Origin of the sequence: Leptolyngbya sp. NK1-12, assembly GCF_032598965.1 — a bacterium.
Classification (GTDB): Bacteria; Cyanobacteriota; Cyanobacteriia; order Elainellales; family Elainellaceae; genus Elainella.
In genome coordinates, this window is the sequence record NZ_CP053586.1 from 3,384,333 (window position 1) to 3,615,018 (window position 230,686).

Consider the following 230,686-nt stretch of genomic DNA (forward strand, 5'->3'; position numbering starts at 1 on the left):
TAAACGAGTAGTGAGTAGGCTACGGGTCCAGTCCTCTAGATCATCTACCCCATCGATCACCGTGAGAATCCCGACTGGGAAGCGTCCTTCTTGATATAGCCGGTCGCTTAACCAGGCTTGGGGAGTGGTGAGCAAGAGGCCCTGAAATTCTGGATCCGGCCAGCAATCACCCGTTTGAATTGACTTTTTAGCAACGATCCACTGCCGCAAACGCGGAATTTCCACCATCAGCAGACGTTGCTGTACAGCTTCGGAAGCCACTAAAATAGCCGGCTCGTGCCACAGCAGTAGCGGCATCAGGTAGCTTAACCGATAGCGTCCGTGATAGCCCGAAGGAGCACCCGCTTGAATCAATGCACTCCGCCCCAGTCGCAAAGCGCGAGCCACCAGCCGAGCCATCGTGAGATGATGGGGCCAGTAGGGTTCTCCTTGCTCTCGCAGAAAAGCGCGGAGTTGTTGATGAACTTCTACCTCAATCACAAGCGTTACTGCATCCTAGATGAACTTCATTTTGACACAAACTTTGGAGAGAGTTGGGAAGGGAAAGTTTTGAGTTTTGTTGGCAAAGCCTGCGTGGAGCGCGTAATTTTGAGTTTTAAGTTTTGAGTTTGAGATTTTAAGGTTTAGTTTCTAAGCCTGGTTTATCCACTCAAGCCTGAACATTTTCCCCACGAAGGTGCTAGGAGGGGGGATGAAAGCCTGAAAGCTGCACCATTGCGAACTGTCCTGGAGCTGCATCAATCGAATTTGCGTTCAAACCTCAAACCTTACATTTCCTCAAGAAAGCATTACTATCAGAATTCCAAAGTCTAAAGTCTAGCAGACCAGCATAGGGGAGTTATGTACATCGGGATTGTAGGATTGGGGCTGATTGGTGGTTCGCTAGCCATCGATTTGCGGCAACAGGGGCATCGGGTGTTGGGGGTGAGTCGGCGAGCAGAAACCTGTCAGCAGGCCATTGATCAGGGGATTGTGGATGAAGCCAGTACTGACTTGGGGCTAATGGCAACAGCGCAGGTGGTTTTTCTTTGTACGCCGTTGGCAGCGATGGCGACAACCGTGGATCAACTGCTGCCCCATCTATCTCCTGCTACGATCCTCACCGACGTGGGTTCGGTAAAAGCCTTGGTGGTTGACTGGATTGCACCCCGCTGGTCGAACTTTGTGGGTGGGCACCCGATGGCGGGTAAGGCTGAAAGTGGCCTTGATGTAGCAGAAGCTGGTTTATTTGTGGATCGAGCCTATGTTCTAACACCGATTGAAACTACACCCGCCGCTGCAGTGGAAACGGTAGCTGCTTTGGCTCAGTCGTTGCAATGTCGCGTCTATTATTGTCAGCCAGAAACCCATGACCGTGCCGTGGCCTGGATCTCGCATTTACCTGTTATGGTCAGCGCTAGCTTGATTGCAGCTTGTGCTCAAGAGCCGGATCTAACCGTCCTTACCCTAGCCCAAAAGCTAGCCAGTTCCGGCTTCCGTGATACCAGTCGCGTTGGTGGCGGCACCCCCGAATTGGGTATTATGATGGCCCGCTACAACCAGGCTGCTTTGCTCAAGACCTTGTCTAGCTATCGGCAGCAGCTCGACCAAATTATTCAAGAGATTGAACAAAACAACTGGGTGGCGTTGGAGCAGCGCCTCAGCTTTACACAAGCAGAAAGGACGAAATATGAATTCTAACCACTCTTCCCTAATCAGCTTCCATCAACTTCAACCCCAATGACTGCCGCAATTCGGCCACTTCATCTCGGTGAGCTGTGACTGTTAAAAGACTCTGGGGAGACGGTTGTTCGCTGAGAAATTCAACCTGCAGCGCCACCTTTTCCGGACGGCCCGCTCTGCGCCAATAAAACACGCCCGCCGCTGGAGCTAGCAGGAGCAGCAGGGGTAGGAACCGGCTCGCCGAGGGAAACAACAGCGACAGCACGAGGGCCAGACAAAGGATACCAACCGCTGCCAACAGGCTTAAGAATATGGCTAGGAATAGACTGGGACGCACCGTTCCCTCATACACGACCTGATTAGTTGTAGCATCCACCGAAATTAGCCGGTACGCCCGCCCGGAAAAGTATTGCTGCAGCCGCTCTAGTAACGGTTCTCCTTGCTGCTCAGCCAGCAGTTTGGCCACCTCAGTCCGGTCCTTGGCCGAGGCACGAATAAAGAAAAACAAACCTACTGACAGAAGCGCTGTCAACAGAGCAGTAGAAATCAAAACAGACGTTTGCATCGGGCAAGGCAGGGCTAGAGGTCTTCCACTTCCATCCTAGCGACAACTGACCTCATCGCTCGAAACTTGCTCCCAGAGATTGCTCTCAGAGATTGCTCTCAGGGATGGGTTGCTGGCACTGGGCGACCCACATATCCCTGCCACAACTGCGCCAATTCTTCAGCTTGCTGATGCCAATCTGGGCAGATTTGATACATTCGACGTGGCCGCCCCCGGCCCTCGACTTTCTTCCAGTAGCCCGTGATCGCGTTTGCGTCTTCCAAAAATTTGAGAGCACTATAGAGAACCGTATCCGATAAGCGGTAGTTGGGGTACTCTTGCTCTAATAAGTTAATCAACTCTGTACCGTAGGAATCTTTACGCAACAGCACGGCAAGGACATAGCAAACTGCCAATTCCTTATTTAGGTAAAACGGGGGCGGATTGCGAAAAAACTGATAAATATCGTCAAAAGTAGTCATAATCGCTCATCTAACCCAGTATATAGATCAACACTGGCAGTTTTCCTGATATCACTTCTCTTCTATAGACCCGACAACTAGGGTCACTCACCTCTAATACCGTAATCTACGTTACTCCGAGCCTTGAAAGGGCATGAGATTGCTAGGATCCCATCCGCTATTTAGGCGAGTACTCAAACGAGTCGGGCTGCAAAGGGCTTTTGCCCCTGATGCGCGTCTAGGAAACTAGAGCGATGCACCAGCATGGATCGAGGCAAGGCAACTTGCAAAAGGACTGGATCTGGTCAGTAGGCCACCTCGATCAATAACCTTAGCCTAGTGGAATTGTCTGCTCTAGCCTAAGCAGGGAAACAGCTCAGCAGCGATGAAGCCGATAACGCGAATTCATTGAAACAAGCTAAGCGACACCTGAATCTAGAGCAGATTGCTTGCTGCCAGATAATAATAAATTGTAGTCAGTTGGCAGGGGGTTTGTCTGTTTAGTTGAGCAACTAAATCTGCCGAAATATTGTCAAAACTAGCATTATTGACCTCTACAGACCAGTCACTTTCTCTCTAAGAAGAAAAGACAACCTCTACCGATAGCGTTGACACTAGCAAAAGCTGCAAGAAATTGCTATTTGCAGAGATAAGCACCGTTTCATAAAACTTAATGGTTAACAGGTCGGAGAATTAGCTAAAGCGCATTACACCAAACCGGCTCGCAGTGCCACTACCGCTGCCTGCACCCGATCATCCACGGCCAGTTTGTTCATGATGCCGCGCACATGGGTTTTGACTGTATTGGGACTGAGGTAGAGTGCCGCCGCAATCTCAGGATTGCTTAACCCTTCCACCATCAGTTTCAAGACCTCTAATTCTCGCTGCGAAAGTTGACCAACCACGTTTGCCTCAGCCGTGGCTGTAGGTTTAAGGTGGTCCATCACCTTTCGAGCTACCTGTGGATCCAGGTAGCTGGCTCCTTCGTAGGCCGCATGAATAGCCGTCAGTAGGCGATCCACGCTGGTTCCTTTGACACAGTAAGCATCGGCACCGCTGGAGAGGGCACCAATCACTTCATTCTCGGTCGTATGGGACGTCAGCACTACGACGCGCACATCCGGTTGGTTGGCCTTAATTTTCTGAGTGGCCTCAATTCCATCCTGACGGGGTAGGCCAATGTCCATGACAATTACGTCGGGCCGCAGCGTTTGGGCTGCCTCTACGGCAGTGTAGCCATCATCTGCTTGTCCAATCACGGTAATATCTGGTGCGCTCGACAGGGACTGCTCTAGGCCGAGCTGCATCATCGGGTCATCTTCAACAATCAACACCCGGATCGGGGCAGCAGAAGACATAGACATTGAGCTGGCTCCTTCTAGCGCTGATTTGCTTCGCTATGAAATTGTACCTGTTCCTATGGGATTAAATCGTCTGTGGTCTGGCTCAAATCTTGGGTTAACGCGGTTTGCAGAAAGTCTTAAGAATTTATCCGATGCGGCTCGTCAGCCAGACAAGGAGTGGAGCGAGGAGCAGGGCGGGTAGAAAGGAGGCGACTCGCACTCGCGCTACTTCCAGCAGGTTCAGGCCCAATCCTAGAATCATCAACCCACCCACGCCAGTGATCAATAGAACAGCCGGTGAAGATGCCGGATCCGCCAGATTTTGGGCTAGCAGTCCTGCCGCCAAGGAAACTCCGCCCTGATACAACAGCACTACTAAAACCGAGAAACCGACCCCAATCCCAAAACTACTCGTGAGTGCAATCGCAGCCAATCCATCCATCACGGCTTTCAGCAACAGCAGCGTGTTATCGCCAGTTAAGCCATTATTGAGGCTGCCAATCAAAGTCATCGGCCCGACACAAAACAGTAGGCTGGCGGCCATAAAGCCTTCGGTAAAACTGCCCTTGCCCTTAAATCGACGTTTCAGCCAATTACCTAGCGCTTCTAAGCGTTCTTCCAAGCGCCACCATTCGCCCAACAGCCCACCCATAACAATTGCCAGCAGCGCCAGAATGACTCCATCAATGCGGCTTTCAACCTTGTTGACGCTACCGGCCATACTCAGGCCCACAAATAGCGTGATCAGCCCCAAGCCTTGGGTAATAATCTGCTGCATCTTCAGGGGCAGTCGCCCCCGCAGTACTAATCCCAGTCCGGTTCCCAGCAAAACGGTAGCAACGTTGATCCAGGTTCCACTGGTTTTTGTCCAAAAATCAAGACTCATGAGGGTTTGAAGCTTAACACTACTGCTGTAGCAGCACTGTAGTACAACTCATGTAGCCTACCTCGATAGGACCGTTTGCAACAGAACCAATTGCCACCAGTTTTGATAGAACCACAATATAGAACCGAATAGAACCGCAATTGGCCATGAAAAAAGGGGGTCTTTCCCCCAAAGAGACTAGACTTAGATGTATCTAGAAACGCAGGCAGAAGCAAATGCAAGCATTTAGTAAGCCAGACCCATGCTGCGGGTTGTTTCTGCGCCTAAATACACCCGGATGCTGAGAAAATCTGTAGGACAAGCCGTTTCACACCGCTTGCAGCCCACACAGTCTTCCGTGCGGGGAGAAGAGGCGATCTGACCGGCTTTACAGCCATCCCAGGGAACCATCTCTAAAACGTCTGTAGGACAAGCCCGGACACACTGGGTGCATCCGATGCAGGTGTCGTAGATTTTAACTGCGTGAGACATTGATATAGTGGCTCCAAACGACAAGATATTAACGGTGTTCGCTAAAGCGCCAATCGGCGAACTCTTACAAACGACCGGGTTGTGACGTTTCTCTAATCGAAATCCAGTGTACAGCAGCGCTTTTACCCAGTTCAGTAAAAGCCCGAAAAACTTTAAACAACGTAATATCTAGCTGGTCAGTTTCTATAGCTTCAATTCAGCCAAGCCGAGATAGCCAATTCCGCTGGGCGATGGGTCAAATCGACAGGGCAATACTTCCAATCCTAAGGCAATGGCCTCGCGCAAAAGTTGGCCATAGAGCGGATCGGCACTGTCGCCTGGAGCGAAATAGGGACAATCCCCACGATTAATGAAATACAGCATAACAGCACGAGCCTGAGGCAGAAGCTGAGTTAGTTCTAACAGGTGTTTTTGGCCCCGCGTTGTCACCGTATCAGGGAAGAGAGCAACTGGCCCCTGACACCAAGTGGTGTTTTTCACTTCCACATAAACTGGACGCGAGCCGTCGTCGGAGCTGAGCAGAAAATCGATCCGGCTCTTTTTGTCCTTTCCGTAGGGCACCTCAGTTCTAATTTCTGTGTAGGCACCCAGTTCAGGAAACAGGTGGACCGCCAGGGCTGCTTTAATCACCTGATTCGGCATGGCTGTATTTGCTCCCACCCAAGTTGGCAGCGGTGGCACCTGAATCATTTCCCAGGTGTAGGGCAATTTGCGGGTTGGGCTGGCGCTGCGAGAGACCATCACCGGAGAGCCAGGGTGGTAAACACCGGTCATTGGTCCTGTATTGGGGCAATGGGCCACGATTGCTTCACCAGAATCGAGCAAAATATCGGCAAAAAACCGTTTGTAGCGTTTGATTAGAGTGCCAGAAAGCAAAGGGGGATAAGGGAAGAGCCAGTCGGTCATGGTGGGGGATGGTAGGGGAGCCAGAAGCTAGGAGTCAGAAGACAGGAGCTGACAGATGAGAATTAAAAGCGCAAAATAAACCGTGAAATTATGGAATTGTGGGTGACCGATGACAACGCTAGTGAAACTACTAGGCTGCCTTGGTGCCTACTTACATTGGTGCCTACTTACATCCGTGACAGCAGGTTAAAAACATTTGTTGAGGCTTGGCTGGTAGGAATTGAATAATCTGAACATCGAGCAGTGCGGCTGAATAGCTTCAGCGGCTGCCATTGGGTTATTGCCCCTAGAAGCTTAGATCGGTTGTGGGCTGGCGAGTTAGGGACAGGCGCAGGATGGAGAGGGTGAGAATGATGAGAAACGTAACTAGGCCGATGGTACAGGCATAGCTGATTTCCAAATCCTGAAAGGCGCGTTCGTACACGTAGTAGACCAGCGTTTTAGAACTACTGCGCGGTCCACCCTGGGTCATGATGTAGACTTCTTCAAACACTTTGGTAGCTGAAATGGCTGAAATGACGGCTACCAGAAACAGGTACGGGCGCATCAGGGGTACGGTGATATCCCAATGCTTGCGCCAACCAACTGAACCATCGATGGCAGCAGCCTCATAGAGATCGGCAGGAATCGACTGCAACCCGGCCAAGTAGATCACCATGTAGTAGCCCAAGCCTTTCCAAATGGTCACCAGCATGACGCTAAACAAAGCGAACTGGGGACTGGTCAACCAGGGAATACCTTCGTTGGACAGGTGGAGCGCTCGCAGAATTTGATTGAACAGGCCGTTCTCAGCGTAGAGCCAGCGCCAAGCAATCCCAGCTACTACCATTGAGATGACAACCGGCACATAGTAGGCAGCCCGAAACCAACTGATGCCCCGCAACGTCTGGTTCACGAGAATCGCTAATCCTAGCGGTAAAATGACCAAAATTGGCACTACCCCTACTAGGTAAATTACCGTGTTTCGCAAAGTCTTCCAGAACACGGTATCGCCTAAAAGCCGCTGGAAATTTTCTAAGCCAACCCAGATTGGCGGCTGGGTGATGTCGTATTCGTATCGGGTGAAGCTCAAGAAGAAAGCTTGCAGCGCCGGATAGAACACAGTTAATCCCAGCATTAACAAAGCTGGCAGCAAAAACAAGTAGGGAATAAGTTGCCGTTGATTGAGCTGCCATTTTTTTAGTATAAAATCTAACATTAGCTTTGATTTGCGGATTCGGCAGGATTTTCAGCGAAGCTTCAGTTGAGCAGGAAGCCAGTGAATAGCTTATCGTATTCAGTGGGTTTGAGGCTGAATTATCTTGCTCTATGCCTGCCTTAACCTGGCAAACCCGGCTTGGACGTTGCTTCCAATCGAGAATTGTTACAGGTTATATTAATAATTAGTTGATTCTACGGAGATGATTGTCACTCGAATCGAATTACTTTTTCTTTTTGCTCATCCTTTTTGCTCGCGATTGACTTGCGCAAATTATCAGTCAGACTGAAAATAAGGTTGAATTCCTAACGCAAGCTTTTCTAAGCAATCCTACTGAAACGGAGAGATTTATGGAATTGAATGAGCTGTTAACGCTAATTTTGATGCTCACCCCTGGCTTGCTGCTGTCAATTCTGGTTATGGGTGTGTTTGCAGCAGGCGGCTAAGGGACTGTAGTTCAACGGTTTAATTGGAGCTGATTTAACGGTTTAATTTATAGCGTTTCAACCGTCAAAGCTTTGACTGTCCCTTTCGGGCATTCATACTCTTGGCGGCTAACAGAGGTGGCTGAGGGAGTGATTCGAGACATGCAGTACTGCAACAACGGTATCCATCAGGTCGGCTTTTGACCGTTTTCAGTGCAGTTTAGCTAGGCAGAATACATTTCATGATTGCAGTTAGAACCGAACAGGGCCTTCGTCCAGCCATCAATCGACCCTCTGGAGAGCCAGGCAGAAGTGAGTATCCCCCTGCGCCAGCCAATCTCTCGATGCGCTGTGTGGCACCTCCCCATCTCAAGTACAACATCACTTGTATTGAGGGAGGTGTGCTTTTGAGCATCTGGGAACCAGCTCCTAAGAGCGATGTGCGGGTCAAGCCCTTTCTGTTTATGACCCGTCATCGGCTGCCGTCAGAATTAGAGGCTAAAAAGCTGCTGGCCCACTACCTGTCGGTCTACAAAAAGGCCACTCAGACCACGCCACAGATGTAAACTTGCGCACATGCTACCCAAACACATGCTATGCAAACAACGTAGCAGGAGCTAAACAGCCACACGAGCGTAGTCCAAGCACTTAACCCACAACACAAAGAGGCTAGGGAATAGTCCTTAGCCTCTCAATTTATGGGCTATAGAATAGCCTGTAAAGCAGATTTCTTAGCGCTTCGCCAATTTCTTCACCAGCTTGCGCAGGCGAATAGAGGCCGGAGTAACTTCCAGCAATTCATCCGAACCAATGTACTCCAGCGCTCGCTCCAAGCTCATATCGACTGGAGCCTGCAACTGTACCAATTCTTCGCCGCTAGAGGCCCGATGATTGGTCAACTGCTTGGTTTTGCAGACGTTCAGCTCCAGATCCTGAGGACGGTTGTGCTCACCCACAATCATGCCTTTATAGACCTTAGTGCCCGGTGTGATAAAGAAAACGCCTCGGTCTTCCGCGTTCTTCATAGCGTAGAAAGTTGCTGTCCCTTCTTCAAAAGCAATCAGCACTCCATTGCGGCGGGTTTCTACATCGCCAATAATGGCCCGATAGTCGAGGAAGCTGTGGTTCATAATGCCATCCCCCCGAGTCAGGCGCATGAACTCGCCTCGGAACCCAATCAAGCCACGAGCCGGAATCACGAATTCCAACTGGGTACGGCCATTACCGCCCACCTGCATATCCTGCATTTCACCTCGACGCTGACCCAAGCGCTCAATACAGCCGCCCACCGCTTCTTCAGGCACATCTAACACCAATTGTTCAAATGGTTCACAGGGTTGGCCATTCACCTCGCGGTAGATCACCTGTGGCTGGGAAACCTGAAACTCGTAGCCTTCGCGCCGCATTGTTTCGATCAAAATGCCAAGGTGGAGTTCACCCCGACCCGACACCAGAAACTTATCGGGCGAATCGGTTTCATCAACCCGCAGAGCCACGTTGGTTTCCAGTTCGCGCATCAGTCGGTCGCGCAATTGCCTGGAGGTAACAAATTGCCCTTCCTGGCCAGCAAAGGGAGAGTCATTGACCGAGAAGGTCATTTGCAAGGTCGGTTCATCGACTTTGATCAGCGGCAAAGCCTGCGGTTCGTTGGGGTCGGTGATGGTTTCACCGATGTTAGCATCAGCAAAGCCAGCCACAGCGACGATATTTCCAGCGGTCGCTTCGGGCAAATCAATTCGCTTCAGCCCCTCAAATCCAAGCAGCTTGGTAATTTTGGCTTTAACGACTGAGCCATCTTCCTTTACTAAAGCAGCTTGCTGCCCCATCTGGATCTTGCCGTTGTGGATGCGGCCAATCACAATCCGGCCCAAGTACTCCGAATAATCCAGCGTGGTGACTTGAAGTTGCAGTGGCTTCGTGAGGTCACCAACCGGCGGCGGCACATGGCGGAGAATTGCCTCAAACAGAGGCTGCATGTCTAGCCCTTCGTCATCCAGCTCATTCTTGGCATAGCCTGCCAATCCAGAGGCAAACAAATAGGGAAACTCGCACTGGTCGTCATCCGCACCTAGCTCCAGGAACAGATCTAGCACCTTATCAATCGCGCCAAACGGATCGGCCTGGGGCCGGTCAATTTTGTTCACCACCACAATCGGACGCAGCCCTTTTTCTAGGGCTTTCTTCAGCACAAAGCGAGTTTGGGGCATTGGCCCTTCGTTGGCATCCACGATCAGGATGCAGCCATCCACCATGCCCAGCACCCGCTCCACCTCGCCGCCAAAATCAGCGTGGCCAGGGGTGTCCACAATATTGATCAGCGTATTCTTGTAGCGAACCGCCGTATTCTTCGCCAGAATGGTGATGCCGCGCTCCCGCTCCAGATCGTTCGAATCCATGACGCAATCCGGAACGTCCTCTCCTTCGCGAAATGTGCCAGACTGCTTCAACAGCGCATCGACTAAAGTGGTTTTGCCATGATCAACGTGAGCAATGATGGCAACATTGCGAATTGGCAGCGTCATACGAAAATTCCAGTTAGTAACTTTGAATACAAAACATTGAGCAACGTAAAGCCTGCACTAGCGGCGCTCAGAGCGTTTAACAACCTGAATCAAAGCCTTAAAACCCGTAACCCAAGCTATTTCAGGCAAAGGCGAAACCAAAACCCCAGTCGCCAAATGCAGCGTTCCATCTTTACAGATCAAGCATTCCTTGGAAAAATAGAAAACTTGTGTAAAGAAGCCGTAATGATCTTAGCTTAATCCTGCGGCAAATGGTTGGCTGCTCAGGGGGATTTTGGCAAGGGCGCTTGCATTCGTGGCCATTGAACGATAACTTTGTAACCCGATATCGCTATTGCGTCTGCAACAGATTGCAGCTACTGGAGTATGAGGAGTGCCAAATTTGGTTTGTGTTTGTGGGATCGGCAGCAGCAAAGGTGCAGCCTTCGAGGCTTAGGGAATGAAATCTGGAGAGTTTTTTGCGGCTTTCAGCGCAGCTTACGGCTGACATTTCTGCTGAGTTTGGGATTAGCCTTAGCCCTGATGCTGCGAATTCCCTTTGCCGCCAGTGCCCAGACGAGTGCTATCGTAGCTGACTCGGCTTCCCAACCGAGCGAGATTCGAGGCGTGTGGCTGACTAACGTAGATAGCGATGTGTTGTTCTCGAAGGACAACCTGCGAGAAGCGATCCGCCGCCTTGATCGGCTCAACTTCAACACGGTGTATCCCACAGTCTGGAACGGTGGCTATACACTCTATCCCAGTAAGGTAGCCGAAGAAGCATTTGGGCAGGAGATCGATCCAGAGCCAGGGCTAGAAGACCGAGACATGCTAAAAGAGGCGATCAGCCTATCCCACAGTCGCGGATTGGCGGTGATTCCCTGGTTCGAATTCGGTCTGATGGCTCCGGCAGATTCTGAGCTAGTGCGCCGTCATCCAGAGTGGGTCACCAATCGGCGCGATGGCAGCAAGGTGTTTAATGTGCACGGCGAAGATCGGTCGGTTTGGTTGAGTCCAGCCCATCCTGGCGTGCAGCAATTCTTGGTAGATTTAGTCACCGAAGTGGTGGAAGAGTACGACATTGAAGGCATCCAGTTTGATGACCACTTAGGGATGCCGGTCGAAGTCGGCTACGACGACTACACAGTGCAGCTCTATCAACGGGAGCATGGTGGCCGTCGCCCGCCTGACAATCCACGTGATTCGGGCTGGATGCGCTGGCGAGCCAATAAACTCAGCGAACTCATGCTGCGCCTCCACACGGCTGTCAAAACCCGCAAACCTGACTGTCTCATTTCCCTATCGCCCAATCCAAAAGACTTTGCCTATCAGAACTATTTGCAAGACTGGTACAACTGGCAACAGCAAAACCTGATTGACGAGCTGATTGTCCAGGTTTATCGCACCAATCGCAGCCATTTCTTAGGCGAAATTGACCGGCCAGAGTTGCGCAGCGCGAGCAGCCGCATTCCGGTTGGCATTGGCATTCTCACCGGACTCAGCACCCGCAGTGTCAGCACTCGCGATATCGAGGACCAAGTGCGGCTAACTCGGGCGCGACGGTTTGCGGGCGTCTCATTTTTCTTTTACGAATCCCTGGGCCGACGCGATGCTGTCTTTCAAGCGCTGTTCCCTCGACCAGCAGATCGGCCCAATATTGGCACTCATCAGCGAGCGTCAGGTTAAGGCTGTGAGGTAAGGGATGGCTCTATTGACCTGTGAGAGCAGCGTTGCCATTGCCGCCAAATAGCTGGGCGCAGGCTTATACGCGGCTTCACGTCACGCAGGCGGGGCGTCTCGATGGCAGAACGTTTCGAGCGATTGAACCGATACTTGCGCGGGTGGATGAATTACTTTGGTATTTCCCAGCATTACACCTCAATAGAAGAGCTAGACGGTTGGTTGAGGCGGCAGATTCGGATGTGCTATTGGAAGCAGATTTCGGCGAGCGCTCAGTTGAGCCGTGACGCAAACCGAGAACCCGCATTGCGAACCTGCTCAAGCTTGAGACAAGAAAGCGTCACGCGATTTTAAGCGGCATCAGTCGCAAAGGCTATTGGCGGCTATCGAAAACGTTGGCGACGCAAACGGGAATGACGAGTGAATAGTTAGAACAACAAAGAATGTTATCAATTCGGATTATTTTGATGAAAGTTAAAGGATATGCCTGAAGCTATTAGTGTTGGTTGCGCGTCTCCATGAACCGCCCATTGCGGACCCGCACGATGGGTGGTATGGGAGGGGAGAGTTAAATGCTCTCCTTGCCCCGATTAGGTGGCGCGTCAGTCTATCTCTACGATTGTCCAGTCAGCTCGCTTCAAAAGGGCTTCGGCAGGGACGCCCGGCTTCACCCAGACCACTTCGTGGCAACCTCCGTCTGGGTCAGCAAATCCGAAACTTAGTAACGATCCCATATCAGTCACCACACCATTGCCCGCACCCTCTGTGACGACACGCCGACGTAGTTCACGGAACGCCTCCTCGCTTGCCGCATTGAGCGCGAAATGGTCTAGTCGCCCGCGTTGAAACATCGGCTGAGGGTCTGGTGGCTCGACGCCGGTAACCTGGAATGGGTGCAAGACTGTATGAGGGCCGACCTCGATGAAGGTGTGGCGCAGACCATCTTCCTCCAAGTCAACAGTTACCCTTGCCTCAAAGACACGCTCGTAAAATGCGATCAGCCGATCCATATCAGCGGTGATAAATGTCAAGTGTTGGATGTCGTTGAGCAGTTTCATGTTCACCTCCAGTTAGATGACTTGTTTCAGCTTTTCCTGCTATTTGCCTTCCCTTGATTGACCGTATTGATTAACGCACAATGAGCTGTCTTATAATTTTCGCCGCAAAAAATCATCTAACGGCAAACCAAGCAGAGGCTGCAATGTTTTTTGGATTAGAGTAATCTGGTTCATGGGGTTCTATGCTTTGAATGTGGTAATTCTCATGAAACCCCTCCCACCACACATTTGCAAGCTTTTGTCTTGTACTTAGCGACTTTGAATGCAATGATAGTAGCCGACCTCATAATGCTATGGTTGAGGACTGGAAATTAGGGGTACTTTGGTTGAATGAAGTAGCTCGTTTAGGTGATGAAGAGCAAGCAGCTTTGAGTGTTCGCCGCAAATTCCTTAATGAACTATGTAAAAAACCGAATTGCTTCAAATTTGCAACTCTACATCGATATTTTTTGGGTGCTGTTTTAACCGGAATCTTAAGCAGCCTAACGACCCATCTGCCCCTACGTCTACGTCTACGTCTACAGCCGATGCGCTAAGGCCACCCACTCATTCCAACGGCGGCAGTCCAACGGTTGAAAACCGGCATCGCTGAGGGCGCTGTTCATGTCTGATTCGTAGTCGGTGGTGAACCCAGCCGTGATCAAAATGGCAGTTGAGGTGGGAGCAAGTGCCCGCTGATAGTCATTAGCCAAGGCGACATGCACCCGTCCTAGAATATTCGCCACAATCAGATTAAACGCAGCAGTCGGTTGAATCGTTGCAACATCTGTCAGGGACTCTCCCCCCATCCAGTGGCCCAACTCGCTGCCCTGACCAAGACTGCCCTGCATGACGGTTACTTGGGATGCGACATGATTGCACCGCACAGTTTCTCCAGTGAAATTTACGGCGGTGGCATCATTGTCAAGGGCTAACACATCTGCTCCCAGTTTTGCCATGGCCACACTCAAAATTCCCGACCCCGATCCCAAATCCAGCGCCTGCATCTGCGGCTCCACATAGCGCTCCAACAATTGCAGCGATAGAAACGTGGCTGGGTGAAAACCACTGCCGAAAGCAAGATTGTTGCCTAATCGCAGCGGAATTTCATCGGCCTGTTGCCGGTAGGAAGCGTCAGAATTCAACACGACAAAGCGTTCTCCAACTCGGTGGATAGCAGAGTCAGTCTGAGCTGGTTTCTGATCAACAAATGCGATTTCCGGTGGACTGATCAATCCGGTGCGTTGTAGCGGCGACAGTAAATTGCGCAGCTCTTCGGTCCGCTTGTGGGTATAGGGCAAATACAGGCGCATCTGATAAGCCCAGTCCGAGGAGCTAGGCAGCTCAGTTGCTAGGGGTAATGCCGTAATTTGAACCTCGGCCTCGTCGTTAGCCCGCAGCAGGGTGCAAACCCAATCCACAGCGTCGGGCGTTGCCTCAATGTTCAATTCCAACCATGTCATGGGTTAATTCGCCTCAATAATTCGCCTCAATATCAACGTTAAATCAATTATTAGATTAATTAGTAGTCCTCAGCATGTGCGTAATCACTTGTTTAATTCTACCGTGGGGAATCTGCTTCGCCGTGGAGGATAAGACAACCGTCTGAAATCGTGCCTGAGTTTAAGTTGACGGTGGAATGGGTCTTGGGGATTGAGGAATAATACAGGATTTATGTTCCTGATTGGTAGGATACTGTACGGCTAACCGCCTGTCTTGAAGCAGGTATTCGTACTATTTTAGATAACAGCAGGTATAAGTGGCAGAACCCCCCTGGGAAAATGCGAGGAGAAAAGTGAGGAGAAATCAATGAGCAGTCCGATTTTGGATCAGGCGCTTCAGGACTACCGCTGGAATTTGAACGAACTCTTGCACAGCATCCAGCGTCTGGCGACTGCGATCAACAATGCCAAACTGCAAGAAACCGTGGCAGGACTGAGGCGAAATATTGCTGAGCCATTCCTGTTTGTGGTGGTCGGAGAGGTTAAGGCCGGTAAAAGTAGCTTTGTGAATGCCCTGCTAGAGGCAGAGGTATGCGCTACCGACATTGAACCCTGCACCGACTCGATTCAGCAAATCGTCTACTCTGACAATCGCTACGTTACGCAGATCGAGCCGAACCTACGCAAAATTGGCTTGCCGATTGAGATCCTCAAGGATATTTCCATCGTGGATACGCCCGGAACCAATACGATTGTGGCTGAGCACCAGATTATCACCGAGAAATATATTCCCAACAGCGACCTCACCTTTTTTGTCCTGTTTGCCAAAAACCCCTATCAAAAAAGCGCTTGGGATTTTCTCGATTTCGTCAGTGCCGAGTGGCGCAAGAAGGTGGTGTTCATCTTGCAACAGGCCGATCTGCTCAAACCTGCCGATCTGCAAACTAATATTGAGCGGGTCAAGGAATACGCTAACCAAAAGCAAATCAAATCGCCAATTGTGTTTGCCACCTCCGTGGAACAAGAACTGCAAGGCGACCAAGAAAATAGCGGCTTTGAGCCGGTGCGAAACTACATCAAGCAAATGGTAGCCAGCGGCGAAAGCTACAGGATCAAATTGCGCTCGGTCAGCAGCACCACGCAGAAAATCATCGATGCCTTAGCAGGCGACATTCAACTGCTGCACCAACAGTTAGAGACGGATCGCAAAGTCGTAGCCAGCATTCAGCAAAAAATTCAAACCGGACGGACCCGCTCCCGCTATGAGGTGGAAAACCTAGCCGATCGGCTGGTGGGACGCTACGACAGCATTGCCAGCCGCATCAAACGCGAGTTTCGTGAAAGTTTGTCGGTCTTTACTGTGATTCGCCGCTCGTTTGCCGGTATCTTCAACAAAGAAGCTTCGATGCAGTCCTGGATCAACGACTTCCAGGAACGCTGCCAGCGCGACCTAAAGGATTCCCTAGAAGAAGTCGCCAATGAAGGCGCACAGCACTTTGTAGACGGCATCCGTCAGCTTCTAGAGGGACTGACCCAAGACCTCAACCAGATCCAAACTAGCCAAATTCCCAACAGCAGCATTTCGATTAAAGTCCTGGAACGTCGCCAAGAAGTGATCGAAAGCGTGCGCTGCAAAGTCGAGCGACTGTTTAGCGACGCCGGATTAGTAGACTCGCTTTCCACCAACGCCGATAACATGGCTGCCGAAATTGTAGGTGGAGCCTTCGCGGCGATTGCAGGAATGATTTTGCATATTGTTCAGTTTACGGTGGCGGAAGCGATTCTTGACGCGATTGGGATTGCCTTTGCTGGAGTTGGTTTGGTGCTATTTGCCGTTGGGATTGCTTGGCAGCGCAATCAGATCATTCAACGGTTTGAGCAGGCTTTAGATAACGAAAAAGACAAATTCAAAGTCGAAGTCACAGAACGCTTGAGTCAAAAGCTGAGTTTAATCTACGAGGAAGTCGAGCGAATTTTTGTTCAGTTCTATGACTATGTAGAGCGGGAGAATCAAGAGATCGCGCCGATTCTGGAGCAATATCAAACCATTCAAACCGAGTCTCAGAAACTCTTTAGCAGCATAGCCACCGACTTGAATTGATTGGAATTGATGGTTGAGCAAATTGATGGTTGAGCAATCAGAACAAACTTACTTTTAACTAATGGGGGGTTCGGGGGGCTATGAGTCCTGCGCTGTACCTGCAAGGTCAGCGTCGGGCTTCCGTGAGCGTCAGCCGAACGGATACATGGACACCCCGCGTCGTAGAGCTTCGCTCCGCCGAAGGCGTATAAGGGGTATGCGCTTTGCGCAGGCTGCGCCAACGATGCCCCGAAAATCGACACACTATTGTTAGGTTCTAACAGAAGATGTAACTCCGTTAGAATACAGGTATGTTGAGCCTGACCTACAGCTACCGAATTTATCCAAGTCTTGACCAAGAAGCCAAACTGCTTGACTGGTTGGAGCAATGCCGTCGCGTGTATAACTACGCGCTTGCAGAGCGCAAAGACTGGATCAAGTCGCGTAAGTCTCCGGTCAATGCTTGCGGCATCAGGCAGGAATACATCATCCCTGCTGACACGCCCTATCCCGACTACTACAAACAGCAAAACGCGCTGACCCAGGCAAAAGAGGCGATTCCAGAACTGAAAGCGGTTCATTCTCAGGTCTTACAAGATGCTTTGAAGCGGCTGGATAAGTCGTTCAAGTTTAGGCAAGAGAGGGGCTTTGGATTTCCTCGATTCAAGAAGTTTGGTCAGTATCGTTCGTTTGTATTTCCGCAGTTCAAATCGAATCCAGTAAGTGAGTTTGAGATTAAACTGCCGAAAATTGGAGCCATGCGCATCAACCTGCATCGCCCTACCCCCGAAGGGTTTGAGGTCAAGCAAGTGCGGGTTGTTTTCAAGTCGTCGGGATGGTACGCCCAACTGATTCTGCAAGCAACTGTTTCTGTCCCTGATGTCATGCCGCAGGGTGAACCCATCGGCATTGATTTGGGACTGGAAAAGTTCTTGGCTGTATCGACTGGTGAATTGGTAGAACGCCCTCGCTTTTTCGTGGATTTGCAAAGCCAGCTTCGATGGCTGCAACGTAAATTGAGAAACAAGAAAAAGGGTTCTGCTAACTACCGGAAGATTCAAGCCAAGATTCGCAAACTGCATGAACACATTCACAATGTTCGCCGTGAGTTCCACTTTCTGACAGCGCACAGGCTTTGCGCCATCGCTGGAATGATTTTTGCTGAGGACTTGAACCTCAAGATGACTAGTCGCGGGATGTTGGCAAAGCATTGTCTGGACGCTGCTTGGGGGAGCTTCTTGGAAATTCTCAAGTGGGTTGCCTGGAAGTGTGGAGTCTATTTTGCCAAGGTTGACCCCAATGGAACCAGCCAAACTTGTCCTCAGTGTGAGGCGCATACCGGAAGGAAAGAACTCAGCGAACGGGTGCATCATTGCGATCAATGTGGATATACAACTGACCGAGATGTTGCAGCAGCGCAAGTAGTAATGCAACGAGGTCTTGTAGCCGTTGGACAGACGGTGATACTGCCTGTGGAGGAAGGTTGCTTGGGAACCCCGATGAAGCAGGAAAAACCAACCGCGAGGAAGGGAAGCCCGCGCTCTACCCACTAGGGTGGGCGTTGGGAGGATGTCACGTAACTACTTTCCAAAATTAGCGCCTATCCTTAGCATGAGGAAAGATGCAACAGCGAAGGCTGTTGCTGACATCACCCAAACCCTATCTGAATGGAGCTTAGCTATGGCGCATATTTTGCATGTGGATTCCAGCCCACGGGGCGAGCGTTCGATTTCTCGCACCCTGACCCATGAGTTTATCAATGGTTGGAAAGCCGCCTACCCAGACGACACAGTTACCTACCGCGATCTGGGCCATGATCCGGTACCGCTGGTAACGGAAACCTGGATTGCCGCCGCTTTTAGCGATCCAGCTAGCTACACCCCCGAACTGGCAGAGGCAATTCGCCCATCCGATGAGTTAATCGATGAATTACTAGCCGCCGATCGTTATGTGTTTGGTGTCCCCATGTATAACTTCACCATTCCTGCCAACTTCAAAGCTTACATTGACCAAATTGTTCGCGCTGGTCGCACCTTTGCCGTTACCGAATCGGGTTACCAGGGGCTAGTAGAGGGTAAAAAAGCGCTGGTAATCACAGCAGAAGGCGGCGTCTACCGTCCGGGCACTCCTGCCGCAGAAGTCAATTTTCATGAACCCTACCTCAAAACAATTCTCGGCTTTATGGGTATCACTGATGTTACCTTTATCCACGGAGATGGATTAGCGATGGGAGACGAAACCCGCGAGAAATCACTAACAGAAGCCCGGGAAGTGATTCAGGCCACCATTAGCAGTTGGTAGGGCTACCAATTCAGACCGAAGTAGCCCATTTACTTGATTTGCAGCAAATCCCAGAAAGCAAAGGTAGCTGGACTGTGCAGGTCTGCAACCCGCAGCACCGCTCCCAACCGCCGCCGCAACGGGGTCGGCAGTGGATAAACCGGAATCTCGCTTGGAATCGGCATGGCGGCCAAATGTGGTAGAATCGCGGCTCCCAGTCCCTGCTGAACCATTGCCACCTGAATCGAATCTTCGTTGATTTCGTAACCGATGTGGAGAAAGGGCGCATGGGTTTGCAGGTGCTGCTGGAGCGCGATTGATCCCTCGTAGTTGGGCGCAGGCATGATCAGCGGATAGGAGCTGAGTTGCTGCCAAGTCAGCAGCGGCTGTTTAGATGGCATGCTAGACGGCATTTTGAATGGCAGTTCAGCAGGCGGTAATAGCACCACATATTCATCAGCTACCAGGTCATAGGTGGCAAATTCTTCCGACACGGGCAGTTCCATAAACCCGATATCGGCGCTACCCTGACGCAGCGCAGCCTGAATTTCTGCGTTGTAGAAATATTGCGTCAAGGTCACCTTGATCTCAGGAAACTGCTGCCGAAAGCTGGCGATCACGTGAGGGAGTAGATAGGTGGCAATGCTGCGCAACGAGGCAAGTCGCACCTGTCCGGTGGATAAGCCTCGCGCCAGTTGAGCCTTGTGCAGCAGGGTGTCTAAAAGTTGCAAAATCTGGCGAGCCTCTGGCAGCAATTGTTCCCCGGTTGGGGTCAGCATGGCACCCCGTCGCCCGCGATGGAGTAACTGCACGCCTAATTCTGCTTCTAGTGAAGCAATCGCATGGCTCACTGAGGATTGGGTCAACCCTAGTTGCAGGGCAGCTTCGCCAAATTGTTTGCAGTCTGCTACCGCTACAAATGCCCGCAGCTGAAATAGCTTGACTTTCGAGCTATCGCTGCCATGTATCGTTGCCATAAACTGAAACCATTCATCCCATGATTTGATCCGATCACTTGCTTCATGTAGGGTGTGATGTTATGTCGTTCGCACTGGGTCTAAAGAAGGCCACCATGACAAAAGTGATCAAAGATATTCCTGCTCCCAAATTATCTCCCAATATTCTAGTGCTGCTGTCGATTGTTTCCACCCAGTTGGGGTCGGCCATTGCCAAAAGCTTATTCGAGCAGCTTAATCCCTTTGCTGTGGTGTTTCTGCGGGTCGGGTTTGCGGCCTTGGTGCTGTTAATCCTCTGGCGACCCAACTGGCGCGCCGTGAATCGATCCGCCTATCCAGTGCTGCTGCTGTTTGGGCTGGCCCTAGCGCTGATGAATCTCTCTTTCTATTTGGCAATTGAGCGGGTACCGATTGGGATTGCCGTGGCGCTGGAATTTATTGGTCCGTTGGGTGTAGCCGTCTGCAACTCGCGGCGCTGGATGGATGCGCTCTGGGTTGGTTTAGCTGCGCTTGGGATTATTTTGCTGGCCCCCATCACCAGTGACCTCTCTCTCGATCCAACTGGTATTGCCTTGGCTCTGACGGCAGGTGGCTTCTGGGCGGCCTATATTCTACTGTCAGCCAGAGTGGGACAAGCTTTACCGGGCGGAACGGGGCTAGCCTGGGCGATGACGTTGGGTGCAATTGTGCTGCTGCCAGTCGGTCTGATTGCAGGTGGTCCAGCCCTTTTGACGCCCCATTTGCTGCTGATTGGCTTTGGCGTCGCACTGTTGTCTTCCGCCTTACCCTATTCCCTAGAACTGGAAGCTTTACGCCGGATGCCGGTGCGCGTGTTTGGTGTTTTGCTCAGCCTAGAGCCAGTTGCTGCGGCCCTAATGGGATTTTTAGTGTTGCGAGAAACGCTAGCCCTGCGAGCCATGATTGCCATCCTGCTGGTGACAATTGCCGCCGCCGGAGCCGCTCGGTTTAGCGGACAGAGATGAGTGGTAGCTCGCTTCTGCGTGTGGCGTAGCGTTGCCGTAGGCCAAATGGCACGGGAAGCCAAGCTATGCCGACAAACCGCTGATATCAAGCCGTTCTCGGTCTAGCCATCACCTTGAGGAATACCAGCACTGCCAAGGCGAAGGATAGGGCAATGGCTGTAATCACAATGAACGGTATCGTGGTCTGCCGGACTGCGATTGCCACCAATGCCCAAATGATTACTAGCGGAAAAGCAATTTCTCGATGCCGTATTGTTAAACCAGCCGCGACCAGAGTTGCCACCGCCATCATCAGTACCGTCCAAACTGTGGGCGAAATACCCGAACCGTTCCAGCCCTGACTGTAGAGTGCAATCGCCACATTCACAATCGTCGCCACACTGATCCAACCCAAGTAGATGCCAAACGGCACCTGAACTAGCCACTTTTCGCCCCGCGAGACCGGCTGCCTACCTACCCCCAACCGCCGATAGATCAAGATCAAGGGCAGCAAAATCACCAACATCGCTACCAGCGATAGCCAGAACTGGCGCTCTAAGAAGAAAAACACCCAAACAGCTTGAGCGATGCAAGCTAGAATCAGCAACGGTCGTACCGACTGCAACCGTGGATTGGATCGCTGAGCTGGCAGGAGTTGGTAAATGCCGAATCCAAACAGACCAAGGTAAATTAAGCCCCAGATAGCAAAAGCATAATTGGCCGGAATAATTTGAACATCAGCAAACAGGGTGTTGGAAATTTCGCCGATGGTTTGACCGTTAATTGGCGAGAAGTTTGACCAAACATTGACAGCAAATGTACTGATGATGGCCAAAAGAGTCAGCCAAGGTAGGATGGAATTGGTCGATTGGCTTGTCTGCTGCATAGAGTTCATTGGAGTTCGGCCACCTTTATCCTACTGTTCTTACTACCTATCCGATCATTCGTCAGAGTTTTTGAACTTTCACATCCCTTTTAAGACCCCCTTTGGGGTTTTCGGGGCGGCTCTTACTGCCCCAACAATTGTCCTAGACCGCAAGATTTACTTTCTGTTTTTCTTTTTCTTCTTAGATTTAGATTTCTTCGCTTTTTTCCCAGATTTACTATCTTTTTTCTCGGATTTATTGCCTGTTGTAGGATCTAGCGTATTACTGATGTGTTCCGTAGCGTTGCCAATCGAGTATTTGACAGCTTCAACTCCGTTTTGTACGGCTTGCGTCACCGGTTGAACAGCATTATTCACCGTTTGGCTTGCCTGTTCTGAAACTTCCTGAGCTTGATTTGGAATGGTTCCTACTGCTTCAGTTGCGACAGTTGGGGCAGCTTTTACCCCTGACACTGCCTCTGCTACTTGAGGTTTCATTTCAGCAAAAACATTCTTAACGGCCTCTGTAATAGCTTGTACAGCGGCAGAATCAGTCAGCGATTCCTTGATTGCGCTAGCTGTCTGGCTCAGAGGCGTTCCCTGCTCCTGATCCACTGAATCATCTGCATCGTTGCTATTGGCATCTGCGTTCTGGTTGTCTGCATTCGGGTCGTTGGCTTTGGCAAGGCGAGTCAAGGCGGCCTGAGTTAGTTCAGCCACTACAGCCGTAGCAATTGCTGCACCAATATCCCGCACATCGACACCTAATAATTTTTTGGAATGGGGATCAAATAAGCTTGGAGTGCCCAATGCACTTCTGTTTTTAGTTTTTTTCTTAGCCATATCCACCTGCCTTGCGAAACCTAGCTCAGAACATCCGCAGTAATAGCGCTATTTCCAGTGAGCTTTGATCGTATCCAGTTTGAAGCTATGCAACTTCTGCTGTCAGAGTGAATTCTTTCACAGCTATTACCCTGTCTTTGGAAAGAGATCGACAGCTGAGGAGAACCGTAGGTGTAGCCTGTGTGTCGCACATATTCAACTCTACGCCCATCCACCTTCTCCCCTAAACCCGCTATACTCGGCAATAACGCACTGTTGCTGGAGTACGCTGGATCAATGAATTTACCGCTAGATGAAACCCTGTCACGGCAAGTCGCAGAACAAATCAAAAGTAAAGCGCGGCAACCGTTTGAGAATGCCCACAAAGCCGCTTTAGTGACGGCAGGGGCCATATATGTACAGGGCTTTTTGATCTATGCCAGCAAGCCTTATCGTTTGGTCGAGCATAGCTGGCTTGAGGTGAATGGTGCCATCGTTGATCCGAATTTGCCGCATCTGAAAAAAAAGGCAGACGAGTTAATTTACTTTCCAGCCCAACGGTTGACCGTGAAACAATTAAAGGATGCGATAGAAGAAGCCAAAGAAGATTATCCCGAAGATAATCCGCTGCCGATCTATGGTTCCGCTCCTTATGAATATTACGGAGACGTGATGTTGGGTGGCAAAGAATACCTAGAGGCATACCAAGCCGCTGAAGCCAAATGTCGTGAGCTGAATCAGCGCATGGTCGAGAAAAACTAGTCGCCGATTTTTACTAAACTGCGCTAATTCCGTCGGAAGGTGGAGGTAAGAACCGCAGTCATCCGCTAATCTGCGAAGGATTTCTGACGCTGAACTGGTCTATTTGTGCTTCTCGTTACCTCAACTCGTTACCTAAAACAATTACCCCTAAAGCAAATGGTGATCCATGTTCATTAATTACATTACCTTGATGCTGATCAACATGGTTGCCGGACTAGTTTTACTGGCTACTTTTGTTTATCAGGGACTCGATCATACTAGCCCTAGACAATGGATTCCCGGTTTTGGCATGACTGGAGCAATTGCGCTGGCTACAGGGCTACATATGATTTGGACCTGGCCAGTACGCGGCAGCTTCAACATCGCTTTCGGTGAAACAACGGTTTTGTTCGGCATTCTGTTCCTGGCTACCTCTCTAGCGCTTGCCTTTGGCTGGGATTTGTTCGCGATCACAATCTATGCCTTTTTTGCAGGCTTAGCTTCGATTTTGATCGGGCTGCGCATCATTAATCTGGACCTGACGCTGCGGCCTGTGATTTCCGGCATTGGTTTTATTCTGACTGGACTGGGAGGCGTACTGGCGGCTCCCACATTGCTCTATCTCAAAACGAGTCGGACTTGGCGCTTGTTGGGAGCCTGTGTATTGCTCGTTGCTGCTCTGATTTGGGCCTTTACTGGATACATGGCCTACTGGGGCCACATGGCGGGCTATAGCGATTGGCAGCCGAGGTGATGAGTAGGAGTCAGGAGTCAGGCTTCCCAGAGCGTCAGCCGACGGGAGTCAGGAGTCAGAACTGGATCAATGGCACTTCTTACTTGCCTGCCTGTTTGCAAAATGGAATTCGATTACAGTCTCGACTTCAGCCAAATTGACTTTCGTGCCCACCCTGAACTTTACCGGATTGGGCGCGGAGAGCAGGGTGTTCTGTTAGTTGAGCCATACAAGAGCGAGATTTTGCCCCACTGGCGGTTTAAGACACCGGACATTGCTCGCACCTCTGCCGCAGAGATTTACCAGCTCTTTTTGCGTTACAAAGCGGCGGAGGATTTTGTTGGCATGGATATGGCCCGCAAGTTTCTGCAAATGGGCTACACGCGGTCGCGGCGTTATGCCAACCACAAATCTGGGCGGAAGTACGCTAAAGGTACGAAGGAGGTGCTGCCTGATGCTGTTGATCCAGTCAAAGCTGAATCTGCCCAAATCTTCTACGAAACTTGGCAGCAGGTGCAGCAAGATCCAGAATATCTCAAGCTGAAGCAACAGCACCGAGAACGGTATGAACGGAAGTCAACCCATTCGTAGATGTATATATTTCTGCCATTTGTATCCAAGCGGACTTTACAGTCCCGGCGATCTAGCCGTTAATCACAGTTAGCCCTGAAAGAATGGTTAGTTGAATAGCCTTTGGGCAGGGGTAAGCCGTTTTGGCTGATAAGCGACCATATCCCGGAGGGAAAACCGATGCAAACCGCAGATAATGTGCAAAATAATGTCCAGAATCTAGAGAATTGCCCGATTTTGATTGAAGATGACCGCACTGGCCTCGGCATTGAAACCCTGCGGCGAGCAATGGCCGATAATTTGCAGTACATCCAAGGTCGTTTTCCCTCGGCGGCATCTAAAAATGACCTCTATATGGCGCTGGCCTACACGGTGCGGGACCGCCTACTGCGGCAGTGGTTGGCAACCCAGCAAACCTATCTAAAACCGGAAGTTCGGATTGTTTGCTATTTTTCAGCCGAGTTTTTAGTTGGGCCTCATCTCGGCAATGCTTTAATCAACCTGGATATCTACGATCAGGTGCGGCAGGCCGTGGCCGAGTCGGGCCTTAATCTCGAAGAACTGATGGCGCAAGAAGAAGAACCGGGACTGGGCAATGGCGGCTTGGGGCGGTTGGCGGCCTGCTTTATGGATTCGCTTTCGAGTTTGGAAATTCCAGCGGTCGGCTATGGCATTCGCTACGAATACGGCATTTTTGATCAGGAAATCCGGGATGGCTGGCAGGTGGAAGTCACCGACAAGTGGCTCAAGTTTGGCAATCCCTGGGAGATTGCCCGCCCGGAAAACCGCATGGAAGTTAAGTTTGGCGGCCATACCGAAGCCTATGTCGATCACCATGAGAATTACCGCGTCCGCTGGGTACCCCATACCGAGGTGATTGGAGTTCCCTACGATACACCGATTCCTGGCTACCGGGTCAACACCGTCAACACCCTGCGGCTCTGGAAAGCAGAAGCACCTGAATCGTTTGATTTTGAAGCGTTTAACAAGGGGGATTATTACGGAGCAGTGGCGGCCAAAGTGGTGTCGGAGAACATCACCAAGGTGCTCTACCCCAACGATGAACAGCTCAGCGGCAAGGAGTTACGCCTGCAACAGCAGTATTTCTTTGTCTCCTGCTCGCTGCAAGATACTATTCGGATTCATTTGCGCTCTGGTCGTTCCCTCGATACGCTGCACGAGAAATTCGCAATTCAGCTCAACGACACCCATCCGGCGATTGCCGTGGCCGAACTGATGCGGCTGTTGCTCGATGACCATGAGATGGGCTGGGACACGGCTTGGACTATTACCCAAAACACCTTCAGCTATACTAACCACACGCTCTTACCAGAAGCGCTAGAAAAGTGGCCGTTGGGAATGTTTAGCAGTCTACTGCCGCGTCATCTAGAAATTATCCTCGAAATCAACAATCGCTTTCTCAGCCAGGTGCGAATTCAGTTTCCCGGTGATGTGGAACGAATGCGGCGAATGTCGATTATTGATGAAACGGGTGAACGCTATGTACGCATGGCTCATCTCGCCTGTGTGGGCAGCCACGCCATCAATGGAGTCGCGGAACTGCATAGCGAACTGTTGCGGGAAACGACGCTGCACGACTTCTACGAAATGTACCCCGACAAGTTCAAAAATGTCACCAATGGCGTGACGCCGCGCCGCTGGGTAGTGCAAAATAACCCACGCTTGACCCGGTTAATTACCAGCAAGATTGGCGAAGGATGGATCACCCATCTCGATCAGCTGCGGCAGATTGAAGCCTATGTAGAAGACGCCGAATTTCGGCAGGAATGGCGCAACATCAAGCGAGCCATCAAGCAGGATTTGGCAGCTCAGATATTGAGAAGAACGGATATTAGTGTCAACCCAGATACACTATTTGATATTCAAGTGAAACGAATTCATGAATATAAGCGGCAACACTTGAATCTGCTGCATATCGTCACGCTCTATCACCGTCTCAAGCACAATCCCAACCTCGACCTCCAGCCGCGCACGTTCATTTTTGGCGGTAAGGCGGCTCCGGGCTATCACATGGCGAAGCTGATCATCAAGCTGATCAATTCGGTAGGCCATGTGGTCAACCGCGATCCAGACATGCATGACCGACTCAAGGTGGTGTTCATCCCCGATTACAATGTCACCAACAGTCAGTTTGTCTATCCCGCTGCCGATTTGTCGGAGCAGATTTCTACTGCCGGATTTGAGGCATCGGGCACCGGCAACATGAAATTCTCGATGAACGGTGCACTCACCATTGGCACTCTCGACGGAGCCAATATCGAAATCCGCCAAGAAGCCGGAGCTGAAAACTTCTTTTTGTTTGGCCTCACCGCCGACCAAGTGCAGGAGCTGAAAGCCAAGGGCTACCGTCCTCTCGACTATTACGAATCCAACCCGGAACTGAAAGCCGTGATCGATTGGATCAACAGCGGCCATTTTTCGGACGGCGACTGCGACTTATTCAAACCCCTGACCGACAAGCTGCTTCAGCAGGACCCGTTTATGCTGCTGGCCGATTACCAAGCCTACATCGACTGTCAGTCCCGCGTCAGTGACGCCTACCGCGATTATGAGCAGTGGACCCGCATGTCGATTCTCAACTCGGCTCGCATGGGCAAGTTCTCGTCCGATCGCTCGATTCGAGATTACAGTCAGGAAATTTGGCATACATCCAGTGTGAAAGTAGAACTATCAGAATACGATCAGACGGATGCCATGTTGAAGATTGAGTAGATCCCCCTAAATCCCCCTTATGAAGGGGGACTTCAAGCTGCTTCTGGTTGCTATACACTGGTTGCGCCTCTTCCCCCTTTCCTAAGGGGGCTAGGGAGGATCAAGCGCCACAGATTGAATACCGAATATCCCAACCCCAAAGCAAATCCATGAGCCTCAGAATCTACTTCATTCGTCATGGCGAAACCATCTACAGTCAAACCGGCGGCTACTGCGGCAGTATCGACCCAGAACTGACCGATGCGGGACACGAAATGGCCCATGCCTTTGCCGAAGCTTACAAATCCCTGCCTTGGAAAGCGATCTATTGTAGCCCGATGAAACGCACGATTACCACAGCTAAACCATTGTGTGAAGCAACGGGCATAGAGATGAAACTGCGGGATGGATTGAAGGAGATTGCCTATGGTGAATGGGAAGGTCAAACGCCAGAATATGTCAACGAACATTTCAGCGAAGATTACGTCCGCTGGCTGACCGAACCGGCCTGGAACCCACCTACCGGCGGTGAAACTGCCGTCCAGATTGCTAGTCGCGCCTCGCTGGTGATTGCCGAAATCGAGCAAAATTATCCCGACGGCAATGTGCTGGTGGTGTCCCATAAAGCCACGATTCGCGTGTTGCTGTGCAGCCTGCTGGGGATTGACCTGGGCCGCTACCGAGACCGCATCGATATGCCTGCCGCTTCGGTGAGCGTGGTCAAATTTGATGTTCACGGTCCGATGCTGCAAGCGTTGGGCGATCGATCGTATATGAGTTCGGAATTGCGCAATCGACCGGGGACGTGATTGTGGCTTACCTTTTCTTGCTATTGCTTCCGTGGGGGCGAAGCATTCGGTTAAAATCTTTGCAACTCTCCTCTAGTATACTTGCCGAATGCTTCGCCCTTACCAAACGGTCTCGAATTTCGCGATCGAGGCTCAGGTCTTTCCTAGGATTAGCTTTGTCACTCAGCGTCTTGCGGTTTCCACCGACTCTAACTGCAAAGCAAATCCTGGCAAAACCGATTCACCCAACAACGTTGTCGGCAGTGACACCACTTCGACGGGGCTAGAAGGCCGATAGATCTCTACCTGTCGATTTTGCGGATCGATCAGCCAGCCCAGACGCAATCCATTCTCCAGATACTCCTTCATCTTGTCCTGTAAGGGTCCCAATCGGTCGGTCTCAGACCTTAACTCAATCACAAAATCGGGCGTCAGGGGTGGGGAAACTTGCGTCGTTGCTCTGGTGTCAGCGCCTCCCAGCGTTCGAGCTGGACCCAGGCTACATCCGGCGAGCGGTCCGCTCCATTCGGCAGGTGAAAAACAGTCGAGGAACTAAACACTTTGCCCAAGCCCGTTTGCCGATTCCAAATTTCCACATCCGTGATTAAGCCTGCTTCTTGATTGCCGCCTTCTCCGCCCACGGGTGCCACAATGATCAATGCTCCTGTCTTGTCTCGTTCCAGCTTCAAATCTCGGTTGGCCATACAGAGCTGATAGAACTGATCATCAGTCAAATGAATTACCGACTCTAGATTCAGCACAATGGTACTCATGAGCAGATTCTCAACGGCAGGTTTAGACAGCTAACTGGATCAGTCACACCCGATCACAGCCGCCGCCCTAATCACTAGATTAATCGTTCTTTGGTGCAATCCCCTATTTCTTCCGTCTACGTCTGAACCACTTCTGTGCCTCCACGATCCAAAAGCCCAGCGTGCCCACATCCAGGCAAATCAGCAGTTCGGTCAGCGTCAGCGGTTGGGTTTGGAAAATCGGCTGTATCCAGGAGGTGTAGATCACTGCCAGTTGCAGCCCAAAGGTGAGCAAAATCGCGCCCAGCATGGGCTTATTGGTCAGCACGCCCTTACTGACAATCGACTCCCGTTCCGACCGCATTGCCAGGGCCAGGAAAATCCGCGTGAAAGCCAGAGCCGCAAATACCATTGTCTGCCAGTGCTGCCAGTTGGCGGTGTAGGTGAAGTAGGCTAAGGCCAGCAGCGCCAAACCAATCAGCGAGCCAATGACGATAATATCCCGACCCACACCCCGGCTGAATACGCTTTCATTCGGTGGGTAGGGCCGACGCTGCATCACGTTTTTCTCGCCCGGTTCCACACTCAGCGCCAGCGCCAGCAACCCATCAGCCAGGAGGTTAATCCAGAGAATTTGGGTCGGACGCAGCGGTTGCGGTAGAAGGAACAAGGGCGCTAACAGCATTACGACTACCGTACTGGTGTTTCCAGTTAGGGTATAGCGAATAAATTTGCGAATATTGTCGTAGATGATGCGTCCTTCTTCGACTGCCGCCACAATCGTCGAAAAGTTGTCGTTCAGCAGCACCATATCTGCCGCTTCTTTGGCCACGTCGGTTCCGGCAATTCCCATCGCCACGCCAATATTGGCTTTACTGAGGGCAGGGGCATCATTCACCCCGTCTCCGGTCATCGAGACAATCTCGCCCTGCCGCTGCAACGCATCGACAATTTTCAGCTTTTGCTCCGGCGAGACACGAGCATAGACCGAGACCGACTCGATCTGTTTTTCCAATTCCTCTGTCTGCATCTGGTTGAGCTGCTGCCCGGTTAACACCTTGCCGTTGCGGGAAATGTCTAGCTCTTCGGCAATATGTTTCGCCATCAACGGATGATCGCCCGTGATCATCACGGTGCGAATTCCAGCCTGGTTACAGACCTGCACCGCCTGTTTCGCTTCTGGACGAGCCGGATCCAGCATTCCCACCAGCCCTACCAGAATCAAATCCTGCTCGACTTCGACTTCTTTACCTGCGGGCGGTAGCTGATCGAGCAAGCGAAAGCCCACACCCAGAACCCGCGTTCCCATCGAAGCAAGCTTATCGTTGTCTTGGCGGATCTTTTCGATCTCCTGCTCATTCATCGGCTGTATCCGATTATCTTCAAAGAAATGCGTCGCAACATTCAGCAAGCTATCAATTGCACCCTTTGTAAAGGCGATATAGGGTTTGTTTGGCATCGCTTTCAGGCTGGCAATTTGCTGCGCCACCGGAGAGGACCAATCCACTTCGTTGAACTTATGAATCGTCGTCATCCGCTTGCGATCCGAATCGAACGGTGCTTCGGCCACGCGCGGAAATAGAACTTCCAGTTCCTCTTTGTCGAGTCCCAGTCGATCGGCAGCGACTACCAGCGCAATCTCGGTCGGGTCTCCCATGGCCTTGGGAGTGTCTTCCTCATCAGGCTGCTCATCAACTACCGTAGCATTGTTGCACAGCGCGCTTCCAGCCACCGTCAACGCCATCGACGGCTCCATTTCGCTGCCAGCACCCGCTTCAAAAATCGTCTTTTTACCATCCAACCGCGAGGTAATTTGTGCTCTCGATTCCTTCAGTTCCACTCGTTTACCGGCCAAGGACAGAATTGTCACTGTCATTTGGTTTTCGGTTAGGGTGCCGGTCTTATCGGAACAAATGGTCGTCACCGAACCCAAGGTTTCCACGGCTGGCAATTTGCGAATCAGGGCATGGCGTTTCAGCATCCGCCGCGCTCCAATCGCCAGCGCAATCGTGACCACCGCTGGCAACCCTTCCGGGATGATTGCAACCGCCAAGCTCACGGCAGTGAGAAACATCTGCGTCAGGTTTTCGCCCCGCAGCAGCCCAAAGGCAAAAATTGCCGCCACCAGCACCAGCGCCGCCAGCGCCAAGCGTTTTCCCAACTGGTCTAACCGACGTTGCAGCGGCGTTTGCTCCTGTTCGACCGACTGCATCGAGTTGGCAATTTTGCCCAGTTCGGTATTCATGCCGGTTTCGGTCACGACTGCCTTTGCCCGCCCGTAGACTACCGTGGTGCCCATGTAGACCATATTGCGGCGGTCCCCCAGGGGCAAATCGTGGCCCGCAATCGGCGCTACGCTCTTCTCAATCGACTCGGATTCGCCGGTAAAGGCGGCTTCTTGGGTGCGCAGATTGGTGTTTTCCAGCAACCGACCATCCGCCGGTACCTGATCGCCATCTTCGAGCTGAAAAATATCGCCGGGTACCAGTTCGCGGGCGTCAATTTGTTCCAACTGCCCATCCCGCCAGACCCGCGCCTTGGGAATTGCCATTTTCCGCAGTGCCGCGAACTCCTTACCAGCTCGATATTCCTGCGTGAATCCTAGAACCGCATTAAAAATAACGACGGCAAAAATCGCAATCGCGTCTTTGTAATCCCGCAGAAATAGCGTTACCACACCCGCAGCAATCAGCACCAGCACCGTGGTAGAAGTAAACTGCTCCCACAGCATCAGCCAGGGACTTTTGGGCGGCTGTTCGGCTAGTTCATTGGCCCCATGTTGCGACCGGCGTTGACTGGCTTCGGCATCACTCAGGCCCGCTCTCTCATTGGTTTGTAAGGCTTTTAAAACTTGGGTGGCTTCTTGCTGGTACCAGTCGCTCATGGGTTTTCTACGATACAGGGTTAGGGTTAATTTATCACCTGCATCAAACCATAGATATAGCAACGGATACCTCTACCTGACGTTGTATTTGTATTTTGGGGGCTATGGTAGCCTCAATGGGATAGAGGCAAACGTCAGAGCGAATCAGAAACGGATCTTACTGGCTAGAATTGCCTGGGTAATAAAGCTGATCAAGCACTTGTTTTGCTTTCAGGAGAATTCTCAACTGCGCCAATTGGCTGCTCCAGGCTGAACGGGGCAAGATTGGCGAGTCCTCAACCGCTGTTTCTGGGCGGTCCAGATCGTTTGTGAAATCGTTCGGGCTGTTGGAGTCTGCTTCTACTGCTTCTAATTGGGTTGGCTTTTCTAACATTTCTGTCATCTTCTACTGTCCCCGCCATTATGATGTGCCAGGATGCGACACTATGTACCTAAGTAGCTGCCATGGAGAAATCAGGTTCCAGCTTATTTTGCCAGCTAGCAGGCCATTGGATGCGATCGGCTGTAAAACGCAGTGGGTCGTGCTCTTCCGAAGCATCAATTGGCTCTTCTATCAACTCAAACTCCCCGTTATCGAATGGCAGCCCATGCGCAGGGACTTTAGGTAAAAGCCGCTCTCGCTTTCCTTGTTGAGCTTGAGCTAAGGCGCGGTGATGACAGTAGGGATTATTGCCTCTGCGGTCAAAGAACACATGAGCTGTCCAGCTGCATCCACCCCGACACAGTTCAGCAAACTCGCAAGTTTGACAAAATCCCCACAAGTGAGCAGTGCCTTGCGGGGTTCCTGCTCCTAGGTTAAATTGCAGTTCTGCTGTTGTTGTAACGATGTCTCTGAGCGAACGATCGCGGATGTTACCTCCCGTGTAGGCAGCGGTTGGCAACGATGGGCATCCCTTGATCGCACCGTCCGCTTCAATTCCCAACGTTGATAGCCCAGCCGAACAACCTTGCCAGAAAGTCCATTCATCCTGGCGTCCCCGCCCTCGCAGCAGTCGCTCGTAAGGCCCATAGTAGCCAATATTATTGCCGGGCTGGAGTTGGACTCCTTCTTGGTGTGCCCGCAGGGCGACCTGTGCCAGCATCGGATATAGGTCGAGGAGTTCGTAGGGTTGGAGTAGGATATCGGCGTTGTCAGCCGCATTGCCCATTGGCACTGTCAGTTGAATTTGCCAAGCCCGAGCGCCGGCATCGCGAATATGCTCGTAAATGCGCGGGAACTCCGGGGCAGACAAACGGTTGATTTGGGTATTACAACCAAAAGGAATACCCACCTGACGAAAATGACTCATCGTTTGGAACGCCTGCTGCCAGGAGCCTTTACGGCCCCGTAGACGGTCGTGAGTGGCTTCCAACCCATCGATTGACACTGAAACCGTAGCAATTCCAGCCTGCTGCATCTTATAGGCCGTATTCAAGGAGATGCCGTAGCCACCCGTTGTCATTGTGCACCGCATACCTGCCTGATTGATGGCGGTGGCAATTTGCAACCAATCTGGGCGCAGAAACGCTTCGCCGCCGATCAGGGTGACTTCTTTGATGCCAACCTCGGCCATCTGCTGAACCAGGTCCAGTGCTTCGTCAGTCGAAAGTTCTTGGGCGCGGGCATGCCCAGCTCGGGAACCGCAGTGACTACAGGCCAAATTGCACTTTAAAGTGATTTCCCAGACGGCATAGCTAGTTCGGTGATATGCCATAGCTAATTCTCATTTTTAGGTTTGAGAGGGTTTATTTTTAAGAATGATTTAGTTCTTGAGGAGGCGCTGCTGATTTTACAGAGTTGATTTCACAGAGTTGATTTCACAGAGTTACACATCCTCTGGTGCAATCACCACTCCATACATCGGTTGGACTTCACCAGGAGGCGAAATCACCACCCCATACATCGGCTGAGGATAGGGATAGGGAAGCGGCTTTGGCTTTGGTCTGGGATATCCGTCGCTCGGTGGTTCCACAATCACGCCATACATCGGCTGAATAGGGTAAGGATTTGAGCATGGAGTGTGGCAAGGTCTGGGATAGGGATACCGACGCATCCACCCGCCGATAGCTCCCACTAATTCGTCTTCGGTGAGTTCGTGAAACTCATCACGTTCTTTTAGATCTAGAAGCTGGATAGTTGCTGTTTCAAATTCTGCGTTCGTAAACGTGTATCCAGACTGGTGTAAAAGTGATTGAATCTGATCAATCGAGCTAGTTTGTAACTGATTGACAAAGGCTGAGTCTTTGACCAGTCTGATCAAAAAGCTTTTCACTTTTTCTAAAATTGTGTTAGTAGGATGCATCACTTTCTCCTTGGATTTCAAAGTTCAAAGAATTGAAGATGTTTGAAGAGATAAAGTCATCGATCAATTCGTGATTGATAATATTTACTGCTCTTAACCATATAACTCGAATTGAGCGCTAAAAATTGCCAAACTGGCAGGTTTCTTGCTGACACCGTTTACTCAAGCACCAATCAAGGCAGCACAGCCAGTAACGTGCCCTGCAGAAGCTAATAAATTTTCTAAATTCTGCCAAACTGGCAACATTGCTAGCTTAGTTATCTGGTTCAATCAACTAATCGACTAAACTCAGTAGGTCAACCAGATTAAACGGTAGATGCAGTGCGGGCATCTTGCCTGCGCCAGCGAGACGCTTGCACTACGGATCTTCAAATTGATGATGTTGATCGACTTAATCAACTAATCAACTTCTTACAGCCTTTTTCAGGCTAGTGAAGTACGAAAAACGGGGTGCAGGGGCAATGCCCCTGCGTGGGGGCGAAGCCCGCACATCCCCTACACCTCACATGCGTGAAAAACGCGGTAATCAACCTCAATCAACCAATAATCAACCAAACCGATCAACCAGTCCTGCCCAAAGGAAGCGCGGTAGGTTTTCACTAACCTGCTATTTTCTCAAACTATGGGCAATCACTATGGACAATCACTTGAGCAATCACTATGGGCAGCAGGGTCAGGCTTTGAGGAGGTTCTAATCATGTCTCAACCGGATGTACGTCTCTCGCTTAATATCGCAACTTCTGGAACCAGCAGTGCGTCCAGCAGTTCGCACTCGTCTGTCAACCAGGCAGGTGCAGGAGCTAATAGTAGTGCGATTGCTATATCTGCTAGTGGCAAAGTCAGCACTAGCAGTCAGGAAGCCTACACCCCTGCCGCCACCTCTAGCAAGAGTAGTGCATCGGCCAATGCATCGCCACAAACAAGCAGTACTGCAGCCTCAGCTTCAGCCCCCGCTGAAGCAACTCCTCAATCCAACGGCTCAAAAAAAAAGACGCAGCGTCCCTGAATCAAACCGCTGACAATTCAGGAACCGATCAGAATCTTGCAGCGACTAGCAGTAACTCTAGCAGTTCTAATTCGTTTGTAGACCCTACGGGAGCAGGCAGCAGCAGTAGCGCCACTATTATTGCTCCTGATGGTACGATCACGAGCAGCAGCGACACAATCTATACTCCCGGTGCAACTGCCAGCAGCGGTAGCGCATCTGCCAATAGTTCTGGAATTCTACCGCCCACAGTCGATACTACCGTGACCACGGATCCTGTAGATGCTACCGGATCTAGCCCAACGGCTCCGCCTCCACCTGCAAACGCCCTACAGTTGGTACAGGGAACCAGAGGCCGTGACCGATTGCAAGGAAGTCAGCAGCATGATCTAATTCAGTGTCAGGCTGGCGATGATCGAGTTCGAGCCGGTGCTGGCGATGATCAAGTTTTTGGATTGAGTGGCAACGACTGGTTGTTGGGTGAGACGGGCAATGACTGGCTAGAAGGCAGTAGTGGCAAGGATCGTCTATATGGGGGAGCAGGAGACGATGCCTTAAACGGAGGCGCAAAGGACGATATCCTGGTCGGTGGGTTTGGTCAAGATCGGTTGACGGGTGGTTTGGGTGCTGATACCTTTGGTTTGACTGCGGAAACCTCAACGCCTTGGTTGGCGGATATTGTGATTGATTTTAAGGCGGATCAGGGAGATAAGCTACAGCTCAAGGGAAATTTATCGTTTCGATCGCTAGTCTTAATCACATTCGATTCGAACCAGGATGGCATCGCGGATGCAACATTGATTCGCACTCGCAGTAATGGCACTGTCTGTGCCCTCGTTTTAGACACAGTTAATGCGGCAGGAAAAACCACGCTTGCAGCGACAGACTTTATTTGATCACTGCATTTGCTCACTGCCGTTGTTTCTTGTTGCTTAATTCGGTTATTAGATCGTGTTTCATCCAATCTTTAATAGATTGCACCTAGACGTTTAAAATATTATTCTGGCAGTTTTAACCATGCAAGGAGAATGTTGTGTTGAGGCAATGGTCAACTTTTCTGGTATCCCGATACAGCCTGAAGCAATTGTTGACTTTCTGAAGCAGGAAGTTCAGCTAAGAAGCATCTGTGAAAAGATCCTGTGCTCTCAAATTATTGAACAAGCTGCACAGGAACGCCAAATCACGGTGACACCAGAAGAAATTCAAGCAGAAGCCAACCGGCAACGCTATCAAAATCGACTTGAAAGTGCCTCAGCCACATTTGCTTGGCTGGCAGACCAGTTGATTACGCCAACCGATTGGGAGGCTGGAATTCGTAAGCGCCTCTTATCTACCAAATTGGCCGAACGTTTGTTTGCTCAGGATGTTGACCCCTATTTTGCCGAACACCGCTTAGATTTTGAGCAAGTGACTCTCTACAAGATTGTGGTTCCCTACCAGCAGCTTGCCCAAGAATTATTCTACCAAATTGAAGAACGCGAAATCAGCTTCTACGAAGCTGCCCATCTCTACGACATCGATGAATCTCGCCGGCTAAAGTGTGGCTTTGAAGGCAGACTCTACCGCTGGGGATTGAGACCTGAGTTGGCCGCAACGATTTTTGGCGCTCAGTTGGGGCAGGTTTTGGGTCCCTTGCGGGGTGAACAGGGGTTTGACCTAGTCTTGGTCGAAGAGTTTATTGTCCCAGATTTTAACCCAGAGATCCGGCAGCAAATTATTGAGCGAATGTTTCGGGAATGGCTAGACAGCGAACTCAATTATTTGATTCATAATCGTTGATTGAGGAGTTGGGAGTTGGGAGTTGGGAGGCAGAATATTTCTCTTTGAGTTTCTGTATGGGTAGATTGGGCCAACTGATAATTCACTGATAATTCACTGACAATTCATTTCTCTGCCAAACCTGCCCGATGCCTGACTCCTCTAATTATTAACTCACTGCCCAACAATCTTACCGTTAAAGAGAATGCTTTGCGTTGTTCTGTAAAGAAAGCTTTCATTTGTTGAAGTAATTAACGCAAATTCATGAATTGGTTTATTCCTTGTTACATTCTTTGAGGCGTCATTGAGCGACGCCTTTTTTTGTCTGCACCCATTTCTAAAGTTTGTCTGAGATTTTGCCTCTCTTTCGGCCAAAGAGGTTATTTCATAGAAAAGGAGAGTGGGCGAGTATAACCTTTTTTCGATGGTTATGCGTCTGAACCCAGGGGCTACTCATCATGCGAATTGTACGAAACCTTTAGGAGAATTCATGAAGATAGGTGTTGCGAAGGAAATTGAAGTTGGAGAACGGCGCGTTGCTTTGATTCCAGATGCGGTGAGTCGCCTCGTCAAGCAAGGCTGTGAAGTGTGGGTCGAGGCAGGCGCAGGCGAAGCGGCTTTTTTCTCAGATGCTGCTTACGAAGCGGCTGGGGCAACGGTCGTGGCCGACACAGCCAAACTGTGGAATGAAGTAGACCTGCTGCTGAAAGTGAAACCACCGCAACAGCGGGAAGACGGTCAGCATGAGGTGAATTTATTGCGGGAAGGCAGTGTTTTGGTTGGCTTTCTTGATCCCCTTGGTAATCCAGCCCTGATCCAGCAGTTAGCAGACCGGAATGTGACAGCCTTTAGCATGGAGCTGATCCCCCGCATCAGCCGTGCCCAAAGTATGGATGCCCTCTCGTCTCAAGCTAGCGTTTCCGGCTATAAGGCGGTCTTGCTGGCGGCAGCGGCTTCACCCAAGTTCTTTCCCATGCTGACCACGGCAGCCGGTACGATTCCCCCTGCCAAGGTCTTTGTGATTGGTGCAGGTGTCGCTGGGCTACAGGCAATTGCGACGGCTCGGCGGTTGGGGGCTGTGGTAGAAGCGTTTGATATCCGTCCGGCGGTGAAAGAAGAGGTGCAGAGCTTGGGAGCCAAATTTGTGGAAGTCCAGCTTGATGAAGACACAGTTGCCGCGGGTGGGTATGCGCGTGAGGTGTCGGAAACGGCAAAGCAACGAACTCAAGCTGCCATTGCTGAGCATGTGAAGCTATCGGATGTGGTGATCACGACGGCCCAGGTTCCCGGTAAACGAGCACCGCTGCTTGTGACCGAAGCGATGATTGCCCAAATGAAACCCGGCTCTGTAATCGTGGATTTGGCCGCTGAGCAAGGCGGAAACTGCGCAGGCACCGAACCGGGCAAAGACATCAACCATCACGGCATCACCCAGATTGGCCCGATCAACCTGCCCTCCGCTATGCCGATTCATGCCAGCCAAATGTATGCCAAAAACCTGCTGACCCTGGTGCAGCATCTCAGCAAAGACGGAATGCTTCAGCTCGATTTTGCCGACGAAATTACGCGAGAAGCTTGCGTCAGCCATGACCGGACGGTTTGCAATGCCCGCGTGCAGGAACTGCTGGGAACCCCCATGCAAGTTAGGTAATTCATCAGGCACAGGAGCCAACCACTATGACAGAAGGATTAATTGCTGGAATCGTCGTTTTTGTGTTAGCGACGTTCATTGGTTTTGAAGTAATTAACAAAATTCCACCGACGCTGCACACGCCGCTGATGTCGGGTTCTAACGCTATCTCTGGCATTTCGCTCGTGGGGGCACTGCTGGTAGCTGGCAACGGCCACTGGAGCCTGAGTGTAGCGCTGGGTCTGATCGCGGTCATTCTCGCCACCATTAATGTCGTGGGTGGTTTTCTAGTCACCGACCGCATGCTGCAAATGTTTAAGAAGAAGGATGCAAACGCATGACCGAATTTCTCTCATCCACCATCCAACTAAGCTATTTGATTGCCGCTTGCTTATTTATTATTGGCCTGAAGAAATTAGGTTCACCCGCCACCGCTCGTCAAGGAAATACGCTGGGTGCAGTCGGCATGCTGATTGCCATCGTCGCTACGTTACTGGATCGCAACATTATTAGCTATGAGCTGCTTTTCGTGGGGATGTTGATCGGCTCGGTGTTGGGCGTGATCATGGCCCAGCGGGTTGAAATGACGGCCATGCCCCAAATGGTCGGTTTGCTCAATGGCTTCGGTGGCGCAGCCTCTGCCCTGGTTGCGGTCGGCGAATTTTGGCATATCCTGGGTTCTGGTGGCACCCCTCCCCTGGATGAAACCATCACAATTGTGCTTAGCGTCTTGATTGGCGGAGTGACGTTCACGGGCAGTTTGTTGGCCTTTGCCAAACTACAAGAGCTGGTGCCCGGTGCTCCGATTACATTTCCGTTGCAGCAGCCAGTCAATCTACTTTTGCTGTTAGCCTTCCTGGGCTGTAGTGCTTACCTGATCGTTGATCCCCACAGCTCAGTTATTTTTCTAGCCCTGGTGGGACTGTCGCTGGTGCTGGGGGTGCTGTTCGTTCTGCCAATTGGGGGAGCCGATACGCCGGTTGTGATCTCCCTACTCAACTCCTTCTCTGGTCTGGCTGCGAGTGCGGCTGGGTTTGTGTTAGGCAATAGTATGCTGATCATTGCGGGTGCGCTCGTAGGGGCATCGGGAATTATCCTGACTGAGATTATGTGCCGCGCTATGAACCGGACGCTGACTAACGTGCTGTTTAGTGCCTTTGGCTCCAAGCAAACCGTCGGTGCCGATGGCGGAGCTACTTCAATTGAAGATAAGGTAGTACGCTCGATCGATGCTGAAGAAGGAGGCATGATGCTGGGGTATGCCAAATCGGTGGTGATTGTTCCTGGCTACGGCATGGCGGTAGCTCAAGCGCAGCACGCGGTGCGAGAACTGGCCGATCAGCTAGAGCGGTTGGGCGTCGAGGTGAAATATGCCATTCATCCGGTGGCCGGTCGGATGCCGGGGCATATGAATGTGCTGCTGGCGGAGGCCAATGTGCCCTATACCCAGCTCTATGACATGGATGACATCAACTCCGAGTTTGAGCACACTGATGTGGCGCTCGTGATCGGCGCAAATGATGTGGTTAACCCAGCCGCTCGTCATAATCAAACCAGCCCCATCTACGGCATGCCGATTTTGGAGGTAGACAAAGCTCATCACACCATTGTGGTGAAACGCGGTATGAACGCTGGGTTTTCGGGCGTCGAGAACGAGCTATTCTACGAAGACAATACCGTGATGCTGTTCGGTAGCGCTAGGGATGTGGTGACTCAACTTGTCGCAACCGTAAAGGAGCTTTAGCCCACCTTGGTTGGTTGCATTGGCTCGTTTGCAGTTATAGTTTGCCAGAAGCGATAGGACATTGTTGTGGACGCGTTTCGCGCTCACAATGATATCTCTGTCCTAACTGTCGTGGTCCTAACTGTCGTGGCGACGGTTATAGATAAAACATCAGATAAGACAAAGGTGCAGAGAGAATCTCATCCCTGCACCTCTTTTTGTCAAAACCGTCAGAAATTGTCAGAAATTGCTTAGAACGAAGGAGAAGATGAGCAAACTTTAATCCAAAGTACCTCGAAGATCTAACATCCTTCCATTCGCTCTATTCACGTCGCGCTTCCATGATCCTATCCTAGATTCACTTTGACAACCTTACGGCGTTCATCTTCCATCTTAGGCAGCGTCAGCTTCAAAATACCATCCTTGTACTCGGCCTGCACGTTTTGGTTGTCAATTTGAACGGGCAAAGGAATGACACGCTGGAATTTGCCATAGCGAAACTCGCTGCGGAATACACCTTTTTCTTCCGTTTTGGTTTCACTTTGGCGTTCGCCGCTAATCGATACAGAATCAGCCGTAACCTCGACATTTAGATCTTTAGCTTCTAAACCAGGTACTTCTAGCCTCAGATGAATCGCGTCTTCCGTTTCCTTCAGTTCTGCCGCAGGCATAAAGGCCATTCCATTCTCGCGGCGACCGCTAGGAGCAAGCACATCGTCAAACAAACGGTTCATTTCGCGTTGTAGGGCATCGATTTCTTGGAATGGTTGCCAACGAATAAGCGCCATAGGTGTAACCTCCTAAATCCAATTTTGTGTTGGGGATAGTTTGAAGTTATTTCCCCATCCACATCCATTAGGATAATTGGAAACTTGGCCTGGAAGAGTTCGGTTTTGAGTACCTTTGGGTTGGCAGTTCCCGTACCTTTAACAGCAAAATTAAATCCGAATCAAGATCCCTTCAAAGTCATCTTCGGATGTTTGCGATTCGGCTTGATTTTTGTCTCCAGTGTCGTTCAAGCTGATTTCAGAGCGATTGGAACGATTGGTGGAATCGGAACGAGTAGTTTGGGGTAGGGAATTCCGATCTTCTGAGTGAGTTGAACGTGCGTCAGAGCGGGAAATGATTTCAATCGAAACATCAGCTGCTGCGGGTTTAACAGCAACCAACAGTGAGACAATACTTAAAGCTAAAGCGATGGTTAGAGAGGGCTTTTTCATAGTCGCAGTCGGGGGATAGGTGAGGACTGATTTTATGTAGGTCGGAAGGTTCCTCTCCTATGCACCTGCCCCTGATGCGCCCTGCTATTCTGTGAAACTTTCGTGAAGCAAATTTATAGAATTAAATCTATGTAATTGGGGCAGGTTTGAGAGAGTCTTCTACATAACTCAACACCGTGGCGATGCGATTTTCCCAAGAAAACCTCTGCACAAATTGGATCGAATTGGCGTATCCCTCTGATTTACGTGGGTGCGTCTGCAAAACGCGGCGAATGCAATCGGCGAGTTGGAGCGGTTGATCCGGCTCACACCAACCCGCGACCACGCCCGCATTCTTGAACTCCATCAAGGGCGGGATTTCCGTAGCAACAATTGGCGTACCGGAAGCCATATAGTCAAAAAACTTTAGAGGCGAGGTAAAGGTGGCTTCTTCTCCGGACAGATGGGGATGCACCAGCAGATCGGCAGCTTGGAGCAGGCTCGCAAGCTGGTCATGCAGCAAATAACCAAGGAACTTAACATTGCTGGCCTGATGCTCAGCAGCCAACTGGCGATAGGCGGCTACCTGAGTCTGATTGCCGCCTGCAAACACAAACAGCACATGGGGCAGCGATTTGGCGACCTCAATCAGTAGATTGACCCCTTTGAAGGGATTCAAGCCACCGGAATAGACAGCCATATAGCTGTAGTTATTAACTAATAACTGTTGCCGCCATTGCTCGGCAGCTGCGGAATGCCGCACCAAAAAGGAGCGGTTAAACCCATTGTGTAATTTAACGATCTTCTCAGGTGGCATCCCATGCTGGATCATGCTCTCTCGCACTGGGTCAGCAACTGTTACGGCAATTTGAAACAAAGGGTGGTGCACGATTTCTGGTTCAAACTGCTTGTCCTCGTGATGATGGTGTTCATAAATGGCAGGAATCCTACACGAAATTGCAGCCTTGACAAAATTCCAATCGCGAGTGTGAACGATTTGGGTTACGGGCCGCAGATGCAGCGGAACATAGTATTTTGAAACGATTGTACTGGGGTGAGTGAGCTTCGTTCTGAGGTGCGAACATAATTTAGGAATAGGCAATGCAGCAACCTTGAGCTGGTCGTGCAGGTTGTAAAACTGCTTGAGGGCAGGATCGGGAAGTTGGGGGCTAAATGGCTGCAGCCAATCTATAGGACGCAAGCGAGCGTCTTGCCCCAAATAAGTGAGCACCGTAGAGTAGCCCAAATTAGCAGCAGCATTGGCACAGTTAGCAACTTGAACCAGATCAGCTCTGGGTTGGGGCAGGGTATTACGAGTGAAAAAAATGTAGTGTTTGATCATGGCTTGCTTGGATAGTTGTGAAATTGTTAGGGAGACAAGAGACAGGAGGAGACAGGAGGTAGGAGACAGGAAAAATTAAGCCTGTAAGTTGTTTCGGATGTCGCGTGGTCTGCTTGTAGCTTAAGCACGGACTAATCGGGAAAGAGCACCAACATGTACTAGCTGCTTGTATAGTCTGCTGCAGCAGACTTTATCTACTAGTCTGCAGTTTACTTGCAGGTGGGGGTGGCTCGAAAAACTGAATTGACCCAAATTACAACTAGATCCAGAAATTCTAGCTCTCGACTCTCGTCGGCTGACGCTCTGGGAAGCCTGTCTCCTACCCCTCATGCTTTCAGCGCTAGCGTTTCTTCTGGCACTTGGCTGGAATCCTGTTCTAAGCTTTCGATGCTCTTGAGTAGATTCAGCGCCGAAACATAGGCTTCTTGGGTAAATTCCTGCTGTTCCTTTGGATCGTCTAATACGCCGTTCATGATTAGGCTGAGCGAACCAACCAGGCTGTTAAGCAGCGAACGAATTTCGTGGGACGTTTTAGCCAATTGCTGCCGCTGTACATTAGCTTTGACCTGTGGTTCACTAAACTGCATGGCGCAGAGGCAAGCGTAGTATCCCTTCTTGGTGAGTAACTCGTCGTGGGTGCCCAGTTCCACAACCCGGCCCTGATCAAGCACCGCAATTTGGTCCGCCTGCTTGACGGTAGACAAACGGTGGGCAATTACGAGCGTAGTGCGATTCCGGCTCAGGTTCTCGATTGCTTCCTGCACCAGTTTTTCCGATACGGTATCCAGAGCGCTGGTGGCCTCATCCAGGATCAGAATTTCCGGGTTTTGCACCAAGGCCCTGGCAATGGCTAAGCGCTGCCGCTGGCCACCCGAAAGCATCACCCCCCGATCCCCGATCTGGGTTTCAAACCCTCTAGGAAGCTGCATGATGAAGTCATAGGCGTTGGCCTGCTTGGCGGCTTGAATGATTTGGTCGTCAGTGGCGTCTGGACAGCCATAGGCAATATTTTCCCGCACGGAGGCATTAAACAAGAATGTGTCCTGGCTAACAATGCCCATAGCGCGACGTAGAGTGCGGAAGTCGAGGTTGCGTAAATCTTCGCCGTCAATGGTGATGCAACCTGCGGTGGGGTCGTAGAAGCGGGGCAGAAGGTCAGCCAGTGTCGATTTACCAGCTCCCGATGCACCAACCAACGCCAGGGTAGTATTACGCGGCAAGTACAGATCCACACCTTTCAACACTTGCTTTTGTTGACCGGGATAGGCAAAGCAAAGCTGCTTGAAATGAATCCCTGCACGGAGTGATTCAAACGGAATAGAGCCATTTACCATAAACGATTTGTTGTCCCGGCGCAAAAAGTCCTGAGCAATTTCCAGACTGGGTGAAATGTTGGCAAGCTGGCTCCGGGCTGCATTCAGCATGGCAATTAGCGGTAAGGTACGAAACAGCACGAACAGATAGGTCAGGAGAATGGCCGAAAACGACTCGACCTGCTCTATTAAAAAGGCCCGACCGATAAAGACGATGCACAACAGCGCGATGATGCCGGTTACTTCGCTGACGGGTTCAATCAGCGCGGATGTGGCTTGAGATCTGAACTCAGCCTGTTCCCGATTTAAGATTTGCTGCCTAATTTTTTGGTACTCGCGTCGCTCATTGGCCGTAGAACGCACCAGGCGCATTCCAGATAATAGATCGAGCACACTGGTGGAATAGTTTTTAGAAATTTCAGAAAGCTGTTTGCCAAATAGCTTAGAGCGAATGATGCTGTACTGATTGACCAATGCAACAACTGCTAATAAACCAGTTGAGATAATTGTGAGTTGCCAGGTAAGCGATAGAAGAATGCCAATAAATACTAAGGCTGTGATCGTGATTGTAACCGTGCGAGTAATAATGCTGACAGCACTGGCCGCTCTAGAAATCTCATTGTTAAGCCGATTGATGATGTCGCCAATTCCGGTTGTGACGTAATAGCTCATATCGACTTCTAGCAGTAGCCGTAAGCCTTGATCTCGCAAGTCATTAGCAGTGGTTCGTTTCAACACTCCAGCCACTAATGTATTGCAGTACAGCGCTAGGTTTTTGAGCACAATCATCAACACAATTGCTGCTGTCATCAGCAACAGATTGTAGTCGCCTGCCACGCCTTGAAATGGAGTCAATAGGGATTGAATGATCGGCGGTGCGCCCTTGGTGGCAACGGGCTGCCCCAGAAAGTTCAGCAGTACTGGAATAATTAGCGCTGTGCTGATGCCATTAAATAAAGCACCCGAAAAACCAAATAGAATATTGAGGCAAATTAAACCAGGATAGCGTCGGGCTAGATTAAGCAACAGATGATGAGAAGACATGGAGGCGTTCACTCTAAAGAACTCCAACTGTAGGGTTCCCGTGAAACTGAATGGATGCACAGGAAGCAGGAGGCAGAAGGCAGAAGGCAGGAGGCAGAAGTCAAAAGTCAAAAGTCAAAAGTTCGAGGCTATAACGAATCCAATGGCTCCACTCTCATATCTGGAGAGGCAACTCGCATGGACGCAACCGTTCCGCAGAAAATATTGCTCATGCAAAATCAGGATTTTAATTATCGTGTTTGCCACAACAATATGCTGTCCTATCTGTCGTGGCGACGGCTATACGATCATTCAGCAGGATTTGATCTCAGAAGAAGGAATTCTGGCTTCTGCCTCCTGCCTCCTCACTTCTGGCTCCTATCTCCTCACTTCTGATTCACTCTAGTTCCGCATCTGATTACTATAGACCTGTGCTAAAACCTCTGCCATTTGTACAGCCATGGCATCAATGCTGTAGTGCTGAATGCATCTAGCTCTGGCCTGACGACCTTTGGCAGCAGCAGCTTCTGGATTGGTAAAGATGGCTTGAATTCCGGCAGCCAATTGGTCGGGCGATTCGGGCTCAACTAAGTAGCCAGTGTCGGCCAAAATGGTTGGGATATCTCCAACTCGGGTGGCTAGCACGGGTTTTGCCATCGCCATACCGTCCGTCAGCTTGAGTGGAAATTGGGCTTGGGCAGCAGGGGTATCACGCTGCGGTACTACAAGTACATCGGAGGCGGCAATCGCTTCCGGCATTTGGGTATGGGGCATGGGTGGCAATTTGATTATCCAGCGTCCCCAGCGCTGCATCAACTGCTGATCATAGTCATCGTAGGGGCTGCCTCCCACAATTACCAAACGCAAATCTGGTTCGTTCAAGCTATCCAATGCCAGCAAGATATCCTCGACGCCTTTGTAAGGACGAGGGGCACCGGGAAACATCAAGACTCGATAGGCGGCTAATCCGTAGCGCTGCTTCAGAGCTGTTGGATTATAATTTTCTGGGTTGAACAGGGTCGTATCTTTGCCGTTGGGAATCGAGATGCCACCAAACCGCTGTTGCAGAAACTGAGTGTGAACGGTGACCGCATCGGCGCGAGAGACAAGCTTTTCCATCCAACGTAAATAGAGGGGATGATCGGGCTGGCGTAATGCCCCATCGGATTTAGCAATATCGCGGACCAGCTGCTTCAGGGAGGGTTGATACCGATAGGCATCTCCACCGTGCCAACTCAGTTCCCAGTCATCGATGTCTAGCAGCAGGGGACGCTTGCCCTTGAGGAGATGGTGCCACAGCGCTACACCAAAGCTAGTGGGTTTGGGTTTGTAGGCGTAGATCAAATCCCCGTCTAAGTGGGGCCAGAGTTGCCGTATCGATTGCCAAAACTGAGGATAAGGCTGGCCTGGTGCTGTAATAACTTCTAGATCAGCTGTTGAGGAAATCGCAGCTTGATCGCCAAAGGTAAACCCGACCAATTTGACCCGACAGCCCAATTTCTGAAGCGCCTGAGCTAACAAAAACGGACGCACCGCCCCACCCCAGCGGCCAGCTCCGCTTTTAGACAAGTCGCCAACAACAAGAGCAACCGACGACGGGATTAAATTGGGCAATGGATCGGCCTGTAGAGTTTTAGTGGGAATCGACAGCATAGGTTTAGAGATTGCGGTGTTGTTGCTAGAGTGCCCACGGGGGGTGGTATGGCATCTATGAGTGAATGGGTGGTAGCCCGCGTCTGCGGAGCAGTTGGGTAGACAACTTTGCTTGTCTGGTAGGCAGTCGGCTTGACGAGGTAATCACGGATTGTCGGTTGAGCGTGGTTGATTGGGTAGCGCATCCCGATCCCCGTCCAAATGCAATAAACCTTCCAGGCATGAACCGGGAAGGCGTACTCTACAGGAAAATTAGCAGACAAAGAACGGCGATAATGGATGAGAAATGCGCTTGAGAGCTTAATCGATCAGCCTGAGGCGACCAATTTGCACGTAATCCAAAACGCGACTGATGTGGCAACGGTCTTCGTCTGAAAGCTGATAATCGGCCAGGATAGTTGAGGTGAGGCGTAGATGCTCCTGTCGGCTGAGCTGCCCTGCTGCAATAATTTGCTCAACCAGTGACCGAATTGCCGCACTGGGACGGCTCTCTGTAATCCATACCATAAGACACCCCCTCCTATTCAGTGTTCCCAATTGCGCCGCATATTTGCATTGCAGTTTGTACTGCTTCTATTGTCCGATTCGCTACAACGGTCTTGGGCAAAGAACGGTTAATACCTGTGTGAAGGATTGATGAAAAGAAACTGCCAGGACATATTCGATACTAGGGAAAGATATCTATGGGAAATCTACGGAGACTATTTCCGTAAATTCCGTCTTTTGACAGCGGCTTAGCTTGATCAGGGTCAGTATGTTTAGGTATATCTTGGATCAACTGCTTCAGTTAGGAGGCTGCTCGATGCGGATTCATCGCCTTCCCGCTTTGTCTGATAACTATATTTTTCTGCTTGATGATGGTGACGGTCATGCTGCCGTTGTTGATCCGGCAGACGCTGAGCCGGTCCTGCGTCAGCTAGAGGAACTACAGACTGAGCTGGTGGCAATTTTTAATACGCATCATCACGCCGATCATGTCGGTGGTAACCCAAAACTATTGCGTCATTTTCCCAATGCAGTCGTCTACGGAGGCGCAGAAGATCGAGGTCGCATTCCTGGTCAGCAGGTCTTTTTGCAGGAAGGCGATTCAGTCCAGTTCGGGGAGCGAGTGGCTGAGGTACTGTTTGTGCCGGGGCATACCCGCGCTCATATCGCCTATTATTTCCCGCCTCTGGGTGCAGCGCAGGTAGGGGACTTGTTCTGTGGCGATACCTTATTCGCCGGTGGCTGCGGCAGATTATTCGAAGGCACTCCCACCCAGATGGTTAGCTCCCTCAGTAAACTACGCGCTTTACCAGATCAAACCCGCGTCTGGTGCGCCCACGAGTACACCTTCAAGAACCTGCAGTTTGCTCTCACAGTTGACGCAGACAATTTGGCTCTCCAGCATCGCTATGCGCAGGTAAAAGCAGCTCGACAGCGTTCAGAAGCCACCGTTCCGTCCTGGCTCGGGGAAGAAAAACAAACCAATCCGTTTTTGCGCTGGGAGCAACCCGAGCTACAGGCCAAGGTTAACAGTCAAGATCCGATTCAAACCTTTTCCCGCCTGCGGGGCATGAAAGATCGGTTCTAACGATGCTTCTCCACACCGACCTGCTGGCACAGGTCCAGCAACAGGCAAGAGGAGCATTTGGGTAGATTGCCGGTGCAGATGTGCTTGCCAAACGGAACCAGAAGCTGATTAATCTCAACCCAATAGGCTTGAGGTAGTTTCGCTTCTAAAGCGGCTAGGGTCTTTTCCGGCGTGCGGGTGCTGACATAGCCCCAGCGATTCGTAACTCGATGTACATGCACATCCACACTGATATAGGGTTGGCCACAGCCAATGCCAAGTGCCAGATGGGCACACTTCGGTCCGACCCCTTTAAACGCCAGCAACACATTTAGATCGCAGGGTAGCTCGCCTCCGTACTCCTGGATGATGGCATTAGCAATGTCCCAAATTTGTTGGGCTTTGGCTTCGTGGTAGGTGCAGTCGCGGATTAGGGCATCAATTTCGGCTGGAGTCAGGCGCACCATATCTGCCGGGGTGCGCGCACCGGCAAACAGGCGTTTTGCTACCGGTAAGCTGACTTCATCGTAGGTGCGAATCGAAATGATGCAGGCAATGAGCTGCTCAAACAACGACTCATAACCCTGAGCAGCCAACTCAAACATGGCAGCTTTAGGGTAGGGCTGTACAGCTTGACGCAGCCGCTGAATTGCTTGCTCAATGTCAAACTCAATGTCAAATGGCATTAGATCAGTTCATACACTTTAGCTTCCCAAGGATAGATCGGTTCTCGCCCAATCCACCCCTCTGGCACCTCTCTATTTTGGGTGATTTCGCGCCATTTTCTGCCCGCAGGAGTAGCCGGAAAGTTGGGAATCACATACTCTGCACTGGTATCTCCAGGATTTGGCGTACCATAATCCGAGAAGTTGGCAACCACCACCACAATGGTTTCGCCGTAGCCCCGCTTCCAGGCCAAAACTCGTTTACCTTCATTAAAATCGGCGTGAATGAATATCGTATCATTGACAGCTAAGGCATCGGAACGAATCCGGAATTTAACTAGGCGAGCCACATAGTCAAAAATGCGTCTGCGCCAAGGGTCATTCATGCGCTCATAATCAACTGGATCGATTTGCTTCAGGTGGCTATGGGTGTCTCGAGTATCTAAATCATGCTGATCGGCAAACTCATCGCCAGCCAAGATCATTGGAATCCCTACGGCAGTCATCAGACAAACAAAGGCTAGCTTGATGCGCGGCTCGGTATCGTGAACGCCATTGTCAACCAGGTAATTGTACAACCGCACATTCGGCAGTTCACCAACATCGTGGGAAGTGATGTAGTTCACCGCCTGGGTGCCATCATGGAAGCCGAGCAAGCGGCAGTCAATCAGGTTGCGCACGCTTTGTTCAAAGCTCGGTTCACCGCTAGTATTTCTACCTAAATTACCTGCCGCGTTTCTGCCTAGAATAACCTGCCGTAGAATTTGCTTGAACTTCTCATTCCACAAGCCATCAACCCGATTTTGGTGAATCAATGCCAGCGGTACATCTAGCTCTTCGCCCACAACCAAAAACCGATCGTCTCTTCCCTGCCGTTCCTGCCAGAGCTGCCGCGCCAGATCCTTGTACTCCTGAATGAAATCGTAATTGCCAATATTGTTCAAACTATCGAGTCGTAAACCATCTATCCGATAATACTGCATCCAATGAGCTAGATAGGCTTTCATATATTCACGGGCAGGTACTAGATCCTGCCGTTGTCCGGTAATCGGATGGTAGCCCTGCGTCCAGTAATTGTATTTAAATAGATTGCCGCCAAATTTGTCTCGATTGCCCTGCTCTGGATCGCGGTTTGGATGGCCGACTGGCTTGTCATCGATGTAGAAATCGAGAAAATTAACATCAGCGTAGGCGTTGTAGCGAGAAAAGGCCATCACCACATCAAGGAAAAACCGGATGCCCTTTTGGTGACAGAGCTTGATCAGATTGGCTAGATCCGTGGACGCGGTGGGCGCTGTTTGGGTTGAGGGCAACCCCAGATCATAATCGGCAGCAAAGAAGTTATCGGTGCCATACCCCCACTTGAGCGGATCCTGATCGGTTTGATCGGGATCGATGCGATCAACCATCGTGCGGTCACCGCTATCGGCGGGTGGCAACAACTCCAGCGCATTGACGCCCAACTCTAGCAAATGAGCATGATTCGACTGTAGCTCTTCGGTTTCCGAGAAATTGGGTGCAGCAGCTTTTACCTGCAATAGTGCCATCACATCTTGAAAAGTACCCGTGCCAACTGTGATGCCAGCGCTAGCAGTTGCTTTGGTCCAACGAGTCGGCAGTTCATAGATCACCAACCGATGATTCGGCGGTAAATGGTCTAGGGCCGCATCATTTGACCAATCCACGACTTGGCCACCCGGATCGCAGGGAATTAGCTGCCCCTGGCGGTACAGAATCACACTGGCAGGATCGTGCGTAGCGGCTGCTCCGGGTTCTGCTGCTGGTGCTAAGAACCGTCGATCGACCGTGTAGGCTGTGGGGTCTGTGCAGTAGATGAAAGCGGCGTTCGCGTCGGGTCGGGTGCGCTGTAGCTTAAACCAATAGTGATATACCTGTCCATCGATTAACCCACAGTCTGCTGCTGCCACCAGCCAGAGGTCAGAAAAGACTGGATCGGCCTGAAGCGGAATTTCAACCAGCGGCTCGACTTTTCCTGATACCTCTGAGCCAATCCCAATACACAAGCTTGGGGCTGGATTCGTTTGCCCCGGTCGCCATAACAAAAAATGGGTCTGTTTCCGGCTCAGCAAATCAATGGCCATGATGGTTTGCTCCTCTAGCAGGGGACAGGCGAAATCTTCTCTACCTTACTTGAAATAAGCTGATTTGCCATACCCCATGCGGGTACCAGGGAAAGATGTTTGAAATATGTTTGACAGTTTTGTGATGTAATTGAGGGAATTTTTAATCAAGCCTGTCTTCTCGCTCAAGCTTGCAGCTAGACAACCGCGTTTCAGGTCTCAAGAATCAAATCCAAGGATCATCGTCATCATCAGTTGAATTATCTGCTGGATTATTCGCTGGATTATCGACAGGAGTACTATTCAAATTTTGTTCTGAAGTAGTAGGTGGAGTGAATACAGGCCGCGATGGGGTGACAGAATTGGAGTCGTACTTGGGCAATGGTGCTATATCTTGCTCATCTACTTTATTTGCATCTTTATCTACATTATTTTTGTTAAATTGATTCGTTTGAATTGGTTCATCCACTTCATCCGATTCATCGAACCATTCGTCATCCCACTCGTCTAAATCAGTATCCTGATCTGAGGCTGATGGGTCGGGCATTGTCAATGTTTCAATCTGTTCTTCCACTTGTCTAGTCAGCGTATGACTACTTTCCTTGACCTGTTCGGCTAAACTCTGACTGTGTTCTTTTGCTTGTTCCAGCAGAGTTTCGGCAGTTTCCTTCACCTGCTCATTCCATACCTGCGCCTTTTGCTTAAACCGCTGCGATAGTTGCCACATTCGCTCTTTCGCCTGCCCGGTCAACTGCTGCAACTGTTCTTTGGCTTGCTCGGTTGTCTCTTCAGCTTTTTTGGCAAAGGAGGATAGTTCTTCAACCACCTCTTCTTTAAAGGATTCACTCACCTCGGTCAGCTTCTGCGAAATTCCAGGCTGATAGATCTCGAAACCTGCCAGCGATGATTCGGCTACTAGCACCCGCTGTCTACCAAAACTGAGAATTTTCACCGGAGGCAACTGATACACGCCGCCCACCATCCCAGGCCAGCCGCCCGACACAAACAGATAGTAGGGAATCTCGCCGGTGCGCAAATCAAACAAACAGTCAATAATTTTGCCAATGCGGCTACCCTCATCGCTCCAGACCTCATGGTCAAGTAAAGATTCGAGCCGGCTCACCTTCTCCGCATCGGTCTTTTGGGGCGGGGAGTGGGTCAACAGGCCATTCTCACCGAGCGCCTCAATTTGAGCCAACTGAAATGCCAATTTTTGCCTTCCCAAAAAGCCCGTCTTACAGATAAATCCCAGCACGCGATGCACTTGGGGATACATCCACAGCACCTCCACTCGTCCCAATTCCTCCATCGTGTCGCGATTGAGCACAAGCTGGTTCAACAAATCACTTTGCCGGATTACCTGCGATTGAGCTGCCATATTGCTAAATTCTGCGAATCGTTATTTCCAGGATAGCGGCTAGGCAACCCTAATCCTTTGCGACTGGCAGCGTAAACCAAAAAGTGGCTCCTCCTCCGGGAGTGCTACTGACGCCGATTTCACCCCCGTGGGCTGTGATGATTTGCCGACAGAGATAGAGGCCGAGTCCCAATCCAGGCATGTAGCGGGCGCGGCTACCGCGAACATAGAGTTCAAACAAACGCTCTTGCTGGACAGGCGGAATGCCAATCCCGTTGTCTTGTACGGCACAGCGGATCCAGCAGGTCAAAGAATTGCCATTGGTGTCGTTTTGAGGCAAGCCCTCCGAGGTGACTGAACCTTTGCGCTTAAACAGGCGACTCATCCTTCGGTTTTGCAAGCGTTTGACGATGGCTGGATCGAGCACTTCGGCGGTCAGTGTTACCTTGATGCCGTGGGGATTGTGGCGAATTGCGTTGGTAATCAGGTTACTGTAAACCCGCCAGAGCTGGGTGGCATCGGCATCGACCGAGGGCAAGTCAGGACTAATCTGCTGGTACAGGGTGATCTGGTTTTTGGTCAGCGTTGGTTCGAGGTCGGCCAGAACACTCTCAACCAAGTGGCTAAGCTGGATCGGCTGGCGATGCAGGGCCAAATCTTGCACTTCAGCAGCGTGGGCTTCCAGCAGGGAGTTAATTAAAGCAAGCTGACGGTTACTGCCCTGAAGCAGCCGTTCCAAAACCTGCCGATGCACCACCACCTGATCATCGGTTGCCTTGCGTAGCAGATTTTGCAGCACAATCGAGGTGCCCATGACCGGCGTTTTCAAATCGTGGGACACGGCGTGCAGAAATACGCGCAGCTCTCGTCGCGACTCAAACTCAGCTCGCTGCAACCGTTCGTAGAGGTAAACCGCTAGGTCGCAAATGAAGCAAAACCAAAACAATAAAATGAACAGACCCGCGTTATAGATCGATTTGCCTTCAATTGTGGTTAAACCCAGCAGCGGATTGATCCCAACGTAATAGGCAATCGCTCCTAACTGAGAAATTAGATGTAGCCCCCAGTGGACCGGCATCAGCGTGGCCTGCACCAAAAACACCAGAAACCAGACGCCACCGCCACCCGAATCAGGGATGCGGAAATGGGTGCCAATCACCTGCGGTGCTAGGGTAATCGACCAGGAAAAACCCAGAAACAGCAGAGCCGGATAACGCTGCCCCCAGCGAGTGCGCTGCAAAACTAAACAGGCGGTCAACAGCACACCAATCACAAAATTGGTAATCATCGACAGCCGTCGTACCCGATCTGGCAAATCAGGATTGCCAAAATATTGAATGATATTCTGCTCAAACTCTTGCGGGTAAAGATACAGCTCGTAGATGTTGTGGAGCACAATCGTGATGAAACAGGGCACCGCAATCCAGAGGCAAAGCCGCAGCCGATCCGACAAAAACCGATGCCGCCATGCTTGATAATCCGCCGATTCAGCCGGTTGCTGTTGCCATGCGGTCAATTTCTGCCACGTCCTTTGCCACGCCAGCTTGCCATACTGCCGCAGTTTACCAATTGCTCCCCAAGCTGTAGTTTGGGCCGCCATAATCACCAGAAGTCAGGAAGGGCGAAAGGGGTGAAAAGTCGTAGCGCTTCCCACCCCCAAGAGAAACCGTAAAACGATGACCGTTTAATGGCCACTTTATCAACTGGGTGGCAATGGCGCTTCACCCAACTGGTTATAAGCGTTCCTGCTGGGCGCTAGTTAGAGACTAGCCAAAGGTCCAGTTGCCAAACTAGCCACTTGGGTGAAGTGAAACGGGCGTACTGCCTGTAGGGTTTGAATACACTACCCGCTGTGGCCTGGAATGATGTGTTAACCACCCTAAAGGCAGGAGAGCCATTATGTTAAGCGAGCCTGTAACCGAACCCGCCGCTGAATTATCCTCCTCCTCAAGCTTCAACTCAGCAGCCTTGAGGATTCTGCTCGTCGAGGATGATCCAGTAATGCAGCTTGGGTTAGAGCAGTTTTTCGAGGATTATCCGCAATTTACGATTGTGGGACAGGCAGCGGATGGATATACCGGCATTGCTGCCGCCCATCAACTCCAGCCCGATTTGATTCTGATGGATATTGGCTTGCCCCAGCTTGATGGAATTGTTGCCACCCAACGGATTCGAGCCGAACTGCCCCAGATTCGCATCGTCATGCTTACCTCCCACACGGCAGATCACGAAATGATGGCAGCCTTATCGAGTGGAGCTGATGCCTATTGCGTCAAAGGTACGAGTCTGGATCAGCTCGAAGTCGCGATTGCCTCAGCCCAAGAAGGGGCCATCTACCTCGATCCGCAAATCGCCCGCCGCGTGCTCAGCCACCTCAAACCTGCTCCCAGCGAACCCAAAAGCCGACTCTCAGCCCGTGAACTCGATGTGCTGCGATTAATCGTCGAAGGCAAAAGCAATCCAGAAATCGCCGCTGCTCTTTACCTCAGCCTCAGTACCGTCAAGTGTCACGTCCGCTCGATTATGGATAAGCTAGTCGTGGATGACCGAGTGCAGGCAGCGGTGGTGGCACTGCGGTCGGGGTTGGTTTGAGGGCCATCTCCCCCACCTTCCCTCGTTCGGCGAGGCTCACGAGCCGCATCTCCCTCACCTCCTAATGATGCGAATGATGGTGCCCATGCGAATGGTCATGATGGTGATGATGGTGGTGCTCGTGGTGATGTGCGGCTAGAGCAGGATTGACTGACAGGGCTTGTTCGGATAGCAGAGCGCCAATATGCTCATTGGCCCAAGCGGCCGCCATTTGCAGAAATTCGGGATGGTCGTTGACGCAGGGCATCTGCACATAGTTGACCTCAGGGTGCTTCCGCTGCAGGGCATGGATAATGTGGTCTACATCCAGTAGGGTTTCGTGATTTTCGGTGGCGAACCCAATCGGCATAAACACGAGGGCAGTTGCGCCCAGATCGATCAGATTTCTGGCGGCCAGCTCGACGTTGGGTTGAGTCCATTCGATCAAGGGGGTTTGATGGTTGAGCCAGCCCACCGAAATCAGCGGATAGCGGTTGATCAGCCGTTCGCGCACCTGGTCGTACAGTTTCTGGCTTTCGTCGATGCCGGAGGTAAAGCCTTTGGCCTTGTGGGGACAGCCGTGGTTCATCAGCACAATCCCAATCTGGGACGGCAAGTGGGCTACGGCCAGCTCCTCGGCTACTTTTTCCTCCACCAGACGGGCCAGCAAATCAAGGTAATCAGGGCGGTCGTAGAAGGACGGAATATAGCGCAGACCTTTCACCCAATGCTCGCTGTCGTTTGCCCTATCTGCCAGGGCTTTGTTCACCTGCTCGACGGCAATTCCGCTAGTAAAGATCGAATCCACCACCAGCAGGGGATAAATCAGGATTTTGTCAAACCCAGCGGCCTGAATCTCGGCTAGAACCTGCTTCGGCAAAAACGGAGCGCAGAAGTTGAAGGCTTTGAAGACGCGCACCCGCTCGCCCCATTTTTCCTGTAAATGCTGCTCGATCCCAGCCCGCTGCTTTTCAAAAATGGCGTTGTGGGGAGAAATAAAGTTGCCATGCTGGTGCTGCCATTCGTGCAGGTCAAACATTGCCAGCAGTTTCGCTAAACTCGGATAGATCCAGGTCGGTACGGGCGCAAATTTGGCGGTGAGTAGGTTGAGCGCTTGCTCGTTGTAGTTGGCGAAATCTTCGTAGCTTTCCACCTCGCCATAGCCCATCAGCAGTACTGCTACCCGATCGGATGGGGGATTAGACAAAGACGGAGACTGTTCGAGTTTTTCCGGGGTTGCAACCACGCTTGGCACCTCTGCTTCTTCGTAATTAGGTCAACAGCAGCGAATCCCCACCAGCGGTAGTTGTTGGGATGACTGGCATTGGATTTCGTCACGCTAGTCTGAACGTCCTCTAGCCTATCATCCCCCTAGGGGGGATAGCCACCCTATTAAGAATATCTATCTCCAGAGAGATAGGCGCGGGTGCTGGAAATTACTTCTAAAAATGATTTCAAAGCCGTACTTAGGGGTTAAAGTGCAGGTAGTTCGTCCTAGAGTTGGGCTATGACAAGAGGTTTACCGTGGTTGCCGCTGCTGGCAGTGTTTTGCTGGCTGGCTTGGGCCGGTTGGAATGAATTTCAAAAGCTGGAAGCCTATCGCTCTTGGGCCAGCCAATTTGACCATGCCAAATACGACATCTATGCAGTTTTAGGGCAAAAAGGCAGCGAGCTGACCTGGGGTAAACCGTCACGTCGGGGGCCTCTGAACCTGCAAACTTTTTCTTTACATCAGGTAAAGGCCATTCAGTTACGGATTGACAATCAAGTTGTGGACCCAACGGTGGATCTAAACGCAGTACCAACAGGTAAAACTATCGCTCTGGAATTTCAGCTCGCAGATGCAGAGACCATGGTTGTCCCGTTTACAGATGGCTCTCTCGCAGCTCAGTGGGCCAACCATCTCCAGGCCGACTGGCAAACTTTACGCCAACCCCAGGCTTAGATGAATTTGCTCATTAAACTTGCTTTACTTGAATTTGGGCGATTAGCTCGGAAACAATTGCCGAGCCGGAGAACAACCAGAGAACAACCAGAGAATAACCGGAGAACAGCAGAACGGACAGCCGGTTAAGGTTTTATGTCATCAATTGAAGGTCTGATTCAACAAAAACCGATTGAATTAGTCACTAAAGTTGGCAAACCTTAACATGTAGGATGGAGTGCTGGTTTCTGAGCTGCCATCTGACTACACGGACGACCGTAATTCCCCGAGTTTTCCACTAAATTTTTGCTATCGTCACACTCAGTAATTTTTCTTTACTAGTGCTTAAAATGTATAGGGTTTTACCTTGCTTTCAGATGCTCTGCGTTAGGTGAGGAGCTGGCGGCCAAATTGCCTAGTGCTTCTTTGAGGGTTACAGTTTAGGATGATTCTACAGCCTTTTTCAGGCTAGTGAAGTACGAAAACGGGGTGCAGGGGCAGTGCCCCTGCGTGGGGGCGAAGCTTCCACACCCCCCATACCTCACATGAGTGAAAAACGCTGTAGATGTTTTATACCAGGTGTTGAAAATACCGGCACCGATCATGGTAAAAGCTGATAATTGATTAATGATTGCATGATCATTTGGATAGCTAACCTAACCAACCATTGGGATTGGTTGAGATTGGAAGCGTGGGTTCCCCCTGACAGGAGTTAGATCTGAGGCATTGCTTGTAAGTTTAATTTGCTGGTGTTTCCCTATTAAATTGAAATGTCTGAGGTTCCCTGATTTAGTTGTTTTGCTTAGTTGTTTGGCCTGATTGCCTCTTATCTGCTGGTTTCGCTTAGTTTCAGTTGAATCGAGTTGCAGGTAAGCAACCTCGATCATGGCCTGGATTGGTCGCGTGATTCCCCAGATTTTTGGAGTTGCAATTCTTTGAGAGGTTAGAGCGAAGAATTGTGCACTGTGATGGCATGGTTCTGTACTAACGCCCTTTTCATGACAAATACTCGTGGATTTTACATCCGCAACGTCTGGCCACCTTGCCTCTGGGTATTCCCGTTTGGGCTGCAAACTGTGGTGATCTGCACGGCTCAATCGCCCTTTCCCTTCATTGCGATCAGCCAACTGTCCCACGGCTTGTTGTTCTGTAGCCAGAGCGATCAGTGGTTGCTGCCAGGAAGTAATCCCGTTGGCCTTGTAGAAGCCATTGTTGAGTTCCTGCATCGGCTGAACATGGAGGCATTACGAATAGGAGTGTGCAGTAGGCAGGTGGTGGCCACGGGGGTGAAACAGCAAGCAATACCGATCAGTCGAGAAGTCAATCGAGAAATCGGATCGCTGAGTTTGATTGGTTGCAGCCCATTCCACCAGACACGATGAAACACAACAAACGCCATAGGATTCGCCTCCCATTCAGTACTGCGCTGCCACTGTTGCTGATTGGCTGCGGCTGGTATGCGGTGGTTTCTCAGAGTCAAAGCCTGGAGCAGGCCACAATTGAAACCTATCAAAAAGCCCAGCTTGAAGTGGTCCGCAGTATGGCCAGGGCAGCCCGCACCTACATTACGCGCGAATTGGAGCTGCGCCCTCAGGCCGTCCATGAGATTGAACAGGAAGTGCTGGACTACTTCGTCAAACCCACCCGGATTGGTATAACTGGAAACGCCTGGATCTACTCACCCAACTATGTAGTGTTTGATGAAAGCGAAGATTTTCCGGAGGAATATCAAGGCAAAAGTATTGCGCTGATCTTTGCCCTGCAACGGCGGCATGGAGCTTGGCACTACGAGGAGATGACGCAAGCGGTGATGCAAGGCCGAGAAGGCGTGGGCTGGTATGTCTGGCAGCCCAATAAAGCCATCGAATCGACTCCCTGGTGGGAACCGCTGACGCAAGACGCCGGACGAGAAATCGCCGCCTGGAGTCCGGTGGTGGTGTTCCCGGATACGGAGCGGGAAAAAATCTGGGTCGTAGGGGTGTCGGCCATGCTGCCGGAGCTGATGCAGATGAACGGAGCCTATGCCCAGATCCAAAATTCCATCCTAACGATGAGCGTGATGACCATAGCCGTGTTGCTGCTAATGGTGTTGCTGCGCCACGGTCGAGTGGCTCTAGAAACCAGCGAAGCCCACTACCGCGCCATTGTGGAAGACCAGATGGAGATGATCTGCCGCTTTCGCTGTGATGGCACCCTGACGTTTGTGAATCAAGCCTATGCCGATACGTTTGGGATTACGCCCGGAAACCTGCGGCGGGCCAATGTGTTTGATCTGATTCCCCAAGCTGAGCTGCCTAAGATGCTATCCCAGCTCGCCAATTTGAGTGTGGCTCAGCCGACCTACAGCTCAGAACGACGGATCATTACTCCAGATCAGCAGTGGCGCTGGCAGCAGTGGACCGACCGGGCGATTTTTAACCATCGGGGGCAGGTGGTGGAAATTCAGTCGGTAGGGCGCGATATTACCGAGCGCAAACTCTACGAGGCGGAAATCGAACGGCTGGCCTTTACCGATCCACTCACGGGTTTAGCCAATCGCCGTCGCCTCTATGACTTGGGGCAAGCCTCACTGCGGGCCTCTGCAACTCAACCCAGCCCGGTGGCGCTGATTTATCTCGACCTTGACCGCTTTAAGCCAATCAACGACACCCTGGGGCATGATGCGGGCGATGAACTGCTGATTCAGGTAGCAGAACGGCTGCGGGCCTGTATTCGGGAAGGCGATACCCTAGCGCGGCTGGGAGGCGATGAGTTTGCCATTTTGTTGGCAGCCAGTGAACTGAATGACGCCAAGCGGATTGCCGAGCGGATTTTGGTAGCGCTGAACCAGCCGTTCCATCTGCGGGGCCATGCGATTCAGATCGGATGCAGTTTAGGAATTGCCACCACGGTAAACGAAATGCCATTTAGCGAACTGCTAACCCAGGCCGACATTGCTATGTATCGGGCGAAATCTCAGGGCCGAGGCAACTATGCCGTATTTGATGCCCTGATGCATGCGGAAACCCTCACCCGTCGCCAGCTTGAAACCGACTTGCAGCATGTGATCCAGCAAGACCAACTGCGGGTTTACTACCAGCCGATTGTTTCGCTGTCTACCTATGAAATCTTAGGGTTTGAGGCAGTAGTGCGCTGGCAGCATCCCCGTCGGGGGCTACTCACGCCTGCCGAGTTTCTCCCTGTAGCCGAGGAACTGGGGCTGAATCTGCCCATCGAGCGTTGGGTGTTGCGGCAAGCCTGTCGCCAAATCGCCCGCTGGCAAAGTCGCTATTCGACGGGTACCCATTTGCTGGTCAGCATCAACCTGTCGGATAAGCATCTGGCCCAGCCGGATATGGTGGACTATCTGAAAAGCCTGCTGCACGAAACCCGGATTTCACCTGCTAACCTGATGCTAGAAATCACCGAGGATATTGTGATTCAGCACTTTGAGACTGCCATTGCCGTGCTCACCCGTTTGCGGCAGCTCGGAGTTCAAATCGGCTTGGATGATTTTGGTACCGGCTATGCGTCGCTCAGCTATCTGCATCGGTTCCCGGTGGATATGCTCAAGATCGACCGCTCCTTTATGCAAATGATTAGCCGCTCCAGCCGCAATAGCCCCAAAAATGGCCAAATGGTGCGCTCGATTGCGCTGCTGGCTGAAAGCCTCGGCATTCCCACCATTGCCGAAGGAATTGAAACCCTCGACCAACTGACTCAACTGCGGGCGCTTCACTGTAGCTACGGCCAGGGCTATTTCTTTGCTGAACCCTTAAACCAATTTGCCGTCGAAGATTTCTTGAAATGCTATAACCATGAGAAATTGAGACTGAGAAGTTAAAACTTAAAAACTAAAAACGATTCATGTGGCGCTTTTCTCTGCCTGCGCGCTATCGCCATCTCTGGGTTGGCTCGAAGCGGTTTGCCATCTTTGAAGCCTGCGTGATTGGAATTGTCTCAGGACTGGCAGCCGTGCTGTTAAAGCAGGGAATTGGCTGGCTGGGCGGTTGGCGGGTGCAGCTCTCGCATCAGATGCCGGCCTGGGTTGTGCTGCCGTTGATTGGGCTGGTGGGCGGGGTGCTGTCGGGCTGGTTAATCGAGCGGTTGGCTCCCGAAGCGGCGGGCAGCGGCATTCCTCAAGTCAAAGCGGCCCTAGCGAATGTGCCCATTGCTCTGAATCTGCGGGTAGCGATTGTCAAAATGTTCAGCGTCATGATCGCGCTGGGATCGGGGTTAGCGCTGGGACGCCAAGGTCCAACCGTGCAGGTAGGCGCTGCCCTGGCCGGACAATTGAGTCAGTGGCTGCCCACCTCGCCGGAATATCGCCGTCAGTTGATTGCGGCTGGGGCTGCCGCTGGGTTGGCCGCCGGATTTAATGCGCCAATTGCCGGCGTTTTGTTTGTTGTCGAAGAGTTTTTGCAAGACTTTTCGGGTCTCACTTTAGGCACGGCGATTTTGGCTTCGTTTATTGGTGCGGTGGTGTCGCGGCTGTTGGGCGGACAGGGCCTCAGCCTGAATCCAGCCATGACCGATTCGGTAGTGAACTTTTCGCTGCAAGATGTGCCGTTTTTTTTGATTCTGGGACTGCTGGCGGGTTCGCTGGGAGCTGTATTTAGCCAGGGATTGTTTGTCAGCCTGGCCTTTTATCGACGAGTGTTGCGCTGGCGGCTGCCCTGGAAAGTTGGGTTGGCGGGGCTGGTGTCTGGTCTGGTGGTGATTCTACTGCCCGATTCGTTTCGGGACAACACTGGTTTGCAGGAGTTCGTCAGTATGGGCAGCGCCACGTTGCTGTTTACCCTGCTGGCGTTTGCGGTCAAGTTTCTGCTGACGCTGATTGCCTATGGCGCAGGGGCACCGGGCGGTCTGTTCGCTCCGGCGCTACTGTTGGGGGCAGCGCTTGGTCATGTGGTGGGGGTTGCAGCAACCCTGCTAGAACTCTGGGTTGGCATGCCGCTAGGAGTCCCGGCTGGGGTGAGTGCTCCTACTACCTATGCGCTGGCTGGCATGGGGGCGTTCTTTAGCGCTGTCACCAGAGGCCCAATTACGGCAATCGTGATTGTTTTCGAGATCACAATGGACTTCAATCTGGTGCTGCCCTTGATGATTGGTTCAGTCGTGGCCTATCTGATCAGCGACCGGGTGGCAAGCGGTTCGATCTACACGCGCCTGCTGGCCTGGAACGGCATTCATCTGGAAAAACCAATGGCGAGCGCCGGCCCCTGGAGCGAACTGACGGCAGCCGATCTGATGCAGCGACGGGTGGAAACCCTGGCTAGCTCGATGACGCTAGAGGAAGCAATTCAAGCCTTTTCCCGCTCGCACCATCGCGGCTTTCCGGTTGTGGATGAGGGCAAACTGGTGGGCATTGTCACCCAAACCGATCTAGCGGATATGTCGCGGCGTCCGGCCAAGGCTGAATCGGTAACGTTGGCCGATATTATGACGCCCCAGCCCGTTACCGTCAGCCCCGACGATCCCCTGACGCAGGTGCTGTATTTGCTGAATCGCTTCAACCTCAGTCGTCTCCCCGTTACCGAAGGGCACAAGCTAGTGGGCATCATCACCCGCGCCGATATCATTCGCGCTGAGGCCGATCAAGTCAACGGTGGAGCCAAACCGTTTGGACCGCGCCCCGAACCCTCCTATCTCGTCTACCAAACGCGCGCTCCCGCCACCGGCACCGGACGCCTGCTCGTGCCCCTCAGCAATCCCGAAACCGCCCCGATCCTGCTCCAACTAGCCGCCGTCATTGCCCGCGAACGCCATTACGAACTGGAATGCCTCCAGGTAATTTCGATTCCCCGCAGCCAATCGCCCGCCGAAGCCCCAGTCCGCACCACCAAAAGCCGCCGCTTGCTAAAACAGGCCGAGCAGTTAGGCCAGCGCTATGACATTCCGGTACACACCCAAATTCGCGTGGCGCATGACCCGGCCTATGCCATTCTGGAAACCATCAAAGAACGCCATATTGATCTGATTCTAATGGGCTGGAAAGGCTCGACCAGCACACCCGGACGCATCTTCGGCAATATTGTAGACACGGTGATTCGTCAGGCCGCCTGTGAAGTGATGCTGGTGAAATTGCAAGAACCAGTTCGCTTTAACCACTGGCTAATCCCAATAGCCGGTGGCCCCAATGCCCAAGAAGCGCTGCGGCTGTTGCCCGCTTTGGTCAAACTGGGACAGGAATCCAAGGTGAAGGTGTGTCAGGTATTTGAGCAGCGACCCAAGGCAGAAGAACTGGCCCATCTGCATGCGGTCATCGCTGATTTAGAAACCCATCTCAACTGTCCGGTTGGGGTTTGTCCGGCTTGGGGAAACTCGGTACCAGAGGCGGTGCTTCAGGTGGCGGCCCAGCAAAATTGTGATGTGATCATGCTAGGGGCTAGCCGGGAAGGCTTGTTGCAGCAGGTGATTAAAGGGAACATTCCAGAGGCGATCACGCGAGACAGCCGGTGTAGTGTGATTCTGGTACGCGATGCCATCACGACTCCAACCGACTAAGCTGATAGTTATAGTCTGAACTGTGCTCTCAGCAGGAGATGGCTGCATGGGGTCATTCAACTCGGCAGATGCAACAACCTACGATCAGGACTTTTGGCTGTGGACTCAGCAGCAGGTAGACTTGCTCAAAAGCGAGCGCTGGACGGAATTAGATGTGGATCATTTTGCCTGGGTTAATTTTCTAAGAGACTGTTTGTAAATGAATTTTAAGAGGCTAGAATCGACTTCCCATCTGATCCTCCCTAACCCTCCTTATTTAAGGAGGGAACCGAGTCAAATCTCTGAAGTCCCCCTTAAAAAGGGGGATTTAGGGGGATCTCAATCTTTGTTTACAAACAACCTCTAAAGCCAGCGTTCTAAAAGGCTCTTGAGATCGTTTAGCTTGATGGGTTTGCTCAGATAGTCATCCATGCCCGCCGCCAAGCACTTTTCCTGGTCCCCCACCATAGCGTAGGCCGTTACCCCGATCACGGTAGTTCGATGAGGCTGGCCTTGCTGTGAGCGCTGACTTTCTTGGATTCGTAGCTGCCGCGTTGCCTCGTAGCCATCCAGAACGGGCATCTGACAGTCCATCAGCACAATATCGTAGGTGCGCGTATCCAGTTGATCGAGCGCCTGCTGCCCATCACTCACCGCATCAGCCTCATATCCCAATCGCTTCAACATTTGCAGCATCAGTTTTTGATTCAGCGGCGTATCTTCTACCAACAAAATGCGAGCCGTTGACGGTACGACTGTGCAATCGGATGCAGTCGAGTGCAAAGCTGGGGTTAGCTGAGATTGCAGCGATTCCAACGATGCTGTAAACCAGAAGGTAGCTCCTTTCCCCAGAGCACTCTCAACGCCAATGTCTCCCCCCATCAGCCGGACAATTTTACGGCAAATGGTTAACCCCAACCCGGTGCCTTCGTACTGGCGAGTTGCAGAGGTTTCCACCTGAGTGAAGGGTTCAAAAATTCTGGCCTGGTCCGCTGGAGCCAGACCAATGCCTGTATCTTGAACCTGAAAATGCAGTTTGATGATTGAATCGTCATCGGACTCCTCCCAACGTTTAATGGTGAGCCGCACGGTTCCAGTGGCCGTGAATTTAATCGCATTGCTGATCAGATTTGTGAGAACCTGCCGCAATCGATCGACTGGACCCAACAGCCGATTGGGCACATCTGGTGTGATCGATGCTTCCAGCAATAGCCCTTTTGACTGGGCCTGCGGCTGAAACAGGGAGACTAGATCGGTGATCATGCCTCGCAGCGAAAATTCGACGGTGTCCAACTTGAGTTCTCCTGCCTCTAATTTGGACAAATCCAGAATATCGTTGATGATTGCCAGTAAACTTTCGCCTCCATGCGCGATGGACTGCACAAACCCCTGCTGCTCAGAATCTAGTGATGTCGTCTCCAATAGCTGCGTAAAGCCCAGGATGGCATTCATCGGCGTGCGGATTTCATGGCTCATGTTGGCCAGAAACTCACTCTTAGCCTGATTTGCCTTTTCGGCCAGCGCAGCGGCAGCTTGCAAAGCGATCTGAGACGATTCTAGGGCTGCAATCGATAGGCTGTGCCGTAACTCTCTGGCTGCCTCGATCTCCAGCACCTTCCAGGGCAGTGAGCGGTGGCTGACCAGTTCTTTCCAGAGCGCGAAGGAGCTTCTCGGTGAGAGACGCACCGTACCGTCGGGAGTGAGGGAAATGGCCTCGCGCGGATTGCCGCCCCAGTTGACGGTATAGCTTTGTTCAGGACGGAACCAGATGATGTGGTAGGAGGCTTGGTTGGTGCTCACAGAAATCGCTAAGATACCACTCGGCCTGTGGCGGAAACGGGCGGCTTCTGGGTAATGGTCAACCAGAATATCGGTAAAGAACACTTCGCTCGTTTCACGGGTTTGTAGCCAATTCAGTAAATGGCGGATTTGTTCTTTCGTGGGAGTTTGGCCTCCCAGCACAATCACCTGATCCAAAACGATGGCTACCCCTTGTGCCCGTATCAGGTCCAGCAAAATATCTTGACTGCGTTTGAGCACGGTTTTGATCTGGCTGGGTGAATGGGCTAGCTGCCGTCTAAAGTCCTCTTCGATCTGCCGGATCTGCTCGCGGTAGCTCTGCAACTCTCGCTCTTGTCGCAACAGCAGCTCCACCGACATCAATGGTCCCATCAATTCACAGATCCTCCGCACCTCATACTCGGCTAGTTTAGGCGTGTAGTGGTGGCAAGCAATCAAGCCCCACAGTTGGTCTTGATCGATCAAGGGAATCGTCATCGATGCGGCAACGTCCATGTTGCGGAGATATTCCAAATGACAGGGAGAAACGCCCCGCAACTCTGATTGGCTCAAATCCAACGGGGATGCCCAGGCTTCTCGTGATTCGCTAGTTGCATCAAGCGATACCAGGCCAACAGGCCGATAGTTCACATCAGGAATTAGGCGCAGCCAACGCCTAGTGAACAGTTTCCTAGCTTTGGGTGGAATATCAACCGCTGGATAATGCAGCCCCAAATAGCTCTCTAGTCCGGGACGTAAACTTTCTGCGACCACTACACCGCTGTAGTCATGATCAAACCGATAAACCATGACTCGATCGAAGTGGGTGAGATTGCGAACTGCCGTTGCGCCTTGTTGCAACAGATCGGCCAGTGTAGGTGCCCGCCTGATAGCGGCAAGGATATGGTTTAAGCGCCCATAAAACTGAGTACCCTGGAAGTTTTCAGGGGTTGCGATTGGCTCCATTTCGACAATCAGCATCCCGTTGACACGATGGGCAGAAGCCATAAACGTTGGGGCCGGACCAGGTTGCTTAGAGCCTTGTCTGCCAGCCAAGCTAACAGGAAAGGAATTGCCAGCCTCTCCGGTCTCTGGGGCTAGGGCATTGGCCAGATGCTCAATCGTTGAGTCCGTCACGATTGCTGCGAAGGGTTGGCCTAGTAATTGCTCTGGAGACAGTCCCAAATAGTCCTGCGTATTTTGGCTAGCTTGAAGGATTCTCAGCTCTGAACTTTGCAAAACTAAGAGCACTCCGTGAGGCTGGATTTGCCCAATCTGGTGAATCGGTTCGTACTGATCGGCTATTGACGGATGATCGGCGGTCAACGGAGCTGCCATTAAATTAATGGTCTCTGAAGCAGAGCTTTGGAGAGGCTCAAGAGAAAAATCCATGCTTGGGGAGTGACCTGTAAAAACGATACTGGCTATTTCATCTGCATTGGCAGCAAAGTGGTTGGCCGGCCCAAAACACTTATCTTTCAAAGATGCACTTTTGGATTATAAACACACTTCTGGCTTAAATCGGTTACGACTGATAGTCAGGAAAGTGTTCACCAAATCGCTTTAGCAATGAGACTTTTACCCAACAGCGGTGAATACTGACTGGAGCAAACCGAGTGAGAGCCTGCTCTCCTCTCTAGCTCAATTTACCGACCCCATGCACTCCTCATCATTTCCTTCCGAGAACTCATTGCCATCGGCTCATCCATCAACTTCGACTAAAGCGCCCTACCTGTTTTTGTTTCTAGAAATTTTGGGACGCGAAGGTGGGATTCAATCCTACGTCCAAGATATTTTTCGCAGCTATTTGGCGTTGGACAATCTGCCTAAAGCCGATGTGTTCTTGCTGCGCGACAGTCAAGCCGAGCATCCGTTTGCTTCCGACTCGTTGCAGTTTCACTACTTCAAAACCGGCTCGCCTCGCTTGGGCCGGATGCGCTTTGCCAAGGCGTTATTCACCTATTTGGTGCGCTACAAACCCCAGCAGGTGTTCTGCGGCCATGTCAATCTGGCCCCCATGGTCTGGCTGTTGTGTAAACCGCTGGGCATTCCCTACACGGTCCTCACCTATGGCAAAGAAGTCTGGCAGCCTGTACCGTCCCCATATCGGCGGGCGCTGCAACAGGCCGATTGCCTCTGGACGATTAGCCGCTACAGCCGCGATCAAGCCTGTACTGCCAATCAGCTCGATCCGCAAAAAGTGCAGTTTTTGCCCTGTGCAATCGATGGTGATGCTTTTACGCCCGGCGCGAAATCGCCAGAGTTAATCAGCAAATACGGTTTAGCAGATCACAAGGTACTGATGACCGTGGCGCGCCTCTGGTCGGGCGATATTTACAAAGGTGTGGATGTCACCATTCGTGCCCTGCCGCAAATTCTGCAAGCAATTCCCAACGTCAAATATCTGGTCATCGGGCGGGGAGACGATCAGCCGCGTTTAGCCAAGCTTGCTGCCGAGTTGGGTGTGGCCGAGCGCGTTGTGTTTGCCGGATTTGTACCCACGGCTGACCTAGTCGAGCACTATCGCCTAGCCGATGCCTATGTGATGCCGTCGCAGGAGGGGTTTGGGATTGTCTATCTAGAAGCGATGGCCTGTGGCGTTCCGGTGCTGTCGGGCGATGCTGATGGTTCTGCTGATCCGCTGCAGGACGGTAGGCTGGGCTGGCGGGTGCCCCATCGTGATCCGGAAGCAGTAGCAACGGCTTGTATTACGATCCTGCAAGAGATTGGCAAACGCGAACAGGGCCAACCCTACGACCAACGCTGTGATGGCATCTGGTTGCGGGAACAGGCCATCGCCCTATTCGGCAAGGCGGCGTTTGCCCAACAGTTTCAGTCCTTGTTGAGAGTTAGCTAATAAGACGGTTATCCGCCCAGCAGCATTCGTCATCCGCCTATCTCGGCTCCCTTGAGATCGGCTACGATTTTACATATCAGGAGGTTCTGACTTGCCCACTCGAAGACAAGCAGATATCGCCTGCACTAGAGGTCGTGATTAGCCGTCATAATTGGGCGAACCGCCACCCCTATCCTTTTAGTTAGTCTGGCGAATCCTGAAGCAGAAGTTGAAGCTATCTTTAGAAAGCAGCTCAATCAGTAGCAAACTGTTTTCTTAAGTAGGTAAGTGACGGTTGTACAAGCATGGCACCCATTGCCAACAGACAACCTTCTTCCAGCGACGGCTTGAATGGCAGCTAACCGATTCCTTCAGCCGGTAGATGGGTGAGAAGCAATCGAGTGACACAATCTGAGTGGCGAATCCAGATAACGCAATTCGGGTCAGAGTGTTCGAGTGACACAATAAAACAATCAGAAAAACAGTCAGATCAGAAATCAGTCAGAAAACAATCGGCCGTATAAGATTATCCGTTTGTCTAGGAGGGTAACAGGTGAATCAAAACAGCTTTAGAAGCATTCAAATTTCAGGGTTTGGCTTCTGGTTGACCCTCCTAGCAATCGTGTGGTTGCTCAGCTCGATTGGCTTAGGCTGGCTGGTTAAATCGGTTTTCGTGTTGATTGGAATTATTTTGCTGATGCCTGTGGTTGCCTTTCTAGGCTTTCGCTGGTGGCTGAAGCGCAATCTGGTCATCGACCGCTGCCCAGTCTGCGGCTATGAGTCGGCAGGGATCAACAACACCCAGCTGCGTTGCCCTAGCTGTAGCGAGCCGCTCAAAGTGGAACACAAGCACTTCCATCGCCTCACCCCACCCGGAACCGTGGATGTGGATGCGATTGATGTGACGGTGAAGCAGATCGAAGATTAAAAACTGGCGATCGGCTGACTGGCCAGGAGTTTGAGCGTTGCTATGCGCAGACGGGACTCTTGGCTGTGCTGCAGAGGGGATTGGAGTCCCCAAGCACATTAGAGACTGTTTGTAAATGAATTTTAAGAGGCTAGAATCGACTTCACATCTGATCCTCCCTAACCCTCCTTAAATAAGGAGGGAACCGAGTTAAATCTCTGAAGTCCCCCTTTTTAAGGGGGATTTAGGGGGATCTCAATCTTTATTTACAAACAAGCTCTTAACAAGCCCATCAAGAGTTTATCCAGCCCTCAATTTCCTAACGGACGATACACCCGGTAGTTGATATTTGGGAAAATATTGTCGATCGCTTCTACCTTTTGCAGCCAACCTGAGTCGATCTTGGCTTGCAGGATGTCTTCCCAGAGCTTGTTAAACCGCATCAGGTGGGAGCGGGTGCGGCGGACCGCATAGGGCACCATGGTGCCAGTGCGCATAATAAACGCCCAGTCGGAAGATTGGGCCAGCAGCAGCTCACGAGCCGCTTGATTCAGGGCACGGGTTTCTAATTCATCGCTCGGTTCGCGACGCGATAGGTTGATCATTCGCTCGGCAGCTTTGTGCAGGTGGGGATAGATCCAGGCGTTGGTTTCGTTCAGCCAATACTCGTGGAAGCCTCGGAAGCCCCAGCTTGACTGAGCCGGACGGCAAACCTGCTGCGTCGGGTGCTTTTTCAGGTAATCGGCCAGATGGGTCATTTCGTAGGTGCTTTGGTCGAACCAGGTTTTGCGGAACAGGTAGTCAATAAACCAAGGTCCTTCATACCACCAGTGGCCAAACAGTTCGGCATCGTAAGGAGACACCACAATCGGCGGACGCTGCATGATGCTATAGAGGTGCTCGATCTGGCGCTCGCGGTTATACATAAAGTTGCCCGCGTGCTCTGCTGCCTTCTCTTTGGCCCAGTAGGGGTCGTATTCTGCCTTGTCGCTCAGGCCCAGGCCGCGTCCGGTGATCTTGTGATACTTGATGCCGGTATTCTTGCGCTGGCCGTTGGGCATAACGTAGGGCTTGATGTACTCATAGTCCGCATCCCAGCCCAGATCCCGGTAGAACTCCCGGTACTCCGGCGCACCCGGATAGCCCACTTCCGACGACCACACCTGCTGCGACGACTCCTGATCGCGGCCAAACACGGCCACACCCGACTCGGTAAAAATCGGCGCATAGGTGCCAAAGCGAGGACGCGGACGGGCATAGAGAATGCCGTGCCCATCGGTGAGGAAGTAGCGCAGGCCCACATCGGCCACCATTCGCTCCAGGCCATCGTAGTAGGCGCATTCGGGCAGCCAGATACCGCTGGGCGGGCGGCCAAAGGTTTCGGCGTAATGCTCATAGGCGACTCTCAACTGCGCCCACACCGCCTGAGGATACATTTTCATCAGAGGCAAATAGCCGTGGGTAGCGCCGCAGGTAATAATTTCCAGATTATTACTATCTAAAAATTGTTTAAAAGCAGACACCAAATCGCCCTGATAGTGCTCCCATGTTTGCCTAACCTTGTTAAACTCAGTGGCATAAAATTCAGCGAGGTACCGGAGGTGGCCATTATGGATATTGCGGTCAATTTCTTTCTGGGTGAGCTCTTCTAACTGAGCCAGGTGCTTATCGTACCGTTCCTGTAACAGCGGATCTCTCAGCATCGACACCAAGGGCGGTGTCATACTCATTGTGATTTTGAAATCGATGCCATCTCGCCGGAAGCCCTCAAAAATTTGCAGCAGCGGGATGTAGGTTTCGGTAATTGCCTCAAACAACCACTCTTCTTCTAAGACATAGTCACTTTCTGGATGCCGGACAAAGGGCAGATGGGCATGTAAAACCAGAGCGAGATATCCAATACTCATAAGCTGGTGGAGTTAGAGAGCTGAAATGGGCAAATGCTGAACGGGATCACGTCCGCTGCCAAGATTGTAAAGCAAAAATTAAGCAAATCGATTTGTGCATCCATATTGAGCTATGACAGACTCCAATTTGATAGAGCAAGCTAAGCTGGGCGATCCGCAAGCCATTGAAACCCTGATGAATCAATCGCTGCAGTCAAGGGGAATGCGGGCGGTGGTGGCACGGCAGGGCGATAGTTTGGAAGTGGTGTTGGAAGCAGAGCGCATTCCCAATCGCCAAGCGTTGACGGCATTTGTCCAGAAAGGCATAGCGAATCTGGATATTCAGTCGATTCGGTCGATTCGGATTTTGGGTCAGCAAATTGGATCTGGGTATCCGGCCTGGATGCAGGAATTGCAGCTAGAACCTTCGCAACCACTCCCCGATGCCGCTTCATTAAACATTCAACCAGAAACCGCTGCTACAAGCACCACGGCTGAGTATCCTACCGAGATGCCCCTGGAAACCAGGCTGGATAGCGGCCCCCCTGCTACCGACCAGATGAACGAGCTGGGGGCGCTCTGGGCCGAACAATCCACCGAAGAAACACCCGATTTTCTCCAGGAACTACTCAGCACCGACGCCGAATCAACGACCGAACTAGCCGAGCCACCCAATGGCGAACCGTCCAACGACGAAGGGTTGATCGATTTCCTCAACGAACTGTCGGGTACACCGGACACTGATTTTTCTAGCCAAGGGGAAACCTATCCGTCAGAAGCAACTCAAGATCTATCGGTATTCGCAGACGAATCCTCTCCTGCCCCCCATGAAGCAGACTTTCAAGCCCTGCTGGCTGAAACACCCCAGAATGATTGGTCTGATCGCTCAAATAGCTCGGAGCTATGGACGGATTCTGCCGATTTTTCTGATCAAGGGAGCGTGACTCCAGCCGGTGAACCCGATGCTGACCTGCTCGACTTTCTAGATGAAGCAGCGCCCGATGCCCAAACCCTTGACTTGAGCAATTCAGCCGATTTTTCAACCCTATTCGACGACAGTGAAACAGCCTCTCGCTCCAGCCTGCCGACAGATGAAATCACCTCGACGTTTCTGAGTCAGTCGTCTGACCCGCTGCCCGCTGCCGATATGCCGCCTTCGCTTGACAATTCACTGCTCAACAGCCAGATTGACGATTTGTTTGCTGCCGAACCAACTGGTGAAGCAGAGCTGTTCACCGAAGAGCTACTGTCTGAACAGCCGCCTGCAGCGGGAGAAGACTTGCTGCAAGCTCTGGTGAGCGGACCAACTGAGTCAGCGACGCCCAGCTTTGATGAACTGACAGAGCGCGATCCCTGGATGGAAGGCACCGAGGATGTGGTTTTGGGTATGCCAGAGCAGCCGCCTGCTGCACCCGCTACCGAGACCGAAGAACTCCTGCCTGACTTTTTGCGGCAGCCATCCCCCGAACTGGAGCTAGTCCTGGAAGAAACACCGCTGACGGCAGAGCCTCCATCGGAGTCGGAACCGACCTTCCAGCCAGAGACCTGGGAGCCGACCAGCGAGAGTACTGGATCTCCACCTGAATGGTCGCAGTCCTCTGAGATCACCGAGCCTCTGGCTGAACCAACCGCTGATTTTGCCATCAGTGAACCGATTGCTGAACCAACCGCTGAACCGATCGACTCGAACGCTACTGCCGATTTCTCTGACCAAGAGCCGACACCCTGGCAACCCTGGCAGCCCTGGCAAAATACCGAATCTGCCGAAGAAGCTGCTGCACCCACTGACATTCCAGCTAGCGATCTAACCGCCGCCGACTTCTCTTTGGATCCGCGCCCTGGTTCCCCCGATTTTTCAGCTCAGACGGCTGCATCGGATGTTCCGCCGCAGGTGGAGCCACCGCAGCCAAGCGATTTCGCCTGGTCCGGCGAGTTTGCCGACTCGGAGGTCGAGGTTGAGGAAATCCCGCCGGACTTTCTGCTGGACTGGCAAGACGAATTTCCCCCGGAGGCTACAGAACCCTCTCTGCCGCCCCAATCTACAGAGGCTGTCAGCACTGGTTCGCTAGATTTCCCAGCCGCACCTGCGGATCCAGAAGCCAGTATGCTTGACCAATCCATCCCTGACCCATCTACCGAATTACCATCGCTGGAATCCGAACTGGCTGCCCTGGACCTGACTACCTCCAGCCCTGAATTTACCGAAGTGAATGCCGAATTTAACCCTGAACTCGGCACAGAACTCGACACAATCAATAGTTCTGCTCTAGAGTCCAATGATTTCGCCGATCTGAGGCTCGATTTGCCCGACTCGCCCGATGCGGAACTTGCCGAACTGTTGAGCGCCACCCCCGAAGGCACCGCCGTTGAGCCACCTGCCGACTGGCTGGCTGAAGCTTCCCAACCCACTGACTTCCCAGAAGAGCTGTTTGCAGAACCGTCTGCAACTGAAGGGAATTCAGAGACCGTAGAACCGATTAACCTGTCCTCAGACCAATCGGTAGTGCCTGTTCCTCTGCCCGACCTGAGCCAAGAAACCCTAGAAGCCGGCTTGGGCGAGTTTCGGGCCGACTTTGACGAACCCCTGCCGCCCGAGTTCTACCAGCCCGACACCGATGGGCAAGAGCCGCTGAATCTGGATGTTGATGAGTCTGAAGCCGACTACATTATCGAAGACAGCACCCCTGCTGAGGAATACACGCCACCTCCTTTACCGCCTCAGCCTCAGTCGGGCCAACCCCAGCCCGCCGCCGAATCCTCGGGACCTCCTTGGCTATTTCCGCTGGTGCTGGGACTTGTTTGCGTCCTGTTTGCCGCCATTGGATTTTTTGTCTTTTGGTCAAGGGTGAGAACGCCATTGAACCCGCCGCCTACCTCTGACCCACCCGAACCGCCCGCCGCCGAGCCGACTGCTCCCGCTGCACCAACCTCTCCAAGCTCAGCCAACCCTGCCTCACCTACTGCCAATAACCCGGCTAACGACCCAGCCAATGCGTTGAAACTGGCCTTTGAGCGGGGTGCTACGGCAGTAACGCTTTCTCAGGCAGCTCAGTCGGTTGATGACTGGCGGTTGGTGGCTAGCAAGTGGCAACAGGCCATCGATCTGCTGCAGTCGGTTCCAGCTTCTAGTTCCAGCTACCCAGCCGCACAGCAGAAGCTAGCTGAATACCGCTCCTATCTAACCGTGGCGCAGCAAAAAGCCAAACAGCCGATTGTGGCTGCCGTCCCCCTCGGATCTGCTAATATCCGAACTCCCGCCGCCGCTCAAGCCGCCATTAGCTGTAGTCCGGTTGCCTCCACGCCAGATTCCCAGCCAATCGAGCTGAGCAAGGTGCAGTTTGATCCAACCGCTGATCAAACCAAGGCCAGCCCCCTTGTTGGCTGCATTACTAACCACACTGAGCAACCGATTGCGGCTGTGGATGTGGCCTACAGCAGCAGTGCAACCGACAATCCAGACAACGAAGCCACTACTGAGGCCAGCGGCAAACTTAACTTCAGCAAACTCGATCCCAAACAAACCGTTCCGTTTAAGAGTGCCTTTACCATTGCCCCCAACATCGGCAAAGTCACAATCGCCTCGATTTCCTGGACCGGCACCGGCACCAATGCAGCCCAGCAACTGCCAGCCTCTGTCAGTGTTGAGCGGCCTGAGAAGCAGGAAGGGGAAGCTTGATGTTAGAGTTTTGAAGTTTGCTTAGCCTGCGGTCGGCGGATGGACCAGAGGTTCGCGCTACGGGTTTGCCAAATCATTCCATTTCCCTTGAATCGGGCTACAGATTACCCCATTCAACAGGTTGCGTTATCCAGCTTTCGTAATTCAAAACTCGGTTCGGCTGACTCACCGGAAGCCAAAACTCAAAACTAAGAATTGGTATCATTGGGTTAACCCAACCCCCTCCCCTTGCAACTCAAAACTCAAAACTTTTTGCTCCACGCTTTTTTGCACAAACGCCCGAACCACATCTAGATATTCGGGACCGGCAATCTCGCCAACATTGTTGTGTCCGGCCTGCGGCACCAGGTAGATCTGTTTCGGGTCGGGAGTGGCGGCATAGAGGGCTTCGCTCATGAAGGCGGGCACTTGGGCGTCGGCTTGGCCGTGGATGTAGAGCACTGGCATTTGCAGTGATGGCACTTTAGCAAGCGAGTCAAATCTTTGCGTCAGCAGCAGATCGGTGGGAAAGATGCTGCGGGGCGTCTGGTAATCGATCATTTGCCGAATCGAGGAAAAAGAGCTTTGCACGATCAGACCCGCCGCATCGGGATGTTGGCTTGCTAGGTTAATTGCAACCGCACCTCCCAGCGAATGACCATAAATCACGATTCGCTGAGGCGGAATCTGCCGGGTTTGCACCAAATACCGCCACGCGGTTTCAGCATCTTGATAAACCTGCTGCTCATTGGGAAAGCCGCCTTCGCTGCGTCCATAGCCGCGATAGTCAAACAAAAAGACCGCCAGATCCAGCTGATGGAACCGATTCGCCTGCTCGACATTGGCCCCAATGTTGATGCCGTTGCCATGTAGATAGAGCACTACTCCCATTGCTTGACCGCGAGCTGGCATCCACCAACCGTGAATTCGCTCTGTGCGGCCCTGCTGTTCGATGGGCAGCCAGACTTCCTCATAGGGCATCTCAAAATCCACAGGCGTCGTTTCAATCACCGTCGAGGGAAAGAAAATCATCCGGGTCTGGCGAAAGTAGAGCAGTAGGCAGGCTGCCAGATACAAAGCTGTGGCTAAACCGAGGAGCAGAGGAAAAAATTTGAAAAGAAGCATAGGAAATCTGGGCAAAAGTCTGAGCCAATTCTACTGCCTGGTTGCCTGCGATTCTGTTCTCATTGTTCTGCTTGCAAGCTCTGTTCAGCCTCTGTTTGCAGGATTTGTGCTGCCGTCAGTCCCAATGCTGGGAAAATGGCCGAAATGATCGGTTCCCTGCCCCGAAAGGGCTGTAATTCGTATTCTGCGTCGATCAGAGTGCAAATGGTGACAGTGGGTTGTTTGGGGTTGCCAATGAAGCGTCGCCCTCCCAGAGCCGCATAGTCAATAATCCAATATTCAGGAATGCCCAAGTCTTCGTAGTCGGCTAGCTTTTTGGCGTAATCGATGCGCCAGTTGGTCGAAACCACTTCTACAATTAGCTTGATCGATTTGCCGAGCGTCAAGACTGAACTACTTTCCCACTGTGGCTCATCGATCAATGCAGGTTCATCCAGAACAATCACATCCGGTTCGTAGCCAGATTCGCCGTCACGCGAACGGACAATGCATTCTCTAGGGATGAAGTAGGGGAGCTGAGCCGCATCGATCGCGTTATTCAGCTTTTTGATCGCAAACCCTGCCACTTTAGAATGTTTGCCTCGCGGTTTGGGCATTTCAATGATTCTCCCTTGATGCAGCTCATAGCGAAATTCAGAGGACTCTGGCAGCCCTGCAATAAATTCATCAAAGCTGACGGGCGGTTCTAAAAAAGGCTCGCTCAGTCGTGCAGTCATTCCCTCACCTCATACGGCTGTTCAGAATTACGAACGAATATACAGCGTTTTTCACTCATGTGAGGTGTGGGGGTGTGGGGGCACTGCCCCTGCACCCCGTTTTTCGTACTTCACTAGCCTGAAAAAGGCTGTAGATTATTCCCCTGTTTCTGGCTTGTTTTCTTGCTCCGCTAATCGTCTTGTTGGATAGCGGCTAATCGCTGCTGTATCAGTTATCTCAATTTTGCGATAGCGATAGTTCTACAGTGGGTTATCTAAGTAGGCTACCTCCATTTCTGCTCGCGGGCCTTCACTCTTTACCGTAACGCGATTTGCCCCAAGCTCGTGCCCTTCGCAATGGTTCATTTCCAGCTGACCTTGAGCGATCGACGCGATCTTGTTTCCTCATGACGATACGCTTTGAACTGCTCGATATCCTGCTCAAATTTTAAACCGTTCTTGAATACTGAAATAGACATTTATCTGGTTAATCCTGCGTACAAAATGAAGTCAAAGCCTTGATGGTTAAGATGATTCTAAGTCTGATATTTTTGGAGTGGTGCACTGAATTTTGAAAAATGTCACAGATGTTTGCAATGGTGAGTAATCAGGTGAATAAACGATTAAACTCTGTGGAGAAATTCGGATTTTATTGATGTGAACACTACCGAGGTTAATCAATTGGAGGTTAATTGTTTTCATAAAATAAAAAGCCCTCTACTAGGAGCCAAGTAGAGGGGGATGACTATTGACAAAGAAACGACTGTAAATACACCCACAGAAACCATTAGCCTTGCTGTCGAATTAACCTCACAATCTCTTCAAGCGTGACCAGGAGACTTCATAGCCTTTTTAACGTACTGGGGTAGATTAATGTCTTCCAGTTTTTCATGGGGAATTGGGCAAACTCGCACAGGAATTCCACCAGATGATTTTGTGATTTCGGAGCTTTGCTGACCTTCAGGTTTCCGTGCCCAGATAATACAGGGAAATACATCAACATCTTCAAAAATAGGAGCATGGCCAAAGATTCGCCATATCCTGACTTAAACCACTTGTTTGTAACGATGTAGGATAGTGTTCCATTGGGTTTGAGAATCTTCAAACCTTTCTCATAAAGATAAACATATAGATCTGCGGCTCTATTGTGTGCAGCATGATGACTTTGTAGATAAGGTTTGATGCTACCTGATAAAAAACCGCGCCTGACATAAGGTGGATTCCCAATCACCACATCAAATCCACCATCAGCAAATGCTTGAGGAAACTCAGCTGCGAAGCTGAACGCATGGGGATCGATTCCTCGATTAGCAATGATAGAATTTCCTGCCAGTGGGCAAATCGTGTTCAAAAATATTTCAATAAATCTAATTTCCTTCACACCTAAGTTCCGGCTTCAGGGGTACTGTTTTTGTGCGATCAGAAGCTGACGTTCTAGAATCCGAGTTGGTGTATTGAACATCAAGAGTTTTGCTGTTACCCGACCGGCTGGTGTCATGCCCTCGCTCCTGCCATTATTTAGTCTGAAGTGCTCTACCCAGGATTGGTTCCGGGGATGGAAGAGTAAAGTGATTTCGCCAGTGGCAGGATCAAATGTAGCTATGTCTGTCCCTTTATGGCGATTGCAAGAGAGGCAGGACAAAGCCAGGTTATCAGCCGTTGTTGGACCACCATGCTTCTGGGCAATGATATGGTCTACCTCATAGGTATAAATAGAAAAATTTTGATGGAGAAAGCAATAATCGCACCGTCCTTGAGCGCGTTCACTCACCAATTGGCGCAAATCAGCAGAAATTTTGGCAGATGTCATTAATTTACCGAAGTGATCGCACGAGCCTTCATCAAGATCATGAGATGCTCAAGTTGCTCGTAGACATTCAGTTCCGCAATTTCAGATTCAGTCAGAGTCCCTTCTCGTTTTATCTAGGAGCAATCGTAGGCGTTCTTGTGCTTCAGGTGAAACCTTGAAAGCGACAATATCTTGGGGAGTTGGGCGAGTCACAAGGAAGTCAAGAACTTCGAGGTAAGCCTGGGGAATTTCTTGTAGGTTAGAAGTGGCGGTTAGCGCAGAGCGAAACTCTGAAGGAAACGCTAAGGATGCAGAGGATGGACTGGTTGAGTCTAGAAGCTGGCTCAACAACTCTGGAAGGTGGTTACGGAGAGGCTCCAGCCGTTGAGCTAATTCGTCTGGGATTTGAATTGTGAGTTCAGCCATTGCAAACCACCTCAAAGCAGTGCTACAAACTATCTTACTTTCCTATCCACCAGTTCAAACCAGTCTGTTGCTGCCGTCTCTGGTTGGGCAGGGTGCGCCAAGATTTAGCAAGTTTTGGGTATTGGTAGCCTCATGGACAGTGGACGAACCAAAGAAGTCAGGGAAATACCTCAAAATGGATTAGGTGTAACTCACCATCAGGGCAAGTGTTCGCCCGGTTTCGACCATAATCCGGCCACTTACCTTCCGGTCATCTCTGAAATCAATGGGCAGTACTGGACTCGAACCAGTGACATCCTGCTTGTAAGGCAGGCGCTCTACCAACTGAGCTAACCGCCCGAAAGCGTGCATCATGCACGTTTAACAATGGTAGCAGATAAATTAGACTTTGCCACCACTGGTTGAAAAAAACAGCACCTCTCAATAGAGAAATTCAACTGGTGTTGGGTGGAATCTCCAACGCTAGTCCCTCAAGCATAAAAATGAGCAGGTGATCCATACTGTCATTCCTGTCATTCAGCAATTCAGCAAAAGCACCTGCGAGCCGAACCTTGGCTCAACTCCAGCAATTGGGTGGCGATCTAGACTATCTCTGATCGAAGGCCATCACAAACCTTGCAGATCTCGGGAAGCGTGTGAAATAATAGGAGATTGTGTTTAATTGTCGCCAACTGAAATTTTTGAGCTATGGCTAAGGGCAACCGGATCATTATCACGCTAGAGTGCACTGAGTGCCGCACCAACCCGGACAAGCGTTCTCCTGGTGTATCGCGCTACACCACCACTAAGAACCGTCGGACCACGACCAATCGGTTAGAGCTGAAGAAGTTCTGCCCGCATTGCAATAAGCACACTGTTCACAAAGAGATTAAGTAGCCCAGTTGGTCTACGGCAATTTAGCCTACGGCAACAGTAGAGCGAACTTGAAGACACTTCCATCAGGAAGGAGCTGAAATTGCGCCTGCCGGTTGTTCAACTGCGACCACTGACTACTTCGTAAAACTTGCTAATGTAGGATTCTAGGATCGAGATTCATGACTTACTTTCGTCGCCGCGTATCTCCAATTAAGCCTGGTGAACCGATTGACTACAAAGACGTCGATTTACTGCGTAAGTTCATTACTGAACGTGGTAAGATTTTGCCTCGCCGGATTACTGGTCTAACGGCCAAGCAGCAGCGGGATCTGACTCAGGCTATCAAGCGTGCCCGAATTCTGGCCCTATTGCCCTTCATCAATCGCGAAGGATAGTGCTATGGGGTAGTGGGATAGGGCAAACTGCATCTTATAGCTCCTGCATAGCTTCCGCAGCTACTGAGTCAGCGAGATACGGAGATTAGCGCTGGATGATTGGCGCTCACTATTACCCCTAGCCCAACTGGCACACTTCCATGGAGAAGGGAACTTTAGTTGAATTTCGATTACAAGGCGACAGTTCAGCGGACAAGTCGCGTCAGCGTCGCCTAGCAGTCGTTGATCGACCAGAAGGTAAGAAGCACTGGGTTGTTCTGGATGAGCGCGGTCAGTCCCATACGCTGCATCCTCGGCAGATCACCTATATGGTCACGGGCCAGACTTACAAGCCAACAGAGATTGCTCAGTTCTGGCAAGAAATTCAGCCCTACCTCGATCCAGCAAGTTTGGAAGTAGCCTGGGAAATCCTGATTGAAGAGGGCGAATCGGTTGACCCAGCAGCAATGGCATTATTGTTATTCTCGGATCAACGGCCTGCGCTTTGCTATGCCGCCTATTATTTGCTGTCAGAGGATAGGCTGTATTTTAAGCAGAAAGGGGAACGGTATGAGCCGCGCCCAGCTGCCCAGGTGGCAGAACTCAAGCACCAGTCCGATTTAGAAGCCCAGAGATTGTTGGAATGGCAGGGCTTTCTGACGCGGGTGCAACAAGCAATTCAAGGAGAACAGGTAGAATGGCAGTGTAGCGATCGCCCTCGTCTGGAAGCGCTGGAGAAATTTGCCGTTTTTGGGGATGAGGCCAATCATCGAGGACCTGCCCTAGAAACTCTCATTGCCCTAGGCCGACCGGAGACCGCTCAAGCCGCTTTTCAGCTTTTGGTGGATCTCCAGCTCTGGAATCCTCATGAAAACGTGTTCTTGCGGCGCAGTCAGATTCCCACTCAGTTTTCTAGTAGGGTTGTAGACATGGCTCAACGCCGCCTGATTTCTCCACCGCCCGATCCCGACTGCGAGCGTCTAGACTTGACCCATCTCAAGGTCTATACCGTCGATGACGAAAGCACTCGCGAAATTGACGATGGCTTGAGTATTGAATTTCTGCCGGATGGCCAGCAGCGACTCTGGATTCACATTGCCGACCCAACTCGTTGGTTGTCGCCCGGCGATGAGTTGGATCTGGAAGCGCGACGGCGCTGCACAACCTTATATTTGCCAACCGGCATGGTGCCGATGTTTCCGCCCGAACTGGCAACCGGACCCATGAGCTTGAATCAGGGCAATGTTTGTACTGCCCTCAGCTTTGGTGTAGTTCTGGATCCGGATGGAGCCGTAGCGGACTATCAAATTCGGGCCAGCTTGGTCAAACCTACCTATCGCCTCACCTACAACGATGTTGATGAAATGCTGGAGTTGGGCATTGCTGCAGAGCCAGAGTTAGAGGCGATTGCCCAATCGGCACAGCGACGCTCAAGGTGGCGTCAATCTCAAGGCGCAATTAGTATCCATATGCCGGAATCCTCGATCAAAGTTGAGGAAGATGAGATTACCATTTCGGTCTTAGATGACTCGTTGGCGCGCACAATGGTAGCCGAAATGATGATCCTGGCTGGAGAAGTAGCCGGGCGCTACGGCGAAGCCCATCAGTTGCCGTTGCCCTTCCGGGGCCAGTCCCAGCCCGAACTGCCTTCTGAAGAAGAACTTTTGAAGCTGCAGCCCGGCCCGGTCCGAGACTGTGCCATTCGTCGCTGTATGCCCCGCAGTGAAGTCAGCATCACTCCAAGCCGCCATGCGAGTTTGGGTCTAGATACCTACACTCAGGTCACGTCGCCAATCCGGCGCTATGCCGATCTGTTAGCCCATTTCCAGCTAAAAGCCCATCTGCGCGGCGAGCCACTGCCTTTTTCGGTAGAAGCCACCCAAGAGCTGATTCAGGCCGTTAGCAACACGACCTACGAAGCAACGCTGGTGGAACGGCAAACTAACCGCTATTGGAGTCTAGAGTATTTACGCCGCCACTCTACTGAAGTTTGGCATGCTTTGATGTTGCGCTGGCTGAGAGAACACGAGAATCTTGGCTTGGTATTGATAGAAGACTTGGGCTTAGAAATGGCGATGCGGTTTAGCCGCCCAGTCGAATTGGGTGAGCGGATTGCAATCAAAGTAGCCTATGTGGATCCGCGCCAGGACATCATTCAGTTCACAGAGCTGACTCGCTCGCTCGAGCAGGCTGCCCTCAACTGAAATATAGACCTCTGGTAGAGAGGATCTCAAGACAAAAATCTATCTAAAGGCATAGGCAACACAAGGGAAACTGTCCTGAATCAGTCTCAGGTTATCGATTAGAGATCTAGGTACGGTCGCAGGCCGGTAGTTAACCGTCTAGGCCCTATCTTCCCTGCTCTGATGATGGCTGAAAAACCATGTTGAAGTCCTTGTCGCACTCAGGCTTTTCCCCGCTTAGCTTTAATCGTGGTGTTTCCAAAGAGATTCGCGGTTTACTCGAAAAAGACAAGCAGCCCAAAGCATTTCGAGTCAGGTTTGCAGCCCGCAGTAATTTGATTGCCCGGTTAGGCAATACCCGATTCAATACCAACGTAAACCTGGAACTGCTTGATAGTACGGGCGAAACGGTGATTGCAGCATCGCGGCGGTTAGCCAATCGTCCGGAATTGATTGAGGTGAAAGGCTTAGCTCCTGGGACCTATTTTCTGCGTCCTGTGTTGGCCAGAGGCAAGTGGAGCCGGTTTCGGCTGCGGGCCAATACCACGCCCATTCCTGATTCTGGCAATACGGCCAGCACTCCTCGCTTTCTGGATCTCACCTCCACTCCAACCCAGGTCGGCGAGTTTATTGGCGCAGAAGACCGCAGCGACTACTATGCCTTCAGTGTGGGTGGATTTGGGTTTCCCACCGGCCAGTTGAGTTTAGCGCTAACCGGCGAAAATAGCGATTTGTTGACTGGCAATGTCACCATCAAGATTCGCGACAGTTCCCTGCGAGTCGTGAGGCAACGAACCAGCAACGGTCGAATCGGCTTCCGGTTTGAGGAACCCCTCGCCGCCGGCAATTACTTTATTCAGGTGGAACCGGCCAACCCCACCAGAGACGAAACCAACTACCAGCTCACCCTATCTACTACGGCAATTCCCGACCGAGCGGGCAACACACCCAATGCGGCCCAAATTGTCAGTCTTGATGCTAGCAATAGCCTATTTCAAGACTTTGTTGGCATTGGCGATCAGCAAGATTATTACAAGTTCACTGTCCCCAAAAGTCGTTTCAACCTAAGACTGACTGGCCCAAACGGCAACTTGCTGAACGGAGAAGTGACGCTACGCCTGCGGGATAACGTCAACACGATTTTAGAGGAACAAAAAACAGCAGGCAGTGGTGCCGGTTTAGCCATCGAGAACAAAACACTTGCGGCAGGCACCTACATTGTTCAGGTTTCTACAACGGCCAGGTTTGTAAACTATAGCCTGGTCATGGCAGCAGATCCCAGCTGAATATGATCGGGGTGGCACCTGTTTAACTGGATTCGTTAATATTTCCCGGCAGTGTCTGCAATTTGGCTAATCAGGTGACGACTTGCACCGTATCATGCCAATTGAGGCGGAGCTGAAACTGGGCATCACCGCCATTGATGGCAATTTCGACCCAGCCGTGACTGCCAATTAGTGCTAGCGGTTGACCGGGCGCGGCCTCAGAGTAGGTACGACAGCCGGGGATCGTTCGCTTTCCGAGGGTAACGGACCAGCGTTTGCCCTGTACGAAGTCACCTGGAATGTTGGTAATGGCGTTGCCAAACCGATCAATGTATTGAATATTGCCGCTGAATCCAGTTGGGGTTGGAGTGCAGGTTGCCAACGGCAGCTTCACTAGCGTGGCAGGGTCGAAGGGCGCTCCTAAATTCAAAAGCGGTACTCCATTGGCGAGGTGAGCCGCAACCGAAGCGAAGATATCGCGTCCATGAAAGGTGTTGCTGGGTTGCAGTACACGCCAATATTCGGTATTGGTCAGTTCAACGGCATGGAGAATAGTTCGTTGAGCCAGTAGACCTGTAAAAATACCGTTATCGGGACCAACCAAAAAGCCATCGGATAGTTCTAAAGCAATTGAGCGACGTGCGCCTCCTACACCTGGATCCACCACCGCAACATGCACGGTTCCAGCCGGGAAATAGGGGTAGGCGTTGAGCAGATTGAACTGAGCCGCAGCAATATTTTGGGGCGGAATTTGGTGAGTTAGATCGACAACTGTTAGAGCAGGGTTAATCTGGGCAATCACGCCCTTGAGTACGCCCACATAGACATCGTTGAGACCAAAATCGGTCAATAAGGTAATCACGGGCGCTTGTCTTTCCAATTCCATCACCGCTTACGATTACTTGTTACGGTACCTGTCACGGCTACTTGATTCTGGCTGATGCTAATGACTGGTAATACTAGTGATTGAGGATCCAGTAATCCAGTGACCCTGATAATTACTGAGGAACGACCTGTGCTCCATGACTGCGCGGATCCTCACCAGCACTAGCTTTAGGAGCAACCGGCGCTTCAACTTGAGAAATGCGGCCTCGTTGCTGAATATAAGGCAAGGGGGCGTCGGTTACGAGGGCGTCTAGGTTGGCGGCCATGATTGGACGGGGTTGCTCTCCAATTGTGGCTGCGATTGACTCACCCGTGCGGTTGAGAAAAACAAAGTGGGGAATGGCTTCCACTCGATAGTGCAGCATTTCGGGCAGCCATTTGTTGTTATCAACATTCAGCATGACGAAATTCACCTGATCGCCGTACTCCTGCTTCAGGTCGCTCATGTCCTTTGCCATCGCCTGACAGGACGTACACCAGTCAGCATAAAACTCAATCAGGCTGGGTTTTTGATTGGTAAGCGCGGTTTCTAATGGAGTGGCAGTCTTTGCCATAGCCGCCAAGGAGCCAGTGTTGCTCCCCGTTTGTACACCCAGAAACACGGCTACGCTCAGCCCCACTGCCACCAGCACAATAATCAAATTGCGTAGGCGTTGCATTGTGGATACAGCAGCTTGGTCGGTTGGCTGAGTAGACTGAGGAGTAGGTGAATTAGCAGTCATAAGGCTGTCAGAAAAACGGCAACAATCGCCACAAGGCTCACATAACTGTACTGATATTAGCTTACAAACAGATTTGGTTTAGGAGGCCGGGGTGTGAAAAAGCGCGTCACTCTAATTTTTCCGAAGCGGGCAGTGCATATGCCTGTAACCTATCGATTGGCGAAGGATTTCAATGTCGCTGCCAACATCTTCCGCGCCCAGATTACCCCCAATCAAGTTGGAATGCTGGTGGTGGAACTGTCGGGAGATATCGATCAGCTCGATGCGGCGATGGAATGGATGCGGTCTCAGGATATTGGCATCTCGCCTGCCAGTCGGGAAATTTTTATCGATGAAGAGGTTTGCGTGCACTGTGGCCTTTGCACAGGGGTTTGTCCCACCGAAGCCCTCAGCCTGGATCCCCAAACTTTTCGCCTCAACTTTACCCGCTCCCGCTGTATTGTGTGTGAGCAGTGCATTCCTACCTGTCCAGTGCAGGCAATTTCGACCAATCTGTAGTCTCCGGTGGAAAGCTCACTTCAGAAGCTCAACTTAATTTACAACTAATGGCAAAATTGTAGGGAACAGTTGCGTAACACTCAAACGTAGCTTATAGTACAAAACCTATTTTCCTGACGGTGGTAGAAACAATCAGGTTATTCCATCCATAGCAATAGATTAGATAGGGAGTGACGGAGTCAATGAAGAAAGTTGAAGCGATTATTCGTCCGTTTAAGCTCGATGAGGTCAAGATTGCCTTAGTCAACGCAGGGATTGTGGGCATGACCGTTTCTGAGGTGCGTGGTTTCGGGCGTCAGAAGGGCCAAACCGAGCGCTATCGTGGCTCAGAATATACGGTGGAATTTCTGCAAAAGCTGAAGGTAGAAATCGTGGTCGAAGATGATCAGCTCGATATGGTCGTTGACAAGATTATTGCGGCAGCTCGGACTGGCGAAATTGGCGATGGCAAAATCTTTGTCTCACCGGTTGATCAAATTATCCGTATCCGGACTGGCGAGAAGAACCAAGAAGCTATCTAAGGAGTTTTGAGTTTTGAGGGTTGAGTTTTGAGTTAGAAATGACTCTAAGAATCCGTTTGAAAAGCCCCCTAAATCCCCCAGAATGGGGGATTTTCTCGGCCATCGCTGTTCAAAGTCTCTGCCAACGAGGGATTATGGCCCTGTGGGCATCCTAGAACCTGCGGGCATCCCAGAACCTGCGGGCATCCCAGAAGAGGAGGCGGATCCAGACGAGAAAATCCTGTTCAAACAGCTTCTAAAGAGTTTTGAGTGACTAGTCCTGAGTTAGGCAGGATTCTAGGTTCCTTCTAAACTTGCAACTTGAATGCAGCTTAGCTCAACACCTCAGCTCAAAACTCAAAACTGAGAACTCAAAACTCAAAACTGAGAACTCAAAACTTCTTTAAGTTTTGGCAGCAAGGCTTGAAAAGCGCGCCCTCGATGGCTAATGGTGTGTTTCAGGGCAGATGGCATTTCGGCAAACGTCAAGCCTTGTTCTGGAACATAGAACACTGGATCGTAGCCAAATCCACCACTGCCTCTCGCTTCTCGCAAAATTTCTCCTGGACAGATTCCTTCGGTCTGCAAGGCAATAGAACCATCGGGACGAGCGATAGCAATGGCGCAAGTAAACCAGGCCGAGCGGTTTTCTACATCCTGTAATTCCGATAACAGCCGCTGAATTCGAGCTTGATCGGTTGCGGCATAGCGGGCCGAGTAGAGTCCGGGTGCACCATTCAATGCCTCAACCGATAGTCCCGAATCATCGGCGATTGCCCATTTGCCCAGGGCATGAGCCACCTGAGTTGCCTTGAGGCAGGCGTTTTCTAGAAAGGTAGTGCCGGTTTCTTCGATTTCCAATCCTTCAGGTTTCAGAATTAGCTTCCACTCTGCTAGTTCGGGATCGGTGAGGTAGGCTTGCATTTCCTTCAGCTTGCCAGGGTTGCTAGTGGCGACTACGAGCTGGGGCATAGGTAAGGTAGATGGGGAATGCGTTTAGATCGAGTTAGCCCAGTCTTTGGCCCAGTTGAGATTGCGATGGGCTTCGTCTAGAGTCAGGGCTTCGGAGTAGAGACGCAGAACCGGTTCGGTGCCGCTAAAGCGAATCAGTAACCAGCTTTGATCGGCCAACTGGAATTTATAGCCGTCAATTGATAAACAATCTAGAACCGCTTGACCAGCAATCTCGGTTGGCGGCTGGGTTTGCAATTGGTTCAGCAATCGGGTGCGCACCTCCATACTGGCAAGCGGCAGGTCAATCCGGTCGTAGGTGGAGGTGTAGTTCGTTTTTTGCTGAAGTTCTCTGTAGAGGTCGCTCAAGTCTTTACCGGACTGCACCACTGCTTCCAGGACATATAGGGCCGAAAGCAAAGCATCTCGTTCCGGAATATGATGGCCGTAGCCAATCCCGCCTGATTCTTCGCCGCCTAACAGCACCTGAGCTTCTAGCATCCGGTCAGCAATGTATTTGTAGCCGATGGGCGTTTGGTATACGGGCAAATGGTATAATTCAGCGACTTTTGGAATCAGGTTGGAGCCGCTGATAGTTTTGATCACCTCACCGCTGTAGCCACGATGTACTGCCAAGTGTTCGATCAGGATCGGGATAAGAATTTGGGAGCTGAGGAAATTTCCTTGCCCATCGACTGCTGCTACCCGGTCGCTATCGCCATCAAATACTAGCCCAACCACCAGATCAGACGCCGATTGCTGTCGGTAGGTTTTAATTGTGTCGAACATGCTTCCCAGATAGCGGGGCAGGGGTTCAGGCGCACCGCCTTCGAATAGCGGATCGCGGTTACTGTTTAGCTCGCGAATCCCATCTCCCAACAGTCGAGCTAGCCCAGTGGCCGCTGCTCCATGCATCACGTCTGCAAAGACTGTCAGCTGGCCGCTGGCAATCGCGGCTTGAATCGCTGCAATATCGACTTTGGTGCGTAAGCCATTGCAGTAGCTCTGCCAGGGATCAAAGGTTTGGATCGCGGTTGCCTTGCCCTCTAGTCTGCTCTCTACAGTTTGATCTGACTGCAACATCGCCTCGATTTTTTGCGTTACTTCGGGAGGAACCGATCCACCAAATCCACCCTTCACCTTGAGGCCAGAGTACATGCCAGGATTGTGGCTAGCAGTAATTACCAGTGCGCCTAGGGCGTTTTGCTGTTTGGCAGCCCAACTAAAGGCCGGAGTGGGTGCGTAGGTTTCCGACAAGAACACCTCAAACCCGGCAGCACTGACCGCATCGGCGGCAGCTTTCGCGAATTCCTCCGACAGGAAGCGCCGGTCGTAGCCCACGATGATGGTACGGCTGTTGATAGTATCGCCATAGGTCTGCGCTAAGGCCAATGCGGCCAAGGGGGCGACCCGCACCACCCGCTCGAAGGTAAAATCAGCGGCAATGACACCGCGCCAACCGTCGGTACCAAAGGCAATCGGTTTTGCGGCCAGAGACGCAGGAGAAATAGGGGCAGCCATAAGTTCAGTAAGTTTAGAGATCCTAGTTAAAAATCGTAACGCTGGTTTGAGTGTACCCGGCAACCAGCCGACCATCAATTTTTACGGTTGCAATCAACTACATCAGGGAGAGGTAAATATAAGTTTTGAGGTTAGCCTTGTGTTTCGAGGGCATAAACTCGGTCGCGACCTTGCCGTTTGGCTTCGTAGAGGGCTTTGTCGGCACGTTGCAGAACGTCCCAGGCTGAGTGGTCGCAACTGGGATCTTGTTGGGCAATCCCAAAACTGGCAGAAACTTCTAGCGCACCGGCTTTTGTAACAAAGGGCGCAGATCGCATAGCTCGTCGCAGCCGCTCAGAAACTTCGACTGCCTGATCGAGTGGCGTATCGGTGAGGATGATCACAAATTCTTCCCCACCATAGCGGTAGGCCGGTGTGCCACGTCGGAGTTGGCCTTGCAGCCGCTGAGCCACTTCTTGCAGTACCTCATCTCCAGTCAAGTGGCCATGGGCATCGTTGACATGCTTGAAGTAGTCAATATCGCAAACGATGATGCAAAAGGGAGGATGCATCGACCAAATGGCAGCCATACTGAGCTGTTCTAGCTCGCGCTCTAGGGAACGACGATTCATTAACTGGGTCAGTTCATCCCGCAGAATCGCGCGCTGCAGCGAGTTATTCTGCATTCTCAGCGCTTCTTGCCTGCGCCACAGCCGTTGGTAATGCTGTGCATTGGTAAGGGCAATGGCTGCCTGATCGGCCACCTGTCGAATGGTTTGTAGCTCGTCGATCAAGTAAGTCCGCTGGTGCTGGTACGCGAGCAGCGCTACGCCACCGAAAAATTGCTCCTGAATAAATAGCGGCACTACCAGCACTGACTGAGCGCCAATGTCGTGTAGCCAAATTTGTAGGGGATCTGCCGCTGGCTCATTTAGGCCCATCTGCAGATAGCTGGCTCCGCCTTGCATAAACATCTCGATTACGTTTTGCCAGTAAGCTTGGCGGATTTGGCGCTGGTCTAGGGGAGGCAATTCCTGTCCTGGATGATCCCATACGGCCAGGGTATTAACCGGATCATGCCGCAGATCGACCAAAATTGAGCGATCGCAGTGCAGCCCCAGCCCCAGTTCTGCGACAATTCGTCCGACAATTTCATCTGGGTTGAGGGTTGAGTTGAGCAAATGCGAGATGCGCCCCACCAAGGCCGCCTGCTGACGGGATTGTTCTAGCCGTTGTCGCCAGTAGAGGGCACTGTAGGCCAACCCCAACTGGCTGCAAATGATTTCCAAGGATTCCAGTTCTGTTAAGCTCCAGCCCTGAATCGGTACGGTGCAGTTGGTGGCGGTGGTCATCGATGCCGTTGAGCCAGCAATTGAGCTTGTCTCTATGGGTGCATCTGTTGAATGGGGTAGGGGAGCGGTTGAGCGAAACAATTGCACGACAAACTGAAGCGAATTGGCTGTGGTGCACCCAGCCGCATCTGACTCAAACAAGCTGCCCCGATTCGTGATCGGGATAATCAGCTCTCCGGTCTCGAGTTGCAAAAGCTGGGGCAAATTCTGCTGATCGAGTAGCCAGTGGGGTAGGGATCGGGGACGAAATTGGCGCACAGCCGTATCGTGGGGTTCAGTTCCTCCCCAGTGGGGTAGGGGTGGTGGCGGGTAAGCAAACCCCAGGCTGGCAGCATAGCGATTGGCTGTAGCTGGCGTTGTAAACACTCGTAGCGCATCGGCAACGCCCAACTCCAACCCCGACCACAGCAGGCATTCTGCTTGATAAAGCGCAATTATTTTTTCGACCGCTTGCTGGAGCAGTGAGTCTAGCGAGTCTAGATTGAGAACAGCCGTCTTAATCTGGGGGTAGAAATGTTTCCAGCTTGGCTTCATGCGATGTCCTCTGGAATGGTAGCTTGGGCGCGACTTCAGCACTGCTGAACCGAACTGGTGAACGAACAAGTCCGATAAGGTAGCCGTTCAATGAGATCCCAATTCAACGTAACAATTCCAGAATGCCCGCCTCAGTGTCAAAGCTATACCAGGTGCCCGTTAGCCCCAGTATAGGGATTTGCTTTCTCTGTTTCTATGCTCATCTACTCCAGTTTCTACCCCTTTCTACCAGCGAGACTTCAAGTTAATGGTTCACTCATCGTCGCTGTCTCCTCGCTCGACCCATTCGGGAATGTAAATCCAGGCTTTATTCAATTCGCTGTCAATTTGCTTATAGTCCGCTTCTTTCTCGGCGACCAGTGCCCAAAATTTGCGCGAGTGGTTGAGGTGCACCGTATGGCACAGCTCATGGATGAACACATAGCGAACCAAGTGGGGCGGCAGAAACAGCAGCTTGTAGTTGAGGCTGATGTTGGCCTTAATCGAACAGCTTGCCCACAAGGTTTTTTGCCCCCGCACGGCTGCTCGATTGAACGGAAGCACCACGTCTTGGCTAGTTTGCCGCAGCCACGGAATGAGATGCACTTCTGCTTTGCGCTTTAGCCATTGCTTCAGGGCACGATGGCACAACTGTGGCTGATCGACAGCTCCCCGTAGCACTAAAGCATGGGGTACCGATTTGGTGACAATCACATGGGGACTAGCGGTTGGTTCGTAATGGATCCGCCATTGCTCTGCTAGGGCGCGTAAGCCCAAGCTATCCGGTAGGATCTGTCCCAGTGGTGGTTCAAGTAGACCGGATGAAACGGACTGCCGTTCTGCGACAATCCGCTGAATTGTTTTTGCAATCCAGTCCTGCCGTTTGCGAATAATGTCGGGAAGTTGACGTTGGTCAAAGCCGACGGGAACGACAACTTCCACCTCACCAAGATGGGAGATCTTGATGCTGACATGTTTGGCTCGCGCACTCTCGCGCACGCGGTAGGACTTGGGTTTGGAGGTTTTTGCCGTTGCCATCTCCGTTACTGAATCAATCGGGTTTCGTTTCTGTGCCTCTGGAGAAAATCTAGCAGAATTTGGCGATGGGGTTTTGCCAAAGGGCGGTGTTGCTGAATGCGAACTGAGAAACGATAACCTTGGTGAACTTCTTCTATGGTAGACAACCCTAGGTCTTGTCCTTCGCTCAGCAGCAATTCTTCCGGATTGACGGTGAGAGGTGCATAAAACACATGGCGAATAATTTGGGCATCGGTCTGGTAGGAGCAAAAGTGCTGAATTTGGGGTGGGGTATAGCCAATTTCTTCCTGTAGCTCCCGCTGGACTGCAGCAATGGGTGGCTCTCCTGTCTCCACATGACCGCCAAAAAAGGCCCACTGTCCGGGATAGCGGATATCGGGGTAGTCATCTCGCAGTTGCAGCAGGAACTGATTGTTTCGGTAGAGAATGGCGACAGCGGCGGCTGGTCGAGAGGTGTCGTAGCTAGAAATTTTGGCCTCAATTGGTTCGGGTGATTGGGAATTCATTAAGCAAGGGGTTCCATCTGCTGAGCTGGTTAATCGGGCGGCAACTGCTGCTGTTCTTCAATGTAAACTTCTCCTAAGTTTTGGCCAGCAATCTCAATCACCTCGTAGCGCACTTGGCCCTTGATCCGAATCTGATCGCCGAGTTTGAGGTTGTTCGTAGGGCTGAGCACCCAGACTTTACCCGTACTGTCTTTGAGTTCATAAAGCTGTCCTTTGACCAAAGGGGCTTGATCACTCACCGTTCCCTGAAGATAGACCGTGGAGTTGAACCAGTTGCGATGGGGGTTAGCCTGTACACTCTGGATGATGGAAACATGGCGACAGCCGCTCAGGCTGCTGCATAGAACGAAGGCAGACAAAAAAATTAACAAACTGGGACGGCGAGATAGACGGCTTGTAGAGCTAGTAATGGAGCCACTAGTAGAGCTACTAGTTGTAAAGCCCCTTGTAAAGCGGATGAGGGAACCACTCATAAAGGCACGAAAAAAGGCACGAAAAAATTCCTGTTACCGTTCTCTAGCTTGACCGATTCTCTACGCTGGAAAAACTTCAGCGGAACCAAAGTCTGAGAGACTAAAATTAGACGGGCGATTTTTAATCGCTGTAAGGTTTTGATCGCTCAATCAAGATTGATGGAGTTGGGATGGTTGCAGGTGAAACACTCACGGGCTAAATTTATTGTTTCTCAATCCATTTGTTCTCACTCCTATAGCGTGTGCTCATGACAGGTTTATTGGATGGCAAGGCTCTCGCTGCCAAGATGCAGGCAGAATTAGCAGAACAGGTACAGCACCTACAGCAACAGGTAGGCCGTCCGCCTGGGTTGGCAGTGTTAATGGTAGGCGATAACCCGGCCAGTGCGGCTTATGTGCGCAACAAAGAGCAGGCGTGCGAACGGGTCGGAATTGCCTCCTTTGGCAAACATTTTCCGACGCAAACAACTCAGGCTGAGCTAGAGCAGACGATCCAGGCGCTGAATCAAGATGAGCGAGTTGATGGCATTCTGGTGCAGTTGCCTCTGCCTGACCATCTCGACTCGGTAGGGCTGCTGAATCAGATCGATCCGAACAAAGATGCCGATGGCCTCCATCCCACCAATCTAGGCCGGTTGGTGCGGGGTGAACCAGGACTGCGGAGCTGTACACCGGCTGGCGTGATGCGCCTGCTGCAGGAATATCGCATAGATCTCAAGGGCAAAAAAGCTGTTGTGATTGGGCGCAGTATCTTGGTGGGCAAACCGCTGGCCCTGATGCTGCTGGCCGAAGATGCCACGGTTACCATCGCCCACTCTCGCAGTCAGGATTTGACCGCCATAGCCAGGGATGCCGACATTTTGGTGGCGGCAGTGGGACGTACCAATCTGATTACGGCAGAGATGGTAAAACCAGATGCCGTAGTTGTAGATGTGGGGATCAATCGAGTTGTTAATCCCGAAACTGGCAAGGGGCGGTTAGTTGGCGATGTAGAATTTGAAAGCGTCCGTGATGTGGCAGCCTGGATCACACCAGTTCCCGGTGGAATTGGACCGATGACTGTGACCATGCTATTGGACAATACAGTATGGAGTTACCGCCAACGGTGTGTGGCTGGGCGGGAGAAGTGAGATCCTATGACAAGCTCAATCGAACGAGGAACTGTGGTAGCAAACGCGCAAGCATCTGATCTAACAGCATTCGACCTGAAAGCCTACCTGCAAGAACGTCAGGCCATTGTTGAATCGGCTCTGGACCAGTCGATCAATGTGGTCTACCCGGAAAAAATTTACGAGGCAATGCGCTATTCGTTGATGGCAGGCGGCAAGCGGCTCCGGCCTATTCTCTGCTTGGCGGCCAGCGAGCTAGTGGGCGGAACTATCGAAATCGCGCTTCCAACCGCCTGCGCCCTAGAAATGATCCACACGATGTCGCTGATCCACGATGATTTGCCATCGATGGATAACGATGACTACCGTCGCGGCAAACTCACCAACCATAAAGTTTATGGTGAAGATGTGGCGATTTTGGCAGGCGATGGCTTGCTCGCCTATGCGTTTGAATTTATTGCCAGCCAAACCCAAAACGTGCCACCCGAACGAGTGCTGCAAGTAATTGCCAAATTGGGCCGAGCGGTGGGAGCTGCCGGTCTGGTGGGCGGGCAAATTGTGGATCTGGAATGCGAAGGTCAATCCAACGTCTCGCTAGACACGCTCAATTTTATCCATCGCCACAAAACCGGCGCATTGCTGGAAGCTTCGGTACTCTGTGGGGCAATGTTGGCTGGGGCCACTGAGGCAGAACTGCAGCGGTTGGCTCGTTATGCGCAAAATATTGGCTTGGCGTTTCAAATCATTGACGATGTTTTAGATATCACGGCAACCCAGGCTGAGTTAGGCAAAACTGCCGGCAAGGATCTGCAAGCACAAAAAGTTACCTATCCCAGTCTTTGGGGTATTGAAGAATCCCGCCGTCAGGCAGCTCAGCTGATTGCCGAAGCCAAGGCTGAACTGTCCTGCTTTGGAGAGCTAGCCTATCCGTTGATGGCGCTGGCCGAATACATCACAGCGCGTAAGCACTAACCCAAGCTGCCCTTGTAGGTTGTGGCAACCTGCAATTTGATTACCGGATTATCGAGTCAAGAGTCGAGTGACCAGTTCGTCGAACCACCATCCGTTTGCCATCTAGCTACAACAGCCCGCAGTCTATCTAACCCCAAACTATGCAGGACATAAGCACCATTTTTGATAACCACATTTTGACGATTGCTCTGATTGCTTGTTTGCTTGCCCAAGTCCTGAAACTCTTGATTGAACTCGTGCGGCATGGCAAGGTCACCTTTCGGACGCTGGTAGAAACGGGCGGCATGCCAAGCGCTCATTCGGCTTTGGTCACAGCCTTGGCGACCGGAGTCGGACAAACGATGGGATGGGCCAGCGCGGAGTTTGCCATTGCCTTTGTGTTTGCGATTATCGTCATGTACGATGCGGCTGGCGTGCGGCAGGCAGCTGGTAAGCAAGCTCGAATTCTGAACCAAATTGTCGATGAATTTTTCCGCGAAAACTCGACCTTTAATGAGGATCGCTTGAAAGAGCTACTAGGCCATACTCCAGTTCAGGTATTCGCCGGCTCAGCCCTAGGAGTCTTAGTTTCCTGGATCGCCGCTCCCGCCTACTAATACTAATAAACTCCTGCCCCCTGCCTGACATCTGGGATCCAATGGAACCTACTTCACTGCCGGTGTTAACAAAACAGCCCGCCGGCTATCGACAATTGCGGCCGTTAAACCGCGTTCGCTGAGAGTACGCAACAGTGTAGAGGCGGCAGCAGCATCGGTTGTGTGGCTGGCTAGCAGGTAGGGCTGCTGCTCAAAAGCGACCAAGCCGACATCACGTGCCGTCACCTGCCGGACCGTAGCAGCAATTTCCGGCTTGTTGAAGTAGTTGACCACAACAGCAAAACCAGTGCCCAATGGCTGTGGATTGTATGCAGCGGCGGCTGGAGCGGCAGCGGCAGGAGAAACGGGTGAGCTGGTGCCGCCGGCATTAGGAGTGGGGGGAGTGGCCGCCATGGAGCCAGCAGCAGGACGAGCGACATAAGCTTGTAGTTGTGCCATATCGGCCAAGTATTGTGCCCAAGCCGTAGCGATGTCAGCACTGGCAAACCCTTCCACCCGCACCACCGGACTGTTGAAATAGTTGCAGGGAGTCAACACCGCGTTGGAGGGCAGTAGATTTCGCAATTGAGCCTGAGTGTCGGGTTGGGGATTGGGCACCAGCAGCAAAAATTCGTTCGGTTGGGGCGGCTGACAGTCTGGCAAAGCTTGAGCCACAGCCCGATGAGGCCAAGACAGGCTCACCAATCCCAGCAGCAGTGACCCTAGTCCGATACCATACCAGCCTTTGAACTCTTGCATAGCGCCATGCCTCAACCACAACAATCAACTGATCAACCGTAGCCCTCAAGCTGACGGCACCAGCGAAGCCAACGGATCAGGAATCGTCTCTGAAGGAGCTTGAAACTCACCGGTGATCACATACTCTAGACGAAGTTTTAACCAAGTGATAAACGAGTGATTGGTAGACACAATCGCCACTGCTGGCTGAGGACACTGCGCTTTCACGGCTGCCATTTCAGGTGCTTCTAAAAAAGCGGGTTGGTGAATCAACCAAAAATCCAGCTCTTTTTCCTGCTCTTGATAGTGCCGCACGCGCTCTCGCAGTACTTCCTCGGTGGGTTCTTCTTCTAGAATGTAGCGCTGACTCGCCAAAACATAGTAATAGGTTTGCATGGTAACTCAGATTTGAGGTTTGAGCGTTGGCTTTCGAATTTAAGGTTGAAGTTTTGAGTTTTCGTCAAGTCCGACGGCAGAGTTTCGTCACTTGTTTTTCAATGTTTCTTAAGTTGGTTGCCTAGCCTATTTACAGAGGCTGGCCAAACTCAAGTCAGCTTTTACTTGAGCTTTGCAACTTAAAACTCAAAACTTAGAACTCAAAACTTAGAACTCATACCTACCACTTACTATCACAATTCTCCGCGCATTGCTTGTTTCATTTCACGAACCGCTCGCTCTAGACCGACTAAAACTGCACGGCTGATGATGGTGTGCCCGATATTGAGTTCTTCCATGCCTTCCAAACAAGCGACAGGGTAGACATTCCAGTAGGTGAGGCCATGTCCCGCATTCACCCGGAGGCCACTGGCAATCGCCTGGGCACATCCTGCAGCCAAAATCGCCAATTCTTTTGATTGACTTTGCTCGTCGGTGGCTTCGGCATATTGGCCGGTGTGTAGTTCAATGAATACGGCCTGAGTGGTAGCGGCAGCCTGAATTTGCTGCTCATCGGCGTCAATAAACAAACTAACGGGAATGCCGGCGGTTTGCAGCTTGCCAACCACCTGCTTCATTCGCTCTAGCTGGCTGGCTACATCTAATCCCCCCTCGGTTGTGACTTCCTCTCGGCGTTCGGGAACTAACGTTACGTAGTCAGGGTGAATGTCTAGGGCAATCGCCACCATTTCGTCGGTGGCAGCCATTTCCAGGTTGAGGTGGGTTCTCACCGTTTGGCGCAGCAGACGCACATCTCGGTCCTGAATATGGCGTCGGTCTTCTCGTAGGTGTACGGTAATTCCATCAGCGCCCGCTAATTCTGCCAGCACCGCCGCCCCAACCGGATCGGGTTCTACCGTCCGCCGTGCTTGTCGAATGGTTGCAATGTGGTCAATGTTGACCCCTAAAGTAGGCAATCTCGTGTCTCCATGCCTCAACGATCGCCTTAGATTTTACATGATGGGTTGGGAGTGCGGAGTGAAGTTGGTATTTTCATTCACTCTTTACATCGATGTCATTGTTTCGGCTTGCTTCATTTTGCTGTTTGATTTGCCTTTGATTTAGTAAAGCTGCGATGGTAAAGCCTTTCTGCAACCCCCTTGAGGTTGTTACGCTGAGAGCAGGGTGCAACAGATCGATTGGTCGAAACTACGGGATGGGATCACTGATTACAAGTCAGAATTCCCAAACAATAGGTTATTTCCCGTCCCCATCCTGTTCCCGTGGGGTTGGTCTACCGAGAGTCAAGCGCCGTGCTCCAGCAATTCGTTACAAAAATTGTCAGAGGGCAAGGCACTGTCGTTCATTGCAACCAAACCCAATTTCATGAGATTTTCACTTAAACGGCAGCAGGTTTCCAATTTCGGCTTCCAGATTCACCACCAAGTTCACCAATGGTTTGGCACTTACTGGCAGCAAGGTTTAGCTCTGACCCTAGCCACTTTAATGGTATTGATGCTGTGGCAGGTTGGTGTGGGGCAGCTTTTAGAGCACTGGTCCTATAATGCTTTGTTTCAATGGCGAGGAGCATTGCCGTGGAACCAGTCCATCGCGATTATTGAAATCGATGAAGCAAGTTTACAGCAGCTCAACGTTTCTCCTTGGTCACGCCAACTGTATGCAGCGCTGATTAATCGCCTAGCCGTATCAGAACCGGCTGTAATCGCCCTGGATGTTTTGTTTCCTGGAGTAGATGCTGAAGATGCAGAGTTAGCAGCGGCTATGACTCAACAGGGCCGAGTGGTACTAGCCCAGGCCTGGGACCTCAACAATCAGCCAATCTTATCGAGTCCAGCTTTAATTCAGACAGCGAGCGCTATCGGGCATATTCACTATGCTGCCGACGCAGATGGTGTGACCCGCTTTGTGACCACAGAGATTGCAGGTACCCCAACGTTGGGAATGGCTGCCGCTCAGGTTTATACCTCCTACGCCACCTCAGTATCACTGCCCAAACCACCCACTCGCCAAATCTGGCTCAACTGGCATTCGCTGCAGCAGGCGGCCCATTATCCGCTTGCTGCCGTCATGGCCGGGGAAGTGCCGCCTCAACGGTTGCGCAACAAAATTGTTTTGGTAGGTCTAACGGGGAAAGATGGTTTACCAACCCCGTTTCAGCGTCTCAACCACTCGGTTTATCTCCATGCCACGCTGATCAGCAACCTGTTGCAGCAAAACTTTTTGGTCTATGCCTCACGCTTGAAAACGAGCGGTATGCTGCTGATTGTGAATCTGGTAGTGTTGAGTGGGACCGTTCACTGGCGTTGGTTTTATCAACTGTTGCTCTGGAGCGGACTTTGCGGAGCTTGGGTTGGCTTGAGTTGGATTGAATTTACGGCCAATATTTGGCTACCCGTTGCCACGCCGATCCTGTGGTTTGGTTTGACAGGCATAACGCTACTAATCACTAAATTTCTGCTGACATTTCAGAATTTGCGTCGCAATGAGACTCGCTATGCCCTGATGATGCAAGGCTTTAACGAGGGCGTTTGGGATTGGGATCTAAAAACCAATCGCTTCTATTTTTCGCCTCGTTGGAAACAAATGATGGGCTACGACCCAGACGAGTTGGGCGATCGACCGCAGGATTGGCTAGATCGAGTACATCCGCTGGATCGACCTGGGTTGGAGTCGGCTATTGCAGCCTATTTGCAAGGGGTAGGTTCCCATTTTGAGCACGAATACCGGCTGCTGCATGGAGATGGCAGCTATCACTGGATGCAAAGCCGTGCACTGGCCGTTTACAACCCTGAAGGCATCGCCGAGCGACTCGTTGGCTCTCAGACTGATATCACAGCCCAAAAGCAAGCTGAAGAAGAGCTATGGCGCAGCACCTTCTTCGATCGCCTGACAAATTTGCCAAGCTGGACCGGCTTCGTGCATGACCTCCAGCAGACTATCAACCAATCCCAGCAGGATAGTCGTCTGCGATTCGCGATTCTTTGGCTGGATCTTGACCAGTTCAAGCTGGTGAACAACAGTCTAGGCAGTAGTGTGGGGGATCGGTTGCTGGTGGCTATTGCTCAGCGTCTTCAGTCGGTTTTATCACCCACTGAGGTGGTTGCAAGGCTGGGAGAGGATGAGTTTGCGATTCTGCTCAAATCAATTCAGGATGCCAACGACGCCATTCAGATAGCCGAGCAAATTCAGCAAGTGCTGGCATGTCCGTTTAGCCTAGACGACCACGAAGTTTTTGTAACAGCCAGTATTGGCATTGCCCTCAGCGCTAACCACTACCACAAGCCAGAGCATTTACTCAGGGATGCGGGTACAGCCATGTATCGTGCTAAGGCAATGGGGCGAGCTAGCTATCTAGTATTCGACAAAAGTATGCGTACTGGCATGCTAGTGAAGCTAAGGCTAGAGAGCGATTTGCGGCGAGCAATTGCAGAAGGCGAACGCCAAAGTCAAGCTACTCTTGCGGTTGAACCACTATCTTCCGATCGGAACAAGCAGCAAGCTGCTGAATTAAAGGAGCTATCTGGAGCACCGAAAGCATCAGAATCTAAGGCTTCTACTTCTGCCACAAAAGACATTGCAACTCCTGCCGATCCCAGTCTCAGCGTTACCTCCGAACGCTATCCCGAGCTAGAACTCTACTATCAGCCGATTGTCCGCCTATCCACAGGGCAGGTGACTGGCTTTGAAGCTCTGGTGCGTTGGCAGCATGCAGAACAGGGTCTTCTGTTCCCGTCCCGCTTCATCTCAATGGCCGAAGAGACTGGGTTAATTATTCCGTTGAGTTGGTGGGTGTTGCGAACTGCCTGTCGCCAAATGAGCCAGTGGCGGCGGCTATTTCCTGAAATGGCGTTGGTAATGAGTGTCAACCTCTCTAGTAAGCAGTTCTCGATGGCAGGTTTGACCGAGAAGATCCAGCAGATTCTGCAAGAAACCGATCTGGAGCCGACTTACCTGAAACTGGAGCTAACCGAAAGCATGGTGATGGAAAATGTGGCGAGTGTGGTGGATGTGCTATACCAACTGCGGACCTTGGGCATTCGACTGGCGATCGATGACTTCGGCACTGGCTACTCTTCGCTCAGCTATCTGCCGCGCTTTCCGTTAACCACGCTGAAAATTGACCGCTCCTTTGTGGACCGCCTAGATGATTGTCATGGCAACTTGGAAATTGTGCGGACTATCCTGGCGTTAGCTCATAACCTGCGCATGGATGTGGTAGCAGAGGGGGTTGAAACCGAATCCCAAGCAACTCGACTGCGAGAAATGGGCTGTGAATATGGGCAAGGCTTTTTCTTTTACAAACCCCTGGATGTAGAGGCTACAACCCAGCTATTAGCAAAACAGTCGATGCTGACCAAGCAATCGACTGCTGATAGGTAAAACAGCAGTCAATTTAACTGTTCTATCGCGGCTGCCCAATCTCTGGGCTAGTTTGCGATATGTAATCAAATGCTGACCTAGCTGGCTGATTCTGAAAAAACTTGAGACGATCCATTCCAAGCAGGCTAATGGCTGATTAGCTAGCGTGAAGCGCTGATTTTTGGGGTGGTTTTTGACCGTCACTTAACAATTTTTATTACTACAGTTGATTTTCCCCAAGTATTCCACAACCTTTCCACAGCGTTCGCTGACTTTTCCACAACCGGCAGGTTGTTTTCCACAGGTGTCTACGCAACGGCTAGGGTTTGCCAATTTATTGGGGAAATTGTGGCTATGCCTATGAGAGGCGGCCCCGTCCTGAGTTTATGTTTAGAAAAGTAACAAAAATGAGCCAGAACCCTGATTCTATCGTTCACTACTTTTTTTAGAGCTTGACTTGGCATAATTGCCCGGCATTGACAACCCTACCCCCCCATAGCGCACAATGATGCGACCTACTTCAAATCGCGCTCTAACTGGAACGCTAAACAAGGCTCCCAAACAGGCTTCTACGAGCTTTGGGGCAATTGTTGGAGTTCGAGTTACGATGGCGCTACTTTTCGCTACAATGCAGCATTCCTAAACTGGCTGCCTGCGAAAGGCAGTAGGTAGATTCACCTGTTTCAGCAATTCCCTAACCGAGGTAGAGGTTCCTATGTACACAACGGTCAGCATCCTGGCAGAAATCCCTGAAGAGCTGCATGAGTCTTTGCAGAGCTACCTGGAAACGCATCCAGACTGGGATCAAGACCGGGTGTTTTCAGCTGCCTTATCTTTGTTTCTGCTGCAAAACGGCAGTAGCAGCACACCAGATGCCTCTCGCAGCTACCGGCGAGCAGCACGGGTTTATCTGGATACCTTGTTTAAACACGCGGTTTAAGCATGGCGTGCAACTGGGGCAACTCCAGTCTTCCAAGCTCTGTTCATTTCCTTGAGCTGTTGATTAGCTGGTTCCGTTTAGTTCGTCCTTTTCGTCCTCAGGCCTAACTACAGTTTTTAGGGGTGTCCGCCATCGATTGCTAGCAGTTCAAACAGAGCGTCAACTCTGATCGCACCATCCCAACATGCATCAAATCTTTACAGCTTCAGGTGGTTCGCGAAAATGCTCTCAACCAACTCGGTAAAATAGCGGATGGCGTCTCAAGCGTTTACTGTGCTTGGCGTAATTCTTTAATAAATCTGGACTGTAGAGGACATCATCCATGACATATCTCTGGTTCAAAGCCTTTCATATCGTTGGCATTGTGGCCTGGTTTGCAGGCATGTTCTATTTGCCACGGCTGTTTGTTTACCATGCTGAAGCCAACGAGCAGCCAGAAGCCGTGCGGTCGGTTTTGCAGCAGCAGTATCAGATTATGGAAAAGCGCCTCTACCGCATCATCATGACACCCGCTTTGGTACTAACCGTGGCGATGGCGATTGGCATGGTGGTAGTGGCTCCAGAGCTACTCAAAGAAACCTGGCTGCATGTCAAGCTAGGGCTGGTGCTGATTTTGATTGGCTACCATCACATTTGTGCTCGTTTAATGAAAGAAATGGCAGCGGGCAAGTTTCGCTTTACAGGGCAACAGTTCCGTTGGTTCAATGAGTTCCCGACGGTGCTGTTTGTGATTGTGGTGCTGCTGGCTGTATTTAAGAATAATTTCCCCACTTCAGCTGCGAGTTGGGCAGTAGTTGGCATGATTGTGGCGATGGCGGCCATTATTCAGCTCTATGCGCGTAAGCGTCGGTTGGCGCGGGAGCAAGCGGCCCAAGCACTGGATCCCGAATCAACCACGGTGGCTAAAGCTGGGTAATCTGCTTGCTTAAATTCACGCATTTTCAACAACGACTGGCCCCATCATCTGCATGTTAATCGACTGCACTGCAAAGGTCAGGACAGTTTCATCGACGCCCTTGAGCTTCAGGGGGCTGAATTTGGTGATCGAAACACTGTCGTCCAGGTAGTCTGCTACGGCTGCCGAAACCAGAATTGCATTGGGTTCTGCGGCTTCTTGCAGACGAGCGGCAATGTTTACGCTGGGACCAATGGCAGTGTAGTCAGACCGTTCACGACTACCAAACATGCCTACTACGGCTGTGCCTTGATGGATACCACAGCGAAACTGGACGCGGCTGATGCCTTGGGCCTGCCAGCGTTCGTTGAGGGCGTCAAGAGCGCGCTGCATTTGGTGGGCCGTGGCAATGGCGCGGCGTACTTGCTCGTTGGGGCTAATTTCCTCTGGAGCACCAAAGATGGCCAGAATGGCATCGCCCACGAATTTATCGACCGTACCACCATTGTCAAACACAGTGCGGGTCATTTCTGATAGATATTCGTTCAGCAGTTCGGCTACCCGTCTGGCCCGCAAGGTATTTGATAGCTCGGTAAAGCCGACAATGTCACTGAATAGCACCGTGATCACGCGGGGTTCGGGACGCAAATCAAGGGATAGTGCCCCTTTGGCAGCTTTTTGGACTAGGGCTGGTGGCAAAAAGCGCTGCAAAACCGATTCGGTCAGGTAGGTGTTCAGCTCGGCAATCCGGCGCTCGTTGGCTTTGAGGGCAAGCAAATTGCGGACTTCGGCCAATAGCTCCCGGTCGTTAAACGGTTTGGCCAGATAGGCATCCGCTCCCATTTCGGTGCCTTCGATGCGGGTATCTTCGTCGGCCTTGGCCGTTAGTAGAACGATGGGCGTGCCCTGGAGGAGCGGGTGTTGGCGAATCATTTGGATCATTTCCAATCCAGAAACGCGCGGCATCATTAAATCGGTGACGATCAGGTGGGGGGACTGCGCTTGAGCGACATGAAAGCCTTCTTCTCCGTGGCGGGCAGCACAAACCTGGTATCCGGCCCGCTGCAAGACGCTGGCAACGTAGCTACGCATGTCGGCATTGTCATCCACTACCAGAATTCTGGCGGATGAATCGACTGTCTGAGAAGTGGTCTGAGAGATTGGGGCGGTTTCCGCTCCGGAAATCACTGTAGGAATCTCTAGTGAGATAGCTGATGGAACTGCTTTGTTCAGTCCGTCGATTTGCCCTTGGACGTAATCTTCCTGACCTTGCAGTTCGGTTTCAATGTCAGCTAATTCAACTGTGGCGCGGCTCTGTTCCAATTCTGCCGGTCGCTCGCTCACTTGAGCAATTGGCAAATGGGCCTTACCCAGCGGCAGCAACACTGAGAAGGTTGTGCCTTCACCATAACTAGATTCCACCGTAACTTTGCCACCATGCAGGTCAACCAGTTCCTTCACTAGCGCCAATCCTAAACCGCTGCCTTCATAGCTGCGACTAGCCGAACCATCAGCCTGCCGAAACCGATCAAACAGATAGGGAATCTGGTCGGGCCGAATGCCAATGCCCGTATCCTTCACCTGCACTAAGCAGTGATGCTCTGCCGTTTGTAGCCAGACCTCGATTTTGCCGCCCGCTTCTGTGAATTTGATCGCATTCGACAGCAGGTTATAGAGCACCTTGTCGAACTTTTCCAGATCGAGATAAACCGAGGGGCAAGCTTCTAAACAGGTCCGCAGCTCAATTTGCTTTTTAGCGCAGTAGGGCCGGAAGGAGTCCACCACTTGCTCGATGAAGGCCAATAGGTCGCAGGGGTGGAAATGGGGCTGCATGCGTCCAGCATCGAGGCGCTGGAGATCGAGGAGCTGGTTGACCAAACGCAGGAGTCGGCGGGAGTTGCGCAGCGCAATCACCGATTGCTCATAGGATAGTCCCTGCTGTTGTTCGACTGCAGCTTCCAGCGGGCCAAGCGTCAGCGTCAGCGGCGTGCGAAATTCGTGGGATACATTTTGGAAAAATTCGGTCTTTTGCCGATCCAGTTCGAGCAGCTTTTCGGCTTGCTGGCGAGTCGTTTGGTAGAGCCGAGACTGCTGCACGGCAATTGCGGCTTGGGCAGCCACGGCCTGGGCTAGCTCCACTTCAGCGGGTTCCCACTGGCGCGGCTGGTGAATCTGCCGGAGGGAAATGCTGCCGATAATTTTGCCGTCATAGAGCAGGGGGACCACTAACAGCGCTCTGGCCGGAGCACGTAGCGGCAAGTCCGAGACATGCAATTCTGCATGCTGGCTCAAGTCATCGATGACTACGGGAGCCTGAGTCGTCAATAGCTGCTGCAAAACCGGGTTGCCATCAATTGGGGCAAACGACTGGGGCAATTGTTGCCGATTGGCAAATCCAGTCAGTTCTGCTTCAGAGGACAAAAACGCGGCAGCAATAGATTGGGTCGCATCGTGGAGGCCAACGCACTGAACAAACTCGTCGTCTTCGGTCCACAGCGACAGAGCACAGCCATCTACGTGCAGTGCCTGCCCCAACTGTTGGGTAATGGCCGCAAAAATATCCTGGGGATCCAGGCTAGAGCGAATAGCGGCTGTAATCGTGTTAACCAGAGCTTCTCGTTTCGCTAGAGCACGCACCTGCTCATAGGCCCGTGCTTGGGACAGAGCAAGAGCAGCTTGGTCAGCGACCATCACTACGAGCTGCACTTCGTCATCCTGCCAGATGCGGTGCTTGCACTGGTGGAGAGCCAGTACAGCCATTAACTCCTGCTGACAGATCAGCGGCACAATCAAGCTGGAGGCGATCTCGGCAGACTGATAGGCCTGTTGCTGCTCAGAGATCGCGGTTAAAATCCGTTCGTCAGTCAAGGCATCAGTAATCACCAGCACCTGATCGGTTTCCCAAACGGTATGTTTGAGAATCTCATAGGCGGGCGACTCGTTAGACTGGGCTGCCTGGTAAATAAACGCTTCATCCTGAAGTTGATTGTTCTGAAGTGGACGCAAAATGCAGCAGTCTACGTCAAACATTTGCCCCACCGTGATCACGATTGTCTGTAAAATCTCACGGTAGTTGAGCGCGCCCCGAATCGTGTTGGTAATTGCATTCAGCAGGGATTCTTGCCGTAAGGTTCGCCGCAGCTCTTGGGTGCGAGTTTTAAGGACATTGTGGGTATCCACGGCCTGCCGCACTACGGCTTTTAGCTCTTCGTCATCCCACGGTTTGGTGACATATTTGAATACTTTACCGGAGTTGATCGCCTCGACCAGATCTTCTACATCGGTGTAGCCGGTCAAAATAATCCGAATCGTATCTGGGTATTGGGTAGCAGTAAGGCTAAGAAACTCAGTGCCGCTCATCATCGGCATGCGCTGGTCAGAGATAATCACGGCTACCTCACCTACCTGCGCTAGCATCTCCAGCGCTGCCGGACCATTCTCTGCTCGCAATACTTTAAATTCTCGGTGAAAGGTGCGATAGAGCAGATCCAGGTTGTCTGGCTCATCATCCACCACTAAAATCGAAGGTTTGTTTGGATCTAAAGATTTCATGCACCGCTCTCCTCGGTTTGAGGGCAGTTAGATGAGTAGGGCTTTGTCAAGTAAAAATGCCTGAGGCAGAAATGCTCTAGCGCTTGGCGTCAACAGTTGTCAACAGTTAGAGATTTCGGCAAGTGGGCTGAGATCAACCGTGGCCAGTCAACTGCCTAGGACGGTACCGAACGCTAGGGATGCTTGTCGGTGTAATGTTCACGAATAGGCAGTTTTTATTCCAGTTTCTATTCATAGAGCACAAAGAATTCCTAGGAGGCTAGTCGGTTGGTTGAACGGGGCTTTGGCTAAACGGATAGATAAAATTGGCATTTTCACTCTTTAGGAGCGATAACTGTCTGTTTAGCACCGAATATACAGCTTCCTGTCGATTTTTGGCTCTCAGGCTGCATCTGCTTCATCAAATCTGCAAATGGTCACGTATTTTAGGCATCATTTCAGTCTTAGCTTGATCGAAATCAGGTCGATCGGAAATCAGGTGCGAATGAAACGGTTTAGATACTTAAACCTGATCTAGAGAGTGCCCAGTCCTGTAAGGCTTTTAACTGAAGTCCTATAACTAATTCTCAGGACTACAATGAGGGCATCCCCCCCTTCTAAACGCATGTCTACCCCGCACCCAGAAGCTTTGTCGTCCTCATCACCTAATTCAACCCCGGCTCACGACCAGTCTGCTTATCAAACCCGTAGCGATACTTCCTTCTTGACGCGCACTGTTCGGCAGCAGGATCTACTCGCGTTAGCAGATTTGCTTGCTAGCAGCTTTCACGGTCAAGAGGGTTGGATGCGGTGGGTTTATCCTCTCCTGAAAGCTGGAATCTATGAAGATTTGAAGAGCCGCTTTCATAGCCGTAGCAGCCACTATGCCTGTTTAGTGGCTGTCAAACCAACGCTAAAAGGACAGGCTTTTTCAGAACTGAGCGGACGAGTTGCCCCAACTGGTTTGGTGCTTGGTCGTGATACCTTAGTCGGCACCGTAGAGCTGAGCTTGAAAACACCGTCCCTGCTGCAACCCTGGAATACTAAATATCTTTACTTGTCCAACTTGGCGGTTAAAAGCGACTATCGACGGCAGGGAATTGCCCAGCAGTTGTTGCAGACCTGTGAAAAAATTGCTCTGGACTGGGGCTTTAGCGATCTCTACCTGCATGTTTTAGAAAACAATCACCAAGCGCGGCGTCTATATTGGAAAGCAGGTTATCGAGTGCAGCGAATTGAGGTGAACCCCGTCACGCTGCTGCTGGGGCAACCTCGGCAATTATTCCTACGTAAACGGCTGCAGGAATTGGGAGGATCGGCATGTTCTTAGTTACAGGTGCAACCGGAGGATTGGGGCGTCGAATTGGGCGACTGCTGCGGGAACGAGAGCAACCGATCCGAGCCTTTGTCAAGCTCACCTCCCGCTATGGAGAGCTGGAGCATCGGGGAGCCGAGATTTTTATTGGCGATTTATTAGAAGAACGCGATATTCAAAAAGCCTGCCAGGGAGTCCGTTATGTGATTAGCGCCCATGGGTCGAATGCGTCGAGTCGGGGTGGGGCACAGGCATTGGACTACCGAGCCAATATTGATTTGATCGATGCTGCTAAAGCCGCAGGCGTAGCGCATTTTGTCTTCATTTCGGTGCTGGGAGCTGATCGCGGCTATGAAGATGCGCCGGTGTTCAAAGCCAAGTGGGCAGTCGAACAATATCTGCGCAACAGCGGCCTCAACTACACAATTTTGCGGCCATCGGGGTTTGCCTCGAACTTATTGCCGCTTGCCGATCAGTTCCGCCAGACCGGCATTTACCTACTAGTGGGCGATCCCCAGTCGCGTACCTCGATTGTCAGCACCGACGATCTAGCTCGGCTCGCGGTTGAGTCGGTAACTACCCCGGCAGCCCTGAATCAAACCTTAGCTGTGGGAGGGCCAGAAATTCTGACTCGTGCCGATGTACCGCGCATTTTTGGCCGTATATTTAATCGGGAGCCAGTGGTGATTAATCCGCCCTTGGCTGCATTGGATGGGGTGCGGACTGTACTGGGGTTTGTGAATCCAGCGGCTCAAAAGTCTCTAGGTACCCTGCGAACCCTGCTGGCCAATGAGTTCTTTTGCACTCCGACAGAAGTAGCAGCCCTAGAATCAATGTTTAACTTCAAGTTGGAAACGCTGGAAGCCTTTTTGCGGCGATATGTCAATCTTTAAGGTGGGCTGAGGGTAGGACTTTGCAGTGATTGGTTAAACACCGACACGGATCAGTAGAGCAATAAGAATCGCCACTACCGCACCGATCAAGGTATTCAGCACATTGACAATCTCGTTGGTTAGCCAGCTAAACCGCGATTGCAGGGTCGCTCCGATCACGCTCTCTAAATTAGTCGCTACAAAAGCAGCAACGACGCAAATGCCGATGTCAATGGGGCTGATTAAATCCAACCCCCAAGCTAAAGACGCGATTGCAGCCGATGCCAGTATGCCAGCCAGCGTGCCTTCTAAACTAACGGCTCCTTCAGTTCCACGAGCTACTGGCTGCAAGGTTGTGATCAAAAATGTGCGTTTGCCGTAGGCTTTGCCAACTTCACTAGCGCAAGTATCCGAGAGTTTGGTGCTCATACTGGCCACATAGCCCAACACCAGCAGCGAGACAATCAGCGGTGTCCAGGTAGAGGGAAACGTAGCAAAGCTATAGGCCGCCAAGGCACAGAGAGCCGCCACCAGTGCCGATCCCCAAACATTCTCTGGTCCTCTGGCTCCGGAGCGCTTTTCTGCAATCCCCGCGGCTTCTTTTTCGGCCATCCCGATGCGAGTCACCGCCGAGCCGACCAGAAAGTAAAACAGCATCACCAGATAACCGCGCCACCCTAGCGTGCCCCAGAGGATGATCCCCAGAATCCAGGCATGTAACAATCCGGCAGGCGTCAGCAGCTTTTTGGGCACAAACCAGGCAATCCCAAATAGAATCGAGTTAATCCCAATTGCAAAGGCCCAGGGCATGAAGGTGTCAAGCAGAGCTGGAGAAATGGTTGGCATAGACATAGCAAGGATTGTTGGTGGGCAGGAGCCAGCAGTGAGGATCCAGGAGTCAGGAGCTAGGAGCCAAGAGTCATTGAGTTGCCGGTTAGCTTTCTTACCCATGATCAAGAAACAAGCCCTAAACCGGCACCGAATAGCCCAATGCCGCCTTCACCTTGGCCAGGGTTGGATTAGCGATAGCTTCGGCTTTTTCGCGGCCTTGGCGCAACACAGATTCTAGGTAGCCCGGTTCGGCCATGATTTCGTGGTAGCGGTCTTGGATAGGTTTGAGGGCAGCGATCATGGTATCAGTGAGCAGCGGCTTGAACTGGCCCCAGCCCATATCCTGACATTCGGCAGTAACGGCTGCTTTGGTTTGGTTTGACAACAACATATAGAGGCTGAGCAGGTTATTACACTCTGGCCGTTCTGGATCATCGAAGGTCAAACCGCGAATCGAGTCCGTTTTACAGCGCTTGATTTTGTATTGAATCTGGTCGGGTGGATCGAGGAGGTTAATTCGGCTTAGGTCCGAGGGGTCGGATTTGGACATTTTCTTGGTGCCGTCGGCCAAGCTCATCACCCGTGCTCCTTCGGCGCGAATCATTGGCTCTGGCAGTTTTAGAACGGGTGACTCAGGTTTGCCAAACAGATAGTTAAGCCGGGCAGCAATGTCGCGGGTCAGCTCTAGGTGCTGCTTTTGGTCTTCGCCAACAGGTACTTTGTCAGGTTCATAGAGCAAAATATCGGCGGCCTGTAAAACCGGGTAGGTGAGTAGGCCAGTACCGACGTTCTCCCCCTGTTTAACCGCTTTTTCTTTGAACTGCACCATGTCTTGCAGCCAATTGAGTGGCGTGATGCAGCTAAACAGCCAAGCCAGTTCGCTGTGGGCCGGAATGTGAGACTGGACAAAAATTGTGGCGTGGTTCAGGTCAATCCCGCAGGCCAAATACATCGCCGCAACTTGATAGGTGTTGGCAGCCAGCTTGGTGGGGTCATGGGGCACGGTGATGGCGTGTAGGTCTGCCATAAATAAAAAACTGTCATACTGCTGCTGGATCTCAACCCAGTTGCGAATTGCGCCCAGGTAGTTCCCCAAATGTAGTTCTCCAGTGGGTTGAATGCCAGAAAGCACACGCGGCTTAGCCATAGTCTTAATTTCGAGTTCTGAAGGATATTTGAGTTCTGGAGGTGATTGAGTCTTGCCCAAAGCTGATTGTAAAGGGATTTGCTTAGGATTGACATATTGAACCCAGCTCAATCATCAACGAACAAAGATTCTAGATTTTTTGAGAACAACACTTATTGATTTGATTTACTTTTGCTTTACTTCGGTTTGCTTTACTTCGGTTTGCTTTACTTCGGTTTGCTTTACTCCGGTTTCTGTTGAAAGTGTATTGGCTCGACGTTCTAGATACTTGACGCCCCACTCATGCATAGCATCCAAGATCGGTTTAAGGGTTTCGCCTGTTTCGGTGAGGGAATATTCTACCTTGGGCGGTACCTGAAGATACACCTCGCGATGAATGATGCCGTCTTCCTCTAGTTCACGCAATTGCTGGGTCAGCATTTTTTGGGTAATGCCGTGCAGGGAACGATGCAGTTCATTGAAGCGCCGCACGCCCTGAAACAGTTCGCGTAAAATTAGCACTTTCCAGCGTCCGCCAATCACATCAAGCGTACTTTCGACAGCACAGGTGAGTCTACCGTGGGAATAGGTCGTCTCAGGAGATTCGGTTTGATGGTTGATTTGATTATTGGTTTGAGTACTCATAGAGCTGACTAGATTCAATCTGACAGAACTTTCATTAATTCAGATGGTGTTTGCATAGTATCTTTTTGGGTAGTACCTTACTTTGAAGTGCATACTTCCCGTTTAACCTGTTTCTACTATAAACTCAATTTAGAAGCAGTGAAAGGACAGCGATGTTGATCGAGACAGGGTTAATTCAGATCACCTGAGCGCAGTCTAAAAACAGCCCCAAATTCAGTCTGATAGTTCTCTACATTTACTTGAATCGCTTGGCTGCCCTGACTGATTTGCTGCTACACACTCATCGAAATTCTAGAAAACACTTTGGAGGAAGACTATGATTACGCTGCGTCCTGCCGGTGAGCGGGGTCATGCTAACTTTGGTTGGTTAGATAGCCGTCACAGCTTTTCCTTTGGCAATTATTACGATCCGGCTCATATGGGCTTTCGTGCCCTGCGCGTGATCAACGAAGACCGGGTAGCAGGCGGCGGTGGCTTTCCTACCCATCCCCATCGGGACATGGAAATTCTTACTTATGTGCTTTCGGGGGCGCTAAGCCATCGTGACAGTATGGGCAACACCGCCACAATTCACGCCAATGAAGTACAGCGAATCACCGCTGGCACCGGCATTACCCACAGTGAGTTCAATGCGTCTGACAGCGAGCCAGTCCACTTTCTGCAAATCTGGATTGTGCCAGAGCAACGCGGTCTCACTCCCAGCTATGCCGAAGTCGCCTTTCCAGCCGAAACTCGTCAAAATCAGTGGCGGCTATTAGCGGGAGGCAATTCGAGCAATGGTGCAATTCATATCAATCAAGATGTGGATTTGTATGCCGCTCTACTAACCGATGGCGAGCAACTCAACTTTCCGCTACGTCCGGGCCGTCATGCCTGGTTGCAGGTGGCCCAAGGCAAAGTTAGCTTGAACGGCCTTTCCCTAGAAGCGGGCGATGGAGCTGCTATTAGTGACGAAACCCAGCTAGAGGTGCTGGCCCATAGTGATGCTGAAGTGTTGTTGTTTGATTTGGCTTAGAGGATGTTTGAAGAGTATCAAACGTGTTGCATTGCCCCCCAACCCCCCACCAGTGGGGGACTTCCGATCCCGTATTTCTGGTTCAAAGTCCCCCATTTATGGGGGATGTAGGGGGCGGTTCGGGTTGCATCGGCGACTTTTAAAACACCCTCTTAGTTTGATTGAGCTTAGTTGGTTTAGCCCAGCTTGATCGTGCTTAGACTTGATCGTGCTTAGACTTGATCGTGCTTAGACTTGATCGTGCTTAGAATAGAGGTGATTGAATACTTGATTGAATACCTGATTGAATGCTCATTGAGTACAATTTAATTGTCATTCACTTATCTATTTACGTATTCAATCACCTACTATTTCCTTTTATGATCAAAGCTTCATGATCAAAGCAAGCTACAGAACTAGGTGCTACGCAGGCTATGCTGTTCTATAATGCCGACGGCTATACAAAACTTAAACCCCAAAACTGTCCCCCCTTCCTCCCTCTCCCTCTTTTAACTGAGTTAATCTTAATGTCATCCTGCCTAAGGGAGATGACGCCTTGTCTGATTTGATTACCCAAGCCCAACCGCCGCTCGAATTTATTCCACCCGCCTTTAATCCGCTAGTTTATCAAGTGGCTCGCTGGCTATTACCGCTGTGGACCCGTTGGCGAGTGCAAATTGTAGATGTGAAGGTACATCACGCTGAACGTCTTGTTGAACTGTATCGTCAATTTCAGGTGGGTGAAATTCGGTTCATGATGGCGTTTCGCCATCCTAGTGTTAACGACCCGTTTGGCCTATTCCAGCTGTTAGCCCGTTGTATACCGCAAGTCGCAAAACAACAAGGCGTGAAGCTAGATTTACCGACCCATGCCCATTTCATCTACGATCGCGGCATTCCGCTCTGGGCGGGTAAGCCCGTGGGCTGGTTGCTCTCCCAGCTAGGTGGCACACCAATTCGACGTGGCAGGGTAGATCTGCCTGGATTACGCTCGATTCGACAGCTTTTTACCGACGGCAGGTTTCCAATGGCAGCAGCTCCAGAAGGGGCAACCAACGGTCATGCAGAAATTGTCAGCCCGATTGAACCGGGAATCGCCCAGTTTGGTTTCTGGTGTGTGGAGGATCTGCACAAAGCCAACCGTGATCAAGAGGTGCTGATTGTGCCAATCGGCATTCGTTATTACTATGTAGCTCCACCCTGGGATGCGATTGCCCAGCTACTGACTCAGCTCGAAGCCGATTGTGGGTTAACCGCCCCGACTGCTGCCGATCTACCGGAAATCACGGGCGTTCCCTCTACGGTGAGTCCGCAGCAGTTATTGCTCTATCGGCGGCTTTTGCGCCTGAGCGAACATTTGCTGACCGTGATGGAGGACTTTTATAGCAGGTTCTATCACCAGAATCTCAAAATCCCAGTGACTGAGGCAGAATCGCCCCTAAGCGTTAACGATGCTATCGCCGCCCGACTCCAGCGATTGATGAATGCAGCTCTTAGCGTTGCGGAACAATACTTTGGCCTCCAACCCAAGGGAACCGTTACCGATCGCTGTCGGCGGTTAGAGCAGGCGGGATGGGAGTGGATCTATCGAGAAGACTTGGACAATCTGGCTCAACTTCCTCCAGCAGCCCGCGGATTAGCCGACCGAATTGCAGAAGAATCGGCTCTGCGGCTCTGGCACATGCGCTTAGTAGAAACCTTTGTTAGCGTGACGGGACGCTACATCCTAGAAAAACCATCGGTGGACCGACTAGCTGAAACTCTACTTTTGGTGTGGGACACAGTGACGCGCTTGAAGGGCAAAGACCCTACCAAACGCCCCCGATTAGGACCCCAGCGCGTGGAAATTACTATCGATCAGCCGATTTCGGTTACAGCTCGCCGAGCAGCTCATCAAACTAACCGACGGCAAGCGGTGGCTGAACTAACCCAGGACTTACAAACCGCTTTGGAAAAAATGGTTCTTGATGGCTCGCCCTCAGCCTCAGCTAGATCGGTCCCAAGTGAGTTGTGAAATGTATTAAGGGCCAGGTTCTGTTTGAGCAGTGGAAATAGCATCAATAATTTGGCGGGCTTCCGCGTTCAGCAACGGCATCAGTTGGGTTCGGGCTTCGGTTGGCTGATTTTGCCAAAGCATTTTGACAAAACTGGTTTTGCCTTGCTGACTCGTATTATTCAGGACACTGGCAAGCTTCTCGATGTTGATATCTTCCGACATGACTCTAACAACTCCATTCGCGCGTTACCAGGCCCCAAATTGGCGGGAAATTTCACCATTGTGCCATAAATTGCAAACGACCTCGCTCGACGGCTACTGCAACTTCCTCCATATCCGCTAGCCGTTGCAAATGCAGCTCTCGCTCGTCAGGGGACAAGCTATCTGGATCCATTTCGCGCATTTGATGGTAGGTATCTCGAATACTTTCTACCGCGGCCATGTAGGTGGTGTATTGAATGAACCATTCTGCCGCATCATAGGGCCAGACTCCCTGATAGTGCTGGTGAAGGTCGGTGCAACTGGCAAAAAACCGATATTCGCTGTTACCGATTGTGATGCTGGGAGAACGATGTCCCTGCTCGAAGTCATTGAGTCGGGTCAGAATGGCTGGTGAGTGGGGTTCAAACCCAGCGCTGCCATTGATTCTGGCAATTAAACACAACGAGTCATCGTTAGGAACCAGACCTTCGATTAGATAATTAATCAAGCGTCTAATCATCCTTCCCTCCCAAACTCCAAACCTCTGGCATGTTTCTACCCATTTGAGCATAGAAAGACGAATCCACCAAGCACGGATGTTGTCGCTCTGTTACAGTTACAGCACTGACAAGCAAGGTTAGAATTAATCATGCTGACTAGCGCAATATCAAAGCTGCACGGTTATGCGCTGCTCTAGTTGAAGAAATGCTTCAGAGAATGGAGCAGGTTCTAAATTTCGATTTGGGGCAAGGTTGAATGACTGAACGACTGGACCGGATTGAAGCAATTCTGCTGCAACTATCGGAACGGCAAGACCGCTTTCAAGTGCAACTTGAGCAATCAACTCAGCAACTATCGGAACGACAGGATCGCTTTCAAGTGCAACTTGAGCAATCAACTCAGCAACTATCGGAACGGCAAGACCGCTTTCAAGTGCAACTTGAGCAATCAACTCAGCAACTATCGGAACGACAAGACCGCTTTCAGGTACAGCTTGAGCAATCAACTCAGCAACTATCGGAACGACAAGACCGCTTTCAAGTGCAACTTGAGCAATTCAATCAGCAGACACGGCAACTCATTCAAGACACCGCTGGAGATCTGGTTAGCTTGTTGAGTACGTTAGCCTCTGACCTCGATGCGTTGAATGCTAACGTCAACGCCTACATCGCTCAGTCCAATGCCTTTCTTGCCGCTGAACAGCGGGATCGGGCAGAGTTTCGTCAGCAGATGGTAGGTCTACAAACTGAAACACGCAACATCTTGCGGGAACTGGCACAGCGGCGACAGTCCCAAAACGGCGATGCGTGAAGAGCAGAACTAAGCCAAATTGTGAACGGAGAGGGGGGGATTCGAACCCCCGTTGGGTGTGACCCCAAACTTGATTTCGAGTCAAGCGCATTCAACCACTCTGCCACCTCTCCAGAGGCAACCGATCTATTGTAATGCGTGAGGGTGCAATTCGGCGATCTGCAAATCGAATTTTGGGTTGTGGCAATTCGACTTTAATCCTTCTGCATGGCTACAAAACCCTTGGGCGTCGATTGGATTGCGCCGTTCTGCGGCAGAGAATGTAGGGTAACGCGATGCTGAAGCAGCCACTGTTGTGTGGTCGGATCGGTCAGGTCGCCAAACACAATGGCAGTTTTGGGCTGGAGTTTTTCTAACAGTTGGGGGCTGAGGGGATTACCGGACCAAGCAATCACATCTATTTTGGATAACCGCCGCCCCAAGTCAGCCTGCCGCTTCAGATTAGGCACACCCTTGAGCCACAACCAGGTTTGGTGATGAAACTGTAGGCGCAGAATATCCGGCCTCGTATCGATCAGCTCAACTCTGGTACCACCAGCCTGAATTTTGTGGCTTATGGAAAGGGGTAAGGCAACTCCCTGTTGGCTTTTTACCTGCTCGAATAATTCTGTGTAAGTTGTTGTAGAACCAGATGTAAATGTATTGCGAGATGAATTAGAAGTATTGCTGCTACTGCTGGGACTACCGTAAAAAATATTGACTGGTTTAGCCTGAATCAGCGTTTGCCATGCTTCGATGCTGTCTGTGGTCAGACTGGGAGCGATAGCCCAGTCGAGTTGGTTAATGCCTTGCTGTTGTAGAAATGGCAAGAGGCTGAATTGCACATCTTTGAGGTTGCCACTGTGAATCAATCCAATTTTGCCTTTGTCCTGAATCACGAGTGCAGGCTGATCGGAAGTTGGGAGCAGCGTCACCTGAGACAAATTAGCGGCAGTGTAGCCAACTGGTACAGCTACTAATCCAACTCCCACCAATCCGGCTAACCACCAGTAGCGATGCAGGCGTTGCCATTGCCAAATCAGCAGGATCAGACCATACAGCAGCCCAACCTGAAGAACGTTAATTGTACCAACGGCGAAGGTATTACCCGGAAGCTGACAGCCGACCTCAGCGATTTTGATCAGCAGCCGAGCTGGAAAGGCCAGTACCCAAGCCAGCCAGCTGCCTGCCGCTGGGTAAAGCAGAGCCGCAACCGCGCTAACCATCCCTCCCAAGCTAATCAGCGCAATTAGCGGACTCACCAACACATTGATCAAAATGCTGTAGGGCGAAATCACGCCAAAGGCAAACAGCATAATTGGCATGGTCCAAACAAAAGCAGCTAACGGAACGGCCACCATCGACGCGAAGGTAACCGGCAGCCAGTCGAGCCACTTTGAGACAATCGGCACTGTGACTAACAAACCCAGGGTTGCCAAAAAACTGAGCTGAAATCCCAAATCCAAAATCCAAAGCGGATTAACCAACAGCAGCACTGTGGCCGTCAACAGCAGGGAACCCACAGGTCTAACTTTGCGGTTGATCGTGAGAGCCAGCAGGGTGACTCCGCCCATAATGCCAGCCCTGAGCACCGACGCTTCGATTCCAGTCAGGCCAATGTAGCTCAGTAAGGTAACGGCTCCCAGCCCAAACTGCATCCGACTGGCAAAGCGCCGAGTCAAAGCCAGAATCACGCCCAGCAGTAAGGAAACCTGCGCTCCAGATGCGGCTAAGGCATGGGCTAAACCCGTTTGCTTGAACTGATCCTGAATCTCGTAGGGCACATCCACCGCACTTTTGCCCATCACCATGGCGCTAATTAGCGCTCCTTCCCCACCGGCTACGCGAAAATTTTGTGCCTGCACAATTCGTTGCCGCATGGCCCAGAATAGGGGCGGAGCTGGTTTTGCCGTGGCCGGATAGAGGACGCGAGTGCCGTGGAGTCCGGTAAAGATACCTTGCTGAGCCAGATATTGGGCGAAGTCGAATCCTCCAGGGGTTGCTGCTGGCTTAGGACGATAGAGTGAGCCGGCGACGGTGAGCGTCAGCCCTGGATAGATCTGTTCGCCTGCCGATGCAGGAACGGTGACATAGACGGTACCGCTAACGGGTTGGGGCGGAGATTGCGTGTTCTGCTCGGACTGTATAGGCTGCACCTGCGTTGCCGCTAGCTGGAACTGAAGCCGCTGGCTGCGCCTTAGACGAGGAGCCGAAACCACTTTGCCCGACACCTGCACTAGACCAGCCTGAGCTGATGTTGCTGCTCCTGGTTTGCGGTCAGAAGCATCGGTTGGTGATTTTTCTGACCGCGCGGGTGTAGTAGCCGTACAGCTTACTGATTCTTCTGGCCGTAGGGCGGTTTGTAGCCTGGGGTTAGCTGTACTTAGGGCAAAAGTTTGAGCTGGAACGAGATGGCAAATATCCGTCGGGCTAGGTTGGGGTAGCCGTATTTGCAAATACAGCACCGCCACTACCCCCACCAGCCCCGCCGCTAACCAAACCCAGGGCTTAGGAGCCGCCCGCCAAACTCGTCGAATTGTACTAGCGACAGTAATGCTGCCCACCAGCACCACAATCGCTCCCAGAGGAATTCCCGCCCAACGACCCGGAACACCAGCCAACAACAAGCCCAAAATATACGCCAAGCAAAAAATCGCGGCAGTCGTCGCCATCATAGAAGCACTCTGCAACTGGCTCAGCCAGTAAGACTAGAACAGCAGTTGGGGGCAAGCTGGCAGAACGCAACTAAGTGGGGGAAACTGCCTATCCTGAATCGATCCCTTTGCGGCAAGGTGTTTCTCAACCGCGAACTGCTAGGCAAACGGTCGGCAAACGGTGGTTAGCGATCAGGACAGTTTAGCGGGACAATCTAGATCGATAAGCCCAGCTTCAGGCCAAAGATGGCATGGAGAAACAGCAGGCACAGGGCCGCACTGCCGACATAGGCATGGGTCGTCCGCAGGGCTGTCTTATTTTTCCCAAATCGGACCGCTGCCAACAGCGCATTTACGGTCAGCAAGACAATTGCGGCGGAACCAGTCCAGAAGTGGGGGCTTTGCAGGATCGGCTGTTGCTGCATCACCAGGGACAACACACCGCCGGTATAGCCGAGCGCGATAAACAAAAACATCAGCGGGGCAATTTTCTTGTGGTCAGCCCAGCTTTTGGCGGCTTCGGCTCCGCCTAGCTGCCGGCCTCGCCATCCGGTTAGCCCAACTACACTGCCCATGACGAACACCACGATGCCCATCATCAGCGGGTGGCCCCAGTGGACAATTGGCTCTGGGATATTCATACTGCGAAACCAAGTGGCGATTGGCTCTAGCCACTGACTCAAACTCTGGGATAGTTCTAACATGGGTGCTCCTCTCTGCGTTTCTTAAGAAATGTTAAGAGTATTTTAGAGGAATTGAGTCGGGGTCATGTAGTCTGTTGATCGGCTTTGGTCTGGACTGGAGTGGGTTTGGTACCATGAACCCAACGGGCGTCAACAGGATTGCAGAAACGCTATGGCAAAGGGTAAAAAACACAATCTCAAGTGGATCAAGGAAACGCTTGACCTCCAGCCTGGTCACCATTGGCAATCGAAACCGGGCTACAAGATTTTTGTGGCGGGTCGAGGTGCAGTGCGGTTTGATGTGCCTGCCGATTGGGTGTTTGAGCCAGATGAGAAGTCTTTTCGGTTTCTGGATGGGGAGCCGCCTAACGACAATGCCCGCTTAGAGGTGTCCTTTAACAAATTGCCGCCCGCCGATTGGAGCTTGGTACCGCTTAAGCCGCTATTAAAGCAAGTGGTGGAAGATGATCACCGCAATGTAATTTCCCGCAGCGAGATTTTTACGGTAAAACGCCAAACCGCCCAGATTGTCTGGACCGAACTAAAATTCATCGATACCCAAGAAGCGCCTCGTGAGGCATTTTCGCGCATCTGTATTGGTTTAGGCTCCAACGTGCAGTGTTTAATTACGTTTGAGTATTGGGCCGATGAAGCCGAAAAGATGACGCCAGTTTGGGATGAAGTTTTACAGTCTCTGACGCTGGGTTTGTATATCCGCGATCCGATGACTGGTACCGCTTTTCCGGATTAGTGAATGGGAGAAACCCTTCGTGCAATAGCGAATAATCATAAGCTGTAATTTCCCAGACGAATCGCTGATTGCTGCGGTTTTGTTAGAGATTTTGTCGGACCTATTCAGACCTACAGTAATCTCCTAAAATCAAGTTACTGATTTCCTTAACAGCGGTGTTTGCAATGGTACAGTCTGACCGATGGCTTCACCTGCCGAGTAGTGATGAACTTCCATGTTCTGACGATACGCCTGTGGATAACGAGGATCAAAATCTCCTTCCTAATATCTTGCTATTTCTACTCAAATTCATTTGGGCAGAGCGCAACGATTGGTTCTTCGGCGTGGACATGGGAATTTACCATACCACGGGAGTTTCTCCGTTGGTACCTGTAGTGCCAGACGGGTTTCTCAGCTTAGGGGTAGAACGCCATAAAGCAGGAGAATCTCGCAAAAGCTATGTGGTGTGGGAAGAGGCAGGGGTGGTGCCCACGCTGGTGCTGGAAGTGGTGTCGCTGATGCCGGGTGGAGAATACGACACTAAAATGACTACCTATGCCAAGTTGGGAGTGCTGTATTACGTCATCTACAACCCTCAATATTGGCAGCGCGACCAACATCAACCATTTGAAGTGTATCGACTGGAAAATGGTGTCTACCAGTTGCAAATGGGTGAACCCTATTGGATGCCGGAGGTAGGGCTGGGAATTGGCCGAAGCCCTTACCAAGACGGAACCGTGATACGGGAAGCGCTGTATTGGTATAGCGAACAAGGAAAGCGGTATTTAACGCCGGAGGAGCAACTTGCACGCTATCGTCAACGGTTTGGCGAATTGCCAGAGGAATAGCTGTAAAGCACGATTTTGAGAATAAAACTAATTAAAAAAACAGGTACGGCGTGAGCCATACCTGCGTTCCCTGCTGTCTGTTGCGAGAGAACTCGTGGGTTCTCAGGCATATCTGGATTGTGCCAAGCTCAGTCAATCGAAAATGAAGTCATTAGCTGGCAAACTTAGCAAACTTAGACGAACTTGAAGTCGTAGGCAATGATCACGTTAGTGTTGTCTTTAACGATACCGATGCGTTCTTTGCCGCCGCCACCAGTGTAGTAAATCTCCGTGTCTTGCGCTGAGCTGCCGATGCCGCTGACGCTCGTGTATTCCAGCTTGTACTGACTGGCATTGCCCTTTACCTGAATCTGGTCGTCCTGCCAATTAAAGTCGTGGATGACGGCGTAGCCATCGCCGGTTTCGTTGTAGAACACACCAGAGTAACTGCCTAAGACAAAGGTATCTTTGCCCGCACCGCCGGTCAGATGGTCATACTGCGAATCGTTGTTTACTGTGTAACCATAGCCGTTAAGGAAATCATCACCATCGCCGCCAGATAGATTGTCATTACCAAAACCACCAATTAGGGTATCGCCGCCACTCATGCCAACTAATGTGTCATTATCAGCACCACCATCCATATAGTCATAACCATAACCACCTACCAGATAGTCATTTCCGGCTTCACCATAGAGGTAATTAGAACTGTAGTCGTAGATGGAATAGTGGCCGCCATTCACATAATCGTTGCCAGCGCCGGCGTAGATGATATCGAATCCATAGCCGCCATAATTGGTATCGTTGCCGGTGCCGGAATAAATTTTGTCGTCGCCGCTGCCGCCATCGCAATAGTCATCGCCAATTTCATCATGTGTGCTTTCAAAGCCGATTACATCGTTGCCAGATTCTCCATATAAATAATCATTGCCCCAACTTCCAATCACATTGTCATTGCCGGTTCCGCCGTAAACTGTATCGTTACCATAATCGCCGTAGAGCAGTACATCATTACCAGCATTCCCGTAAATTTTGTCATCTCCATAACCACCAAACACCGTATCGTTGCCTGCCAATGCGTCGATGGTGTTGTTAGCGGCAGTGCCGAAAATGGTGTCGTCGTAGATGGTGGGATAGCTTGCCATGAATTGATTCTCCTTGAGGTGAAGTGCGTGAATTGGGTGGAACGGTTTCCTGTTAATGGGCTATAGGAAGGAGTTGCCTGGTTTATTCACTCAAGCTGGATATCGATTGACAATTGTTTACAATTCTCTGAACCCGGAGCAGGTGCTCGTTTGGCTGGAGATAGAATGGATGAATCAAAAACAGATTGATTTATGCGTCCTCGTCAGCAAATTACTGAGCTGTTCTCCACTTTTTTGCAATTTGAAGCCGACCGCTTCGATCGCTGGGTTGCCGATGCCCGTTTGCGTCGTCAAATGCAGCAGCTAGAGCGTACCAAGCAGGTACCTACGTCTGAACAGTTTTGGGCGCTGTATTGGTATAAGCACTGGCAGGTCGCCATTCTAGGCAGGAATGGCGCTAGTCAGGTGGGAGTGCAGGCTGGGGATCCTCAGCCGCAGGCCGGATTGCACCTGAGTGCCTATCTACAGGAGTCATGTTATTGGGCGGCTCAGCAGACGGTGCGCAAGTTTACCGATTTGCACTACCGCTTGCCAGATTGCTTTCAGATTGCCGTCGCCGAGGTGCCCGCCGTGCTGAAGGGCTACAACCCAGAGCGAGGAGCCAGCCTCAAAACCTACGCCGGGATGGCCTTTGGCAGTGTGTTACGGGATGCGCTACGGCAGCGGCAGGTGGTGGATTTGTCTACTGGCTGGTCGCTACTGCGACGGACGAGCAAGAAACGGTTGCTGGAGGCGCTGCATCAGGCCGGACTGGCTGAAACTACAATAGCCCCCTATCGGTTGGCTTGGATTTGCTTCAATCAGCTCTATGTGCCCGCTGCACCAGGAGAAAGACTGCCCAAACCCGATCCGGCCTTTTGGGACGCGGTGGCTCAGCTCTATAACCAAGAGCGTCATCAGTTGGTGCCACCCGGTCCAGCAGTCCAAGCTGCTACTATCGAACGCTGGCTGACTCAGATGGCGAACTGGGTGCGTTCCTACCTTTATCCAGCGGTGGGTTCGCTGAATACGCCCAAATTTAGCGAAGAAGCTACCGAAGTGCAGGATACCTTAGCCGACCCTACCAGTGACTCCCTCCTGACCGAACTGATCGAAGCCGAAGAGAGCGACGACCGCAGCCAGCAGCAGGCTAAGCTGAACCAGACCCTCACCACTGCCCTGAGCCAGCTCGATTCCCAATCGCAGGACATTTTGCGGCTGTATTATCAGCAGGGCAAAACCCAGCAGCAGATCATGCAGGAAATGGCGATCAGTCAGGCGTCGGTGTCGCGGCGGTTGAGTAAGGCGAGAGAAAAATTATTAACCGCTCTGGTGCAGTGGAGCCAGTCGCTGAATATTGCGCCCACTCCCACCCTAATAAAAGACATGAGCACCGCGTTGGATGAGTGGCTGAATGCTCGCTATCAAATGAACGGAACCGCTCCATCCACCTAGCAAAGGATCCAAGACCATGTTTGCATTTGCTGACCCAACCGAACTCTGGCTTGAACTGGCTTCCGTCCCGCAGGCTTGGCGACCTGCTGCCTACAGTAGTGCTGCCAGCCGCTGGAATGGCTATCTAAATCACCTCTGTCTGACCGCGATGTTGGACTGGCTCCGGGCTGAACAGGGACCCAGAACAACCAGTTGGCTAGAAGAGCGGCAGTGGCCCAGCCTATGGGAAGTGGTGAGCGGCTCGATAATCACGATTGGCGACCGGCGGTTGGCCCTGATTCCCACCGAAGCAATCGACGATGGCGAACTGGCGGTCCCGCAGGAGTGGGTCGATCTGCCCGATTGGATCGCGGATTATTACCTGGCGGTACAAATGCAGCTATCCGATGGTGAGGCGGATGGGGAAGCATCCTGGCTGCGGGTATGGGGCTACGCGACCCATTACGACCTGAAAACATTTGGGCAGTACGATGCGGAAGATCGGACCTACAGCTTGGCTGCCGACCAGCTCACGCAGGATTGGAATGCCCTTTGGGTGACGATGCAGTTTTGTCCCCAAGCCCAGACTCGCGCTGCCGTTGCCCCTCTGCCCGAACTGGCTCCTGCCCAAGCCGAATCCTTGATCCAGCGGCTGGCAACCCAACCCTTGCCGCGATTGGCCGTTCCGTTTGCCTTCTGGGGCGGCTTGATCCAGTCCTCGACTTGGCGGCAGCAGCTCTACCAACGGCGCACCCAAACCGAGGCGCGGGTAAATCTGGGTCAGTGGTTCCAGCAGCAGGTCAGTTCTGGCTGGCAAAGGCTGGAAACCTTGCTGGCAACGGATCGACAGTTGGCGTTGAATTTGCGGTCGGGGCGTGAAGCAGCGGATGCACGGCAGGTGAAGCTGATTGCTTTGGGAGATCAGACCGTAGCCTTAGTGGTGCAGTTGAGCCGCACCGAAGATGAACGGGTCGCCGTTTTGGTACAGGTTCACCCGGCAGGCGATGCCTCGACCGTTCCGGCCAATCTGGAATTGAAGCTGCTGACCGAAACCGGAGAAACGCTGCAAACGGTGCAGGCGGGCGCTGAAGATAGCTACATTCAACTGCGTCGCTTCCGCTGTCCGGTGGGCACAGAATTCCAGGTGAAGATCGAGCTAGGCGGCGCTCAGGTGAGCGAACGTTTCATCATGTGAACGGGAGACAGCAATGAGACAGCTTGTTGTCCTAAAACTGGGGCAAGGCTCCTGGCAGGACGGCTTTCCGGTCGTCACGGTTCAGCATACGGTTCAGCAAACTATAGGGCAGCAAACTATAGGGCAGCAAACTATAGGGCAGCAAACCGGGCTACTCCACTCCACTCACCCTAATCCAACGGCTCAAACGGTTCCTACCCAGTTCGTTGGCGCTTTACCGGCGGCTCCCGCACTAGCGGCGCTGTACGACCAGTGGCGGACGCTCTACATAGCCCTGAATCAGCGCTTGAGTATGCGACGCCCCACCGATCTGCGGATCGAAAAAACCATGGGCATCGAAATCGAACCCGAAGGCATCACCAATGTCTCACCGGCGTTGCTAGAATCGCTGTCGCAGCAGTTGAAGCAGGCCCTCGACCACTGGCTAGAGTCTGACTCGTTTCGCCGCGTAGACCGCCGCCTGCGTACCCATCTGGCCTCCACCGATGAAATTCGCCTGATTATCGAGACTGAAGAGCCGCTGCTGCGTCGCTTTCCTTGGCAATTGTGGAGCTTCTTTGACGACTACCCCTTCGCTGAAGTGGGACTGAGTGCGCCAGAGTATGGCCGTCCTCGCCGAGTCCAGCGAGTTCCTACGGGCAAAGTTCGAATTCTGGCGGTTTTGGGCAACAGTGCTGGCATCGATGTGCAGCAAGACCGGATGCTATTAGAGCAATTGCCCCAAGTCGAGACCGTGTTTCTAGTGGAACCCACCCGGCCCCAGCTCGACCAGCAGCTCTGGGACGAACAAGGCTGGGACATTCTCTGCTTTGCTGGCCACAGCACCAGCCAGCCCGATGGTACGAGCGGCGAAATTGCCATCAACCCTGACGATAGCCTCACGATTGCCCAGTTGAAAAACGCTCTGACTGCCGCGATTAATCGGGGTCTCCAGTTTGCCATCTTCAACTCCTGCGACGGTCTGGGTTTGGCGCGAGCTATGGCAGACTTAAACATTCCCCAGCTCGTGGTGATGCGGGAACCCGTGCCGGATCAGGTAGCGCAGGCATTTCTGAAGCATTGGTTGGCGGCGTTTGCTGGCGGTCGCTCTTTCTACACGGCGGTGCGAGAAGCACGCGAAAAACTGCAAGGTCTAGAAGGCCAGTTTCCCTGCGCCTCCTACCTGCCGGTGATCTGCCAAAATCCGACTGAAATACCGGCGGATTGGCAAGATTTACTAGCGCCCTTTCCTCCTGGCCAGCAGTCAGAAAAATCGGCTACAGCAGCGGCTACCACAATCCGGGCGTCTCGTCCTGCCAACCCTAAGGTGAAGCTAAAAATCGCCCTGTTGGCTAGTTTAGCGACCACAGGTTTGCTGATGGGCCTGCGCTGGCTGGGTGGCCTGGAAAGCTTGGAACTGCGAGCCTTTGATCAAGGACTGCGTGCCCGTGCTCCAGAGGTAGCCGATCCACGCATTCTAGTCGTGGAAGTGACACAAGACGACACCAACGAATATGGCTATCCGTTAGCCGATAAAACCCTGGCCGAAGCGCTGGCGAAACTCGCCCAAATGCAGCCGCGGGCAATTGGCGTCGATATGCACCGCTATCAGCCGCGTGGCACAGGCCGAGCGCAGCTCTTGCAGCAGTTCCAAACCCACTCCAACCTGTTTACCGTCTGCTGGTCTGCCTCAACCGACAAAAACTTTGCCCCACCGCCCGAATTTTCCGAAACGCAACGCATCACTCAGGTGGGCTTCAGCGATTTGCTGTTGGACGGTGATTCAAGAGGTGATTCAGAGAATGGCGTGGTGCGTCGCCAACTGCTCTCCTACGACCCCAAGGTCGCCAACTCGCCGCCCGATTGCTCGACGCCCTATAGTTTCAGTTTTCAGCTCGCCTTTCGCTATCTCTATGACGAAAAAATTGAGCCGCTTCAAGTCAACTCCAACGGCGACTGGCAGTTCGGTGATGTCAGTTTTAGCAAATTGCCGCCGCGCTTTGTCGGCTACCAGCATCTGGATGGCCTCAGCAGTCAGATCATGCTGAATTATCGGCAGGCCCTACCGGGTCAGCGAGTGACATTGCAACAGGTGCTCAACGGACAGGTGAGCCGCAACTTTGTCGAGAATCGCATCGTCTTAGTGGGTACCACCGCTCCGATCGCCCGCGATACTTTCCTGACGCCCTATGGCGAACTGGCTGGCATCTGGGTGCATGCCCATCAGGTTAGCCAACTCCTGAGTGCCGTCCTTGACCAGCGCCCCCTGATCTGGGGATTGCCGCAGTCGGGGCCGGTGCAGTGGGGCGATGCGCTCTGGGTCTGGGTCTGGGCAACGATTGGGGCTGGGTTGGCGTGGTGGTTGCGCTCGTGGTGCTGGCTGCTGTTGGCTAACGGCATTGCGGTGTTCCTGCTCTACCAACTTTGCCTGCTGGCGTTGATGCAGGGCGGCTGGCTGCCAATAGTTCCCGCTGCGCTGTCGCTGCTCCTAACCAGTGCCGTTGTCTATGTCGTCCGCTACCGAGTGAAACCGTTAAATCCAGTTGAGTAGGTTCTGTTTTGAGAGGTTGATTTATGAAGTGATTGGTTGTGGATTGAGAGATCCCCCCTAGCCCCCTTATAAAAGCTACGGTGTACACACAAATTGAGTCGGTTAGGATTCGAGGCTTTTGGCCCCCGTTCGGCTGAGCTCACGTCGAAGCCTAAATCCCCCAAAATTGGGGGACTTCCGAACCTAATTTGGTCTGAATCATGGGAAAAATTGGCCTAACGTTGACTCAAAGTTCCCCATATATGAGGAGATTATAGCCCTGTGGATATCCCGGAAAAGGGGAGCTAATACCATTTCCCTTTAATCGGGCTACAGATTACACCGTCCAGCGGGTTGCGATATGCAGCTTCCATCATATTGCTTTACAGAAGCAAGCTACAAAACTCGGTTCGGCTGACTCACCGGAAGCCAAAACTTAAAACTAAGAACTTAAAACTAAGAACTGGTATAAACCATTCTGCAACCAACAGCTAGTTATTTATTCCCTAGCCTTTCTATGAATAAAAATCGCAATGATTTTAGGAGAACAAAAGTGAATAATTATAGAATTAAAAAAGTTGCACATCTTCTAACGCTATCGTTGATTTTAGCTGGCTTTAGTTGGTTCCATCCATCTGCTGCCTATTCTGCTAAAGCGTTTGCCAAAGCTAGCCTCAGTACCCAATCCAAACAGCGTCCACCTGCGCCGCCTTCCACACCGCCGCCGAATCGGACTCGCTCTGGGGGTTCTCTCGGAGGTGAAGCAACCTGCGTGGCTGGTGATCAAAATCTGATGGCGTTGGTGCCGGTGCAGAATCCGGTCATCACGATCCGCGAGCATCCCACTTTTTTGTTTTATGTACCCTACGGCGCTGAACAGGTGCAATACGGCGAATTTTCCCTACTGGTTGGCCCGGATGAAATGACTCGTCTCTACCAAACTCGCTTTACGCTGCCGGCGGAACCTGGTATTGTCAGCGTCAGTTTGCCCAACTTACCCGATTACGCCCTCAAAGAAGACACCTTCTACCACTGGTATTTCAAGCTCTATTGCAACGGCAGCACCACCGCAGATGTACAGGTGGATGGATGGGTGCAACGAGTCGCGGCGACCCCAGAACGTCAGCGCCAAATCGAGGTTGCGTCTCCAGACGTTTGGTACGACTCTCTAGCGGAAATTGCTGCTGGGCTACTAGCCGACCCCAACAACAGCCTGTTACGCGCTCAGTGGCGGATTTTGCTAGAGCACATCGATGCGGACAATCTCACCCAGACTCCTATGGTTGGAGCCGTGCAGCCAGACAGTGAACCACCGATTGGCGAGTAGAAAGTACATCAATTTCACTTACACTAGAAGCAAATTCAGCAAAATAGGCCGTACTTCAAGCAGCGCTGAGTAGTCATTCAACCAAATGAACGAGTAGATAGAGTGCGGGCAAGATACCTGCTGCCAGTAGAATGTTTTTTGTATATAGCAATGGCAATTCTCGATCCGAATCAGTCCTACACATTTAGCAACTACTTTGAGCTGCGGATCGATGCGCTGGAGCTATCGCAATACTTTGGCTATGGGTTTACGCGCAAACAGCTCACTCTAAACCAATACACGGGTGTTCTCGATCGGCTAGACCTGCTGCGAACGGACATTCTAGAAATTTTGCCGCGCTTGGTGCGCTCCAACGAACAAGCTAAACGGGAAGCGCTGATCTTTCCGGTAATTAGAACTGTCGCTCACTATGCCGATACGTTGTTGCGTATTGAATATCCTATCAAAGTTACCGCTCAATTACAGGGAACAATTGACTATCTGCTCTCGATTGATAATTTGCACCAGCTTACGGTAATTGAAGCGAAGCAGGGCGATATCGATTACGGCTTTACCCAGCTTGTGGCCGAGTTGATTGCTTTGGATCAATGGGAGCAGTCGCCTGCGATTGAGCAACAGCCGGTGCTGATCGGTGCGGTCACGATTGGTGATTTATGGCGCTTCGGTCGATTAGATCGTCACACTAAATCGATTGCTGAGGATATTAATAGTTACCGAGTTCCCGAAGATTTGGAGATGCTGCTGCGAATTTTGATTGCTGTGTTTCGAGTCACGTAAACGAATATCATCAACGAACATCATCTTACTGGTTTAGCAGAGGTGCTAGTAAGGTATTTGCCCACGCCTGCTCTGCTTCAGATAAGGGCGGTTGGGGTGGCTGACTATAATCAATCCGCAAGTCAAACCCAGCCCGGTTATAAACGCCATCTAGCAGCAATTTCAGATCGACTTGTGGCTCAGTATCTCCCGGATGTAGTGGTAACGGAAACACCGGAATCGGCTGCTGAAGATTAAAGGCATAGAGTTGGGCGACTGGGCGTTCAGTACTACGGCTGACCAGAATTCGGTAATCTGTCTTGGTGTCTAGGCCAACAAGCGGCATAGGCGTCCCAGCTCGCAACAAATCAATTTCAACCAGATGGGTGTAGCTTGCCAATACCTGATACCGCTTGCGTAGATAAGCCTCTCTTCCATCTCCAGCACGTTTATTTTTGGGTGATAAAACCTCGATTGTTGTAATTACAGCTCCTGTTTTAAGTTCCCGAATTTCTAAATAACTTTCTCGTACTTCTTCCATCATCGGAACTGTGACTCGCAGTGGCTTTTGAAATGGTAATGTAGCAGTTGCCTCTAGCTGAGAAACTTGTGGTGAACTGGCGGTTTTGGACAGTATGGAAACATCTGGAATGCCAACCAAAATGCTTTCTTCGGGCGTACTGAAATAGGTTCGCTTTTCAATTGCCACATAGTAGCGAGGACGCAGCGGCACCGCCAAACTATCCGCCAGGGCAACCACGAGTCGGTTATGCACTTCCGACCACAAATCTGGATGCTCTAAATAGGGATTCATTCCTGGAAACGGCGATGGCATAGGAGTTTCCCAATTAGATCCTGAATGCATTGTAATACAATGTATTGCGACAATACCGTAAGTTCTTGTCTGCCGAATTTGCTCAGTTAGAATAGGCACGAGATCTACCAGCAGGCGCAGGTAATGCAGGAGCAGGCGAGACAGAAGGCGGATTCAGGAAGGGCTTCTCGTCCAATCATTGCTAACGTAGTTCAGATCATTGAGCAGAACAACGGTACAGTTATTGGCAAAGAATTCAAATCAGAGTAAACAACAGGAAAACTATTATGACATCTACTACTACGCAAGTTAGCTTCACACTTGATATCGATCCTGAACTTCTCGATGAGTCAATCCGTCAACAGGCCGAGGAAAAAGCTCGCGAATCTTACGTAATGGAACTTTTGCGCCACGGGCGGCTTAGTAGCGGCTATGCGGCTAAACTGCTCAACCTCAGTCGTTTGGAAATTCTAGAACGAATGGGACAGTATCAAATTTCGATCTTTCCTGAACAGTTCCCTGAAGAACTAGCCCAAGAAGTTGACGAAACGCTGAACCTGACCCAGCCAAACTCGTGATCATCATTTCCAACACCACACCCTTGAGTGAACTGGCTAAAATCAATCATCTTGATCTATTACAAGCTCTATTCAGAAAAATCTTGATTCCTCCAGCCGTTTACTCAGAATTGACCACAGGCAACCACCCAGCCACAACCGCAATTCCAGTGGCGGATTGGATCGAAGTTCGCCCTGTGACCAATTTCCAGCGAGTCGAACAACTGTTGCAAACTCCTGGCCTGGATCAAGGTGAATGTGCAGCCATCGCTTTGGCCGAAGAGCTGACCGCTGACCGTCTGCTGATTGACGAACAGGCTGGTCGCCAGCTCGCCTTTCAACTCGGTATTCCGGTGACAGGCACAATTGGGATCTTGCTCGTTGCCAAGCAAGCCAATGTCATTTCAGCCGTTCGGCCCTTAGTTGATGCCATGATTGGACAAGGCAAATGGATCAGTCCAGCTTTTTACCAACAAATCCTTCAACTTGCAGATGAGTAGATTAGGCAACCAACTATGACAGAATCCTCTACTAAGGAGAGCAGTAAATGGTGAATAGTGTTTCAGTGAGGGGTGAGGGGTGAGGGTGTTGACTATAAAGCGCTCGGGTTAGTAAGTACAACATCTAGTCCGAAGTCGTTCAAATCACTGAAACCAATCAGGGCACGATGGTGTAGAAGCAGTGAAACAGATCTTGGATTACCTGTTCAAAAATCCCGTGGCCAGTGTCGTGGCCGAATCGGTAAAGGTGTTTGTGGAAGCCGAGTAATTGGTTCATCTGCTGGTGAGTCCGATCGCGGCTCAGGTAAATCAAACACCAGCTCATAAACCGCATCTGGCGTGAGCTGATGCAGAATTTTCAGATGTGCTTCCGCCTCGCTGCGTTTGCGAAAGCGTTGAATCATCACGGTTTGACAACCAGGTAAGCAGCGGATAATGCACCAAGGCGTGAGGCGATCGTAGTAGGACATGGCAAAATTCCTCTAGCAAAATGCTAAATTTGGGCAGGACAAACTGGACAGCTTTTGTGCTGTCATATATGTCTGTGGCTGCAAAATGCAGCGGGTGCAGACTAGCTAAACTCTGCAAAAACTATTGGTGTCAATGTGCGCTCAGGACTACCTGATTGCAACAGTCACCGTTTGGTGCTCAACATCAGCGAAAGATAAACATAAATGTGTATACCTAAAAGTTTAGTATGTCGGCGGAGAATGATCAACTAAGTCTGGCAAAATTGCGACAGAGGGCCGGTCTGACCCAACGCCAACTTGCAGATGCTCTTGGTATTACTATCAAGACAATCAGTGCTTGGGAGCGTGGAGTGGGTGAACCGCATTTGACGATTCCAGAAGTGAAGCGGCTGATGGATGTGCTCAACTGCACTTTTGACGAACTGCTAGAGGCGACCCAACCCCGATCGTAGCTCTATCAAAACGGCTATTCGACCCATGTTAAACAACGTCGCTTTGTTGCGCCTATTTCTCTGTTTCTAATGCAATTGCGTGCTCATACCATTTCCCTTTGATTGAGCTACAGATCGCCAAGCTCAACAGGCTACATTGTGCAGGTTCCATAACTTAAAACTCAAAACTCAAAACTAAGAACTGGTATCAAGGGTTGCGTTGAACCGCAAGGTACATCAGGAAGAAACCGCATGCTTTATCTAACCTGGCAATTCGCCGCAAGCGGAGAGTTGGCAATTAGAGACAGGTTACCGTGGGCATCTCGAATCCAGCCTTTGGCTTCTACAATAGGAGTGGATGCATCTGCCTGAGAATCGGGCAAATCGGGTAGCCGGATATCTGCGAGAACGTCGCTGTTACTGACGGGTTCGTAGGGTGTAACTGAGAGGCCACTGCGTCCAGTGTTGAAAAAGCGTGCAACAGATTCACTCGTTTCGTTTCTGACGGACTCGCAGCCTTGAGCTACGGACCGAGCCGCCAGTGCGTCTGACGGGAGCTGGATTTCTGGCACTTCAATCGCTGGAAACTCGGTGATCACCACACCTGCGGCAGCATCAATTTCGTTGAGACCGTTTCCGGCAATCGCTCGTCCCTGCACAAAGCCAATGATGTCTTCCGCCTCGTTGCCCACCAAAATATTAATTTTACCGCCCTGTTCTAGGGGGCGTCGGGCAATGATATCGCTGTCGGCTCCGATGGGAGCTTCGATACGCCGGACATTGATCAGAATATTGCCGCCTCGCACGAGCGATTGGGTCTGAATCCGACTGCGGTTAGTCAGCCGCACATCCAAACTTTCCCGCAGTTCCAACTCTGGATTGGCATTTTGCAGCCGCAGATTGGCTCCACCGCCGCTACCCGCTACGGTCGATAGTTCGCTGTTGTTGAGTCGGATGCTGGTTTGAGCAATAATCGACAAGTTGCCGCCCCGCTCACTGCCGCTTTCAGTGGAGAGTTGGCTTTGGTTGAGGGCAAACTGATTCGTTCTCAGCCGAATATTGGCTCCGCCTGCCGAGGATTGGGTGGTGAGGGCGCTGTCATCAAGAACAATGCGACCCGTCTGTAAGGGCGTAGTGAGGGCAATGTTGGCCTGAGTACCAGAGCTTTGATCAACCCGAATCTGGCTGGCTTGCGTGAGACGGATCTGCTGAGCGTCAATGAAAATGGCACCATTGCGGTTCGTTTGACCGGAGTGCTGGGCCGTTTCAATCTGACTTTGCTGGTTTAGATTCACCGTCCTGGCATTGATCGTAATTGCGCCGCCTTGTCTTCCGCCTCGCGTAGACAAACGCGCTCGATCGGAAAGGTTGAATTGATTCACAAAACGCTGGTTGAATCCACTAATTTGCAGATTGCCAGAATCTTGCTCATCATTGGTAGTAATGCCAATCTCAGCACCGTTCTCCAAACGCATAGTTCGACCGACGCGAATCAGAATATTTCCCGTATCGCCTGGATTTGCCGAAATGTTTTCGTTGATGGTTCCGTTATTACTGCCACTCAAATCAATATTATCGTCGCCTTGATTTTCTATATTGCCGCCGTTTAAATTTTCATCGTTAGATTCTGGAGACGGTTTGTTGCTGGTATTGCTATTTGTATCCTCTGGAGTAGCTGCGGTGCCAGAGAAAATGCCGCTGGTTTGGTCCTGCTCAGAAGTACCACGGATGTCTAATTCTCGCGCCTGCACATCAATATTTCTGACTGGGCCTCGGCGGTTCGTTAAGATTTCCAGCCGTGAACCGGATTGCAGACTTAGGGTTTCTGCTGCAAATACGCGGATGGCGTTGTCTTGGCGGTTGGCCTTGGCGGCTTGGGTGTTGGTTACGATTCGCGACGCATCGGTAAGAGTGACGTTTCTACCGCGAATTTGAATCACACCCCCCTCAGCTCCAGCGGCATTCAGCAGTGCCCCATCGGTCAGGTCAACATCTTGATAAAAGTTGGCCTGTTGATTGTTGCGATAGCCGATATCCCAGCCGCCATCAATCGGATTCAGCCGCACGAATCCATTCGCTGCGACACTACCCAACTCGATGCGCCCACCTGCCGCCGTTAACCTGCCACCCTCGACCGCTACGGTGCCTCCGATCAAGGCCAGCGTCTGACCTGTCCCTACCTGTAACCCTATAGCCGAATCTCCTGGACTTGCGGCTCTAGATCGGTTAATGATGCTGCCGGAATTAGGGCCAAACTGCAAGCCAGTCGGTACACTCACAGTCAATAGTGGTGGAGCTTGGGGATTAATAGCGCTAAAGCTGAAGTTGTCTTGTTCAAATAAAATGCTGCTGGCAGTTGTGGCTAGAAACGATCCCCGCAGATCGAGTCGTGCACTGGCACCAAACCGAATGCCGTTAGGGTTGAGTAACACCAGACTGGCAGGGCCGTTGACGCCCAGCGTGCCCAAAATTGCTGAATCGCTGTTGCCCGTGACGCGACTAAAAATCGTGCGCACACCGCTAGGATTGGTGAAATAAACCCGCTGCCCCTCTCGAATATTGAACTCGCGGAAGCTGTGGAATAGATTTCTGCCTCGTCTAGCGCCGCCCTCAATTTCTACCCTGCCGCTGCGATTAGTGAGCCGGGACCCCTCTTGCCCCAAAGTATCATCAACGGCAATGGATTGGGCTACTGCTGGAGTTGGCAGAACTTGAGCCATGACAATTTGGGCAATTCCTAAGGAAAAAACCGCCTTTTTAAGCCAACAGCTCCCCATCGGAATTCCCTCCCATCCATCGATTCAGTAACCTAGCATACACTCGTATTACCCAGAGCGATGAATAGTTAACAAGAAGTGTAATGCGTTGCTGAATAGAGGTATGAATTGCCCCGTTCGGCTGAGCTCACGTCGCTCGCGGAGCGCGTTCCACGAACGAAGCCCTAGCCCCCAATTCTGGGGGGAACCGGACCTTTCAAAGTCCCCCAGCATTGGGGGATTTAGGGGGCTACCAACGTTACAGCAACTCCACGATTCATACCCTAATTCAGCAACGCCAACATAGAAGTGTAGCTATTTCAGCCAAACATGATGAACCGACGCTCGTCATCTCTCTGCTGAAGCTCAAGAAGTGCTTCAATATCGAGTGGTTCATGCAGTCAAAAACGGTCTGACTAAAGATGATCAGAAGCGTCCAGGGTACCTGATTTCCGACACCGCACTTCCCGTTGCGGAATGGGGATTTTAATGCCTGCGGCTTGAAACGCTTGATTTAGGCGGAACCGGAACTCTCGGGCAACAGTGAACTGCTGACCCGCTTGGGTCTGAGTACGAATTTTCAGCAGAATTCCATTCGGTTCAAATTGCTCAACTCCTAAAATGTCAGGTTCATCGCTGATCTGAAATCGCCAGTCTGGATCGGCTTGCATAGTCTGCAAGACTTCTTTCATAATCCTCAAAGCATGCTTAATGTCAGTATCGTAGTCAACCAGCACGGTCAGATCCATGCGCGACCAGTCTTTAGAGCGATTAGTGACATGGGTGATCTCGCCATTGCGCAGGATGATCAGATCACCCGGAGAATTACGAATTTGGGTTGTCAATAGATCCATCTTCTCCACGATGCCAGTGCCCTCTTTCACCGCGATTATATCCCCTATCGTGAAGGCATCCCGTGCCAGCAACATCCAGCCGGTCAAGGCATCTTTGATGGCAGACTGAAATGCCAGGGAAACTACCACCCCCAAGACACCCAGTCCTGTAAACAGGGTTAGTCCGGTTGAGAGGGAAAACACGCTGTAGGCGACAAGAAGGCCGACAATTCCCAACAGCGTGGTAATGACGTTATTCCAAACGGGAGCAAGAACGAGGACCCGTCTGCGGCGGCGCTCAATCTCGGCGAGAGGCAGTTGATCTTCGGTGCCAATCCATTTGGTCAAGATTCGATCAATTAGAAAATGACTGAGGATGATGGCCAGGGTGATGCCGAATCCAATCAGTAACACGGCGATTGGTTGTCGAAACAGTATAACTCCCAGCGCTCGGGTTTGGGGAAAGCGTTGCAACATCCAGGCTAACCCGATCACCCCAATCACCCCAATCATTAGCTGGAGCAGCCGTCTCTGCCAGGTTTTTCGTTCAATTTGGTATTTCAGAGCAAAGAGCTGTTTCTGTTGCTCAGAGGTGTTTTCCGTCGTATCCTCATCCATTCCTCCAGTTTTTTGACGCTGATTTAGCCACTCTTGCTGATTATGAAATTCTTGCCGTAAGCGGCGGCGGCGCTTACGAAGCTGTCTTTGCAAGCTAAACAAGAGAGCCATCAATAAAACTGCGATCGTTCCGCCAATACCAGCCTGTCTCAATTGTTCTCGTTGGGCATCAGGTTGCCGTTCCTGGATTGCCAACTTCAGTCCCTGCTGGATCTGTCGGGCATACTCCTCCGCCACTTCAGACTCGGTCAAGCCATACACTTCAGCGTCTAGAGCGGTAACGGTCACTACTGGAGTCGTTGCCTCGCCATCGATGACCACCTGAACGACCATCTGTTGATTGAGTCGCGTGGTAATCACTTGTATTGATTCTGGATCGATATCCTTTTCCAGCAGATATCGCACTTGGGATTTCAAGCGATTCTCAATGCGATTGCGCCGGATTTGGAGAGCGCCTAACCCCCATTGCTCCTTTTCTCCGGGTTGTCGCTCAGCCGCAATTGCAAAAAGCTGATGACCATCCAGCCACACGGGTGCATAGGCCACGTCTCCGATCAAGCCATAGGATTTCCACCCCAGAGAACCTTTCAGATCTTGAGTTAGTCCAACCGCCATTGGGTTCAGCAACAGCACACAGGTCATCAGGCTGATCAGAGCGTATTTGAGTTTAGCGTTTGGGGAGCGAGTAGAGCTAGGTTTCACAATGGCAGATGCTGGCATGGAGTATGCCCAGACTGGTATGGCTGAAATGATATAAACAAAATAGGACACAACAATGGTGTTCAACGATTAGATGCTTCAGCATCATTAGAAACGGAACGCTTGATGAGTATAGATCGGGTTTAGAGACTGTTTGTAAATGAATTTTAAGAGGCTAGAATCGACTTCACATCTGATCCTCCCTAACCCTCCTTATTTAAGGAGGGAACCGAGTCAAATCTCTGAAGTCCCCCTTAAAAAGGGGGATTTAGGGGGATCTCAATCTTTGTTTACAAACAACCTCTTAATCGATATATACCACCACATACTGATTACCGTAGGGCTGGTAGTAGGTTGCACCGCACCGGTAAAGGGATGTTCCTTCGATCACGACAGTAGAACACCCCGCTGGCAACGCAGCAGCATAAATGGTCGATCGGCGAATTACACGTCGGGTCGTGCGACGAGCAACCCCAGCGCCACTAACAGGCGTCGCAGGTCTGCCAACAATCGCTGCCGCTTCCCGGATCACCATGCCGCTGTTGAATACCTGATCCATCACTGCACTGGTAGCTAGAAGAGCGCAGGCAGTGATGACGATTCGATTCATCGATTTCATTGCTGTTCCTCCTCGATCGAGGTCAATTCATCCAGTTCGCTGGCTGGAAGGGCGTCTAGCTGTGTGGCTCCTGCTGGGGCGGAAAACGTGAATTGCTCAGCGTTGATTTGGGGATTAGTATTCCAGTCCCGCATCCGAATTTCATACTGTGGAGCAGCGGTAATCCATTTACTGGTAATCACATATTTCATTGGCAAGGGCTGATCCCCGGTCTGAACCCAAAGTTGCCAGTCCACGTCGTTTTCCCGAAATGCCAGGTGATGGCACTCAATGCCATTGACATAGGCAGTACCCATGTAAGTGCTGCTCTCAACCCCCGTCGAGAGGACGGCATAGGGATCAGCAAACAGCAGATCGCCCCCCGGTGCAGGAATTCCTGTTTCCAGTTCAAACGCTCGGATCGCATCGTCAATCGTTCCTGGCGTATTAATCTGAGCATAGGCATTACTATTCCTGCCGTATAGAGTCAGTGTTTCACCATCGAAGATCAGATCGGCGTTCGCGATCATTCCCTGTCGCTGGATATAAAATTGACCCGGTCGTTGTACGACAACGCTAGCAAAGCTGCTCAGTTGCAGCTTCTGCCCATTCCGATTAACGACTTCGAAATCAATATCTGTATTGACGCTAAACGCTTTCGTTGCCGCCAGATAGGAGGACATTGATTTCAGGATCTGGTCAGCATCAGGATCGAGGCTGTTGGCACTCGTAACCGGCTCAGCGGCTAGACTTATAGTGAGTGCAATTCCTAATGCCAGCCAACGCCAGCCAGAGCGAGACATGAAGCTTAGTTTTCTCATTATGAACTCGTGATAACTCAATCAACGGAAGCTAAAAACGCGAAGGCACCGATGTGCCGCGGTAGTTTTGCATCAGCATGTAAACGCTGATCAGGAGTACCCAGAGCGGAAACACCAGGGCGATCCAAATTAGGTGATCAACATGGCTGATTCGGAACAGCAGAATCGCCGCTAGAACATAGCCAACCAGCGCTAACGCTTTGGGGATAGATCGGGTGCGGTTAAGCAGGGTAGAGGTCGAAATCATGAACACGCCTGCCATTTTGAGCATGTAGGCGTTGAGAATTTCATTGGTGATGGTTTGACCAAAGGTGTAGTAAGTGGAAGCGATTGATCGATCGGCTTGGTGAATGTATAGGAAAATAGTGCTGCCTGCAATCGCAGATAAAACAAACATCATTGCCACGAACAACAGCCCGCTGCCCAAAAACACAGTGGAAATAAACTGATCTTCATTTGACCCCAGCCAATCCCGCACCACGCCAATAAACCAGAGAAATGCAATGCCTGCAAAGGGTACAAGATTTAGCCCCAGGAGCAGTGCTTTCCCATTAGAGATCAGCCACATGCCGTTATCGCGCAGATCCGTGGGCATGGACCTTAGCATCAGTACCAAACTAATGGTCAGTAAGATCGAAAATACGATACCTGCGATTGCGGCGGGCTTTGGTGCGGTTACATGATGATGGGTCAACTGGTTTTCCTGCTGCACGGATACGCCTCCCGGAACAATTTGGCTGTTGTAGTATGCTGAATACCTTGAATCGATACCGAACCGAGCTACAGCAAGGAGGCTATACTCGTTTGACCACTGGGGGTGCCCAACGACCATCCAGGGCTTGGGCTTTGGGCGCATACAGCCGCATGGTTAACCCCAGCACCCCTTGGGTAGGAGAGGGCAGCCAGTTCGATTCTTGACCGGCATCAGGTGAATCGGGCTGGATGTAAATATCCAGTGAGCCATCAGCGTTATAGGTGAGGTCATCACGATCGCCAATCGCAAAGCGGTTCAGCGAGTTAGCCACTTGGAATCCGTCAGCATCGTACATCGTGATTGACCAGAACGCTTCCACTGGCGGGATCTCGTCCTTGCCAAAGTGAATCACATACCGGTTGCTACCCTCTAGCGGCTTGCCATCAGCATCGGCGACGTTCAACGGGTAGATGGCGTCTTGGGGCTGGTTTGCGCCCAGTCCAACCATCGCGACGATCGCCCGCTTCAGGTAGTAGTTGCCATAGACTCCCATCGTGTCGGTATTCATCTGCCAGCCGTTAACGACTCGGGCGAGCGTTGGCACCTTCTCGTACATTAGCCTGAGTCCGTCGGTTGTCGCCCGCTCTAGTCCTGCCTTGACGGGTGGTGCCGCCTGGTCGAAGTCGAAACTTTTGCCAACCTCAATCCCAAGACGATGGAGACGAGCGACCGTAGACCAATCTGTAATATGGGGTGGGTTGAGCTGCATCAATTCCGCGCCGTAGCTGAAGTACTGAGCAGCGGTCATGGTGTTCACCTGCGTCAGCGGTGGAGTCTTCATATCCACGCTGGGATCTATTGCAATTGCCGCCTGCACCGGCTGCGTGGTCTGCCCCCACTGGGACAGCGGCGTTATCCAATACCCCTGCTGCACCTGGTGAACTGCTGCATAGTCTTTGGGACCGTTGGTTTGGGTCCGCCCAATCATCCAGACATAGGGGGTAGGGGCATCGATAGGCTGTACACCATCGGGTAGGGTGCCAGTCCAGCCCTTTGGGACAACCCCATAGTGTGCTGCATTTGTACCGCTGGTGCGCTTTCCGGGCACTGCAAAGACATCAGACCACATATCCATCATCGGCAGTAGGTAGTAACGCCCATCGGTATCGGGCACAGACACGACCATCGGTTCTTGGGTGAGGTCGAGCCAGGCACTGGAGTACAGCGTGTCGAAGTTGGGACGGACCACCTCACGAAAATCAGCAGGCGGAAAGGCTTGTAGGTGGTGAAAGGCATTCATTGGACCCATACCGGGTTTTGTACCTGGCGCATAGTTGGTTGTGATGCGTCGGGTGATGTCCATCGTGATCAGGGGATACAGGTAATGGTATGCTTCAATGCCAATCTCGTAGGCGTCTTGCTCACTGAGAGTTTGAATGCTCATATTTTGGTAGGGGTTCGCGTTGGTCTAAAAGAGGCTGGGCGATCGGGTAGGAGATGGAACAAGTAGCCGATCGCTGAATGGGTTTACTGAATGGGTTTATTGCCGTGCCATCACTATCCGCAGGCGTTCTTCCGGCGAAATGAAGTGGTCGTGGTCATCTTTGCCGACATCGAGCTGCACCCAGTGGATTTTGCCAGTGAACTTACTGCTGTGGGCGGTGTAGTCGGGGCTGACAGGCGTGCCCGATTCATAGCCAATGTCGGTGGTCTCATCCGCCGAGAAAATCATGGGCTGGGTGGCTTCGACCCGTCCGCTACCCACAGGCTGACCGTCGTAGTACAGAGTGACATTGCCGCCCTTAGCCAGGCCACCGCCGTCGTAGGCAAACTCCATGCGGACCTGGTGTTTCCCGGCGGGAATGGGACGGGTGGCTTCGGTGGGAAACTCGTGGATGCCCAGCACGTTATAGGTAAACTTGAGCTTACCCTGCTTGGCGTAGACGCTCCAGCCGCCAAACTTGCCACCCTGAGCAATGATGACCCCGTTGGCGGGCTGGTCGTCTTTTACCTCAATCTCAGCGGTGATAGAAAAAGACTTATTCTTGACGTTGATGACGCTGTTTTCCGACAGGCGACCCATCCCCGCAAAGAAGATTTGCGAGTTGCCCTTCACCAACGACGGGCGTCCTGCCGTGGCTGGATCAATCCGCTCGGTCTGGCGATCGTCCAGGGGTAGGACGTTATACTTCACGGCTTCAATCAAAAACTGGCGCTGGAGTTCGTGCAATTTTTCCGGCATCTGCTGAGCTAGATCATGTGCCTGCGACCAATCTTTGCTGCCGTCGTAGAGTTCCCATACATCTTCATCAAAGGGCACCATTGTTTGCCCCACCATGACCCAGGGGGTACGGTGCTTGGTGATGGCACTCCAGCCCTTGTAGTAGATACCTCGGTTGCCAAACATCTCGAAGTACTGCACATCATGCCGTTCGGGGACGTTGGCCTCATTGAAGCTGTAGACCATACTGGTGCCCTCATAGGGGCTTTGCAGCACGCCATTCACCATGGTCGGTTCAGGAATGCCTGCCACTTCCAGTACCGTAGGAGCCACATCAATCACATGGCTAAACTGATGGCGCAGACCGCCCTTTTCCTGAATCGCTTTGGGATAGCGGACGATCGTGCCATTGCGGGTGCCGCCCCAATGGGATGCCACCTGTTTGGTCCACTGGTAGGGTGTATCCATTGCCCAAGCCCAGCCCACGGCATAGTGGTTGTACGACTCTGGGGAGCCAAATTCTTCCAGTTTTGACTGCATGAACTCTGGAGTTTCCAGAGCTGCCATACCGTTGAAGTTGGCCATTTCGTTGAAGGCTCCATGGATGGTGCCCTCGGCAGACGCGCCATTGTCGCCAATGATCACGTAGATCAGCGTATCGTCTAGAATTTCCAGGTCTTCCAGTGCTGCAATCAAGCGCCCCACCTGATAATCGGTGTGCTCCAGAAAAGCTGCATAGACCTCCATCTGCCGCTCTAGTACGGGCTTGTATCTAGGATCCATTTCGTCCCAGGCGGGAATTTCGGCGTGACGGGGGGTGAGTTCGGCATCGGGACCAATTACCCCCAGGTCCTTTTGCTTGACAAAGGTAATTTCCCGCTGTCTGTCCCAACCGTGAGTAAACTGACCTTTGTATTTTTCGATCCACTCCTTTGGTACGTGATGAGGGGCATGGGTAGCCCCAGGAGCAAAGTACATAAAGAAAGGCTTATCGGACATCAGAGCTTTTTGCTGGCTCACCCAGGCAATTGCTTTATCTGCGAGGTCTTCCGTCAGGTGGTAGCCTTCCTCGGGAGTCGCTGGAGGTTCGATCGGAATCGTTCCTTCATACAGCGCTGGATCCCATTGATTATTCTCGCCACCAATGAAGCCATAGAAATATTCAAACCCACCGCCGCCAGTGGGCCAGGCATCAAACGGACCCATCGGACTAGTTTGCCATACTGGCACCTCGTGACATTTGCCCAGCATGGCGGTGGAGTAGCCATTTAGCTTCAAGGTCAGAGCCAGCGGTGCTTTGGTGTTGGGGCGTACCGAGCATTGTCCCGGAGCAGCTGTTGCTGTTTCGGTGATGTTGCCCATGCCGACGGAGTGGTGATTGCGTCCGGTTAGCAGGGCTTGCCGCGTCGGGGCACAAAGAGCTGTGGTGTGAAAGCGGGTATATTTTAGTCCTTCTGATGCCAGTTTCTCAAACGTGGGGGTGTGGCAAGGACCGCCAAAGGCGCTAGAGGCCCCAAAGCCGACGTCGTCGAGCAGCACCACCAGCACGTTGGGTGCCCCCTCCGGTGGGCGCAGGTCCCGAATCGGTGGATAGTGGGTATCGGGATTTTTGGCGTCATAGGTAGTTAACCCGAAGTGGGCCTGATCTGGAATCGGCAGAATTTGGCGTTGAATCGGATGGTTTTGAGACATTTTAATTTCCTGAAAAATTGAGGAATGGCAGCAGCCACCCTGCGGGAACGACGACTGAATGTAAAGGCAATATCAGAACTATTGATTTAAATCTATTCCTCTAAAGCTCAACAGCTCAAAGCTCAATGGAATAGCCAAACAGAACCGATCACCACAGTAGGATTGGCGGCAGTTGGATATAACTCAATTAATTTGGATATAGCCCAATTAATATAGACACCGCAGTTTTCTTCAATTTTGAGGGAAAGGGAAAACAACATTCTTGTCATTTCACGCCACAGCGAATCTGGCTACAACCGCTTTAAAAAATTGCTGAATTTTTTAACGATTGCCTTTTCGAATCGATAACAGTTCAATTGCTATAGGCTTCATGTGCTGCTTCATATTTTCATTCAGCTGGTTCAGATGGAGCCTATTAATTAATCAGTTTTCAAGCCTGATCCATAAAAAATCTTGTCATTTCACGCCAGATTCTTGGCAAATATGATATGCTCTTACCGCTCTAGACAGGATTTCAATATTTCTTTACTCCACATATATTAGATAACGTATTAGATCACGTATCAGGTATCGATGCTGATCTATAGATATCGAAGGAATGGATTGGTCTAGTCTATCAACTCCTTCTTTGGTGTTTGTGTTGCGTTTGTGCCTCAATTGTTGCTGGAATTCATCTTGGAATGAAATCACCAAAGATTGAGCTGAAACAGCGAGATCTCACTTCTTAACAAGTTTTCCTGCCAAACTTCGTTTATGACCACAATTCCCCTAGTGCGGGCTAGTGTAGTCCTGCCGTTCGTTAAATTTTTGGATCAGATCGGGGCACCGACAGAATATTTACTACGAAAAGCCCACTTGCCGGTTGGTGCCTTTGATAATACAGAGAATTTGATGCCGCTAAACCAGAGTTTTGCCTTTGCGGAACTGAGCGCTTGCTCGGAAGGAGTTGAAAACCTGGGTATCTTGGTCGGACAGCAAACTCAGTTGGCCCAGTTGGGTGAGTTTGGGGCTGTCGTTAGCCAATCCTTGACGCTACATGACTTGCTAGGGAAGTTAATACAGCTACATAATACACTGGTGACGGGTGAAAAGATTTGGTTTACTGCAGACGGCAACTACCTCTGGCTGCACCATCAATACACTGTTCCTCACCACATTCAGACTTGCCAGGCGCAATGCTTTTCAGTCATGGTGTATTTAAACGTGATCCGGTTAGGTGCAGAACACTATTGGCAACCGGATCAACTCTATTTGGTTGGTGGCAAAAATAAAGCGTTTCTAGACCTTGACCGTTTATCGAATACAGCAATTCATTTTGACCAACCAAACAATGCCATTCGCTTTTCTAGAGATTTGTTGAGTAAACCGTTAAACCATTTCATTAAACCTTCCCTCTCTGTCCGTGCAGAAGCAACGTTGCAGTTGACCGCTCTGCCGACTGACTTCACTGATTCACTCCGCCAACTGATTCGGCTCCTGTTGCCAGAAGGCTACCCGAGTCTCACTATTGCCGCGGAAGCAGCAGGCGTCAGTACTCGCACCCTTCAACGACGATTGGAAGACAACAACCTTAACTTTTCGCAGGTGGTTGAACAAGTCAGATTTGAGCAAGCGGTTCATTTGCTGCAAGACCCGACTCATCAACTAATTGATATTGCCTTTGAGTTGGGCTATAGCGATGCCGCTAATTTTACGCGAGCCTTCAAACGGTGGACCGGCGTTTCTCCTACCCAATTTCGGCAGTCGCGCTGATAGATGTAAGCCATGATGAAGACTTTAAACGAGCAATCTGTGTGCTCAGCGTTATTTAATGAGTTATTCACTGAGTTTTTACATTGCTCACTATCTGCCCCACACCTCCTACGGTGTACACACAAATCGAGTTGGTTAGGATTCGAGGCGTTTTAGCCCCCTAATCCCCCATTTATGGGGGACTTCCGAACCTGATTTGGTCTAAAGCATGGGAAAAATTGGTTTAACGTTGACTCAAAGTCCCCCATGAATGGGGGATTTAGGCTTCGTTCGTGGAACGCGCTCCGCGAGCGACGTGAGACTTCGGCGTGAGACTTCGGCGTGAGACTTCGGCGTGAGCTCAGTCGAACGCTCAGCCGAACGGGGGTCGAGAGGACTTGTGTATACACCGTAGCTTACACCTCCAAGTACATTTGTCGGACTGTAATTTTTGAGAGTATCCAAACAGTACAAGAACTGATAGCAACAGCAACGACTCATAGTGGTCTCAATCTATTCACGATGTTCACCCCGTCCGGCTGAGCCGCTCACGGCGAAGCCCATCCCCTAAAGCCAATTGCCCACCAGCACATAAGTAGCCCACACATGGGGAGTCGTGTATCCCTGCTGCAACAAATGCAGTTGCGCCCGCCGCAGCGCTTCGGCCCGACTGATCTGCGGATCCAACAGCTCTTGATAGAAGCGGATCATTAACTCTGTGTTGGGTAGATCCTGCGCTTCCCAGAGAGTAGAGACCACGCTGCGTGCACCTGCCTGGACTGCCACACCTGCCAAGCCCAAAACGGCCCGGTTATCTCCCTGCGCCGTTGAGCAAGCACTCAAAACCAATAGCTCGATTGGGCTGGCTTCTCCTAAGCGACCTAGCTGAATCAAGCGGCCCAAATCGCGGCCGGTGATCAGTTCTTGATAGGCAACGATAAAGGTCTCTTCTGGGTCCGAGCTAAAAATACCGTGGGTTTTGAGGTGGATAGCTGAGAACTCACCTGCCTGAAGCTGTTGTTCTAAATTCGATTCGGTGAAGGCTTCGTTTAGCAAAGGCTGCTGGGCCTGCGCCAATTTTTGGATTTGCTCCAGCTCTGGCGTCAGATATTCGATTTTGGGAAAAGCACGTTGCTGCAAAGTCTGAGGCTCGCCAACGCCTCCTAGAAACACATTCAGCTTGGCAGGGCGGGGGTTGGGCTGAAACAGCTCTAGGCGGGGAGCCACAGCCACGGCGTACTGGCTGACCAAATACTGCTGCCCGTTGTACAGGGCGGCCATAGGGATATTGCGCAGCTCACCATCCAGGACAAACACTAAGGTTTTGATGTCAGCATCCAGTGCAGTTTGAAACGGAGCAATCAGCCAGCCATAAAGCTGCTTTAGGCCGGCGACGGCCTCAGGGGTGCGGTCAGGGGTGCTGAGATCGCGGCGGAGCTGTTGCAGGGTTTGCAGTAGGTTGGCGCGGGACTGGGGCACCTCATGGTAGAGCAAGGGTTGATTGCCCGGCAATTCCAGCACAATAGCCAATCGGTTTGGCAAAATCATTGGATAGAGCTTGGCGGCGGTGGCGTCCGCTTCGATCTGTTCGAGTTCCACCGTCTGCGCCAGGTTACAGCCCAGAAAATTGTTCAGTTCAGCCAGTTGAAGGGCGTTCACCTGCTGAATCGCCTGCTTCAAGTCCTCCTGGCTGGGGGATTGGCCCGGTTCGGCCAGCAGCAGCAGTTCCACCAAGCCCCGATATACGGGTTCCACATCATCGCGAAACGAAAACTGCACATCTGCACTGATCGACAGCAAATCATTGCGGACCGATTGTAGTGATTTAACCGCTGCTTGGTAAGCCGCCAGTGCTGCCGTCCAATTGCCCTGCTGTTGCTGCAACCGTCCGAGCTGCCATTCCCAGCGGTAGCGCACATCAGCTGCCTGGAGGGCCTCTGCTTTCAGCAACGCCTGCTGCGTCAAATCTTCAGCCTCACGCCACTGTCCAGCCTGTTCGTAGAGTTCGCCGAGCTGACCGAGGGCGTAGGACTCTGCTGTGACATCGCCAATGTTGCGGGCCTGTTGCAGGGTTGCGGCCAGAAAATCGGCCAGTGCTCGTTGATTGAGCTGTCCGCCTGCACAAGTTGAAGCGGCACAGACGGCTCGGCTTAAACTGCGGGCATAGTTCAAGCGGGCGTAGAGACTAGCTCGATTCAGCGGTAAATCAGCAAAATCCGACCGCAACTGCTCGGCGAGTGCGAACGCCTGCGGGGATGGGGTGGCTTGATTCGAGGGAGTCGCGTCGATCAGCAGACTGAGCTGATTGAGCTGGGCTTGCAGTTTGGCGAGTGGGGAGGGAGCGCTGGTAACTGCCTGTTCATAGAATTGTTGGGCCGATTGTAGATAACGCTGGGCCGATTCGGTGTCGCCAATTGTCAATGCTTTGGTACCCAAGGCCCGTTCGGTATTGCCCAGATCTAGAAACGTGGCGCTCTGAATCGCCGGGTTGACGGATTTGACCTGGAGGCTAGTTTGCAAAACCTCGCGTGATTCTTGCAGCTTTCCGACTCGTCGCAGCGCGTTGCCCAGATTGCGCCAGCCGGTGGCCTGCAAATTCGGGTCGGTTTCCTGCTGCAAAAGTTGCTCTACTTGGGTGAGTTGGGCCTCGGCTCGGACGCTAAATCCCAAGGTTTGCAGCGCTCGCGCTTGGTTGATCAGGCTAATCATCAATCCAGTCCGGTCGCCCGCCTGCTGATAGCTGGCACTGGCCTGCTGCCAGGTTTCGAGCGCCTGTTCGATCTGGCCGCCATACCACTGTAAGCGACCCTGGGTATTCAGCACTTTCGCCAACACTTCTTGATAAAGCTGCTCCGTCTGCCGTTGCGGTTGTTGCAGCAAACTCAAGCTCTGGCGGATCGCCTGATCTGCCTCTGACCAACGCCCCAACTGCTGATAGGCCAGAGACAGATTACTCCAAGCAAAAGCCTGTTGTAGCGGCTCTTGACTGATAGCAATTGCCTGCTGCCAACTCTCAATTGCCTCAGTGAACTGTTCGGCTTCATAGTGCTCGATGCCTTGCTGTAACAGTCTTTGAGCGTTCTGAGTAGCGTTCTGAGTCGGGGCAGTTTGAGCGATTTGTGTATGCGTAACTGGTGTGGGAGACGCTAGTAACCGCCCCGCGTCCCTAACTGGCACCACCGCACAAAGGAATCCTACGAATGCCGATAACCCCAGCACCCACAGACGTTGGTACCGTTTCCATCGAATCCCGCCGACCTGCCGCATACTGTAGAGAAACTTATAGAGATTGGGAGATACTCTCTATTTTACTTCCCCTGCTGTGATTTTGAAGTAAGCTTGAATCAGCCAGTGAATGTTTAAGAATAAATATTAAGGAAAACATCACGAAAGAAACTGTGTCGCAATTTTGCTGCCGGCACTATGAGACCAAGCATTGTCAAACGAACGCGGGTAAGAGGGTTTGAAATCAATCGGATGCGGAGGAACCACAATGGTTAAAGCGGCCTCTTTGCTGCGCGATTTAATTAAATGAACAACCCACGGCAAAAAATCTAAAACCTCTTCTGGCAGCAGGGTCAACTCAAATTGCCAGCTCCGATTCAGTCCCTGACAGCTCTTTCCCCACTTTGTTGCCGAAACCGCCCCAGCGCCTCGATTGATAGCTACACGAAGGAGTAGGGGACGTTCGAGAATTAGGGCATCTGGCGCAGCACAGGCATAGATACATACGTAATTCATCCGGTAACTGTCGTCTATCCAGGATGCAATTGAGAAATTCCCAGTATAGGCACTGCTAATGTTTACGGGTACATTCATTGCAGCGGTAAAGCGTTGATAAAACTCTTGTCTAAGCTGGCCAACTTTGCGTATTGCATCTGGAGTCATATTCGTCTTCGACGTCTGCGTTGCTTTTGTCTTGCCAGTTTCTTACGCTTACGCTTCTGAATTGGCGTTTCAAAATGTCGGTGTTTTCTCATGTCAGGGAAAATATCTGCTTGAGAAACCTTGCGTTTGAACCGTCGTAGAGCCGATTCAAGCCCTTCATTTTCACCAAGGGTTACCTGGGTCATTCGGTTTCCTCACGCATGGAACGAGATTTTGATCGAACTAGCGCTGAGCGCCACCCCGATTCCAATTGCCACGCGAACCACCACTTTCCCCACGCGGTCTAGCTTTGTTGACCTTTAGATCCCGTCCCATCCACTCTGCGCCGTCGAGTCCCTCAATAGCGGCTGTTTCTTCAGATTCTGTGTCCATTTCCACAAACGCAAACCCCCGCGAGCGACCTGTTTCTCGATCTGTGGAAATCTGAATTCGCTTAACGGTACCGTATTCCGCAAAAATCTGCGCCAAATTATCTTGAGTGGCTTCGTAGGATAAATTACCAACGTAGAGTGACATGAACATATCTCCGAAATCAATTGCAGAGAGTTAGATTCGGAGAGACGCTTGTAGTAAAACGAATTACACCGCCGAAAATAAACCTTACTAGAGACAATAACACAGAATTTTAGGATGGACTTACTCAAGGATGCTCTGGACTAAATCAAGCTCTAGTTTTTACAAGAACTATCTCTTGGGGAAATTTTGGGAAATTTTGGGAAAAACTACAGTCCAACTTGCGAAAAAAACAGCGGTAAACGGTCTGTAATCGGATCGCCTACAGTCTCACCTCGCTTCATAGCCCAGTATTGGCTCAAAAAGTGAATTTGCCGCAGACCCACTAGCAAGTTGAGGCCGGGTACAAACAGCCACCGTAGGGTCAAGGGTGCCTGAAGGCCAGCTTGCCGGTACAAAGCGTTAACTGTGCAATACAGGCGAAACTGCACTATATAAATCCAGATGATACCTGCCAGAGAAAACCAACCAAACCAGCCGGGAACATCGGGATCATAGAGACGCAAGAGCTGAGGTACCGCAATACCCAACCCGAAGGGCAACAAACAAACCGCACCCGACCAGTCTTTGCCGGTATAGCGCTTTAGCTCATCCTGAATCACCCACTTATACCAGCCGTAGTAAGCGAGTCCGGTGAGTAACGACAGCAAAATCACGCGCCAGAGTGGGCGTGGGGTTCCCAGAGGTTGATCACTCATCGCTTCAGAACGAATGGCTGTAATTAAAATTTACATTTATTAAAATTTACCATTCCTCTGAGTTTTGTGCCTGAATTCTAGAGGCTAGAAGCGTTGAAGGTGTCACACTGAGCTGGGTCTCCGGTTTGCAGTCCGCGGGCAAACCAGCGAGTTCGTTGTTCCGACGTGCCGTGGTTAAACGATTCCGGGACGACATAGCCCCGCGTTTTCAACTGGATGTAATCATCTCCAACACTGCTCGCTGCTCTCAGTGCTTCTTCGACATCGCCCCGCTCCAGGGCCACATTACGCTGAGTCCGCTGGGCTTGATTGGCCCAAACGCCAGCAAAACAATCGGCCTGAAGCTCCAGCATGATCGAGAGCTGGTTCGATTGGGTCGGGCTGACGCGCTGCTGCAAGCCTTGAATTTTCTGCAAAACGCCCAACTGCTTCTGGACATGGTGGCCGACTTCATGGGCGATCACGTAGGCTTGGGCTGCATCTCCGGGGGCTTGATGGCGAGAAGCCAATTCCTCGAAGAAACTTAGATCCAAGTACACCTTCTCGTCTGTTGGGCAATAGAATGGCCCCGATGCCGATTGAGCATAGCCGCAGGCCGAGCGCACCGATCCGGAGAATAACACCAGCGTTGGCTCGCGATAGTTGGCTCCCTGTCGCCGAAACAGATCGGTCCAGACGTCTTCGGTATCGGCTAACACGACTTTAGAAAACTCAGCTAATCGATCTTCTTGAGGCGATGTGGCCTGAGGTGCACCCGACCCATCCGAGGCCACCTGATTCAGAATGGCGCTGGGATCGCCGCCCAGTAAGGTGACAACCACGGCCAAAAGAATCGCCCCAATACCGCCTCCCACGACCGGACCCGCTACTCGTCTACCGCGTCGGTCTTCTACATTCTGACTTCGTCTACCAAATTCCCACCGCATATCACCCTTCGCCAAATCAATATGGCGCTATTTTACGGCCTCTATATCAATCACAAAAGTTTACTTCAGAATGATTTTTGTTTGTCAGCCCAACCAAAAGTAGGAGTGACAAGCCGTAAACGTTTCCGTGAAAGCAATGGCAATGACTCCAAAGCTGCCTGCTACAAGGCTTGCTCTGGGATTGGCTCATTTAGGGTAGGAGGGCTAAGGGAAATCGGTAAACCTGATGTTACCGCCGCCTGCTCAGAAAACTCAGAACTGGGCGCAATCCAACGACTGGCTTGGTTGAGGGCATGGAAATTGCCGCAGAGCAACAGTCGATCGCCTGCCTGTAGATCGCTCGACCCCCTAGGGAAGCTAATAAACTTGCCTTCTCGCCGAATCGCCTGCACCAGTACACCAAACTGACGACGAATGTGGAGTTCGGCTAGGGTTTTGCCCACCACAGGACTATCATCGGGTACCAGCAGCCACTGACAGGAGGCATTTTCACCCGGAACGGCGGCTTCCCCTTTGGCCAGTTCACTAAAGGCTGCTAACTCGTCGGGTTCGCCCACCACCAGCAGCCGATCACCTTCTTCTAACTGGGTTTGGGTATCGGGGTAGTCAATCTCTTCGCCGCTTTGGCGTTCAATCGCCATCAAGCTGACGCCGGTGAGGCGACGCAGATCAGTCTCTTCGAGCGTCATGCCTACCAGCGGCGACCCTTCAGGTAGGTTGTACCATTTGCTGTTCATGTCTTGGGCGGCCACCTTCAACTCCCGCGACACTTGCTCCGGCAACCGTTCAGGACGGAATTCTTGATAGCGAGACCCGCGCAGCTGTTGCACCTCACGCTGAATTACCGGCAGCGGCACGCCCAGCCCTGTGAGCAAATGGGCCGACAGTTCAATACTGGCCTCAAACTCTGGCTGCACCACTTCCCGCGCCCCCAACTGGTACAGCAATTCCAGATCCCTATCCTGGGTGGCTCTAACCACAGCGTCAATATCAGGCGCTAGCTCTAGGGCACGCTTCAGACAAAGGCGCGTACTCATCGGATCGGGCAGGGCAATCGCCAAACCACGGGCTTGATCGACGCCGGCAGATTCCAGCACATGCAGACTAGCTGCATTGCCATAGATGTAAGGAATATTGGCCTCGCGTAACTCTTGGATACTCTGCTCGGACTGATCAATCACGACCACGGGTTGCTTGTAGGCTTGCAGCAGGCGCACAATATTGCGTCCCACCCGCCCATAGCCACATACGACGATGTGATTTTGAGTCGGCAGATCCTCGGCCACTTCGATCGGGTCTTCGCTGCCATCCAGCAACCGCTTCAGCCAGGGGACATCTTCGGCCCAGTCGGTCAGCTTCGGCACAATTCGCAGCACAAACGGAGTCACGACCAGAGTAACGGCAGTCGTTCCCAAAATCAGCAAATAAACGCGGCGCGACACCAAGCCCAGTGCCTGTCCCTTACTGGCTAAGACAAAGGAAAACTCCCCGATCTGGGCCAGACCCAAACCGACAATCAGCGAGGTCTTGAGCGAATAGCGAAATGCCCGCACCAAGGGCATCACAATCAAAAACTTGCCGACAAACACCAGGGCCACCAAACCCAGAATCAGCTCCAGGTTGTTCCAGATGAAGACCGGATCGATCAACATGCCCACGGCGGCAAAAAACAGGCTGGCGAAAATATCGCGGATTGGCTCCACGTAGGTGAGCGTCTGGTCGGCGTACTCTACCTCCGAAATCATCAATCCGGCGATAAACGCCCCCATCTCGATCGACAGGCCCAGATATTCCGTCAGTAGGGCAATTCCTAAACATAGCGCTACCACGCCCAACAAAAACAGCTCGCGGCTCTCGGTTCGAGCTAATAGCTGCAACAAGCGGGGAATGATCCAGATACCAGCAACCACTGCTCCAACCGCCAGCAGGCCAGTTTTTAACAAAGCGATCCCAACCGCGACGCCAATTTCTTCCGAGGGCCGATCGAGCGCCGGTAAAACTGCCAGCATCAGTCCCAGAGCCAGATCCTGCACTACCAGAATCCCCAGCATGACGCGCCCGTGGGAGGTTCCTGTCTCATTGCGCTCCATCAGGCATTTCAGCACGACTGCCGTGGAGGAAAGGGACAGAATTGCGCCCAAGAAAATGCCCTGTGCCGGTGACGTCACCCAGCCAACCCCCAGCGATACTGACGTCGTCACTAGAATCGTGGAGAGGATCTGCAAGCCGCCGCCACCCAAGCTGATGCCCTTAACTTTTTTCAGCTCAGAAAAGGAAAACTCGACGCCCAAGGCAAACAGCAAAAAGGCGGCTCCAAATTGGGCCAGTGTCTCGACCTGAATCAGTTCCTTGACTAGTCCCAAGCCAGCCGGACCCACAATGGCTCCCGCTACCAGGTAGCCCAACAGCACTGGCTGACGCAGCAACGCCGCCAACAAACCGCCGCCAGCCGCCGCCGCCAGTACCACAACCAGGTCAACAATCAGTCTGAAATCTTCTTGCACGAGTTCCTACTTTATTGGTAATCGGAAGTAACAAATTTTAATAATTAAGGCTTGTTCCCCAGCTTTGATCGCTGGGCCGAGCAGCCTTAGTAATATTTTTTAATGTCTTTTAATGTTCAGCATACCGAAGTTTTTTGGCCTGTAGGTGAACTGGACAGATTCTTCTGGAGATTGTCTGAGATTGTCTTGGCACTTGTGGCTGATTAAGCAGCGTTTCTCAGGCATTCAATGAAAAAATTAGAGTCCTGTAAGCCTGGAAGATTCAGCGTGGAACGGATGCCGGGAAAGGGTGTAATCTATGGGGTCAGTAGTTTTCACCACAGTAGTCTCACCGCAAACCCATGATTGCTTTCTTTCTCGATTCGCTGAATTTAAGCGGTTCCCTAACTCGGTTTTGCAGCCGTGCGTTTTGGCGGCGGCTTCTGAAGCAACGGCTGTGGCTTGGCCTGTTGGTAGCCGGTTTAGTCATCGGGTTGGCTCCATCCGCTCAGGCGATGCAGGTGCAGGTACGGCCCACCAATCCCCAGCTTGGCGACACAATTGTAGTGGTGGCTCAGGCCGGGGCAAGCGACCAACCGCCGACCATCATCCTGCGGCAGAACACCTATCCGATGTTTGCAATTGGCAATAATCGCTATCGGGGCTTTGTGCCGACTACCCCACTTGATGCCCCTGGCAACTTGACCCTCCAGGTAAACGGGGCTGGGCAAACTCAGAATCTGCCTATCCAGCTCCGCGATCGCGATTTCCCAACTCAGAGTATCTGGATCAGCGGTGGCGGTCCCGAAGGCACAGACTACGAATTTAACAAGGTGGATGCCTTCAAAGCCCTGGTGACGTCGGAAAAATTCTGGAATGGTCCGTTTGTCCGTCCTAGCGATGGCGAAGTCTCTACCGTCTATGGAGTGCAGCGCTACTACAATGGCGAATTTGCCCAGGATTATTACCATCGCGGCGTAGACTATGCAGCGCCAACGGGTGCTCCAGTGGTGGCTCCGGCAGCGGGTCGAATTGCCCTGGTTGGGCGCGAAGCCGAAGGATTTGAATTACATGGCAACACGATCGGCATCGATCATGGTCAGGGGGTGCTTAGTATTTTGATCCACCTCAGCCGGATTGATGTCAAGGAAGGAGATTTTGTGCAGGCTGGTCAACGGATTGGCGCGGTTGGTTCAACTGGAATTTCTACGGGACCGCATCTGCACTGGGGGCTGTACGTCAACGGTCAGTCTGTGGACCCGGTGCCTTGGCGCAATGCTGGATTTGAATGAGTTGGGTTCAAACTGGAGAGTTGGATCTTGAGTCGGCAGCCGGGTTGCAGAACTTCCGCAAGAGGGCCAATGCTTTTTGCGATTTCTGGGCACACTAAAACAGAAAGTGCGTAGGTTCCTCTACGTCCTGGCGGTTCGAGAAGGTACAGCACATTTGAGTGAAGCTAATTTTGTGAAGCCCTAATCAGTGAAGCCCTATGAGTATTGAAAAAATCGTCGAACAAGCCCTGCAAGATGGCTACCTCACCCCGGCAATGGAAGCAGAAGTAGGCCGCATTTGTGATACGGCTTCTGAGCTGTCGATTGAAGAATACATGGCGCTCGATCGGCTGATGGGAGCGTTGCTGACCGGTGAAGTGGTAGCGGTGCCCCGCAAGCAGTTTATTAACGTCATGGAAGAACTGGTGCTGACCGAGGCGATTGCCCGCGTTGCCGAAATCGAAGCCACCAGCGACTGCACCCTCGATTTAGGAGACATTGCTGCCTATGCTCTCAACCGTTTGCCGCCCCTCTATGCCACCACCGAAGAAGGGGCAGAATATCAGCGTGGAAGAGCGAAGGATGAACTGCAAGCGTTGATTGCTCAGCAGGTTAGTGAGGCCATTGCCCGCAACCTCGATCAGCCAGAGTTTTTCCCAGAACGGCAGGCGTTGGGTAAGAGTACAGGCGATGAGATGCTTTCTCAGGTGAGTGTTTTGCTCAAAACCTACGCCCATAAGTACGAGGTGCGGTCCTAGTACGAGTTTGTGTCTGGCAACGGGTTGTTGCACATTGTGTGTTTGGCATCAGGAATGAACAAGAGCATGGCAAACTAGCTTAAGCAGTTGGCTCTTTTTAACTTGTTGTGGATACAACCATTAACTCTGTCGATTCTTCAACCGATTTTTCTGGTGATTCTCTCTCGAGTGCTGCACCCAGTGTGGCCAGCGATTTGATCTCTCAAGCGGCTCCAGAGCAAGCGGCTGCTACTCAAAACCGCAAAGCCGATCACTTGCGTGTTTGCCTCGAAGAAGATGTCCAGTTTCACCAAACAACAACGGGCTTAGAACGATATCGCTTTACTCACTGCTGTCTACCCGAACTCGACCGGGCGGAAATTGATCTGTCTACCTCATTTCTAGGCAAGTCGCTGGCGGCTCCGCTGTTGATTTCCTCCATGACAGGCGGCACCGAGTTAGCGCGGTTGATTAACTATCGGCTGGCAGCAGTGGCCCAGCAGTATGGGATCGCAATGGGAGTTGGGTCCCAACGGGTGGCAATTGAGAATCCCCAGGTGGCGGCGACCTTTGCTGTGCGCTCGGTAGCGCCAGATATTCTGCTGTTTGCCAATCTAGGAGCTGTGCAGCTTAACTACAGCTACGGCGTCACCGAATGCCAGCGGGTCATTGATCTATTAGAAGCGGATGCGTTGGTGCTTCACCTCAATCCTCTGCAAGAGTGCGTCCAAACTCGTGGCGATACCAATTTTCGCGGTCTGCTAAGAAAAATTGAGCAGCTATGCCAACAGCTTCCGGTGCCCGTGATTGCCAAGGAGGTGGGCAATGGTATTTCTGGCTCGATGGCACAAAAGCTGATAGAGGCGGGCGTCAGTGCCATCGATGTAGCAGGGGCGGGCGGTACCTCCTGGGCTAGGGTTGAAAGCGAGCGAGCGGCGGATCTGCGCCAGCGCCGTCTGGGGCAGACCTTCGCCAATTGGGGAATTCCTACTGCTGATTGCATCACCGCGGTGCGTTCGGTAGCGCCAACTATTGCTTTGATCGCCTCTGGGGGCTTGCGAGACGGGCTGGAAGTGGCTAAAACTATTGCTTTGGGCGCCGACTTAGCCGGATTGGCACTTCCCTTTCTGCAGGCGGCAGCGGAATCAGAAACCGCTCTGCATCAACTGACTGAAACCCTGATTGCCGAAATCACAACGGTGTTATTTTGCACGGGTAGCGTTACTCTGGCTGACTTGAGAACCAATGGAGTTTTGCAGCCCGTCTCCGGCAACCGATAGGGTCTATTCACAATAGGGTCCATTCACAGTAGGCTTTAGATCCTCCTGTAGAGTCTTTGCGTCGTGCGGGCCTAGCACCAATGTCCCGCTGCTGATGGGTTTGGTGACAGATTCTGGTACCGGATTAGGTGCCCGCATGCCCTATCGCCGTTTAATTTGGTTGAATCACTTAGAACACTTCGTGAGTGAAGTTAAATTTTCACCGTTTAAACTGGAGCTAGAGCTGTCTAGGTTGTCTTAATTGCCTCTGGGTCATTTGGTTACCCGATTGATGACGGTATTGATTACCTGCCAGTATTGATTACCTACCAGAGGTACGGCTCCTTCCGGCACTCGTGACGCTGGATCCCTCAGCCCACGCTTCTTCCCTAGCCCTTACTTGCCTCGACCATGCGCGATTTCCTCAAGCAGACCTTCGCTACGCTCACGGGTATCTTTCTGTTTTTGACGCTCAGCGTTACCGGACTGACCGTGCTCCTGATTGCCATTACTGCTGCTTCTCGAGAAGCTAGTTCCCGCGTTGAAAAGGACTCGATTCTCACTATTGACTTGGCTCAGGAAATTACCGACTCTAGTCTGACCAATAGTCCTGGAGAAGTGATTGGGCAGGCGCTTTCGGGTAGCAGCCCCCGCAATACTATTGCGCTTCGCACGGTGCTAGAAACGCTGGAGCGTGCAGCGAAGGATGATCGGATCGCCGGAATCTACCTATCGGGCAGTATTAATCCGGCAGGCTTGGGGTCGGGGTTAGCCACTCTGCAAGAAGTGCGGCAAGCGCTGCAGAAGTTCCGTGAGTCTGGCAAGCCGATTTTGGCCTACGATACCACGGGCTGGACCGAGCGAGAATACTACCTCACCTCAGTGGCCGATCAGGTGCTGCTCAATCCTACTGCTGTTCTGGAATTCAATGGTTTCAGTGTAGAGACTGCCTTCTTCGCAGGAGCACTGCAGAAATATGGTGTGGGAGTGCAGCCGATTCGGGCCGGTAAATATAAGTCTGCTGTTGAACCGTTTGTCCGTACTGCAAATAGCCCCGAAGCTGAAGAAGAAACTCAAAAACTGCTGGGCGATCTGTGGACAGGTTTTCTCTCCACGGTTGCTAAAAGCCGCAACTTAAAGCCAGAGCAGTTACAAACCCTCGCCGATCAGCAAGGGCTACTCATGTCTGATCAAGCCCAAACTGCCAAGCTGATCGATAAAGTGGTTCACGAAGACGAAGTATTAGCGGAGCTGCAGGACCTGACTGGCGAATCGAAGGATAAAGATTCGTTTCGCAACATTAGCATCAGCGACTATGCCAGAGCAGCCGAGTTGACCGCACGCCGCCCCTACAGCCCCAACAAAGTAGCCGTTATCTATGCCGAAGGCGAAATTGTCAGCGGCAAGGGGGCACCGGGCAGCATTGGCGGCGATACGCTAGCGGAACAACTGCGAGAACTGCGGCTCGACGATGACATCAAAGCAATTGTGCTGCGGGTAAACAGTCCGGGAGGCAGCGCCACCGCTTCGGCTCGGATTGCCAGAGAAGTGCTGTTGACCAAGCAGCAAAAGCCGGTGATTGTCTCGATGGGTAGCTATGCTGCGTCTGGAGGCTACCAGATTTCCACCTACGCGAGCAAAATTTTTGCGGCACCCAGCACCATCACGGGTTCGATTGGCGTCTTTGGCCTGTTGCCCAATGTCAAAACGTTGGCTAATAACAACGGCATTACCTGGGATGTGGTCAAAACTGGGCGGTTTGCTGACAGTACGTCGATCACTCGTCCCAAAACGCCGGAAGAGCTAGCCATTGCCCAGCGAGTGGTAGATCGGCTGTATGACCAATTCTTAGCGATTGTGGCCGAGTCTCGTCCGATCCCGACTCAGAAAGTAGCGGCTGTTGCCCAAGGGCGGGTTTGGTCGGGCACATCGGCCAAGAGTTTGGGACTGGTAGACGAACTGGGTGGGTTAGAAGCTGCCGTGCAAGCCGCCGTTGATGCGGCCAAGCTAGGAAACAACTGGCAGTTAGAGGAATATCCTCAGGGCAGTTCGTTTGAAACCCGTCTGTTGAGGAGATTATTGCGTGGTGCTGAGCAAGCAACGGCGCGGGATCCGCTGACAGTTGAGCTACAAAAGCTTCAGGCAGACTTCAGGGTTCTACAGCTAATGAACGATCCGCTGGGAGCTTACAGTCGCTTACCCTTCAACCCCTGGATTAAGTGAGCCGATGGGCTGCTCTCGAATGCGATAGGCGCAACGACGATCACCTTGCAGAATATGCTCAATCCGCTCAACTGTTACCCTGGGGCCAAATACCGCTCTAAAGGTCTCTAGTTCAGCACTACAAAGCTGTTGACAGCTGCGGGCTGCTGTACAGATCGGGCAATGATTTTCGACCAACAGCATGGTCGTTGGCTCGGCTAATTCAATCACTTCGGCCATGTAGCCCTCCTGAGTTCGCAGATAAGCTAGCCGTCGCACCTGCTGTTTCCAGTCTACTGACAGAGAAGCTAATGTGGCCTTGTAGGTTTCCACCTGACGCTGACTACGTTCGGCAATAATGTTGGCCAGCCCCTCAGGACCAAAGCTAGCTGTAATACCTCGCAACAAATCGACCAGCAAATCGGCATGGCTATTTGGAAACTGCTCCATTGATTGTAGGGTCAACTGCCACAGCTTCACTGGACGCCCCAACGGACGCCGCTCTTCAGAATAGGCAACCCAGTTTGCCGTTTTGAGCTGCTGAAGGTGCTGACGAACCGCCATTGGAGTCACGCGCAGTTGTTCCGCTAAGGCCGTTGCGGTTTGTGCCCCCTGGGTCTTCAGCAAATATAAAATTTGGTCTTTGACCTTTTGTTTCTCGTCCTCCATCGCCAGATCAAACTTTTTAAGATTAAGATTGCGTTTTTAACAGATTAGGAATTGAACCAAAATTAAATGGTAGATGGAGTCTGGACCCCTGGCCCGCTGCCAACCGGATTAGCCGGGATAGCCCTGCGAATCATCTGGTTGCTTCACTAAATCCAATCAATCAAAAATTTTATCAACTGACTCTGGTGGTGTACAAAACGAGCGGGTATGGCTACAATCAGGCAGCATTTATCCAAGCATTGCTCCAAATTAGCTATGAACTACACCGAACGCCCTCAGCCTTGGTGCATTATTCGCCTGCAGCCCAACCTCCAGCACTCTGTACTCAACCGCTTTCAGCGCCGGACTGACGCCGAGGCCCACCTGAAGATGCTGCAACAAATGACTCCTTCGGCCAGCTACACCGTGATGTTTGACAGCAGATTTGATAATTCGTTTGATGACGCTACCAACTGGATGCTAGGTCGATAGTGGCAGGCCGCCTAAAATTGTTGCGCCAGCCCCTTATTTGTCAAGTTTTACCTCAATCTGTAAAGGATTTTGTAACTCTTGTGTCTTCTTGTGTGGAGAAAGACTGGTATCCAGTATAGTCAGATAGGCTAAAAAATAAAGAAATTCTTAAGTCGAGGTTGCCATGAGTCCTACAATGATGCGGCAATTCTGGTCTCTAGTTGAAGGAATTCGAGCCAACATTCCTGTAGCGCTAGACGACAATAGCTTAGAACAGTGGCTCTTACGGCAATTGCGCTCTGAGCAAGCCTTAAATTATCGTGAGACGGCTATCTTCAGTAACTATATCCACAGCCGTCTTCCTCTAATCCGAGAGTTGGTGCAGGAGTGCTAGTCGGTTAGCCAACATGTAAGGGTTTAGTCAGGTTAAATCTGCTGCATACAAACCAAGCTGATTGTTTGTAGCAAACAGGATGTTTGCACGCACCACAGAATCACTCAATTCATTTCTAACTCCATAAAGCCAGTTAGATCACAGTCAGGCAAATTATCAAAATTTCAGAATTTGGCTCTTGATGCTGATGGATGCAAATCCTACTGCTCAGGAGTCATTTTTTGTGGAAATGCCTGTGGCAATGGCTTTATGCATCTCGTGCGCTTGCCTAGATGGCTCTCAGATCACTTTAATCAGCCGTTCCGCCGCATTGGGATTACTTTCCTTTCTGCGCGCCTGCCCATAACAATCTGCTCATGACAATCTGCTCATAACAAATAGTTAAGTTCTGGTTCTATGCTATAGCCTGATCCTACTAATCTGGCTTTTCCTGATAAAAACTGTGAAGTCCGATACACACAAAATTTTCAAACCAGTAGACTGTTGAAAAAGCTGGTAAATAGTTTCAATTAAGGCATAGGGCAGATGCAATACATTCTGGATGGGTAAGCTGGCTCTCATTGGGTGGCTGAATTTACGTTCAGGCCGTTGTGTTAGATGTTGACCAGCTTCTCCATGCAGAGAAGTGCATTAGCTTCTCTGTCTAAAATAAAATTTTTGTTCATTAATGTTCGGTGAGTGAAATAGGGTTTATGCGTAAATGGATTTCCCTGCTGCTGGCCACCATCCTCACAGCAGCGGTTGCAGTAGCCTGCGCCTCAACGGGTGACTCAACAGCCCAGGGTGGAGACAACAATGCCAATAGCACACTCAATACAGTAACTAGTCGAGGTTCGCTGATCTGTGGTGTGAATGGGCAACTGCCGGGCTTCAGTTTTGTAGACAACACAGGTGAATACTCAGGGATGGATGTGGATTTTTGTCGAGCAATTGCGGCGGCATTGTTCGACGATCCCACTAAAGTTGAATTTCGTAATTTGAGCGCTCAAGAACGGTTTACGGCGTTAGCAGCAGGAGAGATTGATGTCCTGGTTCGCAACACGACCTGGACCATCAACCGCGACACTGCCCTAGGGTTAGAGTTCGCGCCGACCACCTTCTTTGATGGTCAAGGCATGTTGGTGACAACGGCTTCAGGCATCAGAGACGTTAAGGGGCTGAGCGGTAAATCAATCTGCGTCCAGTCTGGCACCACAACCGAGCAGAACCTGACTGACCGCTTCCGCAAATTGAATATTCCATTCACGCCGGTTGTATTTGACGATGAAGATGCTCTCTATTCTGCTTTCGCCCAAGGGCGGTGCCAAGCAGCGACTTCTGACCGGTCTCAGCTCACAGCCCGCCGCAAAACCTTGCCTAATCCCGACAACTATGTTGTCCTAGACGAGGTGATTTCTAAAGAACCACTCGGCCCAGCAACTCGCAACAACGATTCAAGATGGGCAGACGCCGTGAAGTGGATTGTTTTTGGCACCTTCCAAGCAGAAGAGCTGGGCATCACCAAAGATAACTTGGCTCAGTTTGAAAATAGCAATGATCCGGAAGTCAAACGCCTCTTAGGTAAAGAAGGCACCCTGGGTAGCGATATGGGATTGCCCAATGATTTCATGGCGCGAGTGATCAAGCATGTAGGAAACTACGGCGAAATCTATGAGCGCAACATTGGCGGTCCATTCCAGCTAGAGCGGGGTCCCAACGAACTCTGGACGAATGGAGGGTTAATCTACGCACCCCCATTCCGCTAACGTCAACAGGTTTGAGTTTTTGTGGCGTAGCCTGTGCGCGTTCGGCGACCTCAGCGGAACCGGAGCACGTAGTTCTTAGTTTTGAGTTGTAAGGTCCGGACACTTTAGAAGCTTAAGACTCGCCACTATTTCTTCAGGCTTGCAGTTTTGGGTTTTGGGTTGGGCATCAATTTTGCAAACTCAAAACTACACGCTCCGCATAGGCTCCGCCAACAAAACTTAAAACTCCGAATTTATTAGATCATGGACGAACATAAAGTTCCACTTTGGCGCGATGATCGCTTCCTCAAGATTGCTCTTCAGGTAATTGTGCTAGCCATCGTTGTGGCGCTTCTGGCTCTGCTGGGAGGCAATGCTTTAATCAACCTGCGTCGGCTCGGCATTCCTCCTGGCTACGATTTTTTGAATAACCCCGCTTCTTTCGGCATCGGGGACACGGCTATTCCCTACAGCCCTACCGATTCGTTTGGGCGAGCGCTGCTGGTCGGCTTGGTAAATACCCTGCGGGTCATTGTATTGGGCATCATCCTGGCGACCATTTTGGGAATTGTGGTTGGAATTGCTCGCCTCTCCGAAAACTGGCTAGTACGGCAGATTGCTACGATTTATGTCGAAATTTTTCGCAATACCCCGCTGCTACTCCAACTGTTCTTCCTCTACACAGCGGTGTTTCTCCGTTTTCCTGCCGTTGAAAACTCGATTCGCCTACCTGGGCCAACCTTCTTGTCCAATCAAGGGATTTTTCTGCTGTGGCCAGCTGGCACGGCTCGAACCTGGATTGCTCTAGCAGTGATCATTGGCAGTCTAATTTTAGGGATTTTGTTCTGGCGGCAGCGGGTGAAAGTCATTGTGCTGCAAGGCGCGTCTGGTCAGAATTATTTCTTTGCAATGATTGCCCTAGCGGTGATTGCTGTCTTGGCGCTCCTATTTGGGTTGGACTGGCAAGCTCCAGTTTTACAGGGCGATGTAGTAACGGGCGGATTGAATCTGTCTGGAGAATTTGGTGCCTTGCTGGCTGGCCTGGTGCTCTACACGGCAGCGTTTATTGCTGAAGTGGTGCGGGCTGGGATTCAGTCGGTCTCGAAAGGGCAATGGGAAGCCTCGCGGGCGCTGGGACTGCAACCTGGACTGGCGATGCGGCTAGTGATCTTTCCACAGGCGCTGCGGGTGATGATTCCGCCACTGACCAGTGAATACCTCAACCTCGCCAAAAACTCTAGTTTGGCTGCCGGTATTGCCTATGCTGACTTCTTCCAGGTGGCCAATACGATTAACAACCAAACCGGGCGGGTGTTGCAGGTTGTATCCCTGATCATGATTACCTACCTGACCCTTAACTTAATTATTTCCCTAGCGATGAACTGGTTTAATCAACAGGTTCAGATCAAGGAACGCTAGGGCAAGCAGACTCACTCTGAATTAACTCTCTCCCCTCAACCGCCTTCTTTCTTGTGCTTTAGCTATGACCACTATTCTGCCTCAATCATCAGCTCCACCGGTCACCGCAGTTGGCCCCTGGGCTTGGGCTAAGAAGAACCTGTTTAGCAGTTGGCTGAACACGCTGCTGACCATCATCAGTGCGGCATTTCTGGCCTGGGTGCTGATTACCCTTTTGTCCTGGGCCTTTACCGAGGCGCAATGGAATGCCGTGCGAGATAACTTCCGCCTGTTTCTGGTCGGGCGCTATCCGGTGCAATTGCTGTGGCGGATCTGGGCCAGCCTGGGTTTGATTGTGGCGGTGGGTGGTTTATCCTGGGGCGTTTTGGCCCGCACTAGCCGCCTGTTCGACCGGCGTGGCTTAGTGATGCTAGGAATCCTGGCCGCCTCGATTCTGATTGTGTTAGGGCTGTTAGCCGATCCAACCTCAATTGCGATTTCCTTAGGGCTGCTGGTGCTGCTGGTGGGAACTGCCTTCCTGGGTCAACAGATTGGACAGGTGAAGCCGCAGTTAGGAAGCTGGTTGCCTCTATTCTGGCTATTAACGTTTCTGCTGGCCTATGCCCTGGTGCGTGGTTTGATTATTGGTCCTCAAGTCAAGCTAGATGACCTGACGGGCTTGCTGTTGACGCTACTGACGGCAATTGTCAGTATTGTGCTGTCCTTTCCGATTGGGGTGCTGCTGGCTCTGGGACGACGCAGTGAGCTGCCTGTGATTCGCTGGCTGTCAATTGTTTACATTGAAGTAATTCGCGGGTTGCCGCTGGTAACAATTTTGTTTGCGGCTTCGCTGCTGGTGCCGCTAGTGCTACCTTCAGGAATGCGGCCCGATCGGGTATTACGTGCCATTGTCGGTTTGACCATGTTCAGTGCTGCCTATCTGGCCGAAAATGTCCGGGGTGGATTGCAGTCGGTGCCCCGTGGCCAAGCTGAAGCCGCCAAAGCGCTAGGTATGAATCCTTTGCTGACGACGACCTTGATTGTGTTACCCCAGGCACTCAAAGCTGTAATTCCTACAATCGTGGGTCAATTCATTAGCTTGTTCAAAGATACATCTCTGTTGGCAATTATTGGTTTAGCAGAACTGTTGGGAATGGGGCAATCGGTGCTGGCAAATCCTCAATACAACGGGCGCAGCAGTGAGGTATTTCTGTTCATCGGCCTAATCTATTTCCTTTGCTGTTCGATCATGTCCTGGGCTAGCCGCAGGTTGGAACGACAGCTTAATGCACCCAAACGGGCGGTTGATCCTGCATTGACCACAAATCGACCGGATGGTGGCGGGGGCGGTTAGCAGCCGGAGTGTTTAAGTTGACGGTTTACCTTCTGCAACTTGACGTAAGGTGAAGGCAACGCATGAAGCAAATTCAGGGCTTAGCAGCTATCGCTAGTTTGTCAGCTTAGAATTGAATTCAAAGTCATCCATATTTCTGCATTAGATTTCATCTCAACGCGCTCACTCAACCTCAAATCAACCTCAAATCAACCTCGAATTGATGAAACTCTCAATCGCTTCAGATTAAAGCTTCTTTGGTTTTTAGGACCTACAGACAAGTAACTTCAAATATTGATGAATATTGAGCGATTTAACCCATAGGACAAACCGCCATGACCCAACCCCAGATTGAAACAACCGCAGATAAAACCGCAGCCGAGCCGATCATCATCGCTAAAGACGTAGAGAAGTGGTATGACAACAACTTCCATGTGCTGAAAGGCGTCAGCTTAACTGTCAAAAAGGGTGAAGTGGTGGTAGTCATGGGGCCATCCGGCTCTGGTAAATCGACCTTTATCCGCACTTTCAATGCGCTGGAACCCTATCAGAAAGGCTCGATTGAAATCGATGGGATTCAACTTAGCCACGACCTGAAAAACATTGACACAATCCGGCGGGAAGTCGGCATGGTGTTCCAGCAGTTCAATCTGTTTCCCCACCTGACGGTGCTGCAAAATGTCACCTTGGCCCCGATCTGGGTGCGGCGCTGGTCCAAAGCTAAGGCAGAAGAAGTGGCAATGCAGCTTTTGGAACGGGTCGGAATTCTAAATCAGGCCAACAAGTTTCCGGGACAGCTCTCTGGCGGTCAGCAGCAGCGAGTGGCAATTGCCCGTGCCCTAGCAATGCAGCCCAAAATCATGCTGTTTGATGAACCCACCTCGGCCCTGGACCCGGAAATGGTGCGGGAGGTGCTGGATGTCATGCGAACGCTGGCCGGTACTGGGATGACGATGGTGTGTGTTACCCATGAGGTGGGATTTGCCCGCGAAGTAGCCGACCGGGTAGTGCTGATGGCCGATGGCCTGCTTGTGGAAGAAGCCACCCCAGCCGAGTTCTTCAACAATCCTAAAGAGGAACGCACCAAGAAATTCCTGTCGCAAATCCTGCATTGATGCCTGCTTGGATTCCACAACCCACCGACGATAGCTCATTCACATTCTTTTCTGCTGAATTTGGCGAAGCGTTTCATTCGCAGCAGGGAGCGAAGCAAGAGGCATTTCTCAAGTTTGCCCAAGCAACTGATTTGGTAGAAAAGGCCAAACAGCCCCAGCTTTGCCTTTTAGATGTTTGCTATGGGCTGGGCTACAACACGGCAGCAGCGCTAGAAACAATCTGGTCGGTCAATCCAGACTGCTTTGTCACTGCCTATGGCCTAGAGCTAGATGCATCGGTTCCCAAGGCTGCCGTTGTGCCTCCGGTCATCGATGGCTGGTCAGAGTCCGTGCAGGCAATTTTGCGAGCCTTGGCTACTGATCATCAATGCCGCACGCCCCACCTCCAGGCCAAATTGCTAATTGGTGATGCCCGACAAATGATTCAGTCACTCCAGCAGGCAAGTGTGCAGGCCGACGCAATTTTTTTCGATCCCTTTTCGCCACGCCGTTGTCCCCAGCTTTGGACGGTGGAGTTTTTTCAGCAGGTGGCCCGTTGTTTGGCTCCGACCGGAAAACTGGCGACCTATTCGCGTTCGGCGTCGGTGCGGGCTGCGATGCAAGCGGTTGGATTACAGATCGGCACGATTCCCCTGAGTCAGACCCATTTGCCCCACGAATGGTCTCAGGGCACCGTTGCTAGTTTTACGGCAGAAACGCTGATACCGCTTTCCCCAATGGAGCAAGAACATCTCCAGACCAGAGCCGCCATTCCCTATCGCGATCCGCTGCTGAGTGACCCAGCCGAAACCATCTTGCAGCGTCATCACCAAGAGCAACAGCAGTCTCACCGTGAATCAACATCAAGCTGGCGTCGTCGCTGGGGGATTCGGTAGGAAAACGACAGACATGAAACAGCATGCATAAAATGTGCATTATTGTCGTTTTAAAAACAAATTTTTATATTTTCCTGAATTAGACTAATAGAGAAGAGCACATCAAGGAGGTGTGGCATGGGCCTGATCAACCAAATCGAGGTGCGGCTACTAGATTCGATCAAGAGCGGCATGGTTGAGTTCTATACGCCTCAGTCCAGCCACGAAACGATGTTAGCGCAGATTCCAGCTAGACTAATCGACAACTTGTTTGTGCATCATTTCCAGACCGATCAGCTACTCGTAGTCCGGGGATGCTTCGTGCTAGTCGTGTTGCAAAACAAACAATACGAATATATTCCCTTAAGCGAGCGCCAGCCCAAAGTTGTCAAAATTCCTCCTGGTATTCCCCACGGTGCTATCAACTTCAGCGATGAACCCTGCTTGCTTGTCAACGCTGTTTTACGGCATGGTCCAGCGCACGATCGCGATTATCGCCCGATGCCCCTACCCTTTCCCTACGATTTGGCCAAAGCAAGGGCCGTACTGACAGACATTGAACTTCCCGTTGGTGCTTAGCAAATTGCTTAGAAGACATGAGCAAGCTGCATCAACGCGCTAGAAAAGAAAAAAGCAGGCTGCCCACCTGCTCTAGCACTTGATTTTTTGTTCTCTAAGATTAAAGGTGATTAAAGTGCAGGTATCCTGCCTACAATCTGCAAGGCTGATTTAGGGCTGGTTCTTAAATTTAGCTCTAAACAGGTCGTCTATTTTTGCGGCGGACAAAATCAGCAATCACTTGCTTAGAATTTCTGGGTCTAGCAGGCTGCGATTCTGAAGACATAGATGCAGTAACCCAATTTGGTTGGGATGCTTCTGGCTGGAATTCTGGCTGGGGGGAGGCCACCTTTGCTGCCTGATGTAAAGACAGCCACCGATCGCGAATCAACTGGCGAATCAAGGCATCGCTTGTCGTATTTTCCTTGGCAAGGATCTCAGCAAGGTAAAACTCTGTTTCTCGATCTAGTTCCTGGGTTAACATAGCTCATCTCAGTGCGGGTTATCTGGGCTTCAAATGATGATCCTAGCGATAATCAACGATCCAGCGCTCATGGATTCTGATTTTCTTCCAGTTTTTGTTATATATATTAAAAATCGTTTAATGTTGAGACTGGACGCTGGTTTGATTCGCGGCTGACCAACGCTGTTTGGCAGTTGCCAACGCTTTTTGGACCTGCTCAAACCCGGTACCACCGAAACTATTGCGGGCCGCTACTACCTGACGCGGAGTAATGGCTTCATAGATATCAGCTTCAAAGGCGGGATGGAGCGTTTGCCATTCGTCTAACGTTAAGTCTTTGAGTAGTTTACCCGCTGCTAACGAGGTTTTTACTACCTTTCCAACTAAGTTATAGGCTTCACGGAACGGTACTCCCTTAGCGGCCAGATAGTCTGCTACATCGGTAGCGTTGGAAAAATCCTCAGTCACGGCTTGGTTGAGGCGCTGAGTACGGAATTCCAAGCCTTCATTCAGCAGAATCGTCATCGCTTCTAAACAACCCTGCACGGTTTTAACACTGTCGAATAGGGCTTCTTTGTCTTCCTGGAGGTCTTTGTTGTAGGCCAAGGGCAGACCTTTCATCAGTACCAATAGCGCCTGCAAATGACCGAACACCCGTCCTGTTTTGCCACGCACCAGTTCGGGGACATCGGGATTCTTTTTCTGCGGCATGATGCTGGAGCCAGTCGAGCAGCTATCCTTCAGCGTCACAAAGCCAAACTCTTCCGAGGCCCACAGAATCACTTCTTCGGACAGGCGCGACAAATGCACCATGATTAAACTAGCGGCGCAGAGGAACTCAATGGCAAAATCCCGATCGCTGACGCCATCTAAACTATTGGCATACACCGACTCGAACTGAAGCAACTGGGCCGAGTAATGGCGGTCGATGGGGAAGGTAGTGCCCGCTAATGCCCCACAGCCAAGCGGTGAAGTGTTAACGCGCTGATAGATTTCGCCTAACCGCTGCCAGTCTCGCTGCGTCATTTCCACATAGGCCAGCAGGTGATGGGCCAAACTGAGGGGCTGGGCACGCTGGAGATGGGTGTAGCCAGGGATCAGTGTTTCAATGTGCTGTTCGGCTAACCGTAGCAACACTGCCTGAAAATCGAGGAGTTGTCGCCGGATCTGGCTAATTTGCGCTCGCAGATACAGCCTAGTGTCAGTACCAACCTGATCATTGCGGGAACGAGCCGTGTGCAGTTTTTTGCCCACATCGCCTACCAGTTCGGTTAAGCGCCGCTCAACGGCAAAGTGGACATCTTCAGCTTCAATACCGGGCTGAAATTTGCCTTCTCGATATTCCTGCCGGATTTGCTCCAAACCGGCAACAAGCTGCTCTCCTTCTGCTGCCGAGATAATTCCGGTATGGGCCAGCATCATGGCGTGAGCTTGCGACCCGGTCAGGTCAAACTCGATCAGCTCAATGTCGAACCCAATGCTGGCATTAAAGGCTGCAATAGCTGGATGCAGAGCCGATTCAAAGCGTTGGCTCCAGGTTTGAGAGGATGCAGATGAATTCACCAAGGCTCGGATTCCTGATAAACGAACGGCAACAAAAAACTTGAAGGGTTGCTGACGATGCTCCAGACAAATTCAAGTTCTGAGTAATTCTGAGTATTGTAACCAGTTCCTGAAAACAAAACTGTTCCAGATTCATCAGACAAATCACGCCTATCTGACCCCCTCTAATGTTCCCTTGGCAGGGAGAAGGAGCCGTAATTTAAGCAAAGAATCTCAACCTCAGCCCAGCTGAGCATTGCTTCAGGTCAACCGTAGGAGGTCAAAGCTCGCAACATATATCCAATCCCAATCCCGATCAGTAAGGTCCAGAGTTTGCCGGATTGAATGAAATCGCCAATGATGGCGCGAGTGCCTCTAAACACATCTGTATCAAATTGTTGCGCTAGTACCGCCCAATCGAGCGATGAATGACTTAGCCAAACCCGACTAACCTCACTCCAAGACCCTAGATCGACTAAACCGGGAGTCAGATCCTGCACCAACTGAACAAGCAGCATGCTAGTTAAACCTCACCCAGAGCTAATTAAAGAATCGAACCTAGTTTGCCACAGTTCAGCCAATTTTTATCTCTGGTTCTTTTGTTTTATTTTTATCTTTTTTACCCTTTTACAGCCTTTTACAGGCTAGTGAAGTCCGAAAAACGGGGTGCCAGCGCCCCGGCGTGGGGGCGAAGTCCCCACATCCCCTATACCTCGTTTATCCTCGATTCTGATCGGCGTCTGGCCTCACCTGCATCACGATCAAGGTCATGTCGTCTTCGTTGTGGCGGTCCGCTCCAATAAACTGCTGCACTTGGTTAAACAGATAGTCCAGAATTATCTGGGGACTGTTGCAGTGCCGACAGGCCCACTGGAAATGGCGCGCTAAATTCTCTTCGTCAAACCGCTCTCCGTTCTGGTTGGCCGCATCTGTAAACCCATCGGTGTAGTACATAATCGTATCGCCTGGGTTTAGCTGCACCTGTGCCTCATGGTATTTGCTGTCCATATCCAGACCGATTAGCATTCCCAGCGTATCGAGGCGCTTGAGGGTACCTGTGGCCGCCTGCCAGAGAAGGGGCGGGTTATGGGCAGCGTTGCTGTAGGAGAGGGTGCGCGTTTTAGCGTCGTATTCAGAATAGAACAGCGTCACAAACCGATTCGAGTTTTCCAAATCGGCATACATGACGTGATTCAAATGCTGCAAAATTCGTGAGGGTGAATGGGCGTTTAATACTTCAGCCCGCAGCATGCCCCGCAGCATCGTCATGATCAGACCAGCAGGTACACCTTTGCCCATCACATCGCCGATTGCCAAACTCCATTTATCCGATTCTGTCCGGGCATGCTTCTTGCGGAACTGATCGTAGTTAGCAGGGATGAAGTCGTAATAGTCACCGCCCACCCGATTTGCTGTTTTACAAAGCGCCGCAATCTCGATACCTTCAATTTTGGGGCATTGCCGCGGTAAAAGCTGAAGCTGAATTTCGGCTCCGATCTCCAACTCACGGTCTAACCGTTCCTTTTTGCGTAGCTCAACAGTTAACTCATCGTTCTCGATCGCCACGGCTGTTTGGTCAGCTACGAGCCGCACCAGTTTTTGGCGGGTTTCGGTCCAGGTATATTCCGGATCGCGGCTAAACACGTAGAGGCGGCCTCGCTCCACATTCTTGGTCAAAATAGCTGTCCCAAACAGATGCACAGCCGGTCCCAGGGTGGCATTGACGTGATAATCCAGCGCAGCGGTGCGATTGCTGAATTGGGGCATGATTTTGCCGTAGGTGCCCGTTTGAGAGTTAACCGTAGGGGAATTGGCCGCAAGCTGACGAGTTGCCGTCTCAATTGCCACGCGAATGTCTTGGCAGCTATTGTCCTGACAGTGCAACCGTTCTAACCGCATCTGGCCGTTGGGCTTAAACAGCACCAGCGCTCCTCCATCGGCATCGGTCACCCGGCTAGCAATCAACGGTGTTAATTCTAGAAACTGGTTAAGATTTTTAAAGCTTCGCAGTGCAAACCCCAGCGAGCTGAGCAGGTCTTGAATTTTGTTTTGCTCCCGATGCAGCCGAGACACCAACTCCTTAAGCGCAAACACAGGTGTGATGTCTGGCGGATTCTGGGGTCCACCAGTGAAGTCAGGAGGTTGTGGCTGTCGAGGGGCGGGCACAGCAGTCATTCGATAAGCCTTACGTCAAACACAAGTCGAAACGAGACAAATAGGGCAAAAACCTGACCAGATTCTAAGCTAACCGGACAAATAGATTTGCTAAATGGCACTACACCCGTTTATGGGTCGATTACAAACGAACTAGCGTTTCTAGAGCAATGGGTCATAACCTTCGGACGGACCTTGGGGTTGACTGCATTGGGATAAATTCTAACGAATGCTTGGATACTTGCCATATCAATTTCTAATCGATTTTCTGAATCTGCGTAACCGAGCGATCGGTGGATATTGGAGCATCAAAGGCTCACTTCTGAGCACACAGCCCACTCCCTGGTTTATATCTTCTAGTCCTAAAGTTTGGACTTACATATTTATAAGCACAGAATTAGGATAAGCACAGAATAGGCATAGATCTACGAGCACATACTCCTTAGGCACAATTCTCAGGCACCATTGACCTCAGCCAGTTTCTTCACAGTATGTGACTGCTATTGATAGCGTGAATTGGCCTTTCTGCCAAGGGGGACTAGTCAAAAGTTGACGAATTTCCGATTTCAGTACTATCGAACAAAGATTTGAAAAAAAGCGTAAACGGTTGCTGAGAAGATTGTGAAGTTCTGCCATGATGCCATCTGCTTCTGATTTTGAGCCTTTTTCAGCGGCTTCCTCCAGCACGGAGGATAGCCACACGACGGATAGTCAGATGATGCGGCGCTGCTTAGAGCTAGCCCAACAGGCCAGTGGCCAAACGGCCCCCAATCCTCTGGTGGGAGCAGTGATTGTAAAAAACGGCCAGATCGTTGGAGAGGGATTTCACCCCAAGGCGGGTCAGCCCCATGCGGAAGTATTTGCGTTGAGAGCCGCCGGTGAGCAGGCTCAAGGGGCAACCGTTTATGTCAATCTAGAGCCTTGCAGCCACTATGGCCGGACACCTCCCTGTGCTGATGCGCTGATTGCTGCTGGCGTCGCTAGAGTGGTCGTGGGCATAGTGGACCCTAATCCCAAGGTGGCCGGAACTGGAATTCAGCGCTTGCGGGAAGCTGGCATCGAAGTGCTTGTGGGTGTCGAAGCGGCGGCTTGCCACGAACTCAACGAAGGCTTTATTCACCGCATGCTATACCATCGTCCGTTTGGAATTCTGAAATATGCCATGACGCTGGATGGCAAAATTGCTGCCAGTAGTGGGCACAGTGCTTGGGTAACGGCTCCAGAATCGCGAGCGTTGGTGCATCGACTGCGGGCTAGTTGCGATGCAGTGATTGTGGGCGGCAATACGGTGCGGCGAGACAACCCACTATTAACGAGTCACGGCCAAGGAAACCACGATCCGATGCGGGTAGTAATGAGCCGTTCGCTCGATTTGCCGGATCAGGCTCAACTCTGGCAAACTGCCAAAGTGCCGACACTAGTAGTGACTAGTACTACGGCCTCTCCTACCAAACGACAAGGGCTGGAGCAGCAGGGGGTTGAAGTTATCGCCCTCCCTGAGTTGACTCCAGCAACGGTGATGCACCTGCTTTATGAACGAGGATTTCTATCAGTTCTGTGGGAATGTGGGGGTACATTAGCCGCCAAAGCAATTAGCGATGGAGCAGTGCAAAAGATCTTGGCCTTTATTGCACCAAAAATTATTGGTGGGACGGATGCACCCTCTCCGGTGAACGATTTAGGCTTTAACCGCATGACTCAAGCGCTGCAGCTGAAAAATGTGCGCTGGCGATCGATCGGTCCAGACCTTTTGATAGAAGGCTATCTGCCTACTGCTACGGAGCTGTTGGAGTAGCGGGCGATGGAGAAACGGCAGGTGAATCAACCGGCGTATCGGCAGGCTGCTGAATTTCGGTTTCGCCACTAGGAGTCTCAACTTCGGTTTCCGGCGTTTCACAACCACTAACGATCAGAGTCAATCCAGCGAACAATGGCAATCCGAACACTAAAGGCTTGAATTTCATCGCCTTTCTCCTTACTCACTAAACGATTCTCCTAATTTGACAAACCGTGAGTGAGTCACCATCCGCTGGACGGCAGAGATTCAAGCCGCCAAAATTCTGCCTACAGCAGCAATGTAATTCTACTGCTATCGGTTGGTTGCCTTAGTTCTTGGTAGATGTGAGGTAGACGTTCAAGCCGCAGGTCTAGGAAGAGGCTTGAGATAAATCCGGTCACAGCGGGCCGTTTCTACACCAGTGCTGGGTTGGTAACCGCTGCTTTCATAAAGCTGGATTGCTTCTTTTAAAACGCTGGCAGTCTCAATCCAAATTTGACTGAAGCCTTTAGCTAAAATGGCTTGCTCTAGCGCCTGCAACAGATGCCGTCCTAGCCCCTGTCCCCGAACAGCTGGCTGCAAATACATTTTGCGAATTTCCACGGCCTGTTCTCCGCGAGAGACCGGGTAATAGCCTGCCGTTCCCACCAACTGCCCCTGCCGCTCTACCACCCAAAACTCACCTCCCTTAGCCCAGTAGGATTCCTCGACCGTGAGCACATCCTGATCGGCTCCGTTCGGCTCACAGCCCAAACCATATTCCTGCAGCACGGTATAGATTAACTCAGCCGCCACCTGCCGGTCGCTTGGCTGCCAGTCTCGAATCAAGAAATCACGGTAAGAGGCGTACATAGAATCAGACTAAGTAGAACAACATAACTAAACATGAAACCCAAAGGAGGTGTTGTCGCCGCCCGAAGGGCGGCGACAACACCCTGATCTTGGTTTTAATTCAGTTGAATTACTTAGCTATGAATTCTGGGTTGCGGATACAGGGTCGCGAGTAAATTGCTTTCAATGGTTGCTAGTTGCTCCAGTCGCTGAGCCACCTCTTCCCGCTCAAAGTAGGTGGTAGCTAAGGTCCAGTAAATGCCATAGTGGCGAGCTTCAGACGCCATCAAGCCGCGATAGAACTGGGCTAGCTCCGGTTCCGGACAATATTGTGCCAACAGTCCCAGACGTTCGTGGCTACGGGCTTCGATCAACCCTGAAACCAGCAGCGAATCCAGCATTCGGTGAGGCTCCTGCGGGCGAATTTCGGCTTTGAGGCCAGCAGCATAGGGTGGCGCAGACAGGGGAGCTAGGGCAATTCCGCGGCGTTCTAGCCACTGATTCACCTGCTCAAAATGTTCCAACTCTTCTTGGGCAATGGCAGTGAGGGTACGGACTAGTTTGGTACTGGAAGGATAGCGAAACATTAAATTCATGGCAACGCCTGCTGCTTTGCGTTCGCAGTGGGAATGATCCAGCAGGATGGTATCCAAATCAGCCAGGGCTTGCTCTACCCAAGCGTCGGAGGTGGGCCGCTGCAAAAATTTAATCGTAGGCAAAGGAGTGGCAGTCACAGGCAAGCAAAAATTGGCAACAATCTATTCCGACACAATCACAAACCTAAGATACCAAACCGAGAGCAACTATTTGGCGTGAATCGCCTCTACAAGCAACCAATGGCCAGCTCGATTCAAGCGTCCTGCTATCTGTAACTCGGTACCACTAGGGTAATGCTGGAGCTGCTGATCAATTGCGGCATCGAGTGTCACCAGGCTGACGATTTGACTAGCTAAAGCTGGCGATGCAGTCAGGGTGAGGCTATAGGTCTGCTCGCCTTGCCGCTCAAAAACACCGGTGAAGTTTGGTGCAACTGTTTTAGGGATAAAGGGTTGCTTTAGAGGAGCATTGCCGTCAGCAGGATAGTCTTCTGGTCGGTCAAGGTAATAGTTCTGCCAGTGTCGCCATTCCGGATGCTGGGGCGGCAGATTAAACAGAGGTACCACGGCCAGCGGGGCGGTTGGATCTTGCAGTAGTGCTTCTTGCAGTATCCGAGTTGGCAACTCTCGTGGCTGACAGGCTCGCTCCACACAGAGGGCTGCCGCCATTCCTGCCGCTTGACCAATTCCTAAAACCGTAGGCTGCAACCGGGTTGCGCCATTGGCAATATGGGAAACCGAACTATTCTTCTCGCATACCAGCAGGCTGTCGGTGGTGGCTGGAATCAAGCATTCGTAGGGGAGGGCAAAGGGCGTGCCCGTCCAACGTCCACCCCAGCGAATCGATTTGGGGTGCAGCGAGAAGCGAAAGCCAGGATAGTGATGATCGTTAGCGTAATTGCCAATAGCGACAGCGCTTACCTGTCCCAAGCAGTTAATCGGCAAGGCAGCCACCCGTCCACCTGGAATCGGCAGAATGTCTTGTTCCCGTACAGTTGTGAGTCCCTGCAATCGCCGACTCTCGCGGTAATACGGCTGAAGCGCATAGGCACCGCCGCCCAATTTGTTAGATGAGTGCGGAAACACATCGGTGGCTAAACCGTAGCGTCTGCCCAGCTGCTGCTGCAAGAAGTAGGCATAGTGCTGAGTATGGGCATAGGCTTCTTGTAAAAACTCTTGCCGTGCAGTCTCAGAAGCAATTAAGCGCTCGGCTCTCAGGCCATAGTCGTTACCCTGCTGCGGCCAGTTGATCATAAAGCGATTACCCGGCAAACGGCCATAATTCAAGAACGACTCAGGCCCATAGCCGTCCCAGGTGCCTGCAAACATCTGATTCATCTCATGATTCATCTCAGCCGAATTCACCTCAGCCGAATTCACCTCAGCCGGAGCAACAAGGGCAGGAGCTGATTCGCTCGCAAAATCTTGCATCACAAACACCCAGGTAGGAGCCTGCACCGCGTAGGTTTGGGTCAGAGTACTGGGATGAATCGGGGCACTCGGTTCTTGCCACTGCGATTGCCACTCCCAACCCCAGCGGTAAGGAATTTCGGCCAAGGCTAAGACATCCCCTAACTCGGTCGCATCAAGCGTGACCTTAGCTTGCACAAGGCAGTCTGCGAATCGCACTGCTGTAATGCCGTTGCCCTGCTTTTTAACTTCTAGAGGGTAACGTTCTGGCAGCCACAGCAGATTGGATAAGGCTTGTACCCAGTCAGCAAAAATGGCGGCCCCAATCTGTGGTTCGTAGGTGAAAAAGCTGACCCAAGCATGATCTAGCCCTTGAGGCTGACGCTGCTGTAGAGAACGGAGAAATGCACCCCAGATGCCAGTTTGCCATGCGAGTAGCTCATTGCCATCGGGAGCCGCTACGCCAGCAGCAGTGAGCATTCCACCCAGCCAGGAGAATTCACTCGCCAGTACTGTTTTTGCGCCCCGACGAGCCGCCTGGAGTGCAGCCGCCACACCTCCAGTTCCGCCTCCCACCACCAGCACATCGGTTGTAATCACCTCGATTGTCACGGACCAAAACTCATCCTGATAGAAAGGCTATAAAGGCAAAACGCCAGAACCCTTGGTTGGATACCGGCGCTTCACCTTAGTATGCATTGTGATTTATCGTTAGGGTCTTTATATCAGCTGACCCCATTTCAACTTTATTCAGTCTGGCAAATTATTCGGACAATCCTGATTTTTTAAAGGTTTGTTTAACAAATGATGGTTTGATCACAGTCTGATTCAGGATTTTCTGCTAGCCCGTTGTTCGAGCCGGAACAGCCACACCATCAGTGCCACCACACCAAGTTGGAGAGCAAAGTTGGGTAGGGCGGCATCAACGTCGCGTCCGGCTAACAACTGCATCAGAAAAATAAACGCTCCGATCAGCCCTGAAGCCCCAAATCCTAGGTAAATAAACTGGCGTAGACCACGATAGGGCGCTTTGGCCTCAGCCCGCAGTTGGGCGTAGAGTTCTGGATCAAGCTTAGGATCAAGCCGTCGGTTTTTGGCGCGAGATGGCGAAGGGGCAGAGTTGGAAGCTGGCTCAGTCATAGCTTAGAAAAAAGAGGCCATCTACCAGCTTACTACCAGAGGCCGCGCTTGCCGCTGGGATGAATTGTAGCCCAGTTGGTACGAGCCGTTGCCAATTGCTCATCTGAGATTTTGGCCCCTGTGAGATCAGCGCCACAGAGATTAGCGCCCCGGAGGTTGGCGTTACTTAGGTAGGCATAGCTCAGGTCTGCACCTCGTAAATCGGCACCGGCAAGATCGGCATGGCTGAGATAAGCTCTGGCGAGTTTGGCATTTCTTAAACTGGCATGGCTGAGGCTGGCCCGGCCAAAGTCTGAATTGAGCAAATTTGCTCCTTGAAGATTGATTTTTTGCAGCTTGGCCTGATGAAAGTTAGCTCCCGATAGGTTAGCCTTTGCCAGATTCAACAGGCTCAAGTCGTGATTGGTAAAATCGCGTTTACCCTTGCTGTAGGAAGCTAATAAATCTTCTGCGCTCGGTTTGGGAGCTGTGGTAGCCGAATTGCCGCTAGAGCTACGGGTATTGATTGTGGTCAAGGACGCTGCCTGTTGCAGCATTGTGCGACGACGAGGTGAGCCAGGTTGGATCGTAGTAGCCTCAGAGCGTAGAGGGCCAGAGATGGATTTAGCAGCTTGTCTCGCCCGAATTGCGGCTGCCATCCGCGCTGTAGGAGAGGAGGGAGACGAAGGGCTGCTTAACTCGCTCAGATCTCCCGAATTCAGCAACATGGGCCGCGAGGACCGAGTAGGTTGATTGACCATGCCTTTGGCCAAGCTATCGAGATATGGCTCTAAATCCAGCGCTCGCAGCACTTCAGTTGCATTTTGGTAGCGATGCCGGACTGAAACTTCCAGCATTTTTTTCAGGACATCTGTGAAGTGATCGCTGATGTGTACCTGATCGCGCCAGAGGATTTCTCCGGTGGCTGGATCGTAGTCCATGTCCTTGGGAGAGTTACCGGTCAGAAGATAGAGGCAGGTGACACCCAAGGCGTAAATATCGCTGGCATAGACCGGGCGCATTGCCATTTGTTCCGGTGGGGCATAGCCAGGTGTGCCGATGGCATACTGGGTCAGCGCGGTTTGTTCTGAGGCTCCCAGACGGACCGGATTGACCTGATCTTTAACAGCTCCAAAATCGATTAAAACAAGTTTGCGGTCTTGAGAGCGGCGGATCAGATTGGCAGGTTTGATATCTCGATGAATGACTTGCTGGCCGTGGATGTATTGCAGCATCGGCAGCACTTCACTGAGAAACTGCTTGACCCCAGCCTCACTAAACGGCCCTGACCGCTTGACCTCCTGCTGGAGGGTACAACCACTGATGTACTCCTGCACCAGGTAAAACTCATTGTTGGCCTCAAAGTAATCAAGCAGCCGCGGCACCTGAGGATGATTGCCTACCTTACCCAAGGTATTGGCTTCCCGTTCAAACAGATCCCGCGCCATCTGCATCACGCTCGGTGAAGTAGCCGCCGGACGCAATTGCTTGATCACACAGTAGGGGCTACCTGGCAATGCTTCATCTTTGGCTAGAAACGTCGCCCCAAAGCCGCCCTGCCCAAGAGCTTGAATCACCCGATAGCGGTCCCGCAACAGCAATTTAGAGCCGCAAGACTGGCATCGCTCAGCATGGATCGAATTTTCTGGATTAGAACAGGCTGGATTTAAGCAGTAGCTCATGCCGGATTACTCGCTTCGTCATCGCTAGGTATCGGATTCTCCAGAGGCTGGTAGCAACACCCTAATACCATTATCTTTCCAACAAACCTGGGACAGAACGCCATCCTCCCTAGAATTCTTTTGAAGACTTGCTGAAGTTTGCCTCAGTTTGCTTAAAGCCAAGATAAAACCTCATGAAACATTCACAGTGGGGCCAGCACGGTATGACCAGTACAGTCTAGGTATGACGACAGGATGACTGATTACAGGAGACTGATTAGGGATAGTCGCCCCATCCACAGCAGGAGCTGCCTTGAACCAGAGAGACCTGATTCTAAGTCAACTACAGCCTAGGAGGGCACGGCCCCCTAAAACCAAACGGCTCTAATTCAGGACCTGTTTCGTTTGTACCTCAGTTTCGCACGACTTTCCGTAGGGGTCACTCCCATCAGACGAATCTAAACGCAGATTTGAAATCCACCCAACTGACCCAACCTTCACTCTTATGCTGCTCAATCGCTTCTCTAATTGCTTTTCAGCGGTCTACTGAGTGAATTGCTTGGGGCGTAGTACCTATTTAGGTTCGTCAAAACTTCACTAAGCGCTAGGACGAGGCACTGGGTGGGATCCTGCCGGTCCTGGAACTAGACCGGAGCGTATGAAAAATTAGAGCATTAATTAGAGCATTAAAAATCAAACTATTAAAGATCAAATCATTCAAACAAAATATTGATTAAATCAATCTCAGGAACAGACGGTGGGATGAGGTGACAACAAACGGCATGGCTTGATCAAAACTCGGATCAAGACTCGCTCATATATGTGAATCTGCCCATTCCCCTCGATTGATGCAAAATAGCTGACCTTAGCTTTAAGGCGACAGGCAAAACCAAACATAAAATGCAGGGCAGCAAATTGATTGATCGGCCTCAGTTGGCCTGACTGGCAACAGGTAGAAATGAGGCGAAGGCATCGTTTTGCCAGTAAACCGGCTTCCCTACGAGCAGAGCCATTACCGCCTCTGTTTTGATGTTGCGTTCATTGCAGATAGCCATATTGATGTTCCCCTAACTGCTTGTGGATTACAGGTTCAAACTTGGCCTAGCGCTGCAAACGCCAAATCACGATTACAGCCTTTTTCAGGCTAGTGAAGTATGAAAAACGGGGTGCAGGGGCACTGCTCCGGCGTGGGGGCGAAGCCTCCACATCCCCTGTACCTCACATGAGTGAAAAACGCTGTATCAGGGAATTATCAAAATAATTGATTCAAATTTGCCAATAGCATTCAGAATTAGAAATAGTATTATATACACCAACTACTGTGTGTAAGGATTGAGAGAATGGTTAGAGCGAATAAACGTTTGCCATCAGCTGTAAGTGTTTCCCAATCTGCCCTCAACAACGTCAGCTCCGTATTGCAAGGATTGCCAGAGAAACCCAGGGAAAATTGGTCTTTGCGAGAGGCGGTCGCCGTGCTTCAGGAGTCGATTAGCGCAGCCTTGGCTAAGGGATACAGCTACGAAGAAATTGCTAAGATGCTGAGCGAGAAAGGCGTTGAGATTTCTGCGTCTTCCCTGAAGAGCTACTTATCGGCAGCTAAGCGGCAAAAAGGATTGACGTCATCAAGAGGTAAGAGAACAGGGCGGCGAACCCAAAAGGTGCAAACGAGTGATGTCAGCATGAACGGCGCTGCAACTGCTGCAGTACTTGACACTAGCAAGGCTAGCCTGAGTGCGCTGAAGGCCAATTCCACCACTGCTGACATTGATCTACCAGTCAAGAAGCAACCTCGCCGCAAAACCCAATCTGCAACGACTCGCAAAACCGCAGCCAAGGCTAAGCCTGCTGCCAAGACCAGCACTCCAACTGTGTCGCGACCAAAAGCTGCTTCTAGGTCTACCAAATCAACCAATCAGAGCCGCAAGAAGAGCAGTTAAACAAGTGAATAAGGCTTGCCTCCAGATCCGCACCAGTCCTTAAGAGCATGGTTGCTACAACAGCTTGCTACAACAGCAGGGTAGGTTGTCTTATTTCAAGAGGGCAAACTGATCAAACTGAATGACTGACGATTCTGGTTGGCGCGTATCAAAGCGATAGCTACTAACAATCCCCGTACTAGTATCCAGAATGCTAAATGCGGTGATTTCGTTGCTGGCTAGATAGGGCTGCGGTTTCTGTAGCTCATTGATGACGGGAGCTAACGTTGGCATGACAGGCTGTAGGCCGTTGGGATCTCCAACTGCAATATATTGCTCGGTATATCCTGGCGGAATCGGGCGTTGATTCTCGCCGGTGAAGGCTCCATATGTATTACCAACATTGGATGACTCTAGAAAGTGCATTCCTGTTGGGCTGACAAAACGATTCCAGATATGGGAATGGCCGTAAAACACAAGCTGCACCCCAGCCGCTTCTAGCAGGGGCATCACGTCTCGAATCAAATAGTCGGCTGCTAATGGATATTCATAGCGGATAGCTGTGATAGTTCCGTCTGGCGTTCGCTCAATGGTTTGGATCGGGTCGGTGTAGGCTGGAACAATATTGTCTCCCAAAGAATGGGGTGGATGGTGAAACATAACCACCCGGTATTTTGCTTGTTGAAACGCTGGACTGTTTAGCTCTGCTTGTAGCCATGTGTATTGGGGACTGCCCGGAGTAATAGCCTCAAAGATATGTTGACCATATCCCCAGCGATCGGGCTGATTGAAGTCGGCGTCTCGTTCACGATAACGGCCTCTTGTCTCTGGCTCTAACCCCGGCATTCGCCAAATGTTGGTGACAAATAAAGAAATTAAGCGCACATCACCAATTGTGATTGCGTAATATTTCTTGCCGCCCGCACTCTCTGGCAGGGTAAAGATTTCTTCATAGCTATCGGTATTGAACGAGTTGTTCTTCAGCCAGTCGGCCTGTACGGCCGGGTCATTCACCGGATTGATCTGGGCCGCATTCTGGTTGTATCGCTGCTCAGCTGCCTGGCGTGGCACCGGATCGTTAAACTGATCTCCTAGCCCAGTTTCCATCGAGAAGCGGCCCATCACCTCATGGTTGCCAATCGCCGGAAACAGCGGAGCTGATTGAATGATTGCCCCACCGGTATAGCGGGTCTTCTGGCCATTGTGTTCCAACTCGTAAGCAGCACGGCCCTGCAAGCAGGGAAAAAAAGCATTGCCGCGACCGTGATCAAACCATTCCGAAGCGCGGTCGGCCACATCCACCAAATCACCAGCAAAAAAGACGGCATCAACCTGTCCTACGGTTTCCACCACCTTTTGCAAATTGGCGGGTGTCATGGGCTTTAACTGGTGGTCAGAGGTGAGCAGAATTTTGAGCGGAGTTCCGGCAGGCGGCAAGGCGGATAGCGTAAAGGAGCGGCTGGTAGCGGACTGTCCGTCTTCGCGCTGGCTGATAATTCGATAGGGGATGCGGGCTGCCGTTAACCCGATGATTTCTGCTTCATGTCGCCAGATATTTCGGTAGACCGGCTGTTGGTAAATTTGTCCCTCCTGCAATTGGGCACCGACAATGGATTGTCGGTCCTCTCGCATACGGCTGAGTTTTCGCGTGGTGGCAACGGCTTGTCGGTCAAAATCCTGTCCGTATTCCACCCGGTGGTTTGAGCCAGCAAATTCGGTGAACCAAACCACCCGGACGGAATTGGCCGTCGGTGCTTGCAGAAATGGATCGGTGAGGAACAAGGACACAGGCGGGGGAGCGAGCTGCAACAACCGCAGCAATAAACTACCAATGGCAATCACCACCAATACGCCAATCCCCAACAGGATGAAGTGACCATTGGAAGCATCAGCCAACCAAGAACGACGAGCAGAACGCGTAGGGGTAACTCCAGTTCGTTACAAGTAAGTCAGGCAACCGAATGTAGGATACTATGGAAGCTTCCTTCTAGTTCAACACAGATAGATGATCGTCTGGTTAAGAGGGTAGTTTCTGATTCGTTCGTACTGCTGGGGATTCAGTACTGAACCGAGCGAGGATTAAGCACAAAATCAGATTCTAGCTGCAAGTCCAAATCGGTTGCTGGATCGACAACAATGACTTCCACCCGTTCCCGATTGCGAATCAGCAGCGAACCGAGTGCTCCTACACCTGCCCCGCCTAAGACTTGCCAAAGTTCAACATTGCCAAAAATTTCTCCCAAAATTGAAGCGGCTACTGCACCAATAGCGACCCCTTGAAAAATTTCCGGATCCGAGCGGCGAGTGATAGTTTCGCGCCGAGTAATTACATCTGAGGTTGCCTCGATGGGGTAGCGTTCGCCGTTGTCTAAGACTAGCTCTTCCGCCACGAACTGGGTACCGCCAGAGGTGGGGCGCAGCTCACCGTTAATTTCGCTGCCAGCCGGGATCAGCACCGTGCCGCCCGCTGAGCGAATATCGCTAGCCACCGTTAGCGTCAACTCGGCTGTTTCTGTCGGTGTCACGACAATTTTGTCCCGTTCGTAGCTGGTAGGAATAATCGTGCCAGCTCGGATGATCGAGCGGTAGCCCCAACTATCAGGGACACGGCCTGGCGTGGAGCGAGGCGGCAGATTGTTGCGCCATTCGGGTGGAAAAACCTGGGCGATTCGATTGGTGTCAGCCGCGGCTACTGAGCGTGCCCACCCAAGCGGAGCCAATACAGAACCAGTCATTGCGAGTGCCAAAGCCAAGGCAGTACTGGACTGCCAACGCGGTGTGAGTTTCATAAACCTGATCTCTCCAAATGCTGAGCAGGAGTAGTTCAATCAGTACCCTGACCCGATTGAGTTCGTTCAATACTCCTATATAGTTCTGACTTTAACGCCAAACGGAAGTTCCGTGTTTAGCTAGCCTGCTTGAGCATCTAATTGAGCATCTAATTGAGCATTTCGTTGTGCATCTAAAACTAACTCCCGGCAGCCTTGTAATCCTAGAGCAGGATTAGCGCGATAGGATGACTCAGGAACCCAGACGCGAATTTGGCGGTTGGCCCCAATCGCATAGAGATACTCGACATCGGGATGATACTGCACCCCCACCCTGAGGTTAGAAAAGTCGTCTTCGCAAATTTCAAAGCCGAACCGGACCACAATTTGGGCTACCAGACATTCAGGCGTATCGCAGACTTCGCCGGAAATATCGCGCTCTTGCCAAAACGTATCGAGGAACCGCCTCAGGGTTGGTAAGACCTTTTCGGGCATTCCGTTGCGGCTGGCATAGATCAGGGCGGGGTTGCCTTCAACGATGATGTGGCAAGGGGTAGGCATCGGTTGAACTCCTCTGTAATGTCTTGCTCCTAAACCAGGACTTAGAAATGTATCTAATATCTGCTAATTTGTAACGTTGTTTAAGTTTCCCTTTGCAGTTTAGTCTGTAACTTTTGCGCTGACCGCAGGATTTGTCCAGCTAGAACAGCCGCACCAAAGCCGTTGTCAATATTCACGACTCCAACGCCAGCCGCACAGGAATTTAGCATCGTCAGCAGCGGAGCCAAGCCACCAAAGCTAGCGCCATAGCCAATGCTGGTGGGAACGGCAATCACCGGGCAGTCAGCCAAACCCGCCACCACGCTTGGCAGTGCTCCCTCCATACCCGCCACCACAATCAGCACATCGGCATCGAAAATCAACTGACGATTGTTCAGCAGCCGATGAATCCCGGCAACGCCCACATCCCAAAGCCGTTTAGTTGCAAAGCCGGATAGTTCGGCGGTGATAGCGGCCTCTTCGGCCACGGGTAAATCTGCCGTTCCGGCTGAAAGTAAGGTGACGGTACCCGGATAGCAGGGCTGCCAGTTGGGAGGTACAATCGCGCAAATTCGCGCCAGTTCGTAATACTGCAATTCGGGAATTCGGTAGCGCAACTGGGCATACACCGAAGGATCGATCCGTGTCGCCATCACAACCGGGTTATGTTGCCGCAGCACCTGGAAAATTTGCACAATCTGTTCGGGGGTTTTGTCCTGCCCCCAAATCACCTCTGGGAATCCAGTCCGCAGGGCACGGTGGTGATCAACCTTGGCAAAATCGGCGACTGGCTCGTAGTCAAAATGCTTCAGTTTATCAAAGGCGGTTTCTGGGCTGACTTCGCCTAGGGCAACAGCGTCGAGGAGATGGTGTAGGGCGGCTGACCTAGGGTCAGAGAAATCGGATTGAGACACGGCAAAAAAGAAGAATGAATGGTAAACAAGCTGCCGCCGCAGCGACATAAACGGAAAACTCCTAAACTCTATTGTGTATGCCTGGGGTAGATATGACCAAAAAGCTGGTCAAGTCGCTAGTCAAGTCGCTGGTCAAGTAGTCTGACCAAAAGTACCCAAGTGGGTAATGCTGTTCTTGGGCGGAGATTGCCAAAATCGGTTCTGTCCACCATTAAATTTGAGAGTTAGAGAAGAACCATATGGCAACCTACGAAAGCGTTTCTTCAGAAGCCTTGTTAGAAGCTGAACAAAAGCTGCATGCTGCTGTATCGAGCGAGGCTGAAACCTTGAATAGCGCTAATGACCGAATCGCAGCAGACTTCAAAGGTGATGCGGTTGAAAAAGGTGAATTTGAAGCAGTTACTGGCTTTGATCCGAGCCATGCCCTCAACGAAGGTCAGCAAGAAGATAGAGTGGCTGCCGCTGCCCTTGCCAACTTACCCGATGCGGCAACGACTGCTTATCTACAGGCCGAGACCGTCTGCGGCTCTGACGATCGGGTGCGAATCTCTCCGGCTACCAATCTTCCTTGGCGCTGGATTTGTAAGCTGTTTATCACTTTTCCTGATAATGCCCGCTTTGTGGGAACCGGCTGGTTTATCGGGGCACGCACCGTGATGACGGCTGGGCATTGCGTCTACAGCAAGGCGAATGGCGGTTGGGCCAAGTCGATTGAAGTGGTTCCGGGTATGGATGGCACCAGTCGGCCCTATGGTTCTCAGGTGGGTACATCATTCCGCAGTGTCTTGGGTTGGATCAACGATACCAAGCCCGAATACGACTATGGCGCAATCATCTTGCCAAACTGCGATCTCGGCAATCGAGTAGGCTGGTTTGGGTTTGCTGCCCTCTCTGATAATTCATTGAGAAACCTGTTGGTGAATACCTCTGGCTATCCAGGCGACAAGCCAGTTGGAACTCAATGGTTCAACGCTGGGCAAGTCAGCAGTGTCAACGATCGCAAAATCTACTACATGATTGATACGATGGGTGGCCAAAGCGGTAGCCCCGTCTGGCGTTTTCTAAATGGTGAGCGTCATGCTGTTGGAATTCATGCCTATGGTGGCTGCCCCAACAGCGCAACTCGCATTACCAACGAAGTGTTCAACAACATGATGGCGTGGCGCAGTATTCCCTGCTAGACGTATCCCCTACTAGAGTTGAGGGAATTAAGGGATACGATAGATAAAATTGGATCTAATTGTATCCCTTAATCATCTTTTAATATATAATTTTGTTCGCAATTTTTTACCTCAGACTTGGTTGATGAGGATTGGCTGAATGAAAATGAGCGGGCCATCTCGCGCCGTTTACTGGGTCGGCGTGATAGGGTTAGGAGTAATCTTGCTGGCCTGTGGGAACAATCGTTTTGAGCAGGCTGGTGGTCGTTCTACGGTTCAACGTTCTCCTTCTACTCCGGAGCCAACGGCTATGTCACCTTATAACCCCAGTCAATCGGTTTCGTCAGATGATGCAGGTACTATGCCTGCGGCTGTACTCGATCGGCAAGCGCTTATGATTGCAGGCAATATTGTTCAAATTATGGAAAGTTATCCGCTTCAGTTGATGGTGGAGACCAACGCAGGGCGCTACCAAGTCGCCCTATCAGAACAGACTCAAGTTACACAACAAGGTCAAACCATAGAGCAAACTCAGCTCAAAGTGGGAATGCAAGTCCAGATCGAAGGGCAAACCTCCAGCTTTGATGATCATGCCATGACTGCCCAGGTGATCCAAATTCAGTAGAAGAAGGTAAAAATGTAGGAGTCAGGAGTCAGGCTCTTCGCTATGCCTTCCACCTTCCATGATTCCCTTTTCGCCACCATCACCGAACTTGTACTCTGTCATTCACCCAGCGGTGCGGAAACCGAAATTGATCAGTGGCTGTTGCAGAAGTTTCAGCAGTTGGCCGTATCGGCTTGGTTGGATGAGGCGGGTAATGTGATTGCCAAAATTCCGGGACAGAGCCAGCGAGCGGTAGCGATCACGGCCCACAAAGACGAAATTGGCGCGATTGTGAAGCGGGTAGGAGCAGCAGGTCGGGTGGAAGTCCGGCGGCTGGGAGGAGCCTACCCCTGGGTGTACGGAGAGGGTGTCGTTGATTTGCTAGGCGATCGACAAACGGTGAGCGGGATTTTGAGTTTTGGCTCGCGGCATGTCTCCCATGAGTCGCCCCAAAAGGCACAACAGGAGGACCAGGCTGTGAAATGGGAAACGGCTTGGGTGGAAACCAAGTCTACTCAGGCCGAATTGGACGCGGCGGGAGTGCGACCAGGAACGCGGATGGTGGTGGGCAAGCATCGCAAACAACCCTTTCGCCTCAAGGATTACATCGCCAGCTACACGTTAGACAACAAAGCTTCGGTGGCAATCTTACTGGCTCTGGCAGAACGGGTAAAACAGCCAGCATTTACGCTGTACCTAGTGGCTTCATCAAAAGAAGAAGTGGGAGCGATTGGAGCACTCTATTTTTCTCAGCGTCAGGCGCTAGATGCCCTGATTGCGCTAGAAATTTGTCCGCTATCTAGCGAATACCCAATTGATGATGGCGTAGCCCCCGTGCTGCTGTCCCAGGATGGCTATGGATTGTATGACGAAGATTTGAATGCTGAACTGCGCCAAGTCGCGGTTCGACAGCAGATTCCACTTCAACTTGCCACCATTAGCGGCTTTGGTAGCGATGGCTCGATTGCGATGAAAAATGGCCATGTGCCTCGTGCAGCTTGCCTCAGCTTTCCGACCCAGAATACTCACGGCTATGAAATTGCACATCTAGGAGCAATCGTAAACTGCATCGAACTGCTGCATGCTTATTGCCAAGGGTGACAGCGAATGGTCAGTTTGAACGCCAACGCAGGACATAGCCCATAGGATAGATTTGCCTTAAAGTCCTGAACTCTTAAGTTGATTAAGTTTTGACCAGGGGAATGATAGACAAGGAGACAGCTCCAGTCATTTCCTCCTAGCTCAATCACCATGACATTGAATGACCTGTTGATGGCGGCGAATGGTTTGATCCCAACCTGCTATGTGACGATGGCAGCTTTGCTGCTAATGCTGTTTTGGTGGAGGCAGCCCAGGCCGTTTTTTTTGCTGGCAATCAGTTTGATTCTCTTTAATGGTGTTTTGGGATGGAGGGAGTATGGCCTGTTGCTCGTACAAAACCATTCGAATCAGGATCTTTTACTGTGGTTCACGTTAGGTTTAGATCTGATTACGGCAGGGCTGGCCGTTGGTGGAATGATGCTGTGGCGCTGCTATGGCGATAGGATAGCCCCCTTTCGGTTACCCCTACCTCAAGACCAGCTCACGATAGCTAATCAAGAGTTAGCAAGTGTCAAGACTAGGTTGGAATCCCTGTTAGCTCATACGGCAGAATTATCAGAAGCCAATCAACAGTTAGTTAAAGCAATAGAGGAACGCAAGCAAGCCGAGGCAGAGCTGACCCAACGGAATCAAGAGCTAGAACAATACGCCCATCAGCGCCTTACCGACCTGCGTCAAGCTAATCTATTTTTGCAGAGTCAGGTGATCGAACGCCAACAGGCAGAATCAGAGCTGCGGCAGTCCCAACAGCTTTTGCAGCTCGTGATGGATAACATTCCCCAGTTAATTTTTTGGAAGGATCACAATTCGGTTTATCTGGGCTGTAACCAAAGTTTTGCGGTTGCCGCTGGTGTGAGTTCGCCTCAAGATGTTGTGGGTAAGACCGATTATGACTTGCCTTGGAAACCGCAAGAAACCGAGTGGTTTCGTCAGTGCGATCGGCGCGTGATGGAATCAGATAGGGCCGAGTTGGGCATTGTTGAACCAATTCTGCAAGCAGATGGGGAGCAAGCCTGGATGGAAACCAATAAAGTTCCGCTGCATGATAGTGCGGGTAACGTGGTTGGGGTTTTAGGTACTGCTGAAGACATTACCCACCGCGTCCAAGCCGAATTGACCCTAAAGCAACTCAACGAAGAGCTGGAACGCCGCGTTGAAGAACGCACCACGGAACTGCGTCAAGCAATTGCTCAGCTGGAGTATGAAATCAAAGAACGCCGAGAAGCCGAAGCTGCACTCAGGCAGAGTGAAAAGCGCTTTCAAAAGCTGACGGCCAGTGCTCCGGGATTGATCTATCAGTTTCAGCTTGATCCGGATGGTTCCTATACTTTTCCCTATCTTTCTTCCGGTTGTCACGACATCTACGAAATTGAACCAGTCGCAGCGCAGTGCGATCCCTCCTTGCTGATCGATTCTGTGCATGAGGATGACCGCCAAATCTTTTTTGACTCAGTGTCTCAATCGGCTGCAACCCTACAAACCTGGGAATGGCAAGGCCGGATCATCACAGCGTCTGGACAGCTCAAGTGGGTGCAGGCTGTTTCGCGTCCAGAGCTACAGGCTGGAGGAGTAATTTTGTGGGACGGTTTACTGATCGACATCAGCGACCGTAAACGAGCCGAAGAAGCACTGCGCCAATCGGAAATGCGGCTGCGGCACCAAGCCGAACAGCTAGAGCAAACCCTACAACAACTGCGACGCACCCAGGCTCAACTGATTCAGAGCGAAAAAATGTCGAGTTTGGGCCAACTGGTGGCGGGCGTAGCTCATGAAATCAACAATCCGGTGAACTTTATTCACGGCAATTTGGCTCCCGCCAGCGAATATGTCCAAGATTTGATGCAGTTGCTCAAAGCCTATCAGCGGCATTATCCCGATCCAACTCCGGCCTTGCAACGCCAAATCGAGACGATCGATCTTGAGTTTTTGCTGAGCGATTTGCCCAAGCTTCTGGAATCCATGCAAACCGGTACCGAACGAATTCGTAACATTGTTCAATCGCTGCGAACCTTCTCGCGTCTCGATGAAGCGGAACTCAAGGACGTGGATTTGCACCTCAGTTTGGACAGCACCTTGATGATTTTGCAAAATCGCCTCAAAGCCAAACCAAAACGACCCGCAATCGAAATCGTTAAGCGCTACGGCCAGTTGCCGTCAGTCGAGTGCTACGCCGGACAGCTCAATCAGGTATTCATGCATATTTTGAATAACGCCATCGATGCGCTAGAAACGGGTTACCAACAGGTTGAAGAGATTAACCAATCGAATGCCCTAGCAATAACGACTTTAGCTAAACCCACGATTACGATCACAACCCAGGCTAGCGATGAAACCGTGACGATTCAAGTTGGCGATAACGGCATCGGCATGAGCGAGGAAATTCAGCAGCGGTTGTTTGACCCATTTTTTACGACTAAACCCGTGGGTAAAGGTACTGGTATGGGCTTGGCAATCAGCTATCAAATTGTGGTGGAGAAGCATGGTGGCCAGCTTCAGTGCATTTCAGCGCCGGGGAAAGGCACAACCTTTATACTGACTATTCCAGTCAACCAAGCTGCCAATCGGTTTCAGGTTAATTAGTGAGGAGTCCTGATTTTCCGCCGCTCCGCTAATTGGTACATCAGGATTCTGAATCCGAATTCAAATTAGTCCCCAATTGAGTCCCCAATCCAAATTGGAGAAAGACAGTTGTGGAATCGCCTGACCCAAGCACAGAAAAACCCTGAGCGAGTCAACCCATCCCGATCGACTCAATCGACTTAAGTTGCCTTAGTTGACCGGTTGGCTAGCCCTCTGCTTGTGCTCTGGTCTCCTCCCGCAGTTTGGCTTGTCGCATCGCCCTGTTTTGTAGCGTCATGCGTTCTAAGCTGATAGCTGTGCCTCCCAGAGTCACCAGCAAAATTCCAACAATTTGCACCAGCTTTAGCGTAGTCAATTCTCCCGGTACGAGGAAAAAGGCGAGCAGAGCAGTAAGGATTGGGGTGCTAGCCGCAATAATGGCGGCACGGGCTGCCCCAACCGCTCGGATGCCAAAATGATTCAAAGCATAGCTGCCTACGGTTAGCGCCCCTAGGATCGCACCGCCGATCATCAACTGCGTCCAATTGGTGGGCTGCTCCTTAATGCCGAGCACAATCAAACTAAAGCTACTCAACACAAACAGAGTGGCAAACTGGATCAGGCTAACTGGAATCGGATGCAGTTTGCGAGCGCCAATTTGCATGGCCGTCAGGTAGAAGGTAAAGGTGAGGGCGGCGGCCAAACCAGCAATAATTCCGCCCATCGAGGGAGTTGCAGCCATCAGCAGTGGATAGACGGCCAGCACCGCCCCAATCAAAATCGCCGCTATGATGCCTAGTCGCCTGAGTGTGATCCGGTCTGCAAACAGCAGCCAGCCGAGCAGTAAGCTGCCAACCGGATAAACAAACAGCATTGCTACTCCAACTCCTGGCCCAGTTTGCCCAATCGCAATGTAGAGCAGCACCTGCGACAGAAATAAGAAAATACCGCTGCCAATTACCCCCCAGAGCGTTCGCCGATCCTTAGAGCGAGAGAAGGCCCGCACGTCCCGCAGGGTAGAGGGATGCAGGTAGCTGGCTAGTCCCACCATAATCGGCACCACCACCAGCATCCGAATCCACAGCAGCAGGGTAGCATTGCTGAATGTATCGAGGTTGAGGTAGCCGCCAATCGCCTGTTGCCCAAACAACTGACTCGGATTACCGATAATGCCTACCACGACATAGTGCAGCGACATCACAACTGCAGACAGCAGTACCAGCACCAGCCCAGTTTTAATGCTGACACGCCGCCCCCGGCCTGAACGAGAGACGGCAGGCTCTTCCGGTTCTGGCTCCGGTTCAATCACACCAAAAGGATGCTCATCAGCGCGGCTGGTGGCTGAAGCGGTAAGGGCATCACTCCAGTGGGAGGTTGGGCTTGGGGGAGATGCGGCTCGTGAGCCTTGCTGAACGAGGGACGATGAGGATGATGGGGAAGAGATGGGGCGGGAGGTGCCTAGGGAGAAGGTGGGTTCGGGTGGGACGGCTAGATTAGCAGGTGGACTGATTTCTCTGGGCGGAAAGTTGGGTTCCAATGCAGGACGCTGACTGCCTTGGCTACGGGCTTCGATCTGGAGTTGTTGACTGAGGCGTTTGACTAAAACCTCTAGAATCGCTTCACCCTGCTGCCCTAGGGTATGCATCCGTTCGAGCTGCTGAGCCAGAGAGCTTTGGTAGCTATTGATATCGTGGCGGAGGGAGGCAAAGGTGCGATCAATCGTTTCGTCTAGCGAGGCTGCCATGCGGTAGGACTGATCGGAGTTGACTGCCGGGATCTGGGGCAGATTGCCCTGATACGCTCCCAGCGTTTGATTCAGCCGTTCGTTGAGGGCGGTTTGCAGGTGATTCGCCAGAACTAAGGCCAGTTGCTTGGCCCAGGCCTGCTGCTGCGCTAACTGCTGCCGCGACAAATCAATCTCATGCTGCGACTGCAAGCTCTGCTGCTGGGTCTGGAGCTTCTCGATGTCGTTGAGCAGACGGGACTTTTCAGCCTGGAGGCGGCTAATGTCCTGATTCAGCTGGGTCAACAAATCTTGCTGCAAAATGCGCAGATCTTGAGTGACTGAACGCAGCAGGGCTTCTGCCGTTGGATCCTCTGCTGGCCGGTTGATGGAGCCATTGGTTTGGCTGGTTTGATTGGCTTGGTTTGGGTTTGATGAATTATCCAGTCGCTCCATGAGCGTGCAACCTCTGCTTTTAATCTGCTTTTTTAAATGAACCGCCCCAAATCGACTTTGCCCAGTGGTGTTAGCCAGTACCTTTACTCAGTGACTTTACCCAGCAACTCTACCCGATCTGGATAGGCCCAACTCAATCCTGAACTGAGTGTGACAGCGCGTAACCGTGTAGGACGGGGCAAACCTGATTTCGGCAAATGTCAGTATCAGATGACAGTGATGATATCTCTAAAGTTGAAAATTGGATGGCTTGATTGGCAAAATTGGCAAATTTCCCAATTGGGGATGTCTATTACCTTCAATACCCGTGACTCGAATTCAGGAGAACTCTTACTGTGCAATCGCCCGATCTTCATTTTCAGGCGCTAGAAGCGATTCTGCAACGTCATGCAGCAGCTCTAGAAGCCGATGTACGTGCCCTCCAACAAACCGATGAAACTGCCCAGTGGCCTATGGCCTGGAAGCAAGTCTACAACTGGCACTTCGCCAACTGCTTTGCTCGCCAGAAAATCTTTCGCAACTGGGCCGCCGATGCAGCCGCCTGGAACCTGTTGCCGCAGCGGATCTATCCGAACCAGGGCAACCGCACCCCGCAATCCTAATTGCTGTGAAACATAGGCTGTGAAACATAGAAAAAGCTAAAAATCAGTTTCCCCAGCTAATTCTCAGCGCTTTTTTAGCTTCAGGTCACGTGGGTTTCAGCGGCCATTGCGAACCTAGAACTGTAGGCAGTAGAGGCGACAGACTGAATTGCGGGTGGGGAAGTACTATGAACGCAAGCCATACAGGGCATACAGGACATACAGGACAAAAAGTATTAGCAAAAGCGGCAGTTTGGTTAGCTGGAGAGATTTTGCTAACGCTGATCGGCCTAGATACCCTCGCAGACTATGGCGAGTTCTTGCTCACTCATGCTCCTGAGTCGCCACTGCCCGAACCCACGCCAATCTGTCTCTGCATTGGTTGAGTCCTATAGGTCAGTCATTGGGTGAGCAATTTGTAAGCACCTAAATCTGTCAGCATTTAACAGAACAGAGATAGGACACAGAAAAGCCGCACGAGGTTCAGCCTGAAAATAACGTACAAGACTCCTTTCCACAAATTTCAGTAAGCTAGGGTAAGATGCTCTCTAAATGACGTATGGTCAACCCGCGTGGTCAATCATTGGCGGCCAGTACGTTTCCTTCTCCTCAAGCCGCAGCCCCCAAAGAAACGGTCAAGTTTTGGCGTAATCCCGATCTGGGCGATATAGAGCTGCTCAAAGCGACCTATGTCACCCATTCCTTCTCGCGCCATACGCACGACAGCTACGCGATTGGAGTGATTGATGCCGGCGTCGAAGAATTCACCTATCGGGGCGCAACCCACCGGGCCACCGCCAACTCGCTAGTGATTGTGCATCCTGGCGAAGTGCATACCGGCCATGCAGGCGTTCCCTCTGGCTGGCAATATCGCATGTTTTATCCCGGCGTGGAGCTGTTGCAGCAAACCTATGCCGAATTGACCGATGCCGTCCTCACCGATGGACAGCAAACCATCCCCTACTTCCCCAATCCGGTTATCCAGGATGCTGAGCTAGCGGGGCAACTGCGCCGTTTGCATCACGCTCTAGAAACTGCCAGTTCCCGACTAGAATGCGATTCGCGGTTTGTCTGGACCTTTGCCCAACTGATTGCCCGGCATGCCGAGCGGCGTTGCTGGATCCGTTCGATCAGGCAGGAAAACCAGGCGGTTCAACAGGTCCTGCGTTATCTCAAATCCCACTATGCCGAAGCCATCTCCCTAGATGATCTGGCCAAGATTGCGAATTTGAAGCCCCTGCGGCTGCTGCGCCTGTTTCAACGCGAGGTGGGCCTGCCACCCCATGCCTACTTGGTGCAACTGCGCGTAAAGCAGGCCAAGCAATTGATTGGCGCGGGTGTACCCATCGCCCAAGCCGCCTTCGACACTGGTTTTACCGACCAGAGCCACCTGAACCGCCACTTCAAACGTTTGATGGGAGTTACTCCCGGCCAATATGCTCTAGGTTGTGGTGCGTGCTAAAACCGACGCGACCAATCTTTTTGACTCCAGCGCTCCACTACCACCTTGGTCTGGGTAAAGAACTCCACGGCATGTTGCCCTTGGCCATGCAGGTCACCAAAGAAACTTTCCTTCCAGCCGCTAAACGGGAAAAAGGCCATGGGAGCCGCCACGCCGATGTTGATGCCGATATTTCCTGCCTCTGCCTCATAGCGGAATTTTCGGGCTGCCGCGCCGCTGTTGGTAAACAGACAGGCCATATTGCCGTACTGACCGCTGTTGACTAAGGCAATCGCGTCATCGATCGTGTCCAGATGGATCAGGCTCAGCACCGGACCAAAAATTTCGGTTTTGGCGATTTCACTAGCCGGATCCACATTCTGCAGAATAGTTGGCCGTAGAAAGTTGCCTTGGTCATACCCTGGAATATTGGGCGAACGGCCATCGACCAGCACGGTTGCGCCTGACTCGGCCCCTTGCTGAATCAGCTGTTCGATGCGTTGTCGGCTTTGGGGCGTAATCACTGGCCCCATTTGCACACTGGGTTCCAGACCATAGCCCACAACCCGACTGGTGGCCGCCTCTGCAATTGCTTCGGTGTAGGTCTGGCGAGCTTCTCCAACGGTGATGGCAATCGATGCCGCGAGGCAGCGCTGTCCGGCACACCCAAAGGCACTGTCGGCGGTGATCCGCGTCGTCATTTCTAGGTCGGCATCGGGCAGGACAATCACCGGATTTTTAGCGCCTCCCTGGCACTGCACCCGTTTGCCGTTGGCAGCAGCCCGACTGTAGATATAGCGAGCGACTGGCGTGGACCCAACAAAGCTAATCGCCCGAATTGCCGGATGGTCCAAAATCGCATCGACTGTTTCCTTCGCGCCGTTTACCAGATTGATCACGCCAGGAGGCAGGCCAAGCCGATCGATGAGCTGAAACACCAATTGCATGGTCAGCGGCACTTTCTCAGAGGGTTTAACAATGTAGGTATTGCCGCAGGCCAGCGCATAGGGCATAAACCAAAACGGAATCATTCCCGGAAAGTTAAACGGCGCAATTACGGCTGCCACACCCAGAGGCTGGCGAATCATAAACTCATCGATGCCGCTAGCGATGTCTTCTAGATTCGTGCCCTGCATCATCATCGGAATTCCGCAGGCAATCTCGACATTTTCGATCGCTCGGCGCATTTCGCCCCGTGATTCGTCTAGGGTTTTGCCGCACTCGATCGTAATGATGTTAGCTAGTTCCTCAAACTGGTCCTCCATCAACATTTTCAGCCGAAACAGATACTGCACTCGCTGTGTGGCAGGGGTGCGCCGCCAGGTCGAAAACGCCGTTTGAGCCGCTTCAGCCGCACGATTCAGCTCTTCAGCCGTAGAAAGCGGTACTTTAGCCAAAATCTCAGCGGTTGCAGGGTTCACCACATCTAGATATTCACCCGCACTGGAGTAGCACCACTGACCGTTGATGTAGTTTTGCAGGATGGGAAGGGTAGATTGGGTCATGCGAAGGACAAAATGGACATCGGCACCCAAGCTGAGGCAGCCGCTTAACAACTGTGGACATCGTTTTCACCAGTCTAGCGCCACGTGTGCAGTTGCATACACCGATTTCTAGCAGCGTATGCGGCGGTGTTTCCAAGCAATCGCTATCAGGCTATGGACAAAGGAACTGGGCGAACCAGCTACGCTGTTCGCGCTAGCGTTGCAAAGCAAAACGACAACACACCTTGCGCCCGCAAGTTTTTGACTAATGCAGAAAACGTTGTGGTTTTCCAAATTGCTGGAGAATCGCATTGGCGCAATTTGGTATTTCATCCATCACTTCAATCTATTTGAGGTTAGATTCCCCGACCCTTGGGGCGTTCGTATTCGGTCATGTGAACCGAAATACCCCGCTGCTTGCGGCGAGGTGAGTGTATTGCATCATTACTTTTTAATACCACTCTGATGTTTATTCAGTTATTTATTTAACAATCATTAAGTAGACCATTAAGAGTCTATCCGAAGACCCTTTCGGGGTTTTGAAATTCAAAAACTCGTCAGAGTTTACTGACTTCCAGCCAGAGAAATCGGATAGATACAGCGTTTTTCACTCATGGGAGGTATGGGGGATGGGGGGGGCTTCGGCCCCACGCAGGGGCAGTGCCTCTGCACCCCGTTTTTCGTACTTCACTAGCCTTAGGCACGCTGAATCAGGAATGACTTTTTAGAATTTCAGATTCCCTTCAGTCCCTGCATCCCCTGACTTTTAAGCCGAACGGGAATTGTAGGCAATCAGCAACCAATAACCCACAACCAATAACCCACAACTAATGACTGAAATCATTCGCCAAATCGTTCTTCATCATTCTTAACAAACTTAGCGAGTCCCGCAGAGACCATCATGCAGATTTATAAGCAGAAGTTCAACCAGAGATAAGAAATTTAGTTGGACTTATCTACTTGCGCAGCATCACAAACTTCCACTAATATCAATTTACTTCTATCAATGAGGGCGTTGGTATAGAGTTTTATCGATAAAACGCATCATTCATCTGTCTACTTAACCCTATCTCAATGGCAATAACAAATCGCATCCATTTTAGAAATTTGCGCGGCGACATTTTCGGAGGCGTTACCGCTGCAATTGTTTCATTGCCGTTAGCCCTTGCTTTCGGTGTGGCCTCTGGTGCTGGTCCGGTTGCCGGTCTGTATGGAGCCGTTTGCGTTGGCTTCTTTGCGGCTCTATTTGGCGGTACGCCTACTCTGATTTCGGAACCAACTGGACCGATGACGGTGGTAATGACAGCCATTGTCAGTTCTCTGACGGCAAGTAATCCAGAGAACGGACTGGCAATGGCCTTCACGGTCGTGATGTTGGCCGGGCTTTTTCAAATCCTGTTCGGGGCGTTTCGCCTGGGTAAATACATTACCCTGATGCCCTACAGCGTCATCTCCGGCTTTATGTCTGGAATTGGCGTGATTCTGATCATCCTACAAATTGCGCCATTCCTCGGCCAAAAAGCGCCCAAGGGAGGTGTGCTAGGCACGGTTATGGCTTTGCCAGAATTGCTGTCTAACATCAATCCGGTAGCGGCGATTTTGGGTGCACTGACCCTGGCAATCATTTTCTTGATGCCATCCAAGCTGAAGCGTTACGCTCCGCCCCAATTGGTCGCATTGATTGTCGGTACGCTAGTTTCGGTCTATGCCTTCCCCAATGCAGATATTCCTCGAATTGGCGAAATTCCGATGGGTCTGCCTACGATCCAACTACCAACCTTCAGCCCTGGTCAAATGACGCTGATGCTAGTGGATGGGGCCATGCTGGGGATGCTGGGCTGTATTGATACGCTGCTGACTGCCGTTATCGCTGACAGCTTGACCCGCACCGAGCATAATTCCAACAAAGAGCTGATTGGCCAGGGAATTGGCAACTTAGTTTCGGGGTTGTGCGGTGGTTTACCCGGTGCCGGTGCCACGATGGGTACGGTAGTTAATATTCAAACGGGCGCAAAATCGGCGCTGTCGGGTTTAACGCGGGCTGTGATTTTGCTGCTAGTGGTCCTGTGGGCCGCTGGCCTGACCCAAAATATTCCGATGGCGGTGCTGGCCGGAATTGCCCTCAAGGTAGGGATTGATATTCTGGACTGGAGCTTCCTGAAGCGGGCACATGTGGTGTCTTGGAAAGGAACGCTGATCATGTATGGCGTCCTGTTCCTGACTGTATTTGTGGACCTAATTGTGGCTGTGGGCGTGGGTGTGTTTATTGCCAACATTCTTACGATCGAGCGTTTGAGTGAAATGCAGTCCCAGACCGTCAAGGCGATCAGCGATGCCGATGATGACATTCCCCTATCTGCTGAAGACAAGCAACTGCTGGATCAGGGTCGGGGCCGGGTGCTGTTGTTCTACTTGAGTGGCCCAATGATCTTCGGTGTTTCTAAGGCAATTGCTCGCACCCATAACGCGGTTAGCGATATCGACGCTTTAGTGCTCGACCTGAGCGATGTGCCCCTACTGGGTGTCACCGTCTCGCTAGAAATTGAGAACGTAATCAAAGATGCCATTGACAAGGGCTGCCAGATTTACATTGTCGGAGCCACGGGCAAGGTACACCGCCGCTTGGAGCGACTGGGTGTTTTTCAACGGATTCCGGCGGATCACTTGCTAAACAGCCGTACCGAAGCGTTGAGGCGGGCCGTTGCTGGCAGCAGTGAGCAGATGGTTTTGAGCCAGTCTCCCGTCCAGCATGGCGGTTTAGAGCCAGCATAAATTTCGATTAGAGGATTGGGCTAGAGGCTAACTAGCTTGGCCCAACTGGAGATGCAGATTTGGAGAATAAGTATCTATGAATTTGATTGCACCCGTTTTTGAAGGACTGCCCTCACCAATTTTTTCGCCCCTGCTGGCCACCGTTGGCTCTGAAAATGTGCCAGTCGTGCTGGCAGGCGTGCTTCTGAGCTTGGTGGTGATTTACTTTGCTAGCAAGCTGGGAGGCGAATTGTCCCGTTCGTTAAATTTTCCACCCGTCTTAGGCGAGTTGGTCGGAGGTGTGGTGGTGGGCGCTTCTGCCTTGCACTTACTGGCTTTCCCGGAGAGCGGAGCGGTTGCTGCCGATTCGGCAATCATGACGGTTCTGCAATGGATCGGTGGCTTAACACCCGATGCGGTACAGGCCGTGTTTGAATCCCAGAGCGAGGTAATCTCCGTTCTAGCCGAGCTGGGCGTCATCATCCTGCTGTTTGAAATTGGCCTAGAGTCAGATCTGCGGGAACTGCAAAAAGTAGGCTATCAGGCGGCTCTGGTAGCGGTGGTGGGGGTAGTGGCTCCCTTTGCTGCCGGTACGGCTGGGCTGATGCTGCTGTTTCACGTTCCGGCCATTCCGGCCATCTTTGCTGGTGCAGCCCTAACCGCTACTAGCATTGGTATTACCTCTAAGGTGTTGTCGGAGTTGGGGCGGCTGAAGTCGCGAGAGGGGCAAATTATTGTCGGCGCGGCAGTAATCGACGATGTTCTAGGCATTATTGTTTTGGCCGTGGTTGCCAGTTTGGCGAAAACCGGCGAAGTCGATGTGCTGAATGTGGTTTATTTAATCATTAGCGCTACAGCATTTCTGTTGGGTGCGATTTTCTTGGGTAAATTCTTCAATAATGCCTTTGTAGCCATCGTTGACAAGCTAGAAACTCGCGGCAAATTGGTAATTCCAGCCCTGATCTTTGCGTTTCTGATGGCGTTTCTGGCCAATGCCATTCACCTAGAAGCAATCCTGGGTGCCTTTGCTGCTGGCCTCGTGTTAGATGAAACCGACCGGCGAAAGGAACTGGATCAACAGATCATTCCGATTGCCGATATTCTGGTTCCCATCTTCTTTGTCACGGTTGGGGCTAAGGCCGATTTGGGTGTGCTCAACCCAGCGATTCCCGCCAATCGAGAAGGTTTGGTGATTGCCGCTTTTCTGATTGGGGTTGCCATTGTTGGTAAGGTTATCACCGGTTGGGCTGTGTTTGGTCAACCGCAGATCAACCGGCTTGCGATTGGAGTAGGCATGATCCCCCGAGGTGAAGTGGGCTTAGTGTTTGCTGGCATCGGTTCAGCTAGCGGCGTTCTTACCAAACCGTTAGAAGCAGCCATTATCATCATGGTGATTCTGACAACCTTCCTTGCCCCTCCCTGCCTACGATTTGCCTTCGATCGGGGTCTAGAGTCAGAGGCCGCTACCGATGCCGAGCAAGTTGTCAGCTAATTTAGCAGTTCAAACCTCTACAGTTCAGATCACCAGTCACAACTAACATCTTCAGCGGGAGTAGAAACGTTTACCAGTCTTTCTGCTCCCCTTTTTCTAGGCTTGTATTTTTGGGTTCCTACAGCTTCGAAAACCTTCACTGCATGGTCTGTTTGCTCTAATTGGCAAGCAGTTTTAAGTAATTCAACCAAAACAATAAGTCATTCAACTTAATTAAAACTAAGCTCAGGGTGTTGTCGCTGCTCGAAGGGTAGCGACAACACCTCCTTTGGGTTTCATATTTAATTATGTTGTTCCACTTAATATAGAGCGAGCGTCCCGCTTTCGACAGGCAAGATAGCTCCACTATAGGATCTAAAAATAATTCGGTTGATCTATTTAATCGATCGCTAGAGGTGCTTGCTTGGGGGCAGAAAACGAAGAGGTGTCAGCATTAGAAGGTTCGCATCGAATCCAGGCAGCAGTCAACAATCCGCCTGCCACTAGACCGAGCACAAATAGCCAGCAGTGAGAAGAGCCGAACGAGCAGAGCAGCCGCCGATCGCCGCCATAGACATGCACGGCCCAGCCTTCATTCACATCAAGTTGGCTTCCAGTTATTTTCCGCATGATAGTCTCCTAACAGTTTGAGATATTATTCACGGTACAGTTAGAATTAGTTCTGCAATACGTTTATAAACACTACGTGTGCGCCTGCACCTACTCACCTATAGGTTCGCTACAGCATTTCACAATGCGCTCTATCTTCTGCTAGTAGAAACCAGCAAACAAGCCTCAGTAGTGACAGCTGCAGGAGAAACACCAAAAGTATTTATTTAGAAAGCAGAACTCGATTCTTGATCAGGATCAGTCCTGTTTGCACTTTATTAACAAACTCAGCTAAAAGCAATATTTGATTTCTTCAAATTTGTTTGAGCGACTATAGATTTTCTTTATATAATTTCTTTGTATTGATTTATATCTTACATAATCATCAATTTTCTTCCAGTTTATTCTGCTTCGATTCAGCACCGAGTTGTTTTAGCATCAGTCTGCTTTTGAAGCTTTAATCAAACCGAATCTAAAATCTAATAAGTCGGTCAACCTGATTAAACAGTAGATGTAGTACGAGTGTTTTACCCACGCCAGCGAGACGCTGGCACTACGGATCTTCAAATTAATGATGTTGATCTACCTACTGCTGAGAAAATTTTAGAACTAGGACCGAACTACGGTTGAATAGAAATTCGTTTTATTTCTTTTTTGTAGATCTCTGTTATAAACTCAAGAGCTTGTTATAAGTAAGTAGATAGAATTAAGATATTAGATTGAAATTAAATGAAATTTAACTTTGAATATTAAATTTATTTTTCAATTATCTATTCAAGTAATTCATTGCAGTAGAGGCAACACGAGGGTTAAGGGAAATTGGGCAGAGTGTAGGCAGCTTACCGCTGGCAGACAACCCACACGAAAAATTACAGGAACTGGAGACAGATTATGCTGCGGTTTAGCAATGGGCAACACAGCCAATCAGGGCAACCGTCAGGTACAATCTACAAACAGCAGGCACATGTTCGTTTACCTCTGCCGTGATTCTGTCCTATGGTTGAATCATCCGACTCTAATTTGCTGAATCGTCCAGAAGCGGTCATCTTTGTCCTGCTGGCTGCCTTATTCGTGCTCTGGGATACCTACTTGGGTTTACTAGATGACGTGGAAGCCACTGCCCTCTCTAGTCGTCAGTTGGCTCAGCGGCTGGGGACCAATCCTAAAACGATTCGGCGACGCAAAAGCCAGCCCGGCTTCAGCGAATGGACACAGCAGCTCGATCCAGATGGAATTGCCTGGGTCTATTGCAGCGGTGGAGTCTATGCACCTCGAGCTTAGGCGCTTTTTGAGGGTTTAACAGCATTCCACAATGTCCTAATCCTGGCTATTGCCTCTCTCCCTGCACCCCTTGCCGTTTTACTCAAGCTGAAGGGTCCCACCCCCCAAGTCCTTCCTTGGGTAGTGGTACCGTGGCTTGATTGCCGCCATAGTATAGAAGCACTCTACCTCCTTTTCTGACCCAACATGCCCAGATCTCCCGATCGCCCTGGCAATTTGGAAAGTGCTCGTAGGAATCGGCCACTCACCTATGCCATCAATCGGTTGGTGGTTGTGATTGCCTATGCAGTAGTTGTCGGTTTGCTGTTGAGCGCTGTGGCTCAAGCCTTTGCTGTGGGTCTAGAAGTGGGACTGAGAAGCTTGGCGGCAGCGGCTTTGCCCCCGATCATTCTCGCCTACAGCAGCTTTTTCTCCCGTTCCGTCAAACCCCCCAGCCGAGTGCTAGAAGTCAACTTGTTCGGTATGGCCTTGCTTTGGATTCTGGTTTTGCTAATCCTGGTGGACTTTGTCTCTGGTCAATTCAGTCATACCCTTCCCCTGGGTGAGTTTTTAATCTCCCTCACGCTGGGTGGCCTGTTCTACTTCGGCAAACGGCTATCGTCCAAATCGTTGCTCTCCTGCTCCTATGGCGTTCTGGCCGGGTTTTTAATTCACATCTTGATCTTCGGTCTTTGGTCGTTTTAAGACTCTCCCATCATTGCCTTGCTGCCAATCTAGATTCTGGGCGATCTGCTCAGGCAGCTTTTTGGGGTTGTAGCCTATGATATTGAAGTTGCCTAGCGCAGCCTTGGGTTGTTCAGTTTTAGCGCCCTGAAACCTATGGTGGCTAGGTACTGTCATGTCTTAGTGCCTATTCGAAAACCCGAGGGTTTGAAATTCAAGAACTCTGACGAGTTTTCGCATAGGTAGTTAGCGCCCAATTCGTTCCGTTCCTCATGAAGCAACTCCCACCAAAATTTAAGCAATCCCAACCCGTTTCTAAACGCCGATCTCGCTTGCGTGCCCTCTTCACTGCCCAGAATGGAATTGCCTTGTCGCTGCTGTTGTTCTGTCTGAGTACGGCGTGGTGGCTGTTAACCCAATCCGGCATTGATTTTTCCCAGCCCGCCGCGCTGATTGACTCGATTCAGTCCATGGGTTGGCTAGGGATTTTGCTCTACATTGGGTTCTTGTTTGTCGCGATTGTGATTGGCCCAATTCCCAGTACCCCGGTTACAGTAGCTGCCGGAGCCATCTGGGATCCCAATTTAGCTGGATTCTTTGGCGTAATTGGCATTTATTTAGGCAGCCTGGCCGCCTACTTTATTGGTCGGACGCTGGGCCGCTCGGTGGTACGGGCCTTACTAGGCAAGGTGATTTATTTTTCTAGCCATCGAGGCGAGGTATATCTGGGTTGGTTGGTGTTTGTCTCGCACCTGCTGCCCTTTATGCCCTATGACCTAGTTAGCTACGGGGCGGGCATTTCTGGCATGTCATTTCCCATCTACGCCGCCACCTGTCTGCTGGGAATTATTCCCTGCATCTTTTTCCTCACCCATATGGGCGCAGCCCTCACGGGTGGCCTGGTCTTGGGTATCTGTATAGCCGTCCTGTTTGTGCTAGTGCTAGTTTTACTGCCCTGGGGCGTCAAACGCTATAACTGGCTAGGACTGCGGGATGTTATTCGGGTTGAGTAGCGCTTCGGTAGCCTGTCAGCAGGAGCCAGCTATTCAATCGCCTCGGTAGGCTGTGCTTCCAAGCTATTGGCAAAGCGAATCAGCTTGACCGCATTCACATAAACTCGCTCAGATGGGTAGTGCTGCAACACTTCTAGCACCGTCACTTGCCGATCGTCCGCAGCTTTGATCAAGGCAGCTCTGAGCGCTTCTACATTGTCCGGTTCTGAGGGTTGTTCTCGATTGGGTGCAGCAGTTTTGAGAATCTGAATTTCGGAGCGAGCAGGCGGCAGGTGAATCACTTCACTCATTTGGGTGAGCAATTGCTGTCCAGAGTCAGAATCCAGCATTCCAGTCATGAAATCTGAGCTGGCTCCTAGCTTCATGCTCAACACGCTTCGCAGCAAATTGGGATCAAGCCCCGCCAGCCCCAGGTAAAACCGCAGGGAACCGGGAACTTCATCGGTGGTGACCAGCGTTTCTAAATCTTGCACTGAAACCCCAGCCCGCAAGGGGCCATAGGTGATGACCAGCCGTTCCGCCGCCAAGACTTGAGAAGGCATCAGTAGACTGCAACAGGCACTCAGCAGTAGGGTGTAACCAGCTCGGCGGACCCTTTGTCCTAGCTGAGGTATCCCTGATTTTGGCAGTTCTGATTTGACTTGGCGCATCAGCATGGCTGCATTTTCTCTATGTCCTATCCACGCCCTAAAAGCATATCGCAAGCCAAGTCAGATTGGGGAAACCCTCTGAACATGGCTCAAATCGTCGCAAGCATTCGTGACATCCTCCCGACGCTGACCCTACGGGTACAGCACGGGGCTTATAGCTCCCCGAACCCCTCAAAAGTTAAATATCAATTTTTGTGAAGAGCAGTTTTGGGGATAGCGGCTGACCAATCCTTGACCAATCCCTGGCCAATCCCCTACGCAATGACCGGGCGCAATCTTCCTGAAATTCTGGCGATGCGGCGACTCCCCTAGCTGGAGGAACTTTCGCTCATCCAATTGGCGTCTCCAAAAGCGGGAATCGTGCATTTACAAGCTATTGCAAACTGAATATTGCAAATATTGCAAATTATGAAAGCAGCGCAATGATTGCTCATCGCAATTGTAGAAATCGGCTTTTATTTCTTAAAGGGTAAAAAACATAGAGCTATAATCACAAAGATCGATTATCCTAATTTCTTCCGATTAAAAAATTATGGCCCCCCTGCCCGATCTCTAACCCTGGTGCCTGTAATGCCCCAACCGCTTGAATATTCAACGGCACCCGTCTCAGTATTTGTACGTCGCTTCGATTAACCGTTCGCTCTTTCTTGCTCCGTGCTTGCTTTGTAATCATCTGCACAAATCCGCTCCTCACACAGTTCGAGAATCTGGCCGCTGTTGCTGGATTGAGTGGTAGCAGAACAGTTTGGGGGATATATGAGACTGTTCAGCAAAGAAATTCCTAAAGTCGTCGTGCCTAAAGAAACGGCAAAACCCCGCCTTCAGCGGCTGCCGCTGCCCATCCTGCCACCCCTCCTGCCGCCAAAATGGGTGGAACCTAGCAAACGGCCCCAGCCCGCGCTATTGCGAGTTAGCCTGTTTTTTGGTGGAGTACTGGTGGTCGGCGGCATTTCGGGTGCCAACTGGAGTTTGTCCTACGTACAGGCCGAACTGGTGCCCAATCTTTCCCGTGAGCTGAGCCGCATGATTGACCGCCCGATTCAGCTAGGGGAAATCGAGCAGGTGTCTTGGTCCGGGGTGCGGTTGGGGCGTTCGGTACTGCCAACCACCGCCACTGATGCCGATCAGATTGTGGCCGAAGCGATCGATATTCGGTTTAATCCAATTCAAAGCCTACGCCATCAACAGGTGCGGCTGACCATGACCCTGATCAAACCAACCGCCTATATTGATCAGGACAAAGCAGGCGATTGGCTGAATCTGGAGCTAGAGTTTGACGAAGATGCCCGCATTGAAATTGACCAAATTCGCCTCCAGGATGCCACCATCACCCTTGCTCCCCAGCCGATTATTCTGGACGATTCGGTCGAAACTGATCCAGATGACGAACCCTGGGACATTTCTGACCATCCCCGCCAAATGACCCTGCGGCAGGTCAACGGCTACTTCAGTCTGCAAGAGCAGGGGCAGCGGCTGGTGTTTCAAATGGCCGCTCAGCCATCCCAGCAGGGCAAAATCCAGCTCAAGGGCGACATTCGCATGGATGCAGACCAGCTCCAGATCGCCCTCCAGACCCAAGCACTGCCAATTAAATCCCTGACAACGTTCATTCCGACCGATTTGAAGATCGATGCTGGTGAGCTGACGGCTAACGTCACGTATACAATGCAGCCCGATCGTCCTCCTGAGATCTCCGGTACGGCTCAGTTGCGCGATATGGCCGGACGCGCCAAAGGCGAACCTAACCCGTTTACCGGCATCAACGGACGCTTTCGGTTCCAAGGCCAGGAAGCGATTTTGCAGCAGGGACAGTTACGCTTTGGTCAAATTCCGTTTCAGCTCAATGGCAAAATTCACTTGGAGCGCGGCTTTGACCTCAACGCTAAAGTAGAATCCGTGGATGCGGCTCCGTTCATGCAAACCTTGCAGCTCGAAGTACCGTTTCCGGTAGAAGGTGCGCTCAAGTCAAAGGATTTGCGGCTGACTGGGTCGTTTGAGCGTCCGGTGTTATCGGGTACAGCCCAAATGGCGAAACCAATCAAGTTTGATCGCCTCACGGCTGCTTCAATGGAAGGTCGCTTTAGTTTAGACTTGGCCGCAGACTATCTCCAACTCCAGGAAATTCGCCTTTTGCCTGTTACTGGCGGCTCGATCACCACTCGCGGCGAAATTTGGCTGGAAGAAGACAATGCCAAAATTAGCGCTGTGGTGCAAGACCTACCCGCCGATGCGATGGCTCAGCTTTATCAGATTCAGTTGCCCGAAGGCCAGCAGTTGGGACGCTTCAATGCTCAAACCCAAGTTACCGTAGTCGCAGAAGCACCCAGCTTAGTGACAAACTGGCAGCTCAGTCAGGGCAGCTACCCGGCCCAGGGAAAAGTCACACTCGCCAAGGATGTGCTCCAACTCCGGGACACTCAAGTTCAGGTAGGAGACGGCAGCCTCAAGGCCGAGGCCGAGCTACAGCAGGGCCGCTGGCAAGCTGCGCTCACAGGGAACCAAATTCCGCTTCAGCCGTTTACGCAATTGCCCGGTCGTCTTCAGGGTCAGATCAACCTCGCGGGCAGTGCCACTGATTTGAGTCCAGACACGATTCAGGGCAACGGCGACTTAGCTGTTCAAATGGCCGAGGGGACGGTGGCCGCTCGCCTCAACGCCAATCAGGGCCGCTGGCAGGCTCAAGTAACCGGCTCGCAGATTCCCCTCAGTATGATTGCTGCCAATTTACCTGGTCAGATCGAAACGCAGGTGGCATTGCAGGGTCGTTTGGCTGAACTGCATCTGGGTCGAACTAAGGCGGAAGGTGCGGTACAACTCACTGCTCTACAGGCAGAAGAATTTGCAGGTATTGAGTTTTTGAATCATCCGCTGAAGGCTAACTTTGCCTGGAACGGGGAAAAGCTGCATATTCAACAGGCTGAAGCTAAGAACGCTGCCGTGAGCGGTTGGATTACTCCTAAACTAGACGGCAACGAGATTACGGATATTGCTGCTCTTGACTTAAACGTAAATATTCAAGAGTACGATTTAGCGACTCTGCCAATCACGCAAACCTCACCGATACCGATTAAAGGAAAAGTCAGCCTCAAAGGCACAATTACGGGAACGCCCAGTGCCCCCCAGGTCAATAGCGAGGTCAAACTCGATCGGCTTGCCCTACAAGACTTTCAGTTTGAACCGCTGCACGGCCAGATCCAGACTCAGCCAAACCGTCAGCTTCATCTAGACTTGCGCGGCCAGCAGGACCGGATTGCACTGGTGCTCGACCCTAACTACCGTCCGGCTTCCTTCGCCATCAAGCTGGGTCAGGCCATTGCAGAGGGCCGCTTGCTTGATCAGCGCCTTGTGGCCCAGATTCGTAATTTTGCGCTAGAGAAGCTCAACCTGTCGCTGGCGGACCTGGGTAAAGTTCAAGGGGTGTTGGCCGGAGACTTGAATGTGGATTTGGCGAATCTAACCGAACCGGCAGTATCGGGTAGGATCGACATCACCCAGCCGGGAATTGGTCCAATCAATGCTACTCCCCATCCCAAGCCTAAAACCGGTGGTTCTCCAAACCCTGCGGAGCATAATCGTTTCACGGGTATGGTTGCCTATCAGCACGGTCGAGCCTCGCTGGATCAAGCCGTTTTGCAGTTGGGCAGCAGCCGCTACGCCATCACCGCCCACGCCCATCCTGCCGCCGCTCAGTGGAGTAGTCAGGTGGCGATCGAGCAAGGCAGTTTTCAAGATCTGTTAACTCTGCTCACGCCAGAAGCCCTCACTGCTCTGGTCGAGAAGTTCACGAGCCGTCAGTCTGCCTCTCAACCCACCTCCCAACCGTCTCCATCTCAAACCGAAACCGCCCCGCTGCCGCTGACTGTTCCCAGCCTCGCCGATCTCGTCACGCTAGAAGGCCAGTTTTCCGGTATGGCCACGGTTCAAGGCACACCTGCTGGAATTGCCGCTCAGTTTGGCCTGCAAGGGCAGGATTGGCATTTGGCCGACTACCGAATTCGGCAAGTCACCGTTGCTAATGCCCAATTCAACGGGCAAACTCTCCTATTGCCAGCGGTGCAGGCCGAAGGTTTCACGATTGGGCTGGGGGGAAGGCCACGGGAGTTTGATGGACGGTTTGGCTTTACCGGACAGGTGGCTCCGAATGCGGTAGCGGGGAATCTTCGCCTCGATGGCATTGCCCTGCCTCAGGTGCAAAATGCGCTCAATTTACCTATGCGGCTAGATGGTAAAGTTCACGCCGTGGCGGCTCTCTCCGGTAGCCCCAGCCAACCCAATCTGACCGGCGAACTGCACCTAGAAGGCGTGAATGTACGCGACATGGCAATTCAGGAAGCCAAAGTTGGCTTCAGCTACATTGACCGCCAGTTTCATCTAGAAAGCTGGCAGCCACATGACCCGGCCACTGCTGAAGCCACAAATTTGCATGGTTCAGTAGATAACCCATAGATGAGTAGCAAAATGGCCAATAAGATGGTCAGTCAGCTTTAGCTGGAAGCGCTGGTGTAAAACCGCAGAGCAAACCGCCAAAACGAACGGGATACGAGCAACAGAATCACTGCCAGAACCCCAGCGCCAACGATCCATCCCATCTGGGCGCGATTCAGCAGCGCTTCGGCTGGAACAGTGGTCAAAAACGCCACAGGTACAATAAACGTGAAAAAGAACCGATAGGCGACTGGATATGCCGCCATTGGGAATCGTCCAGCTTCTAGCAATCCCCGCAGCACCTCGGTGACGTTATAGATTTTGACAAACCAGATGCTTGTTGCACCTAGCATGAACCAGAGACTATACAAACTCAACAACCCAAACACCAATGGCACAATGCTGACCAAATAGGCCTGACCGGCAATCCCCAAACGACTACCGGCATAGCCAATCACCACTAGCCCAAAAATCAGATCTGGCAATCCCCAAGGCGAGACCGAGCGAGTAGATAACCAAAACTGGGAGCTAATCGGCTTTAGCAGCACAAAGTCGAGCGTACCTTGCTGTACATGCTTAACGATTTGGTTCAAATTAGGCGCTAAAAACGTGGTAGAAAATCCCTGTAGAACCGTGAACACCCCCAACACAACGAGCGCTTCTTCCCAACTCCAGCCTGCAAAGGTATAGTCAGCCTGATAAAACAAGAACAAACTGAACAAACTGCCCGCTAAACTGCCCAAACTGGTCAACGTAGCAATCACAAAATTGACACGATATTCCAACTCAGCGGCCAGCGCCGTTGAGATAAAGAGTTTGAGAACTTGCCAGTATCGCTTCATTGGCAGTGAGTTAAAAAGAATCAACAGCCCAAATCAGCCCAAATCAGCCCCTAACTGCTGTCCTATTCATATAAATCCTGGACCTGAACCTGAGCGCCATTCCAAAAGAGTTGCCTCACTGATTTGACTGACAAATCGTTTAACTATGGTGGTTAAAACCTTCTTCCTCACTCTGCTGGCATAAAGGGAAATGGCTCCGTAACCACGAAGCTATCCGATACATCACCGCTGAATAGGTTCTGCTGACGTGGTCCGAGGTCCAGCTTGCGAACACCGGCCTCTGGCGAAAAGTCAACGTTTTTCAAATCCACCCAAAAAACATTTGGTGAAACCACCGACTCGAAGTAATAGAGCAGGTCCTTATGATCAGCGACGACACGCCAGCGGGTGGTGGAGAGATTGGGCTGGTTATCAATGCTGACCCCATAGGGGGCTGAGACGTTCCGGATCACGCTGAACACGGCAGCGGCAGCAAGGCGAGCATCGTCAAACTTGTCCACAGCGTTGATCAGGAAACTGGCGCGAGCGAAGCGGTCCTCCGCACGGCTGGTACCGGGCAGAAATGTCAGTCCGTCCACGCGCGACCAATACTGCGTAATCGCAAGTTGATCTTCGAAGATTGGCTCATTCGTCATCACCTGGTACTGGCGACCGTGGTGAATCCGCAACTCACCATCAATCCACTCTAGGATGGCACTGTCGCCCGAAGCATCGGAAAGGGACAGATGCGTAGTGGCCATCCGTCCTGGCTGATCGGGAACTTCGCCTGTGGCCACATGGATCGGATTAGCGCGCAGGTGCTCAACCGCCTCGGCTACAGTGGCAAAATTGTCGAGAAAATACTGCGGCCAGATCGACAAGGACAGCCGAGGTGTGCGCCCATCGTCCTCAGGATAAACCGATCGCGTCATCCAAAGCGCGTTGACCATCAATCCCGCTTCGTTCAAACCGTCAGAAGTCGCGATCTCGTACCCGGTGACTACAACGCTGCCATATTTGGATGTCCAATTGACAGAACGTGGACCAGCCAAACCATTGCGCTCAACCCCGCGAGGCAGAATCCACATATTGCCATTCCAGTCGAGCTTCCAATCCATAGACCGCCCGGTCAGCACTCGACCTTCAGGTCCGTGGTAGACTGCGCGAGTACAGGCCTCAGCAGATGTACCCGTGAACAGCATAATGGTCGAAGCAAGAACTAAAGACAAAAACCGCGTGTAAGTTGACATAGATTTACCCTGACTCACCTTCAAAGATGGGCACCAAGACGACTAATCAACATAGGTTCAAATACTTAATGTAACTCCTCGAATAATGTTTAGCTGCTAGATCAAAAATTTTGACTCAAAAAGTTAGAGCATCAATCTTGGCACCATCAAATCCGAGCTTGGACAGGGCTTGAACTTACAAATTCGGAGCATTGCTGATTGAGCTTGCAATCATCTTGAGCTTCAAAACTTAAAAAGCACCTAGAGGATATTCTACTCTACTAGCTTCCTCTACGTTGCCCTGCCCATGGGCGCTAGCTTCAACGATTAGAGTGTTTCACAATCATGACTAGTTCCCGATTCAACCCCGAAAACCTCGACAACCACGCCTCCGTATGCTCACGGCACCATCGCCACTTTGATCACCTGTCGCGCTTTCATGGCTTGAAACACCTGCTCTAGCTCGTTCAACGGACGGTAATCACTAATCAGTAGCTCGAACGGGAACCGGCGGCTATTCAGTAGTTCTAGGGCAGCCCGCACGTAATGCGGCGTACTGTGGAACACGCCTTTGAGGGTGAGTTCGCTGTAATGGAGCTGTTCGGTGCCGACGGTAATCGTCGTATCGCGGGGGCAGCCGCCAAACAAATTCACCGTGGCTCCCGGACGAGCGCAGGCAATCGCCAGTTCCCACACCGCCGGAGACCCTGTGGCTTCTACCACCACATCAGCTCCCCAACCTTCAGTGAGCGCTTTCACCGTGCCGGGGATGTCGTCTGTCTGATGGTGATTAAACGTTTTGACCGCTCCTAGCTGCTCGCCAATCTGCAAGCGCGAGTCGCTGCCGCCAAACAAATAGACCTCCGCCTCCTGCTCCACCAACGCCGCCACAAACATCAGCCCAATCGCCCCATCTCCCAGCACCGCCACCCGGTCTCCCGGTTTGACATTAGAGCGGGCTGCCCCATGCAAAACGCAGGCTAATGGTTCGGTCATGGCGGCAATCGCGTCGGGCAATCCGGCTGGAATCGGCAGCATGTTCTGACGCACGATCGGGGCTGGAATTCTGAGATATTCGGCAAACGTGCCGTTGTTGAAGCTGAGGTCGGTACACAGGGAATATTCTTGCTTTTGGCAGAAAAAACAGCTCATGCAGGGCGCAGAATTGTTGGCCACGACCCGATCCCCAATCTGCCACCCGGTCACTCCCTCTCCAACAGCGACGATCTGTCCGGCGGCTTCATGCCCAAACAGAGTGGGTGGCTTCAGCATGCGGGCATGGCCTCCCCGACGCCATACTTTTAGATCGGTACCGCAAGTCGTGGCAATATTGACCTGGATCACGACCTCTCCTGCAGCTGGCGTGGGCGCTTCCACCTCCTCTAAACGCAAATCTTCCTGACCGTACAATAACGCTGCTAGCACACTGACCGTTCCTTTGATTTCAGACCTCCCTGATTTTATCGCTGTGTGGGGATCAATCGTTGGGTGTGGTTTCAACCTGATGGTTCTAAACCAATCGCCAATAAACCGCCAATAAAAAACAGGGCGATCCACCCTGTTTCGTTCAATTTCAATTCAGATGCCAATTCCAATCAGCAGTGAGCCTACAGACCTGTGCCGATGCCGTAGGTTTCCTTCATGCTTTCGTACCAGGCAGCCGAGTCGGGGCTAGTGCCGGTAGCACCAAACTCATCTGTAACCGGTGTTCCAGCTTCTACGCCTTCGCCAGGAATTCCGTACTCACCCCGGATGGCTTCAGCCCAGACTGCAACTTCGGTGCCGGTAGTAATGCCTTGAGCATCGGTGATCGGGGTTTCGGTGGGTAGGCCATACTGCTCGTTGATCGCCTCCAACCATGCTGCCGCATTCGGTGAAGTTCCCGTAGCCCCAAACTCATCGGTGATGGGTGTATTCTGAGCCATTGCTGGCAGACCAGCCGCTGCTACCACTGCACCAGCTCCCAACATCACAAAAGCCAATTGAATTCTAGAGCGCATTAGTTATGTTCCTCCAAAAAGTTGTCGTCCAGACTGAGCAATCTAGTAATGGATTGAATGCTGCTGAGGAGTGACCGCTCAGATCAGCGCTAGCCTATTTAGTAAACTAGCCAATTAGTCAGTAAACTACGGTAGATTTACTAAATTTGCCTCCTACAGTGTGTAAATCGTTATAGCAGTCCTGGATTTCGGTCAAGCAAGATTATAGTGACTAAAAAGAAAAAATTCAAAGTTTCAGGCCAAATTGAGTGATCGCTATCGCAGCCTTAACCAACTTCGTAAGGACTGATCGGGTTGCTCTGCATCTGGAATAATGTCATGTCTGGAGTAGTTGGGCATACACATCGTTCACAGTGTTAGCCCACAGTGTTAGCCCATAAAGCGTCCAGCGATGTTTGACTCACCTGTAGCCAAAAGTCAGCTTCATCATCTGGAAGCAGAGTTGCCAGCACCCTCGTCCCTTCTGGCAGCTCGGTAGATTCCAACAATTCGATTTTCCCCTATCGAAATAGTGGCCCAAAGCGGTTTTAACATGTTTGTAAAATGGCTGCCCTAAAATAATACTCATCCAAGCCGCACGATTGGGAGTTCCATCATGATGCAGGCAACAGAAGCACAATACTACTCGCCCGAAGCCTATCTGGAGCTAGAAGTCAATGCTGAAGAACGCCATGAATACATCGACGGTGAGGTAATTCTCATGCCCGGTGGCACCCCAAATCACAATCAGATTGTAGGCAACTTCTATGCTGCCTTAAATTTTGCCTTTAAACGTCAACCCTATCGCGTATTTGTCACCGATCAACGCCTCTGGATTCCTAAACGGCGAATCTACACCTATCCCGATGTCATGGTGGTTCAAGGCGAATTGCAGCTTCAAGAAGGACGGAAAGACACGATCACAAATCCGATGTTGATTGCCGAAGTATTATCCGAATCGACACGCAGCTACGACAAAGACAGCAAATTCGCCGCCTATCGCACCATTCCTAGTTTTCAAGAATATGTGTTGATCGACCAAGCCACCCTGCACGTTGAGCAGTATTACAAAACCGAGCCGCGCAAATGGATCTTTGCTGAATACGACGGTGAAGAAGCGGTCTTAATGCTGGCAACCGTTCCGTTTCAGATTACCCTAGCCGACCTTTATGACAAAGTAGATTGGCAACCAGAGGAAGTACCTCAAGACTGATTGTTTCTTCTCTTCGTTCGCCTATTGGAGCGCTACAACCAAGGCATCGTTGTGCTCATACTTTGTGCTCATACTTGAGTTCTGAGCGATAATAAGCCTCCGAACCAGCCAGTATCCCGATCAAATCGAGTCGTTTGCCCTCACCCCAACTACAATTTAGGCAGCAAACCCATCCCATCAGGAAGTTTTATGACCTCATCTGCCACCCTGTCCCAGCTTGACCTGCCACGCGCTGCGAGTATCGAAATGCCTGCCATCAGCGGTTGGGAAACGGAAATTCAGTCCGTGGTTAACCACAGTGAACCCGTATTTCTCACCAATACTAATTTGCGGTTAGAAAATATCAAAGCCGGGTTTGCCTGCGCCCTTCACATGCATCAGCCCACCATTCCGGCAGGATGGCAAGGGGGATTGATCAGTCATTTGCAATACATGTACGAGCATCCCCACGAGGGCGACAATCACAATGCTGACGTGTTTGCCTGGTGCTATCGCCGCATGGGTGAGTTTATTCCCCAGTTAGTCCACGAAGGCTGCAATCCACGCATCATGCTCGACTATTCTGGTAATTTGCTCTGGGGCTTCCAGCAAATGCAGCGACATGACATCCTCGACAACCTCAAGCGCATCACCTGCGATCCGGCTTACCAGCCCTATGTGGAATGGTTAGGAACCATGTGGAGCCATGCGGTCGTCCCTTCTACACCGATTCCCGATATCAAGCTACACATTCAGGCGTGGCAACATCACTTTGCTGCCATCTTTGGTTACGATGCTCTGCGGCGCGTGCGCGGATTTTCGCCTCCCGAAATGCACCTGCCCAACCATCCCGATACGCTCTACGAATACATCAGAGCACTGAAGGAATGCGGCTATCAGTGGTTGCTGGTGCAAGAACATTCGGTGGAAAACCTGGATGGTTCTGGACTGCGGCACGAGCAAAAGTACGTCCCCAATCGCTTAATCGCCCGCAACTCCCACGGCAACGAAATCAGCATCACAGCCCTGATCAAAACCCAAGGCTCCGATACCAAACTCGTGGCCCAGATGCAGCCCTACTTTGAGGCGAAAGGGCGAGATCGGCAGGCTATCGGAAGTACCCAAATTCCGTCCCTTGTGGCGCAAATTGCCGATGGCGAAAATGGCGGCGTGATGATGAACGAGTATCCCCGTGACCTGTTTCGCATTTACTACGACATCCGCGATAGCGGCAGCAACCATAGCGGCACCGTGCCCATCAACGGCACCGAATATCTAGAGCTAATCGAGGCAGCAGGCGTCACCCCAGCAGCTTACCCAACTTGCCAAGCCGTACAGCAGCACAAAATTTGGCAGCGAGTAGACCCAACCCAGGCTACGTCAGCCGCAGTCGAACAGGCGATCAGCGAACTGAAACAGACCGACCCGCACTTTCACATGGATGGCGCATCCTGGACTAACAGCATTAGCTGGGTGAGCGGCTACGAGAATGTGCTAGAACCCATGAACCAACTCAGCGCCGCTTTCCACCAGAAATATGATTCGTTAGTGGCCCAAAATCCTGCTGTGACGCAGCAATTCGACTATCAGCAAGCCCTACTCTATAACTTGCTGCTGCAAACGAGCTGTTTTCGTTATTGGGGGCACGGCACTTGGACCGACTATGCACGGGACTTGTATCAGCGCGGTCAAGCACTGCTGGCCTAAACAACTGGCTTAAACCTGAAACTTTTGTTCGGCCCAGTTCCAGCCATCCCGTACCGCGTGCTTGGCATCTTCCCAGGCTAGACCAGAGGTGCCATAATTTTCTTCGTAACTGCGCCGCAGTTCTGATTCAATCTCGTCGTAAGATTCTCCAGTTTCCGCATATTCGACATAGCCCTCGTAGCCCGTTCGGTATGCCGGCTGGTAGTCCTCGTAGGAGAAACCGGAATCGGAGTACGGTTGAGATCTATAATTTTCCCGCCAATACAGATCGGCACGATAGAAGAAATCATTGCGTCGAGCGCGCTCCCAGGCATCTCTGACTGCGTACTTGGCATCATTCCACTCCACACTAGAGCCATCATTCCGGCGTTCGTACTCTCGCTCTAGTTCTGGTTCGACCTCTTGATAGGTTGTGCGCTGCTCAGCACGGGCCACATAACTCTCATAGCCAAGCTGATACGCTAACTGATAGGCTTCGTAACTGCGCTCCGGATGCAGATCGGTCCGATTCTGATGCTGTTCTCGCCAATAGGCTTCTTCAATCGTCGGATTTGTCGCCTCGGCTGCACTCTTACCCACCAATCCGCCAATCACACTTCCCACAACCGCGCCCACAACCGCCCCAATCGGACCAGCAGTTGCTCCAATTGCAGTTGCAGCGGCTCCCACGGCAGCAGCCCCTACTCCAGTTCCAACCGGATGAGCACCCGGTTCACCTGTGATTGGATCAGGGTTAGCACTCGCCGGTTCAAAATCTTCGAGTTCAGCCATAACTTACTCCTGAGACAAAATTTGAGCAATAAATCTGTTCCTGGCTGTTCTTAAGCTACTCTTTTGCAGCTAAGATTACCGTCTCTCCTAAGTTAGAGGCATCTGCCTACTATTAGTAAAAGTAGTAAAAAGCGCTGCTAGAGTACAACCACATAAGAGTTGCTACTAAAGATAGAAGCAAGAAAAACGCAGACAGAGGAAGATACACTCTGGTGTAAATTGCTGTCCTTAAACCTATGCTGCTACAAATTAAACAAAACGATACTTTAATTGAAGTCCTAGATCTGGAGGCGTTGATCAGCCCCACCCACAGCACCATACCAGGGCGAATCCAGTCGGGGCAGGAGGAGCAAGACCCCGAAGAGTTTCCGAAGCAGGATTTGGTGTTTCCATCAGGTGAAGCACTGCCAAAATGCTGGCTAGATGCAGACTATAACCTCAAGAGCAACTGACAGCAGCCATTTCAACGATAACTAATGCGAGATGTATTTAGATCCAGCCTAGGGAGGGTGGATCAGGTAAGGGGTCGGGCAACGGCTCTGGGAGCGGATCAGGTAACGGGTCGGGCAAGGGTTCAGGTAATGGATCGGGGTCGGGCAAAGGAGTCGGGGCCGGAACAGGTGTTGGTATAGGCGGATCTGCGATTTCCATCGACGAAATCCTTGCCCCGTAAATGGTTGTAAAAGTAAAAAACATCTATGTTACCTGGGTTACAGCAATTTGAGCCTAATCTCAAGCTCCAGTCTATTTTGACGATGGCTTCCTAAAAGAAATTTCAGCTTTTTTGGGCCGATAATCAGGACAATCAACAGCCGCTTCTGTTAACACTGTACAGGGATGGACTGCACACCTTAACTGCAAATTCTTAGCAAAGAAATAGCAATTCTTACAAGGAATTGACGTATCTAAGCGACCATTTAGCTTCCATCGTTGCCAGTGAGTCCAAATCTCAACAATCACAAAGATGCAAGGAATAGTAACCATCACACCGGAAAGCAATAATGGTAACCAAATAACGTCAGCGGTTGATGGGCTAGGTTGTGGTTTCGGGCTAGTCGTCTCCGACGGTATGGCCTCTACCGAAGCTAACGTGTTCCAGTCGGGTTGATGCACCACAGTCTCGCCAGGGATGATAATTCTATTTGCTTCTGGAGTTGCGTTTTCCATTTTCCCTAGTCATAGCCTTAAGCCACGGCTCGCATAGGTTCTAACATCTTTGGTTATATCAACACCAACTTGTTTTCTCGTCATCCGGAAGGGAGATTACGGCGGTACGACCACCATTCGCCAGTTTGGAATTCGTCTTGAGAAACTAGCCCTAGGTTTTAGAGCTTGTTTGTAAACAACTGTTTTGATCCCCCTAAATCCCCCTTAGCAAGGGGGACTTGAGCATCGGAGTCGAGTTCCCCCCTTGTGAAGGGGGGCTAGGGGGGATCAAGCCGTACCAATGGTTGCGGAGCTTTAGATTCACTTTATAAATTAGCTCTTAGATCTCCGCTTCGATCTAGATTGAAATCCAGGCTTTGCTTTAGAGTCAGGCTGAATTCGACTGTTGCCTACTGCCTTAGGCACTGCACCGGAGCGGACAATCTGATCTTGGGTCTGCTGTCGCAGCTTAGCGTCTTCGTCGCCGTAGAAGAAAGATAGCAGTACGAACCGCTGCCCTTGAGTGACGGGGGTTGCTTCGTGGAGGAGCGAGCAGGAAAACACAAGCGCATCCCCTGGGCTTGGTGCGTAGAGGTCAGGCCCATATTCGGGGAAGCGCAACTCTCCTCCTGCGTAGCCTTCATTTAAGTTCAGGGTAAGGGCAAAGCGACGATGAGCTGTTCCCAAAGCGGTGTTGTCGCGATGGGGTTGAAAGAACCCCTGATTAGTGCCTTCGTAGCAAGCGACCACATATCGCTCAAAGCAGGTGACGCTAAACTGAAATGCTTTCTTAATCTCTGGTAACACGCGACGGCTAAGTAGTGCATTAATTTCGTTCACCAAGTCCGGGTTAGCAATCAGCCAATCACGCCGCCGCTTGATGGCAGGATCTAGTACCACTACTGTTTTTTCGCCTTCCTGCCGCATAAATCCAGATTCTCGGCCCCCATCTGCCTGGTAATAACGGATCAAGCGCTGGCAGAATTCAGCAGATAAAACCTGGGGAATCAGCAGAACTGGTGCTTGTTGCCTGATCACACGGGGAGCACTGGGCGAAGGCAGCGTTTCTAGATAAGCAAGAACCTGCTGAGCATGAGCCACATGGGACTCTAGAGGAAATAAATTCAGAACGCGCAAATTTTCATTCAACACAAAGGTAGTTGGATCATAGGTAATACCTTCTCCACCAAGTCCTACCTGACAAAGACCATACCGGATGCTAACCTCGCCCGAAAAATCCCAAAGCCAGTGAAAGAAGCTAGACTGGGCTACCTTTTCCTCCAGGACTCGGTCGTTTGGATCGATGCTAACCCCAAAGAAATGGATGCCTAACTGCTCAAACCGAGATTTCGCCGCACAAAAATCTGCCAAAGCCGCCTTCACCTGAGGATTGCGAGCACTGCCAAAAAAGAACAGGACGGCCCGATAGCCCCCCATCAGAAAATCCTGAGGGCTGGCTGAAGCAGCAGATGTAAACCAGGGCGCGTGATCCCCAATGGCTAGCGCAGACATAGACTTCTTAATACCACCAACTCTGGCTACTCATCCAATCAAAGCAATCCCTAAAGTATGCCGAGGTAGTATGGCGCTGTCAACTTGTTCAGACCTCAGGCAGAGAGCACTGCCTCTAACGGCACCAGCCCAGGGGAGGCAGGCTCAAACGCCCCCACCTCCAAACCAGAATTAGACCAACTTGGCAAAGCTGCCGGACAAACCACCCGCAAATTGACCCAAATTGTGTAGGAATCTGAAGTTGCTGTCACAATGGATTCCTTGCCGGCCTGAGCCAACTTCCAAGCTAGATCAAAGGCGTGATGCCGCTGGTGATGATTAAATTTAGATACATATTCAAACAGATTACGGCGGAATCGCATTCCAGTCCGCACCTGACCTTCTCGCCAATATTTGAACTGCGAGACAAATTGCTCATTAATTAGCAGCGTTTCCATACCCCAACCCTTATGCTTAATCTAGATTGTGATCACTCTGGTGCTCTTTAACACTGTCTGAGGTTGTAGATACGGAAAGAAAAGTTGGATCTTGAAGTAGCGCTTATAACTTATTTGAAATAAGCTCTCAAATAAGTGTATTCAAGACTACAAATCTAGATTTCAGATCATTGAGCAACACCGAGGAAGGTCAAATCCATATCACAGAGGGAACACACCTAATGCATTACGGTTAATTACGATATTAAGCAATCCACCGAACCCACTTCCTCGCACCTAATCCTGTACCTTATCCTGCACCTAACCTGTCAACCTGCTACACCTATAACTCACGGTCATATGAACCTTAAAAGCACATCATCAAAGGCACATCGTAAGAATTTTTCTCTCAGCTGAACAGTGTAAGGGGAGAAAGTGAAAAACCAGTGGAAGAAAAGATTTAGACAAGCGGCAGAGACTGAATCCTGACATCCTCTTGCTGATTTGGCCTTTTGATTTGACCTTTTGATTTGACCTTTTGATTTGGCCTACAGTATTCCGCATTCCGCGGCCCACTCCTTCCATCTACAGCCCATCTATAAGCCTCACCTCAGCCACAAAACTCAACATTCCGGAAAACTACAGAGGTTTTTCAGCATCACTTGCTGCTGGTCAGTAATTTCTGACTCCAAGTGTCGCCCCTTCTATCGTATAGTTTCTAGAATCGCGTAGTGTTTGTCCTGGATTTGGCTAGTGAAAATTTTGGCGAACGGCAGATGGGTACCATCCCAGACCGACGAGCAAACGGAGTCAAGGCTAGAGGAAAGATCTTTGAGTCCAATAGCTCTAGTTTGACGAGTTTGAGTTCAACCAAGAATTTGACAAATTTGATCAAACAACAGGGCTGCGATAAAACCTCCGCTTTGACAAACTTCTGTGGGGAGCATTTCGTTGTTTTGTATTCTTTATTTGAGTACCGTCATCTCTACTGTAACTAAGCTGTTCAATAAATTATGCGATACCCTCCCTATACCATTGCCGTATCACGCATCGGTCAGCGCTCAATTCTCAATTAGTCGCAAATTCAGTTACCGCAAATTCAGTTACCGCAAATTCAGTTATAGAGCTGGTGATCAAACTAGTCAAAGACTGGTCAAGAACTGGTCAAGAATTGGCCAACACGTTAGCGATTGCAACCTTTTTTAGCTCAATATCCGCCCAATATGAGAATTCTATTAGTCGAAGACGATGAAAGCATTGTGGAGCTGGTAACTGCCATCTTGAATGAGCAGAAGTATGTCGTCGATGTAGCGACAGATGGTGAAGCTGGATGGGAACTGATTGAGGCGTTTCCCTACGATCTAGTGCTTTTGGATATTGGTCTACCTAAACTGGATGGAATTGCCTTATGCCGCCGTTTACGCAGCCAAAAAAAGCAAGTTCTGGTAATGCTGCTGACGGCCCAAGATACTACAACCGACAAACTGCTAGGGCTAGATGCCGGTGCTGACGATTATGTTGTTAAGCCCTTTGATGTGAGAGAATTGGCAGCTCGGATTCGGGCACTGTTACGGCGAGGCAGCACCAGCACAACGCCAGTGTTAACTTGCGGCAATCTCCACTTAGACCCCAGCGCTTGTGAGGTGACATACAACGGCCAGTTACTTCGCTTCAGCCGCAAAGAGTATTTGCTGCTGGAGTTATTCTTGCGACATCAACATCGGGTGTTTAGCCGCAGTGCCATTGTCGATCAAATCTGGTCCTTCAGCGAAGATCCGCCTAACGAAGATACAGTAAAATCTCACATCAAAAGCATTCGCCGCAAACTGGATGCCGTTGGTGCAGGTGATCTGATTGAAACTCTCTATGGCCAAGGCTATCGGATCAATCCAGCCTATCTCGCTGATTTTTCTGACCATAAGTCTGACCATAAGGCAGTCGCACAAGCTAGCGAGCAAGCGGTACAGGAATCTACACCACGGCCGCAGCAAGCTCTGAACCATTCAGTTACAGCGATTTGGCAACGCACAAAGGGCGTGAACCTTGAGCGGGTGCAACGGCTCGACCAAGCCGTTCAAATGCTGAGATTGGGCAGCTTGTCCCCAGATTTGCAGCAGCAGGCCATTCAAAACGCCCATAAATTAGCTGGCTCTTTGGGAACGTTTGGGTTTGAGGAAGGCTCTCAATTGGCACAGCAGCTAGAAAATTTACTGGAAGCCGGTATACCCCAGTGGTTGCCCACTGCCCAAAAGCGAGCCGTTACCCGAGTTGAACCTTTGGTTCTAGCCCTGAAACAGCTTCTAGAAGCCGAGGTTATATCCCCTGAATCAGCCGTGGCTGAGCCGGTAACTCCAGTTGTTGCGGCTAGTCAAATTCAACCCTTGCTCCTGATCTGGGAACGCGACCAAGATCTGATCGAAGCGATCACAGCCCAAGCTCCTACGTATCAGTTGCGTACTACCGTTGCCACCACGCTAGCAATGGCACAGCACCAATGCCAGCAAGAGCGTCCGGCCGTTGCGCTGATTGATTTCTCCCTGCTGCGAACTGCTACTCCAGACCAGTCGAGGCAAGGTTTATTGGCAGAGCTACAGAAGCCACCTGCGGTTCCCATCGTTTTGCTGTCTACAGAAGATAGCTCAAAGGCCCGCGTTGAAGCTGTCCATGTTGGCGGACAGCTATTTCTCAAGAAACCCATTCAGCCGGCGACAATTCTGCAGGCCATTGGTGATCTTGTATCCACTCCTCCGGTGCAACGACCTAAGGTTCTGCTGGTGGACGACGATCCGCTCGTAGCGCAAATCTTGTCAAGCTGTTTGGAGCCGCAGGGTATTCAACTGATGAGCCTACAAGACCCCACTCAGTTTTGGGAAACACTGAAGCAGGTCCACCCCGATCTGCTGATTTTGGACGTGAATATGCCAACTATATAATGGTTTAGAACTTTGCCAAACCGTTCGCTGCGATGGAGAGTGGCATTGGTTGCCGATCATCTTCCTCACGGCCCGAACCGATCGGCAGACCCGGAGGCAGGTGTTTTCGGTTGGTGCTGATGATTTGATCTTGAAGCCTATTGAACCAATTGAGCTACCCAACCGTATCCTAAATCGTCTGCAGCGTGTTCAACCTGGCCATAGTCAAACTTACAGCCCAAGTCATAGTCAAAGTAGCTCAGACGCCACAACCTCTTCTGCTTCGTATCAGGCATAGTTGTGAGTATTGCCTAGTTTGGCTTTGTGCCAACCACAGATTGCACTACCATAGGAACCCCACCTGCCTGATGATGTCGATCAGCCCAAGTCTTAATCAACTCATCTAGCTCCTGGAGAGCTTGGTCAATTCGCTCAGTTGGAATATTTAATTCTTCTAAAATCCGAACTGCATTCGGTTTGCGTTCAGCCCAATCTCTCATCAAGCTGAAGTAACGGGCCGTATTTTCCACAACGGTGTAGGCTCGCTCTTTTTCATCAACCGGCGAATAGGAGGTGCGGATTAATGCGTAAAATGGCACTCCCCAGGGAGAGTCAATCCGGGTAACGGTTCCAGCATGAATCAAGCGGCGCTTGATGTGGTCAGCCATAGCTTCACTCAGAGGCACTTGATGGTCAGACGGCAAATCCTCCTGAGAGCGGCTGTGCAGTAGCTCTAGTAAATCCATAAACTGGATGCCGTTGATCAATTGGGCCGGCGGCAAATTGTCCGGCAGTTTTTCCTCAATCAAGCGCTTTTCGGACAAGGTTAAACTGTTGCCGGAAATACGAGACTGACCCGACTGCCAAGGATGCAGTTCCAGCCACAGATAAGGAAACTGAATCAGGTAGCGTGGCTCGTGTGACCCCAACATCTTCAACAGCTTGCCTTCGCTGAGGGCACGCTCCACCTCTTCCACAATCACCTTCACCCGCTTCGGTTCGATGTGATGCAGTTGGCCGGTCAAGCGCAGATTCTGCCCTTCTTCAATGTAGGTGGTGTAGATTGCACATTTAGCAGCGGTGGCGGCGGCATCTAGGAAGGCCCCATGCCGGTGTCCGCTGGTGTGCATGGCACTGAAGGCAAGATGCAGCATGATCTGATCCAGTGCACTGGGACCAAAATGCTTGATCAGTAAGTCTTTAATCGGCAAGTCTTTAGCAGGCAAATCGTGAATCGGCGAGTCTTTGACGGGCAAATCGTGAATCGGCAACGAAGATGAATGAACATGGCTCGTTGCAGCCACCTGAGCTGATGCAGCATCGCAAGAATCAACTGCCTTTTGATTAGAGACCTGATTGGAAAATTTACGAACTGACATAATTGATGCACCAGGAATTAGGTGAAATAGGCAATGCCCCAACTCAACAGAGAAACTCAGTAAGGATAGTATCCACAGATATCCTCTCCCCAATGATAAGTTTCAAACGTGAAAAAGTCGTGCAAGCAAAAGCTTTGCCCTATCTTCTTTTTCTACTTGTCAACCGAGAAATTGTCAGTTTTTAACTAACGCATTTGTTGTGATCCAAATAACCGACGTGACTTTATGTTCTATGTAGGGATCGGAATTTCCCGACTTTTGCACCTTTACTGTTTAAACTTGAGAATTAAATTGAATCAAGTTTGTAAATTTGGGAAGCTATCGACCAAAGATGTTAGACAGGTAAATTAGATATTTGGCTTGGTTGCAAATTCAACTATATGGGCAAGCTAAGCCGATAAATAGCTTTTAAATTTGTCAGGTCACACTTAATTCTTACTAAAGCACAAGTTTAGTTTTCAGTATGGCTAATTAATTTTTTTAATACTTTTTCTCCCACCGTTCTCAAGTGTTGCTCCCTCCCGCCATTCCCTGGCAAAGGAGCCATCACTTGGGAGGTTAGAGCCGTCTAAAATACTCGATTGCAGGCGGTTACTCCAATTGCGGTTACTCCAATTAGAGATTGCTGATCACAAGAGTTAGGTTTTGCTTGGTTCTAGGTTGCCTCAGAGCTGAACTATCCGGGTTCTAGTTGACTACTCTTTGCTGACTTACCGATCTACATGTCGATACATCGATATCAATGAATACTTCCCTACGTGTCCTATTCGTTGAAGACTCTGAAGCCGATACTCAAGTCGTTCTGCAAGAACTGTGTAAGGGTGGATATGCGCCAATCTATCAACGAGTGGACAGTCCAGTAATGATGCAATTAGCGTTACAGCAAAGTCAATGGGATGTGATCATCTGCGACTACCTGCTGCCTAGCTTTAGTGCGCCTGACGCGCTGCAAATCTTAAAGACTTCAGGACTTGATCTGCCCTTTATCGTCCTCTCTGGTCTAATTGGAGAAGATGTTGCCGTTGAAATCATGCGGGCCGGCGCTAGCGATTACCTGTTTAAGGGACATCTGAAGCGACTGGTACCGGCCATTGCGCGGGAGTTGCGGGACGCAGAGATGCGACGAGCCAAACGGCAGGCCGAAGCCTCTGCCTTCCAGTTGGCAGCAATTGTGGAAGCGTCAGAAGACGCGATTATCAGTACCGATCTGCAAGGGCGAGTTCTGACCTGGAATCCGGGAGCTGAGCGGCTGTATGGTTACTCAGCAGCAGAAGTTAAGGGCAAATCTCTGCTCGATCTGATCCAGCCCGATAGCAATTTACTTTCTGCGGCGACCCAGCATTCAGGCACTAGGGCGATTGACTGCCGCCAAGTGATTCAGCAGCGCAAAACCGGAGAGCTGATTGAAGTTTTGCTGACAGTCTCTCTAATCAGAGAAGCCAACAGCAGAGTCGTTGGTTTCGCCGTGGTTGCTAGAGATAACAGTGAACGCCAACTCATTCAACGAATGAAGGACGAATTTGTTTCGATCATCAATCACGAGTTGCGGACTCCCCTCGCGTCTCTGCAAGCCTCAATCGACCTGCTGTTGACTGGGAAACTGGGCGACCTCTCGCACCAAGGAGTTCGCATGCTCAATATTGCAGCTAAAAATATTGATCGATTGGTCCAGCTAACCAGCAACATCCTAGATTTTGAAGGACTCAGCTCAGGCAAAATCACGATTTTGAAGCAGCCCTGTGACATCGGTGAGCTAGTGAATCAAACCGTCGCGACGGTACAGTCAACCGCAGGCCAGCAAGGGATTGAGCTTTTGGTAACCACCCAATCGGTATCGGTATCGCTAGATGCTGAACGCATCAGTCAGGTCTTGCATCACCTGCTAATGAACGCAATTCGGTTCTCTAACGCAGGAGGACGCGTTTGGCTAGAGGTAGAGCTACGAGACGATGGTAAAGTAGATTCGATAGCGCTATCGCACTGTAAGGCGATCAAAAAGCCCTATGTGCTTGTGAAGGTAAAAGACGAAGGACAGGGAATCCCGGCTGATAAGTTAGAAGCTATCTTTGGGCAATTTCAACAGGTAGATGCATCGGATACCCGACGTCAAGGCGGAGCGGGGTTAGGCTTGGCGATCTGTCGCAGTATTATTCAACAGCATCAAGGAACGCTCTGGGTTGAGAGTACGATAGGACAAGGCAGTATTTTTTATCTAGCATTGCCCGTGCAGCGCGTCGCTGTTCAAGCCTAGCTGGGAACACTAGAGGCAATTCATTGTTGGGAGGTGCTGAGTGACAGGTAAGCGCGTTTTAGTCATCGATGACGAAGATGATATCCGTGAGGTTGCTCAAGCCAGTTTAGAAATCATGGCCGGATTAGATGTAATCGTGGCTTGCTCCAGCCAGGAAGGCTTGAAAAAAGCTGAAGTTGAACAACCAGACGCCATTTTGCTCGATGTGATGCTGCCCGATATGGATGGACTAACCGTGTTCAAGCATCTGCAAGCAAATCCTGCAACTCGTCATATTCCAGTCATCTTACTGACCGCTAAAGTTCAAATGTCCGACCAGCGCCGATTTGCTGAATTAGGGGTGAAAGCAATGATCGCTAAACCCTTTAAACCCGCCAAATTGGCCCACCAACTTCTAGAAGTTTTAGGCTGGAATTCCTAGTGCTGACGCTTCTAGCCTTAGCCACAAATTGTTAAATCTTTAGCTATATTTTTTGGCTTTTAGCTTTACTATGCTACTTTCGCCTGTTTACCCGACTTTTTCACCATTTCAATCTATGATTACGGATGGTTGCTTGAATTCTATCTGGCTGTTTGATTTTTCCATAGCTGTTTGAACGACTGACCTATGTCAGAAAAAACAGACTGCTACCTGGACTCCCAACGGCTATTTGAACTTCATGAGGCTGAAAGCGCGCTCTCAGCAGAACAGCGCATTGATTAGGGTTAGAAAAATCGGGTAGGGCACTTACAAATAACAAGCTGCTTCACTAGAGTGGGTCACTCAGCCATCGACCCTGATTTCTCTGACTGTAGGTCAGTAGTAGTGCATTAAGCATGACGACGAACAAGCTTTATACTCATAACACACTGGGTTCCTACTATGGCGTTTCACCCACTGAAAGGACCCTCGATATCAGCCATGAGTTGCGCACCCCTCTAACGGTAATTCAGGGCGCTCTCGATCTATTGGATAGTGGCAGATTGGGCGTACTGTCGGCTAAAGGCCAGCGGATGGTCAAAATAGCGGCCAATAATGTGGATCGATTGATGCGGTTGACTACGGCCATCGAGCAGGAATCGGAAGGGCTGATTAGCCTGGTATCTGCGGAAGAGTTGGCCCGACTGCGGATGGAGCGAGATTTACAGCTTGCCCTTCCGTATCAACAACTGCGATTGCAATATCAGCCAATCGTCACCCTAGATAATGGCACAATCACAGGCTTTGAGGTGCTCTCGCGCTGGCATCACCCAACCCTAGGCACCATTTCCCCGATCCAATTTATTCCTATTGCCGAAAAAACCGGATCGATTATCGACATTGGCGCATGGGTGATCCGGGAAGCTTGCCACCAGCTTCAATCTTGGCAACAGCAATTTCCAGACCAGTTCAAACCATTAACAATCAGCGTTAATCTGTCCTGTCAACAAATCGCCTGTGCCAATCTGCCGCAGCAAATCGAGCAAATTCTGCAAGATACCGGTTTGGCTGCTCAGAGCCTAAAGTTGGAAATTACCGAAAGCTCAATCATGAGCGATACAGAAGTGATTGAACTGGTGCTAAGCCAATTAAAAGTATTGGGCGTTCAGCTTTATATCGACGACTTTGGTACGGGCTATTCGTCGCTGAGCCGATTGTTGGAATTGCCGCTCGATGTCCTGAAGATTGATCGATCATTCGTGCAGCAGCTTTCGTGCGAACGGGGCGAATCCCTGGTCAAAGCAATTACCAATTTAGCCCATAGCCTGGGCATTGACGTGATTGCCGAAGGCGTTGAAACCGAGGAACAGGCTCTGAAGCTACAGTCGCTCGGCTGCCAACGAGGCCAAGGGTACTTTTTTGCTAGACCCCTAGATGGCAGCACAGTGCCTGGTTTAATTTGCAATTTACCAGTTCAATTAAGTAGAACAACATAATTAAACATGAAACCCAAAGGAGGTGTTGTCGCCGCCCGAAGGGCGGCGACAACACTCTGATCTTGGTTTTAATTCAGTTGAATTACTTATCTTGAAACTGAGATTGATTTAAGATATTTTGGACGCCATCAAATTTGATACTATTTCAGCTATCACCTTCAGACGTTAGTAACAGGTATCGTTAGTAAGCGCTTCGTATTAGCGCTTAGCATCATCCAGATTGTGTACTTGATAGTGCAAATAGCTGTGTGAGTATTTGATAGTGTAACCACTGCCTGTATAAATCAACTGTAGCTAGAGTTAGCTAGGGGAGCGAGTTTGCCGAAAATCTCAGCTTTTAGGAACTTGCTGGCGTCTGTTATGGTGTGTATGTTCTCTACCAATAGCGTCACCGAGTCCTGCTGGAATAACGTTTGATGAACCGATGGATCAAGCTCACCATCTCAGCTCAAACCAAATCAGTTCAAAAGAGAGCATTCTAATCATTGATGATACTCCAGCCAATCTGAGACGGTTAGCAAGTTTGCTTGCAGAGGCGGGGTATCACGTGCGCTTTGCGTCCAGCTTGGATTTTGCGATCAAGGTGGCACAAACCGGTTGGCCTGATCTGATCTTGTTGTCGATTCAATTGGCGGAATTAGATAGTTACCATATCTGTCGCTGGTTGAAAGCTGACCAGCAAACCCATAACGTACCGGTAATTTTTCTGGCTCAATCTGGGACAAGCTTTGACAAGGCTAACTTGTTTGCCAGTGGTGGGGTTGACTATGTCACCTACCCGTTTACGGCCGAGGAAGTTCTGCTCAAGATCGAAACCCAGCTAGTACCTCGCAGATTACAAAACCAGATTCAGACCCGGACCATTCAATTGCAGCAAGAAATCAGGCGGCGAGAGCAAGCTGAACAAGCGCTAGAGCAGTACTTGCCAAAGCTGCTGCTATTACAACAAGTCACCGAAGCCATTCGCTCGCCTACAGTAGACCAGTTGATCTTCCAAACCATCGTAGAGCAGATTGGACGTGGCCTTCAGGTGAATTACTGTTCGATTCACATCTATGTTCCGCCGCCAATCCCAGAAATTCTGCTGATCGCCGACTATACTGAGCCGAACCAGATTACAACCGAGGCGATCGATCTGATTTTGCAGGAGCGAGAGTTTATCGCAACGGTGCTTTCCCAAGACCAAGCTGTTGTCTGCGCTGATCTAGCTAGCGATGAACGGTTCCGGACGTTCCAGCCTTCGGGCCATCTGGCCCAGATCCCGTCTCTGGTAGCGATTCGGACCTCTGCTCAAAACCAGGCTAACGGAATTTTGCTACTCCAGTGCAACCAACAGCGTGTATGGACAATCGATGAAATTCTCCTGTTAGAAACGATGGCAGCCCAGATTGGCATGGCGCTAGCCCAAGCAAAATCGGTTGAACAAGAACAGAAACAGCTAGAAGCGCTGGCCTATCAAAATTCGCTGCTGCGGCAGGAAATCCGTGAACGGCGACAGATTGAGATGATCTTGCAAGCCTCTGAGGCAGAACTGCGCAGTTTGTTTGCTGCCATGATAGACGTGATTCTAGTCCTCGATTGCCAAGGACGCTATCTAGAAATTGCGCCTACAAGCCAAGAAAACCTCTATAGACCAGCCAGCGCTTTACTGGGCAAGACGCTGCATGAAGTCTTTCCAAAGAACCAAGCGGATCGCTTCCTGAGCTATATCCGATCCAGTTTAGAAATGCAGCACGCTGTAGACTGCGAATATCGTCTGGTGATTCAGGGGCAGGAAGTTTGGTTTAATGCCAAAATTTCTCCGAGCGGGCCAGATACGGTGCTGTGGGTCGCGAGAGACATTACGGCCCGCAAACGCGCTGAGACAGAGCTACTGCACAAATCGGCTGCATTAGGCAAATTCAGCAACCATCTCAAGCAACTGCACCGTTTGAGCTTGACTGATTTTGAAACCATCGAAGCCCTCTGTGCTGACTACCTCAAAACCGGCTGTGAACTCTTGGGGTTTTGCTGGAGCGCGGTTGGGCAGAGGACGCAGAACGCTTGCAGGCTGCTCGCTGTTTATTCGACTTTGCCCACTGCTGATGGGGCCACTGCCGATGGGAAACGAATGCCGCTAACGCCAGGATTAGAATTTACGTGGCAAACCATCTACTGTGATGTCGTGTTGCAACGCCAACAAACTGTTTGCTATGAGCATGTTAGTCAAATTGAAGCAATGCGCCACCATCCCATGTATCAGACATTCAAGCTGGAGTCCTACATTGGCACTCCTATCTGGGTGGATGGAGAGATCTACGGCATCCTCAGCTTCTTCTCAACCCAGGTGCGAACTCAAGGATTTAATCAGCATGAACGAGAAATCATTGAATTGATGGCGCAGAGCATCGGCAAATTTATTAGTGGGCATCAGGTGCAAGCCAAACGGCAGCAGGCCGAGGAAGAAGTGCAGTTACTGTTTAATGTCACTCAGGCGATCACCGCCGCTCCAGACTTTAACCGCGCTTTGTATGCGGCTGTGCGGATTCTTTGTGAAGCAACCGGCTGGATCTATGGTGAGGTCTGGCTCCCCTCTGCTGATGGCCGGGTGCTGGAGCGTAGCCCAGTGTGGTACTGCAATGCCGCCGCCCATAGTCCGACCGCCGTGGCCTCAATGCAGCGCCTGCGACAGTGTTCAGAAAAAGTTACGTTTCAGCCCAATGAAGGGATTGCAGGTCGGGTCTGGAGTCAGCAGCAGCCAGAATGGACCTTCGACGAAGCACCGGAAGAGGTGATTTCTGACACTAATTCCCACTCTCAGTATCGGTTTCAACTGGTAAATCACTATGGGGTCAAGGCCCGTTTGGGTGTACCTATCACCGTCACCTATGAGCGGAGTGGATTAGCACAAACCGAGACTTCTCAAGCCAAGCATCCTGGGGTAGCCTCTTCAGTCGTCCAAGCAGCCAACGGCTCAACCGTACTGGCAGTGCTAGTATTTTTCACCACTGAAGCCCGCAAACAAGAGCAACGGCTGATTCAGTTGGTGTCGGCAGTGGCGGCGCAGTTGGGAACGGTGTTGGCTCAAAAGCAGGCTGAAGCTGAACTGAAGGCGCTGTTTACTGCAATGGATGAGGTGGTGCTGGTCAGGGATGTAACTGGACGCTGTCTGAAGGTGGCTTCTGCCAATCCTAATTTCGACTATCCTTCGGCTGATCTGCTGGGTAAGACGCTGCACGAAACCCTACCGCAACCGCTTGCCGATCAATTCTTGCAGGGCATTCGCTCTAGCTTAGCGACGGGTAAAACTGTGCGGCTGGAATACATGCTGCAACTGCCTCATCAAGTGGCAGATCGAGACGGGCAGCGAGGAGGACATCGAGACGTATGGTTAGCGGCTAGTATCTCACCGCTATCGGATGAGTCGGTCTTGATTGTGGCACGGGACATAAGTGATCGCAAACGGATTGAAGCAGCCCTGGAAAAGGCAAGGGATGCCGCAGAAGCCGCAAATCGGGCTAAAACTCAATTTCTGGCGAATATGAGCCACGAGCTACGCACCCCCCTCAACTCAATCCTCGGCTTTACTCAGCTAATTAGTCAAGACACTAGACTCAACCCAGAACAGCAGGAGTATCTCAACATCATTAATCGCAGCGGCCAGCACCTGCTGGAATTAATCAATGACGTTTTAGAAGTTGCCAGACTAGAAGCTGATCGAGGCCGCTTGCAGGCAAGTCTATTCGATCTCTACACCTTAATAGGTAACATCGAAGAAATGCTGCGGTTGACCGCGTTAGAAAAACAGCTTGAGCTAACTGTTGCAATTGCCCCTGAAGTACCCCGCCAAGTGATTGCCGATAAAAGCAAGCTGCGCCAAGTGTTACTCAATCTGCTAGATAACGCAATCAAGTTTACGCAAGCAGGCCGTGTATCCTTGCAGGTAGGTTTGGGCAACGAGCCTA

General features: G+C 51.4%; 194 protein-coding genes, 2 tRNA genes and 2 pseudogenes (2 of these 198 only partly in view). 93 read left to right on the forward strand and 105 right to left on the reverse strand.

The annotated features are described in order from the left end of the window. Nucleotides 1–480 carry the beginning of a helicase C-terminal domain-containing protein gene (locus HJG54_RS14215; protein ID WP_316429406.1) on the reverse strand. 1,113 nt of this gene lie to the left of the window's left edge, so the window shows 480 of its 1,593 coding nt (coding positions 1–480); its start codon is at nucleotides 478–480; the stop codon falls past the left edge of the window. A gap of 360 nt (nucleotides 481–840) precedes the next feature. Between HJG54_RS14215 and HJG54_RS14220 the strand changes: the two genes are divergently transcribed. Beyond that, complete coding sequence (locus HJG54_RS14220) at nucleotides 841–1,680, forward strand: prephenate/arogenate dehydrogenase (protein ID WP_420717252.1); 840 nt, start codon at nucleotides 841–843, stop codon at nucleotides 1,678–1,680. 10 nt (nucleotides 1,681–1,690) lie between these two features. On the opposite strand, the gene HJG54_RS14225 is transcribed toward HJG54_RS14220, so the two are convergent. The 7 genes from HJG54_RS14225 to HJG54_RS14255 all read right to left on the reverse strand — a co-directional run bounded on the left by HJG54_RS14225 (nucleotide 1,691) and on the right by HJG54_RS14255 (nucleotide 7,471). Further along, entirely contained in the window at nucleotides 1,691–2,227 is a 537-nt protein-coding gene (locus tag HJG54_RS14225; RefSeq protein WP_036005567.1) for a cofactor assembly of complex C subunit B, read from the reverse strand. 98 nt (nucleotides 2,228–2,325) lie between these two features. Then, a complete protein-coding gene (locus HJG54_RS14230; RefSeq protein WP_036005564.1) occupies nucleotides 2,326–2,688 on the reverse strand; it encodes a PadR family transcriptional regulator in 363 nt (120 codons plus the stop codon). 686 nt (nucleotides 2,689–3,374) lie between these two features. Further along, on the reverse strand, nucleotides 3,375–4,031 hold the full coding sequence (locus HJG54_RS14235) for a response regulator transcription factor (protein ID WP_316429409.1): 657 nt from the start codon (nucleotides 4,029–4,031) through the stop codon (nucleotides 3,375–3,377). A 124-nt stretch (nucleotides 4,032–4,155) separates the two neighbouring features. Continuing rightward, a complete protein-coding gene (locus tag HJG54_RS14240; RefSeq protein ID WP_316429411.1) occupies nucleotides 4,156–4,896 on the reverse strand; it encodes a DUF554 domain-containing protein in 741 nt (246 codons plus the stop codon). A 225-nt stretch (nucleotides 4,897–5,121) separates the two neighbouring features. Further along, nucleotides 5,122–5,367 carry a photosystem I iron-sulfur center protein PsaC gene (psaC, locus tag HJG54_RS14245; RefSeq protein WP_036005558.1) on the reverse strand — a complete coding sequence of 82 codons (246 nt, stop codon included), beginning with the start codon at nucleotides 5,365–5,367 and terminating at the stop codon, nucleotides 5,122–5,124. Between the two features lie 183 nt (nucleotides 5,368–5,550). Next, complete coding sequence (gene sfsA, locus HJG54_RS14250; protein WP_316429413.1) at nucleotides 5,551–6,273, reverse strand: DNA/RNA nuclease SfsA; 723 nt, start codon at nucleotides 6,271–6,273, stop codon at nucleotides 5,551–5,553. A 286-nt stretch (nucleotides 6,274–6,559) separates the two neighbouring features. After that, a complete protein-coding gene (locus tag HJG54_RS14255) occupies nucleotides 6,560–7,471 on the reverse strand; it encodes a carbohydrate ABC transporter permease (protein ID WP_316429414.1) in 912 nt (303 codons plus the stop codon). 667 nt (nucleotides 7,472–8,138) lie between these two features. Between HJG54_RS14255 and HJG54_RS14260 the strand changes: the two genes are divergently transcribed. Continuing rightward, nucleotides 8,139–8,462 carry a hypothetical protein gene (locus tag HJG54_RS14260; RefSeq protein WP_036005550.1) on the forward strand — a complete coding sequence of 108 codons (324 nt, stop codon included), beginning with the start codon at nucleotides 8,139–8,141 and terminating at the stop codon, nucleotides 8,460–8,462. A 165-nt stretch (nucleotides 8,463–8,627) separates the two neighbouring features. Here HJG54_RS14260 and typA read toward each other — a convergent pair whose 3' ends face one another. Continuing rightward, complete coding sequence (typA, locus tag HJG54_RS14265) at nucleotides 8,628–10,418, reverse strand: translational GTPase TypA (protein WP_036005548.1); 1,791 nt, start codon at nucleotides 10,416–10,418, stop codon at nucleotides 8,628–8,630. Nucleotides 10,419–10,784: 366 nt separating this feature from the next. On the opposite strand from typA, the gene HJG54_RS14270 reads away from it, so the two are divergent. Next, nucleotides 10,785–12,083 (forward strand): glycoside hydrolase family 10 protein, encoded by a 1,299-nt coding sequence (locus tag HJG54_RS14270; RefSeq protein WP_316429415.1) that lies wholly within the window; start codon nucleotides 10,785–10,787, stop codon nucleotides 12,081–12,083. Nucleotides 12,084–12,197: 114 nt separating this feature from the next. After that, nucleotides 12,198–12,431 (forward strand): group II intron maturase-specific domain-containing protein, encoded by a 234-nt coding sequence (locus tag HJG54_RS14275; protein WP_420717253.1) that lies wholly within the window; start codon nucleotides 12,198–12,200, stop codon nucleotides 12,429–12,431. 248 nt (nucleotides 12,432–12,679) lie between these two features. Here the strand turns inward: HJG54_RS14275 and HJG54_RS14280 are convergent, their stop codons facing one another. Both HJG54_RS14280 and HJG54_RS14285 read right to left on the reverse strand, forming a co-directional pair. Continuing rightward, nucleotides 12,680–13,135 (reverse strand): VOC family protein, encoded by a 456-nt coding sequence (locus tag HJG54_RS14280; protein ID WP_316429418.1) that lies wholly within the window; start codon nucleotides 13,133–13,135, stop codon nucleotides 12,680–12,682. Nucleotides 13,136–13,653: 518 nt separating this feature from the next. After that, nucleotides 13,654–14,577: a 50S ribosomal protein L11 methyltransferase gene (locus HJG54_RS14285; protein WP_316429419.1), complete on the reverse strand. Its 924-nt coding sequence runs from the start codon at nucleotides 14,575–14,577 to the stop codon at nucleotides 13,654–13,656. A gap of 346 nt (nucleotides 14,578–14,923) precedes the next feature. Here HJG54_RS14285 and HJG54_RS14290 point away from each other — a divergent pair, with 346 nt between their 5' ends. The 3 genes from HJG54_RS14290 (at nucleotide 14,924) to HJG54_RS14300 (ending at nucleotide 18,937) form a co-directional block, all read left to right on the forward strand. After that, on the forward strand, nucleotides 14,924–16,657 hold the full coding sequence (locus HJG54_RS14290) for a dynamin family protein (protein WP_316429421.1): 1,734 nt from the start codon (nucleotides 14,924–14,926) through the stop codon (nucleotides 16,655–16,657). A 290-nt stretch (nucleotides 16,658–16,947) separates the two neighbouring features. After that, complete coding sequence (locus HJG54_RS14295) at nucleotides 16,948–18,189, forward strand: RNA-guided endonuclease InsQ/TnpB family protein (protein ID WP_316429423.1); 1,242 nt, start codon at nucleotides 16,948–16,950, stop codon at nucleotides 18,187–18,189. A 58-nt stretch (nucleotides 18,190–18,247) separates the two neighbouring features. After that, complete coding sequence (locus HJG54_RS14300) at nucleotides 18,248–18,937, forward strand: FMN-dependent NADH-azoreductase (protein ID WP_316429425.1); 690 nt, start codon at nucleotides 18,248–18,250, stop codon at nucleotides 18,935–18,937. Between the two features lie 29 nt (nucleotides 18,938–18,966). Here the strand turns inward: HJG54_RS14300 and HJG54_RS14305 are convergent, their stop codons facing one another. After that, on the reverse strand, nucleotides 18,967–19,893 hold the full coding sequence (locus HJG54_RS14305) for a LysR family transcriptional regulator (protein WP_316429426.1): 927 nt from the start codon (nucleotides 19,891–19,893) through the stop codon (nucleotides 18,967–18,969). A 95-nt stretch (nucleotides 19,894–19,988) separates the two neighbouring features. Here HJG54_RS14305 and HJG54_RS14310 point away from each other — a divergent pair, with 95 nt between their 5' ends. Beyond that, nucleotides 19,989–20,855 carry an EamA family transporter gene (locus tag HJG54_RS14310; protein ID WP_316429427.1) on the forward strand — a complete coding sequence of 289 codons (867 nt, stop codon included), beginning with the start codon at nucleotides 19,989–19,991 and terminating at the stop codon, nucleotides 20,853–20,855. Between the two features lie 85 nt (nucleotides 20,856–20,940). Here the strand turns inward: HJG54_RS14310 and HJG54_RS14315 are convergent, their stop codons facing one another. Beyond that, nucleotides 20,941–21,720: a tryptophan-rich sensory protein gene (locus tag HJG54_RS14315; protein ID WP_316429428.1), complete on the reverse strand. Its 780-nt coding sequence runs from the start codon at nucleotides 21,718–21,720 to the stop codon at nucleotides 20,941–20,943. A 156-nt stretch (nucleotides 21,721–21,876) separates the two neighbouring features. After that, nucleotides 21,877–22,542: a hypothetical protein gene (locus HJG54_RS14320; protein ID WP_316429430.1), complete on the reverse strand. Its 666-nt coding sequence runs from the start codon at nucleotides 22,540–22,542 to the stop codon at nucleotides 21,877–21,879. A gap of 180 nt (nucleotides 22,543–22,722) precedes the next feature. Here HJG54_RS14320 and HJG54_RS14325 point away from each other — a divergent pair, with 180 nt between their 5' ends. The 5 genes from HJG54_RS14325 (at nucleotide 22,723) to HJG54_RS14345 (ending at nucleotide 28,086) form a co-directional block, all read left to right on the forward strand. After that, entirely contained in the window at nucleotides 22,723–23,283 is a 561-nt protein-coding gene (locus tag HJG54_RS14325; RefSeq protein WP_316429432.1) for a hypothetical protein, read from the forward strand. Between the two features lie 166 nt (nucleotides 23,284–23,449). Then, nucleotides 23,450–24,016, forward strand: coding sequence for a DUF981 family protein (locus HJG54_RS14330; RefSeq protein WP_036006012.1), 567 nt, complete (start codon nucleotides 23,450–23,452; stop codon nucleotides 24,014–24,016). A 69-nt stretch (nucleotides 24,017–24,085) separates the two neighbouring features. Further along, nucleotides 24,086–24,586: a DUF4385 domain-containing protein gene (locus HJG54_RS14335; RefSeq protein ID WP_316429434.1), complete on the forward strand. Its 501-nt coding sequence runs from the start codon at nucleotides 24,086–24,088 to the stop codon at nucleotides 24,584–24,586. 159 nt (nucleotides 24,587–24,745) lie between these two features. Next, nucleotides 24,746–27,298, forward strand: coding sequence for a glycogen/starch/alpha-glucan phosphorylase (locus HJG54_RS14340; RefSeq protein WP_316429435.1), 2,553 nt, complete (start codon nucleotides 24,746–24,748; stop codon nucleotides 27,296–27,298). A gap of 149 nt (nucleotides 27,299–27,447) precedes the next feature. Continuing rightward, nucleotides 27,448–28,086 (forward strand): histidine phosphatase family protein, encoded by a 639-nt coding sequence (locus HJG54_RS14345; protein WP_316429436.1) that lies wholly within the window; start codon nucleotides 27,448–27,450, stop codon nucleotides 28,084–28,086. Nucleotides 28,087–28,248: 162 nt separating this feature from the next. Here the strand turns inward: HJG54_RS14345 and HJG54_RS14350 are convergent. The 5 genes and pseudogenes from HJG54_RS14350 to HJG54_RS14370 form a co-directional block, all read right to left on the reverse strand. Then, a pseudogene (locus HJG54_RS14350) lies at nucleotides 28,249–28,838 on the reverse strand (Uma2 family endonuclease). Between the two features lie 103 nt (nucleotides 28,839–28,941). Further along, nucleotides 28,942–31,701, reverse strand: coding sequence for a cation-translocating P-type ATPase (locus HJG54_RS14355; protein ID WP_316429438.1), 2,760 nt, complete (start codon nucleotides 31,699–31,701; stop codon nucleotides 28,942–28,944). A gap of 157 nt (nucleotides 31,702–31,858) precedes the next feature. After that, nucleotides 31,859–32,083 (reverse strand): hypothetical protein, encoded by a 225-nt coding sequence (locus tag HJG54_RS14360; RefSeq protein ID WP_316429440.1) that lies wholly within the window; start codon nucleotides 32,081–32,083, stop codon nucleotides 31,859–31,861. A 49-nt stretch (nucleotides 32,084–32,132) separates the two neighbouring features. Then, on the reverse strand, nucleotides 32,133–33,395 hold the full coding sequence (locus HJG54_RS14365; RefSeq protein WP_316429442.1) for a nif11-class peptide radical SAM maturase 3: 1,263 nt from the start codon (nucleotides 33,393–33,395) through the stop codon (nucleotides 32,133–32,135). Between the two features lie 111 nt (nucleotides 33,396–33,506). Continuing rightward, nucleotides 33,507–33,983, reverse strand: a complete 477-nt coding sequence (locus tag HJG54_RS14370) for a Nif11 family protein (RefSeq protein ID WP_316429444.1) — start codon at nucleotides 33,981–33,983, stop codon at nucleotides 33,507–33,509. Between the two features lie 697 nt (nucleotides 33,984–34,680). Here HJG54_RS14370 and HJG54_RS14375 point away from each other — a divergent pair. The 6 genes from HJG54_RS14375 (at nucleotide 34,681) to HJG54_RS14400 (ending at nucleotide 40,100) form a co-directional block, all read left to right on the forward strand. After that, on the forward strand, nucleotides 34,681–34,989 hold the full coding sequence (locus tag HJG54_RS14375; RefSeq protein ID WP_316429445.1) for a hypothetical protein: 309 nt from the start codon (nucleotides 34,681–34,683) through the stop codon (nucleotides 34,987–34,989). A 242-nt stretch (nucleotides 34,990–35,231) separates the two neighbouring features. Beyond that, nucleotides 35,232–35,864 carry a calcium-binding protein gene (locus tag HJG54_RS14380; protein WP_316429446.1) on the forward strand — a complete coding sequence of 211 codons (633 nt, stop codon included), beginning with the start codon at nucleotides 35,232–35,234 and terminating at the stop codon, nucleotides 35,862–35,864. Nucleotides 35,865–35,985: 121 nt separating this feature from the next. Beyond that, on the forward strand, nucleotides 35,986–36,747 hold the full coding sequence (locus HJG54_RS14385; protein ID WP_316429447.1) for a peptidylprolyl isomerase: 762 nt from the start codon (nucleotides 35,986–35,988) through the stop codon (nucleotides 36,745–36,747). 469 nt (nucleotides 36,748–37,216) lie between these two features. Then, nucleotides 37,217–38,377, forward strand: a complete 1,161-nt coding sequence (locus tag HJG54_RS14390) for a Re/Si-specific NAD(P)(+) transhydrogenase subunit alpha (protein WP_316429448.1) — start codon at nucleotides 37,217–37,219, stop codon at nucleotides 38,375–38,377. Between the two features lie 26 nt (nucleotides 38,378–38,403). Further along, entirely contained in the window at nucleotides 38,404–38,697 is a 294-nt protein-coding gene (locus tag HJG54_RS14395; RefSeq protein WP_316429449.1) for an NAD(P) transhydrogenase subunit alpha, read from the forward strand. After that, complete coding sequence (locus tag HJG54_RS14400) at nucleotides 38,694–40,100, forward strand: NAD(P)(+) transhydrogenase (Re/Si-specific) subunit beta (protein ID WP_316429451.1); 1,407 nt, start codon at nucleotides 38,694–38,696, stop codon at nucleotides 40,098–40,100. The genes HJG54_RS14395 and HJG54_RS14400 overlap by 4 nt, the downstream gene beginning before the upstream one ends. A gap of 326 nt (nucleotides 40,101–40,426) precedes the next feature. Here HJG54_RS14400 and HJG54_RS14405 read toward each other — a convergent pair whose 3' ends face one another. The 6 genes from HJG54_RS14405 to HJG54_RS14430 all read right to left on the reverse strand — a co-directional run bounded on the left by HJG54_RS14405 (nucleotide 40,427) and on the right by HJG54_RS14430 (nucleotide 47,116). Further along, nucleotides 40,427–40,867 (reverse strand): Hsp20/alpha crystallin family protein, encoded by a 441-nt coding sequence (locus HJG54_RS14405; RefSeq protein WP_316429453.1) that lies wholly within the window; start codon nucleotides 40,865–40,867, stop codon nucleotides 40,427–40,429. 150 nt (nucleotides 40,868–41,017) lie between these two features. Then, nucleotides 41,018–41,299: a hypothetical protein gene (locus tag HJG54_RS14410; RefSeq protein WP_316429455.1), complete on the reverse strand. Its 282-nt coding sequence runs from the start codon at nucleotides 41,297–41,299 to the stop codon at nucleotides 41,018–41,020. Between the two features lie 127 nt (nucleotides 41,300–41,426). After that, nucleotides 41,427–42,620 (reverse strand): glycosyltransferase family 4 protein, encoded by a 1,194-nt coding sequence (locus HJG54_RS14415; RefSeq protein WP_316429456.1) that lies wholly within the window; start codon nucleotides 42,618–42,620, stop codon nucleotides 41,427–41,429. Nucleotides 42,621–42,946: 326 nt separating this feature from the next. Further along, nucleotides 42,947–44,977, reverse strand: a complete 2,031-nt coding sequence (locus tag HJG54_RS14420; RefSeq protein WP_316429457.1) for an ATP-binding cassette domain-containing protein — start codon at nucleotides 44,975–44,977, stop codon at nucleotides 42,947–42,949. Between the two features lie 381 nt (nucleotides 44,978–45,358). After that, on the reverse strand, nucleotides 45,359–46,609 hold the full coding sequence (locus HJG54_RS14425; RefSeq protein WP_316429458.1) for a glycosyltransferase family 4 protein: 1,251 nt from the start codon (nucleotides 46,607–46,609) through the stop codon (nucleotides 45,359–45,361). A gap of 300 nt (nucleotides 46,610–46,909) precedes the next feature. Next, nucleotides 46,910–47,116 (reverse strand): hypothetical protein, encoded by a 207-nt coding sequence (locus HJG54_RS14430; protein WP_316429459.1) that lies wholly within the window; start codon nucleotides 47,114–47,116, stop codon nucleotides 46,910–46,912. 295 nt (nucleotides 47,117–47,411) lie between these two features. On the opposite strand from HJG54_RS14430, the gene gloB reads away from it, so the two are divergent. Further along, entirely contained in the window at nucleotides 47,412–48,182 is a 771-nt protein-coding gene (gloB, locus tag HJG54_RS14435) for a hydroxyacylglutathione hydrolase (RefSeq protein ID WP_316429461.1), read from the forward strand. Here gloB and HJG54_RS14440 read toward each other — a convergent pair. The 4 genes from HJG54_RS14440 to HJG54_RS14455 all read right to left on the reverse strand — a co-directional run bounded on the left by HJG54_RS14440 (nucleotide 48,179) and on the right by HJG54_RS14455 (nucleotide 53,864). Then, nucleotides 48,179–48,847 (reverse strand): endonuclease III domain-containing protein, encoded by a 669-nt coding sequence (locus tag HJG54_RS14440; RefSeq protein ID WP_316429462.1) that lies wholly within the window; start codon nucleotides 48,845–48,847, stop codon nucleotides 48,179–48,181. The two genes, gloB and HJG54_RS14440, sit on opposite strands and share 4 nt — an antisense overlap. Beyond that, nucleotides 48,847–50,928 (reverse strand): alpha-amylase family glycosyl hydrolase, encoded by a 2,082-nt coding sequence (locus HJG54_RS14445; protein ID WP_316429463.1) that lies wholly within the window; start codon nucleotides 50,926–50,928, stop codon nucleotides 48,847–48,849. The genes HJG54_RS14440 and HJG54_RS14445 overlap by 1 nt, the downstream gene beginning before the upstream one ends. A 205-nt stretch (nucleotides 50,929–51,133) precedes the next feature. After that, nucleotides 51,134–52,285, reverse strand: a complete 1,152-nt coding sequence (locus tag HJG54_RS14450; protein WP_316429465.1) for a PRC-barrel domain-containing protein — start codon at nucleotides 52,283–52,285, stop codon at nucleotides 51,134–51,136. 49 nt (nucleotides 52,286–52,334) lie between these two features. Further along, nucleotides 52,335–53,864: a sensor histidine kinase gene (locus tag HJG54_RS14455; protein WP_316429466.1), complete on the reverse strand. Its 1,530-nt coding sequence runs from the start codon at nucleotides 53,862–53,864 to the stop codon at nucleotides 52,335–52,337. Nucleotides 53,865–54,163: 299 nt separating this feature from the next. On the opposite strand from HJG54_RS14455, the gene HJG54_RS14460 reads away from it, so the two are divergent. Then, nucleotides 54,164–54,856 carry a response regulator transcription factor gene (locus HJG54_RS14460; RefSeq protein ID WP_316429468.1) on the forward strand — a complete coding sequence of 231 codons (693 nt, stop codon included), beginning with the start codon at nucleotides 54,164–54,166 and terminating at the stop codon, nucleotides 54,854–54,856. A 61-nt stretch (nucleotides 54,857–54,917) separates the two neighbouring features. Here the strand turns inward: HJG54_RS14460 and HJG54_RS14465 are convergent, their stop codons facing one another. After that, a complete protein-coding gene (locus tag HJG54_RS14465; protein ID WP_316429471.1) occupies nucleotides 54,918–56,081 on the reverse strand; it encodes a ferrochelatase in 1,164 nt (387 codons plus the stop codon). Between the two features lie 261 nt (nucleotides 56,082–56,342). On the opposite strand from HJG54_RS14465, the gene HJG54_RS14470 reads away from it, so the two are divergent. The 5 genes from HJG54_RS14470 (at nucleotide 56,343) to HJG54_RS14490 (ending at nucleotide 63,444) form a co-directional block, all read left to right on the forward strand. Beyond that, complete coding sequence (locus tag HJG54_RS14470) at nucleotides 56,343–56,780, forward strand: hypothetical protein (RefSeq protein ID WP_316429472.1); 438 nt, start codon at nucleotides 56,343–56,345, stop codon at nucleotides 56,778–56,780. Between the two features lie 977 nt (nucleotides 56,781–57,757). Beyond that, nucleotides 57,758–58,141 (forward strand): hypothetical protein, encoded by a 384-nt coding sequence (locus tag HJG54_RS14475; RefSeq protein WP_316429474.1) that lies wholly within the window; start codon nucleotides 57,758–57,760, stop codon nucleotides 58,139–58,141. Continuing rightward, nucleotides 58,138–60,582, forward strand: coding sequence for a putative bifunctional diguanylate cyclase/phosphodiesterase (locus HJG54_RS14480; RefSeq protein ID WP_316429476.1), 2,445 nt, complete (start codon nucleotides 58,138–58,140; stop codon nucleotides 60,580–60,582). Before HJG54_RS14475 ends, HJG54_RS14480 begins: the two co-directional genes overlap by 4 nt. Before the next feature lie 23 nt (nucleotides 60,583–60,605). After that, nucleotides 60,606–63,245, forward strand: a complete 2,640-nt coding sequence (locus HJG54_RS14485) for a chloride channel protein (protein WP_316429478.1) — start codon at nucleotides 60,606–60,608, stop codon at nucleotides 63,243–63,245. Between the two features lie 46 nt (nucleotides 63,246–63,291). After that, nucleotides 63,292–63,444, forward strand: coding sequence for a DUF29 family protein (locus HJG54_RS14490; RefSeq protein ID WP_316429480.1), 153 nt, complete (start codon nucleotides 63,292–63,294; stop codon nucleotides 63,442–63,444). A gap of 143 nt (nucleotides 63,445–63,587) precedes the next feature. Here the strand turns inward: HJG54_RS14490 and HJG54_RS14495 are convergent, their stop codons facing one another. Continuing rightward, nucleotides 63,588–66,341 (reverse strand): ATP-binding protein, encoded by a 2,754-nt coding sequence (locus HJG54_RS14495; RefSeq protein WP_316429481.1) that lies wholly within the window; start codon nucleotides 66,339–66,341, stop codon nucleotides 63,588–63,590. 253 nt (nucleotides 66,342–66,594) lie between these two features. Between HJG54_RS14495 and HJG54_RS14500 the strand changes: the two genes are divergently transcribed. Further along, nucleotides 66,595–67,860 carry a glycosyltransferase family 4 protein gene (locus HJG54_RS14500; protein WP_316429482.1) on the forward strand — a complete coding sequence of 422 codons (1,266 nt, stop codon included), beginning with the start codon at nucleotides 66,595–66,597 and terminating at the stop codon, nucleotides 67,858–67,860. A gap of 532 nt (nucleotides 67,861–68,392) precedes the next feature. Continuing rightward, complete coding sequence (locus tag HJG54_RS14505) at nucleotides 68,393–68,767, forward strand: hypothetical protein (RefSeq protein ID WP_036006047.1); 375 nt, start codon at nucleotides 68,393–68,395, stop codon at nucleotides 68,765–68,767. Nucleotides 68,768–69,057: 290 nt separating this feature from the next. On the opposite strand, the gene HJG54_RS14510 is transcribed toward HJG54_RS14505, so the two are convergent. Next, the gene (locus HJG54_RS14510) at nucleotides 69,058–70,653 is read right to left on the reverse strand and encodes a glycoside hydrolase family 57 protein (protein ID WP_316429483.1); all 1,596 of its coding nucleotides are present in this window, start codon (nucleotides 70,651–70,653) and stop codon (nucleotides 69,058–69,060) included. Between the two features lie 112 nt (nucleotides 70,654–70,765). On the opposite strand from HJG54_RS14510, the gene HJG54_RS14515 reads away from it, so the two are divergent. Continuing rightward, nucleotides 70,766–74,308, forward strand: a complete 3,543-nt coding sequence (locus HJG54_RS14515; protein WP_316429485.1) for a hypothetical protein — start codon at nucleotides 70,766–70,768, stop codon at nucleotides 74,306–74,308. Nucleotides 74,309–74,509: 201 nt separating this feature from the next. Here the strand turns inward: HJG54_RS14515 and HJG54_RS14520 are convergent, their stop codons facing one another. The 6 genes from HJG54_RS14520 to HJG54_RS14545 form a co-directional block, all read right to left on the reverse strand. Next, the gene (locus HJG54_RS14520) at nucleotides 74,510–75,412 is read right to left on the reverse strand and encodes an alpha/beta hydrolase (protein WP_316429487.1); all 903 of its coding nucleotides are present in this window, start codon (nucleotides 75,410–75,412) and stop codon (nucleotides 74,510–74,512) included. A gap of 59 nt (nucleotides 75,413–75,471) precedes the next feature. Beyond that, nucleotides 75,472–76,128 (reverse strand): Uma2 family endonuclease, encoded by a 657-nt coding sequence (locus tag HJG54_RS14525; protein WP_316429488.1) that lies wholly within the window; start codon nucleotides 76,126–76,128, stop codon nucleotides 75,472–75,474. Nucleotides 76,129–76,948: 820 nt separating this feature from the next. Continuing rightward, complete coding sequence (locus HJG54_RS14530; RefSeq protein ID WP_316429489.1) at nucleotides 76,949–77,488, reverse strand: Eco57I restriction-modification methylase domain-containing protein; 540 nt, start codon at nucleotides 77,486–77,488, stop codon at nucleotides 76,949–76,951. Between the two features lie 15 nt (nucleotides 77,489–77,503). Then, a complete protein-coding gene (locus HJG54_RS14535; protein ID WP_316429491.1) occupies nucleotides 77,504–77,917 on the reverse strand; it encodes an HNH endonuclease in 414 nt (137 codons plus the stop codon). 87 nt (nucleotides 77,918–78,004) lie between these two features. After that, a complete protein-coding gene (locus HJG54_RS14540) occupies nucleotides 78,005–78,322 on the reverse strand; it encodes a hypothetical protein (protein ID WP_316429493.1) in 318 nt (105 codons plus the stop codon). Nucleotides 78,323–78,588: 266 nt separating this feature from the next. Then, nucleotides 78,589–78,661 (reverse strand) — tRNA-Val (locus HJG54_RS14545). Between the two features lie 348 nt (nucleotides 78,662–79,009). Here HJG54_RS14545 and rpmG point away from each other — a divergent pair. From rpmG to HJG54_RS14565, 4 genes are all read left to right on the forward strand, one after another. Continuing rightward, complete coding sequence (rpmG, locus tag HJG54_RS14550; protein ID WP_072009781.1) at nucleotides 79,010–79,198, forward strand: 50S ribosomal protein L33; 189 nt, start codon at nucleotides 79,010–79,012, stop codon at nucleotides 79,196–79,198. 158 nt (nucleotides 79,199–79,356) lie between these two features. Then, nucleotides 79,357–79,572, forward strand: a complete 216-nt coding sequence (gene rpsR, locus HJG54_RS14555) for a 30S ribosomal protein S18 (RefSeq protein WP_036006058.1) — start codon at nucleotides 79,357–79,359, stop codon at nucleotides 79,570–79,572. Between the two features lie 140 nt (nucleotides 79,573–79,712). Then, nucleotides 79,713–81,755 carry a ribonuclease catalytic domain-containing protein gene (locus HJG54_RS14560; protein WP_316429495.1) on the forward strand — a complete coding sequence of 681 codons (2,043 nt, stop codon included), beginning with the start codon at nucleotides 79,713–79,715 and terminating at the stop codon, nucleotides 81,753–81,755. A gap of 179 nt (nucleotides 81,756–81,934) precedes the next feature. After that, complete coding sequence (locus HJG54_RS14565; RefSeq protein ID WP_316429496.1) at nucleotides 81,935–83,020, forward strand: PPC domain-containing protein; 1,086 nt, start codon at nucleotides 81,935–81,937, stop codon at nucleotides 83,018–83,020. 70 nt (nucleotides 83,021–83,090) lie between these two features. On the opposite strand, the gene HJG54_RS14570 is transcribed toward HJG54_RS14565, so the two are convergent. Then, nucleotides 83,091–83,885, reverse strand: a complete 795-nt coding sequence (locus HJG54_RS14570; protein ID WP_316429497.1) for an SAM hydrolase/SAM-dependent halogenase family protein — start codon at nucleotides 83,883–83,885, stop codon at nucleotides 83,091–83,093. 112 nt (nucleotides 83,886–83,997) lie between these two features. Next, nucleotides 83,998–84,606 carry a thioredoxin family protein gene (locus tag HJG54_RS14575; RefSeq protein WP_316429498.1) on the reverse strand — a complete coding sequence of 203 codons (609 nt, stop codon included), beginning with the start codon at nucleotides 84,604–84,606 and terminating at the stop codon, nucleotides 83,998–84,000. 93 nt (nucleotides 84,607–84,699) lie between these two features. Between HJG54_RS14575 and HJG54_RS14580 the strand changes: the two genes are divergently transcribed. Together HJG54_RS14580 and HJG54_RS14585 are read left to right on the forward strand one after the other, a co-directional pair. Further along, a complete protein-coding gene (locus HJG54_RS14580; RefSeq protein ID WP_036006064.1) occupies nucleotides 84,700–85,104 on the forward strand; it encodes an NIL domain-containing protein in 405 nt (134 codons plus the stop codon). Nucleotides 85,105–85,286: 182 nt separating this feature from the next. After that, nucleotides 85,287–85,625 (forward strand): P-II family nitrogen regulator, encoded by a 339-nt coding sequence (locus HJG54_RS14585; RefSeq protein WP_036006065.1) that lies wholly within the window; start codon nucleotides 85,287–85,289, stop codon nucleotides 85,623–85,625. Between the two features lie 357 nt (nucleotides 85,626–85,982). Here the strand turns inward: HJG54_RS14585 and rdgB are convergent, their stop codons facing one another. The 6 genes from rdgB to HJG54_RS14615 form a co-directional block, all read right to left on the reverse strand. Continuing rightward, nucleotides 85,983–86,576, reverse strand: coding sequence for an RdgB/HAM1 family non-canonical purine NTP pyrophosphatase (rdgB, locus tag HJG54_RS14590; protein ID WP_316429501.1), 594 nt, complete (start codon nucleotides 86,574–86,576; stop codon nucleotides 85,983–85,985). Nucleotides 86,577–86,600: 24 nt separating this feature from the next. Further along, nucleotides 86,601–88,076 (reverse strand): phosphoglucomutase/phosphomannomutase family protein, encoded by a 1,476-nt coding sequence (locus HJG54_RS14595; protein ID WP_316429503.1) that lies wholly within the window; start codon nucleotides 88,074–88,076, stop codon nucleotides 86,601–86,603. A 131-nt stretch (nucleotides 88,077–88,207) separates the two neighbouring features. Next, complete coding sequence (locus HJG54_RS14600; RefSeq protein ID WP_316429505.1) at nucleotides 88,208–89,941, reverse strand: sensor domain-containing diguanylate cyclase; 1,734 nt, start codon at nucleotides 89,939–89,941, stop codon at nucleotides 88,208–88,210. Between the two features lie 252 nt (nucleotides 89,942–90,193). Further along, on the reverse strand, nucleotides 90,194–90,958 hold the full coding sequence (locus HJG54_RS14605; protein WP_036006069.1) for a M48 family metallopeptidase: 765 nt from the start codon (nucleotides 90,956–90,958) through the stop codon (nucleotides 90,194–90,196). A 5-nt stretch (nucleotides 90,959–90,963) separates the two neighbouring features. Next, entirely contained in the window at nucleotides 90,964–91,464 is a 501-nt protein-coding gene (locus HJG54_RS14610; protein WP_316429508.1) for an NUDIX hydrolase, read from the reverse strand. Between the two features lie 29 nt (nucleotides 91,465–91,493). Further along, nucleotides 91,494–91,937 carry a hypothetical protein gene (locus HJG54_RS14615; protein ID WP_316429509.1) on the reverse strand — a complete coding sequence of 148 codons (444 nt, stop codon included), beginning with the start codon at nucleotides 91,935–91,937 and terminating at the stop codon, nucleotides 91,494–91,496. 248 nt (nucleotides 91,938–92,185) lie between these two features. On the opposite strand from HJG54_RS14615, the gene folD reads away from it, so the two are divergent. The 3 genes from folD (at nucleotide 92,186) to HJG54_RS14630 (ending at nucleotide 94,614) form a co-directional block, all read left to right on the forward strand. After that, a complete protein-coding gene (gene folD, locus HJG54_RS14620) occupies nucleotides 92,186–93,067 on the forward strand; it encodes a bifunctional methylenetetrahydrofolate dehydrogenase/methenyltetrahydrofolate cyclohydrolase FolD (protein ID WP_036006071.1) in 882 nt (293 codons plus the stop codon). A 6-nt stretch (nucleotides 93,068–93,073) separates the two neighbouring features. Next, nucleotides 93,074–94,018: a geranylgeranyl diphosphate synthase CrtE gene (crtE, locus tag HJG54_RS14625; protein WP_316429511.1), complete on the forward strand. Its 945-nt coding sequence runs from the start codon at nucleotides 93,074–93,076 to the stop codon at nucleotides 94,016–94,018. 140 nt (nucleotides 94,019–94,158) lie between these two features. Then, nucleotides 94,159–94,614: a divergent PAP2 family protein gene (locus HJG54_RS14630; protein WP_036006073.1), complete on the forward strand. Its 456-nt coding sequence runs from the start codon at nucleotides 94,159–94,161 to the stop codon at nucleotides 94,612–94,614. A gap of 48 nt (nucleotides 94,615–94,662) precedes the next feature. On the opposite strand, the gene HJG54_RS14635 is transcribed toward HJG54_RS14630, so the two are convergent. From HJG54_RS14635 to HJG54_RS14645, 3 genes are all read right to left on the reverse strand, one after another. Then, the gene (locus HJG54_RS14635; protein WP_316429513.1) at nucleotides 94,663–95,352 is read right to left on the reverse strand and encodes a hypothetical protein; all 690 of its coding nucleotides are present in this window, start codon (nucleotides 95,350–95,352) and stop codon (nucleotides 94,663–94,665) included. A 45-nt stretch (nucleotides 95,353–95,397) separates the two neighbouring features. Further along, nucleotides 95,398–95,727: an MgPME-cyclase complex family protein gene (locus HJG54_RS14640; RefSeq protein ID WP_036006077.1), complete on the reverse strand. Its 330-nt coding sequence runs from the start codon at nucleotides 95,725–95,727 to the stop codon at nucleotides 95,398–95,400. Between the two features lie 233 nt (nucleotides 95,728–95,960). Next, nucleotides 95,961–96,683 carry a pyridoxine 5'-phosphate synthase gene (locus tag HJG54_RS14645; protein ID WP_036006079.1) on the reverse strand — a complete coding sequence of 241 codons (723 nt, stop codon included), beginning with the start codon at nucleotides 96,681–96,683 and terminating at the stop codon, nucleotides 95,961–95,963. 409 nt (nucleotides 96,684–97,092) lie between these two features. Here HJG54_RS14645 and HJG54_RS14650 point away from each other — a divergent pair, with 409 nt between their 5' ends. The 3 genes from HJG54_RS14650 (at nucleotide 97,093) to hemJ (ending at nucleotide 101,942) form a co-directional block, all read left to right on the forward strand. After that, the gene (locus HJG54_RS14650; protein WP_316429514.1) at nucleotides 97,093–100,107 is read left to right on the forward strand and encodes an EAL domain-containing protein; all 3,015 of its coding nucleotides are present in this window, start codon (nucleotides 97,093–97,095) and stop codon (nucleotides 100,105–100,107) included. 694 nt (nucleotides 100,108–100,801) lie between these two features. Continuing rightward, nucleotides 100,802–101,026 carry a DUF2811 domain-containing protein gene (locus tag HJG54_RS14655; RefSeq protein WP_036006081.1) on the forward strand — a complete coding sequence of 75 codons (225 nt, stop codon included), beginning with the start codon at nucleotides 100,802–100,804 and terminating at the stop codon, nucleotides 101,024–101,026. A gap of 322 nt (nucleotides 101,027–101,348) precedes the next feature. Beyond that, nucleotides 101,349–101,942, forward strand: coding sequence for a protoporphyrinogen oxidase HemJ (gene hemJ, locus HJG54_RS14660; protein ID WP_316429516.1), 594 nt, complete (start codon nucleotides 101,349–101,351; stop codon nucleotides 101,940–101,942). Nucleotides 101,943–101,957: 15 nt separating this feature from the next. Here the strand turns inward: hemJ and HJG54_RS14665 are convergent, their stop codons facing one another. After that, nucleotides 101,958–105,473, reverse strand: a complete 3,516-nt coding sequence (locus HJG54_RS14665; protein WP_316429518.1) for a response regulator — start codon at nucleotides 105,471–105,473, stop codon at nucleotides 101,958–101,960. Nucleotides 105,474–106,077: 604 nt separating this feature from the next. Here HJG54_RS14665 and HJG54_RS14670 point away from each other — a divergent pair. Further along, complete coding sequence (locus tag HJG54_RS14670) at nucleotides 106,078–106,782, forward strand: GNAT family N-acetyltransferase (protein ID WP_036006087.1); 705 nt, start codon at nucleotides 106,078–106,080, stop codon at nucleotides 106,780–106,782. Then, a complete protein-coding gene (locus HJG54_RS14675) occupies nucleotides 106,773–107,660 on the forward strand; it encodes an SDR family oxidoreductase (protein ID WP_316429520.1) in 888 nt (295 codons plus the stop codon). Before HJG54_RS14670 ends, HJG54_RS14675 begins: the two co-directional genes overlap by 10 nt. A gap of 54 nt (nucleotides 107,661–107,714) precedes the next feature. On the opposite strand, the pseudogene HJG54_RS14680 reads toward HJG54_RS14675, so the two are convergent. The 3 genes and pseudogenes from HJG54_RS14680 to HJG54_RS14690 all read right to left on the reverse strand — a co-directional run. Further along, a pseudogene (locus HJG54_RS14680) lies at nucleotides 107,715–108,590 on the reverse strand (TIGR00297 family protein); the annotation flags it as partial. 16 nt (nucleotides 108,591–108,606) lie between these two features. Then, nucleotides 108,607–109,617 carry a tryptophan--tRNA ligase gene (trpS, locus tag HJG54_RS14685; protein ID WP_316429522.1) on the reverse strand — a complete coding sequence of 337 codons (1,011 nt, stop codon included), beginning with the start codon at nucleotides 109,615–109,617 and terminating at the stop codon, nucleotides 108,607–108,609. Nucleotides 109,618–109,782: 165 nt separating this feature from the next. Continuing rightward, nucleotides 109,783–110,217 carry a winged helix-turn-helix transcriptional regulator gene (locus tag HJG54_RS14690; RefSeq protein ID WP_420717391.1) on the reverse strand — a complete coding sequence of 145 codons (435 nt, stop codon included), beginning with the start codon at nucleotides 110,215–110,217 and terminating at the stop codon, nucleotides 109,783–109,785. A 340-nt stretch (nucleotides 110,218–110,557) separates the two neighbouring features. Between HJG54_RS14690 and HJG54_RS14695 the strand changes: the two genes are divergently transcribed. Both HJG54_RS14695 and HJG54_RS14700 read left to right on the forward strand, forming a co-directional pair. After that, complete coding sequence (locus HJG54_RS14695; protein WP_316429526.1) at nucleotides 110,558–111,256, forward strand: pirin family protein; 699 nt, start codon at nucleotides 110,558–110,560, stop codon at nucleotides 111,254–111,256. Between the two features lie 535 nt (nucleotides 111,257–111,791). After that, nucleotides 111,792–113,249 carry a 1-acyl-sn-glycerol-3-phosphate acyltransferase gene (locus tag HJG54_RS14700; protein WP_316429528.1) on the forward strand — a complete coding sequence of 486 codons (1,458 nt, stop codon included), beginning with the start codon at nucleotides 111,792–111,794 and terminating at the stop codon, nucleotides 113,247–113,249. A gap of 6 nt (nucleotides 113,250–113,255) precedes the next feature. Here HJG54_RS14700 and HJG54_RS14705 read toward each other — a convergent pair whose 3' ends face one another. Continuing rightward, nucleotides 113,256–113,453 carry a hypothetical protein gene (locus HJG54_RS14705; protein ID WP_036006097.1) on the reverse strand — a complete coding sequence of 66 codons (198 nt, stop codon included), beginning with the start codon at nucleotides 113,451–113,453 and terminating at the stop codon, nucleotides 113,256–113,258. Between the two features lie 52 nt (nucleotides 113,454–113,505). Then, nucleotides 113,506–113,952 carry a hypothetical protein gene (locus tag HJG54_RS14710; RefSeq protein ID WP_316429529.1) on the reverse strand — a complete coding sequence of 149 codons (447 nt, stop codon included), beginning with the start codon at nucleotides 113,950–113,952 and terminating at the stop codon, nucleotides 113,506–113,508. Between the two features lie 236 nt (nucleotides 113,953–114,188). On the opposite strand from HJG54_RS14710, the gene HJG54_RS14715 reads away from it, so the two are divergent. Beyond that, complete coding sequence (locus HJG54_RS14715) at nucleotides 114,189–114,743, forward strand: hypothetical protein (RefSeq protein WP_316429531.1); 555 nt, start codon at nucleotides 114,189–114,191, stop codon at nucleotides 114,741–114,743. Between the two features lie 26 nt (nucleotides 114,744–114,769). On the opposite strand, the gene HJG54_RS14720 is transcribed toward HJG54_RS14715, so the two are convergent. The 3 genes from HJG54_RS14720 to HJG54_RS14730 form a co-directional block, all read right to left on the reverse strand. Then, nucleotides 114,770–114,856 (reverse strand) — tRNA-Ser (locus tag HJG54_RS14720). 81 nt (nucleotides 114,857–114,937) lie between these two features. Then, nucleotides 114,938–117,397 (reverse strand): ComEC/Rec2 family competence protein, encoded by a 2,460-nt coding sequence (locus tag HJG54_RS14725; protein WP_316429532.1) that lies wholly within the window; start codon nucleotides 117,395–117,397, stop codon nucleotides 114,938–114,940. Between the two features lie 194 nt (nucleotides 117,398–117,591). Next, nucleotides 117,592–118,080 carry a DUF4079 domain-containing protein gene (locus HJG54_RS14730; RefSeq protein WP_316429534.1) on the reverse strand — a complete coding sequence of 163 codons (489 nt, stop codon included), beginning with the start codon at nucleotides 118,078–118,080 and terminating at the stop codon, nucleotides 117,592–117,594. A gap of 151 nt (nucleotides 118,081–118,231) precedes the next feature. On the opposite strand from HJG54_RS14730, the gene HJG54_RS14735 reads away from it, so the two are divergent. After that, nucleotides 118,232–118,810, forward strand: coding sequence for a hypothetical protein (locus HJG54_RS14735; protein WP_316429535.1), 579 nt, complete (start codon nucleotides 118,232–118,234; stop codon nucleotides 118,808–118,810). A 233-nt stretch (nucleotides 118,811–119,043) separates the two neighbouring features. Then, nucleotides 119,044–119,637 (forward strand): Uma2 family endonuclease, encoded by a 594-nt coding sequence (locus HJG54_RS14740; RefSeq protein ID WP_316429536.1) that lies wholly within the window; start codon nucleotides 119,044–119,046, stop codon nucleotides 119,635–119,637. Between the two features lie 173 nt (nucleotides 119,638–119,810). Here the strand turns inward: HJG54_RS14740 and HJG54_RS14745 are convergent, their stop codons facing one another. Continuing rightward, entirely contained in the window at nucleotides 119,811–120,761 is a 951-nt protein-coding gene (locus HJG54_RS14745; protein WP_316429538.1) for a calcium-binding protein, read from the reverse strand. 192 nt (nucleotides 120,762–120,953) lie between these two features. Between HJG54_RS14745 and HJG54_RS14750 the strand changes: the two genes are divergently transcribed. The 5 genes from HJG54_RS14750 (at nucleotide 120,954) to HJG54_RS14770 (ending at nucleotide 127,982) form a co-directional block, all read left to right on the forward strand. Next, nucleotides 120,954–122,195, forward strand: coding sequence for a sigma-70 family RNA polymerase sigma factor (locus HJG54_RS14750; protein WP_316429539.1), 1,242 nt, complete (start codon nucleotides 120,954–120,956; stop codon nucleotides 122,193–122,195). A gap of 16 nt (nucleotides 122,196–122,211) precedes the next feature. Further along, nucleotides 122,212–123,369, forward strand: a complete 1,158-nt coding sequence (locus HJG54_RS14755; RefSeq protein ID WP_316429540.1) for a DUF1822 family protein — start codon at nucleotides 122,212–122,214, stop codon at nucleotides 123,367–123,369. A gap of 13 nt (nucleotides 123,370–123,382) precedes the next feature. Next, a complete protein-coding gene (locus HJG54_RS14760) occupies nucleotides 123,383–125,899 on the forward strand; it encodes a CHASE2 domain-containing protein (protein WP_316429541.1) in 2,517 nt (838 codons plus the stop codon). A 532-nt stretch (nucleotides 125,900–126,431) separates the two neighbouring features. Next, nucleotides 126,432–127,205, forward strand: coding sequence for a DUF928 domain-containing protein (locus HJG54_RS14765; protein ID WP_316429543.1), 774 nt, complete (start codon nucleotides 126,432–126,434; stop codon nucleotides 127,203–127,205). Between the two features lie 150 nt (nucleotides 127,206–127,355). Then, a complete protein-coding gene (locus tag HJG54_RS14770; RefSeq protein ID WP_316429545.1) occupies nucleotides 127,356–127,982 on the forward strand; it encodes a hypothetical protein in 627 nt (208 codons plus the stop codon). Nucleotides 127,983–128,007: 25 nt separating this feature from the next. Here the strand turns inward: HJG54_RS14770 and HJG54_RS14775 are convergent, their stop codons facing one another. Beyond that, the gene (locus HJG54_RS14775; RefSeq protein ID WP_316429546.1) at nucleotides 128,008–128,796 is read right to left on the reverse strand and encodes a DUF4058 family protein; all 789 of its coding nucleotides are present in this window, start codon (nucleotides 128,794–128,796) and stop codon (nucleotides 128,008–128,010) included. Between the two features lie 266 nt (nucleotides 128,797–129,062). Here HJG54_RS14775 and HJG54_RS14780 point away from each other — a divergent pair, with 266 nt between their 5' ends. Together HJG54_RS14780 and HJG54_RS14785 are read left to right on the forward strand one after the other, a co-directional pair. After that, nucleotides 129,063–129,353, forward strand: a complete 291-nt coding sequence (locus HJG54_RS14780; protein WP_316429547.1) for a UPF0175 family protein — start codon at nucleotides 129,063–129,065, stop codon at nucleotides 129,351–129,353. Next, nucleotides 129,350–129,832: a DUF3368 domain-containing protein gene (locus tag HJG54_RS14785; RefSeq protein WP_316429548.1), complete on the forward strand. Its 483-nt coding sequence runs from the start codon at nucleotides 129,350–129,352 to the stop codon at nucleotides 129,830–129,832. The genes HJG54_RS14780 and HJG54_RS14785 overlap by 4 nt, the downstream gene beginning before the upstream one ends. Nucleotides 129,833–130,038: 206 nt before the next feature. Here the strand turns inward: HJG54_RS14785 and HJG54_RS14790 are convergent, their stop codons facing one another. After that, entirely contained in the window at nucleotides 130,039–130,302 is a 264-nt protein-coding gene (locus HJG54_RS14790) for a hypothetical protein (RefSeq protein ID WP_316429550.1), read from the reverse strand. Between the two features lie 227 nt (nucleotides 130,303–130,529). Here HJG54_RS14790 and HJG54_RS14795 point away from each other — a divergent pair, with 227 nt between their 5' ends. Next, nucleotides 130,530–130,754 carry a helix-turn-helix domain-containing protein gene (locus HJG54_RS14795; RefSeq protein WP_316429551.1) on the forward strand — a complete coding sequence of 75 codons (225 nt, stop codon included), beginning with the start codon at nucleotides 130,530–130,532 and terminating at the stop codon, nucleotides 130,752–130,754. Nucleotides 130,755–130,990: 236 nt separating this feature from the next. Here HJG54_RS14795 and HJG54_RS14800 read toward each other — a convergent pair whose 3' ends face one another. From HJG54_RS14800 to HJG54_RS14830, 7 genes are all read right to left on the reverse strand, one after another. Then, nucleotides 130,991–133,510, reverse strand: coding sequence for a filamentous hemagglutinin N-terminal domain-containing protein (locus HJG54_RS14800; RefSeq protein ID WP_316429553.1), 2,520 nt, complete (start codon nucleotides 133,508–133,510; stop codon nucleotides 130,991–130,993). A 395-nt stretch (nucleotides 133,511–133,905) separates the two neighbouring features. Continuing rightward, nucleotides 133,906–135,660: a mechanosensitive ion channel family protein gene (locus HJG54_RS14805; protein ID WP_316429554.1), complete on the reverse strand. Its 1,755-nt coding sequence runs from the start codon at nucleotides 135,658–135,660 to the stop codon at nucleotides 133,906–133,908. Nucleotides 135,661–135,943: 283 nt separating this feature from the next. Then, nucleotides 135,944–136,258 carry a hypothetical protein gene (locus HJG54_RS14810; protein WP_316429556.1) on the reverse strand — a complete coding sequence of 105 codons (315 nt, stop codon included), beginning with the start codon at nucleotides 136,256–136,258 and terminating at the stop codon, nucleotides 135,944–135,946. Beyond that, on the reverse strand, nucleotides 136,255–137,040 hold the full coding sequence (locus HJG54_RS14815; RefSeq protein ID WP_316429557.1) for a DUF2092 domain-containing protein: 786 nt from the start codon (nucleotides 137,038–137,040) through the stop codon (nucleotides 136,255–136,257). The genes HJG54_RS14810 and HJG54_RS14815 overlap by 4 nt, the downstream gene beginning before the upstream one ends. A 49-nt stretch (nucleotides 137,041–137,089) precedes the next feature. Then, a complete protein-coding gene (locus tag HJG54_RS14820; RefSeq protein ID WP_316429559.1) occupies nucleotides 137,090–137,770 on the reverse strand; it encodes a hypothetical protein in 681 nt (226 codons plus the stop codon). A gap of 82 nt (nucleotides 137,771–137,852) precedes the next feature. After that, nucleotides 137,853–139,196, reverse strand: coding sequence for a DUF1254 domain-containing protein (locus tag HJG54_RS14825; protein WP_316429561.1), 1,344 nt, complete (start codon nucleotides 139,194–139,196; stop codon nucleotides 137,853–137,855). 96 nt (nucleotides 139,197–139,292) lie between these two features. After that, nucleotides 139,293–141,665, reverse strand: a complete 2,373-nt coding sequence (locus tag HJG54_RS14830; RefSeq protein WP_316429562.1) for an arylsulfatase — start codon at nucleotides 141,663–141,665, stop codon at nucleotides 139,293–139,295. A gap of 753 nt (nucleotides 141,666–142,418) precedes the next feature. Between HJG54_RS14830 and HJG54_RS14835 the strand changes: the two genes are divergently transcribed. Next, complete coding sequence (locus HJG54_RS14835) at nucleotides 142,419–143,417, forward strand: helix-turn-helix domain-containing protein (protein WP_316429563.1); 999 nt, start codon at nucleotides 142,419–142,421, stop codon at nucleotides 143,415–143,417. A gap of 546 nt (nucleotides 143,418–143,963) precedes the next feature. On the opposite strand, the gene HJG54_RS14840 is transcribed toward HJG54_RS14835, so the two are convergent. The 7 genes from HJG54_RS14840 to HJG54_RS14870 form a co-directional block, all read right to left on the reverse strand. Next, nucleotides 143,964–146,663 carry a CHAT domain-containing protein gene (locus tag HJG54_RS14840; RefSeq protein WP_316429564.1) on the reverse strand — a complete coding sequence of 900 codons (2,700 nt, stop codon included), beginning with the start codon at nucleotides 146,661–146,663 and terminating at the stop codon, nucleotides 143,964–143,966. A gap of 117 nt (nucleotides 146,664–146,780) precedes the next feature. Beyond that, nucleotides 146,781–147,284 carry a hypothetical protein gene (locus tag HJG54_RS14845; RefSeq protein ID WP_316429566.1) on the reverse strand — a complete coding sequence of 168 codons (504 nt, stop codon included), beginning with the start codon at nucleotides 147,282–147,284 and terminating at the stop codon, nucleotides 146,781–146,783. After that, nucleotides 147,281–147,469 carry a 30S ribosomal protein S21 gene (gene rpsU, locus HJG54_RS14850; RefSeq protein ID WP_316429568.1) on the reverse strand — a complete coding sequence of 63 codons (189 nt, stop codon included), beginning with the start codon at nucleotides 147,467–147,469 and terminating at the stop codon, nucleotides 147,281–147,283. Before rpsU ends, HJG54_RS14845 begins: the two co-directional genes overlap by 4 nt. Nucleotides 147,470–147,506: 37 nt before the next feature. Further along, the gene (locus HJG54_RS14855) at nucleotides 147,507–147,800 is read right to left on the reverse strand and encodes an RNA recognition motif domain-containing protein (protein WP_036006131.1); all 294 of its coding nucleotides are present in this window, start codon (nucleotides 147,798–147,800) and stop codon (nucleotides 147,507–147,509) included. Between the two features lie 206 nt (nucleotides 147,801–148,006). After that, nucleotides 148,007–148,495, reverse strand: coding sequence for a hypothetical protein (locus tag HJG54_RS14860; protein WP_316429571.1), 489 nt, complete (start codon nucleotides 148,493–148,495; stop codon nucleotides 148,007–148,009). Nucleotides 148,496–148,572: 77 nt separating this feature from the next. After that, nucleotides 148,573–149,421: a neutral zinc metallopeptidase gene (locus HJG54_RS14865; RefSeq protein WP_316429572.1), complete on the reverse strand. Its 849-nt coding sequence runs from the start codon at nucleotides 149,419–149,421 to the stop codon at nucleotides 148,573–148,575. Nucleotides 149,422–149,582: 161 nt separating this feature from the next. Continuing rightward, the gene (locus tag HJG54_RS14870; protein ID WP_316429574.1) at nucleotides 149,583–151,925 is read right to left on the reverse strand and encodes a cation:proton antiporter; all 2,343 of its coding nucleotides are present in this window, start codon (nucleotides 151,923–151,925) and stop codon (nucleotides 149,583–149,585) included. Nucleotides 151,926–152,266: 341 nt separating this feature from the next. On the opposite strand from HJG54_RS14870, the gene HJG54_RS14875 reads away from it, so the two are divergent. The 4 genes from HJG54_RS14875 (at nucleotide 152,267) to sppA (ending at nucleotide 157,394) form a co-directional block, all read left to right on the forward strand. Continuing rightward, nucleotides 152,267–153,196 carry a M23 family metallopeptidase gene (locus tag HJG54_RS14875; RefSeq protein WP_316429576.1) on the forward strand — a complete coding sequence of 310 codons (930 nt, stop codon included), beginning with the start codon at nucleotides 152,267–152,269 and terminating at the stop codon, nucleotides 153,194–153,196. Between the two features lie 197 nt (nucleotides 153,197–153,393). Further along, entirely contained in the window at nucleotides 153,394–153,933 is a 540-nt protein-coding gene (locus HJG54_RS14880) for a late competence development ComFB family protein (protein ID WP_036006136.1), read from the forward strand. A gap of 197 nt (nucleotides 153,934–154,130) precedes the next feature. Continuing rightward, nucleotides 154,131–155,192, forward strand: a complete 1,062-nt coding sequence (gene fni, locus HJG54_RS14885) for a type 2 isopentenyl-diphosphate Delta-isomerase (protein ID WP_420717392.1) — start codon at nucleotides 154,131–154,133, stop codon at nucleotides 155,190–155,192. Nucleotides 155,193–155,582: 390 nt separating this feature from the next. Further along, entirely contained in the window at nucleotides 155,583–157,394 is a 1,812-nt protein-coding gene (sppA, locus tag HJG54_RS14890; RefSeq protein WP_316429580.1) for a signal peptide peptidase SppA, read from the forward strand. Here the strand turns inward: sppA and HJG54_RS14895 are convergent. Beyond that, the gene (locus HJG54_RS14895) at nucleotides 157,368–158,042 is read right to left on the reverse strand and encodes a helix-turn-helix transcriptional regulator (protein WP_316429583.1); all 675 of its coding nucleotides are present in this window, start codon (nucleotides 158,040–158,042) and stop codon (nucleotides 157,368–157,370) included. The genes sppA and HJG54_RS14895 overlap by 27 nt on opposite strands. A gap of 255 nt (nucleotides 158,043–158,297) precedes the next feature. Here HJG54_RS14895 and HJG54_RS14900 point away from each other — a divergent pair, with 255 nt between their 5' ends. The 8 genes from HJG54_RS14900 to HJG54_RS14935 all read left to right on the forward strand — a co-directional run bounded on the left by HJG54_RS14900 (nucleotide 158,298) and on the right by HJG54_RS14935 (nucleotide 165,889). Then, nucleotides 158,298–158,513, forward strand: coding sequence for a hypothetical protein (locus HJG54_RS14900; RefSeq protein WP_211620515.1), 216 nt, complete (start codon nucleotides 158,298–158,300; stop codon nucleotides 158,511–158,513). A gap of 163 nt (nucleotides 158,514–158,676) precedes the next feature. Further along, nucleotides 158,677–158,886, forward strand: coding sequence for a hypothetical protein (locus tag HJG54_RS14905; protein WP_316429585.1), 210 nt, complete (start codon nucleotides 158,677–158,679; stop codon nucleotides 158,884–158,886). Between the two features lie 692 nt (nucleotides 158,887–159,578). After that, nucleotides 159,579–160,631: an amino acid ABC transporter substrate-binding protein gene (locus HJG54_RS14910; protein WP_316429587.1), complete on the forward strand. Its 1,053-nt coding sequence runs from the start codon at nucleotides 159,579–159,581 to the stop codon at nucleotides 160,629–160,631. 243 nt (nucleotides 160,632–160,874) lie between these two features. Next, on the forward strand, nucleotides 160,875–162,029 hold the full coding sequence (locus tag HJG54_RS14915; RefSeq protein WP_316429589.1) for an amino acid ABC transporter permease: 1,155 nt from the start codon (nucleotides 160,875–160,877) through the stop codon (nucleotides 162,027–162,029). Nucleotides 162,030–162,093: 64 nt separating this feature from the next. Next, on the forward strand, nucleotides 162,094–163,362 hold the full coding sequence (locus HJG54_RS14920) for an amino acid ABC transporter permease (protein WP_316429591.1): 1,269 nt from the start codon (nucleotides 162,094–162,096) through the stop codon (nucleotides 163,360–163,362). 365 nt (nucleotides 163,363–163,727) lie between these two features. Continuing rightward, the gene (locus tag HJG54_RS14925; protein WP_420717393.1) at nucleotides 163,728–164,456 is read left to right on the forward strand and encodes an amino acid ABC transporter ATP-binding protein; all 729 of its coding nucleotides are present in this window, start codon (nucleotides 163,728–163,730) and stop codon (nucleotides 164,454–164,456) included. Then, nucleotides 164,456–165,331: a tRNA (5-methylaminomethyl-2-thiouridine)(34)-methyltransferase MnmD gene (locus HJG54_RS14930; protein WP_316429595.1), complete on the forward strand. Its 876-nt coding sequence runs from the start codon at nucleotides 164,456–164,458 to the stop codon at nucleotides 165,329–165,331. Before HJG54_RS14925 ends, HJG54_RS14930 begins: the two co-directional genes overlap by 1 nt. Before the next feature lie 117 nt (nucleotides 165,332–165,448). Next, nucleotides 165,449–165,889: a dTDP-4-dehydrorhamnose 3,5-epimerase gene (locus tag HJG54_RS14935; protein WP_316429597.1), complete on the forward strand. Its 441-nt coding sequence runs from the start codon at nucleotides 165,449–165,451 to the stop codon at nucleotides 165,887–165,889. Between the two features lie 175 nt (nucleotides 165,890–166,064). Here HJG54_RS14935 and HJG54_RS14940 read toward each other — a convergent pair whose 3' ends face one another. From HJG54_RS14940 to HJG54_RS14955, 4 genes are all read right to left on the reverse strand, one after another. Beyond that, on the reverse strand, nucleotides 166,065–166,352 hold the full coding sequence (locus HJG54_RS14940) for a hypothetical protein (RefSeq protein ID WP_316429599.1): 288 nt from the start codon (nucleotides 166,350–166,352) through the stop codon (nucleotides 166,065–166,067). Between the two features lie 117 nt (nucleotides 166,353–166,469). Next, nucleotides 166,470–167,894 (reverse strand): argininosuccinate lyase, encoded by a 1,425-nt coding sequence (gene argH, locus HJG54_RS14945; RefSeq protein WP_316429600.1) that lies wholly within the window; start codon nucleotides 167,892–167,894, stop codon nucleotides 166,470–166,472. 245 nt (nucleotides 167,895–168,139) lie between these two features. After that, a complete protein-coding gene (locus HJG54_RS14950; RefSeq protein WP_316429602.1) occupies nucleotides 168,140–168,391 on the reverse strand; it encodes a hypothetical protein in 252 nt (83 codons plus the stop codon). Between the two features lie 199 nt (nucleotides 168,392–168,590). Then, a complete protein-coding gene (locus tag HJG54_RS14955; protein WP_316429603.1) occupies nucleotides 168,591–170,048 on the reverse strand; it encodes a GAF domain-containing SpoIIE family protein phosphatase in 1,458 nt (485 codons plus the stop codon). Between the two features lie 613 nt (nucleotides 170,049–170,661). On the opposite strand from HJG54_RS14955, the gene ribD reads away from it, so the two are divergent. Beyond that, entirely contained in the window at nucleotides 170,662–171,822 is a 1,161-nt protein-coding gene (gene ribD, locus HJG54_RS14960) for a bifunctional diaminohydroxyphosphoribosylaminopyrimidine deaminase/5-amino-6-(5-phosphoribosylamino)uracil reductase RibD (protein ID WP_316429605.1), read from the forward strand. Here ribD and HJG54_RS14965 read toward each other — a convergent pair. From HJG54_RS14965 to HJG54_RS14995, 7 genes are all read right to left on the reverse strand, one after another. Beyond that, nucleotides 171,803–171,991, reverse strand: a complete 189-nt coding sequence (locus HJG54_RS14965) for a hypothetical protein (RefSeq protein WP_316429606.1) — start codon at nucleotides 171,989–171,991, stop codon at nucleotides 171,803–171,805. The genes ribD and HJG54_RS14965 overlap by 20 nt on opposite strands. A gap of 170 nt (nucleotides 171,992–172,161) precedes the next feature. After that, nucleotides 172,162–172,656, reverse strand: coding sequence for a GNAT family N-acetyltransferase (locus HJG54_RS14970; RefSeq protein WP_036006161.1), 495 nt, complete (start codon nucleotides 172,654–172,656; stop codon nucleotides 172,162–172,164). Nucleotides 172,657–172,769: 113 nt separating this feature from the next. Then, entirely contained in the window at nucleotides 172,770–173,369 is a 600-nt protein-coding gene (locus HJG54_RS14975) for a tRNA-(ms[2]io[6]A)-hydroxylase (RefSeq protein WP_316429608.1), read from the reverse strand. A gap of 69 nt (nucleotides 173,370–173,438) precedes the next feature. Further along, nucleotides 173,439–175,253 (reverse strand): FAD-dependent oxidoreductase, encoded by a 1,815-nt coding sequence (locus tag HJG54_RS14980; RefSeq protein ID WP_316429610.1) that lies wholly within the window; start codon nucleotides 175,251–175,253, stop codon nucleotides 173,439–173,441. Nucleotides 175,254–175,469: 216 nt separating this feature from the next. Next, the gene (locus tag HJG54_RS14985) at nucleotides 175,470–175,781 is read right to left on the reverse strand and encodes a DUF3493 domain-containing protein (protein WP_211622228.1); all 312 of its coding nucleotides are present in this window, start codon (nucleotides 175,779–175,781) and stop codon (nucleotides 175,470–175,472) included. Between the two features lie 32 nt (nucleotides 175,782–175,813). Further along, entirely contained in the window at nucleotides 175,814–177,442 is a 1,629-nt protein-coding gene (locus tag HJG54_RS14990; RefSeq protein ID WP_316429612.1) for a serine/threonine-protein kinase, read from the reverse strand. 908 nt (nucleotides 177,443–178,350) lie between these two features. After that, nucleotides 178,351–178,476, reverse strand: a complete 126-nt coding sequence (locus HJG54_RS14995; RefSeq protein ID WP_316429614.1) for a hypothetical protein — start codon at nucleotides 178,474–178,476, stop codon at nucleotides 178,351–178,353. A gap of 306 nt (nucleotides 178,477–178,782) precedes the next feature. On the opposite strand from HJG54_RS14995, the gene HJG54_RS15000 reads away from it, so the two are divergent. Then, nucleotides 178,783–179,358 carry a hypothetical protein gene (locus HJG54_RS15000; RefSeq protein ID WP_316429616.1) on the forward strand — a complete coding sequence of 192 codons (576 nt, stop codon included), beginning with the start codon at nucleotides 178,783–178,785 and terminating at the stop codon, nucleotides 179,356–179,358. Nucleotides 179,359–179,448: 90 nt separating this feature from the next. Here HJG54_RS15000 and HJG54_RS15005 read toward each other — a convergent pair whose 3' ends face one another. The 4 genes from HJG54_RS15005 to larB form a co-directional block, all read right to left on the reverse strand. Then, nucleotides 179,449–181,233, reverse strand: coding sequence for a metallophosphoesterase family protein (locus HJG54_RS15005; protein ID WP_316429617.1), 1,785 nt, complete (start codon nucleotides 181,231–181,233; stop codon nucleotides 179,449–179,451). 161 nt (nucleotides 181,234–181,394) lie between these two features. Continuing rightward, nucleotides 181,395–182,126: a hypothetical protein gene (locus HJG54_RS15010; RefSeq protein ID WP_316429618.1), complete on the reverse strand. Its 732-nt coding sequence runs from the start codon at nucleotides 182,124–182,126 to the stop codon at nucleotides 181,395–181,397. Between the two features lie 120 nt (nucleotides 182,127–182,246). Then, nucleotides 182,247–182,666: a histidine kinase gene (locus HJG54_RS15015; RefSeq protein WP_316429620.1), complete on the reverse strand. Its 420-nt coding sequence runs from the start codon at nucleotides 182,664–182,666 to the stop codon at nucleotides 182,247–182,249. A gap of 80 nt (nucleotides 182,667–182,746) precedes the next feature. Continuing rightward, nucleotides 182,747–183,607 carry a nickel pincer cofactor biosynthesis protein LarB gene (larB, locus tag HJG54_RS15020; RefSeq protein WP_316429622.1) on the reverse strand — a complete coding sequence of 287 codons (861 nt, stop codon included), beginning with the start codon at nucleotides 183,605–183,607 and terminating at the stop codon, nucleotides 182,747–182,749. A 191-nt stretch (nucleotides 183,608–183,798) separates the two neighbouring features. Between larB and HJG54_RS15025 the strand changes: the two genes are divergently transcribed. The 4 genes from HJG54_RS15025 to HJG54_RS15040 all read left to right on the forward strand — a co-directional run bounded on the left by HJG54_RS15025 (nucleotide 183,799) and on the right by HJG54_RS15040 (nucleotide 189,004). Continuing rightward, nucleotides 183,799–184,740, forward strand: coding sequence for a trypsin-like serine peptidase (locus tag HJG54_RS15025; protein WP_036006175.1), 942 nt, complete (start codon nucleotides 183,799–183,801; stop codon nucleotides 184,738–184,740). A 139-nt stretch (nucleotides 184,741–184,879) separates the two neighbouring features. After that, nucleotides 184,880–185,344 carry a hypothetical protein gene (locus HJG54_RS15030; RefSeq protein ID WP_316429624.1) on the forward strand — a complete coding sequence of 155 codons (465 nt, stop codon included), beginning with the start codon at nucleotides 184,880–184,882 and terminating at the stop codon, nucleotides 185,342–185,344. Nucleotides 185,345–185,386: 42 nt separating this feature from the next. Next, a complete protein-coding gene (locus HJG54_RS15035) occupies nucleotides 185,387–186,424 on the forward strand; it encodes a M42 family metallopeptidase (protein WP_316429626.1) in 1,038 nt (345 codons plus the stop codon). Nucleotides 186,425–186,574: 150 nt separating this feature from the next. Beyond that, nucleotides 186,575–189,004 (forward strand): ATP-binding protein, encoded by a 2,430-nt coding sequence (locus HJG54_RS15040; RefSeq protein ID WP_316429627.1) that lies wholly within the window; start codon nucleotides 186,575–186,577, stop codon nucleotides 189,002–189,004. A 205-nt stretch (nucleotides 189,005–189,209) separates the two neighbouring features. On the opposite strand, the gene HJG54_RS15045 is transcribed toward HJG54_RS15040, so the two are convergent. Then, on the reverse strand, nucleotides 189,210–191,162 hold the full coding sequence (locus HJG54_RS15045) for a DMT family transporter (protein ID WP_316429628.1): 1,953 nt from the start codon (nucleotides 191,160–191,162) through the stop codon (nucleotides 189,210–189,212). Between the two features lie 335 nt (nucleotides 191,163–191,497). Between HJG54_RS15045 and HJG54_RS15050 the strand changes: the two genes are divergently transcribed. The 3 genes from HJG54_RS15050 to HJG54_RS15060 all read left to right on the forward strand — a co-directional run bounded on the left by HJG54_RS15050 (nucleotide 191,498) and on the right by HJG54_RS15060 (nucleotide 193,205). After that, nucleotides 191,498–191,764, forward strand: coding sequence for a hypothetical protein (locus tag HJG54_RS15050; protein WP_036006184.1), 267 nt, complete (start codon nucleotides 191,498–191,500; stop codon nucleotides 191,762–191,764). Between the two features lie 167 nt (nucleotides 191,765–191,931). After that, a complete protein-coding gene (locus HJG54_RS15055; RefSeq protein WP_316429629.1) occupies nucleotides 191,932–192,129 on the forward strand; it encodes a hypothetical protein in 198 nt (65 codons plus the stop codon). Between the two features lie 173 nt (nucleotides 192,130–192,302). Further along, a complete protein-coding gene (locus HJG54_RS15060; RefSeq protein WP_316429631.1) occupies nucleotides 192,303–193,205 on the forward strand; it encodes an AraC family transcriptional regulator in 903 nt (300 codons plus the stop codon). On the opposite strand, the gene HJG54_RS15065 is transcribed toward HJG54_RS15060, so the two are convergent. After that, nucleotides 193,202–194,689 carry a CoA-acylating methylmalonate-semialdehyde dehydrogenase gene (locus HJG54_RS15065; protein WP_316429633.1) on the reverse strand — a complete coding sequence of 496 codons (1,488 nt, stop codon included), beginning with the start codon at nucleotides 194,687–194,689 and terminating at the stop codon, nucleotides 193,202–193,204. The two genes, HJG54_RS15060 and HJG54_RS15065, sit on opposite strands and share 4 nt — an antisense overlap. Before the next feature lie 1,053 nt (nucleotides 194,690–195,742). Here HJG54_RS15065 and HJG54_RS15070 point away from each other — a divergent pair. Then, nucleotides 195,743–197,440 (forward strand): SulP family inorganic anion transporter, encoded by a 1,698-nt coding sequence (locus HJG54_RS15070; protein WP_316429634.1) that lies wholly within the window; start codon nucleotides 195,743–195,745, stop codon nucleotides 197,438–197,440. A gap of 76 nt (nucleotides 197,441–197,516) precedes the next feature. After that, nucleotides 197,517–198,911 (forward strand): cation:proton antiporter, encoded by a 1,395-nt coding sequence (locus HJG54_RS15075; protein ID WP_316429635.1) that lies wholly within the window; start codon nucleotides 197,517–197,519, stop codon nucleotides 198,909–198,911. A gap of 378 nt (nucleotides 198,912–199,289) precedes the next feature. Here HJG54_RS15075 and HJG54_RS15080 read toward each other — a convergent pair whose 3' ends face one another. Next, nucleotides 199,290–199,520 (reverse strand): hypothetical protein, encoded by a 231-nt coding sequence (locus HJG54_RS15080; RefSeq protein WP_316429637.1) that lies wholly within the window; start codon nucleotides 199,518–199,520, stop codon nucleotides 199,290–199,292. A 975-nt stretch (nucleotides 199,521–200,495) separates the two neighbouring features. On the opposite strand from HJG54_RS15080, the gene HJG54_RS15085 reads away from it, so the two are divergent. From HJG54_RS15085 to HJG54_RS15095, 3 genes are all read left to right on the forward strand, one after another. Beyond that, on the forward strand, nucleotides 200,496–200,780 hold the full coding sequence (locus tag HJG54_RS15085) for a hypothetical protein (protein WP_036006189.1): 285 nt from the start codon (nucleotides 200,496–200,498) through the stop codon (nucleotides 200,778–200,780). A 186-nt stretch (nucleotides 200,781–200,966) separates the two neighbouring features. Further along, the gene (locus HJG54_RS15090) at nucleotides 200,967–201,464 is read left to right on the forward strand and encodes a hypothetical protein (RefSeq protein WP_316429639.1); all 498 of its coding nucleotides are present in this window, start codon (nucleotides 200,967–200,969) and stop codon (nucleotides 201,462–201,464) included. Nucleotides 201,465–201,715: 251 nt separating this feature from the next. Next, nucleotides 201,716–202,456 (forward strand): TVP38/TMEM64 family protein, encoded by a 741-nt coding sequence (locus HJG54_RS15095; RefSeq protein WP_316429641.1) that lies wholly within the window; start codon nucleotides 201,716–201,718, stop codon nucleotides 202,454–202,456. Nucleotides 202,457–202,485: 29 nt separating this feature from the next. Here HJG54_RS15095 and HJG54_RS15100 read toward each other — a convergent pair whose 3' ends face one another. Continuing rightward, complete coding sequence (locus HJG54_RS15100; protein WP_316429643.1) at nucleotides 202,486–202,998, reverse strand: alpha/beta hydrolase; 513 nt, start codon at nucleotides 202,996–202,998, stop codon at nucleotides 202,486–202,488. An 864-nt stretch (nucleotides 202,999–203,862) separates the two neighbouring features. Here HJG54_RS15100 and HJG54_RS15105 point away from each other — a divergent pair. Next, nucleotides 203,863–207,552 (forward strand): DUF748 domain-containing protein, encoded by a 3,690-nt coding sequence (locus HJG54_RS15105; RefSeq protein WP_316429645.1) that lies wholly within the window; start codon nucleotides 203,863–203,865, stop codon nucleotides 207,550–207,552. Nucleotides 207,553–207,590: 38 nt separating this feature from the next. Here the strand turns inward: HJG54_RS15105 and HJG54_RS15110 are convergent, their stop codons facing one another. The 4 genes from HJG54_RS15110 to HJG54_RS15125 all read right to left on the reverse strand — a co-directional run bounded on the left by HJG54_RS15110 (nucleotide 207,591) and on the right by HJG54_RS15125 (nucleotide 211,581). Continuing rightward, nucleotides 207,591–208,373: an ABC transporter permease gene (locus HJG54_RS15110; RefSeq protein WP_035996290.1), complete on the reverse strand. Its 783-nt coding sequence runs from the start codon at nucleotides 208,371–208,373 to the stop codon at nucleotides 207,591–207,593. A 167-nt stretch (nucleotides 208,374–208,540) separates the two neighbouring features. Beyond that, the gene (locus HJG54_RS15115) at nucleotides 208,541–209,602 is read right to left on the reverse strand and encodes a linear amide C-N hydrolase (RefSeq protein WP_316429647.1); all 1,062 of its coding nucleotides are present in this window, start codon (nucleotides 209,600–209,602) and stop codon (nucleotides 208,541–208,543) included. A 378-nt stretch (nucleotides 209,603–209,980) separates the two neighbouring features. Next, nucleotides 209,981–211,006: a zinc-dependent alcohol dehydrogenase gene (locus tag HJG54_RS15120; protein WP_316429649.1), complete on the reverse strand. Its 1,026-nt coding sequence runs from the start codon at nucleotides 211,004–211,006 to the stop codon at nucleotides 209,981–209,983. A gap of 182 nt (nucleotides 211,007–211,188) precedes the next feature. Next, nucleotides 211,189–211,581, reverse strand: coding sequence for a hypothetical protein (locus tag HJG54_RS15125; RefSeq protein WP_035996291.1), 393 nt, complete (start codon nucleotides 211,579–211,581; stop codon nucleotides 211,189–211,191). A gap of 595 nt (nucleotides 211,582–212,176) precedes the next feature. On the opposite strand from HJG54_RS15125, the gene HJG54_RS15130 reads away from it, so the two are divergent. Further along, entirely contained in the window at nucleotides 212,177–212,773 is a 597-nt protein-coding gene (locus HJG54_RS15130; RefSeq protein ID WP_316429652.1) for a Uma2 family endonuclease, read from the forward strand. A 189-nt stretch (nucleotides 212,774–212,962) separates the two neighbouring features. Beyond that, nucleotides 212,963–214,459 carry a glycosyl hydrolase family 57 gene (locus HJG54_RS15135; protein ID WP_316429653.1) on the forward strand — a complete coding sequence of 499 codons (1,497 nt, stop codon included), beginning with the start codon at nucleotides 212,963–212,965 and terminating at the stop codon, nucleotides 214,457–214,459. A gap of 9 nt (nucleotides 214,460–214,468) precedes the next feature. On the opposite strand, the gene HJG54_RS15140 is transcribed toward HJG54_RS15135, so the two are convergent. Next, nucleotides 214,469–215,230 (reverse strand): hypothetical protein, encoded by a 762-nt coding sequence (locus HJG54_RS15140; RefSeq protein WP_316429654.1) that lies wholly within the window; start codon nucleotides 215,228–215,230, stop codon nucleotides 214,469–214,471. A 236-nt stretch (nucleotides 215,231–215,466) separates the two neighbouring features. On the opposite strand from HJG54_RS15140, the gene HJG54_RS15145 reads away from it, so the two are divergent. Then, entirely contained in the window at nucleotides 215,467–215,682 is a 216-nt protein-coding gene (locus tag HJG54_RS15145) for an acetyltransferase (RefSeq protein WP_316429656.1), read from the forward strand. Nucleotides 215,683–215,719: 37 nt separating this feature from the next. Here the strand turns inward: HJG54_RS15145 and HJG54_RS15150 are convergent, their stop codons facing one another. The 4 genes from HJG54_RS15150 to HJG54_RS15165 all read right to left on the reverse strand — a co-directional run bounded on the left by HJG54_RS15150 (nucleotide 215,720) and on the right by HJG54_RS15165 (nucleotide 218,325). Then, nucleotides 215,720–215,881 carry a hypothetical protein gene (locus HJG54_RS15150; RefSeq protein WP_158672857.1) on the reverse strand — a complete coding sequence of 54 codons (162 nt, stop codon included), beginning with the start codon at nucleotides 215,879–215,881 and terminating at the stop codon, nucleotides 215,720–215,722. Nucleotides 215,882–215,974: 93 nt separating this feature from the next. Beyond that, on the reverse strand, nucleotides 215,975–216,397 hold the full coding sequence (locus tag HJG54_RS15155) for a hypothetical protein (protein ID WP_316429659.1): 423 nt from the start codon (nucleotides 216,395–216,397) through the stop codon (nucleotides 215,975–215,977). A gap of 312 nt (nucleotides 216,398–216,709) precedes the next feature. Beyond that, nucleotides 216,710–217,888 (reverse strand): 2OG-Fe(II) oxygenase, encoded by a 1,179-nt coding sequence (locus HJG54_RS15160; protein ID WP_316429661.1) that lies wholly within the window; start codon nucleotides 217,886–217,888, stop codon nucleotides 216,710–216,712. 95 nt (nucleotides 217,889–217,983) lie between these two features. Then, on the reverse strand, nucleotides 217,984–218,325 hold the full coding sequence (locus tag HJG54_RS15165) for a hypothetical protein (RefSeq protein ID WP_316429663.1): 342 nt from the start codon (nucleotides 218,323–218,325) through the stop codon (nucleotides 217,984–217,986). A 1,202-nt stretch (nucleotides 218,326–219,527) separates the two neighbouring features. Between HJG54_RS15165 and HJG54_RS15170 the strand changes: the two genes are divergently transcribed. Both HJG54_RS15170 and HJG54_RS35485 read left to right on the forward strand, forming a co-directional pair. Further along, on the forward strand, nucleotides 219,528–221,237 hold the full coding sequence (locus HJG54_RS15170) for a response regulator (RefSeq protein ID WP_316429664.1): 1,710 nt from the start codon (nucleotides 219,528–219,530) through the stop codon (nucleotides 221,235–221,237). Beyond that, the gene (locus tag HJG54_RS35485; RefSeq protein WP_420717394.1) at nucleotides 221,221–221,514 is read left to right on the forward strand and encodes a response regulator; all 294 of its coding nucleotides are present in this window, start codon (nucleotides 221,221–221,223) and stop codon (nucleotides 221,512–221,514) included. The genes HJG54_RS15170 and HJG54_RS35485 overlap by 17 nt, the downstream gene beginning before the upstream one ends. A gap of 13 nt (nucleotides 221,515–221,527) precedes the next feature. Here the strand turns inward: HJG54_RS35485 and hetR are convergent, their stop codons facing one another. Next, a complete protein-coding gene (hetR, locus tag HJG54_RS15175; protein ID WP_316429665.1) occupies nucleotides 221,528–222,595 on the reverse strand; it encodes a heterocyst differentiation master regulator HetR in 1,068 nt (355 codons plus the stop codon). Between the two features lie 742 nt (nucleotides 222,596–223,337). Here hetR and HJG54_RS15180 point away from each other — a divergent pair. The 4 genes from HJG54_RS15180 to HJG54_RS15195 all read left to right on the forward strand — a co-directional run. Next, complete coding sequence (locus HJG54_RS15180; protein WP_316429667.1) at nucleotides 223,338–224,846, forward strand: ATP-binding protein; 1,509 nt, start codon at nucleotides 223,338–223,340, stop codon at nucleotides 224,844–224,846. 40 nt (nucleotides 224,847–224,886) lie between these two features. Next, nucleotides 224,887–225,267, forward strand: coding sequence for a response regulator (locus tag HJG54_RS15185; RefSeq protein ID WP_316429669.1), 381 nt, complete (start codon nucleotides 224,887–224,889; stop codon nucleotides 225,265–225,267). Between the two features lie 395 nt (nucleotides 225,268–225,662). After that, nucleotides 225,663–226,742, forward strand: coding sequence for a putative bifunctional diguanylate cyclase/phosphodiesterase (locus HJG54_RS15190; RefSeq protein ID WP_316429670.1), 1,080 nt, complete (start codon nucleotides 225,663–225,665; stop codon nucleotides 226,740–226,742). Between the two features lie 424 nt (nucleotides 226,743–227,166). Beyond that, on the forward strand, nucleotides 227,167–230,686 hold the 5' portion of the coding sequence (locus tag HJG54_RS15195) for a GAF domain-containing protein (RefSeq protein WP_316429671.1). The gene runs 626 nt beyond the window's last position; 3,520 of the gene's 4,146 nt are visible here — the first part of the coding sequence; the start codon lies at nucleotides 227,167–227,169; the stop codon falls past the right edge of the window.

What these genes read in the sequence shown, in the direction of transcription:
- HJG54_RS14220 (WP_420717252.1), top strand. Translation starts at nt 841, where the DNA reads ATGTACATCGGGATTGTAGGATTGGGGCTGATTGGTGGTTCGCTAGCC.
- HJG54_RS14225 (WP_036005567.1), bottom strand. Translation starts at nt 2,227, where the DNA reads ATGCAAACGTCTGTTTTGATTTCTACTGCTCTGTTGACAGCGCTTCTG.
- HJG54_RS14230 (WP_036005564.1), bottom strand. Translation starts at nt 2,688, where the DNA reads ATGACTACTTTTGACGATATTTATCAGTTTTTTCGCAATCCGCCCCCG.
- HJG54_RS14235 (WP_316429409.1), bottom strand. Translation starts at nt 4,031, where the DNA reads ATGTCTATGTCTTCTGCTGCCCCGATCCGGGTGTTGATTGTTGAAGAT.
- HJG54_RS14240 (WP_316429411.1), bottom strand. Translation starts at nt 4,896, where the DNA reads ATGAGTCTTGATTTTTGGACAAAAACCAGTGGAACCTGGATCAACGTT.
- psaC (WP_036005558.1), bottom strand. Translation starts at nt 5,367, where the DNA reads ATGTCTCACGCAGTTAAAATCTACGACACCTGCATCGGATGCACCCAG.
- sfsA (WP_316429413.1), bottom strand. Translation starts at nt 6,273, where the DNA reads ATGACCGACTGGCTCTTCCCTTATCCCCCTTTGCTTTCTGGCACTCTA.
- HJG54_RS14255 (WP_316429414.1), bottom strand. Translation starts at nt 7,471, where the DNA reads ATGTTAGATTTTATACTAAAAAAATGGCAGCTCAATCAACGGCAACTT.
- HJG54_RS14260 (WP_036005550.1), top strand. Translation starts at nt 8,139, where the DNA reads ATGATTGCAGTTAGAACCGAACAGGGCCTTCGTCCAGCCATCAATCGA.
- typA (WP_036005548.1), bottom strand. Translation starts at nt 10,418, where the DNA reads ATGACGCTGCCAATTCGCAATGTTGCCATCATTGCTCACGTTGATCAT.
- HJG54_RS14270 (WP_316429415.1), top strand. Translation starts at nt 10,785, where the DNA reads ATGAGGAGTGCCAAATTTGGTTTGTGTTTGTGGGATCGGCAGCAGCAA.
- HJG54_RS14275 (WP_420717253.1), top strand. Translation starts at nt 12,198, where the DNA reads ATGGCAGAACGTTTCGAGCGATTGAACCGATACTTGCGCGGGTGGATG.
- HJG54_RS14280 (WP_316429418.1), bottom strand. Translation starts at nt 13,135, where the DNA reads ATGAAACTGCTCAACGACATCCAACACTTGACATTTATCACCGCTGAT.
- HJG54_RS14285 (WP_316429419.1), bottom strand. Translation starts at nt 14,577, where the DNA reads ATGACATGGTTGGAATTGAACATTGAGGCAACGCCCGACGCTGTGGAT.
- HJG54_RS14290 (WP_316429421.1), top strand. Translation starts at nt 14,924, where the DNA reads ATGAGCAGTCCGATTTTGGATCAGGCGCTTCAGGACTACCGCTGGAAT.
- HJG54_RS14295 (WP_316429423.1), top strand. Translation starts at nt 16,948, where the DNA reads ATGTTGAGCCTGACCTACAGCTACCGAATTTATCCAAGTCTTGACCAA.
- HJG54_RS14300 (WP_316429425.1), top strand. Translation starts at nt 18,248, where the DNA reads ATGAGGAAAGATGCAACAGCGAAGGCTGTTGCTGACATCACCCAAACC.
- HJG54_RS14305 (WP_316429426.1), bottom strand. Translation starts at nt 19,893, where the DNA reads ATGGCAACGATACATGGCAGCGATAGCTCGAAAGTCAAGCTATTTCAG.
- HJG54_RS14310 (WP_316429427.1), top strand. Translation starts at nt 19,989, where the DNA reads ATGACAAAAGTGATCAAAGATATTCCTGCTCCCAAATTATCTCCCAAT.
- HJG54_RS14315 (WP_316429428.1), bottom strand. Translation starts at nt 21,720, where the DNA reads ATGCAGCAGACAAGCCAATCGACCAATTCCATCCTACCTTGGCTGACT.
- HJG54_RS14320 (WP_316429430.1), bottom strand. Translation starts at nt 22,542, where the DNA reads ATGGCTAAGAAAAAAACTAAAAACAGAAGTGCATTGGGCACTCCAAGC.
- HJG54_RS14330 (WP_036006012.1), top strand. Translation starts at nt 23,450, where the DNA reads ATGTTCATTAATTACATTACCTTGATGCTGATCAACATGGTTGCCGGA.
- HJG54_RS14335 (WP_316429434.1), top strand. Translation starts at nt 24,086, where the DNA reads ATGGCACTTCTTACTTGCCTGCCTGTTTGCAAAATGGAATTCGATTAC.
- HJG54_RS14340 (WP_316429435.1), top strand. Translation starts at nt 24,746, where the DNA reads ATGCAAACCGCAGATAATGTGCAAAATAATGTCCAGAATCTAGAGAAT.
- HJG54_RS14345 (WP_316429436.1), top strand. Translation starts at nt 27,448, where the DNA reads ATGAGCCTCAGAATCTACTTCATTCGTCATGGCGAAACCATCTACAGT.
- HJG54_RS14355 (WP_316429438.1), bottom strand. Translation starts at nt 31,701, where the DNA reads ATGAGCGACTGGTACCAGCAAGAAGCCACCCAAGTTTTAAAAGCCTTA.
- HJG54_RS14360 (WP_316429440.1), bottom strand. Translation starts at nt 32,083, where the DNA reads ATGACAGAAATGTTAGAAAAGCCAACCCAATTAGAAGCAGTAGAAGCA.
- HJG54_RS14365 (WP_316429442.1), bottom strand. Translation starts at nt 33,395, where the DNA reads ATGGCATATCACCGAACTAGCTATGCCGTCTGGGAAATCACTTTAAAG.
- HJG54_RS14370 (WP_316429444.1), bottom strand. Translation starts at nt 33,983, where the DNA reads ATGCATCCTACTAACACAATTTTAGAAAAAGTGAAAAGCTTTTTGATC.
- HJG54_RS14375 (WP_316429445.1), top strand. Translation starts at nt 34,681, where the DNA reads ATGTCTCAACCGGATGTACGTCTCTCGCTTAATATCGCAACTTCTGGA.
- HJG54_RS14385 (WP_316429447.1), top strand. Translation starts at nt 35,986, where the DNA reads ATGCAAGGAGAATGTTGTGTTGAGGCAATGGTCAACTTTTCTGGTATC.
- HJG54_RS14390 (WP_316429448.1), top strand. Translation starts at nt 37,217, where the DNA reads ATGAAGATAGGTGTTGCGAAGGAAATTGAAGTTGGAGAACGGCGCGTT.
- HJG54_RS14395 (WP_316429449.1), top strand. Translation starts at nt 38,404, where the DNA reads ATGACAGAAGGATTAATTGCTGGAATCGTCGTTTTTGTGTTAGCGACG.
- HJG54_RS14400 (WP_316429451.1), top strand. Translation starts at nt 38,694, where the DNA reads ATGACCGAATTTCTCTCATCCACCATCCAACTAAGCTATTTGATTGCC.
- HJG54_RS14405 (WP_316429453.1), bottom strand. Translation starts at nt 40,867, where the DNA reads ATGGCGCTTATTCGTTGGCAACCATTCCAAGAAATCGATGCCCTACAA.
- HJG54_RS14410 (WP_316429455.1), bottom strand. Translation starts at nt 41,299, where the DNA reads ATGAAAAAGCCCTCTCTAACCATCGCTTTAGCTTTAAGTATTGTCTCA.
- HJG54_RS14415 (WP_316429456.1), bottom strand. Translation starts at nt 42,620, where the DNA reads ATGATCAAACACTACATTTTTTTCACTCGTAATACCCTGCCCCAACCC.
- HJG54_RS14420 (WP_316429457.1), bottom strand. Translation starts at nt 44,977, where the DNA reads ATGTCTTCTCATCATCTGTTGCTTAATCTAGCCCGACGCTATCCTGGT.
- HJG54_RS14425 (WP_316429458.1), bottom strand. Translation starts at nt 46,609, where the DNA reads ATGCTGTCGATTCCCACTAAAACTCTACAGGCCGATCCATTGCCCAAT.
- HJG54_RS14430 (WP_316429459.1), bottom strand. Translation starts at nt 47,116, where the DNA reads ATGGTATGGATTACAGAGAGCCGTCCCAGTGCGGCAATTCGGTCACTG.
- gloB (WP_316429461.1), top strand. Translation starts at nt 47,412, where the DNA reads ATGCGGATTCATCGCCTTCCCGCTTTGTCTGATAACTATATTTTTCTG.
- HJG54_RS14440 (WP_316429462.1), bottom strand. Translation starts at nt 48,847, where the DNA reads ATGCCATTTGACATTGAGTTTGACATTGAGCAAGCAATTCAGCGGCTG.
- HJG54_RS14445 (WP_316429463.1), bottom strand. Translation starts at nt 50,928, where the DNA reads ATGGCCATTGATTTGCTGAGCCGGAAACAGACCCATTTTTTGTTATGG.
- HJG54_RS14450 (WP_316429465.1), bottom strand. Translation starts at nt 52,285, where the DNA reads ATGGCAGCTCAATCGCAGGTAATCCGGCAAAGTGATTTGTTGAACCAG.
- HJG54_RS14455 (WP_316429466.1), bottom strand. Translation starts at nt 53,864, where the DNA reads ATGGCGGCCCAAACTACAGCTTGGGGAGCAATTGGTAAACTGCGGCAG.
- HJG54_RS14460 (WP_316429468.1), top strand. Translation starts at nt 54,164, where the DNA reads ATGTTAAGCGAGCCTGTAACCGAACCCGCCGCTGAATTATCCTCCTCC.
- HJG54_RS14470 (WP_316429472.1), top strand. Translation starts at nt 56,343, where the DNA reads ATGACAAGAGGTTTACCGTGGTTGCCGCTGCTGGCAGTGTTTTGCTGG.
- HJG54_RS14475 (WP_316429474.1), top strand. Translation starts at nt 57,758, where the DNA reads ATGACAAATACTCGTGGATTTTACATCCGCAACGTCTGGCCACCTTGC.
- HJG54_RS14480 (WP_316429476.1), top strand. Translation starts at nt 58,138, where the DNA reads ATGAAACACAACAAACGCCATAGGATTCGCCTCCCATTCAGTACTGCG.
- HJG54_RS14485 (WP_316429478.1), top strand. Translation starts at nt 60,606, where the DNA reads ATGTGGCGCTTTTCTCTGCCTGCGCGCTATCGCCATCTCTGGGTTGGC.
- HJG54_RS14490 (WP_316429480.1), top strand. Translation starts at nt 63,292, where the DNA reads ATGGGGTCATTCAACTCGGCAGATGCAACAACCTACGATCAGGACTTT.
- HJG54_RS14495 (WP_316429481.1), bottom strand. Translation starts at nt 66,341, where the DNA reads ATGGCAGCTCCGTTGACCGCCGATCATCCGTCAATAGCCGATCAGTAC.
- HJG54_RS14510 (WP_316429483.1), bottom strand. Translation starts at nt 70,653, where the DNA reads ATGAGTATTGGATATCTCGCTCTGGTTTTACATGCCCATCTGCCCTTT.
- HJG54_RS14515 (WP_316429485.1), top strand. Translation starts at nt 70,766, where the DNA reads ATGACAGACTCCAATTTGATAGAGCAAGCTAAGCTGGGCGATCCGCAA.
- HJG54_RS14520 (WP_316429487.1), bottom strand. Translation starts at nt 75,412, where the DNA reads ATGCTTCTTTTCAAATTTTTTCCTCTGCTCCTCGGTTTAGCCACAGCT.
- HJG54_RS14525 (WP_316429488.1), bottom strand. Translation starts at nt 76,128, where the DNA reads ATGACTGCACGACTGAGCGAGCCTTTTTTAGAACCGCCCGTCAGCTTT.
- HJG54_RS14535 (WP_316429491.1), bottom strand. Translation starts at nt 77,917, where the DNA reads ATGACATCTGCCAAAATTTCTGCTGATTTGCGCCAATTGGTGAGTGAA.
- HJG54_RS14540 (WP_316429493.1), bottom strand. Translation starts at nt 78,322, where the DNA reads ATGGCTGAACTCACAATTCAAATCCCAGACGAATTAGCTCAACGGCTG.
- rpmG (WP_072009781.1), top strand. Translation starts at nt 79,010, where the DNA reads ATGGCTAAGGGCAACCGGATCATTATCACGCTAGAGTGCACTGAGTGC.
- rpsR (WP_036006058.1), top strand. Translation starts at nt 79,357, where the DNA reads ATGACTTACTTTCGTCGCCGCGTATCTCCAATTAAGCCTGGTGAACCG.
- HJG54_RS14560 (WP_316429495.1), top strand. Translation starts at nt 79,713, where the DNA reads ATGGAGAAGGGAACTTTAGTTGAATTTCGATTACAAGGCGACAGTTCA.
- HJG54_RS14565 (WP_316429496.1), top strand. Translation starts at nt 81,935, where the DNA reads ATGTTGAAGTCCTTGTCGCACTCAGGCTTTTCCCCGCTTAGCTTTAAT.
- HJG54_RS14570 (WP_316429497.1), bottom strand. Translation starts at nt 83,885, where the DNA reads ATGGAATTGGAAAGACAAGCGCCCGTGATTACCTTATTGACCGATTTT.
- HJG54_RS14575 (WP_316429498.1), bottom strand. Translation starts at nt 84,606, where the DNA reads ATGACTGCTAATTCACCTACTCCTCAGTCTACTCAGCCAACCGACCAA.
- HJG54_RS14585 (WP_036006065.1), top strand. Translation starts at nt 85,287, where the DNA reads ATGAAGAAAGTTGAAGCGATTATTCGTCCGTTTAAGCTCGATGAGGTC.
- rdgB (WP_316429501.1), bottom strand. Translation starts at nt 86,576, where the DNA reads ATGCCCCAGCTCGTAGTCGCCACTAGCAACCCTGGCAAGCTGAAGGAA.
- HJG54_RS14595 (WP_316429503.1), bottom strand. Translation starts at nt 88,076, where the DNA reads ATGGCTGCCCCTATTTCTCCTGCGTCTCTGGCCGCAAAACCGATTGCC.
- HJG54_RS14600 (WP_316429505.1), bottom strand. Translation starts at nt 89,941, where the DNA reads ATGAAGCCAAGCTGGAAACATTTCTACCCCCAGATTAAGACGGCTGTT.
- HJG54_RS14605 (WP_036006069.1), bottom strand. Translation starts at nt 90,958, where the DNA reads ATGGCAACGGCAAAAACCTCCAAACCCAAGTCCTACCGCGTGCGCGAG.
- HJG54_RS14610 (WP_316429508.1), bottom strand. Translation starts at nt 91,464, where the DNA reads ATGAATTCCCAATCACCCGAACCAATTGAGGCCAAAATTTCTAGCTAC.
- HJG54_RS14615 (WP_316429509.1), bottom strand. Translation starts at nt 91,937, where the DNA reads ATGAGTGGTTCCCTCATCCGCTTTACAAGGGGCTTTACAACTAGTAGC.
- folD (WP_036006071.1), top strand. Translation starts at nt 92,186, where the DNA reads ATGACAGGTTTATTGGATGGCAAGGCTCTCGCTGCCAAGATGCAGGCA.
- crtE (WP_316429511.1), top strand. Translation starts at nt 93,074, where the DNA reads ATGACAAGCTCAATCGAACGAGGAACTGTGGTAGCAAACGCGCAAGCA.
- HJG54_RS14630 (WP_036006073.1), top strand. Translation starts at nt 94,159, where the DNA reads ATGCAGGACATAAGCACCATTTTTGATAACCACATTTTGACGATTGCT.
- HJG54_RS14635 (WP_316429513.1), bottom strand. Translation starts at nt 95,352, where the DNA reads ATGCAAGAGTTCAAAGGCTGGTATGGTATCGGACTAGGGTCACTGCTG.
- HJG54_RS14640 (WP_036006077.1), bottom strand. Translation starts at nt 95,727, where the DNA reads ATGCAAACCTATTACTATGTTTTGGCGAGTCAGCGCTACATTCTAGAA.
- HJG54_RS14650 (WP_316429514.1), top strand. Translation starts at nt 97,093, where the DNA reads ATGAGATTTTCACTTAAACGGCAGCAGGTTTCCAATTTCGGCTTCCAG.
- HJG54_RS14655 (WP_036006081.1), top strand. Translation starts at nt 100,802, where the DNA reads ATGTACACAACGGTCAGCATCCTGGCAGAAATCCCTGAAGAGCTGCAT.
- hemJ (WP_316429516.1), top strand. Translation starts at nt 101,349, where the DNA reads ATGACATATCTCTGGTTCAAAGCCTTTCATATCGTTGGCATTGTGGCC.
- HJG54_RS14665 (WP_316429518.1), bottom strand. Translation starts at nt 105,473, where the DNA reads ATGAAATCTTTAGATCCAAACAAACCTTCGATTTTAGTGGTGGATGAT.
- HJG54_RS14670 (WP_036006087.1), top strand. Translation starts at nt 106,078, where the DNA reads ATGTCTACCCCGCACCCAGAAGCTTTGTCGTCCTCATCACCTAATTCA.
- HJG54_RS14675 (WP_316429520.1), top strand. Translation starts at nt 106,773, where the DNA reads ATGTTCTTAGTTACAGGTGCAACCGGAGGATTGGGGCGTCGAATTGGG.
- trpS (WP_316429522.1), bottom strand. Translation starts at nt 109,617, where the DNA reads ATGGCTAAGCCGCGTGTGCTTTCTGGCATTCAACCCACTGGAGAACTA.
- HJG54_RS14695 (WP_316429526.1), top strand. Translation starts at nt 110,558, where the DNA reads ATGATTACGCTGCGTCCTGCCGGTGAGCGGGGTCATGCTAACTTTGGT.
- HJG54_RS14705 (WP_036006097.1), bottom strand. Translation starts at nt 113,453, where the DNA reads ATGTCGGAAGATATCAACATCGAGAAGCTTGCCAGTGTCCTGAATAAT.
- HJG54_RS14710 (WP_316429529.1), bottom strand. Translation starts at nt 113,952, where the DNA reads ATGATTAGACGCTTGATTAATTATCTAATCGAAGGTCTGGTTCCTAAC.
- HJG54_RS14715 (WP_316429531.1), top strand. Translation starts at nt 114,189, where the DNA reads ATGACTGAACGACTGGACCGGATTGAAGCAATTCTGCTGCAACTATCG.
- HJG54_RS14725 (WP_316429532.1), bottom strand. Translation starts at nt 117,397, where the DNA reads ATGATGGCGACGACTGCCGCGATTTTTTGCTTGGCGTATATTTTGGGC.
- HJG54_RS14730 (WP_316429534.1), bottom strand. Translation starts at nt 118,080, where the DNA reads ATGTTAGAACTATCCCAGAGTTTGAGTCAGTGGCTAGAGCCAATCGCC.
- HJG54_RS14735 (WP_316429535.1), top strand. Translation starts at nt 118,232, where the DNA reads ATGGCAAAGGGTAAAAAACACAATCTCAAGTGGATCAAGGAAACGCTT.
- HJG54_RS14745 (WP_316429538.1), bottom strand. Translation starts at nt 120,761, where the DNA reads ATGGCAAGCTATCCCACCATCTACGACGACACCATTTTCGGCACTGCC.
- HJG54_RS14750 (WP_316429539.1), top strand. Translation starts at nt 120,954, where the DNA reads ATGCGTCCTCGTCAGCAAATTACTGAGCTGTTCTCCACTTTTTTGCAA.
- HJG54_RS14755 (WP_316429540.1), top strand. Translation starts at nt 122,212, where the DNA reads ATGTTTGCATTTGCTGACCCAACCGAACTCTGGCTTGAACTGGCTTCC.
- HJG54_RS14760 (WP_316429541.1), top strand. Translation starts at nt 123,383, where the DNA reads ATGAGACAGCTTGTTGTCCTAAAACTGGGGCAAGGCTCCTGGCAGGAC.
- HJG54_RS14770 (WP_316429545.1), top strand. Translation starts at nt 127,356, where the DNA reads ATGGCAATTCTCGATCCGAATCAGTCCTACACATTTAGCAACTACTTT.
- HJG54_RS14775 (WP_316429546.1), bottom strand. Translation starts at nt 128,796, where the DNA reads ATGCCATCGCCGTTTCCAGGAATGAATCCCTATTTAGAGCATCCAGAT.
- HJG54_RS14780 (WP_316429547.1), top strand. Translation starts at nt 129,063, where the DNA reads ATGACATCTACTACTACGCAAGTTAGCTTCACACTTGATATCGATCCT.
- HJG54_RS14790 (WP_316429550.1), bottom strand. Translation starts at nt 130,302, where the DNA reads ATGTCCTACTACGATCGCCTCACGCCTTGGTGCATTATCCGCTGCTTA.
- HJG54_RS14795 (WP_316429551.1), top strand. Translation starts at nt 130,530, where the DNA reads ATGTCGGCGGAGAATGATCAACTAAGTCTGGCAAAATTGCGACAGAGG.
- HJG54_RS14800 (WP_316429553.1), bottom strand. Translation starts at nt 133,510, where the DNA reads ATGGGGAGCTGTTGGCTTAAAAAGGCGGTTTTTTCCTTAGGAATTGCC.
- HJG54_RS14805 (WP_316429554.1), bottom strand. Translation starts at nt 135,660, where the DNA reads ATGCCAGCATCTGCCATTGTGAAACCTAGCTCTACTCGCTCCCCAAAC.
- HJG54_RS14810 (WP_316429556.1), bottom strand. Translation starts at nt 136,258, where the DNA reads ATGAAATCGATGAATCGAATCGTCATCACTGCCTGCGCTCTTCTAGCT.
- HJG54_RS14815 (WP_316429557.1), bottom strand. Translation starts at nt 137,040, where the DNA reads ATGTCTCGCTCTGGCTGGCGTTGGCTGGCATTAGGAATTGCACTCACT.
- HJG54_RS14825 (WP_316429561.1), bottom strand. Translation starts at nt 139,196, where the DNA reads ATGAGCATTCAAACTCTCAGTGAGCAAGACGCCTACGAGATTGGCATT.
- HJG54_RS14830 (WP_316429562.1), bottom strand. Translation starts at nt 141,665, where the DNA reads ATGTCTCAAAACCATCCGATTCAACGCCAAATTCTGCCGATTCCAGAT.
- HJG54_RS14835 (WP_316429563.1), top strand. Translation starts at nt 142,419, where the DNA reads ATGACCACAATTCCCCTAGTGCGGGCTAGTGTAGTCCTGCCGTTCGTT.
- HJG54_RS14840 (WP_316429564.1), bottom strand. Translation starts at nt 146,663, where the DNA reads ATGCGGCAGGTCGGCGGGATTCGATGGAAACGGTACCAACGTCTGTGG.
- HJG54_RS14845 (WP_316429566.1), bottom strand. Translation starts at nt 147,284, where the DNA reads ATGACTCCAGATGCAATACGCAAAGTTGGCCAGCTTAGACAAGAGTTT.
- rpsU (WP_316429568.1), bottom strand. Translation starts at nt 147,469, where the DNA reads ATGACCCAGGTAACCCTTGGTGAAAATGAAGGGCTTGAATCGGCTCTA.
- HJG54_RS14855 (WP_036006131.1), bottom strand. Translation starts at nt 147,800, where the DNA reads ATGTCACTCTACGTTGGTAATTTATCCTACGAAGCCACTCAAGATAAT.
- HJG54_RS14860 (WP_316429571.1), bottom strand. Translation starts at nt 148,495, where the DNA reads ATGAGTGATCAACCTCTGGGAACCCCACGCCCACTCTGGCGCGTGATT.
- HJG54_RS14865 (WP_316429572.1), bottom strand. Translation starts at nt 149,421, where the DNA reads ATGCGGTGGGAATTTGGTAGACGAAGTCAGAATGTAGAAGACCGACGC.
- HJG54_RS14875 (WP_316429576.1), top strand. Translation starts at nt 152,267, where the DNA reads ATGATTGCTTTCTTTCTCGATTCGCTGAATTTAAGCGGTTCCCTAACT.
- HJG54_RS14880 (WP_036006136.1), top strand. Translation starts at nt 153,394, where the DNA reads ATGAGTATTGAAAAAATCGTCGAACAAGCCCTGCAAGATGGCTACCTC.
- sppA (WP_316429580.1), top strand. Translation starts at nt 155,583, where the DNA reads ATGCGCGATTTCCTCAAGCAGACCTTCGCTACGCTCACGGGTATCTTT.
- HJG54_RS14895 (WP_316429583.1), bottom strand. Translation starts at nt 158,042, where the DNA reads ATGGAGGACGAGAAACAAAAGGTCAAAGACCAAATTTTATATTTGCTG.
- HJG54_RS14900 (WP_211620515.1), top strand. Translation starts at nt 158,298, where the DNA reads ATGAACTACACCGAACGCCCTCAGCCTTGGTGCATTATTCGCCTGCAG.
- HJG54_RS14905 (WP_316429585.1), top strand. Translation starts at nt 158,677, where the DNA reads ATGAGTCCTACAATGATGCGGCAATTCTGGTCTCTAGTTGAAGGAATT.
- HJG54_RS14910 (WP_316429587.1), top strand. Translation starts at nt 159,579, where the DNA reads ATGCGTAAATGGATTTCCCTGCTGCTGGCCACCATCCTCACAGCAGCG.
- HJG54_RS14915 (WP_316429589.1), top strand. Translation starts at nt 160,875, where the DNA reads ATGGACGAACATAAAGTTCCACTTTGGCGCGATGATCGCTTCCTCAAG.
- HJG54_RS14920 (WP_316429591.1), top strand. Translation starts at nt 162,094, where the DNA reads ATGACCACTATTCTGCCTCAATCATCAGCTCCACCGGTCACCGCAGTT.
- HJG54_RS14930 (WP_316429595.1), top strand. Translation starts at nt 164,456, where the DNA reads ATGCCTGCTTGGATTCCACAACCCACCGACGATAGCTCATTCACATTC.
- HJG54_RS14935 (WP_316429597.1), top strand. Translation starts at nt 165,449, where the DNA reads ATGGGCCTGATCAACCAAATCGAGGTGCGGCTACTAGATTCGATCAAG.
- HJG54_RS14940 (WP_316429599.1), bottom strand. Translation starts at nt 166,352, where the DNA reads ATGTTAACCCAGGAACTAGATCGAGAAACAGAGTTTTACCTTGCTGAG.
- HJG54_RS14950 (WP_316429602.1), bottom strand. Translation starts at nt 168,391, where the DNA reads ATGCTGCTTGTTCAGTTGGTGCAGGATCTGACTCCCGGTTTAGTCGAT.
- HJG54_RS14955 (WP_316429603.1), bottom strand. Translation starts at nt 170,048, where the DNA reads ATGACTGCTGTGCCCGCCCCTCGACAGCCACAACCTCCTGACTTCACT.
- ribD (WP_316429605.1), top strand. Translation starts at nt 170,662, where the DNA reads ATGATGCCATCTGCTTCTGATTTTGAGCCTTTTTCAGCGGCTTCCTCC.
- HJG54_RS14965 (WP_316429606.1), bottom strand. Translation starts at nt 171,991, where the DNA reads ATGAAATTCAAGCCTTTAGTGTTCGGATTGCCATTGTTCGCTGGATTG.
- HJG54_RS14970 (WP_036006161.1), bottom strand. Translation starts at nt 172,656, where the DNA reads ATGTACGCCTCTTACCGTGATTTCTTGATTCGAGACTGGCAGCCAAGC.
- HJG54_RS14985 (WP_211622228.1), bottom strand. Translation starts at nt 175,781, where the DNA reads ATGACTGAGCCAGCTTCCAACTCTGCCCCTTCGCCATCTCGCGCCAAA.
- HJG54_RS14990 (WP_316429612.1), bottom strand. Translation starts at nt 177,442, where the DNA reads ATGAGCTACTGCTTAAATCCAGCCTGTTCTAATCCAGAAAATTCGATC.
- HJG54_RS14995 (WP_316429614.1), bottom strand. Translation starts at nt 178,476, where the DNA reads ATGGCTATCTGCAATGAACGCAACATCAAAACAGAGGCGGTAATGGCT.
- HJG54_RS15010 (WP_316429618.1), bottom strand. Translation starts at nt 182,126, where the DNA reads ATGAAACTCACACCGCGTTGGCAGTCCAGTACTGCCTTGGCTTTGGCA.
- HJG54_RS15015 (WP_316429620.1), bottom strand. Translation starts at nt 182,666, where the DNA reads ATGCCTACCCCTTGCCACATCATCGTTGAAGGCAACCCCGCCCTGATC.
- larB (WP_316429622.1), bottom strand. Translation starts at nt 183,607, where the DNA reads ATGTCGCTGCGGCGGCAGCTTGTTTACCATTCATTCTTCTTTTTTGCC.
- HJG54_RS15025 (WP_036006175.1), top strand. Translation starts at nt 183,799, where the DNA reads ATGGCAACCTACGAAAGCGTTTCTTCAGAAGCCTTGTTAGAAGCTGAA.
- HJG54_RS15030 (WP_316429624.1), top strand. Translation starts at nt 184,880, where the DNA reads ATGAAAATGAGCGGGCCATCTCGCGCCGTTTACTGGGTCGGCGTGATA.
- HJG54_RS15035 (WP_316429626.1), top strand. Translation starts at nt 185,387, where the DNA reads ATGCCTTCCACCTTCCATGATTCCCTTTTCGCCACCATCACCGAACTT.
- HJG54_RS15040 (WP_316429627.1), top strand. Translation starts at nt 186,575, where the DNA reads ATGACATTGAATGACCTGTTGATGGCGGCGAATGGTTTGATCCCAACC.
- HJG54_RS15045 (WP_316429628.1), bottom strand. Translation starts at nt 191,162, where the DNA reads ATGGAGCGACTGGATAATTCATCAAACCCAAACCAAGCCAATCAAACC.
- HJG54_RS15055 (WP_316429629.1), top strand. Translation starts at nt 191,932, where the DNA reads ATGAACGCAAGCCATACAGGGCATACAGGACATACAGGACAAAAAGTA.
- HJG54_RS15060 (WP_316429631.1), top strand. Translation starts at nt 192,303, where the DNA reads ATGGTCAACCCGCGTGGTCAATCATTGGCGGCCAGTACGTTTCCTTCT.
- HJG54_RS15065 (WP_316429633.1), bottom strand. Translation starts at nt 194,689, where the DNA reads ATGACCCAATCTACCCTTCCCATCCTGCAAAACTACATCAACGGTCAG.
- HJG54_RS15070 (WP_316429634.1), top strand. Translation starts at nt 195,743, where the DNA reads ATGGCAATAACAAATCGCATCCATTTTAGAAATTTGCGCGGCGACATT.
- HJG54_RS15075 (WP_316429635.1), top strand. Translation starts at nt 197,517, where the DNA reads ATGAATTTGATTGCACCCGTTTTTGAAGGACTGCCCTCACCAATTTTT.
- HJG54_RS15080 (WP_316429637.1), bottom strand. Translation starts at nt 199,520, where the DNA reads ATGCGGAAAATAACTGGAAGCCAACTTGATGTGAATGAAGGCTGGGCC.
- HJG54_RS15085 (WP_036006189.1), top strand. Translation starts at nt 200,496, where the DNA reads ATGGTTGAATCATCCGACTCTAATTTGCTGAATCGTCCAGAAGCGGTC.
- HJG54_RS15090 (WP_316429639.1), top strand. Translation starts at nt 200,967, where the DNA reads ATGCCCAGATCTCCCGATCGCCCTGGCAATTTGGAAAGTGCTCGTAGG.
- HJG54_RS15095 (WP_316429641.1), top strand. Translation starts at nt 201,716, where the DNA reads ATGAAGCAACTCCCACCAAAATTTAAGCAATCCCAACCCGTTTCTAAA.
- HJG54_RS15100 (WP_316429643.1), bottom strand. Translation starts at nt 202,998, where the DNA reads ATGCCTTCTCAAGTCTTGGCGGCGGAACGGCTGGTCATCACCTATGGC.
- HJG54_RS15105 (WP_316429645.1), top strand. Translation starts at nt 203,863, where the DNA reads ATGAGACTGTTCAGCAAAGAAATTCCTAAAGTCGTCGTGCCTAAAGAA.
- HJG54_RS15110 (WP_035996290.1), bottom strand. Translation starts at nt 208,373, where the DNA reads ATGAAGCGATACTGGCAAGTTCTCAAACTCTTTATCTCAACGGCGCTG.
- HJG54_RS15115 (WP_316429647.1), bottom strand. Translation starts at nt 209,602, where the DNA reads ATGTCAACTTACACGCGGTTTTTGTCTTTAGTTCTTGCTTCGACCATT.
- HJG54_RS15125 (WP_035996291.1), bottom strand. Translation starts at nt 211,581, where the DNA reads ATGCGCTCTAGAATTCAATTGGCTTTTGTGATGTTGGGAGCTGGTGCA.
- HJG54_RS15130 (WP_316429652.1), top strand. Translation starts at nt 212,177, where the DNA reads ATGATGCAGGCAACAGAAGCACAATACTACTCGCCCGAAGCCTATCTG.
- HJG54_RS15135 (WP_316429653.1), top strand. Translation starts at nt 212,963, where the DNA reads ATGACCTCATCTGCCACCCTGTCCCAGCTTGACCTGCCACGCGCTGCG.
- HJG54_RS15140 (WP_316429654.1), bottom strand. Translation starts at nt 215,230, where the DNA reads ATGGCTGAACTCGAAGATTTTGAACCGGCGAGTGCTAACCCTGATCCA.
- HJG54_RS15145 (WP_316429656.1), top strand. Translation starts at nt 215,467, where the DNA reads ATGCTGCTACAAATTAAACAAAACGATACTTTAATTGAAGTCCTAGAT.
- HJG54_RS15150 (WP_158672857.1), bottom strand. Translation starts at nt 215,881, where the DNA reads ATGGAAATCGCAGATCCGCCTATACCAACACCTGTTCCGGCCCCGACT.
- HJG54_RS15155 (WP_316429659.1), bottom strand. Translation starts at nt 216,397, where the DNA reads ATGGAAAACGCAACTCCAGAAGCAAATAGAATTATCATCCCTGGCGAG.
- HJG54_RS15160 (WP_316429661.1), bottom strand. Translation starts at nt 217,888, where the DNA reads ATGTCTGCGCTAGCCATTGGGGATCACGCGCCCTGGTTTACATCTGCT.
- HJG54_RS15165 (WP_316429663.1), bottom strand. Translation starts at nt 218,325, where the DNA reads ATGGAAACGCTGCTAATTAATGAGCAATTTGTCTCGCAGTTCAAATAT.
- HJG54_RS15170 (WP_316429664.1), top strand. Translation starts at nt 219,528, where the DNA reads ATGAGAATTCTATTAGTCGAAGACGATGAAAGCATTGTGGAGCTGGTA.
- hetR (WP_316429665.1), bottom strand. Translation starts at nt 222,595, where the DNA reads ATGTCAGTTCGTAAATTTTCCAATCAGGTCTCTAATCAAAAGGCAGTT.
- HJG54_RS15180 (WP_316429667.1), top strand. Translation starts at nt 223,338, where the DNA reads ATGAATACTTCCCTACGTGTCCTATTCGTTGAAGACTCTGAAGCCGAT.
- HJG54_RS15190 (WP_316429670.1), top strand. Translation starts at nt 225,663, where the DNA reads ATGACGACGAACAAGCTTTATACTCATAACACACTGGGTTCCTACTAT.